The following is a 166459-nucleotide window of genomic DNA, read 5'->3' as shown; positions in this document are numbered from 1 at the left end:
TTTCGGCGGTTGGCGGTCCGCTGGCGGTGGCGGGGTGGCTGGTTTCGGTGGGTTGGGGGCGCCGGGCCGGTTTCTGTGGGTCGGGGGTTCCGGGCTGGTTTCGGTAGGTCGGCTATCAGGCGGGCCGGCCGGATCGGGATCGGGCACGCGGACCAGAACAGGCCGGCCGGCCTGTCAGGTGTTCGTCGCGATGAGCAGGGCGAACAGGCCCAGCACCAGGACGATCCCGGCGGCGCCGCAGATGATGCCGGCCAGAGCCACGCCCGGGTTCGTCGCCTCTCCCTGGTTGGCCTTGCCCCGGCCCAGCGCGCCGAAGATCAGGGCCAGGATGCCCAGCACCAGGGCGATCGGCCACAGGATGAAACCGACCGCGGAGATGATCCCCAGCACCAGCGAGGCCGTACCCATGCCGTTGCTCGGGGGCGGCTGCATCCCGGGCCAGGCGTAGCCCTGGGCGGCGGGGTAGGGGGCGACACCGCCGTACGGGGCCTGCTGCGGGCCCGGGTAGCCGTACGCGGGTGCGGTGCCGGGGTAGCCGTACGCCGGCGCCGCGCCCGGATAGCCGTACGGCACCTGGCCGGGGCCGTCAGGGGCGATGGGAGGCGGCGGCACCGGCTCCGCTCCCCCGTGCGGGCCGGCGGAGGACGCCGGCGGGGCGAAGGGGTTCGCCGGGGGCGTGTAGGGGTTCGGCCGCGGCGCGGGGGCCGGAGGCGCGAAGGGGTTCGACTCCGAGGCGGCAGCCGGGGGCGCGAAGGGGTTCGACTCCACGCCGGCAGCCGGAGGCGCGAACGGGGTCGACTGCGCGCCGACAGCCGGAGATGCGAACCCGTTCGGCTGCGAGGCAGCGGACGGCGGCGCGAACGGGTCGGGCTGGGGTGCCGGAGACGACGGCGCGAACGGGTCGGGCTGGGGCGTCGCGGACGGTGGGGCGAAGGGGTTCGGCCGGGGCGCCGGGGCTGTGGAGGCGGAGTCCCCGGCTGGGCCGGCCCAGGGCGCGGGTGCGGCGTCGACGGGTGCGGCCGGCTGCGGGAACGCCGGCAGTGATGTCACCGTCCGCTGGTCGTGGACGGAGCCTGGGGCGGGAACGGCGTCCTGGACCCCTTCCTCATCCGCTCCCCGGGCCGCCGGTGCCGTGCGCTCCGGTTCCTTGTCGAAGGAGACCCGGGGTATCGCGGAGTGGTGCCCGGCGCTCTGCTCCGCCGGCGTGGACTGCGGCACCTCGTCGGACATGGTCGGCACACCCCTCAGCTGGACGTCCCGTCATGCTACGGGCAGCGTCGGCCACCGCGGCCCGGGGCCTACGATGATGCGCCGCAACCCGATCAGCCGATCATCGCGCCCGCACCACGGACCACGTCCGCCGCACGACGTGCCCTGGACCACGTGCCGCGGGCGCCCGTCCCGGGGAGGACCCCTTGACCGACAGCTCCGTACCCGCCACCGGCACCGCCGACCGCGATCTGCGCGCCTTCATCGCCGGACTGCCCAAGGCGGAACTGCACGTCCATCACGTCGGCTCCGCCTCCCCCCGCATCGTCTCCGAACTGGCCGCCCGCCACCCCGACTCCAAGGTCCCCAGCGACCCCGAGGCCCTGGCCGACTACTTCACCTTCACCGACTTCGCGCACTTCATCGAGGTGTACCTGTCGGTCGTGGACCTCATCCGCACCCCGGAGGACGTCCGGCTGCTCACCTACGAGGTGGCCCGTGACATGGCCCGGCAGCAGGTGCGGTACGCCGAGCTGACCATCACCCCGTTCTCCTCCACCCGGCGCGGCATCGACGCGCGGGCGTTCATGGACGCGATCGAGGACGCCCGGAAGGCCGCCGAGGCCGAGTTCGGGACCGTACTGCGCTGGTGCTTCGACATCCCCGGTGAGGCCGGTCTGGAGTCGGCCGAGGAGACGGTGCGGCTGGCCACCGACGACCGGTTCCGCCCGGAGGGCCTGGTGTCGTTCGGGCTCGGCGGGCCGGAGATCGGCGTGCCCCGGCCGCAGTTCAAGCCGTACTTCGACCGGGCCATCGCGGCCGGTCTGCGCTCCGTCCCGCACGCCGGGGAGACGACCGGCCCGGAGACCGTGTGGGACGCGCTGACGGAGCTGCGCGCCGAGCGGATCGGGCACGGCACCAGCTCGGCGCGGGACCCGAAGCTGCTCGCCCACCTCGCCGAGCACCGCGTACCGCTGGAGGTGTGCCCGACCTCCAACATCGCCACCCGCGCGGTCCGCACGCTGGAGGAGCACCCGCTCAAGGAGTTCGCGCGGGCCGGGGTGCTGGTCACGATCAACTCCGACGACCCGCCGATGTTCGGTACGGACCTGAACAACGAGTACGCGGTGGCCGCCCGGCTCCTGGACCTGGACGAGCGGGGCCTGGCCGACCTGGCGAAGAACGCCGTGGAGGCCTCCTTCCTGGACGCGGCGGGCAAGGCGCGGATCACGGCCGAGATCGACACGTACACCGCCGCCTGGCCGGCCTCCTGACACCGGCCACAATGGGGGCCATGCAGACGCTGACCGCCGTGGCCCACCGCGGCGACCCCTACCGTTTCCGCGAGAACACCCTCGACTCACTGCGGTCCGCGCTCGACCGGGGCGCGGACGCCGTCGAGGTCGACGTACGGCTCACCCGGGACGGCGTCCCCGTGCTGCTGCACGACGACACGCTGCGGCGGCTGTGGGAGGTCGACCGGCCGCTCGCCGCGCTGTCCGCCGACGAGCTGGACGGGCTCACGGCGGGCGGTGTGCCGACACTGGCACAGGCGCTGGCCGTGACCGGGGACAGCAGGGTGATGGTGGACCTGTGCGGACCGGTCGGCCGCCGCACGGTCGCGCGGACCCTGGACGTGGTGCGGCAGTGCGGGGCCGGGGAGCGGGTCTACTACAGCGCGCACGCCGAGGCGATGCTCGCCGTCCGCGCCGCCGACCCGGCCGCCGAGATCGCCCTGACCTGGACGACCCTGGCGCCGCCCCGGCCCGCGCTGCTCGCCGAGATCCGCCCGCGCTGGCTCAACTACCGCTTCTCCCTGGTGAGCCGGGAGCTGGCGGCCCGCGTCCACCACGACGGTCTCCTGCTGTCCGTCTGGACCCCGGACACCCGCCGCTCCATGAGCCGCCTGCTCGACCTGGGCGTCGACTCGGTCACGACGAACCGGATCGACGTCCTGCACGCCCTGCGCGCCACGGGCTAGGTGTACCGCGGGCCAGGTGTGCTGTCCCGTGACGCCGGTGACATGCCTAGGCCCCGGAGAACTCCAGCGGGGGCACGATCGCCTGGGCGTCGGCGCCCTCCGCCACCCACAGCCGGATCAGCAGTGCGGCCGTCGCCTCCAGCAGCCCGGACCGGTCCAGTCCGCCGGCGAGCAGCGGCACACAGCCCAGGTCACGCACGAGCCGTCGTACGACCGTGAGCGCGGCCTCGTCGTCCCCGCACAGCGGGACCGCCAGCGGGCGGCCTGCGAAGACGGGCGGGGTCAGCCGCCAGACGCTCTCGTGGCAGATGTTGAACGCCTTGACCACGCGGGCGGTGGGCGCGGCGGCGGCGATGCGCTCGGCCGCCGCCGGGCCGCCGGCCGTGAGCAGGGCGAAGCCGGGGCCCACGGGGTTGGTGCAGTCGATCAGCACCCGTCCGCGCAGGGCCTCTTCGAGCCCTGTGACGACGTCCACGGCCGCCGCGTGCGGCACGGCCAGCAGCACCGCGTCGGTGCCGTGCTCCGCCGCCGCCCGCAGGTCGCCGCGCGACCGGCCGGCCGCGACCACCTCGTGCCCGGCCCGCTCCCACTGTCCGCCCAGCGCCCGGGCCATCGAGCCCGTACCGAGAATCCCTATGCGCACAACGTCCTCCCCAGCGTGTGTCGGTTACGGACAGGACAGTAGGAAGCCGCTCGGGCACCATTCGGTACGTGACCGACGACCACGCCTTCCTCGCCGACTGCCGGGCCCGGCTCGCCTTCGACCTGCTCGCCAACACCTGGAACTCGGTGGTGGTGTGGGCCCTCAGGGACGGACCGCGGCGGCCGGTCGCCCTGCGCGAGCACATCGGCGGGATCAGCCAGAAGGTACTGACCGAGACCCTGCGGCGGCTGGAGTTCAACGGCCTGGTGGAACGACGGGCCTACGGCGGCTCGCCACCCCGCGTGGAGTACGGACTCACCACGCTGGGGCGCACGTTGCTCGCACCGATCGACGCCTTCGGCGCCTGGGCGTTCGAGCACGGCGACGAGGTGATGGCCGCGCAGGAGCACTACACCCGCGCGGGGGCGGACCGTAGGGGTGATCCCGGGCAACTCCCCTAGTACGACGGCTGGTTGATCGGGGGCGAGCAAGGGTCGTACGCCCTCCTCGGTGAGGATCCGCGGCCCCGGTCCGGCACCGGAGGATGATCACGCACCGTCTTCCGGTGTCCGACGTCCGGCCCCCTCAAGGAGTCCCGCATGCCCCGCACCAGCCGTTCCGTCCTCCTGGCCGCCGCCCTCGTCACCGCGGTGGCCGCCGGCCCGCTGGCCGCCCCCGCCTTCGCCGCGACCGCGCCCTTGGCATCCGCGTCCTCGACGTCCGCCGCACCGGCATCCGGCACGACCGGCCCCGACACCGAGGCCCTCGCCGCCGCCGTCGCCGGGCTGCCCGACCACGACGCCACCGCCGCGCTGCTCCGTGTCGGTGGCGACGGGACCTGGCGCGGGACGGCCGGGGTGCGGGACGTGCGTACCGGGGCGCCGGCCCTGGAGAACGCGCGCTTCCGGGCCGGTTCGGTGACGAAGGTGGTGACCGCGTCGATCGTGCTGCAACTGGCCGCGGAGGGCCGGATCGATCTTGACGGGACCGTACAGCGGTATCTGCCGGGCCTGCTCACCGAGGACTTCGCGCCGGTCACCGTGCGGCAGTTGCTGAACTACACCAGCGGTCTGCGCCCGGGTTCGTCCCTCGGCGACACGGTGGAAGAGGGGTACCCGCACCGCTTCGAGACGCTGACGCCCCGGCAGGTCGTGGCGGACGCCGTGGCGGGGGGTCCGGCGTACGCGCCGGGCACTCGGCAGACCTACGGCAACATCCACTACACCGTGCTCGGCATGCTCATCGAGAAGGTGACCGGCGACTCGTACGCGCACCAGGCCGAGGTGCGGGTCTTCCGGCCGCTCGGCATGCGGCACAGCTCCTTCCCGGTCGGCGCGGACCCCCGGATCCACGGCCCGCACAACCGGGGTTACGACTGGATCGACGGCAAGCTGGTCGACGTGACCGACTGGAACATGTCCGACCGGTTCGCGGCCGGCGACATGATCTCCACGACCGCCGATCTGGAGCGGCTGTTGGTCGGGGTGTTCCGCGGCCGGGTGGTGCCGCGGCCGGAGCTGAAGGAGATGTTCACGCTGCCGGACGTGCCCGGGGCGCGGTACGGCGCGGGGCTGGAGCGGTTCGAGGTGAACGGCAAGGTGATCTGGGGCAAGACCGGTTCGCGCCCCGGGTACGCGACGGTGATCGCCGCGACCCCGGACCTGTCCCGCACCCTGGTCTACTCGGTCAACTCCACGGACGCGAAGGGCGACGGCCTGGCCGTCGCCCAGCGCTTCGCGTTCCCGGCGTTCAACCGCTGACCGGAGCGGGGCCGTTCGCCGTACACCGGATTCAGCCCGCGGCGGTGGCGGCCGGGAGCGCGGGCGCCGCGCCGAGCGCCTCCAGCCGCTTGATCCTCTTCCGTACGACGTACAGCGGGACCACCCCGAAGACCCCGAACGACATGTCGATGACGCTCCACCAGAAGGGGATCCCGCGGACCGGTCCGCAGACGAGGGCGAGCGGGATGATCCCGGCACAGGCGATCATCCCGAACTCGACCACCCAGATGTTGCGGACGGGGTCGCGGTACGGGCCGTAGAACGCGACCGCGATGACGAGGTGCGCGAAGGCGAGCCAGTCGGTGCCGTACAGGACGAAGGGCTGGTCGGCGTCGACGGTGTCCAGTCCCTCCCGCACCCGGGAGATCCACGCCATCAGCCCCGGCAGGTGCTCCGGCACGGACAGCGCGCGCAACGCGCCCTCGGTCCAGCGCAGTTCGTGCACCAACGGGAAGGCGGTGGCCCCGCTGAGCACGAGACACACGACGAAGAGGGCCAGCCAGACGCGGATGCCCTTGAGCAGGGCGGCTCTGTCGCTCATGACGGCAGCGTACGCCTGGAATTGAACATGTTCAAAACTCTTCCCAGTGGAGCACCCGCTCCCGTGAAATGCGGTTGGCCGGGCGGAAGTCGGTGCCGAGGGTGTACGCGACGGGGATGAGCGCGGCCTGCATGACGTCCTCGTACGGGATGCCCAGCACCCGGGCCGACTCCCGCTCGTGCACGAGGTTCCCGGTGGTCCAGCAGGTGCCCAGGCCCCGGGCGCGGGCGGCGAGCATGAAGCTCCACACGGCCGGCAGGATGGACCCCCAGGTGCCGGCCTGGCGCAGCACGGGTGCGTCGTCGGTACGGCCCTCCACGCACGGGACGACGAGCGCCGGGACCTCGTGGAGGTGCTCGTAGAGGTGCGCGGTGCCGGAGTAGACCCGGTCCATCCGGGCCACGCTCGCGCGCCGCACATCCCGTTCCGGCAGCGGTTCACTGGCGCCCGGCGTGCTCACACCGGCCCGCCACACGTCCGCCAGGGCGGCGCGCCGGGCCGGGTCGGTGACGATGACGAAGTGCCAGCGCTGCCGGTTGCGTCCGGTCGGCGCCTGGACCGCCAGGTCGACGCATTCCTCCAGCAGCCGGCGCGGCACCGGCCGGCTGAGGTCGAGACGGTGGCGGACGGCGCGTGTGGTGGACAGGAGCTGGTCGGAAGAGAGGCCGAGAGTCATGCGTTGACCCTGACGGGCTGGGGCGTACGGCGCCAACGCCCGGGTTTCACTGAGCGAAAACCCATTGAGAACACGGGCTGCGGACGCGGAGGAACGGTATGGCCGAGAGCGTGGCCGGGCGGGTCCTCTCCGTGCTGGACGCGTTCGGGGACGCGCCGGACACCCTGCGCCTGACGGACATCGCCCGCCGCACGGGGCTGCCTGTGCCGACCGCGCTGCGCATGGTGCGCGAACTGGTGGCCTGGGGCGGGCTGGAGCGGGCGGCCGACGGCTCCTACCGCCTCGGCACCCGTATCCGCACCCTCGGCGCCGCCGCCCCCTGCCCCCGCGGACTCCTGGCCACGGCCCTGCCGGCCCTGCGCACCCTGTCCACCCGCACCGGCGGCCATGCCGACGTGACGATCCCGGCCGACGGCGCGGCCCTCTGCCTGGTCACCGGCGAACGGCTGCCGCTGCACGCCACGGCGGCGGGCAAGGTGCTGCTGGCCTACGGCGTCGGGTCCGGGTTCGGCGGCGGGCACGAGAACGGCGGCGCGTCCGGCCGGGTCGCCGCCCACGGCACCCGTACCGCGACCGGCCCTCCCCCGGGCGCCGTCCGCCACACCCCGTACACCGTCACCGCCCCCGGCGCGCTCGGTGCCCAGCTGGCCCGGGTGCGCGCGACCGGGCTGGCGCAGGCGCACCAGGAGTACCGCCTGGGTGAACTCTCCCTCGCCGCCCCGGTGTTCCGGAACAGCAGCGCGGTGGCGGCCGTGTCCGTGACGGCCCCGACGACCGCCCGCCCCGACCGGCTGGCCCCCGCCGTACGGCAGGCGGCGGCGACGGTGAGCCGGGCGCTGGGCGACTGACGTGCCCGCGACGCGCCCGTCCACGTCACCAGTCCGGCGTCGCACCGAGGTGGCGCAGGGCCGAGGCCGCCGCCCCGGCGCCGCACATGCCGTGGGCGCCGGGGCCCGGCGGGGTGGCGGCGGAGCAGCAGAAGACGCCGGGCAGGGTGGTGGAGTAGGGGTCGAGCGCGGGGCGCGGGCCGAACAGGAGCTGGGGGACGGTCCTGGCGCCGGTGAGGATGTCGCCGCCGGCGAAGTTGGGGTTGGCTGCCGCGAACCCGGCCGGTGAGGTGGTGCGCAGGCCGACGACGCGGTCCCGGGTGCCGGGGGCGAAGCGTTCGAGCCGGCCGAGGACGGCTTCCGTGGCGTCGCCGTCGTACCCGTGGGGAACGTGGGCGTAGGCCCAGACGGGGTGAACGTCGCCGACGGACCGGCCGGGGTCGGCCAGGTACTGCTGGGCGACCAGGACGAAGGGGCGCTCGGGCATTCGGCCCTCGTGCACGTCCCTCGCCGCCCGTGCGATCTCGGCGAACGTGCCGCCGAGGTGCACGAAACCGGACCGCCGGGCGTGTCCGTTCGTCCACGGCACGCCCTGTTCCACGGCCAGGTCCACCTTGAACGCGGCGGGGCCGCGCCGGAAGCGCTGGTAGGCGCGGCGTACGCGGGTGGGCAGCCGGTCGCCGTAGACACGGGCGATCTGCCCGGGGTCGAGGTCGAGGAGGGTGACGTCGGCGGGCGGGATCTGGGCGTGGTGGGTGATGCGGACGCCGGTCCGGACGCGGCCTCCGTGCGCGCGGAGCGCCCGTTCCAGGCTGCGGGCGATGGCCTGGGAGCCGCCTTCCGCGACGGCCCATCCGGTGGCGTGACCGGCGGCGAGGACGCCGAGCCCGATGGCCGAGCCGAACGGCTCGGACAGCGGGCGGAAGGAGTGCGCCGCGACCCCGCCCCACAGGGCCCGGGCCCGGGTGGTGGAGAAGAGGCGGGCGAGCAGGGTGGCGGGCAGTGGGGTGGGCAGGCCGAAGCGGGCCAGGAGCAGGGGGTGGGAGGGGACGCGCAGGAGGGGGCCCAGCACGTCGTGGCTCAGGGCTTCCCAGTGACGCGCCGAGGGCTCCAGCAGGCGCCGGTAGCGGGGGCCGTCGGGGCCGAGCATGCGGGCGGTGTCGTTGACCGAGCGCAGCAGCACCCCCGCCGTACCGTCCTCCAGGGGGTGGACGCAGTCGACGTCCGGCAGCCGCCAGCGCAGTCCGTGGCGTGCGAGGTCCAGCGCCCTGTGCGCGGGCGAGGCGACGGTCATGGAGTGGACGGCCGAGCAGTGGTCGTGCAGCAGGCCGGGCAGGATCGCCTCCTCGCTGCGGGTGCCGCCACCGACCTCGTCGGCGGCCTCCAGGAGGGTGACGTCCAGCCCGGCCCGGGCGAGGAGCGCGGCGGCGGTGAGTCCGTTGGGCCCGCCGCCGACGACGATCGCGGTGGTCATGAGGTGATGTCTCCCACGACACCCGCCACCGCGAACGTCGTCTTCCGGCACGAACCGCCATCCCGGTGCCAACCGCCCTGAATCATTGCAAAATTCCCGGACATACCAGTAAATTGCGCCCCACCTTTGGAGACGTCACCGGCAGACGGGGCAACGGATGAGCACGGACGACCGCGTCGCGGTGACGACCGGGATCGCACGACTGCACGCGTCGCCCCGACTCGCCGGGCCCGGCCGGCTGGGGCTGGTGACCAACCACACCGGCGTCCTCCCCGACCTGCGCCCCGCCGCACCCGCGCTGCTCGCGGCCGGCGCGCCGCTGGTCGCCCTGTTCGGACCCGAGCACGGGCTGCACGGAACCGGCCAGGCCGGGCAGGGCGGGACCGCCCGGCGGGACCCCACCACCGGCCTGCCGGTCCACGACACCTACCGGTGCGACGGCGAGCGCCTCGACACCCTGCTGCTCGACAGCGGCGTCGACGCCCTGGTGTTCGACCTCCAGGACATCGGGGCCCGGTTCTACACCTACGTGTGGACGATGTTCGACCTGATGGTCTCGGCGGCCCGTACGGGCGTACGGTTCGTGGTCGCCGACCGGCCGAATCCGCTCGGGGGGCTCGTCAGCGAGGGCCCGCTGCTCGACCCGGCGTGGGCCAGCTTCGTCGGGCGCGCCCCGATACCGGTCCGGCACGGCCTCACCTGCGGCGAACTCGCCCGGCATCTCAACACCTCCGCTGTCCCCGAAGTGGCGGGAAGTACTGCCGACTTGACGGTGATCGAGGTGGCCGGCTGGCAGCGCGCCATGGACGCGGCGGCCACCGGCCTGCCGTGGATCGCGCCCTCGCCGAACATCCCGACGCCCGCCACGGCCGCCGTCTACCCGGGCACCTGCCTGTTCGAGGGGACGAATCTCTCCGAGGCCCGGGGCACCACGCAGCCCTTCGAGATCGTCGGGGCGCCGTACATCGACGCGCGGTTCGCGCCCGCGCTCGCCGAACTCGCCCTGCCGGGAGTGCACTTCCGTGATCTGCGCTTCGTACCGACCTTCCACAAACACGCCGGACGGCCGCTGCGCGGGGTCCAGCTCCACCTCACCGACCCCGTGGCGTTCGCTCCCGTACGCACCGCCGTCGCGATGCTCGCCACGCTGCGGCGGCTGTACCCGGACGACTTCGCCTGGCACACCGAGGACGGCGGCGCCGAGGCAGCCGGGGAGACCGGCCGCCGTCCCTTCATCGACCTGCTGTGGGGCTCCGACCGGTTGCGGCGCGCCGTCGACGCGGGCGACGACCCCCTGTCGCTGTGCGCCCCGCCGGCACCACCCGCCGACTGGGCCGGTGCCGACGTGCTGCTCTACCCCTGAACCCACGGCCGCCGTCGCACGCCCCGGCTCCGGGACCGAGGCCGTGACCGATGGAAGGACACTCCGTCGATGACCGACCGCACGACCACGTCCCGGGCGGGGACGCGTGGCTTTCGCGTGGGTGACGGACCCCGGCTGGTGGAGGCGTGGCGGCGGAGCGCGCCGGCCGACCCCATCACCCCGGACCGCTTCCGCTCCCTGGTGCTGCTCGACGCCAACTTCGACCCGGAGGGGCTCCGGGTCGCCGTCGACGGCGACCGGGTTCTCGGCGCGGCCTACGCGGTGCGCCGTCTGACGCCGATGAGCGGCACCGACCTGGAGCCGGAGCAGGGCTGGATCCCGTTCTTCTTCGTCGACCCGGCCGCCCGTGGGCGCGGCCTCGGCCGCCGGCTGCTGACCGACGCCCTCGACTGGCTGCACGGCCACGGCCGCACCCGCGTGGACTTCTCCTCGTACACCCCGAACTACGTCCTCCCCGGGCTGGACGCCGAGACGTACCCGGAAGCGGCGAAGCTCCTCGAATCCCTCGGCTTCCGGACCCTGTACGAGGCGGCGGCGATGGACCGCGGCCTGGTCGGCTACCGCTTCCCCGACGTGGCCGCGCGCCGGCGGGACGAACTGACGGCCCGCGGCCACCGGTTCACCACCCCGTCCGACGACGACCTCGTGGACCTGCTCGCGCTCGCCGGGAGACATTTCACCCCGGACTGGGCGCGAACGATCCGGGAGTGCGTGGCCGCCGGCACGCCGCTCGACCGGATCGTCGTCGCCCGGGACCCGTCGGGCCGCCTGGCCGGCTGGGCGATGCACGGCGCGTACGCGTCGGCGGACGGGCGGTTCGGCCCGTTCGGCGTGCTGGAGGAGATGCGCGGCACCGGGCTCGGCACGGTCCTGCTCCACCTGGTCCTGGAGCGGATGCGGGCGGGCGGCGCGCACTCCGCGTGGTTCCTGTGGACCGGCGAGCGGTCCCCGGCGGGCCGGCTGTACCGCGCGGCGGGCTTCACCACGACCCGGGTGTTCCGTGTGCTGCGCCGGGAGGCCGCCCGATGACACCGTCCCGCCGCACCGGCGGCCCGCCCGCCCGTCAGTCACCGCATGGCGCGGGCGCCCTGAGCCGTCGTCACTTCGCGCTCGCGCTCCCCTCGGCGCTGCTCGCCTCCGGCTGCGCGGCGCCGCACCGGGGCACCGGGCGGCCCGGGGACCCGATCGTCCTCACCCTGCTCTCCCACTACGCGAGCGGGGAGCTCAAGGAGGCGCTGCGCGGCCCGGTGGACGAGTGGAACGCCACGCACGACCGGGTCAAGGTGCGCACGAAGGCAGTCGAGTTCACGGACCTGCTGACCACCTTCATGGTCCGGCAGGCCGCCGGCCAGGGCGCCGACATCCTCCACCCGTACTGCCTGTGGAACGGCCAGCTCGTCCGCGCCGGCGTCCTGCGGCCCGCCCCGGCCGAGCACGCCGAGGAGATCAGGCGCGGCTACAGCGCCGCCGCGGTCGGCGCCGCGTCGGTGGGCGGCAGGGTGTACGGCTACCCCACCGAGGTCCAGACGTACGCCCTGTACTACAACAAGCGGCTGCTGCGCGCGGCGGGCCTCGACGGGCCACCGCGCACCTGGCGGGAGCTGGAGGAGACGGCCTACCGCACCACCAGGCGGGACCGGTACGGCAACACGCTCGTCCAGGGTTTCGGCCTGTCGACCTACGACGACTCCACCACCGTCGGCCAGACGCTCGCGTTGCTCGACGCCGCCGGCGGAACGTTCGTCTCGGCGGACGGCAGGAGCACGGCCATCGACTCACCGGCCGGCCGGGCCGTGTTCGACCTGGAGCACCGCCTCGTCGCCGAGGGGGCGAGCTCGCCCGGCGTCAACGTCTACCGCGCCTTCCCGTCCGGGCAGGTGGCCATGGTGATCAGCGCCGGCTGGTGGACCGGGAGCCTGAAGACCCTGATGGGCGGGGACTACCGCGATGTCGGTGTCGCGCCGGTGCCCCTCCCGGAGGCGGGCGGCGAACGCGCCACGCTCTGCACCGGTTTCATGCTCGGGGTCAACACGGCCAGTGCGCACCCGCGCGAGGCATGGGAGTTCCTGCGCTGGCTCAACGCCGAGAGGACGGGTGGCGGGAAGGGTGCGGCGGCGACCCGGATGAGCGCCCTCCAGGTGTCGGTCGGCTCCCTGACCGGCCGCGCCGACGACATGCGGACGCTCCTGGGCGCGGGCGGCGGGAAGGGCGGGGCCGGCGATCCGAACCTGCGGCCGTTCCTGGACGCGCTGGCCTACGCGGTGCCGGAGCCGAACGGGCCGGGCGCGCAGCGGGCCAAGTCGCTGCTGCGCAAGAACATCGAAGCGCTGTGGACCGGCCGGCTGTCGGTCGAGGAGGCGCTGCGCGTCACCCGCCGCCAGGTCGATCAGGAGGTGGCGCGCTCATGGTGAACGCCCTGGTCCCGGAGACGGCCGAGCGGACCCCCCGGGCGCGGGCCCTCGGACCCGCCGTCGACGCCCGCGTCCGCCACCGGCGCCGCCAGACCGTCGTCGCCTACCTCTTCCTGGCGCCGGTGCTGCTGTTCTTCGCGGTCTTCCTGGTCCTGCCGCTCGGCTTCGCGCTGCTGCTGTCGACGTCCCGCTGGTCCGGGTTCGCCCTCCGCGACATCGAGCCGGTCGGCCTGGACAACTTCACCGGCCTGTTCGCGGACGGGTCGACGTTCCTGACGCCGATCCTCACCAACACCCTGCTGTTCGCCCTGGGCACCGTCGCCCTCGCCCTGACGGGCTCGGTGCTCGTCGCGACCTGCATCGACAGGCTGCGGTTCCAGGGGTTGTGGCGCACCCTGTACTTCCTGCCGATCGTCACGACCGTCGTCGCCGTCGGCAACGTGTGGAAGTACATGTACGAGCCGGGCGGTCTGGTCAACGGCGTCCTCAACGCCGTCGGACTCGACTCGGTGGCGTTCCTCGCGGACCCGGACACCGCGCTGCCCTCGGTCGTGGTCGTCCAGTCCTGGGCCTCGCTCGGCTCGGCGATCCTCGTCCTGACCGCCGGGCTGAAGTCCGTCCCGGAGTCGTACTACGAGGCCGCCGCGCTCGACGGCGCAGGGCCCGTCATCGTCTTCTGGCGGATCACCCTGCCGCTGCTGCGGCCGTCCCTGCTGTTCGTGTGCGTCACCCAGTTCCTCACCGGCCTGCAGTCGTTCGCACTGATCATCGTGATGACCCAGGGCGGGCCGGGTGACGCGACCGACGTGGCCGCGCTGGAGATGTACCGGCTGGCCTTCGGCTACGGCGACTGGGGCACCGCGAGCGCCGCCGCCTTCGTGCTGTTCGTGGTGGTCCTCGCGGTCACGCTGGCGCAGCTGTGGTGGTTCCGGCGCAAAGGGGAGGACGCGTGAACGAGGGAGGACGCGTGAGCGGTCGCCGTTTCCCGTGGCTGTCGTACCTCGTGGTCGTGACCGGCGCCGTGCTCACGGTGGTGCCGTTCCTCGACATGGTGATGACGTCCTTCAAGGGCCGCGGTGAGTCCGGCACGCTGCCGTACCGGTTCCTGCCCCAGGCGTTCGACCTCTCCAACTACCGGGCGGCGATCGGCCAGTTGGACCTGCCGGTGCTGTTCCGCAACAGCGTGGTCGCCACCGCGCTGATCACCGGATCGGTGCTGCTCACGTCGTCCCTCGCGGGGTACGCGCTCGCCAAACTGCGCTTCCCGGGCCGGGACTTCGTCTTCCGCCTCGTGCTGTCCACGATGATGTTCCCGCCGTTCCTCTTCTTCATCCCGCACTTCCTGATCCTGGTGCACTGGCCGATGGCGGGCGGCAACGACCTGTTCGGGCGCGGTGGCGCCGGCCTGACCGTCAGCGTCGCGGCGCTCGCCATGCCTTTCCTCGTCAACGGCTTCGGGATCTTCCTGACCCGCCAGTTCATGGTCGCGATCCCGGACGAGGTCCTGGAGGCGGCACGCATCGACGGCGCCGGCGAGTTCACCGTGTGGTGGCGGATCGTCGTACCGCAGACCAAGCCGGTCCTGGTCACGCTCGGGCTGCTGACCTTCGTCGACGCCTGGAACGAGTACATCTGGGCGCTGCTCGTCTCGACCGCCAACCCGGACGTGATGACCCTGCCCGTCGGCATCCAGCTGCTCCAGGACCACGTCGACCCGACCCGCACGATGCCCATCGTCATGGCCGGCCTGGTCCTGAGCATCCTCCCGGTCCTGCTCCTCTTCCTGCTGCTCCAGAAGCACTACATCAGGGGCGTCATGCTCAGCGGCCTGAAGTGAGCCCGGCACCGCCGGGCGCCGTGCGCTAGAGCCCCACGATCCCGTTCCACCGCCGGGTGAACTCCGGGCGTTCCGTGGAGGTGATGTCACGGGCCACGGCGAGGCGGCGGCGCATACCGGAGTCCGGGAAGATCAGGGGGTTGTCGGCGAGGGCGGCCGTGTCCTTGTCCTTGGCGGCGGCCAGGACCTCGCGGGCCGCCGGGACCGGGCAGACGTAGTTCACCCAGGCGGCGAGCCGGGCGGCGACCTCGGGGGCGTAGTAGTAGTCGATCAGGCGCTCGGCGTTGGCCTTGTGGCGGGCCCGGTCGGGGATCATCAGGGAGTCCGACCACAGCTCGGCGCCCTCCTCGGGGACGACGAAGCGGATGTCGGGGTCGTCCGCCTGGAGCTGGATGACGTCGCCGGAGTACGCCTGGCAGGCGAGGACGTCCCCGCTGACCAGGTCCTTGGTGTAGTCGTTGCCGGTGAACCGGCGTATCTGGCCGCGGTGGACCTGCCGTTCCACCTGGTCGCAGACCTGGTGGAAGTCGTCGGCGGTCCACCGGGTGATGTCGACGCCGTTGCCCTGCATGAGCAGGGCGAACGACTCGTCCAGGCCGGAGAGCAGGGTCACGCGGCCCTTGAGGTCCTTGGCCCACAGGTCGGAGACACGGCGTATGTCGCGGCCGAGCGCGCGGCGGTTGTAGGCGATGCCGGTGATGCCGGACTGCCAGGGCACGGTGAACCGGCGGCCCTTGTCGAAGGCGGGCGAGCGGAGCAGCGGGTCGAGATGCCCGGCCACGTTCGGCTGGTGGGCGCGGTCCATCTCCTGGACCCAGCCGAGCCGGACGTACCGGGCGCACATCCAGTCGCTGATGACGATCAGATCCCGGCCGGTGGACCGGTGGCTCATCAGGGCGGGGCTGATCTTGCCGAAGAACTCGTCGTTGTCGTTGATCTCCTCGACGTAGTCGACGGAGATACCGGTGCGCTTCTCGAACCCCTCCAGCGTGGGCCGCAGGTTCGGGTCGTCATCGTCGGTGTCGATGTAGAGCGGCCAGTTCGCCCAGGTCAGCCTTCTGTCGCCCGCGGACTCGTCGGCCACGGTCCGGTCGGCGGGCGCCACATAGGCGGCGGGCACCCCGCAGCCGCCCAGGGCACCGAGCGCGGCGGTGCCCCCGAGGGCGGCGAGGAGGGAACGGCGGGACAGCGGGGGCCTGCGGGAGGAAGTCAGGAGCACCTCCGCAGGATGCCGCCCCGCCGCGCGAGGAGACAATCGACGCTGCGTCGAGCAGGCCGTCGCCGATCCGGCACGTTGTCGATCAGCCAACCGAAGCGGCGCGGGGAACTGTGCGAACAGCCCCCACGCGCCGGCAGCCGGACAACGGCCGGACCCGGCAGGGGACGTCAGCCGTCCAGCGACGTCATCACGTGCTTGATCCGCGTGTAGTCCTCGAAGCCGTACGCCGACAGGTCCTTGCCGTAGCCGGACTTCTTGAAGCCACCGTGCGGCATCTCGGCGACCAGCGGGATGTGGGTGTTGATCCACACGCAGCCGAAGTCGAGCTTCTTGGACATGCGCATCGCGCGGGCGTGGTCCTTGGTCCACACCGAGGACGCGAGCGCGTACTCGACGCCGTTGGCCCACTCGACGGCCTGGTCCTCGTCGGTGAAGGACTGCACGGTGATGACCGGGCCGAAGACCTCGTTCTGGATGATCTCGTCGTCCTGCTTCAGGCCGGAGACGACGGTCGGGGCGTAGAAGTAGCCCTTGTCGCCGACCTGCTGGCCGCCCGCCTCGACCTTGGCGTGGGCGGGGAGGCGCTCGATGAAGCCGGAGACCTGCTTGAGCTGGTTGGGGTTGTTCAGCGGGCCGAACAGCACGTCCTCGTCGTCCGGCTGGCCGGTCTTCGTCTCGGACGCGGCCTTGGCGAGCGCGGCCACGAACTCGTCGTGGATGGACTCCTGCACGAGGACGCGGGTGGCGGCCGTACAGTCCTGGCCGGCGTTGAAGAAGCCCGCCACGGAGATGTCCTCGACGGCCTTGGCGATGTCGGTGTCCTCGAAGACGACGACCGGGGCCTTGCCGCCCAGCTCCAGGTGGACCCGCTTGAGGTCCTTGGAGGCGGACTCGGCGACGGACATGCCGGCGCGCACGGAGCCGGTGATGGAGGCCATGGCCGGGATGTCGTGCTCGACCATCATGCGGCCGGTGTCGCGGTCGCCGCAGATGACGTTGAAGACGCCCTTGGGCAGGATCGAGCCGATGATGTCGGCGATCAGGACGGTGGAGGCCGGGGTGGTGTCCGACGGCTTCAGGACGACCGTGTTGCCGGCGGCGATGGCCGGGGCGAACTTCCACACGGCCATCATCATCGGGTAGTTCCAGGGCGCGACCTGCGCGCAGACGCCGACCGGCTCACGGCGGATGATCGAGGTCATCCCGTCCATGTACTCGCCGGCCGAGCGGCCCTCCAGCATCCGGGCCGCGCCCGCGAAGAAGCGGATCTGGTCGACCATCGGCGGGATCTCCTCGGAGCGGGTGAGCCCGACCGGCTTGCCGGTGTTCTCCACCTCGGCCGCGATCAGCTCCTCGGCGCGCTCCTCGAAGGCGTCGGCGATCTTCAGGAGGGCCTTCTGCCGCTCGGCCGGCGTGGTGTCGCGCCAGCCCGGGAAGGCGCGGGCGGCGGCCTCCATGGCGGCGTCCACGTCCGCCTGCCCGGACAGCGGCGCGGTGGCGTACGCCTCGCCCGTCGCCGGGTTGACGACCTCGGTGGTCCGTCCGTCGGCGGCGTCCCGGAACTCACCGTCGATGTAGTTGCGCAGACGACGCAGCTCGGTGCTCACTGCCGGCCTCCTGATCTGGTTCAAGCTGTCCGATCTCTGAGACACCCACCCTAGTCGGCGCACCGACGTTTTCAACACCCCCACCGCGACCACTTCTGCGAAATCCGCAAGGTGAGGTCTCGCAAACAACGAATTTCATCGATCGGGCCTTGCGAAACTGTCGAGACGTCGTGCACAGTGAGGCCGTGGCCAGTCGAAGCGCAGACCAGAGGGACTCGTCCCGCGAGTCCAGGAACGGCGGCAGTCCCCAGCTGGACGCCGTCTCCCTCGCCATCATCCAGCAGCTCCAGGAGGACGGCCGCCGGCCGTACGCCGCGATCGGCAAGGCCGTCGGCCTGTCCGAGGCGGCCGTGCGGCAGCGCGTGCAGAAGCTGCTGGACCAGGGCGTGATGCAGATCGTCGCCGTCACGGACCCGCTCACCGTGGGCTTCCGCCGGCAGGCGATGGTCGGGATCAACGCCGAGGGCGATGTCGAGAAGATCGCGGACGCGCTGACTGACATGTCGGAAGTCGAGTACGTGGTGATGACCGCGGGCTCGTTCGACATCCTCGCCGAGATCGTCTGCGAGGACGACGACCACCTGCTGGACGTCATCAACAAACGCATCCGGTCCCTGCCCGGAGTGCGCTCCACCGAGAGCTTCGTCTACCTGAAGCTCAAGAAGCAGACCTACATGTGGGGAACCCGATAACCGTGAGGACCCGATAACCGTGAGCAGCAAGGACCTCAGCCGCACCGCGTACGACCACCTGTGGATGCACTTCACCCGCATGTCCTCGTACGAGAACTCCCCCGTCCCGACCATCGTCCGGGGTGAGGGCACCTACATCTACGACGACAAGGGCAAGCGCTACCTCGACGGTCTCGCGGGTCTGTTCGTGGTCCAGGCCGGGCACGGCCGCACGGAACTCGCCGAGACCGCCTTCAAGCAGGCCCAGGAGCTCGCCTTCTTCCCGGTGTGGTCCTACGCCCACCCCAAGGCCGTCGAGCTGGCCGAGCGCCTCGCCGACTACGCCCCGGGCGACCTGAACAAGGTCTTCTTCACCACCGGCGGCGGCGAGGCCGTCGAGACCGCCTGGAAGCTCGCCAAGCAGTACTTCAAGCTCCAGGGCAAGCCGACCAAGTACAAGGTCATCTCCCGCGCGGTCGCCTACCACGGCACCCCGCAGGGCGCCCTGTCGATCACCGGCCTGCCGGCTCTGAAGGCCCCCTTCGAGCCGCTGGTGCCTGGTGCGCACAAGGTCCCGAACACCAACATCTACCGCGCGCCCATCCACGGCGACGACCCGGAGGCCTTCGGCCGCTGGGCCGCCGACCAGATCGAGCAGCAGATCCTCTTCGAGGGCCCGGAGACCGTCGCCGCGGTCTTCCTGGAGCCGGTGCAGAACGCCGGCGGCTGCTTCCCGCCGCCCCCCGGCTACTTCCAGCGCGTGCGCGAGATCTGCGACCAGTACGACGTGCTGCTCGTGTCGGACGAGGTCATCTGCGCCTTCGGCCGCCTCGGCACGATGTTCGCCTGCGACAAGTTCGGCTACGTCCCGGACATGATCACCTGCGCCAAGGGCATGACCTCGGGCTACTCCCCGATCGGCGCGTGCATCGTCTCCGACCGGATCGCCGAGCCGTTCTACAAGGGCGACAACACCTTCCTGCACGGCTACACCTTCGGCGGCCACCCCGTGTCGGCCGCGGTGGGCCTCGCCAACCTCGACCTGTTCGAGCGCGAGAACCTCACCCAGCACGTCCTGGACAACGAGGGCGCCTTCCTGCAGACGCTGCAGAAGCTGCACGACCTGCCGATCGTCGGCGACGTCCGCGGCAACGGCTTCTTCTACGGCATCGAGCTGGTGAAGGACAAGAACACCAAGGAGTCCTTCAACGACGAGGAGACCGAGCGCGTCCTGTACGGCTTCCTCTCCAAGGCGCTGTTCGACAACGGCCTGTACTGCCGTGCCGACGACCGCGGCGACCCGGTCGTCCAGCTCGCCCCGCCGCTGATCTCCGACCAGGGGACCTTCGACGAGATCGAGCAGATCCTGCGGGCCACCCTCACGGAGGCGTGGACCAAGCTCTGATCATCCGACGGGATGACCGACCCCGGCCCCGGTGCCCTCCGTTCGAGTGAGAACGGCGGCCCGGGGCCGTGTGCTGTCCGGGCTCCCGTCCGGGACCTGCCTAGCGTGCCAGTGACCGATCGGCCCAGCCCTCGTTCCCCCGGACGGAGGAACAGGCACGGGAAAACGGATCTGAACCGAGGTGTACGCCCATGGAGGCTCCGCCGGACAACGACGTGCTCTGGGCACGCTCCCTGCACTTCAGCCACCGCGACGGCTCCCCCGGACTCGCCGGGGTCTCGCTCGGCGTACGGCAGGGCGAGATCCTCGCCGTCAGCGGCCCGCGCGGCAGCGGCAAGACGACCCTGCTGCGCTGCCTGTCCGGCCTGGAGCCGGTGCGGTGCGGCGAGGTGTGGTTCAACAGCTCCCCCGTGCACACGCTCGGCCCGATGGCCCGCGAACGGCTGCGCCGGGACCGCTTCGGCTGGATCGACCCGGAGCCGTTCCTGGTCCCCGAGCTGAACGTCTGGGAGAACGCCGCGCTCCCGCTGATGCTGCGCGGCGCCGGGCGCCGCCGGGCCAAGGTGGCCGCGCTGGAGTGGCTGGAGCGGCTGGACGTCGGCGAGAAGGCCCGCAGCCGCCCGCGCGACCTCCAGCACGCCGAACGCCAGCGCGTCGCCATCGCCCGCGCACTCGCCCCCGGCCCCACGGTCCTCTTCGCCGACGAGCCCACGGCCCCGCTGCACCGCGCCGACCGCGGCCACGTCCTGCGCACCCTCACCGCGGCGGCCCGCTCGCACGGCATCACGGTCGTCCTCGCCACGCACGACGCCGAGACCGCCGCCCTCGCCGACCGTACGGTGGCCCTGCTGGACGGGCGGCGCGTGCACACCGTGCACCTGCCGGACAGCCCCGACACGGAAGGCCGGGCCGCGTGCTCGCTCTCCGTCTGACCCGTGCCGCCCGGCCCGCCGTCCAACTGCGCCGCCTGCTGGTGGCCGCGGCCTCGGCGGGCACCGGTTTCCTGCTGCTGTCCTGCCTCGGCCACGCCCTGAACCACCCCGAGGCCGCGGACGCCTCCGCGCTGCGCCTGGCCTGGTGCGCGGTGCCGCTCGCCGCCACGGTGTACCTGGCGCTCGCGGTCGCCCGCACCGACCCCGGCACCCGGCCGCGCCCCGGCCTGTCCGCCGTGGGCCTGGGCCCGGCCCGTCTCATGGCCCTCTCCGCCCTGACGACGGCCCTGTCCTGCACCCTGGGCTCGCTGCTGGCCCTGCTGGTCTTCCTCCACCTGCGCGGCGACCTGACGGGCATGCCGTTCGACGGCGCGGCGGCGGACGTCCTGGCTGCGGACCGTTCCCTCCCTCTCCCGGCGACCCTGACCCTCCTCGCCCTGCTCCCGGCCACGGCGACGACGGCGGTGGCCCTGGCCCTGCGCCCGAGGGACCCGGTCCCCCCGCCCCGGACCGGCCCGGGCTTCGGCCGCTTCGGGGCGTACGGGGGATCGCCGAAGCAGGAGACGTTCGGAGCGGCGGGACGCTTCAGGGGACGCGCGGCGGCGGCCCCGCGGGCACAGGCGGCAACGGACCCGCGTCCCGCGGGCGGTGACGAGGCAGCGCAGGGAACGGGACCCGACCCCGAGCCCGCCGCACCCACCCCCGCACCGGACACCGAGGTCCAGCCCCCCGCCGGCCTGCCCTGGGGGGTGGCCCTCGTCACCGCCGGACTGGCCGTACAGGCCCACGCCGGCCGCTCCACCCCCGCCCCCTCCCTCGCCGTGCTCCTCGGCTGGCTCCTCACCGCCACCGGTCTCGTCCTGGCCGCCCCCGGCCTGACCCATCTGTGCGGACGGCTCCTGCAGTGCACCCGCCCGGGGGCGCTGAGGCTGCTCGCCGGCCGGGTCCTGATGGCGGAGGCCGCCCGGATCGGCCGCCCGCTGGGCGTGGTCTGCGCGGTGGCGTCCGCCGGCTACGCCATGACCGCCCTGTACGACGGTGCCGGCCCGGCCCCCGCCTTCGGCCCGCTGTCCGCCCTCGGCGCGCTCGTCGTCGCCGGTTCCACGCTCGCCACCCTCCTCACCGCGGCCGTGGAGGCCCGCCAGTGCCGCGCCGACACCATCGCCGCGCTGCTCCGCCTCGGCGCGCCCGCCGCGATGCTGCGCGGCGCCGCCGCCCTCCGCGCGGCCGCCCTGCTGGTCCTCTTCGGCCCGCTCACCCTCGGGATCGCCGCGCTGTCGACGCTGCCGCTGACCTGAAAAAACTTCGGCGGTCGCCGATGAGTCCGGCGCGGGCCGCCGGTCTACCCACCGAACACGACGCACCGCGCACGACCCGGACGGAAGAGGCCCGCATGTACCAGCAGATGATCTTCGTGAACCTGCCCGTGAACGACCTGGACGCCGCCAAGAAGTTCTTCACGGAACTCGGCTACTCGATCAACCCGCAGTTCAGCGACGACAAGGCGGCCTCCGTGGTCATCAGCGACAGCATCGTCGCGATGCTGCTGACCAAGCCGTTCTACGCGACCTTCACCAAGAAGGAGATCGCCGACGCGACGACGACCAGCGAGGTGCTGATCTGTCTGAGCGCCGAGAGCCGCGAGAAGGTGGACGAGCTGGTCGACAAGGCCATCGCGGCCGGTGGTACGGCGAGCGGCGAGCCCCAGGACCAGGGCTTCATGTACGGCCGCGCCTTCGACGACCTCGACGGCCACACCTGGGAGGTCGTGTGGATGGACCCGGCGGCCATCCAGAGCTGACCCCGGGGCCCGAACATCCGTGCCAGCATGGGCGGGTGCAACCGACACCCGCCCAGCCGCACCGCGCCGCCCACGACCGCGAGATAGAGTCCCTCGCCGAGTTCGACGAGGTGGTCGCCGAACACGGCTCGCTCGCCCGGTTCCGGGTCCAGGCCGTCGACCTGACCAGCCGTACGGACGTCCTGCTCCGCCTCGACACCACGGGCGCCGTCTTCCTCGGCTGCCCGATGGACCCGGAGGCCGCCGCCCGGGTCCGGGCGGCCGGGGCCCTGGTGTTCCCACCGGTACCGGGGCTCCCGTTCGACCCGTACCGCGCCTTCGTCTACACGCCCGACGAGCTGTTCGAGTCGCTGGACGCGGGGTACGAGGTGACGCCGGACGCGCGCGCCTACGCCTGGTTCCAGCGGACGCGGGCCGACGGTGACGTCTTCTCCTCGATGCTCCGCTCGATCCACGACGACGCCGTCTCCGACGCCCTGGACGAACTCCTCGTCGGCGCCCGGGTGGTGGGTGTCATGGGCGGCCACGCGATGGCCCGTGGGACCGACGCGTACGCCGGTGCCGCCCGGCTCGGCCGCGAACTCGCCCGCGCCGGCTACACGGTCGCCACCGGCGGCGGACCCGGCGCGATGGAGGCCGCCAACCTCGGTGCGTACGCCGCTCCGTTCGGCGACGACATGCTGGACGACGCGCTCCGGCTGCTCGCCAAGGCACCCTCGTTCCGGCCGTCGGTCAGCGAGTGGGCGCGCGCCGCGTTCGAGGTGCGCGAGCGCTGGCCGGGAGGCGGGGACTCGGTGGGCATCCCCACCTGGTTCTACGGCCACGAGCCGCCGAACGCCTTCGCCGCGCACATCGCCAAGTACTTCGCCAACGCCACCCGCGAGGACGGCCTGCTGGCCCGCTCCACCGCCGGGGTGGTCTTCCTGCCGGGCGCCGCCGGGACCGTACAGGAGGTCTTCGACAACGCGACGCCCAACTACTACGAGTCGCGCGGCGAGCCGACCCCGATGGTGCTCGTGGACAGCGGGCACTGGACGCGGGAGCTGCCGGCCTGGCCGTTGCTCCGGTCGCTGGCGCGGGGGCGGGCGATGGAGTCCCGTATCGCCCTCGTTGACCGGATCGAGCAGGCTCCGGACGCGCTCAAACGTCTGGGCGGTTAATAAGCGGGCAAAGTCAACGGCCGTTGACGGCCGATGCGTTGACACTCCTTATGGAGCGCTTATAAACCTGGGAGCCTCCCGGGGTTGCTGGGGCCTCAGCTGTCCGTGTCTCATCCCTCGCCCCAACTCCCCGTCCACCCCCCGCAATTGCACTCTGTAAAGGACAAACGTTGTCCATGACTCTCCGTGGCGCACGCCGTTCCGTGCGCGTTCTGGGTGTCGCCTCCGGGTCGGCGGCGCTGGTGCTGGGACTGGCCGGCTCCGCTCTCGCGTGCAACATCAAGGACTTCTCCGCCGAAGCCAAGTGCGACGGCGACAAGGGCGTCATCGTCGTCACCGACACCGACGCGTCCGCCAAGGACGCCACCGTCAGCGTCTTCCTCAAGGGCGTCGGCGGTGTCGAGACCAAGGTCGGCGAGCAGCCGGTCAAGGGGTCCAAGGAAGGCGTCCGGATCACCTTCTCCGAGGACTGGAAGCCGAGCGCCACCTACCGGATCCACGTCAAGGCGGGCACCCTCGTCGACGAGGACATCCAGCCGGACCTGGTGACCCCGTCCACCGCCTGCACGACCGAGAGCGAGACCCCGAAGCCGACGGCCAGCGCGACCCCGTCGCCGTCACCGTCGTCGTCGCCGGGCAAGTCCGCCCCGGCCCAGCCGGCGACCCCGGCCCCGTCGGCCTCCGGGTCGAGCTCCGCCCCGGCCGGCACCGCCGAGAACGCGCCGTCCCCGGCGGCCGGTGAGTCCAACCTCGCCGAGACCGGTGCGAACTCCAACACCGGTCTGATAGCCGGCGTCGCGGCGCTGCTGGTCGTCGTCGGCGGTGGCGCCGTCTGGTTCGGCATGCGCCGCCGTGGGGCGAGCCGCAACGGCTGACCTCACCGCCGTACCGCGCCGGCCCGTCCCCTGTGCCCAGGGGGCGGGCCGGGGCGCGTCAGCCGAAGGTGGTCCGCTCCAGCCAGAACGCCAGCACCTCGCGCTCGCCGAGCACCTCCAGGCCGGGCGTGTCCAGCGGCAGCCCGCAGCCGGAGTTCAGCATCCCGGCCCACGCCCACACCCCGGTGTCGAAGCCGGCCTCGTGTCCTCCAGCGAACAGTCGGGGCAGGTCGGCACGGTGGCGGACAGGTCGACACACCAGGCCACCACGGCTCTCAACCGCTCGACCCGCTGGGCGATCTCGTCGCGGTAGCGGTCATGCGTGAGCAAAGGCATGGCCTCAGCCCAAGGGCGTGATGATCAGTCGAGCACGACGGTTTCGGCCACGTCGAACTCCACGCCGACCGAGGCGCCGGGCTCCGGCGCGTCCCGGAGCGGGCAGGCCGCCTCCAGTCGGGGGCCGTCCGCCGGCTGGAGGTGGACGGCCACATGGGTGCCCTTGAAGGTGCGGGCGGTCACCGTGCACGCCAGGCCCTGGTCGGCGGGCCCGAGCCGGACGCCGGCCGGGCGGACGAGGACCGTACGGTGGCCCTGCGCGGAGCCGTCCGGCACCGGCAGCTTGCCCCACGGGCTGTCGGCGACCGTACCGGCGACGGTCGCCGGGACCACGTTCTCGAAGCCGAGGAAGCGGGCCACGAACGCGTCGGCGGGCCGCTGCCACACATCGAGCGGCGTCCCGGACTGGGCGATGCGCCCGTCCCGCATCACCACCACCCGGTCGGCCAGCGCGAACGCCTCTCCCTGGTCGTGGGTCACGGCCAGCACGGTCGTCCCCAACCGGCCGAACAGCTCCCGCAGTTCGACCACCAGCCGTTCCCGCAGCGAGCGGTCCAGCTGGCCCAGCGGCTCGTCCAGCATCAGCAGCCGGGGCCGGGGCGCGAGCGCCCGCGCGAGGGCCACGCGCTGCTGCTCGCCGCCGGACAGCGAGGCCACCGCCCGCCGGGCGGCGCCGGGCAGCCCGACCAGCTCCAGCAACTGGCCCACCTCGGCGTCCCGTTCCCCCTTGGCGACGCCGTGCATACGCAGACCGAACGCCACGTTCGCGCCGACGTCCCGCTGCGGGAACAACTGGTGGTCCTGGAACATCAGTCCGACGCCCCGCTGGTGCGCGGGTACACCCGTCTGGTTCCGGCCGTCGAGCAGGATCCGTCCACCGGACAGTGGCTGGAGCCCGGCCACGGCCCGCAGCAGCGTCGACTTCCCGCTGCCGCTGGGCCCGAGGACGCACACCACCTCGTGCTCGGCGACTTCGAGGCCGACGGCGTCGAGCACGGCCCGCCCGCCGAAGCGCACGGTCGCGGCCTCCAGGCTCAGCAGCATCTAGAACTCCCCCGTCCGGTCGGTCCGCAGCCGCTCCAGGACGAGCAGCGCGGCGGCGCACACCACCATGAGAATCGTCGAGAGGGCCATCGCCTGGCCGTAGTTGAGGTCGCCGGGACGGCTGAGCAGCCTGGCGACCGCGACCGGGAGCGTCGGGTTGTCGGGCCGGGCGATGAACACGGTGGCCCCGAACTCGCCGAGCGACACGGCGAACGCGAAGCCGGCCGCGACCAGCAACGCCCGCCGTACCAGCGGCAGATCCACCTCCCGCCACACCCGCCAGGGCGAGGCGCCCAGCACGGCCGCCGCCTCCCTGAGCCGGACGTCCACCGCGCGCAGCACGGGCAGCATGGTCCGTACGACGAACGGGGCACCGACCAGCGCCTGGGCGAGCGGCACCAGGATCCAGGACTGGCGCAGGTCCAGCGGCGGCTTGTCGAGCGCGATCAGGAAGCCGAAGCCGACGGTCACGGCGGAGACGCCGAGCGGCAGCATCAACAGCGCGTCGAAGCCCCGCACCAGCCGTCCCGCGTCCCGCCGGGACAGCGCGGTGGCGGCGAGCCCACCGATCACCACGGCGATGGCGGTGGCCGCGACCGCGTACTGGAGCGAGGTCCACACCGCGTGCACGGGCGCCACCAGGAACGTACCGCCGTCCGTGTGGGTCAGCGCCCGGTAGTAGCCGAGGCCGGGCGCGTCCAGGGAACGGCGGACGAGGACGGCGAGCGGCAGGACCAGCAGCAGCGCCACGACGGCGAGGACCGAGGCGAGCAGGGCCCACTGTCCTGCGCCGCGCGGACGCCGGGCCGTCACCTTCGGGTCCACGAGCCGCAGCGCGGTCTCCCGGCGCCGTACCGTCCAGGCGTGCACGGCGAGGACCGCGCCGACCGCCGCGAACTGGACCAGGGTGAGGACGGCGGCCGTGGACAGGTCGAAGACCTCCGAGGTCTGCCGGTAGATCTCCACTTCGAGGGTGGAGAAGGTGGGGCCGCCGAGGATCTGCACCACACCGAAGGAGGTGAAGGTGAACAGGAACACCATCAGGGCGGCGGCGGCCACGGCGGGCGCGAGCGCGGGGAGGGTGACCTTTCGCCAGGCCGTCAGCGGGGAGGCGCCCAGCATCCGGGCGGCCTCCTCCTGCCGGGGGTCGAGCTGCGCCCACAGCCCGCCCACGGTCCGCACGACGACCGCGAAGTTGAAGAAGACATGGGCCAGCAGGATCGCCCACACCGTGGTGTCCAGCCGTACCCCCCACAGCTCGTCCAGCAGCCCGCCCCGGCCGACCAGCGCCAGGAAGGCACTGCCCGCGACGACGGTCGGCAGCACGAACGGGACGGTGACGACGGCCCGCAGAAGTTGCTTGCCCGGGAAGTCGAGGCGGGCGAAGACGTAGCCGGCGGGCAGGGCGAGCAGCAGGGTGAGCGCGGTGGAGGCGAGCGCCTGCCAGGTGGTGAACCACAGCACGTGCCGGATGTCCGGCTGGGCGACGACGTCCACGATCCGCCCGAGGTGCCAGGCGCCGTCCGCCTTCAGCCCGCGCGCGACGATCGCGGCCACGGGCCAGGCGAAGAACAGCGCGAAGAACGCGACGGGCAGGGCCATGAGGCCGAGCCGAGCCGCGTTCCCGCGCCTGTCCCTCACTCGGGCGGTCACTTCAGTACGAGTGACGTCCACGACTTGACCCACTGGTCGCGGTTGGCGGCGATCTTGTCCGGGGCCATGGTCTCGGGATCCTTGGCGGCCGGCCCGTACTTGGTGAAGTCGGCGGGGACGGCGGCCCCTTGCACGACCGGGTAGACGAACATGTTCAGCGGCATGTCCTGCTGGAACTCCTTGGTGAGCAGGAAGTCGAGGAACGCCTTGCCGCCCTTGGTGTTCTTCGCGTTGCTCAGCAGCCCGGCGTACTCGGTCTGCCGGAAGCAGGTCCCGTACGACACCCCGGTCGGGGCGGTGCCGGGCCGCTTCTTGGCGTAGATCACCTCGGCGGGCGGGGAGGAGGCGTACGACACCACGAGCGGCCGGTCGCCGCCCGCCTTCCTGCCTTCGGAGGAGCCGGAGAACTCCTGGTAGTAGGCCTGCTCCCAGCCGTCGACGACCTTGACGCCGTTGTCCTTCAGCTTCTTCCAGTAGCCCTGCCAGCCCCCGTCGCCGAACTGTGCGGCGCTGCCGAGCAGGAAGCCGAGGCCCGGCGAGGAGGTGGCCGCGTTCTCGGTGACGAGCAGGTTCTTGTACCGGGGCTCGGCGAGGTCGGCGAAGGACTGCGGCGGCGTCAGCTTGTGCGCGCTGAACCAGGCCTTGTCGTAGTTGACGCAGATGTCGCCGGTGTCGACGGGCGTGACGCGGTGCTTGTCCTGGTCGACGCGGAACTCGGGCCGGACCGTGTCGTAGCCCTTGGCCTGGTACGGCTGGAAGAGCCCGTTGTCCAGGGCCCGGGACAGCAGGGTGTTGTCGACGCCGAAGAAGACATCGCCCTGCGGGTTGTCCTTGGTCAGGACCGCCTTGTTGACGGCCTGCCCGGCGTCCCCGTCCTTGAGGACCCTGACCTTGTACCCGGACTGCTTCTCGAAGTCCTTCAGCACGTTCTTGGAGACGGCCCACGAGTCGTGGCTGACGAGGGTCACCGTCTTGGAGTCCGCGGACGACCCGCTCCCGCCGGAACCGCACGCGGACAGGCCGATCAGGCCCAGCCCGACCGCCACGGCCACGAAGGTCTTGTTGTGCACTGGATGTCCTCCTGGGGTTGGCCAGGAAGAGACGCGGCCCCGCCCGGGCTCCGCTGGGGAGACCCGGGCAGGGCGCAACAGCTTGAGTGATGACCGAACTCCCTACCCAGAATGACCTGGGCGAGGTTCAGAGGGTCTGCGGCCCGGTGCCGCACTCTCAGCGCTGTGGCGCTCCCCTGTCGGAATATGAAGATATGTGGACGGGGTCAGATTACCGCTCGGTGGCCGCGAGCTGACCGCAGGCCCCGTCGATCTCCTGTCCACGGGTGTCCCGGACGGTGACGGGCACGCCGTGCGCGGCGATGGCCTCCACGAACGCCTTCTCGTCCTCCGGCCGCGACGCGGTCCACTTCGACCCCGGCGTCGGGTTCAGCGGGATGAGGTTGACGTGCACGGGCTTGCCCTTCAGCAGCCGCCCGAGCCTGTCCCCCCGCCACGCCTGGTCGTTGATGTCGCGGATGAGCGCGTACTCGATGGACAGCCGGCGCCCGGACTTCTCCGTGTACTCGAACCCGGCGTCCAGCACCTCGCGCACCTTCCACCGCGTGTTCACGGGGACGAGGGTGTCGCGCAGCTCGTCGTCGGGGGCGTGCAGGGAGATCGCGAGCCGGCACTTGAAGCCCTCGTCGGCGAACCGGTGGATGGCCGGCACGAGCCCGACGGTGGAGACGGTGATCCCGCGCTGCGAGAGGCCCAGCCCGTCCGGGGCCGGGTCGGTGAGCGCCCGGATGGCGCCGACGACCCGCTTGTAGTTGGCGAGGGGCTCGCCCATCCCCATGAAGACGATGTTGGACAGCCGCGCGGGCCCACCGGGCACCTCGCCGTCCCGCAGCGCCCGCATGCCGTCCACGATCTGGTGGACGATCTCCGCGGTGGACAGGTTCCGGTCCAGCCCCGCCTGCCCGGTCGCGCAGAACGGACAGTTCATACCGCACCCGGCCTGCGAGCTGATGCACATCGTGACCCGGTCCGGGTACCGCATCAACACGGACTCGACCAGCGTCCCGTCGAACAGCCGCCACAGCGTCTTGCGCGTGGTCCCCTGGTCGGTGGACAGATGCCGCACGACGGTCATCAGCTCCGGGAACAGCGCTTCCTGGAGCTTTGCGCGGGAACCGGCGGGGATGTCGGTCCACTGCTCCGGGTCGTGCGCGTACCGCGCGAAGTAGTGCTGCGAGAGCTGCTTGGCACGGAACGGCTTCTCACCGATCCCGGCCACCGCGTCCTTGCGCTCGGCGGGCGTGAGGTCGGCGAGATGCCGCGGCGGCTTCTTGGCTCCGCGCGGCGCGACGAAAGTGAGTTCTCCGGGCTTGGGCATGGTGGTTCCAGTGTCGCAGATCCGAACGGGTGGCCCGGCGCGTGCGTGAGGCGGTCGTTCCTAGTCGTCGTCGGTGTCCCCGCTGCCGCCCCGGCTCCGGCTCTTCTGGGCGCTGCTCACCAGTTCGCCCGCGCCGCGTGTGAGGGCCGCGACGATCCGGACCCAGCGTGGGCCGCCGCGCTCCGCCCACACCACGCACACGCAGCCGCCGATGACGAGCGCCAGGACGCCGAGCAGTAGAAAGATCATGTTCCCCCCTGTGTTCCTGCGTACCTTGCCATGCGACGGGTCACCACGTCACGGGCAGAATCCTCGGTCCGCGGATCAGGCCCCGCCGTTGGAACTCCACCTCCTCGGGCGGCACGGCCAGGCGGATGCCGGGGAAGCGGGTGAGTACGGCGCCGATCATGACCTCGGCCTCCATGCGGGCCATGACGGCGGCCAGGCAGTGGTGCGGGCCGTGCCCGAAGGCCACATGGGCGAGGTTGTCGCGGTCGAAGTCCAGGGCGCCGGGGTCGGGGAAGACCTCGGGGTCGCGGTTGGCGGCGAGGTAGGCGTTGTAGACGACGTCACCGGCCCGGATCAGCCGGCCGCCGACCTCCACGTCCTGAGTGGCGACACGGGGGATGCCGACGCCGTTGCGGTGCGGGACGTAGCGGAACAGCTCCTCCACGGCCCGGGGCAGCAGCTCCGGCTCGCGGCGCAGCCGGTCCAGGTGGCCGGGGTGGGTGAGCAGCGCGTACATCATCGAACCGCTGTTGTTGCGGACCGCGTGGCCGCCGCTGACCTGGACGGCGATGGCGAGGGAGACCGCCTCCTCGTCGGTGATCTCGCCGGCCGCGGTGGCCCGCGCCAGCACGCCGGCCAGGTCGTCGCGGGGGTCCTCTCGGCGCCTGCGGAGCAGTTCGGTGATCAGGGCCCGGGTGGTCCGGGCCGCCTCCTTTGCCCGCTCCTCCGACCCGGCGCCCGCGGACAGCAGGGCCTCGCCCGTCGCGGCCCAGCGGTGCCAGTCCCTCTCCGCCACGCCGAGGAAGTCGCGGAGCACGGCGATCGGGAAGGGGCCGTGCAGGTGCTCCATGAGGTCGGCCGGGGCGCCGGCGCGCTCCATCCCGTCGAGCAGGCCGGCGGCCCTGCGCTCCGCGAGCGGTCGCAGCCGCCGCATGCTCCGCCCGGTGAACGCGCGGGCGACGACCCGGCGCAGCCGGGTGTGCCGGGGCGGATCGATGTACTGCAGGCCCGCCGTCTGCGAGGCCACCGGCACCGGGCGCATCGTGGTGACGGCACGGCCGACGACCCGTTCCCGGGAGAAACGCGGGTCCGAGGTGACGAACCGGACGTCCTCGTACCGCGTGACCAGCCAGGCGCACCCCTCGCCGTACGGCAACCTGATCCGCGCGACCGGCTCCTCACGCGACAACACGTCCAGCAACGGATCGGGGGCGAGCGCGGGCAGGTCGTCGACGGGCCAGAACCGGACGGGCGGGGGTGGCGGGGTGGAAGCGGGACCGGGGCCGGGGCCGGGGGCAGCGGAGGCGGGCACCGGGTCGGCCGACAGGGGCGTCGGGTCGAGGGGCATCGGCTCACTCCCTGCTGCGTCGCCGGGCGGCGGTGGAACGGTCGCCCTCTGAGGGAGTCTGCCGCGCACCGGCACCGCCCGCCGACTCCTGCTGCGGCATCCGGGTACGGCGGAGTGGAACGGGTACGACGACGGCCCCCGCCCTGATTCAGGACGGGGGCCGGAAAGCCGTAGCGCTCACGAGGACCGCTCACGTGGAGCCGACGAAGATCACCATCAGCAGCCACACCACCGGCGCCGTGGGCAGCAGCGAGTCGAGCCGGTCCATGATGCCGCCGTGCCCGGGAAGCAGGGTGCCCATGTCCTTGATGCCCAGGTCCCGCTTGATCATGGATTCGCCGAGGTCGCCCAGCGTGGCGCTGGCCGCGACGGCGAGGCCCAGCAGCAGGCCCTGCCACCAGCTGCCGTCGTCGATCAGGAACTGCATGCACAGCGCGCCGGCGACCATCGCGAACAGCACCGCGCCCAGCAGCCCCTCGCGGGTCTTGCCGGGGCTGATGCGCGGCGCGAGCTTGTGCTTGCCGAAGCGCCAGCCGACCGCGTAGGCGCCGGTGTCGCTGACGACCGTGAGGAGCAGGAAGGTGAGCACCCGCCAGGGGCCGTCGTCGGCGGTGAGCATCATCGCGACGAACGTGGCCAGGAACGGCACGTAGAACGCGGCGAAGAGGCCGGCCGTGACGTCCCTGAGGTAGTTCTCCGGCGGCTCCGTCATCCGCCAGACCAGCGCGGCCAGCGCCGTCAGCGCCATGGCGACCCACGCGCCCTCGGCCCCCCGCACATACCCGGCGACGACCATCGCCGCGCCGCCGACCGCGAGCGGCACCAGCGGCGCCTTGATGCCCTTGCGTTCCTGGAGCCTGCTGGTCAGCTCCCACAGGCCGACGACGACGGCGACCGCGATCACGCCGACGAACACGGCCTTGACGATGAACAGGGACGCGACGATCACCACACCCAGCCCGACGCCGACGCCTATGGCCGCGCTCAGGTCACGGCCCGCGCTCTTCTTCTGCGGCGCTGGCGCCGGCTGCGGGACGTCGGGCATGGGCTCCGGGTTCTGGGTCTCGGCCGGGAGTTCCCGGGCCTGGAACGTCTCGTCTCGGAACAGGGGGCCGCTCAGCCGAGCGGCCCCCCGGTCGTCGTCCTGGTCTCCTCCGCCGTACGCGGGGGCGTCGGGCACAACGGGCATGGGGCGGGTCTGCTGCGCCTCAGGCGCATCGTATGCGGGACCCGCCGGGCCGGCCCCCGGGACAGGCTGGGCGGGCCCACCTGCGGTGGGTCCCCAGTACCCGGCCTGGCCCGCCGATGGCGGCGCCCCCCAGGAAGAGTCGCTCATCAGACTTCGAGCAGCTCCGCTTCCTTGTGCTTGAGGAGCTCGTCCACCTGGGCGACGTACTTCGCCGTGGTGTCGTCGAGCTCCTTCTCCGCACGACGGCCCTCGTCCTCGCCGACCTCGCCGTCCTTGATCAGCTTGTCGATGGCGTCCTTGGCCTTGCGGCGCACCGAGCGGATCGAGACCTTGGCGTCCTCGCCCTTGCCCTTGGCCACCTTGATGTACTCGCGGCGGCGCTCCTCGGTCAGCTCGGGGAACACCACCCGGATGATGTTGCCGTCGTTGCTGGGGTTGACGCCCAGGTCGGAGTCGCGGATGGCCTGCTCGATGTTGCGCAGAGCGCTCTTGTCGAACGGGGTCACGACCGCCATGCGCGGCTCCGGCACGGAGAACGAGGCCAGCTGGTTGATCGGCGTCGGGGCACCGTAGTAGTCGGCCACGATCTTGTTGAACATCGCCGGGTGCGCACGGCCGGTGCGGATCGCGGCGAAGTCCTCCTTGGCGACCACGACGGCCTTCTCCATCTTCTCCTCGGCTTCGAGGAGGGTCTCTTCGATCACCACTTGCTCCTGCGTGTCTTGAGTAAGGCCCGGCTGCGGTTCCTGAACTCGGTCGGCGGCCGGCTGCGTCGCGTCTTCTTCCTGCACGGTTCCCGACCGGCAGGACATTGTCCATCCCCCGGCCGGGGTCCGGCCCCCTCACGGGGCCGCACATCACCGGCCGGGTTGATCCGGGGTCAGTCCCGGCTGCCCTGGTCACCCACCAGCGTGCCGATCTTCTCACCCTTGACGGCACGGGCGATATTGCCCTCCGCGAGAAGCTCGAAGACGAGGATCGGGAGCTTGTTGTCGCGGCACAGCGTGATGGCGGTGGCGTCGGCGACCTTGAGGTCCCGGGTGATGACCTCGCCGTAGCCGAGGGCGTCGAACTTGACGGCGTCGGGGTTGGTCTTGGGGTCGGAGTCGTAGACCCCGTCCACGCCGTTCTTGCCCATGAGCAGCGCCTCGGCGTCGATCTCCAGGGCCCGCTGGGCGGCGGTGGTGTCGGTGGAGAAGTAGGGCATGCCCATACCGGCGCCGAAGATGACCACGCGGCCCTTCTCCAGGTGGCGCACGGCGCGCAGCGGGATGTACGGCTCGGCGACCTGGCCCATGGTGATGGCGGTCTGCACGCGGGACTGGATGCCCTCCTTCTCCAGGAAGTCCTGGAGGGCGAGGCAGTTCATCACGGTGCCGAGCATGCCCATGTAGTCGGAGCGGGCGCGGTCCATGCCGCGCTGCTGGAGTTCGGCGCCGCGGAAGAAGTTGCCGCCGCCGATGACGACCGCGATCTGGGCGCCGTCGCGCACGACGGCCGCGATCTCACGAGCGATCTTGTGCACCACGTCCGGGTCGACGCCCAGTCCCCCGCCACCGGAGAAGGCCTCTCCGGACAGCTTCAGCAGAAACCGGCCGCGTACTTTGCCGTCGTCGCTCTTCTGGGCCTTGGTGGTCATGGGGATCCCAACTCTTTCACGTGTTGCACATACGAAGAAGGCCATTGCCGATGGGGTTGCTTTTCGCTCCCATGCGCGGCAATGGCCTCCTCGTCAGATCTGCTGCCGTCCGCCCCACGCCGGGGTGCGGCGGTGTGCGCGGACGACTGCGGTCGACCCTATCGGGATTTCCTCATGGATTTCTCCGGGGGTCGCGCGTCGATCGCGGTACGGACTCAGATGCCGACCTTGATGCGCGAGAAGCGCTTCAGGGTGACACCGGCCTCGTCCAGCACCTTCTGGACCGACTTCTTGTTGTCGAGCGCGTACGGCTGGCCGAGCAGCGTGGCGTCCTTGAAGAAGCCGTTGAGACGACCCTCGACGATCTTGCCGATCGCGGCCTCGGGCTTGCCCTCGGCGCGGGTGGTCTCCTCGGCGATGCGGCGCTCGGACTCGACGACGTCGGCCGGCACGTCCTCCTTGGAGAGGTACTTCGGCGCGAAGGCGGCGATGTGCTGGGCGACGCCCTTGGCGACCTCGGCGTTCGGCTTGTCGAGCTCGACCAGGACACCGATCTGCGGGGGCAGGTCGGGCATGGTGCGGTGCATGTAGGCGGTGACGTAGCCGTCGGAGAACTGCGCGAAGCGGTCCAGGACGATCTTCTCGCCGAGGTTGGCGTTGGCCTCGTCCACGAACGCCTGGACGGTCTTGCCGGACTCGATCTCGGAGGCCAGCAGGGCCTGGAGGTCGGCCGGGTTCGTCTTGGCGACGTGCTCGGCGATGGCGTTGGCCACGGCCTGGAACTTCTCGCCCTTGGCGACGAAGTCCGTCTCGCACTTCAGCTCGACCAGGACACCGGAGGAGTTGTCGTCGGCGATGATGGAGACCACGGCGCCGTTCTCGGCGGAGCGGCCCTCGCGCTTGGCGACGCCCTTCTGGCCCTTGATGCGCAGCGCCTCGACGGCCTTCTCGACGTTGCCCTCGGCCTCGTCCAGCGCCTTCTTGCAGTCCATCATGCCGGCGCCGGTCAGCTCACGGAGCTTCTTGACGTCGGCGGCGGTGTAGTTCGCCATGAGTCTGTGAGTCTTTCTCGAAGTCTGGAAGATCTTCAGATCCGCACGGTCCGCGGTCCAGGTCCCAGGGGACCGCGGACCGCGTACGTCGTGCCGACCTACGGGTGAACAGCGGGGGCGGAGTCATGTCCCGCCCCCGCCGTCGAACGCTGACGGATCGGCGTCAGGCCTGCTCGGCCTCGGCGGCCGGAGCCTCGGCGGCCGGAGCCTCGGCGGCCGGAGCCTCGGCCGGCTTCTCGGCCTCGGCGGCCGGAGCCTCGTCCTTCTTCTCGCCTTCGAGCAGGTCACGCTCCCACTCGGCGAGCGGCTCGCCCGCGGCCTTCTCGCCCTTGTCGCCGGTGGCGACGCCGGAGCGGGCGATGAGGCCCTCGGCGACGGCGTCGGCGATCACGCGGGTGAGCAGGGTGACGGAGCGGATCGCGTCGTCGTTGCCCGGGATCTTGTAGTCGACCTCGTCGGGGTCGCAGTTGGTGTCGAGGATCGCGACGACCGGGATGTTCAGCTTCCGGGCCTCACCAACGGCGATGTGCTCCTTCTTGGTGTCCACGATCCAGACGGCGCTGGGCACCTTCTGCATCTCGCGGATACCGCCGAGGGTCTTCTCCAGCTTGGCCTTCTCGCGCGAGAGCACGAGAAGCTCCTTCTTGGTCAGACCGGAAGCGGCGACGTCCTCGAAGTCGATCTGCTCAAGCTCCTTGAGGCGCTGCAGACGCTTGTAGACGGTCGAGAAGTTGGTGAGCATGCCGCCCAGCCAGCGCTGGTTGACGTAGGGCATGCCGACGCGGGTGGCCTGCTCGGCGATGGCCTCCTGCGCCTGCTTCTTCGTGCCGACGAACATGACCGTGCCGCCGTGGGCGACGGTCTCCTTGACGAACTCGTAGGCGCGGTCGATGTACGACAGCGACTGGAGCAGGTCGATGATGTAGATGCCGTTGCGCTCGGTGAAGATGAAGCGCTTCATCTTCGGGTTCCAGCGACGGGTCTGGTGACCGAAGTGGACGCCGCTCTCCAGCAGCTCCCGCATCGTGACGACGGCCATGGCCGTTTCTCCTTGGTGTTCTCGGTTGTGCCGCGTCCGCCGGACGGCGGTCGCGCCTGACGCCCGCGATGCGCCGTGCCGCGAAGGACCGAGGGGCGCTTGGTACGAACCGTTGCCGGCTGCCGTACCGGGGCGTGCGAAGTCGACCCGGTGACCCGGATCGCCAGAAGAAGTGTACGGGACCGGCGAGGCGCCGGGTGACGCCGCTGTCCACAACCGGCGAGTGGTCCACAGGCTCAGGCCACGATCGGCGGGTGTGCGGGACGGTGTCGCCATGCGACGAACGATGCGATGTGCGCTGCTGTGGCCGGCGCTGGTCCTGGGGCTGGCGCTGGGCCTCGGGTCGGCGCTGGTCCTGCTCACGCCTCTGGCCTGGGCGGAAACCCCTCCCGTGGAGCCGCCGCGCCCTCCGGCGGCCTCCGTGCCGACCGTGGCCCGCGCCTGGCCGGTCGGTGTCCGCCCGCCGGTCCTGCGTGGCTGGGAACCACCGGCGACGGTGTACGGCCCCGGGCACCGGGGGGTGGACCTGGGAGCGCCGGCCGGGGCGCCCGTACGGGCGATCGCACCGGGCCGGGTGCTGTTCGCGGGGCGGGTGGCGGGGCGGGGCGTGGTCTCGGTGGAACTGCGGGGGACGGATCTGCGGACGACGTACGAGCCGGTGCGGGCGTCGGTCCGGGAAGGGGAGGAGGTGGGGGCCGGGGGGGTGGTCGGGGTGGTGGAGCCGACGGGGTCCCACTGTGGGACACGGACGTGCGTGCACTGGGGTCTGCTGCGGGGAGAGGCGTACGTGAACCCGCTGTCCGTGCTGCCACCGTGGCTCCTGGGCGGGGGGCTGTCGAGATTGCTGCCGGTTGGGTCTTAGCGGGGTCGGGTGTGCCTTGGCTGTGGGGTGGGGCCCGATCGGTCGTTCACACCGGAGCCCTGCTGGGCCGTAGCTGCGGGACCGGCGAGGTCACTCCGGTCGCGATCCGGCCGCGGGCCCGTCGTGACCGGCTCGCGCAGTTCCCCGCGCCCCTTCGCGGCGCTGCCGTGGCGTTGGTCCGGTTGCGCGGTCTCCTGGCGGGGGTTCGGAACGTCACTGCCCCTGGTCGGTGTTGGCTGGGTTCAGCCGTTCACGCCTCGTAGTGCCATGGCCACGGCCGCGTCCGTCACCACTGTGGGGTCCTCGGCCGCGCCCAGCTCGATGCGCCGTACCGCAGCGTCCACGATCCCCTGCACCAACATCGCCGCCAGCCGGGGCTGCTCGTGTCCCAGCTCCTCCAGTGCCTCGACGATCATCGCGACGAGCCCTCCGTGGGCCGCACGGATCTTCTCCCGGGCCCCGGCATCCAGCTCACTCGCGGAGATGGCGACGACCGCCCGGTGCCGCCGGTCCCCCACCAGCGCGAGCTGCCGGCGCACATACGCCTCGACCTTGCCCTCGGCCGTCCCGGCCCGCTCCATCGCCGCCGCGACCTCCGCCGCCCACACCGGGAAGTCGACCTCGCACAGCTCCTCGACCACGGCGGCCCGGGACCGGAAGTACTCGTACACGGACGACCGCGCCAGCCCCGTCCGCTCGGCCAGCGCGGGGAAGGTCAGCGCCTCCGTCCCGCCCTCGGACAGCAGGGACCGAGCCGCGTCCAGCAGGGCGGCTCGCTGCATCGACCGGTGTTCGGCCACGGAGGCCGCTCGAATCCTTGGCACGGCGACCACTTTACGGACACGCCGTCCCGGAAGGGAGGAGTCAGCGCCCGAAGCTCGCCAGCTTGGCCCGCAACTGGAGCACCGACTTGGTGTGGATCTGGCTGACCCGGCTCTCGGTGACCCCGAGCACATTGCCGATCTCGGCGAGGGTGAGCCCCTCGTAGTAGTACAGGGTGACGACGGTCTTCTCCCGCTCGGGCAGCGTGTTGATCGCCCGCGCCAGGAACCGCCGCAGCTCGCGGTCCTCGGCCACCTCCACCGGATTGTCGGCGGCGGTGTCCTCCAGCGTGTCCATCAGGCTGAGCCGGTCCCCGCCCTCGCCGCCGACGTGCAGCAGCTCCTCCAGGGCGACGACGTTGGCCAGCGACAACTGACTGAACACGGCGTGCAGTTCGTCGACCTCCATGCCCAGCTCGGCGGCGACCTCCCCTTCCGTCGGCGTCCGCCGCAGCCGCGCCTCCAGGGTGGCGTAGGCACGTTCGACGTTGCGCGCCTTCTGCCGGACCGAGCGGGGGATCCAGTCCAGCGCCCGCAGCTCGTCGATCATCGCGCCGCGGATCCGGGTGATCGCGTACGTCTCGAACTTGATCTCCCGGTCGATGTCGAACTTCTCGATCGCGTCGATCAGCCCGAACACGCCCGAGGAGACGAAGTCGGCCTGCTCCACATTGGGCGGCAGCCCGACACTGACCCGGCCGGCCACGTACTTGACCAGCGGCGAGTAGTGCAGGATCAGCTGCTCCCGGAGCCGGTCGTCCCCCGTCGCCTTGTACGACCGCCACAGCTCGTCGAGTGTCGAGGGAGCGGGCGGTCGCACGCTGCCACCGTCGCGGGCGGCTGGGGGGATCGCCGCCCGGTCGGACCCGGAGGTGTGCTGGGGCATTCGTCGCCTTGTGCCGTTCTGCCGTGAAGTGCCGTGAAGTGCCGTGGAGTGGGCGGAGGTGGGGTTCCTGGGGGTGAAGTGGGGCTGCCTGGGTGAGGTGACGGTCTGATGTGGGGTTGGCGCGATCTGCGCCACCGCCTTCGTGAGCGTAGCGTGACTGAGGAGTCGCGGTGTGCGAACAGGGCTGCGCCACCCGTGCGCGGGGCGCTCGCGCCGGTCGGGTGACCCCCTGCCGGGGCTCGCTCTGTGTGACCGGTCCGAGGCGCCAACTCCGGGAAACGCCAAGGGCGTCGGGGGTTCGCCCGGACGGCCGAACCCAGCCGGTCAGCACGGACGGTGACCGTTCCGGACCGAGATCATCGCCTGGCGTGTCAACTTCCAGCCGTCGCCGTGTCGTTCGACGTAACCAAGTGCTCGGAGTTCGTACAGTCTCGCGATCGCCTCCTCCCGCGTCGTGCGCGCGCCGAGCGCGATCTCCTCGACGGGGGCCGCCCGGTTGCCGGGGAGGGCGGCGAGCACGGTGCGGGCGGCAGGTTGCAGCAGGTCACGCGGGAGGACGGGGCCCCGCCGGGCCGGCGCAAGCTCACCCATGTCGCCCACGAGCTCGATGACCTCCGTGGCATCGGTGACCAGGGTGGCCTCACCGCGCAACAGTTCGTGCACACCCGCGGAGAGGGCGCTGGTGACCGGGCCGGGGACGCCCATGGTGAACCGCCCGAGGCGCTGCGCGGCCCGCGCGGTGGCCAGCGAGCCGCTGCGGCAGGCCGCCTCCACGACGACGGTGCCCCTGGTCAGCGCGGCGATGACGCGGTTGCGGAGGATGAACCGGCTGGGTGTCGGATGATCACCCGGCGGCAGCTCACCCACCACCAGTCCCCGTTCCGCGATCCGGGCGATCAGTGCGGCGTGACCGCGGGGGTAGGGCTGGTCGACGCCGCAGGCCAGGACGGCGACGGTGGCGCCGTGGGTGGCGAGGGCGCCGCGGTGGGCGGCACCGTCGATGCCGTACGCCCCGCCCGAGACGACGACCCAGCCGCGCTCGGCGAGACCGGAGGCGAGGGTGGCGGCAGCGTGGGCGCCGTACTCGGTGCAGGCCCGGGCGCCGACCACGGCCACGGACCGCAGCGCCCACATCCGCAGGTTCGGCCGGCCCCGTACCCACAGCCCGAGGGGCCGCGCGTCCCCGAGGTCGTCGAGCTGCCGGGGCCACTCGGCGTCCCCCGGGCAGACGAACCGCGCCCCGACGGCCCGGGCCAGCTCCAGATCCCGCTCCGGCTCGGCCCGCCGGGCCCGCGCGACGAGCCCCGCCCACCGGGTCCCGCTCACCCCCGGCAAGGCGTCCTCGCCACACCGCAGCCGCCGCACCACCTCCCCCACCCCGAACTCCCGCACCCACCGCCCACCGACCTCGTCCCCCGCCTCGACGACCCGCCCGAGAAACACCCGCCCGAGCAGTTCGGCGTCGGGGTCCTCCTGTTCGGTCATGTCAGCGCTCCGATGGCCATCGGTACTCCGCGGGGGACACCGGTGCGCAGTTGCAGGGCCAGGGCGACGTCGGTGGCGTCCGGGCGGTCGTGTCCGACGAGGTCGGCGACCGTCCAGGCGACGCGCAGGACGCGGTCGATCCCGCGGGCGGTGAGCACGCCCCGTTCCAGGTTGCGTTCGGCGTCGTCCATGGCTCCGGCGGCGGCGTGGTAGCGGCTGCGCAGTTCGCGGCCGGGCACCTCGCTGTTCGTGCGCCACGGGCTGCCGGCGAGGCGGGCCGCCGCCCGCTCCCGGGCCTGCCGTACCCGGTCGGCCACGGTCGCCGTGGACTCGCCGCGGGCGCCGGGCTCGGTGAGCTGGGCCCGGGTGACCGGGTCGACCTCGACGCGCAGGTCCACCCGGTCCAGCAGCGGGCCGGACAGCCGGGACTGGTAGCGGCGGATCGCCGAGGGCGGACACTCGCACAGCGAGTCGCGCTGTGAGAAGCGTCCGCAGGGACAGGGGTTGGCCGCCAGAACCATCAGAAAGCGCGCCGGGAACCGGACCACGCCCGCACTCCGCGCGATGACGACGTGCCCCGACTCCAGCGGCTGTCGCAGGGCGTCCAGCGTCTGGCTGTGGAACTCGGGCGCCTCGTCCAGGAACAGCACGCCGCGATGGGCGAGGGACACCGCGCCGGGCCGGGCGATGCCCGGTCCGCCGCCGACGAGTGACTGCATCGTCGCCGAGTGGTGCGGGGCGCAGTAGGGGGCGACGTCGATGAGAGGCTTGCCCGGGGGCAGCAGCCCGGCGACCGAGTGCACGGCCGTGACCTCCAGCGACTCGTCCCGGGTGAGCCGGGGAAGAACGGCGGGCAGGCGTTCCGCGAGCATGGTCTTGCCCGCGCCGGGCGGTCCCTCCAGGAACAGGTGGTGTCCGCCGGCCGCGGCCACCTCGACGGCCGTGCGGGCGGAGGTCTGCCCGACGACATCGGCCAGGTCGTGATCGTGGTCGGGGTGCGCGGCGCCGATGCTGTGCATGCCGGTGGCGGCGCCCGCGCCCGGTACGCGCAGTCCTGCCAGGAGGGGATCGGGCCGTCCCAGCTCGTCCGGTGCCTCGTCCGGGACGGGCTCCTCGGTCAGGACCGCGATGAGCTGTCGCAGACTGCGGACGCCCAGCACGGACACACCGGGGACCAGCGAGGCCTCGGCGGCGGCGCACTCGGGTACGACCACCTGCTCGTACCCCGCGTCGGCCGCCGCGAGGACGGCCGGCAGGATGCCCCGGACCGGGCGCACCCGGCCGTCCAGCCCCAGCTCTCCGATCATGACGATGTCGGCGAGGACCCGGGGGTCGATCCGTTCTGCGGCACCCAGCACCGCGCAGGCGACGGCCAGGTCGAACCCCGAGCCGGCCTTGGGGACGGAGGCCGGGCTGAGTCCGACGGTGAGCTTCTTCTGCGGCCATTCGCCGCCCGAGTTCACCACCGCCGCCCGCACCCGGTCGCGGCTTTCCGTCAGGCTCTTGTCCGGGAGGCCGACCAGGGTGAAGGCCGCGACTCCCGGTTCGAGGTCGGCCTGGACCTCGACGACCACGCCTTCGACGCCGACCAGGGCGACCGAGCACGTACGGGCGAACGCCATTCAGGCCACCCCCCGCGCGTGCTCGACGGACGGGGCGCCCCGGCGGGGCAGCAGGACGCCGACGAGGTCGATGCGGACGCCGCCCGGCGGGGCTCCTCCGTGGGCCTGGATCCAGTGCTCGGCGAGTGCGCGGAGCCGGGCGGCCTTCGCGGGGGTCACCGCGGCCATCGGGTGTTCGTAGCCGCCACCCCTGCGGGTCTTCACCTCGCAGACGACCAGGGCGTCACCGTCCCTGGCCACGATGTCGATCTCGCCGGACCTGCCGGAGCGCCAGTTGCGCTCCAGGATCGTCATTCCCTGTGCGGCCAGCCGCCGGGCGGCCAGGTCCTCGCCGTACTTGCCGAGTCCGTTGCGTGCCTTGTTCATGTCGGCACCACCTCCGGCGCCAACGGTCACGCATCCGGCCGAGCGGTGTTGATCTTGGTGGACTACTCAGCGATTGTGGAAAACTTCGTCACCCCGCCGCGCCACCCACCCGACCAACCACCCGGTCACCCGCCCGGCAACTCCAGATCGCTCTTGTTCAGCTCCTCGATGTTCACGTCCTTGAACGTCAACACCCGGACCTGCTTCACGAAGCGAGCCGGCCGGTACATGTCCCAGACCCAGGCATCGGCCATGGTGACCTCGAAGAAGACTTCGCCCTGCACCGAGTGCACCTGCATCTCGTAGTCGTTGGTGAGGTAGAACCGCCGCTCGGTCTCGATCACGTATTTGAACAGACCGACGACATCTCGGTACTCCCGGTAGAGCTTCAGCTCCATCTCGGTCTCGTACTTTTCGAGGTCCTCGGCGCTCATGGCATGTTCCCCTTCAGCCGTGCGATCCCCCCATTGTGCGCCAGTCCCGGGAACCCTCAGACGATTTCCGTGTCGAGGGTCACGGGCCGGGCGGGGGGACCTTCGACGAGCAGCGTGCGCAGCAGCTCGGCGAGTCTGGTCGGATACACCGTCTCATGTGCCCGGGTCAGTTCCCGACACGTCCACCAGCGCGCTCCGGCGACGCTTCGCCGCTCCAGCTCCGTCAGCCCTGTCGCCGCGGTGGCCGTCTGGGTCGTACGGGCCAGGAAATACCACTCGTCCTGGTCCCAGCGGCGGCCCGCGAACGGGAACGAGCACCGCCGCCGCCAGAGCACGGGACCGAGCTCGACGTCGGTGATGCCGGTCTCCTCCGCGAGCTCCCGCAGCGCGGCCTCCTCGCGCGTCTCGGCGCCCTCCAGGCCGCCGCCGGGCGTGAACCACCAGTCGTCGGCCGGGTCGTCCGGTTCGTGGCCGTGCAGGAGCAGGATGCGGTCCTCGGGGTCGAGGAGGACGACCCGGGCCACCTTCCGCAGGCCGGTCCCGGCCCCGCCTTCGTCCTCGCCCTCGTACGACTCCCCCGCCGGCCGCGCGGTCTCAGCGGACACCGGCCGTCTCCGGGCGGGCCGTGCGGGCGCGGGAGCGGCTCACGCGGCCCGCGATCGGGCCGTAGGCCCCGCCGCCGAGGACCAGGACCGCGCCGGCCACGACGAGCAGCTCGATCGTGCGCAGCGGGCCGGGCTCGGAGAGCGCGCCGAGCGTCTCGAAGCCCGTGGGGCGCTTGAGCGTGCCCTTCCAGGGCCAGACCACGGCCTCCACGCGGGCGGACACGGCGCCGCGGGACACGGTGCCCTGTGCGGCGTCGGTGAGATGGGCGGTGGAGTCCAGGGAGCCCTGGCGTTCGTCACCGAGGAGGAACAGCCGGCCCTCCGGGACGGTCACCGTGGCGAAGTTCTTGATCTCGGCGAGGCTGCCCTCGGGCAGGTACGGCTCGTCGATCTGCTTGCCGTTGACGGTCAGCTTGCCGTCCGTGCAGCAGGAGACGGTGTCCCCGCCCACGGCGACCACGCGCTTGACCACCTTGGCGTTGCTGACCCAGGTCTTGTCCTCGAAGACGACCACGTCACCGCGGCGCACCTCGTCGCCGTCGACGCGCTGGGCCAGCACCCGGTCGCCGGCGTCGATGGTGGGGGTCATCGAGCTGGTGGGCACGGTGTACGGCCGGTAGACCATCGCCCCCCAGGCGAAACCGCCGAGGAACAGCACCAGACCCAGCGCCACGGCCAGTCCGGACAGCCGCTGCCCGAGCCGGCTGCCGCCGGCCTGTGCCGTGCCGGTGCCGCCGCCTTGCGGGGCCGTACGCGTCATGCTCTCGCCACCCATGGACCCGCACCCTACCCGGCGGTACCGAACGGGGGCAGCCCCTCTCGCCCGGCCGGGGTGGCCGCTTACCGCTTCTTGAACTCCACGGGCTGGAGGTCCGCGTCTGCGGACGCGGCGCTGGCGGACTCCGCGTTCTCGGACTCCGGGCCGTCGGCGCGCCTGCGCCGCCACAGCACCAGCGGCAGGGCCGCGGCGACGGCGACGCCCTGGGGGGCCACCGTCAGGGACGCCGCGGCGCCGGACTGCTCGTTCAGGCCGGGCTGGTCGAAGGTGTCCGGGATGGGCAGGGTGCCCCAGCGGTTGATCGGCCAGGCCTTGACGATCGCGCGGCCGACGACCTTGTCGACGGGGACCATGCCGTGGTTCCTGTCGGACTGGTTGTACCGGGAGTCACGGGAGTTCTGGCGGTGGTCGCCCATCACCCAGATGAAGCCCTTGGGGACCTTCACCTTGAACTGGCCGCCCTGGTCGTCCACGCTGCACGGCGTGTTGCCCGGGTAGACGTACGGCTCGTTCAGCGCCTTGCCGTTGACCTTCAGCGGGCCGCTGCCCTTGCACTCGACCGTGTCGCCGCCGACTCCGATCACCCGCTTGATCAGGTCCTTCTCCTCCGCCGACGGCATCAGGCCGATCCAGCTGAGGACCTTCTGCACCGGGTTCGGCGTCGGCGTCGGCTCACCCGCCAGCCAGTTGTCCGGGTCGTGGAAGACGACGACCTCACCGCGCTCGGGCTTGGACCCGAACCACGGCGTGAGCTTGTCGACCAGCACCCGGTCGCCCTGCTGGAGGGTGTTCTGCATCGAGTCGGACGGGATCGAGAACGCCTGTACCAGGAACGTCTTGATCAGCAACGCCAGGACCAGCGCGATGCCGATCAGGATCGGCAGTTCCTTCCAGAAGGACCGCGGCTGCCTCGGGCGCGCGGCCGCCGCGCCCGCGCCCGGGCCGTCGCCGCGCGGCCCCGAGTCGCCCTCCGGCGTGCCCTCGTCGCCCGTCGCCGCGTCATTCCCGGAGCTCATGGCGCTGCCCGGTACGGGAACGTCCGGTTCCACGGGGTGCCCGCGGTGCTCCTCGCCGTCGTGTCCCGACCGTGCGCCAACCGCCACATCCCCCACGCCAACTCCTCACTCTGTGCCGCCGCCCGCGCCGCACCCGGCGCAGGCCCACCACTCCCATAACGAGCGGGAGTTCCGCAGGGGTCGGGAGCTGGGTGATTCCGTTCGGATTCTCGGAAGCAACCCTATGCGACGCCTGGGGACCAGCGGTCGTCCCCGGCGCCGAGTCGGTGACGCTTGCAAAGGTTTTAGGTTCTTCCAGGCGCGTCCAGTGACCGACCGGCCAGCCGATGACCATGGCCCGGCCGACCACCGAGTCCACCGAGACCGTGCCGCCGTAGGCCGTGTCCTGGTGGGAGCGGGAGTCCGCGGAGTTGCCCCGGTGGTCCCCCATCACCCACAGCCGGCCCTTGGGGACGGTGATGTCGAAGGGCATGGTGGAGGGCACGTCCCCGGGGTAGAGGTAGTCGCCCTCGGTGAGCGGGACGCCGTTGACGGTGACACGGCCCTGGGCGTCGCAGCACTTGACGTGGTCGCCGCCGACGCCGATGACCCGTTTGATCAGGTCCTTCTCGTTGTCGGACGGCAGCAGGCCGATGAAGGTGAGGCCTTCCTTGAACTGCTTGACGACGACGGGGTCGTGCTTCTTGGCGGTCTGCTCGTCCTGGAGCCAGCCGCCGGGATCGTGGAACACGACGACGTCCCCGCGCTGCGGCTTCGAGCCGAACCACGGGGTGAGCTTGTCGACCAGGACGCGGTCGCCGATCCGGATCGTCTCCTCCATGGACCCGGACGGGATCACGAACGCCTGCACGAGGAACGTCTTCAGGACCAGCGCGATGAGGACGGCGACCCCCACCAGGAGGGGGATCTCCCGCACAGCCGAGCGTCTGCGCTTGCGCTTGACCTTGCGCTGCAGTTGCCGCCGCTCCGCGCGCGTGCGGCCACCGCCGGGCGCTGAGGTGCGGCGCACCCCCGTGGGCAGCAGGTTGTCGGCGGGCGTGCTGGGCACCCCGCGCGGTTTGCCGCGGTTACCCATGGGCGCTCCCCGCGGGGGCGGCGGGCACGCGCGCGTAGGCGGGCGGCCGGGTCAGATGCGTCCAGTGGCGGTACGGCCACACGATCCAGTCGGCCCGCCCGATGACGTCCCCGACGGGGATCATGCCGCCGCCGGGCGAGCCGAGGTGGTCGCGGGAGTCGCTGGAGTCGCTGCGGTGGTCGCCGAGGACGAAGAGGCGGCCCGGGGGCACGACGACGTCGAAGGGCACGCTGGAGGCGCTGTCCCCGGGATAGAGGAACGCCGTCTCGTCGACCGGTCGGCCGTTCACCTCGATCCTCCCCTTCTTGTCGCAGCAGACCACATGGTCTCCCCCCACACCGGCCACGCGCTTGATGTAGTCGGCGTCCCCGAAATACCCGGTGCCGTCGAACACAATCACGTCGCCGCGGTGCGGCTGGGCACCGAAACGGTACGCCAACTTGTTTACGAGAACGCGGTCGCCGATCCTCAATCCCTGTTCCATGGATCCGCTCGGGATCTGGAACGGTTGCACCACGAAAGCGTTGAGGGCCAGCAGGAACGCCAGGCAGAGGAAGAGCGTGAGGGTGATCCTGCCGCCGGGCAGCCACTCGGCGACCCGCGACACCAACGAGAAACGCGACCGGCCCTCCGCCCCCGGAGTACCGGGGTGGGAGGAGCGGTCGCGTTCCGTCGGCTGTGCTTCGGTGTCCATCGGAGCCAGATGCTATCCGGCTCCGCTGTGACTGCCGGGAAAGCGCTCAGCTCTCGCGCTTCTCCTTGATCTTCGCGGCCTTGCCGCGCAGCTCACGGAGGTAGTACAGCTTGGCGCGGCGCACGTCACCCTTGGTGACCAGCTCGATCTTCTCGACGATCGGGGTGTGCACCGGGAAGGTGCGCTCGACGCCGACGGAGAACGAGACCTTGCGGACCGTGAAGGTCTCGCGGACACCAGAGCCCTGGCGGCGGATCACAACGCCCTTGAACTGCTGCACACGGGAGCGGTTGCCCTCGATGACGCGCACGTGGACGTTGACGGTGTCACCCGGGCGGAAGGCCGGGATGTCGCTGCGCAGCGACGCGGCGTCGACGGAGTCGAGCAGGTGAGACATTTCGTCTGCTTTCTTCGCTGATGCCACAGGTCATCAACGGGAACTAGGTGTACAGGAGTCTGCCGTGCGGGTCGGGGCGGGCGTCGTGTCCCCCTGTGGCAGGGGCGCACGCCGGACGGGCGCACAACAGCGGTCTATTGTTCCATGCCCTCGGCCCGGCGCCAAAATCGGCCGTACGGCTCCCCGTCCGGGTCCGGTTCCCAGCCCAGGATGGAGAGCATCTCGCGGTCCTTCTTGTCGAAGGCCTTGGGGTCGCAGCGCTCGATCAGGTCGGGGCGGTTCAGGGTCGTGCGCCGCAGGGCCTCGTCGCGGCGCCAGCGGGCGATCTTCCCGTGGTGGCCGCTGAGCAGCACCTCGGGGATGTCCCGGCCGCGCCAGACGGGCGGCTTGGTGTAGACGGGGCCTTCCAGGAGGTTGGCCATCGCGCCGGGGGCGAAGGAGTCGTCGCGGTGGGACTCCGCGTTGCCGAGGACACCGGGCAGCAGCCGGGCGACGGCCTCGGTGATGACGAGGACGGCCGCCTCGCCGCCGGCGAGGACGTAGTCGCCGATGGAGACCTCGTAGACCGGCATCCGGGTCGTGTACTCGTCCATGACGCGCCGGTCGATGCCCTCGTAGCGGGCCGGGGTGAAGATCAGCCAGGGGCGCTCGGACAGTTCGACGGCCAGTTCCTGGGTGAAGGGGCGGCCGCTGGGCGTGGGCACGATCAGCGCGGGCGCCTGGGCACCCGACTCGTAACCGTCGGCGAGGACCGTGTCCAGGGCGTCTCCCCAGGGGTCGGTCTTCATGACCATGCCGGGGCCGCCGCCGTACGGCGTGTCGTCCACCGTGTTGTGCCGGTCGTACGTCCACGCGCGCAGGTCGTGCACATGGACGTTCAGCTGCCCACGCGCGCGTGCCTTGCCCACGAGGGAGACGTTCAGCGGCTCCAGGTACTCCGGGAAGATCGTGACGACGTCGAGCCTCATGCGCCGGCTTCCCCGGACTCTGCCCCGGACTCGTCCCTGGCGGAGGCGATCACGGCGCGGTCGTCGATCAGGCCGGGCGGGGGCGCGATGACCGCCTTCTGCTCCGCCAGGTCGATCTCGGTGACGATCTCCTCCACGAAGGGGATCAGCACCTCGGTGCCGTCGGGGCGCTCGACGATGAACAGGTCCTGCGTGGGCAGGTGCGAGATCTCGGTGATCCGGCCGACCTCCGTGCCGTCCTCGGTGACGACGTCGAGGTCGATGAGCTGGTGGTCGTAGTACTCGTCCTCGCCCTCGGGCAGTTCCTCGGGGTCCACCTCGGCGATCAGCAGGGTGTTGCGCAGGGCCTCGGCGGCGTTGCGGTCGGTGACGCCCGCGAAGCGCAGCAGGAGGCGGCCGCTGTGGACGCGGCCGGTCTCGATGGTCAGCGGTCCCGCCGAAGCGGGATCCGTGGCGAGTACGGCGCCGGGCGCGAGCCTGAGCTCCGGCTCGTCGGTACGTACCTCGACGGTGACCTCGCCCTTGATGCCATGGGCACGGCCGATCCGTGCGACTACCAGCTGCACCTGTCCAAATCTCCTGTCGTACGACTGCGGGCCGGGGACGGCCCTGTGGCCCTCCCCGGCCCGAGCCGGTTGCGATGAAGCGTCAGCGGACGTGGTCCACGTCGACCAGGTCGACGCGGACACCGCGACCGCCGATGGCGCCCACGACGGTGCGCAGGGCGCGCGCGGTGCGGCCGTTGCGGCCGATCACCTTGCCGAGGTCGTCCGGGTGGACCCGGACCTCCAGCACGCGCCCGCGGCGCAGGTTGCGCGAGGCGACCTGCACATCGTCAGGGTTGTCGACGATGCCCTTCACGAGGTGCTCAAGCGCCTCTTCGAGCATGCTGCTCAGGCCTCGGTGGACTCGGACTCGGCAGCCGCCTCGTCCTTCTTCTCAGCCTTCTTCTTCTGGGTGATCGCCTCACCCTTGCCCTCGTCGTCACCGCCGAGAGCCTCGAACGACGGGCGGGCGGCCTTCGGCTCGGCGACGAGCAGCGGCGCGGGAGCCGGCTCGCCCTTGAACTTCTGCCAGTCGCCGGTCTTCTTCAGGATGGCGAGCACGGGCTCGGTCGGCTGGGCGCCGACACCGAGCCAGTACGCCACGCGCTCGGCGTCCACCTCGATGACCGACGGGTTGTAGGTCGGGTGGTACTTGCCGATCTCCTCGATGGCCCGGCCGTCACGGCGGGTACGGGAGTCGGCGACGACGATGCGGTAGTGAGGCGAACGGATCTTGCCCAGACGCTTCAGCTTGATCTTGACTGCCACGGGAGTGGGTTCTCCTGGATTTGACGTGGTTGGGCACGGCGAGTTGCCGCGTGGGGTTGCGGTACCCGAGTGCCCGATGGACGCGTCAGCCGGAGGAGAGAGGGGTCCTGTGCGGCTGTCGAGTACAGCTAGCCATTCTGCCATACCCCGCGGGCCGCTCTCGGCCGAGGGTGCGCGAGCTCTGCCCCGGGCACGCCGGGGAGGCACCCGGCGTGGAGGTGAGGTCACGTCGGGTGCGCCGCCCGGTGGCGCGAGGTCGCGCCGGTCACGGCTGCCACGAGCAGCCGTGACCGCTACGCCGCTCCCACGACCTCCGGGATCCTGAACGGCTTGCCGCACCCGCCGCAGACGATCGGGGCCTGGGCGAGGACCGAGGGCACCACCCGGACGTTGCGGCCGCAGTCGCACACCGCCTTGACGCGGACGCCGCCACCGGAGGAGCCGTGCCGGGCGGCCGGGCCGCGGAAGGTCCGGGAGGTGTCGGCCGAGGTGGCCGCCGTGTGGGCCTTCAGGGCGCGCTGGAGCCGCTCGATGGTCGGGCGGTAGCGCCGCTTCGCCTCGGTGTTGAGCGTGACCAGCGAGAAACCGCTGCTCGGGTGCGGCTCCTCGGGGTGGTCCAGGCCCAGCTCCTCGGCGATCGCGAGGAAACGGCGGTTGTGGTAGCGGCCGGCCCGGGAGGTGTCGCGGACGCCGCGGGCGGCGGCGATGCCGTGGACTGCCTCATGGAGCAGCCTCTCGAAGGAGAGTTCGTGACCGCACGCGGACGACGACTCCCCGATCAGGGATTCAGGCGCGGCAAGGTCAGGCAGCTCGGGGTGGTACCGCTGGATGTCGGCCCACGCCTGCGCCAGCTCTGCGGCGAGAACAGGTGGTGTCTGTGTCGTGCTCACGTAATGACAACGAGCGTGGGTGCCGCTGTGTTCCTATTCCGGGGCATCCCAAATAATTTGCACGTACCCGTCAGTTGCCGCTGATGCGTCCTGACGAGGGCGGGTGCGCTGATCTGCGGAGAAGCGTCACAGCTCATACCAAGCTGGTGCGTAGTCCGCGCTACGCACCGCTGGTGAGCCCCGGGGCGACGAGGACCGGCCGCTGCGCAAGAGGTGTTTCGGCCGCTCTCGGCGCGCGCCCTCACCCCGGTCAGCGTCCACGGCCCCCGTGACGTTACCGCGTGCCGCCGCGACCTCCGTCACCGGCCCGCCTTCCGAGGGTCGACACCGTGCGGCCGTCCAGATTGCCGGGATGTGAAATCTCGCCACACCGGCGCGCTCACCCCAAGCCGCGCCCCACGACCCCTGGACGCCACCGCGAGCCGGGAGTTACCTGGCATACGTGGGAAGGGCGCGCGCACGGCACGGGGGCACGCAACCGGGCGCGGCGGCGAACTGTCGGCGGATTGGGGCGCTTACCTATGACACCTACGCTCGTGCGGCAGCACACGTCCCACGGGGAGTCCGCACCCCGCGTGGACCTGAGCGCACGCGCGCGTGACTGGTCCGAGATCCAGGAGCGGATGCTCGTACCGCTCTACGAAGCCGTGTACGACCGACTCGAAGTGGGCCCCGCCACCCGGCTGCTGGGCCTGAACTGCGGTTCCGGGCTCGCCCTGCTGATGGCGGCCTCCAGGGGCGCCGCGGTCACCGGTGTCGACTCCGCCTCCCCCGAACGGCTCGCCCTCGCGCGCGAGCGCCTGCTGCCGGACGCCCCGCCCGGCCGGGGCGGCGACGGCGGACGCGGCACGCGCGCGCGCAGGGCCGCGGAACTCCTCGACGGCCCGCCCGTGGTCGCGGACGGCCCGGAGACGGGCGCGTACACCCTGGTGACCGTCTTCGAGCCGATCGGCGCTCTCGCGGGCGACGCCGAGGGGCTCGGCGACCTGCTCGCCGGCGTGCTGCCGCTGGCCGGGCGGGGGGCCGCCGTGGTGCTGACCGGCTGGGGACCACCGGAGCGCTGCGCCACCTCCTCGGTGCTGCGGGTGGCCGCCAAGCTCGCCGATCCGCTGCGCGGCGCGCGGAGCCGGCCGCCCGCCCGGCGCGACGACCTGGAGGAGGTCGCCGGGCGGGCCGGGCTGAAGCCGGACGGCTCGGGCCGGGTCGCCTGCCCGTTCGGGTACGCCGACCTCGACAGCGCCGTACGGGGACTGCTGTCCACCGGCCTGTTCGACGCGGCGATCGCGGCGACCGACGCCAAACAGGTCGACAAGGAGTTGACGGAGGCCCTGCACCCGCACCGCCGCCCGGACGGCACCGTGTGGATGCCGAACGTCTTCCGCTACCTCATCGCGCGCGTGCCCTGGCCCTCGGTTCCCGCCGGCCCCGTCGTCAGTCCTCGCTCGGCTTGCTCAGGCGGGTGATCCCGGCGATCCGGTAGGCGTCCGCCTCCTCCAGCGTCTCGTTCTCCAGCAGCGCCTGCGCGAGCGCGTCCAGCCGGCCCCGGTGGTCGCGGAGCTTGCGGCACGCCTCCTCGTAGCACTCGTCCACGATCCGCCGCATCTCGGAGTCGATGACGTCCAGGGTCTGCGGGGCGGCCGACAGTCCGTACGCCTGCTGCGCGTCGCTCGGCAGGGCGGACAGCCGGCCGACGCGTTCGCTCATGCCCCAGCGGCCCACCATCCCGCGCGCGATGTTGGTGACCTGTTCGAGGTCGTTCTCGGCACCCGTCGTGACGACCCCGTAGACGACCTCTTCCGCCGCCATGCCGCCCAGGGCGCCGATGATGCGCCCGCGCAGGTACTCCTCGGAGTGCGCGTACCGCTCCACCTCGGGCGTGGACATGGTCACCCCGAGGGCCCGGCCGCGCGGCACGATGGTGATCTTGCGGACGGGGTCGGCGCCGGGCTGCAGCATGCCGAGCAGGGCGTGGCCGCTCTCGTGGTACGCGGTACGGCGGCGGTCCTCCTCCGGCATGATCAGGGTGCGCTCGGCGCCGAGCTGCACCTTCTCCAGCGCCTCGGACAGATCGGCGCCGGTCACCTGCTCCTGCTTGCGTTTGACCGCGAGCAGAGCGGCCTCGTTGGCGAGATTGGCCAGATCCGCTCCGGTCATGCCGGGGGTGACGCGGGCCATCTGCGTAAGGTCCACGTCGGGCGCGAGCGGGATCTGCCGGGTGTGGATCCGCAGGATCGACTCGCGGCCGCCGCGGTCCGGCGGGGACACGGTGACCACCCGGTCGAAACGGCCGGGACGGGTCAGCGCCGGGTCCAGGATGTCCGCGCGGTTGGTCGCGGCGATGACGATCACGCCCTCGGCGCCGGAGAAGCCGTCCATCTCCGTGAGGATCTGGTTCAGCGTCTGTTCGCGTTCGTCATGACCGCTCATCGACGAACTGCCGCCGCGCGCGCGTCCGATGGTGTCGATCTCGTCGATGAAGATGATCGACGGCGCCACCTTGCGGGCCTCGGCGAACAGCTCGCGGACGCGGGACGCGCCGACGCCCACGATCATCTCGATGAACTCGGACGCCGAGGCCGAGAAGAACGGCACGCCGGCCTCCCCCGCGACCGCCCGTGCCAGCAGCGTCTTGCCGGTGCCGGGCGGGCCGGAGAGCAGGACCCCGCGGGGCAGCTTCGCGCCCATCCTGCGGTAGACGTCGGGGTGCTCCAGGAAGTCGACGACGTCGTCGAGTTCTCCCTTGACCTCGTCGATGCCGGCCACGTCGGCGAAGGTCGTGCGCTCGGTGTCCGGCCGCGGCCCGACCGGTCTGGGCGGCGACCGGCGGCCGAACAGGCCACCCGCGCCGGGCAGCATCCCGCCGAGCCGCCGCTGGACGAGGAACCACACCACGACCAGGACCGCGATGGGGATGAGGGACATCAGCAGGTTGGCCGTGAGGCTGCGTTCCTGCACGACCGGCCGCGCGGTCACCGTGACCCCGTGGCTGTTCAGGTTCTGCCACAGCCGGTCGTCCGCGAAGGCCGGCCGCTGGGTCTTGAACTTGGTGTACTGGCCGCCGCCCTCGGGATCGGAGCGGGGGTTCTTGAGCTGGCCCTGGATGGCGTCGCCCTTGGAGTAGATCGTGGCGACATTGCCCTCGCCGACCTGCCTGCTGAACTCCGTGTAGGAGATCGTCGGCTCGTTGCCCCGGCCGAAGTAGTGCAGCCCGACGTAGGCCAGCACGAAGACGACCACCGCGGTGGCGAGCAGGCCCCACCATTTCCCGCCCCTGAGCCGACCGGGCCGCCGAGGAGGCTCCTCCGGTGTGCCCTCGGCGCGCCATGGCTGATCAGGCGCCTTGCGGGGCGGCGCCGCATCACTCATATCTGGACGTTACGACACCCCACGGGCCTCGGCACGCGCAAGGGGCGCCCCCTGGGGAAGGAGGCGCCCCCGGCGTTGGGTGCGAGCGGGACTCAGCCCATGAACTTCTTGAACTCGTCCGGCAGCTCGAAGTCCTGGCCGCCCTGCTGCGGCAGCCCGAAGGCGTTGCCGCCCTCCGCCGCGGCGGCCCGGCGTGCGGCCTCCTCCAGCTCCTGCTGCTTGCGCTTCATCGGGTTGCCGGAGCGCTGCTTGCCCTTGGCCTTCTTCTGCTGCTTCTTCTGCCGGCCGGGGCCGCCACCCATGCCCGGGATCCCCGGCATGCCGGGCATCCCGCCCTGGGCCATGCGGGACATCATCTTGCGGGCCTCGAAGAACCGCTCGACCAGGCTCTTCACCGCGCTGACCTCGACACCGGAACCACGCGCGATACGGGCGCGGCGGGAGCCGTTGATGATCGTCGGGTCCTGGCGCTCGGCCGGGGTCATCGACTTGATGATCGCGGCGGTGCGGTCGACGTCCCGCTCGTCCAGGTTGGCGATCTGGTCCTTGATCTGGCCCATGCCCGGGAGCATGCCGAGCAGCTTGCTGATGCTGCCCATCTTCCTGACCTGCTCCATCTGGGACAGGAAGTCGTCCAGGGTGAAGTCCTGGCCCTTCTTCGACGCCAGCTTCGAGGCCATCTTGGCGGCCTCTTCCTGGCTGAACGTCTTCTCCGCCTGCTCGATCAGGGTGAGCAGGTCACCCATGTCGAGGATGCGGGAGGCCATCCGGTCCGGGTGGAACGCGTCGAAGTCGTCCAGCTTCTCGCCGTTCGACGCGAACATGATCGGCTTGCCGGTGATCTGCCGGATGGACAGGGCCGCACCACCGCGGGCGTCACCGTCGAGCTTGGAGAGGACCACACCGTCGAAGCCGACGCCGTCGCGGAAGGCCTCGGCGGTGTTGACGGCGTCCTGACCGATCATGGCGTCGACGACGAACAGGATCTCGTCGGGGCCGACCGCGTCCCGGATGTCCGCGGCCTGCTGCATCATCTCGGCGTCGATACCGAGGCGGCCGGCGGTGTCCACGATCACGATGTCGTGGACCTTGGACTTCGCGAAGTCGATGGAGTCCTTGGCGACCTTCACCGGGTCGCCGACGCCGTTGCCCGGCTCCGGCGCGTACACCGCGACGCCGGCGCGCTCGGCGACGACGCTGAGCTGGTTGACGGCGTTGGGGCGCTGGAGGTCGGCGGCGACCAGCAGCGGGGAGTGGCCCTGCTCCTTCAGCCACTTGCCGAGCTTGCCCGCGAGGGTGGTCTTACCGGCGCCCTGGAGACCGGCCAGCATGATCACGGTGGGCGGCTGCTTGGCGAAACGCAGACGCCGGGTCTCGCCACCGAGGATGGTGATCAGTTCCTCGTTGACGATCTTGAGGACCTGCTGGGCGGGGTTGAGCGCCCGGGAGACCTCGGCCCCGAGCGCGCGCTCCTTGACGTTCTTGATGAAGGAGCGCACCACGGGCAGGGCCACGTCGGCTTCGAGGAGCGCGATACGGATCTCGCGCGCCGTGGCGTCGATGTCCGCCTCGGAGAGCCGTCCCTTGCCGCGCAGGTTCTTGAAAGTCGCTGACAGGCGATCGGAGAGAGTGTCGAACACGGCGCTCGCGGTCCTCGGGGTCGGTGACGGTCTTGAAGGTCGCCCTCCAGGGTATCCCGGCGCCGCGAGCACCGGGTCAGGTCATCCGCGCAGCGTCTCCTCCAGCACCCCCGCCAGCGACGCCGCGTCCTCGGCGGGCAGGGGCGCCCCGGCCCCCGTCGTGACGTAGAACGCGTCCACCGCGTTGGAGCCCAGCGTGCTCACGTGCATGCTCCGGACCCGTACGCCCGCCTTCTCCAGGGCCATGCCGATGCGGTACAGCAGGCCCGGGGCGTCCTGGGCGCGGACCTCGATCACCGTGGCGTGGTGGGAGGCGGCCGGGGCGACCGTCACCCGGGCCGCCGGTGCGGACCAGCCGCGGCGGCGCGGGTAGGCCGCGTCGCGTTCGGCGAGGCGGCCGGCGATGTCGAGGGTGCCGTCCAGGGCGCGGACCAGGTCGGTGCGCAGCCGGGCCGCCTGGGGCAGGGAGCCGTACTCGGCGGCGACCCGCCAGTTGAGCAGGAGGACGGTTCCGTCGTCGTCCACGTCGTCCGGCAGGCGCAGCGCGCGCAGTTCCGCCGTGCGGACGGTGAGGCGGTGCACGGCGAGGACACCGGCGACCGCGGGGAGGACACCGGGCTGGTCGGGTACGGCGATGAGCAGCTCCACGCCCAGGGGTTCCGGGTCGCCGGCCGGCTCCCCGTCGGTGACCGGTTCGGTCTGGGCGCGCAGGGCGAGGACCGGGCCGCCGGTGCGGTAGGCCTCGATGGCGAGGCGTTCCTGCTCGGCGGTGGGCGCGGCCGGCTCGGGCTCCTCGGGGGCGTCCCCGGCGAGGACGGCGGACACGCGTCGGACGAGGTCGGCGACGAGGGAGCCGCGCCAGGAGGACCAGGCGGCCGGGCCGGTCGCCAGGGCGTCCGCCTCGGTGAGGGCGTGCAGCAGCTCCAGGGTGCTCTGGCCGCGCACGGCCTCGGCGACCGAGCGGACGGTGGCGGGGTCGTCCAGGTCGCGCCGGGTGGCGGTCTCGATGAGCAGCAGGTGGTGGCGCACCAGCAGGGACAGCACGGCCACGTCCGAGCGGTCGAAGCCGATCCGTGCGGCGACGTCCTTGGCGATGATCTCGCCGGCCACCGAGTGGTCGCCGGGCCAGCCCTTGCCGATGTCGTGCAGCAGGGCGGCGACCAGCAGCAGGTCGGGGCGGCTGACGCGGCGGGTGAACTCGGAGGCGCGGACCGCCGTCTCGATCAGGTGGCGGTCCACCGTCCACACGTGCACGGCGTTGCGCTGCGGCCGGCAGCGCACCCGCTCCCAGTCGGGCAGCAGGCGGGTGATCAGGCCCTCGGCCTCCAGGGCCTCCCAGACCTCGATCGTGGGGCGGCCCGAGCCGAGCAGGGTGACCAGCTGCTCGCGGGCCTCGGCGGGCCAGGGCGTGGGCAGGGGGCGCGCGGTGGCGGCCATGCGCCGCACGGCGTGCAGGGAGAGCGGGAGACCGGCCTGGGCGGCGGCGGCCGCGGCGCGCAGCGGAAGCACGGGGTCGCGCTCGGGGCGTGCGGCGCGGGCGAGCACCACCTCGCCGTCCTGTTCCACCACGCCTTCGGCCAGGGGCGACCGTTCGGTGACCGGCTTGCCGCCGCCCAGCATGGCGCGCAGACGCGGCCGGACGGCGCGCGCACGCAGTACGCGCCCCACTTCCCGCCAGGTCACGTCACTGGCGTACGCGATCACCCGCGCCGCTTCGTAGACCTGCCGCAGCAGGGTGTCGGCGTCGAGCAGCCCCAGCTCGGCGGCCACCTGGTCCTGTTCCTGGAGGGCGAGCCGGTCGGTGGCGCGGCCGGTGGCCAGGTGCAGGGCGTCCCGGACGTCGAGGAGACGGCGGCGGGCGTCGGCCAGGCCCTCGCGGGGTGCGTCGGCGAGCCAGGAGGCGGCGACGGCGCGCAGGGCGGTGGCGTCGCGGAGGCCGCCGCGGGCCTCCTTGAGGTCGGGTTCCAGCAGGTACTGCAGTTCGCCCTGGCGCGCGGCGCGTTCGGCGCACAGCTCCTGGAGTTCGGGGAGGCGCTTGGGGGCCTGGTTGCGCCAGTCGGCGAGGGCGGCGGTGCGCAGGCCGGCGGTGAGGGCGGGATCGCCGGCCAGGTGGCGGGCGTCCAGCAGGCCGAGGTGGACCTTGAGGTCCTCGCCGGCCGTCCTGCGGGCCTCGGCGGGGGTGCGGACGGAGTGGTCGAGGGCGAGGCCGAGGTCCCAGACCGGGTACCAGATCCGGTCGGCGAGGGCGGCGACCGCGCCGGGGTCGGAGCCGTCGTGGAGCAGGACGAGGTCGAGGTCGCTGCGCGGGGACAGTTCCCCGCGGCCGTAGCCGCCGACGGCGACGAGGGAGACGCCGTGTGCCGTGCCCGCCGCCGCGTCGAACAGTCCGGCGAGCCAGTCGTCGGTCAGTCCGGCCAGGGCGGCACGGCGCGGCGGCCCGGACCGCGCCCCCTCCGTGAGGAGGCGCAGCCGGGCCGCCGCGTAGCCGCCGGGTCCCGAGTCTTCCGTCTCTTTCCGCACATCCGTACCGGTCACCCAGCGACTCCTGTTCCGTTTCCCCCGACGTTCCCCTGAACCGGATTGTGCGGTGTCAGAGCGCGTCCGGCCCGCGCTCGCCCGTGCGGACCCGTACGGCGGTCTCGACGGGCAGGGACCAGACCTTGCCGTCCCCGATCTTGCCGGTGCGGGCCGCCTTGACGATGACCTCGATGAGCTGCTCGGCGTCGTCGTCCTCGGCCAGCACCTCGATGCGGATCTTGGGCACGAGGTCGACGGTGTACTCGGCGCCGCGGTAGACCTCGGTGTGGCCGCGCTGCCGGCCGTAGCCGCTGGCCTCGGTGACCGTCAGTCCGTGGACGCCGAAGGCCTGGAGGGCTTCCTTGATCTCGTCGAGCCGGTGGGGCTTCACGACGGCGGTGATGAGCTTCATGCGTCCACCTTCTTGTTCTGCGCGGCGGCCAGGGCCGGGGCGGAGAGGCTGCCGGTGACACCGCCGCCGGCGCCGCTGAAGTCGTATGCGGTCTCGGCGTGCTCGGCCTGGTCGATGCCGGAGATCTCCTCGTCCTCGGTGACCCGCATGCCCAGGGTCTTGTCGAGGAGGAAGGCGAGGACGGCGGAGACGATCAGGGAGTAGGCGAGGACCGCGAAGACTCCGGCGCACTGCTTCCACAGCTGGTCCCACGTGTGGTCGCCGTAGAAGACGCCCGTGGCGGTGGACTGGCCCTTGCCGGTGGCGAAGAAGCCGATGAGCAGGGAGCCGATGATGCCGCCGACCATGTGGACGCCGACGACGTCGAGGGAGTCGTCGTAGCCGAACCTGAACTTCAGGCCGACGGCCGCGGCGCAGGCGACACCGGCGATCGCGCCGACGGCGATCGCGCCGAGCGGGGAGACGGCACCGCCGGACGGGGTGATGGCGACCAGGCCGGCGACCGCGCCGGAGGCGGCGCCGAGCGTGGTGAACGCGCCGTGCCGGATCTTCTCGTAGGCGAGCCAGGCCAGCATGGCGGCGGCCGTCGCGACCTGCGTGTTGACGAACATCAGCGCGCCGACGCCGTCGTCGTTGCCGAGCCAGGAGCCCGCGTTGAAGCCGAACCAGCCGAACCACAGCAGACCGGCGCCGAGCATGACCAGCGGGAGGCTGTGCGGGCGCATGGGGTCGCGCTTGAAGCCGACGCGCTTGCCGATGACGAGGATGACACCGAGCGCGGCCGCGCCGGCGTTGATGTGGACCGCCGTACCGCCCGCGAAGTCGATCACGCCCAGCTTGTAGGCCCAGCCGTCGGCACCCCAGACCCAGTGGGCGACCGGGACGTAGACGATCGTGGCCCACAGGGCGACGAAGAGCGCCCAGGCGGAGAACTTGACCCGGTCGGCGAGGGCGCCGCTGATCAGGGCCGGGGTGATGATCGCGAACATCAGCTGGAAGACCATGAACACAAAGACCGGGATGGTGTAGCCGTCCCAGAGCTGCGTCAGGCCGATGTTGCTGAGGCCGATCCAGTCGGCGTTCCAGCCGAGCAGGCTGTTGCCCGTGCCGAAGGCGAGGGAGAAGCCGTAGAGGACCCACAGGATGGTGACGATCCCGAGGCTGATGAAGCTCATCATCAGCATGTTCAGGGTGCTCTTGACGCGGACCATGCCTCCGTAGAAGAAGGCCAGTCCCGGGGTCATCAGCATCACCAGGGCGGAACAGATGAGCATGAAGCCTGTGTTCGCGGACGACAGTCTGGGTGCGTCCGCCGCAAGCATGATGGCTGGTGCCATCGGCGTCTCCTCGTCGATTGGTACGGCCCCGTGCGGGCGGTGCCTGAGCGGTCCGGTCGGGTGAGGGGTGGGCCGGTTATGCGCCACGAGACTGGCGCAGCGCGGTTTCGGTGGAAGCCCCTCGTTGTTTCGCCGGGGTGACGAAGGCGCCCTGTGTGTTACGCGTCGATGAAGTGCGGGGTGCCGGGGCCGCGCGATCGTTATCGTGGCGCAACCTTCCGCGCGGCACCCGCGCGGAGACACAAGCCGGCCGCGGCGGGCCTTCCGATGACCTGGCATGGGGGAGCCGAGTCGGGCAGTTCGGGAGGACCGGCCGCGGCCGGGGTCCGGGGTGCTGTGGCGGTCAGACGGCTTCGGCGGTCTCCGGCAGGTCGACGGCGAGCTGGTCACTGAGATCGATCACGGCGGCGAGGTCGCCGTAGTCGCGGACGGCCGTGTCGACCGTCTTTCGGATACGAGTGTTCACACGCTCGGAGCGGACCTTCTTGGCGATCTCCATGGCGCGTGTGGCATAGGCGGTGCTCTCCTCGGGCTCGCGCTGGAGCAGGTGCACGGTGGCCATGCCGATGAGGTTGAGCGCGTACGACCGCTGGTGCTCGGAGTCGTCGGCGAACAGCTGCACGGCCCGCCGCATCAGCGGCTCGGCGAGGGAGGCGTAGGTGGGGCTGCGCCCGGCCACGTAGGCGAGGTCGCGGTAGGAGTGGGAGTTCTCGCCGTGGAGCTCGGCCTCGGAGAAGAAGCGGATCCAGTCGGGGTCGGGCTCGTCCCACTCGTCGACCTCGGCGAAGGTGTCCTCGGCCATGCGGACGGCGCGCTTGGTCTTGCCGGGCTGGCCCATGTTGGCGTAGGCGCGGGCCTCCATCGCATACAGCATGGACTGGGTGCGCGGGCTCGCGCAGTCGCGGCTGCCGTACTGGGCGAGGTGGATCAGCTCCAGGGCGTCCTCGGGCCGGCCGAGGTGGATCATCTGGCGGCTCATGCTGGAGAGGATGTACGAGCCGAGCGGCTTGTCCCCGGCTTCCTTGGCCGCGTGCAGGGCGAGCACGAAGTACTTCTGGGCGGTGGGCTGGAGGCCGACGTCGTACGACATCCAGCCGGCCAGCTCGGCCAGCTCGGCGGCGACCTTGAACAGCTTGCGGGTGGTGGCCTCGGGCTGGGGCTCCTGGAGCAGGTCGGTGACCTCGTGCAGCTGGCCGACGACCGCCTTGCGGCGCAGGCCGCCGCCGCACTGGGCGTCCCACTGGCGGAACATGCGCGTGGTGGACTCCAGCAGCTCCAGCTCCGGCCGGGACAGCCGGCCCGGCCTGCGCGCGTCGAGGGCGCTCTGCGGCTCGGGCGGGGCCGGGGAGGCCGGGGTGGGGACGAGCCAGCGCTGCATGGGCTCGATGAGGGAGGGGCCGGCGGACAGCGCGAGCGAGGTCCCGAGGAAGCCGCGCCGGGCGAGCATCAGGTCGCTGCGGGAGAACTCGCCGAGCAGGGCGACCGTCTGCGGGCCCGTCCAGGGCAGGTCGACTCCGGAGGCGGCGGGCGACTGGCGGGCGGCGCGCAGGCCGAGGTCCTCGATGGAGACGACACAGCCGAAGCGCTCGGAGAACAGCTCCGAGAGGATGCGCGGGATGGGTTCGCGCGGGTTCTCCCCGTCCAGCCAGCGGCGCACCCGCGAGGTGTCGGTGGAGATGTGGTTGGCACCCAACTGGCGGGCTCTGCGGTTCACTTGGCGGGCCAGCTCGCCCTTGGACCAGCCGCTGCGCACGAACCACGAACCGAGCAGCTCGTTGGGGCGCTTGTCAGCGTGTGTCCCGCTTCCGCCGTTGCCGCCCACTGGAACGCCCCCATCCCTGAGACCACTTGTCGCCCGATGCGCCAAGCCCTATCAGAATGCCGGTAAATACGGCCTCCCGTCCGCCGGTTCTCACCCTTCGAAAGGTTTGACGACTTGCCTCCGGCATACCCGCGAGTGCATGTGCCCCGGGGACTCGCACACTCACAGTAATCCTACGATCACCCGTCCAACCACAGGGATCCCTGAAACGCCACCATTCGCCACCCCTTCGAATGAACTCACGGTGGCCCGCGCGCGATTCACTTGACATAGGACGGCCGGAAGTGGGCGGAGTGATGCACCCAGGGGCGCGCATCTCTCCGGTGCGCCACCCTCCGTACTCCAAGGCGCCGCCTTAGCGCCGCGTCGCCGCGGGGAGGCGGCACCGTAGCGTTACGTTCCGCTTCCGTCTCGCTCCGTGGCGTAACCACCGGCGCGCTGGACCCGTTGGAGGGGGCATGGGCTTCACGATCGGCGGTATCCGCGAGATCCGTTCCGGCACGCGTCGGCGCGGCCGGTCCGCTGAGTGCACCGCCGTCGCCGAGTTCACCGGGCTGTGGGGCTGGGACGTGGTGCCGGGGGCGCGGGCCGCCGGGGGCGCCTGCTCGTGCGGGCGGTCCGACTGCCCGGCGCCGGGCGCGCATCCGCTGGTCTTCGCCCCGCCCGTTCCGGCCGGGGCCACCCTGGACGAGGTGGGCAAGGCCTGGTCGGAGTTCCCGGGTGCCTCGGTGATGCTGCCGGTGGGCCGGGCCTTCGACGTCATCGAGGTCTCGGAGCCGGCCGGCCGCCGCGCCCTGGTCCGCCTGGAGCGGATGGGCCTCCCGCTCGGCCCGGTGACCGCGACCCCCGACGGCCGCGCCCACTTCTTCGTCGCGCCCGGCGCCGCCGCCGACCTCCCCAGGCTGCTCTACCGCATGGGCTGGGACGACCCGGGCGCGCTGGACCTGCGCGGCCTCGGCCCCGGCACGCACATCACCGTGCCGCCCTCCGACCGGGGCGGCCTGGGCCCGGTGCGCTGGCTGCGCCCGCCCGCGCTGGACTCGGCGACCCGGCCCCCGGCGGCGCGGCTGCTGCTCGGCACGCTGGCGTACGTGGCCCACCGCTCGCGGGCCAGGGCGTAGGCCCCCCTGCCGTTCGGATCATCCCGGGGTCGCCCCGACGGCACCGTTCCGCGTAGCCGGCCTGATCCGAACGGCAGGGCGCGGGCGGGCCCGCCAGGACGAAGCTCCCGTCCCCGACTGCACCTCGGGGCGGGAGCTTCTTGGTGACCACGTGACCACCCGACGGGGTCCGCGGGTGGTTCACTCTCCGATCAGCGCATCCACGAACGCCTCCGGCTCGAACGGCGCGAGGTCGTCCGCGCCCTCGCCGAGCCCGACCAGTTTGACCGGCACGCCCAGCTCGCGCTGGACCGCGACGACGATGCCGCCCTTGGCCGTACCGTCCAGCTTGGTCAGCACGATGCCGGTGATGTCCACGACCTCGGCGAACACCCGGGCCTGGACCAGGCCGTTCTGCCCGGTGGTGGCGTCCAGGACGAGCAGCACCTCGTCCAGCGGCGCGTGCTTCTCGACCACGCGCTTGACCTTGCCCAGCTCGTCCATGAGGCCGGTCTTGGTGTGCAGGCGGCCGGCGGTGTCGATGAGGACGACGTCGACCCCCATCTCCTTGCCCTCCTTGACCGCGTCGAAGGCGACGGAGGCGGGGTCGCCGGCCTCGGGGCCGCGCACGGTGTAGGCGCCGACGCGCTCGCCCCAGGTCTGGAGCTGGTCGGCGGCGGCGGCGCGGAAGGTGTCGGCGGCGCCGAGCACGACACTGCGGCCGTCGGCGACGAGCACGCGGGCGAGCTTGCCCGTGGTGGTGGTCTTGCCGGTGCCGTTGACGCCGACGACCATCACGATGCCCGGCTTGCGGTCCTCGGGCTCGGTCCTGACCGTGCGGTCGACATCGGTGCCGATCAGCTTGAGCAGCTCCTCGCGGAGCAGGCCGCGCAGCTCCTCGGGGGTGCGGGTGCCGAGGACCCGGACGCGTTCACGCAGGCGCTCGACCAGCTCCTGGGTGGGCTGCACGCCGACGTCGGCGGTGAGCAGCGTGTCCTCGATCTCCTCCCAGGTGTCCTCGTCCAGGTGCTCGCGCGAGAGCAGCGTGAGCAGGCCCTTTCCGAGGGCGTTCTGCGAACGGGACAGGCGGGTGCGCAGGCGGACCAGCCGGCCTGCGGTGGGCTCCGGGATCTCGATCTCGGGAGCCTCGACCACGGGAGGCTCCTCGACGACGACCGGTGCGGGGCCGCCGGGTAGATCCACCTCCTCGATCGTCCGGCGCGGTTCGTCGCGCGGCGTCTCGGCCTCGTCGCCGACGTGCGGCTCGGCCGGGGGCGCGGTGATGTCGGGCGCTTTGGGGGGCGGCGGGGGCAGCGGCTTCCGGCGCCGGCTGCCCACGATCAGCCCGCCGAGCGCGCCGAGCACGACCACGGCGATGACTACAGCAAGGATGACGGTTTCCATAACGCGTCCAGTATCGGCCATGGGGTGTCCACGGACCCCGTTTGTGGCTTCCTCCGAGAGACAAACGCCACGTATCGCTAGGAGTGGGAGCAAAGTACGATGGTGGGCGCGCTGTTGACGCGCGTAGAGTCCCCTCGTCCCTGTCCCCCCACGTCTGGCACCTCTTTCATGACGAAAACCGTCGAGACCGAAGGCGCTCTCGAAACGCGCGGTATCGAGCAGGTCCCCGACCACGAGCGCACGGCGAAGACCCGGGAACTGTTCCCCACCTGGGTCGGTGCGAACATCAGCGTGCTGCTGCTGACGATGGGCGCGAGCCTGGTCGTCGCGTACCACCTGAACATCTGGCAGGCGTTGGTCGTCGCGGTGGCGGCGCCGGTCGTGTCGTACGGCCTCGTCGGCCTGATCGGCATCGCGGGCAAGCGGGGCGGCGCGCCCGGCATGGCGCTGTCGCGGGCGGTCTTCGGGCAGCGCGGCAATCTGCTGCCCGGTTCGCTGATCTGGGTCGCGCGCTGGGGCTGGGAGACGATCAACGCGGTGACCGGCGCCTACGCGATGCTCACCATCCTGGACATCCTGTTCGGCATCAAGGCGAACAGCGTGCTGGACCTGGTGACGCTGCTGGTGTTCGTCGTCGCGACCTTCGCGATCTCCGGGCTCGGCATCAACGCCGTGCAGCGGTGCAACAAGTACGCGACCTACCTCTTCGGTGTCTTCTCGGTGCTGGTCCTGGCCTATCTGGTGGCGAACACCGACTGGTCGCAGGTGCTGGACCACAGCGCCGGTTCCACGGCCGCGGTGATCACCGGCATCGGCATGATCGCCGCGGGTGGTGTCAGCTGGATCCCGTCCGCCCCGGACTTCACCCGCTACCTGCCGCGCACGGCCTCGTCCAAGGCGATCGTGGGTACGGCGGTGGGCGGCGCCGGTGTCGTCGTGCTGCCCATGGTCCTGATGGGCGCGGTGATGGCGGTCTCGACGCCGGACCTGGCCTCGGCGAGCGACCCGGTGTCCTTCCTCGGCGAGATCCTGCCGACCTGGATCGCCGTGCCGTACCTGTTCATCGCGCTGATCGGCATGCTGCTGATCAACTCGATGTCGATGTACTCGGCCGGCTTCACCGCGCAGACCCTGGGCTTCAAGGTGCCGCGGCACTGGGCGGTCTCGGTCAACGCCGTGATCTCGCTGGTCTTCGGCGGGGTGCTGATGCTGGTGGCGACGAGCTTCATGGGCTCGTTCATCGCCTTCCTGTCGCTGCTGGCGGTCGCCTTCTCGGCCTGGGTCGGCGTGTTCGGCGCGGACATGTTCCGTCGTACGGAGTACGACGGCCGGGCCATGGCCGACACCACCCGCACCAGCGCCTACTGGTACAAGGGCGGCTTCTCCCCCGCGGCCGTGGCCGCCTGGGCGGTCGGCCTGGTGTCGGGCCTGATGTTCACCACCTCGGACTGGTTCACCGGACCGCTCGCGACGAACAACGTGATCGGCGAGTACGGCCTCGGCTGGGTCGCGACGATCGTGATCTCGGGCGGCCTGTACCTGGCGCTGCCGAAGCCGGCGACGGCCCGCCCGGCCGGTACGACCGAGCCGGCCGAGGAGCGCACGACCGTCGGCGTGTGAAGCGCCTCGGCCGGACGGGTCGCTCCCGCGCCCGGAGGGGCCGTCGCCTGCCCCGGACGGGCCGCTCTTGTGCAGGGCGGTACTCGCCCGGAAGCGCAGCCGGCCGCACCGGTCCCGGTCTCCTCGTCGGCGTCGTCCGGACAGCAGCAGTGGCGGGCCGGCCAGCGCAGATCGTCCGGTTCCAGCCAGAGGGCGACCCGGCCGCGCTCGGCCTCGGCCCGAGGATCCCCGGGCACGGGTTCGGTCATCCCGCGAGCCCACCTCCCCGCCCCTGACCATCTGACGCACCGTCAGCCAAGGCCCCTCTCCACCGCCGCGCACCGGAGGGGGGCCTTCGCATGCCCGTCACGGTCGTGCGTTCCCTCTCGTCGCGCCCGGCGCCGGTCCCGCCGCCCTCTCCGCCCGGTCCCGGGCCGCCCTGGAGAGGGCCTCGTACGCGCACGAGCACGGGATCAGCACCGTGCGGACCGAGGAACACCACGCTGCCGACGACAACCGGCTGCCGTCGCGCTTCGCCTTCGCGGGCGCGGTGTCCGGCGCGACGGACCGGATCGCGGTGACGCTGACGGCGGTCATCGGCCCGCTGCACGCCCTGCTGCGGCCGGCGAAGCAGATCGCCGTGCCGGACCTGCTCGGCGGCGTCCGCCGGGTGACCGTGGCCGGGATCGGGCACCGGTCGGAGGAGTACGCCCTGTCCGGCGTGGACGGCACCGGGGCGGCCGGCTCCAGGGCGAACCGCGTTCAGACGCTGCTGACGGCGTGGACCGGTGAGGAGTTCACCCACCGGCGCGGACGGGTGCGGCTCACCCCGCGCCCGTACACCGATCCGTATCCGCTGCCCGCTGGTCGGGCGGCTCCTCCAGGTGCGCCGCCCGCCGGGCCGCCCCGGCAGCCCTCCTCCGCCGGCGGGCCGCCCGCCGGCGGATGCAGCAGCAGGCTCTCCAGGCCCTGCGCCCGGCGCAGCCCCCGGCGTTCGCCCAGCGGGTCCTTCCGGCACTGGAGGGCTCAGCCGAGCCGTCCGGCCGTACGACACCGCCGCCCCCGGTCCGGGCAGTGGCCGGGCCGGGGGCGGCGGACGGTTCGAGGAGAGGGCAGCGGGGACTTGGCCCTTCTCCCCGAGTTCGGGGGGCCTCGCTACGAGGCTCAGCCCATCTCCTCCAGGGACTTGCCCTTCGTCTCCTTGACGAACTTCAGGACGAACGGGATGGAGAGCGCGGCGAAGACGGTGTAGATCACGTAGGTGCCGGAGAGGTTCCAGTCGGCCAGCGACGGGAAGCTCGCGGTGATGGCCCAGTTGGCGATCCACTGCGCGGCGGCGGCCACGCCCAGGGCGGCGGCGCGGATCTTGTTCGGGAACATCTCACCGAGGAAGACCCAGACGACCACGCCCCAGGAGAGGGCGAAGAAGAGGACGAACACATGGGCGGCGATCAGAGCGACCCAGCCCTGGGTGCTCGGCAGCTTGCCGTCGACCAGGTGGTAGCTGAACGCCCAGGCCTCCAGGGCCAGGCCGACGACCATGCCGACCGAGCCGATCAGGGCGAGCGGCTTGCGGCCGACGCGGTCCACGAAGATCATCGCGATCACGGTGCCGATGATGTTGATGATCGAGGTCGTGAAGGAGTAGAAGAACGAGTCCGTCGGGTCGACGCCGACCGACTGCCACAGCGTCGAGGAGTAGTAGAACGCGACGTTGATGCCGACGAACTGCTGGAAGACCGACAGGCCGATCCCGACCCAGACGATCGGCTTGAAGAAGAAGGAGCCGCCGAGCAGGTCCTTGAAGCTGGACTTGTGCTCGCTCTTCATCGCCAGCTCGATCTCGGCGACGCGGGCGTCCAGGTCGATGTCCTTGCCCTCGACCTCGGCGAGGATCTCACGGGCGCGGTCGTGCTTGCCGACGGAGAGCAGGAAACGCGGGGACTCGGGGATCGCGAAGGACAGCAGGCCGTAGAGGACGGCCGGGATGACCATCACGCCGAGCATGACCTGCCAGGCCTCCAGGCCCATCAGCTTGCCGCGCTGGTCGCCGCCGGCGGCGTTCAGCAGGCCCCAGTTGACCAGCTGCGAGATGGCGATGCCGACGACGATCGCGGCCTGCTGGAAGGAGCCGAGCCGGCCACGGTAGGCGGGCGGGGCGACCTCGGCGATGTAGGCCGGGCCGATGACGGAGGCCATGCCGATGGCGAAGCCGCCGACGATGCGCCAGAAGGCGAGGTCCCACAGCGCGAAGGGCAGCGCGGAGCCGACGGCGCTGATGGTGAAGAGGACGGCGGCGATCTGCATGCAGCGGATGCGGCCGATGCGGTCGGCGATGCGGCCGGCGGTGGCGGCGCCGATGGCACAGCCGATCAGGGCGATCGCGATGACCTGGGCGAGGGCGGCGGACCCGATGTCGTAACGGCCCCGGATGGCCTCGACGGCGCCGTTGATGACGGAGCTGTCGTAGCCGAAGAGGAAGCCGCCCATGGCGGCAGCCGCCGCGATGAAGATGACGTGCCCGAGATGATCGGGGTGAGCCGTCCTGGCTCCTGACTGAGGTGCCTGCGCTGTGCTGGTCACGTGTAACTCCTCGGGCCACGGCAGCGCTGCCGCGGGTATGGGGCCCTTACAGGTAGGACCTGAAGGTAAAAGCAACGTTGCAGAGACTATGCCTTCAAGTTTCGAAGTCAATACTTCAACAGCTGTGAGTTTTCAGATATGCCTCACCTGTCCGTGTTCATTTCTTGAACACAGAGTCAGTTGATCTTGAGGAAGTGCTATCGAAGGCGCTGGGAGATGACCTTCGAGACGCCGTCGCCCTGCATGGACACGCCGTACAGCGCGTCGGCGACCTCCATCGTGCGCTTCTGGTGCGTGATCACGATCAGCTGCGAGGTCTCCTGCAGCTCCTGCATGATCCGGATCAGCCGCTGGAGGTTGGTGTCGTCCAGCGCGGCCTCGACCTCGTCCATGACGTAGAAGGGGCTCGGCCGGGCCTTGAAGATCGACACCAGCAGCGCGACGGCCGTCAGCGAGCGCTCGCCGCCCGAGAGCAGGGAAAGCCGCTTGACCTTCTTGCCCGGCGGGCGCGCCTCGACGTCCACGCCCGTGGTGAGCATGTTGTCGGGGTCCGTCAGGATCAGCCGGCCCTCGCCACCCGGGAAGAGGCGGCTGAAGACCCCCTCGAACTCCCGGGCGGTGTCCCGGTAGGCCTCGGTGAAGACCTGCTCGACGCGCTCGTCGACCTCCTTCACCACCTGGAGCAGGTCGGCGCGGGTCTTCTTCAGGTCCTCCAACTGCTCGCTGAGGAACTTGTGCCGCTCCTCCAGCGCCGCGAACTCCTCCAACGCCAGCGGGTTGACCTTGCCCAGCTGCTGGTACGCCCGCTCGGCCGCCCTGAGCCGCTTCTCCTGCTCGGCCCGCACGAAGGGGCGCGGCTGGTTGCGCGGATCGTCCGGGTCCTCGGGCAGCTGCTCGCCGTCGGCGGGGGGCGAGGGCGGCACAGGCTGGTGCGGCCCGTACTCCGCCACCAGACCCTCCGGCTCGACACCCAGCTCCTCCAGCGCCCTGGTCTCCAGCTGCTCGATGCGCAGCCGCTTCTCGGCACCGAGTACCTCGCCACGGTGGACCGAATCCGTCAACTTGTCGAGTTCGGCCTTCAGTTCACGGCCCGCCGTACGGGCGGCGGCCAGCTCCTGCTCACCCCGGGCCTTGGCGGCCTCGGCGGCGGAACGCTCCTGCTCCGCCCGGGCGAGGGACACCTCGACGTGCGCGAGCAGTTGCCGGGCGCCGGAGGCGACGGCCTCCGCGACCGCCGCCTCGTGCCGCAGCCGGGCCCGGCGCTGCTCGGCACGCGCGCGTGCCTCGCGTTCGGCGCGGGCCGCCCGGTCGAGCGAGTCGGCGCGTCCGGCGAGCCCCTTGACCCGCTCCTCGTGCGTACGGACCTGGAGGCGGGCCTCCATCTCGGTCTGCCGCGCGTTGGCCCCGTCGGCGGCGAGCCGGTCGCGCACCGAGGTGTCCGGCTCCTCCTCCACCGGCATCTCCTCGGCCACCGCCAGCCGCTCGGCCAGTTCCTCGGCCTCCTGTACGGCCTTCTCCAGCGCCTCCTGCGCGCGGGCCGCCGCCGCGGCCGACCGCTCGGCCTCCCCGGCGGCACCGCGCGCCTGTCCGGCGAGCCGGCCGAGCTGCTGGGCCACGGCCGACTTCTCCCGGTCGGCGGCCCGTCGCCGCTCCCCCAGTTCCTCGACCAGGGCGGCGGCCCGCCCGCGGTGCTCGGCCGCCGCCCGCTGGGCCTCGGTCAGCTCCCGGCAGCGCACCTCCAGCTCGGCCAGCTCGGCCGCGGCCTCGTCGACGGACGCCTGCACCTCCAGCAGGCTGGGCGCGCCCGCCGAGCCGCCGTGCGCGAAGTGGGCACCCAGGAGGTCGCCCTCGGCGGTGACGGCGGTCAGCTCGGGGTGTGCGTGGACCAGGGCCTCGGCGTCGTCGAGGGTGTCGACCACCACGATGCCGGCCAGGAGCCGGCGGACGGCGGGCATCAGCTCGACTGGGCCGTGGACGAGGTCGGCGGCGGGTCGGTGGCCGGGTGCGGGGAGGGGGGGTCGGTGGTCGGGTGCGGGAGCGTCGTGGTTGCTCGCGCCGTTCCCCCTGCCCGTGAGGGGCGTTGATCCGCCGTCGTCGGGTGCGGGAGCGTCGTGGCTGGTCGCGCCGTTCCCCGCGCGCCCTTGGGGTGCGTTCTCCGGGGCTCCTGCGAGGAGGAGGGTCGCTCGGCCGCCGTCCTGTTTGCGGAGGAGGTTGATGGCCTCGGTCGCCGCCGCGGGGTTCGCCACGGCGATGGCGTCCGCCGCTGTGCCCAGGGCCGCTGCCAGCGCAATCTCGTAGCCCGGTGTGATCGTCAGCAGCTCCGCCGCGGGGCCGAGCACTCCGGTGAGGCGGTCCCGGGCGCCGAGCAGTATGCCGGTGCCGTCCTTCCGGCGGAGGCCCAGCGCCAGCGCCTCGTGGCGGGCCCGGGTCGCGGCACGGCTGCGCTCGGCGGCGGTCAGTGCCTCGCGGGCCGCGGTCAGGGCGGCCTCGGCCTCGGCCAGCTCCCGTTTCGCCGTCTCGTGCTGTTCGGCCAGGTCGGCGTCGTCGGCGTCGAGGCCGTCGACCTCGGCCTGGAGGGCCTCGTACTCCTCCTGGGCGCGGACGGCGCGTTCCTGTGCCTCGTCGCGGGCCGTGGCCAGCCGGTCGATCTCGGCCTGGGCGGAGGCGGCGCGCGAGCGGGCCGCGTTGACCTGCCCGGAGAGGCGGGCCAGCCCTTCCCTGCGGTCCGCGATGGCACGGGCGACGTCCTTCAGCCGGCGTTCCTCGACGGCCAGCTCGCGCTCCAGTTCGGCCCGGTGGGCGACGGTGTCGTCCAGTGCCCGCTGGGCCGCCTCCAGGGCGGCCTCCAGCTCGGCCTCCTGCTCGCGGATGCGGGCGGCCTCGCGCTCCAGGTCCTCCGGGTCCCGGCCGCGCCGCTCGTCGGGGGGCGCGGAGGTGGCGCTCTTGACCCGGGCGTCGGCCAGCGAGACCGTGCCGCGCACGCGCTCGGCCAGCTGGGACAGCTCGTACCAGGTCTGCTGGGCGCGCTGGAGACGCGGGGTCAGCCTGCGTACCTCGTCCTCCAGCAGGGCCTCGCGGTGGAGGGCCCTCTTCAGCTCCTGCTCGGCGGTCTCCTTGCGCTCCTTGAGGGCCGCCTCGTCGGCGATCTCGGCCTGGAGGGCTTCGCGCAGGCGGACCAGGTCGTCGGCGAGGAGCCGCAGGCGGGCGTCGCGGAGGTCGGCCTGGATGACGGCGGCCCTGCGGGCGACGGCGGCCTGCCGGCCGAGGGGCTTGAGCTGGCGCCGCAACTCGTCCGTCAGGTCCTGCACGCGCGCGAGGTTGGCCTGCATCGCGTCCAGCTTGCGGAGCGCCTTCTCCTTGCGCTTGCGGTGCTTGAGGACGCCGGCCGCCTCCTCGATGAAGGCGCGGCGGCCCATGGGGTCGGCGTGCAGGACCGAGTCGAGCTGGCCCTGGCCGACGATGACGTGCATCTCGCGGCCGATGCCGGAGTCGGAGAGCAGCTCCTGGATGTCCAGCAGGCGGCAGGTGTCGCCGTTGATCTGGTACTCGCTGCCGCCGTTGCGGAACATGATCCGCGTGATGGTGACCTCGGCGTACTCGATGGGCAGCGCGCCGTCGGAGTTGTCGATGGTCAGGGACACCTCGGCGCGGCCGAGCGGCGGGCGGCCGGTGGTGCCGGCGAAGATGACGTCCTCCATCTTGCCGCCGCGCAGCGACTTGGCGCCCTGTTCGCCCATGACCCAGCTGAGCGCGTCCACGACATTGGACTTGCCCGAGCCGTTCGGTCCCACGACACACGTGATGCCCGGTTCGAACCGGAGCGTGGTCGCCGAGGCGAACGACTTGAACCCGCGGAGGGTCAGGGCCTTGAGGTGCACGCCGCTGGACTCTACCCGCCGCCGCTATCTCACTCCATGAACCCTCGCAACCGCGCGGTTTCGCTGGTGACCATGCAGGGCACACCAGATGTTGAAGAGCCTGAAAGGATGCGCGGGCCAACGAGCGGCGGGGGAAGACGGGGGAAAGAACGAAGGGACGCCGAAGCGTCCCTTGCAACTCTGACGGCTGGATCTCAGCCGTCCGATCAACTGAGCGGTTGATACGGGCAGCCCGATCGCTGCGACTGCTGTCGTGGAGCGATGCAACGATCAGGTGAGCGCAGGCTCCGCCTGGTGTGCGTCGATGCTCTCCATGATCCTGTCCTGAGAAGCGGCAGCCGTCAGCGCTTCGTTCTCCGCCTGGATCCGTACGAGCTCGGACTCCAGGTCCTGGACACGCTGCTGCAGCCGTCGCATCTCGGCGAGGAGTCGAGGGTCGGAGCCGCCGACGTAACCGAGAAGCGCCTTTGCCATGATGGATGGTCCTCCACACTGAGTGACCGACCGATGCGGTGTGGGTCGTGAGGGATTCGCACCCGTGGTGCTTGGCACATCCGGGTGTTGCTCTGGTGTTGCTCCATGCCAAACAGCTAAGGTGCGCGGGGCTTTCAGCGTCTCACCAAAAAGTTTGACGGTCAACACGATCACGCCCTGTATTGGCGGGCGAACCGGGGCGCGCGGCCGGTGAAGCGGCGGCGCTGCGACTCCTCCGGACCCTCAGGGCGTGGCGACCAGCAGTAAAAGCGGAGCCTGCCATGCCACGCCCGTCTTGGCAACCACCAGGGCGTTTCCGTCTCCGCATGTGCCCCCGGCAGCTTGCCACGCCCCGTCGCCCGGTACCGGACCCCTCCGGATCAGCGGATGGCGAAGCCGTCGTAGCCGCCGCGCGGTGTGTCCCAGATCTCGGTGACACCGTCCACGTGCCCGGGCGTGTCGCTGCCCTGTAGCCAGTCCAGCAGCCCCTCGCACCCTTCCCGCGGTCCCTCCGCGACCACCTGGACCCGGCCGTCGGCCAAATTGAGAGCAAAACCACTCAGCCCGCCGATCTCCAGCGCCTTGGCGCGCGTGAACCAGCGAAATCCCACGCCCTGCACGTGTCCACGCACCCAGGCGACCAGTCGCACTTCCTCGCTCATGGGTGCAACCTAACCGGCCGGTGTCAGCCGGGACACACCGTCCCCGAGCAGCATGGGGTACGGTCCGAACTCGATGCATTTCATATGAAACTCACTCGATCGAGTGGGTTTGGTTGGCCAGAAGGAGTCGCTCGCCGCGGACTCACTCGCCGTGCAGGCGCCGGTCGACCGCAGGCACGAGGAAGAGGGCAAGGACATGGGACGCCACCGACGCTCCGCCGCCGGCCGCGCCGCCACGGGCCGCGCCACGGGGGCCGGCCACCCGCAGCACCCGGGTTCCGGAAGCGACGGCCCCGAGCACTCGTCCGCGGGGGAACAGCGGGTGCCGAAGGGCATCGCGCCCTACCTGAACCCGGAGGCCTACGCCGAGGCCACGGCGAAGGCCCAGGAGTACCTGTTCGCGACGGGCGACGGGCCCGCGCCGGGACAGGGGTCCGGATCCGGCGGCGGTGGCTCCGCGGGCGGCGGTTTCACCCCGTCCGGTGAGCACCAGCGGCGGAACAGGCTCGGGCGGCCGGTGCGCGCGGGTCTGCTCGGTGCGTCCCTGGCCGTCGGCCTCGGCGCGATCGCGGTGGCCACGGGTTCCATACCGGGCCTGGAGCAGTACCAGCTCGGCGGCGATACGCACACCTCGGGCGGGGACCGGGTACGGACCGCTGCCGCCCCCAGCAACACGGCCGGCGAGCAGGGCGGCACCTCGGGCAGCGCGGAGACGTCCACCGGCCCGTCCCGTGGCGGGAGCAGTACGCGCGGCGGTTCCGCCGGCCCGTCGGCCTCGGCGCCCGCCTCGCATTCCCCCTCCTCGACCCCCTCCGCCTCCGCCTCCGCGCCCACCCCGAAGCCGACGTCCTCCTCGAAGCCGACGTCCCCTTCGAAGCCGACGTCCCCTTCGAAGCCGTCGTCCCCTTCGAAGCCGTCGTCCCCTTCGAAGCCGTCGTCCCCTTCGAAGCCGACGTCCCCTTCGAAGCCGACGTCCCCTTCAATGAGGGCGACCCCCTCCAAGACGGCGGCCCCTTCAATGAGGGCGACCCCCTCCAAGACGGCGGCCCCTTCAAGGACGGCCCCCTCAAGGACGGCCACTCCCTCCAAGACGGCGGCGCCCTCCAAGACGCCGACCCCCTCAAGGACCGCCACCCCCTCCCAGACTGCGGCCGGGAAGCCGACGCCGGTGAGGACGACGCCGAGGACCACGCCCTCCGCGCCGTCCAGGCCAACCGCGCCGTCCAAGCCGACCACATCGCCCAAACCGGCTACACCAGCCAAAACGGTGGGGCCAGCCAAACCTGTAGTGCCAACCAAGCCGGCCACACCAGCGAAGCCCTCCACGCCGAACCCCACCCCGTCCCGTACGGTCACCAAGGCGCCGGCGCCGGCGTCCTCGCCGGTGACGGTGTCGCGGGAGGCCGCCGCCGAGGCGCAGGTGCTGAAGCTCGTCAACGACGAGCGGGCGAAGGTCGGCTGCAGCCCCCTCGCGGCGAACTCCTCACTGACGAAGCTGGCCGAGGCCTTCAGCGACGACATGGCCGCGCGTGGCTACTTCGACCACACCGACCCGGACGGCAGGACGCCGTGGGACCGGGCGGCGGCGGTCGGCATCACCGATCTCGGCGGCCAGAACATAGCCCGTGGTCAGGCCGGCGCGGCGGCCGTCATGGCTGCCTGGATGAACAGCCCCGGCCACCGCGCCAACATCCTGAACTGCGATTTCAAGACCCTCGGCGTCGGCGTCCACTTCGGTCCGGGCGGACCTTGGTGGACGCAGGACTTCGGCTACTGAGACAACCGCAGCCGGCCCGGCGAGGACGAGCGGAGCTCCCCGGCCTCGGCAGGCGCTACGCGGCGACGCGTCCGCGGGTGAAGGTCTTCGCCGTTTCCGCCACCCGGCGCCCCAGGTGCTCAGCGGTGGCCACGTCGGCCTTGTGGACGCCCTCGGGGCCCTGGTCGTTGTTGCTCTGGGCGGCGGCACCGGCGAAGAAGCCGAGGCGGTTGAGGTCGTGCTCGGAGGCGGTGCTGCTGTTCCAGCCGGGGAGCAGGCCGAGGTTGATCCAGTGCATGCCGTGCTGGGCGGCGAGCGTCTGGAAGAACTGCAGCGTGTGCAACTTGTCGCCGCTCTTGGAGGCGGAGTTGGTGAAGCCGGCGGCCAGCTTGTCCTTCCAGTCCTGGCCGAACCAGCGCTTGGAGGTGGCCTCGGCGAAGGTGTGGAAGGCTCCGGAGGCGGTGCCCATGTAGGTGGGCGAGCCGAAGACGATCACGTCGGAGCGGTCCAGCGTCTCCCACTGCTCGTCGGTGATCTCGTCCACCTTGATCAGGTGCACCTCGGCGCCCGCGTCGAGGGCACCGGCGCGGACGGCCTCGGCGAGGACGGCGGTGTGGCCGTAACCGGAGTGGTAGGCGATGGAAACGACGGGGGTGGTCATGGGGACTCCTCGAAAGGCACAGCGGTGAACGGCGGCTCGGAAGAAGAGAGAGCAGCTCGTGAGCGGTAACCACAGGAAAGCACTAACTGGAAGTTAGTGCAACCTGGTGGAGAGCGCTGCGCGGGCGTACGCTTGCCGGTATGACCGTGACCACCCAGGACCACGACGACCTCGCGTACAACGTCTTCGCGAAGGCGTGCCCGTCACGGGGCACGCTGGAGCACGTCACGGGCCGCTGGGGCGGGCTGACGCTCGGCGCGCTGTACGAGGGTCCGCTGCGCTTCAACGAACTGCGCCGGCGCGTGGACGGGGTGAGCGAGAAGATGCTGTCCCAGACGCTGCACGCGCTGGAACGGGACGGCCTGGTCCACCGCGAGGCCCAGCCGACGAACCCGCCGCGCGTGGACTACGAGCTGACGCCCCTGGGCCGGCGGGTCGCCGAGCGGCTGCTGGCGCTCATCCACTGCGTGGAGGGCGCGATGGACGACGTCCTCGCGTCCCGCGCGCGTTACGACGAGACGCGCGGCGCCCTCTGACACCTGGGGCAGAAGTAGCTGGACCGGTTCATCCAGGGGCGCCGGCGCATGGGGGTGCCGCAGCGGCGGCAGGGCTCGCCCTCCCGGCCGTAGGCGTCCAGGGAGCGGTCGAAGTAGCCGGATTCGCCGTTGACGTTGACGTACAGGCTGTCGAAGCTGGTGCCGCCGACGGCGAGGGCCGCGTTCATCACGTCCCGGATGTGACCGAGGAGTTCCGCCGTGACCGGGCGGGTGAAGTTCGCCGTGGGGCGTTCGTAGTGGATGCGGGCGCGCCACAGGGCCTCGTCCGCGTAGATGTTGCCGACGCCGCTGATCAGTGACTGGTCCAGCAGGGCCCGCTTGATGGTGGTCCGCTTGCGGCGCAGCGCCTGGTGGAAGGACTCGTCGTCGAAGAGCGGGTCCAACGGGTCGCGGGCGATGTGCGCGATGACGTCGGGCAGGCCGTCGGGGGTGTTGTCGTGCAACGACAGCCCGCCGAAGGTGCGCTGGTCCACGAAGCGGAGTTCGGTACCGAGGGAGTCGGCGAACCTCACGCGGATGCGCAGGTGCTTCTCGTCCGCCGTCTCATGCGGCTGGACCAGGAGCTGGCCGCTCATGCCGAGGTGGGCGAGGACGGACTGGTTCGTCTCCTCCAGCGGCAGCCACAGGTACTTGCCGCGCCGCCGGGGCGTGCCGATGTGGTGGCCCTTGAGCCGGTGCGCGAAGTCGTCGGGCCCGGCGACGTGCCGGCGTACGGCTCGCGGGTGCAGCACCTCGGTCTCGGCGACGGTCCGGTGGGCGACCCAGCGCTCCAGGCCCCGCCGGACGACTTCGACCTCGGGCAACTCGGGCACGACACTCCTTCGGGCGACTGCGGAAGAGCTGAGGGCAGGGTATCCCGGGGCCCGGCCGGACCACCGGGCCGGTGGACGTCTCCGTCCGCCGCCAGCGCCCGTGGACGGCCGGGCAGCCGTGGACGGCCGAGGGCCCGCGGTGACCGAGCGCTCGGGGACGGCCGAGCGCCCGTCCCGCGGGAGGCGGGGCGGGCGCTCGGGTGGTGCTGTTCTGTTCCGGTCAGGCGGTGGCGGACGACGCGTCGCCGTCCTTGACGGCCTGGGTGCCCTTGACGGCCTCGTCGGCCGTCTCCTTGATGGGCTCCTTGGCCACCTTGGCCCGCTCGTCCGCGGCGGCCCGGATGGCCCGCCAGGCGGACTCGGCGGCCTGCTGCTCCGCCTCCTTCTTGCTGCGGCCGGTGCCGGTGCCGTACGAGACGCCCCCGACGCGGGCGGCAGCAGTGAAGGTCTTCTCGTGGTCGGGTCCGGTCTCCGTGACCAGGTACTCGGGCACGCCGAGCCCCTCGATCGCGGTGAGCTCCTGGAGGGACGTCTTCCAGTCCAGGCCGGCACCGAGGTTGGAGGACTTCTCGATCAGCGGGTCGAACAGGCGGTGCACCAGTTCGGAGGCCGCGTCGAGGCCCTGGTCGAGATAGACCGCACCGATCACCGCTTCAAGGGTGTCGGCGAGGATGGATGCCTTGTCCCGGCCGCCCGTGCCCTCTTCACCCCGGCCGAGCCGGATGAAGGCGCCCAGGTCGAGGCCGCGCCCGACCTCCGCCAACGCACGCGAGTTGACCACCGCGGCCCGCAGCTTGGCCAGCTGGCCTTCGGGCAGGTCGGGGTGGGTGCGGTACAGCGTGTCCGTGACGACGAGGCCCAGCACGGAGTCCCCGAGGAACTCCAGGCGCTCGTTCGTCGGCAGACCGCCGTTCTCGTACGCGTAGGAACGGTGGGTCAGCGCTCGCACCAGAAGGGCGGACTCGACCTGGTAGCCGAGCCGCCCTTCCAGAAGCGTGTGGGACGAGGCCTGGTTGTCCGCAGAGGTTTTCTTCGGCGTGGACACAGTGCCTCTCACCAGCCCGCTCAGACTTCGAGGACCTGGCGCTTGTTGTAGGTGCCGCAAGACGGGCACGCGATGTGCTGCTGCTTGGGCTCGTGGCAGCGCTCGCACGCAACCAGGGTGGGGACCGCAGCCTTCCACTGCGACCGGCGGTGGCGCGTGTTGCTGCGCGACATCTTCCGCTTCGGAACAGCCACGGCTACTTCTCCTGCTTCTCGTCGACGCCCGCTTCGGCGCCGCTCATCTCGTCCTTATCGCCGGCTTCGAGTGAATCGGCGAATCCCTGCAAAGCCGCCCAACGGATGTCGACGGCGTCGTGGTGGTGGTCCGGGTCGTCCGCCAGCCGCGCCCCGCACTCGGAGCACAGACCCGGGCAGTCTTCCTGGCACACCGGCTGCATCGGCAGTGCGAGCACCACCGCATCGCGCAGCACGGGTTCGAGGTCGATCAGACCGTCCTCGACAAAGAGCCTGTCCTCGTCGTCCTCGGCGTCGTCGCCCGGTTCCGCGATCACGCGGCCCCGGTCGTCGGCGTCAGGGTACGAGAACATCTCCTGGAAGTCCGCTTCGAGTTCCAGCTCGACCGGCTCCAGACACCTTACGCACTCCCCCTCGGCCGTTGCACGGGCGGTGCCTGTGACAAGCACCCCTTCCATGACCGACTCAAGGCGGAGTTCGAGCTCCATCGGGGCGCCTTCCGGCACTCCGACGACTCCCGGGATGCCGAGATCCTTGGGAGCGTCGACCTCGCGGGTCAGGCGCTGCAGCGCACCAGGACGCCGACCCAGCTCGTGCGTGTCGATCACGAGGGGGTTGCGGTGGTCGAGGCGGGCGTTGGAAGCCATTCCTGCTTTCGATCTTCGAACTCGAAGGGACGCCACCCGTCGGTGTTCCGGGCAGCGGTGATCGCGGACATACGCGCGACCGAACAGCCAGGATACTGGACCTTTCGCTCAGCGCCCAATCCGCCCCTGGCTACAGGCCCCGGCCCTGCTCGTACGCCCGGAGCTGCTCCGCGCTGATCATGCTCGTGTCGAAGAGGCTGGTCTCGTCCAGGGCGTACCCCTGCTGGTCCTGGTGCTGCGGCTGCTGCTCGGTCTGGTGCGGCTGCTGGGGGTCGTAGCCGGTCTGCTGGGCGTCGTAGCCCTGGTACGCGTAGGGATCGGCCTGCTGGTAGCCGTACGGGTCCTGCTGCGGGGCGTACTCCGGCTGCTGCGGGAAGCCCGCGTACGGGTCCTGCTGGTAGTCGTAGGCCGGCTGCGGTTCGTACGACGGCTGGGGCGGCTCGGGCTGCCGCTGTGCCGCCCGGTCGCTGTCCGCGAGGGCCGCGAGGTCGGCGAGGTAGTCGGCGTCGCTGGAGTGCTGGAAGGTCGTGGTGTCGTCGGCGAGGGCGCCGAGGTCGTCCGTGGCGATCCGGCCGTGCAGCTTCTGCCGGCCCCGGCCGACGGCCTCCAGCGTCTTGGCGAGGACCGCCTCGAAGGCGCCGAGTTTGGCGTCCACGTAGGCGTCGGCGTTGTGGCGCAGGGTCTCCGGGTCCTGGCTGCGCTCGGGGGCGTCCTCGTCCTCGTAGCCGTTCTCGTCCAGGCCCGGGCCGGTGCCGAGGAGCTTCTCGCGGCCCCGGCCCACCGAGCCGAGGGTCTTGGTGAGGACGACCTCGAAGTTGGCGAGCTTGGAGTCGACGTAGTCGTCGGCCTCGGCGCGGATCTCCTCGGCCTCCTTGCGGGCCTCGGCGAGGATCCGGTCGGCCTCGGCCTGGGAACGGCGGGCGATCTCGGTGTCGGAGATCAGCGAGCCGCGCTCGGCGTGCGCGTTCTCGATGATCCGCTCGGCCTCCAGCCGGGCCTGCTCGACCATCTGCTCACGGTCGCCGATCAGTTCCTGCGCCTGGGCCAGGGAACCGGGCAGCGCCTGGCGCACCTCTTCGAGCATCGCGAGCAGTTCGGCGCGGTTGATCACGCACGACGCCGACATGGGCATGCCCCGGGCGCCGGAGACCGCGGAGACGATCTCGTCGAGCTTCTTCTGCACGTCCACCTGTGCTCGCCACTCTCTACAGCCGGGTTGGAGACGGACGGGACGACTGTAGCCCCATCAGCCCTTGGCGAGGCGCTTGTTCAGCGCCTCCAGGACCTCGGCCGGCACCAGGTGGGAGACGTCGCCGCCCCAGGCCGCGACCTCCTTGACGAGGGAGGAGGACAGGAAGCTGTACGTGGGGTTGGTGGGCACGAACAGCGTCTCCACGCCGGTGAGGCCGTTGTTCATCTGCGCCATCTGGAGTTCGTAGTCGAAGTCGCTGACGGCGCGCAGGCCCTTGACGATGGCGGGGATGTCGCGCTGCTTGCAGAAGTCGACGAGGAGGCCGTGGAACGCCTCCACCCGGACGTTGGCGTACTCGGCGGTGACCTGGCGGATCAGCTCGATCCGCTCCTCGATCTCGAACAGGCCCTTCTTGGACTTGTTGATCATCACCGCGACGTAGACCTCGTCGTAGAGACGGGAGGCTCGGGCAATGATGTCGATGTGTCCGTTGGTGATCGGGTCGAAAGACCCGGGACAGACGGCGCGGCGCACTTGTGATCCCTCGCTCTCCGGTCCGGTCATCGTGCGTCTTCGCACGTAGAGGCGGCGCGACCGTACCAAAACGTTCCCTCGCCGTAGCGACGGGACCGAAGGGCCTCGAAGCCGTCCGGCCAGTGGAATGCGCCGCCTCTGGTGCTGCGCTCCACGGTGACGAGGGCTTCTTCGGCGAGCCAGCGTTCCGAGCGGAGTGTGAGCAGAATCTCCCGAAGATCGTCGTCCGTGACGGCGTACGGGGGGTCGAGGAAGACCAGGTCGTAGGGCTCGGTGGGGGGTGCGGTCCTGATGACTTGTTCCGCTTTGCCCGCTCTCACCTCTGCGCCGGGAAGGCCCAGGTTCTTCACGTTCTCGCGGACGATTCTCGCTGCTCGGGCGTCCGCTTCGACGAGGAGCGTGTGGCCCGCGCCGCGGGACAGGGCCTCCAGGCCCACGGCGCCCGAACCGGCGTAGAGGTCCAGGACCCGTTCGCCGTCCAGGGGGCCGCCGAGGAGGGACTGCCAGGTGGAGAAGAGGCCCTCGCGCGCGCGGTCCGAGGTCGGCCGGGTTCCGGTGCCGGGCGGTACGGAGAGGCGCCGTCCGCCTGCCCGGCCGGCGATCACGCGAGTCATCTTCGGTCCTCGTTCGGGGGGTGGTTACGGATTCAGTCTGGCAGGCGGCAGGGGCGCCGCACCTCAGCCCTTCTCCAAGTACTGCTCCCTCTCCTCGTCCAGCAGGGCGTCCAGGGCCGTGCGCAGGGCCGGGAGGCCGGTCAGCTCCGGGTCGGCCGCGACCACCGCCGCCGCCTCCTGCCTCGCCTCCGCGATGACCTCCTCGTCCTCGATGACCGCCAGGACCCTCAGGCTGGAGCGGGCGCCGGACTGGGCCTGGCCGAGGACGTCGCCCTCGCGGCGCTGTTCGAGGTCGATGCGGGAGAGTTCGAAGCCGTCGAGGGTGGAGGCGACGGCAGTGAGGCGCTGGCGGGCCGCGCCGGCCTCGGGCATCTCGGTGACCAGCAGGCACAGGCCGGGGGCGGAGCCACGGCCGACCCGGCCGCGCAGCTGGTGGAGCTGGGAGACGCCGAAGCGGTCGGCGTCCATGATGACCATGGCCGTGGCGTTGGGGACGTTGACGCCGACCTCGATGACGGTGGTGGCGACCAGGACGTCGGTCTCGCCGGCGGCGAAGCGGCGCATCACGGCGTCCTTGTCGTCGGGGTGCATACGGCCGTGCAGCACCTCCACCTTCAGGCCCTTCAGAGGGCCGCGGCCGAGCTGGTCGGCCACGTCGAGCACGGCCAGCGGGGGGCGCTTCTCCGCCTCGTCCTCGGGGGACTTCTTCTTGCCGGACTTCTTGGGATCGTCCTCCTCGTCCCCGATCCGCGGGCAGACCACGTACGCCTGGTGGCCGTTCGCGACCTCCTCGCGGACCCGTTCCCAGGCGCGGGCCAGGAAGTGGGGCTTGTCGGCGGCCGGCACCACGTGGCTGGCGATCGGGGAGCGGCCGGCCGGGAGCTGGTCGAGGACCGAGGTCTCCAGGTCGCCGAAGACCGTCATGGCGACCGTGCGCGGGATGGGGGTGGCCGTCATGACGAGGAGGTGCGGGGGCTGCTTCCCCTTGCCGCGCAGGGCGTCGCGCTGCTCCACGCCGAAGCGGTGCTGTTCGTCCACCACGACCAGGCCGAGGTCGTGGAACTGGACCTTGTCCTCGATGAGCGCGTGGGTGCCGATGACGATGCCGGCCTCGCCGGTGGCCAGGTCCAGCAGGGCCTGACGGCGGGCGGCCGTGCCCATGGAGCCGGTCAGCAGGACGACCTTGGTGGCGTGCTCCGCGCCGCCCAGCATGCCCCCCTCGGCCAGCTCGCCCATCATCTCGGTGACCGAGCGGTGGTGCTGCTGGGCCAGGACCTCGGTGGGCGCGAGCATGGCCGCCTGCCCGCCCGCGTCGACGACGGCGAGCATGGCGCGCAGGGCCACCATCGTCTTACCGCTTCCGACCTCGCCCTGGAGGAGGCGGTGCATGGGGTGGGCGGTGGCGAGGTCGGCGAAGATCTCCTCGGAGACCTTCCGCTGGCCCTCGGTGAGGGTGAAGGGAAGGCGGTCGTCGAAGGCCGCGAGGATGCCGTCCGGCCTGGGGACGCGGGGGACGGCGGGAAGCTGGGTCTCGGCGTGCCGGCGGCGGGCCAGGGCGACCTGGAGGACGAAGGCCTCGTCCCACTTCAGGCGGGCTCGGGCGTCGGCGATGTCGGCCTTGGTGTGCGGACGGTGGATCTTGAGCAGGGCCTCGGGGAGCGGCAGCAGGCCGCGGCCCGCGCGGAGGGTGTCGGGCAGGGGGTCGAGGGCCTCCTGGGCGCTCGGGAGGACCGTCTGCACGGCTTTGCCGATCTTCCAGGACTCCAGTTTCGCGGTGGCCGGGTAGATCGGGATCAGGGCGCCCGCCCAGGTCTCGACGGTCTCCTCGCTGTCGCCTCGCAGCAGTTCGTAGGCCGGGTGGGCCAGTTGGAGGCGGCGGTTGAACACGGAGACCTTGCCGGCGAACATCGCGCGGGTGCCCGGCAGCAGCTCCTTGTGGGGTTTGTGCACGCCGTTGCCGAAGAAGACGAGCTGGAGCCGGCCGCTGCCGTCGGTGATGGTGACTTCGAGGCGCTGGCCCTTGCCGCGGGGGGCCTTGGCCGAGGCGAAGGTGTGCAGGCGGGCGTCGGCGACCTGGGCGACCACCGTGACGTGCTCGTCCATGGGGAGGTCGGCGAGGTGCGTGAGCTGCCCGCGCTCCTCGTATCTGCGCGGGTAGTGGTGGAGCAGGTCACCGACGGTGTGCAGGCCGAGGTGCTCGGCCATCACCTTCGCGGTGGCGGGGCCGAGCACCTTCTTGAGCGGTTCTTGCAGTGCGGGCACGAGATCCATTGCACACCACGCCACTGACAATGCCGCACACCCCGCTCCGCGGATTCCCGGCCGGGTGCCGTAAACATCAGGGAAACTCCTGGTCAGGTGGGCTGCTCCGGCCCTAGGATGGCGCGCTCCGGCCATCCTTCGCGGTCACCGCCCCGCCGGGACCGCCCGACCCCGCGCCGTACGCACGCCCCCTCCGGCGCAGTGACGATGGACTCCCAGAGCTCTCAGGCATCACAGCCATCCCAGCCGCCCCACTCACCTCCTCCGCCTCACAGCTTCCAGGTCGACCTGCGTGGTCTGGTGGACCTGCTCTCCCACCACCTCTACTCCAGCCCCAAGGTCTATCTGCGCGAGCTGCTGCAGAACGCCGTGGACGCCGTCACCGCCCGCCGGGCCGTCGAACCGGACGCCCCGGCGCGGATCCGGCTGTACGCGGCGGACGGCGGGCTGCGGGTGGAGGACACCGGTGTCGGGCTCACCGAGCCGGAGGTGCACGGTCTGCTGGCGACCATCGGGCGCAGCTCCAAGCGGGCCGAGGGCCTGGAGGAGGCTCGCTCGGACTTCCTCGGCCAGTTCGGCATCGGGCTGCTGGCCTGTTTCGTCGTCGCCGAGCGGATCCGGGTGGTCAGCCGCAGCGCCCGCACGCCCGGGGCCCCGCCGGTGGAGTGGACCGCCCGGGACGACGGCTCGTACACCGTACGCACGCTGCCCGACGCCGAGCGGCCCGAGCCGGGTACGACCGTGTACCTGACCGCGCGGGCCGGTGCGGCGGAGTGGCTGGCGCCGGAGCGGGTCCGCGCCCTGGCCCGCAACTTCGGTTCGCTGCTGCCGTACGACGTCCGGGTCGGCGACGAGCCCGTCACCGAGCTGCCCGCGCCCTGGGACCGCGCCCATCCCGGTCCGGCCGGCCGCCGGGCGGCGCTGGCCCGGCACTGCCGTGAGCTGTTCGGGTTCACCCCGCTGGACTCCATCGACCTGGACGTGCCGGTGGCCGGGGTGCGCGGGGTCGCGTATGTGCTGCCGTCGGCGGTCAGCCCGGCCCAGCGGGCGACCCACCGCGTACACCTGAAGGGCATGCTGCTCACCGAGCGGGCCGAACAACTGCTGCCGGACTGGGCGTTCTTCGTCCGCTGCGTCCTGGACACCGACAGCCTGCGGCCGACCGCCTCGCGCGAGGCGCTGTACGAGGACGAGACGCTGGCCGCCGTGCGGGACGCGCTCGGGACGCGGATCCGGTCCTGGCTGACCGGGCTCGCGGCAGGTGACCCGGAGCGCCTCGCGGCCTTCCTCGCCGTGCACCACCTGGGCGTGAAGTCCCTCGCCCGGCACGACGCCGGCATGCTGCGCACGATGCTGCCGTGGCTGCCGTTCGAGACGACCGACGGGCAGCTCTCCTTGGAGGAGTTCGCGCGGCGGCACCCGGTGGTGCACTTCACGCGGACGGTCGAGGAGTACCGGCAGGTCGCGCCGATCGCCGCCGCGCAGGGCGTCGGGGTGGTCAACGGCGGTTACACGTACGACAGCGAGCTGGTCGAGGCGCTGCCGCGGGTGCGGCCGGGGACGGTGGTCGCCGAGCTGGACGCGGACACCGTGACCGCGCACCTGGACGCGGTCGACCCGGCGGAGGAGCTGGCGCTGTCCGGGTTCCTGGCCGCCGCGCGGGACCGGCTCGACCCGCTGGGCTGTGACGTCGTCCTGCGGGCCTTCCATCCGCTGTCCGTGCCCGCACTGCACCTGGACGACCGGGCCGCCCGGCACGAGCAGGCCCGCGCGGCGGCCGAGGAGCAGGCCGACGACCTGTGGGCGGGCATCCTGGGCTCGCTGCGCGGCAGCGCCCCGCGCGCGCGTCTGGTGCTCAACCACCTCAACCCGCTGGTCCGGCGGATCGGTTCGCTCGGCGATCCGGAGCTGATCGGCACCGCGACCGAGTCGCTGTACGGGCAGGCCCTGCTGATGGCGCAGCGCCCGCTCAGGCCGGCCGACTCGGCGCTGCTCAACCGGGCGTTCATCGGGCTGCTCGAATGGGCGACCCACGGGGAGGGGGACGGACGATGAGTGAGATCACCGACTTCGACGGGCTGCGCCGGGCGCTGGCGGAGAACTCCGAGCGGCCGGAGGGCCCGGCCCGCAACGCGCGCGCGGAGCAGCTGCTCGCCGAGGCCGAGAAGCTGGACATCCCGCTCGCCGTGATCGAGGCGCTCGGGCACCAGCTGAAGGTCTACAACTACAGCTCCGAGAAGGACAAGATGTTCGTCCCGTTCGCGCGGCTGCTGCGCATGTGGGACGAACGGCCCGAGGACTTCGACGCGTACGAGACGCACTCGCTGTACTGGGTCTTCAAGTGGATGTCGGCGGGCATGCTGGACCAGCCGCACATCCCGCTCGCCTCGGTCGAGAAGTGGCTCGGCGAGATGGAGCACCGCTACCGGCTCGCCGGGCACTCCGAACGGGCCGTGCGCAGTGCCGAGTTCAGCGTGGCCGCGCACATCGGGGACGTCGCGCGCGCGGAGCGGGCGTACGCGGCGTGGCTGGCCGCCGACCGGGACGGGATGGCCGACTGCCACGCCTGCGAGCTGCGTGGGCAGGGCGACTGGCAGATGCGGTGCGGGCGGGACGCCGAGGCGCTTGAGCTGTGGCGGCCGGTGCTGGAGGGCGAGTTCGCGTGCGCCCACGAGCCGCACAACGTGCTCGCCTCCTCGCTGGTACCGCTGCTGCGGCTGGGCCGCGTCGAGGAGGCCCGCGCACACCATCTGCGGGGCTTCCGGCTGGTGCGCCCCATGGAGAGCATGCGGGGCGCGTACGCCGACCACGTGGAGTTCTGCGCGCTGACCGGGAACGAGGCGCGCGGTCTGGAGCTGCTGGCGGAGCGGCCGGCGTACTTCACGGACACCGGGCACCCGCGCAGCCGGCTGGACTTCATGGCCGTGGTGACGCTGCTGATGGACCGGCTGACCGAGCTGGGGCACGGCGAGCAGCGGGTGCCGGGTCCGGCCGGCCGGACCTGGACCGCGCGGGAACTCGCGGCGCACGCGCGCGCGGGGGCGACGGAGCTCGCCGAGCGGTTCGACCGGCGCAACGGCACGTCCGCCGTCGGCGACCGCGTCCGCGCGCGGATGGCCCAGCACCCGCTGGTGGACCGCCTCCCGCTGGGCGTGCGTACGGTACGTCCCGCGCCGGCGCCGGCGGTCGCCCCCTCGCCGCAGGCCACCCCCGTCGAACCGGACCTGCCCGCCCTGCTCGCCGAGGCGCGGCGCCTGTCGGACACCCTGCGACCGCAGGCCCTGGAGGCCTGGGCGGCGGTCGCACGGGCCGCGCGGGACGGCACCGCCCTGACGCCACGCGACCGCGCGGAGATCGCCGACCACGAGGCGATGGCCCGGGGACCGGAGGGGCTGGGGCTGTTCGAGCGAGCGGCGGCCCTGTACGCGGAGGCGGGCGACCCCGGCGAGGCACTGGCGGCACGCGCGCGTGGGGCGCACATCCGCGCCCTGACGGGCGAACTGGACACGGCCCTCACCACGGTCACGTCCCTGTACGACAAGGCGCTCGCCCTGTACGCCGAGGAGGGCACCGGAGTACGCCAGACAGCGTCGGTGGCGATGAGCCGGGCCCGGGTCCTGATGCGCCGGGTGCACGAGACGGCGGGCGGGGGCGACGGTGGTCAGGAGTTCGAGGCGTTCACCGGGGCGGGTCCCGAGGAGGCCGGAGAGGGCGGGGAGGCCGTCTCGGAGGCCGGGGAGGCCGCGGCGGACACCGTGCAGGCGACCAGGGGGGTCGCGGCGGAGACCGGGGAGGGCAGGGAGGCCGTCTCGGAGACCGGAGAGGCCGCGGCGGACACCGGGCAGGCCGTCGGGGAGTCCTGGGCGGGCACCGTGGAGGCTTGGGCGGACGCGGGGCAGGTCGCGGCGAGCGCTGAGCACGCCGCCGGGGAGACCGCGGCGGACGTCGGGGACGCCGTCGCTGAGGCCGAGGTCGCTGCGCGGGAGGTGTTGGCGCTCGTCGACGGGCGTGGTGGCGGCGACGTGCGGTTGGCGGCGCGGGGCGCCGAGGCGTGGGCGATGCTCGGCGAGTTGGCCGGGGTGACCGGGGACGCCGGGCGGGCGGCGGAGTCGTTCCGGCGGGCCGCCGACGCGTATGTGGCCGCCGGGCTTCCCTGGTTCGCGGTGGAGCACCAGGTACAGGTCGCCGCGCTGGCCCACCAGGCCGGTGACCTGGCCGGGGCCGAGCGGGCGCTGCGGGCGGCCCTGGAACACGGCGCGTCGTACGTGGAGCCGGTCGGACGGGCCCAGTTGCACCTCCAGCTCGCCGAGGTGCTCGGTGGCCGGGACGCCCCCGGTGAGGCGGCCGAGCACGCGCTGGAGGCCGCGCACTGGGCCGACGAGGCCGGTGAGAGCGGCACCCTGGGCGCCTGGGCGCGGCAGCAGCTGGGCGGGTTCCTGCTGCGCCGGGGCCGGTACGCGGAGGCCGCCGAGGTGCTGGAGTCCGCGCTGGCCGACCTCAGCCCCGACACACACGGCGACGGGACGGTCGTACAGGCGCGCTGGTGGCTCGGGGACTGCCTGGGCGAGCTGGGCGAGCACCGGGCCGCCGCCGAACAGCGGCTCAAGGCCGCCGACCTCGCCCGGCACTGGCCCGAGCAGCAGGACCACGCCACGCTCGCCCACCTCGCCGCGGAGTCGCTGGGCAACGCCGGGCTCGCGGCGGAGGCGGATCGCGCGTACGCCCGCGCGGGCGAACTGTGGCGCGCGCTCGGCAGCACCGCGTTCCTGGTCCGCTCGCTGCGCGCCCGCGCCTGGCTCGCCCTCGACGGTGAGCCGGGGGCGGCGGACGCGCGTGCGCTGATGACGCGCGCGGTACGGGAGTGCGAGACGGCGCTGGCGGCGGCGGAGGAGGCGGACCGGGAGGAGCTGGCCACCGAACTGGGGGGCACCCACCGGCAGTTCGCGGAGCTGCTGGTCCGCTCGGCGCCCGAGGAATCCGGGGAGGCTGAGGAGGCCGGGGACCCGGCGGTCCGGGCCGCGTTCGAGGCGGCGCTGGAGGAGCTGACCCGGGCCGTGGCGGTGTTCGCGACGCTCGGCGCGGCCGGACTGCACCACCGCACGGGCGCCGAACTGGCCGCGGGCAGGCTGGAGGCGGACCTCGGCCGTCCGGCGCGGGCGGCGGCACGCGCGCGCGGGGTGCTCGCGGCCTACGAGGGCGCGGGCGAGCGGGACGAGACGTCCCGGGCCCGGCGGGAAGAGGCGGCCCACTTGCTGGAGGCGGCACAGGAGCGGGCTGGGGAGGACGCCGAACGGGGCTGAGCCGTCCCCACCGTCACTCCACGCCGATGAGCAGCAGCGCACCCTGCCGGCCGCCCCGGTACACCACCGTGTCCACGGCCAGGTAGGACTCTCGTACGCGTGCCTCCAGCTGCGCGGCGACGGTCTCGGGCGCCTCGTCGCCGACGACGAGCGTCACCAGTTCGCCGCCGGCCTGGAGCATGCGGTCCAGGAGGGTGCGGGCGGTGGCGGTGACGTCCGCGCCGATCACCGCGACATCGCCGTCGATCAGGCCGAGCACGTCCCCGGCCTGGCAGATGCCGGCCGTCGTCCAGGACTGGCGCTCGGCGACGACGACCTCGGCGTACCGGGTGGCGCCCGCCGCCGAGGTCATCTGGACGACGTCCTCGTCGAACCGGCGCCCCGGCTCGTGCACCGCGAGCGCGGCGATGCCCTGGACCGCCGAGCGGGTCGGGATCAGGGCCACGCGGATGCCCTCGGTGCGGGCCTGTTCAGCCGCGGCGGCGGCCGTGTGGCGCAGGTCGGCGTCGTTGGGCAGCAGGACGACCTCCCGCGCGTGGGCCCGCCGTACCGCCTGCACCAGCTCCCCGCTGGCGGGCGGCTCACCGGGGCGCGCGAGGACGGTGGTCGCGCCCGACTCGGCGTACAGCCCGGCCAGCCCCTCGCCCGGTACGACGGCGACGACCGCCCGCTGGGCCCGCTCGCGCGGCGGGCGCTCACGGCCGGTGTGCACGTCGCCGAGCCCGAAGTGGGTGATCCGGATCCGGTACGGCCGCCCGGCCTCCACGCCGGCCTCCACGGCGGCACCGGCGTCGTCGACGTGCACATGGACGTTCCACAGCCCGTCGCCGCCGACCACGACCAGGGAGTCCCCGAGGGCGTCGAGCCGCGCGCGCAGCCGGGCCACGGCCGCGTCGTCGGCCTCCAGGAGATAGATCACCTCGAAGGCCGGTCCGCCGGGTCCGGCCTCGTCGGCGCACCGCTCGGTGGCCGCCACGCGCGCGTGCGCGGGTGCGTCGCCATCGGGGGCGGACGCGGGTACGGACACGGCTCCCTGGGGCTGCGGGATCTCCCGCAGCAGGGACTCGCGCACCGGAAGTTCACGCACCGCGAGCTCGCGTACCGGAAGCTCACGTACCGGAGGTTCCCGTACCGCCTCCCCCGTGAACGCCTCCACCAGCGCCCCCAGCACCGCCACCAGCCCCCGGCCGCCCGCGTCCACCACGCCGGCCCGCTCCAGCACGGCCAGCTGGCCCGGGGTCGCCGCGAGGGCCGCCCGCGCTCCCTCGTAGGCGGCCCGGGCGACCGTCCGGCAGTCGCCCTCGGCTCCCTCGGCGGCGTCGGCGGCGGCCGAGGCGACCGTGAGCACGGTGCCCTCGACGGGGTGGGCGACGGCCTGCCGGGCGGAGTCGGCGGCCCGGCGCAGGGCCAGCCTCAGCTCCGGGCCGTCGATGTGAGAGGCGTCACCGCCGTCCGCGAGCACCTGCGCCATCCCGCGCAGGAGCTGCGCGAGGATCGTCCCCGAGTTGCCCCGGGCCCCGATCAGCGCCCCGTGGGCCATGGCCCGGACGGCGTCCGCCAGGGCGGGCTCCCCGGAGCCGGTCTCGTACCCGGCGAACACCGCCTCCACGGCCGTCGCCGCCGATTCCAGGGTCAGGTACAGATTGGTCCCGGTGTCACCGTCCGCCACCGGATAGACGTTGATCGCGTCGATCTCCTCACGGGCCCTCCCCAGGGCCCGCAGCGCCAGACCGCACCAGGTACGCACCGCGAGAGCATCGAGGAATGTCTGCGGCACCTGCGTCACCTGCGCCTCCCTGAGCTGGCTTGACGTGGCACGCAGCGTAGACCCCGGACCGGTGTCCCGCGGAAGAGGGCCGGGGACGGGGGTCTGAGCTGCCATGGTAGTTTCGTTGTACGGGCGCAGCCGTTGTATGCTGCTCCGGTTGCCCGATCCGATCGGGCCATTCCCCTGGCAGCGCCACTCAAGATTCAGGTCTTATAGGATCTCGATTCCCGGCATGCCGGGATCAACCGTAAGTGCATCTGAAGTCTTTGGAGTGACCCGTGGCTGCCAACTGCGACGTCTGCGGCAAGGGGCCGGGCTTCGGCAACAACATCTCGCACTCGCACCGCCGTACGTCCCGCCGCTGGAACCCGAACATCCAGCGTGTGCGTACCGTGGTCGGCGGGACGCCGAAGCGCGTGAACGCTTGCACCTCGTGCATCAAGGCCGGCAAGGTCTCGCGCTGACGCTACAGCTGAGCGCGCGGCCACTGCCTGGTTCGCTGCACTGAGCCGGTCCACCCCCGGGTGGGCCGGCTTTTTGCCGTACCCCGAACGGCCGCCGCCTGCCAGAATCCACGGAATGCGCTTCGGCATCCTGGGCCCGGTCGAGATCCGCACCGACGACGGCACTCCCCTCGACCCCGGCGGTCCCCGGCCCCGCGCCCTGCTCACGCTGCTGCTGCTCGACGCCGGCCGCGCGGTGTCCGTGGAGCGCCTGCTGGACGGCCTGTACGGCGTCGAGCCGCCCGCCGGCGCCACGGGCGCGCTCCAGTCCCAGATCTCCCGCCTGCGCCGGCGTCTCGCGCCGCACGCCGGCGTCGACGCCGTCCCCGCCGGCTACGCCCTCGCCGTCGACCCGGACGCTGTCGACGTCCACCGTTTCGCGCGCCTGGCCGCCGAGGGCCGTACGGCGCTCACCGCCGGCGATCATTCACGGGCGGCGGCCCTCCTGCGGGACGCCCTCGCGCTGTGGCGCGGGCCGGCGCTGCCCGACCTGCCGGACGCGCACGCCGACCGGGCGCGGCTGGAGGAGCTGCGGCTGGCCGTCGTACAGGACCGGATCGAGGCGGAGCTGGAGCTCGGGGGCGGGCCGGAGCTGGTGCCCGAGTTGCGGGCGCTGCTCCGGGAGCGTCCGCTGGACGAACGGCTGTACGGGCAGCTGATGCGGGCCCTGCACGCGGCCGGGCGGTCCGCCGAGGCGCTCGCGGTGTTCGAGGAGGCACGGCGCGGCCTCGCCGACGAGCTGGGCGCCGACCCGTCGCCCGCCCTGTCCGCGCTCCACCTCCAGCTGCTCCGGGACGGCACGCGGACCCCGGCCCGCCCGCGTCTGCCCGCCCAGCTCACCCGCTTCGTGGGCCGCGAAGGGGAACTCGCCCGGATCGACCGCGCCCTCACCGACTCCCGCCTGGTGACGCTGACGGGCCCCGGCGGCGTCGGCAAGACGAGGCTGGCCCTGGAGGCGGCCCGCGCCCGGACCGGCACACCTCCGCCGTCGGCCCGTCCCGCCGACGCCACGGACGTCTGTCTGGTGGAACTCGCGCCCCTCACCGACGGTGCCCGGATCCCGTACGCGGTCCTGGCGGCGCTCGGGGTGCGGGACGGCTTCCGCAGCCCCGCCACGGACGCCCTGGACCGGCTGCTGGCCGCGCTGGCCGACCGTGAGGTGCTGCTGGTGCTCGACAACTGCGAGCACCTGGTCGAGGCCGCCGCGCGCACGACCGCGCTGCTCCTCGGTGCCTGCCCCGGGGTCCGCGTCCTGGCGACCGGCCGGGAGTCGCTGGGCATCACGGGCGAGGTGCTGGTGCCGGTGCCGCCGCTGCCCGAGGAGCCGGCCGTACGGCTGCTGCTGGACCGCGCGCGGGCGGTACGGCCCGATTTCGACGGCCACGCGCGCGTGGCGGAGATCTGCCGGGCGCTGGACGGGCTGCCGCTGGCGATCGAACTGGCGGCGGCCCGGTTGCGCACCCTCTCCGTGGACGAGCTGGCGGATCGGCTGCACGACCGGTTCCGGGTGCTCGCGCGCGGGGACCGGGCCAAGGCGCCCCGGCATCGCACGCTGCGCGCGGTGGTGGAGTGGAGCTGGGAGCTGCTGGACTCGGCGGAACGGGACCTGGCGAGCAGGCTGACCGTCTTCGCGGGCGGGGCCACGCTGGACGCCGTGGCGGCCGTCTGCGGGGTGCCGTACCCGGAGGATCCGCTGGCGTCCCTGGTCGAGAAGTCGTTCCTGGAGGTGTCCGACGGGCGCTACCGGATGCTGGAGACGATCCGCGCCTTCGCCGCCGAGTCACTCACGGGTCACCGACAGCCGGACGGCACGCCCGCCGACCCCCGGCAGCCGAACACCACTGCCACCGACCCCCGGCACCTGGGCGCCACGCCTACCAGGCTCCGGCACCCGGGCACCGCCCCAACCGGCCCTCAAGCACCCGGCACCATGCTCCCCGACCTCCGAGAGCCCGGCACCACGCCCGGCGACCCCCAAGAGCCCGGCACCGCGCCCGCCGAACCAGCCGTCGGCCTCCGCCGGCTGCGCGCCGCCCACGCGGCCTACTTCCTGCGGCTGGCCGAGCACGCCGAGCCGCTCCTGCGCGGTGGCGGGCAACTGCCCTGGCTGCGGCGGCTGGCCGCCGAGCAGGGCAATCTCGACGCGGCCCTGCGGTATCTGACCGGGACGGCTCCGCGGGACGCCCTGCGGCTGACGGCCGCGCTGACCTGGTTCCGGCGACTGCGCGGCCTGCACGGCGACCGGGTGCCGGGCGCCCGGGCCCTGCTCGCCGCGGTCGGCGAGGAGCCGCCGCCCGGCCTGGCCGAGGAGTACGCGCTGTGTGTGATGAACGCGGTCTCCGGGCGCGGTGACGACCCGGCGGACCCCGGCCTGATCGACCGCGCGGCCACCCTCATGGCCTCGCTGGACAGCCCGCTGCGGCTGCCGTTCACGGTGATCCTGTGGTCCCTCACGGGCGGCCCCCAACTGAGCGTGGACGAACGCGTGCGCGTGCAACTGGACCGGGAGCCGTGGGGCCTGGCCCTGCTGGAGCTCGGTCTCGCCTACCAGGCGCTGTTCACGGGGAGGGCCGCCGACGCGGAAGCGCGCTTCACGCGCGCGTGGAAGGGTTTCCAGGGGACGGGTGACCGCTGGGGCATGGCCAACTGCCTCGACCCGCTGGGCGGGTTCGCGTACGGCCGGGGCGCGTACGGCAGGGCGCTGGCCCTGCTGGACGAGGGACTGGTGCACGTCCGGGAGCTGGACGCGCCCGAGGAGACCGCCGATCTGCTGCGCACGCGCGCGGTGGTGCTGCTCGCCCAGGGTGCCTCGGAGGAGGCGGTCGCGCACTTCACGCGCTCCGGTGACCTGGCCCGTGCCGCCGGGGCGACCGACAAGGTGGCCGGTGCGCTGCGCGGGCTGGGGGACGCGGCCCGGCGGAGCGGCGACACGGCACGCGCACGCGTGCACTACGAGAACGCCCTGGAGGCCTGCGCGGCCACCTGGTTCAGCGTGGGCGAGACGGCGCGGATCCTGATCGGGCTGGGCCGTACCGCCGCCGCCGAGGGGAACACGGATGCCGCCCGGGACTGGCTGGCCCAGGCCCGCGCGCAGGCCCTGGAGTCCTCCGACGGGCTCCTGCTCGCCGATGTCGCCGACACGCTCGCCGCCATGGCCCCGCGGCCGGAGCGGGCGGCCGAACTCCTCGGTGCCGCCGCGGGGCTGCGCGGCGCTCCCCTGCCCGGGGACCCGGACGTGGCGCGGACGACGGAGGACACGCGCGCGTGCCTGTCCCCCGAGGCCTACACCCGCGCCTACGAGCGGGGCCGGCACCTGCGGTCGGCGGCGGTCAGCGAACGGTAAGGGCACGGTGAGCGGAGCCCCGGACAGTGGCCGGCATGACGCAGACACAGCACCTGGGCCACCTGTCCGTCCTGATCTCCGGCGCCAGCGTCGCCGGCCCCGCCCTCGCCCTGAACCTGGCCCGCTACGGCGCCCGGGTCACGGTCGTGGAGAAGGCGCCCGCCCTGCGCGCCGGCGGCTTCGCCGTCGACTTCCGGGGGCACGTGCACCGTAGGGTCCTCACCGCGATGGGCATCTGGGACGACGTGCACGACCACCAGACCCGCATGGGCCCGCAGAGCGTCGTCTCCGCCGACGGCACCCCGCGCGTGAACCTGCCCGCGGAGATGATGAGCGGCGATGTGGAGATCTTCCGCGGCGACCTGGCCCGGATCATGTACGAGCGGACGAAGGACGCGGTGGAGTACGTCTTCGGCGACTCCGTCACGGCGCTGACCGACACCCCGGGGGGCGTCGAGGTCGCGTTCGAGCGGGGCGCGCCGCGCCGCTTCGACCTCGTCGTCGGCGCCGACGGCCTGCACTCGAACACCCGCCGCCTGCTCTTCGGCGACGAATCCCGGTACCTGCGCTTCCTCGGCCACTACGTGGCCGGCTTCACCCTCCCCAACCACCTGGGCCTGAACCGCACCGGCCGCCTCTACAGCGAGCCAGGCCGCTGTGTCGGCATCAGCAACTACGACGGCGACCCGGAGCGCGCCGGCGCCCTGCTGGTCTTCCGGTCCGAGCGGCTGGCGTACGACCGCCGGGACGTCGCGGCGCAGAAGCGGATCCTCGCCGAGCGGTTCGCCGGGACGGGCTGGGAGACGCCGGCCGTGCTGAAGGGCCTCGCGGAGGCGGACGACCTGTACTTCGACGCCATCGCCCAGATCCACGTCGACCGTCTCGTCAAGGGCCGGGTGGCGCTGCTCGGGGACGCCGGGTACGGGGCGACGATGGGCGGCATGGGCACGGGTGTGGCGATCGTCGGCGCCCATGTCCTCGCCGGTGAGCTGGCACTGACGGGCGGCGACCACCGGGTCGCGCTGGCCGCCTACGAGAGCCGCGTCCGGGACTTCGCCAGGGGCTGCCAGAAGATCTCCGGCAACGCGGGGCCGTTCTTCGCCCCGGCCACCGAGCGGCGCATCCGCAGCCGGGACCGGATGTACCGGCTGCTCGGCTCCCGGCCGCTGGCCGGCTTCTTCAAACGGCTGACGGAGAAGGCGGCGACCGCGATCGAGCTCGGGAACTACCCCGCCTGACCTCGGCGAGCACCCCGCCCGCTCCTCAGAACGTGCCCCGCCTGAGCGCCCACCCGTGGTCCACGGGCCCGATCCCCGCGCCGAGGGCGAATCCGGCGGCGATGGCCCCGGTGACGTACTCCTTCGCCGCCGCGACCGCCTCCGGCACGGGCTGTCCCTGGGCCAGGCCGCAGGCGATGGCGGAGGCGAGGGTGCAGCCGGTGCCATGGGTGTGCCGGTTGTCGTGCCGGGGCGCCCGCAGCAGATGGACCTCGGAGCCGTCGGTGAGCAGGTCCACGGCGTCCCCCGCCAGGTGTCCGCCCTTGACCAGCACCCAGCGCGGCCCGAACTCCAGCACGGCCGCGGCGGCCCGTCGCAGATCGTCCTCCGACTGGACGCGAACGCCGGTGAGTTGGGCCACCTCGTCAAGGTTCGGGGTGGCCACGGTCGCCACCGGCAGCAGCTTCGTCCGTACGGAGTCCAGGGCGGAGGCGGCCAGCAGCGGGTCGCCGTGCTTGGAGACGCCGACCGGGTCGACCACGGCCGGCGCGTCCGTGCCGGAGATCAACTCCGCGACCGCCTCGACCAGTTCCGCGGAGGCCAGCATGCCGGTCTTCACGGCCTGGACGCCGATGTCGTCCACGACGCTGCGGTACTGGGCCCGGACCGCCTCCACGGGCAGTTCCCAGGCACCCTGCACGCCCACGGAGTTCTGCGCGGTGACGGCGGTGAGCACGCTCATGCCGTGCACGCCGAACGCGAGCATCGTCTTCAGGTCGGCCTGGATGCCGGCGCCGCCGCCGGAGTCCGAGCCGGCCACGGTGAGCACCCTGGGCGGCGCCGCGGAGGTGCTCATGACTCGATGTCCCCGAAGTGGTCCCAGCCGCCCTTGCTGGTCCAGGGCGCCCCGTCGACGGTCACCTGGGGCAGCGCGGAGGGGTTGAGGACCTCGCCGATGACCTTCCAGCGGGCCGGGAGCTTGGCGTCCGGCGGGAAGGTGGCCACGATCGCGTGGTCCTCTCCCCCGGTCAGCACCCACTGGAGCGGGTCCACGCCGACGGCCTGTCCGATGTCGTTCATCTGCGTCGGGATGTCGATCGCGCCGGACCGGATGTCGATACGGACCTTGCTGGCCTCGGCGATGTGCCCGAGGTCGGCGATCAGACCGTCGCTGACGTCGCACATCGCGGTGGCGCCGAGCGCGGCGGCGGCCGGGCCCGCGTGGTACGGCGGCTCGGGGCGCCGGTGGGCCTCCACGAAGGCGCGGGGCGAGCGGAAACCGCGGGCGAGCACCGCGTACCCGGCCGCGGACCAGCCCAGCCAGCCGGTGACGGCCACGAGGTCGCCGGGCTGGGCACCCGCGCGCGTGACGGGCTCGTGGTTGCGCAGATCGCCGAGCGCGGTGATCGACACCATGATCGTGTCGCCGCGTACGACGTCCCCGCCGACCACGGAGGCGCCGGCGACCTGGCACTCGTCACGCAGGCCGTCCATCAGCTCGGTCGGCCAGGTGACCGGCAGTTCCGCGGGGACGACCAGGCCGAGCAGCAGCGCGGTCGGTACGGCGCCCATGGCGGCGATGTCCGCGAGGTTCTGCGCGGCGGCCTTGCGGCCGACGTCGTAGGCCGTGGACCAGTCGCGGCGGAAGTGCCGGCCCTCCAGCAGGATGTCGGTGCTCGCCACCACCCGCCGGTCGGGCGCGGCGACCACCGCGGCGTCGTCGCCGGGGCCGACCCGGACCGCCGGGGTGGTGGTGAGACGGGAGGTCAGCTCCCGGATGAGCCCGAACTCACCTAGCTCACCCACTGTGCCCTTCATTGCCTCAAGCCCCTTCTGTGCCTTGCCACGCCCGGTCGCGCGTCACCAGTGTCCCCGATACGGTCGAGGTGACCGTCAACTTCCGTCGTGCCTGCACCCTGGCGCGCAAGCCCGGTTCCCGCAGGTCTCCCCTCGGGGAGCGGCGACGCGATACCGTGGCGTTCCTTTTCCCCACATGATCCTCGTGGCCGCCCTGGAGGTTCCGTGGTACAGGCGTACATCCTGATCCAGACGGAGGTCGGCAAGGCGTCGACCGTCGCCGAGACGATCAGCAAGATTCCCGGAGTGATCCAGGCCGAGGACGTGACCGGGCCGTACGACGTCATCGTGCGCGCCCAGGCCGAGACGGTCGACGATCTCGGCCGCATGGTGGTCGCCAAGGTCCAGCAAGTGGACGGCATCACGCGCACCCTGACCTGTCCGGTGGTGCATCTGTAGCCCCCGTCTACGCTTGGCCGGTGAACATCTTCCGTCACCGGCCTCTCGCCCTGATCGCGCCGGCTCTGCTCATCGCGGTCACGGGCTGTTCCACGGCGGACGACAGCGACACCGTGGCGGTTCCCACCCCCGACGCGCGGACCGCGCCGCTCTGCCGGGACCTGGACAAGGTCCTGCCGCGGACGGTGGACGGGCAGACCCGCGCCGACCCCGAGCCCCGGTCCGCCTACACGGCGGGCTGGGGAAGCCCGGCGATCATACTGCGCTGCGGCATCGTCCGGCCGCCGAAGATGGTCGATGCCAAGGTGGCGCAGGGCGACGACCCGAACGCGATCGGCGGCGGGGTGAACGGCGTCGACTGGCTGATGGAGAAGCAGGGCGACGGCACCTGGCGGTTCACCACGTCCAATCGCCGGGCGTACGTGCAGGTGACCCTGCCGAAGAAGCTGTCCGGGCCGGACGACAGCGCCCAGGTGATGATGGACCTGGCCCCGGCCGTGAAGAAGGCGATCCCGAAGGGGATCGCCTCCATGCGGGGATGAGACCTGACGGGGTCAGCGCAGTCCCGTCGGGCGGCGCAGCGCCGCCTGCACCAGGCGGTCCACCAGCTCGGGGTAGCCGATCCCGGTCGCCTGCCACATCTGCGGGTACATCGAGATCGGCGTGAAGCCGGGCATGGTGTTGATCTCGTTGATCACGAACTCGCCGTCCTCGGTGAGGAAGAAGTCCGCGCGGACCAGGCCCTCGCAGGAGGTCGCCTCGAACGCCTCGACGGCGAGCCTGCGCACCTCGGCGGTCTGCTCCTCGGTGAGCGGGGCCGGGACGATGCCGGGCGTGGAGTCGATGTACTTGGCCTCGAAGTCGTAGTACGCGTGCGCCTCCGGCGGCGGGATCTCGGCCGGGACGGAGGCGCGCGGGCCGTCCTCGAACTCCAGGACGCCGCACTCGATCTCACGGCCGCGTACGGCCGCCTCGACCAGGATCTTCGGGTCGTGGGCCTGCGCCTCGGCGATCGCCTCGTCCAGGCCGGACAGGTCGTCGACCTTGGTGATGCCGATGGACGAGCCCGCGCGCGCGGGCTTCACGAACAGCGGCCAGCCGTGCTCGCCGGCGAAGTCGATGATCTTCTTGCGGGCGGCGGACTCGTCCTGGGCCCATTCGCGGGGCCGGATCACCAGGTACGGGCCGACCTTGAGCCCGTAGGAGGTGAAGATCCGCTTCATGTACTCCTTGTCCTGGCCGACGGCCGAGGCGAGCACGCCGGAGCCGACGTACGGCACTCCGGACAGCTCCAGCAGGCCCTGGAGGGTGCCGTCCTCGCCGTAGGGGCCGTGGAGCACCGGGAAGACCACGTCGACCTCGCCGAGCGCCTTGGGCACGGAGCCGGGCTCGCTGTAGACGACCTCGCGGTTCGCCGGGTCGACGGGGAGCACCACGCCGCCCTCGTGCGACTCCGCCAGCTCCGCGACGGTGGGGGTGCGGCGGTCGGTGATGGCCATCCGCTCCGGCTCGTCGGCCGTCAGCGCCCAGCGGCCGTCCGCGGTGATGCCGATCGGCAGGACGTCGTACTTCGTCCGGTCGATGGCCTTGAGGACGGCGCCGGCGGTGACCACGGAGATCCCGTGTTCGGAGCTGCGCCCGCCGAACACGACGGCCACGCGCGGCTTGCGCGACGGCTGCTCAGGGCTCTGGGGAAGGTTCTCGGTGCTCATATCGCGTTGAGAGTACCCGGAGGTAGCGCCCAAGTCAGCGCGCGCTCCCGGGCCGTCGCTCAGCGTCGCACGGACGGTCGCTCAGTGTCGTCCCCGACACCGCCCGAACGGCCCCGGCACCTTCCCGAGCTCGGCGTCTCGCGGCCTCGGCGCCACCGGCCCCGGCGCCTTCCCGGCTTCGCCGCTCCGGCCTCAGCGCCTTCCCGGGCCCGACGTCTCCCGGGCTCAGTACCTCCCCGGGCAACGGCTTCCGGGCCCGGCCCCCTCAGCCCGACGCCCCCGGCCTCGGAGCCACCCGGCCTCTGCGTCCCCTCCGAACTCAGTGCCTCTCGGGCTTGGCGCTGCGTGCCATCAGTTCCTTGAGCGCGACGACCGGTGACTTGCCCTCGTGCACGATGCTGACGACCGTCTCGGTGATGGGCATGTCGACGCCGTGCCGGCGGGCCAGATCCAGCACGGACTCGCAGGACTTGACGCCCTCGGCGGTCTGCTTGGTGACCGCGATGGTCTCCTCCAGGGTCATGCCCTTGCCGAGGTTGGTGCCGAAGGTGTGGTTGCGGGACAGCGGCGAGGAGCAGGTGGCCACCAGGTCGCCCAGGCCCGCGAGTCCGGAGAAGGTCAGCGGGTCGGCGCCCATCGCGAGGCCGAGCCGGGTCGTCTCGGCGAGGCCGCGCGTGATGAGCGAGCCCTTGGCGTTGTCGCCGAGCCCCATGCCGTCGGCGATGCCGACCGCGAGCCCGATGACGTTCTTGACCGCGCCGGCGAGTTCGCAGCCGACCACGTCGGTGTTGGTGTACGGCCGGAAGTACGGCGTGTGGCAGGCCCCCTGGAGCCGCTGGGCGACCGTCTCGTCGGTGCAGGCCACCACGGCCAGGGCGGGCATGCGGGCGGCGATCTCGCGGGCCAGGTTGGGTCCGGTGACGACCGCGATCCGGTCGGCGCCGACCTTGGCGACGTCCTCGACGACCTCGCTCATCCGCATGGTGGAGCCGAGTTCGACGCCCTTCATCAGGGAGACGAGGACGGTGTCCGGCGCGAGCAGCGGAGCCCACTCGGCGAGGTTGGCGCGCAGTGTCTGGGAGGGGATGGACAGGACCGTGAAGTCGGCGCCGGCCGCGGCCTCGGCCGGATCGGTGGTGGCCCGGAGGTTCTCGGGGAGTTCGACGCCCGGCAAATAGTCGGGGTTGATCCGGGTGGTGTTGATCGCCTCCGCGACCTCCGGCCGGCGGGCCCACAGGGTGACCTCGCAGCCGGCGTCGGCGAGCACCATGCCGAAGGCGGTGCCCCACGAACCGGCGCTGAAGACCGCCGCCCTTACCGGTGCGCTCACTTGCTCTGCCCTTCCACTTGCCGGCCCTCCGCCTGCGCCTGGGTGCGGCGGCGCTGCTCGATCCGCTCGCGGCGCGGGTCGTAGGGCGTCTCGGGCGCCTTCTCGCCGCGGATCTCCTCCAGCTGGCGGGTGATGGCCGCCATGATGACCTCGGTGGCCTCCTTCAGCACCTCCGGGGTCATCTCCTGGTCGTAGAAACGGGAGAGGTCCACGGGGGGTCCCGCGAGCACGTGGTGCGTCTTGCGCGGGAAGATGTTCGGCTTCTTGGCGTACGGCGGCAGCAGTTCGTTGGCGCCCCACTGCGCGACCGGGATGACCGGGCACTTGGTCTGCAGGGCGACCCGGGCGGCGCCGGTCTTGCCGGTCATGGGCCAGCCGTTCGGGTCGCGGGTGAGGGTGCCCTCGGGGTAGAACGCGACGCACTCGCCGCGCTCCACGGCGTCGATCGCGGCACGGAAGGCGCTGAGGGCGTCCGTGGACTCCCGGTAGACGGGGATCTGCCCGGTGCCGCGCATCGCGGCGCCCACGAATCCCTTCTTGAAAAGCCCGCTCTTCGCGAGGAATCGCGGGACCCGTCCGGTGTTGTACTGATAGTGCGCGTAGGCGAAGGGGTCCAAGTGGGAATTGTGGTTCACCGCGGTGATAAATCCGCCCTCGGCCGGAATGTGCTCCATTCCACGCCAGTCCCGCTTGATCAGAACCACCAGCGGCGGTTTGCAGATCACCGCGGCGAAGCGGTACCAGAAGCCGATTCTGCGGCGGGACACAAGGACACCTTCCTCTAGGGCTGCAACCCCGGCGGGGGCCGCACAAGTGTGGCCCCGGGCCGCCGGTCTGTCGAGAACACCGTACGCCCCGCCCCCCACGGCGCCCGATGGCGCGGGGGACAATGAGCGCGACGAGAGAGGGACGGTACGCCGGTGCAGTGGACCTTGGTCATCCCCCTGAAGCCCCTGACGCGGGCCAAGAGCAGGCTCGCGGACACCGCCGACGACGGGGTGCGCCCGGGCCTGGCACTGGCGTTCGCGCAGGACACGGTGGCCGCGGCGGTGGCGTGTCCGGCGGTGTCGGATGTGGCGGTCGTCACGGACGACGGGCTGGCCGGCCGGGAGCTGGCCGCGCTGGGCGCGCGGATCGTGCCGGACACGCCCGGCAGCGGCCTGAACGCCGCGCTGGCGCACGGCGCGGCCGTCGTACGCGCGATCCGTCCCGGCGCCGCGGTGGCGGCCCTGAACGCCGACCTGCCGGCCCTGCGCCCGGCGGAACTGTCCCGCGTGCTGGCGGCGGCTTCGCAATTCCCGCGCGCTTTTCTCGCGGACGCGGCGGCGCTGGGCACGACTTTGCTGGCGGCGGCCGGTGACCGTGAATTGCGGCCGGCGTTCGGCGTCGATTCCCGTTCCCGCCACCGGGCCTCCGGCGCGGTGGAACTCACGCTCACGGGGGTGGATTCCGTCCGCCAGGACGTCGACACGGCCGCGGACCTGCGAGCGGCGCTGACACTGGGCGTGGGCCCACATACGACGGCAGCGTCGGCGGGACTCCTCATCCCGGGCCCCTGAGGCGCCCCGAAGGGGGCGCGGGGTCGTGTCGATGCGGCTGCGCCGCATGGGCGCGAGCAACACGACGGCCCCGCGGCCGGGGTCCGGCCCGCACCCCGACGCGAACGACGGGACGCACTACGCTGGCCGCCATGCAGGCAACCGCGTACACCTACGACCCCGAAACCCGCAGCGGCCAGGTGCTCCTCGACGACGGCACCCCGGTCCCCTTCGACGCGGCGGCGTTCGACCGGGGCGGACTGCGGGTGCTGCGGCCGGGCCAGCGGGTGCGGATCGAGACGGAGTCCGAGGGCGGCGCCCTCCGGATCACCCTCGTAACCCTTCAAACCCTCTGACCGTCCTTACACACACCGCGGGCCGGGCTCCCCAGGGGAGTCCGGCCCGGCGCGTGAATGCCCTGGCGGCCTTACGACGTCGCCTTGCGGGCGGTGGTCTTCTTGGCGGTGGTCTTGCGGGCCGTCGACTTCTTCGCCGGGGCCTTCTTGGCGGTGACCTTCTTCGCCGGGGCCTTCTTGGCCGTCGTCTTCTTGGCGGCGGTCTTCGTCGCGGTGGTCTTGGCGGTCGCCGTGGTCTTCTTGGCGGGAGCCTTCTTCGCCGTGGTCTTCTTCGCGGCGGCGGTGGTCTTCTTCGCCGCCGTCTTCTTCGCCGCGGTACCCGCGGTCTTCTTCGCCGCGCCCGCCGTCTTCTTGGCGGCGGCCTTCTTGCCGGCGGCCTTCGCGATGGTGGGCGGCGGGCCGGACAGGCTGCCCTTCGGCGCCTTCTTGACCGCCACCTCGCCCCCGCGCGGGAGCTTCTTCGAACCGCTCACCAGGTCCTTGAAGCCCTGACCGGCGCGGAAGCGCGGCACGGAGGTCTTCTTGACCCGAACCCGCTCGCCCGTCTGCGGGTTGCGCGCGTAACGGGCGGGGCGGTCCACCTTCTCGAAGGACCCGAAGCCGGTGACGGAGACCCGCTCGCCCGCGACGACCGCGCGGACGATGGCGTCCAGAACATGATCGACAGCGTCGGCGGCCTGCTGGCGGCCACCCAACTTGTCGGCAATCGCTTCTACGAGCTGCGCCTTGTTCACGTCTTCCCCTTCGGAGACATCGCCAGAACGAAAGTGTTCAAGCTTTTTCGCACGTTAGGCAGATATATACCGCAAATCAAACACGAAACGGGCTTATCACCCTTGTGCCGCAACGGACTCGGCTGTCCCGGACGGTTCAGCGGTCCTCTTCGGGGATCCGACCCGCGTCAAGATCCGCCGTGAACCGATCGAGCCGCCTTGCCGCGTCGGCGAGATCGTGCTTGGCCGCGGCCGTAATGACCAGCAGCTTCCGGGTCAGCGCCATCCGTACGCCCTCCGGGACTTGCAGTGCGCGCACCCTTGCGTGCGCTTCCTTGAGCTGGTTCGCGACCGCCGTATAGAGCTGGAGTTGGCCGTCGTGTCCCATGCACAGATTGTGCCATCTGGGGCGAGTTGTCGCCTGCGCAGGGTGCAACTACCGCCTCAAATGGCCTTCCAGGCACTTGCGGAAGACGCGAACACAGCACTCACCTACCCGGGCAACGGCCGTCTTAACGTGGGAAGTTGAGCGGACCAGGGCGGAGTCGCAGGTCCGTTCGGGTGCAGACATGGCTGTACCCCCAATCGTGGCGATCGGGGGTACGGACGAGGTGTTGGAGTGGCCGAAACCTGACCTTCGAAGGCCCGGTCGGCGCCGGATCAGACCGGGAGCGTCCGCGGCTTGTAGGCGGGCCGCCCGGCCTCGTAGGCGGCGATCTCGTCCTCGTTCCGGAGGGTGATGGAGATGTCGTCCAGGCCGTTCAGCAGCCGCCAGCGGGAGTTCTCGTCCAGCTCGAAGGAGGCGGTGATGCCCTCGGCGCGCACCTCACGCGCCTCAAGGTCCACAGTGACCTCAACCGTGGGGTCCGCTTCCGTGAGCTCCCACAGCGCGTCCACGATCTTCTGGTCCAGGACCACCGTGAGCAGGCCGTTCTTCAGCGAGTTGCCCCGGAAGATGTCGGCGAAGCGGGAGGAGATCACGGCCTTGAAACCGTAGTTCTGCAGCGCCCAGACGGCGTGCTCACGGGAGGAGCCGGTGCCGAAGTCGGGGCCGGCGACCAGGACCGTGGCGCCCTGCCGCTCGGGGCGGTTGAGGACGAACTCGGGGTCCTTGCGCCAGGCCTCGAACAGCCCGTCCTCGAAGCCGTCCCGGGTGACCTTCTTGAGCCAGTGAGCAGGGATGATCTGGTCGGTGTCGACGTTGCTGCGGCGCAGCGGGACGGCCCGGCCGGTGTGGGTGGTGAAGGCTTCCATGATTCTCAGACTCCAGCGGGCGTGCGGTCGTCGGTCAGATCGGCCGGGGAGGCCAGGTGGCCCAGGACGGCGGTGGCCGCCGCGACCTGCGGCGACACCAGGTGGGTACGACCGCCCTTGCCCTGCCGGCCCTCGAAGTTGCGGTTGGAGGTGGAGGCGGAGCGCTCGCCCGGGGCCAGCTGGTCGGGGTTCATGCCGAGGCACATCGAGCAGCCCGCGTGCCGCCATTCGGCGCCGGCCTCCTTGAAGACCACGTCCAGGCCCTCGGAGACGGCCTGCAGGCCCACGCGCGCGGAGCCCGGGACGACCAGCATCCGTACGCCGTCGGCGACTTTGCGGCCCCGCAGGATGTCGGCGGCGGCGCGCAGGTCCTCGATGCGGCCGTTGGTGCAGGAGCCTACGAAGACGGTGTCCACACCGATGGACCGCAGCGGCTGTCCGGCCTCCAACCCCATGTACTCCAGGGCCTTTTCGGCGGCCAGGCGCTCCGAAGCGTCTTCGTACGAAGCCGGGTCGGGGACGTGCGCCGAAAGCGGTGCGCCCTGGCCGGGGTTGGTGCCCCAGGTGACGAACGGCGACAGCTCGGCGGCGTCGATGACGACCTCGGCGTCGAAGACGGCGTCCTCGTCGGTCCGCAGCGTCTTCCAGTACGCGACGGCCGCGTCCCAGTCGGCGCCCTCGGGGGCGTGCGGACGGCCCTTGAGGTATTCGAAGGTGGTCTCGTCGGGGGCGATCATGCCCGCGCGGGCACCGGCCTCGATCGACATGTTGCAGATGGTCATCCGGGCCTCCATCGAGAGCTTCTCGATGGCGGAGCCGCGGTACTCCAGGATGTAGCCCTGGCCGCCGCCGGTGCCGATCCTCGCGATGATCGCCAGGATCAGGTCCTTGGCGGTGACGCCCTCGGGCAGCTCGCCGTCGACCGTGATCGCCATCGTCTTCGGGCGGGCCAGGGGCAGCGTCTGGGTGGCCAGCACGTGCTCGACCTGCGAGGTGCCGATGCCGAACGCCAGCGCGCCGAACGCGCCGTGCGTCGAGGTGTGGGAGTCACCGCAGACGACGGTGGTGCCCGGCTGGGTCAGACCCAGCTGGGGGCCGACGACGTGGACGACGCCCTGCTCGACGTCGCCCAGCGGGTGCAGCCGCACCCCGAACTCGGCGCAGTTCTTGCGCAGGGTCTCCAGCTGCGCACGGGAGACCGGGTCGGCGATGGGCTTGTCGATGTCGAGGGTCGGGGTGTTGTGGTCCTCGGTCGCGATGGTGAGGTCGAGGCGGCGCACCCGGCGGCCGTTCTTGCGGAGCCCGTCGAAGGCCTGCGGGCTGGTCACCTCGTGCAGCAGGTGCAGATCGATGTAGAGGAGGTCGGGCTCGCCCTCGGCGCGCCGGACGACGTGGTCGTCCCAGACCTTCTCCGCGAGTGTCCTACCCATCGCTTTCCCTCCGGCCGGCAAGCGTCCACCGACCCAACTAGAGATCTTGAGGAGCGGTGGCTGCCCGTCTCGGGCCCCTGAACGTCGTGATTCCGGGCGTCCACCGCCAGGCCCGTTGGTCTGCGGGCCGCTGTGTGATTCAAGGGTGGCGCGTTCCACGGAAAATTGAACTTGCGTTTCACAGAGTGAGACGTGAATATCGTTGCATGGACAACAGTAGCGGCGTCGGCGTTCTGGACAAGGCGGCCCTCGTCCTGAGCGCTCTGGAGTCCGGTCCGGCCACCCTCGCGGGTCTGGTCGGCGCGACCGGACTGGCACGACCCACGGCTCACCGCCTGGCCGTGGCCCTGGAACACCACCGCATGGTGGCACGCGACATGCAGGGCCGTTTCATCCTCGGCCCGCGCCTCGCGGAGCTCGCGGCAGCGGCCGGCGAGGACCGCCTGCTCGCGACGGCGGGCCCCGTGCTCACCCACCTCCGTGATGTCACCGGCGAGAGTGCGCAGCTCTACCGGCGCCAGGGTGACATGCGGATCTGTGTGGCCGCGGCGGAACGCCTGTCCGGCCTCAGGGACACGGTCCCGGTCGGCTCCACGCTCACGATGAAGGCGGGCTCCTCGGCGCAGATCCTGCTCGCCTGGGAGGAGCCCGAGCGCCTGCACCGGGGCCTTCAGGGCGCCCGCTTCACGGCGACGGCCCTGTCGGGCGTACGACGGCGCGGCTGGGCCCAGTCCATCGGCGAGCGCGAGCCGGGCGTCGCGTCCGTCTCCGCGCCCGTGCGCGGCCCCTCCAACCGCGTGGTGGCCGCCGTCTCCGTCTCGGGCCCCATCGAGCGCCTGACCCGCCACCCGGGCCGCATGCACGCCCAGGCGGTCATCGACGCGGCGGGCCGCCTCTCGGAGGCCCTGCGCCGCTCGGGCTGAGAGCAGGAGATCCGCTCCGGTCGGGAAGCGGCCGCCTCAACGCCGCGGCGACTTCTTCCCGACGGGAGCGGATCGCCCTTCCCCACGGCACCTAGGCGCGCACATCACCGCCCGACCGGTAGGCGAACCGGTCCTTCGCGTAGCGCCCCCGCTTCTCCAGCGGCACCTGCCCGTGCGCGGCGGCCAGCCCGAACGCCGGCATGTCCCCGTAGATCGCCTCGTACGACCCCTCCGGCACGACGTACGACTCGTGCCATATCCCGACCTGCCCGCGCAGCTTCCCGGCCCGCTCCTTGCGGTTGAGCCGCGCCCACACCTTGTGGTGGAAGGCGTCCGGCGCGGTCGCGTAGGCGTAGAGCTTGTCCTTGGACTCCCAGTACTGCACGACGTAGTACGTACGCGGGGATGCCGTCAGCAGCACCTTGGCCAGCAGCCCCCGCCCGGGGTCCTTCTCCAGTTCCCGCAGCATGCGCAGCATCGCGAGCATCACCGGCAGCCACAGGTGAACGGCCCGGAAGCGGTTGATGCGCATGCCGATCAACAGGACGACGACGTCGCCCTTCGCGTCGGCGGTCGTACGGGACACCATGACGTCCCCCCTCGTCGGTGAGCGGCACTATCCAACGGCCGGTGCTTGGATAGTGGCGGTATCCAAAGAGGAGCGCAAGACATGCGGCTCGCCGAGCTGAGCAGGCGCAGTGGTGTGGCCACCGCGACGATCAAGTACTACCTGCGCGAGGACCTGTTGCCGCCGGGCCGCCAGATCAACGCGACGACGGCGGAGTACGACGACGCACATCTGCGCCGGCTGCGGCTGGTCCGCGCGATGATCCAGGTCGGCGGACTCCCGGTGGCCACGGTCCGGGAGGTGCTGCGGAACGTCGACGACGAGTCCCTGGGGCGCACGATCCGGCTGGGCGCGGCCCTGTGGGCGCTGCCGCAGGTGCCGGAGCCGGACGAGGACGACGAGTACGTCCGGGCCGCGCGCCGGGAGACGGACGAGCTGCTGGACCGGCTGGGCTGGTCGAACGCGAGGCTGCTGACCACGATCTCCCCCGCCTACCGCTCCCTGGTGGTGGCGGTGGCCGCCTTCCGCCGGCTCGGCTACGACTGGGACAGCGAACTGCTCGCCCCCTACGCCGAGTTGATGCACGAGACGGCGAAGCTCGATCTGGACTTCGTGGAGACCCACCCGTCGGAGGCGGAGAAGGTGGAGACGGCGGTGCTCGGCGCGGTGCTGACCGAGCCGATCCTCCAGGCCCTGCGCCGGCTGGCCCAGGAGGAGGAGTCGGCCCGGCGGTACGGCTTCGAGTAGCGCCCGGCAGCCGGATTCGAGCGTCCGCCGCGCCTCCTGCTCCCGCTCCCCCGCTTGCCGCGCCGCCAGGTCTCAAGACAACCGGAAGAGCGGCCGCCGGTATGTCGTGCCCCGCTACATCGGCCCACGGCGGGTGACGCCAAGCGCCCACCTGTACAGATCCGGGACCTTGAACAAACGCTCAGATCCATCGGTGTCGAGCGCCTCCAGGAGCCCGGCCTCCTGCGCGAGGACGACGAGGTCCTCTTCGATTTCGCCCAGCGCCTCCTCGGTGACAGGCGTCCGGCCATACTCGCGCAGAGCCTCCGCCACCTGCCTGAGCTCTTGGAACTCTTCATCGAGCAGGGCGGACAAGGCCTTGTCACTCACGCTCTCGAGGCTGAGTGCCAGACTACGGGGCCGGAGGACGGAGCGGTCGTAACCGCTGCGCTTCTCCTCCGCTCGCTCCCAATCCAGCGCTGCGGCGAAAAGCTGGAGCAGTGCACGCGGTGAGTGGTCTCCGTTGCCGTCCGCCAGTCGGTTCCACACCCAGTTGGCGGTGAAAGCGGTGCGCTCACCTCGCATGCGCTCGCCCACCAAGGCACTCCAGGCGGCATCCACCTGCTCAGGACTCCAGGCCGCCACCTCCGTCGCGGGCAGGGCCGGGTCGAGCACCGCCAGTACGTCTGCGAAGGCGGAGGCGCGTACGGCACGCTTGAGGACGACTTTGAAGTACTCCTCTCGGTCCTCCCACTGGAGGCGGCGGGACAAGCCGAAGAAGTGGCTCTTGTTCTCGAAGCGGAGTCCCTGCCAGATGTCCTGCCGGACGAAGACCTTGAGACGAACCCTGTTCAAGCGAGAGGCGAGGTCGGCCTGCTTCGTGAGCAACCCGCTGATCGCAGCCGACCTGCGCGATCGCTGGACCGGCGAGTGACCGAAAGCCGTGTCCAAGCCGTCGAAGAGCAGGAGGAGGCCGTGGTCGCCACTCGCGTCCACACGGCGGAGCCAGTCACCACATCGAAGCGGGCCCATCGGGTCATCGAGGACTTCGAAGACCGCCTGCGTCACCGCGAAGTCACCCTCGTCAAGCTCGGTGAACGCCGGATGCGGAGTTCCGAGCTCTTGGGCCGGGGCGTGGGACTGATAGATGGCGAGCGCCATGAGCACCTGCCAGAAAGAGCCCCAGTCCAGGCCTCGCTGCTCAAGGGCGCCACCGACAGCCGCATAGTTGTCCGGGCCGAATGACCACGCTGGACGGCCCCTGTACTGATTCGGTGTCGTCACCAGCACCGGCTCCCATTCGGCCAGCTTTCCGGCCGCCAACCAGCGGAACAGGGCCGTCTTGCCCGTCCCTTTGCGGCCAAGGATCAAGGGCACATCGGGAGCGGCGGTCTCGTTGACCTGGCGTGTCACGACGTAGTCCTGCAAGAACTCATCGTGATCAAGGATTTCGGCCGTGCCGGTCGAGAACGACAGCTGCCGAAGCGCCTCGGCCTTGCTTTCGGAGGTCCGGTTCTGGACGGCGAGCGCAGGCGTAGGCTCAGGCACGATCTGAACGATCCAGTCGGCGATGCGGGCGTAAGGCGTCAGCTGCCCGCGCGACACTCCGACGGTGTCCGCGAAAGCCACCTCCGCGTTGTACGGGATCATGTGAGTGATCTCTTCGGCCGACAGACCCTGAGTCGCTTCACGCCGGGAGCCTGCGATCGCCGTCCACGCCTCCACCCACGATCTGGCGCGCTCGGCAAGGCGCGTGGCGCTGATGCCGGGCGGCATCGGTGACACGACGAATCGCGGCTCAGGTGTCATGACCTGGCCGGCCGTACTGCGCCGCGTCGTAGCGCTCAACAAGGCCTTGGTGAGCATCTCCGTGCCGGCTCGCGCCTGGGCATGGGGATGGAAGCAGATGACCGCCATGTCCGAGACGTCGAACAGCAAGGGCGCCGCAACGGGACTGACACCAGTTCTGGAGTCGATCAGAATGACGTCGGGCCGAAGGTTGGAGTCGCGTACGTCATCGATGAGCCGATGCAGCGCATTCGTACCCTCCCGGTACCAGATCTCCGGCTCCAGCGCCCGCAACTGAGCAGCGTAGGCGCTGTCGATCCGGCCGGCCGGCATGCAGTACAACCGCCCTGCGTCGTCTACGGGGATGAGGTGTTTGAGTGCCGAGCTCTCTTCTCCGAACTCGTACTGCAGCAGCGCTGACACCACTCCCTGGTCGGTGTCGACCTGATTCTCGATGCCGAACAGGGAGTCGAGGCCGGGTGCCTCCAAGTCCATGTCGATGCAGACAACGGTGAGTCCATGATCACTGCTCAGGCGACGCGCTACCGACACCAGCGCCGTACTGCGCCCGACGCCACCCTTGAGGCTGTAGAAGGTGACGACCGGGGCCGAATCAAGATCCTCGTCCAGGTCGCTGGCGAAGGTCACGGAAGGCAGGGTGCGGTCGGCGTCCTGGGCCCGCTCCAGGGCGGAAGTCCAGTGCGGTGCCCGGTCGCCAGCATCGTCACTGCCCAAGTCGCCGTACCACTCGGCTTCCGCCGGAGTGAGCAGCTCCCAGGTATGTACCTGGCGCAGCACATCATCATCGAGCGGTTCCACGACCTTGGCCTTCCGCTCCTCCGGGGTCCACGGCCCGAAGCCGTCACTCTCGGCACGCACCAGAAGGCCCCCGGCGTCACGTACGACGTGGACCACTGCCGAAGGGACGACCTCTCGTACGGCTGCCGTGATCTTCTCAGCGGAGTCATGGGCGGAATTCACGTCGGCCTTCCTCATCCGATCCACCTGCGGCCAGCGGATCCTCGTCGGGAGCTCGCTTGCCGGATACGCGTCGCCACCCAGCTTGCCAGCTCCCTTCCACCCTTGAGCAGGTCTTTCGGGTCGACGTCGGCAGGCAAACGGGCCTCGTAGCGGAGTTCAGTACCCCAATGGACCATGAACAGGTGGGCGTGTCCCGGCGGCGGCGGGAACTGAGCAGACTGCCACAACCCACGCAGGTTGTGTCCTTCGTGCCCGCTCCGGGGGAAGCGGATCCCGTTCAGTTGCAAGTAGGTCTTCAACCTGCACTCGACCACATAGCCGGCCAAGTAGACGGCTCCGAGATAGTGACCCGAGTCAGCCAGGGTCTTGGCCTCTGCCGCACGCACTCCGGCCACGGCCTGGTAGTCAGCCACGCGTTACCCCCCTCTACCCCTGCCGTACACCATCAGGTCTCCCCACCCGATGCGGCTTGGTGCAGCCGAGACGACGGAAGCCTCCCAGTTGAGCTGGGAGGCTTCCGTGCATACGTACCCCCGACCGGATTCGAACCGGCGCTACCGCCTTGAGAGGGCGGCGTGCTAGGCCGCTACACAACGGGGGCGTGGACTCTGCGTTTCCGCAGGTCCGAGCTGGTCTACCTGGACTCGAACCAAGACTAACTGAACCAGAATCAGTCGTGCTGCCAATTACACCATAGACCAATGATGGTTTAGACCAGTCAGTACCCCCGACCGGATTCGAACCGGCGCTACCGCCTTGAGAGGGCGGCGTGCTAGGCCGCTACACAACGGGGGCCCTAGCGATCCCGACGAGGTCGAGATCAGTACCCCCGACCGGATTCGAACCGGCGCTACTGCCTTGAGAGGGCAGCGTGCTAGGCCGCTACACAACGGGGGCTTTGCAGATAAGCTCTGCGAGCTGGCCTACCTGGACTCGAACCAAGACTAACTGAACCAGAATCAGTCGTGCTGCCAATTACACCATAGGCCACTGGAACTCAAGCCCCTACGGGGTTCTCGTTCTAGCTTGCTCCTCGGGGCTCCGGCCTTCCGGCCCGCTCCCCTCGGCGCAGGAAGAACATTACCTGAAGGTGGACGGGGCTCCAAAACGGGTATCGGCGCGGACGAGCGCCGGGAGTTCGGCGAGGGTCGAGATCCGGTGCGCCACGACCTCCCCGGCGGCCCGCGCGTAGGCCGCCCCGCGGTCGATCCACACCGACAGCAACCCGGCCTCGGCGGCGCCCCGCCCGTCGACCTCCGGGTGGTCGCCGACGTACGCCACCTGGTGCGGGGGCAGCCCCAGCGCCTCGCAGGACGCCAGGAAGGCGCCCGGCTCCGGCTTGGAGACGCCCAGCTCGGCGGCGCACAGCACGGACTCGAAGCGGTGGAGCAGGCCGAGCGTGCGCAGCTTGTGCTCCTGGACGGCGATGCTGGAGTTGGACAGCACCGCGTGCCGGTGGCTGGCCGCGAGGGCTTCCAGGGCGGGCAGGACGTCCGGGAAGACGCTCCAGGCGGCCTCGTAGTGCCCGATGTACCGCCCGAACCAGTCGTCGGCCTCCGCGTCGGTCAGGTCCTTGTCCAGGAAGACCCGCACCCGGTCGCGCCGCTGGTCCTGGAAGGTGGTCTCGCCGGCGGCGTAGCGCGCCCACTGCCGCTCGGTGATCTCCCGCCACCGGACCAGCGCGGCCTCGGCGCTGCCGTGGCCGGCGAGCAGCCCCTCCACCGCGAGGTGGGCCCGCATGCCCTCCCGGTCGGCGGTCGTGTAGTCGAACAGGGTGTCGTCCACGTCCCAGACCACGGCTCTGATCGTCATACGACCGACGGTACCGCCGCACCGGTCGGGACGCCGGGGAATCGGATCGTTGCCCGTCGGACGCCGTCAGGCCTGGTCGGAGGCGGGGTCCGGGGCCACGAAGAAGTCCGTCAGGAAGCAGGTGACCTCACCCGACGCCGAGCGGCCCGTCCAGGTGGGATAGCAGCCGTCGCCCCAGCCGGAGGTGAACGCGGCCAGGGTGTGGCCGCCGTCCGTGGACCTGACCAGGTACGGCCCCGGCGACCAGTCGCTGCTCTCGAACGCCTCCCACAGCGGCCCTTCCTCCTCCCGGGTCTCCGGGAAGGCCTCCTCGGCCGAGGCGTCGTAGAAGCAGCCCGTGCCGGCGTCGACGCCGTACCCGAAGAACTCGTCGTCCTTGAGCGTCGCGGGGTCCTGGCCAGGGAGCAGGGCCAGTTCCCAGGTGACGGCCGGCTCGTCCCGGATGACGAGGCGGGCGGCGGCCACGCGCAGGTGGGGCAGGTCGGACGGGGGCTCGCCGGGCCGGGTGAGGGTCGCGACGGCCGCTTCGACGCGGTAGCGGCCGGGCTCGACGGTGGCCGTGAACGGCTCGATGTCACCGCTGCCGAGGTAGACGAACGGGTCGCTCGCGACGACCCGGCCGGTGGGGAGGTCCAGTTCGCCCCCGTCGGCCACGTGGATCACACCCGTGGTCCCGGACTCGTAGGCGAACGTGCTGCCCGGGGTGAACAGCCAGGTGTAGTCCCGCGGACTCATCGGCATGACGGCGCCCTTCTCGATCGCGCTCGCTGTGCGAGCCGTGTGAGCCGAAACACTAGTGCGACCCACTGACAGGCACGCCCGAGGGGCGGCAGCCCTACGGCCACCGCCCCTCGGGGACGCGCGCGCCTACGCCGTCAGCCTGGCCAGCGCAGCGTCGATGCGGGCCAGCGTCTTCTCCTCGCCCAGGATCTCCAGGGACTCGAAGAGCGGCAGGCCGACGGTGCGGCCGGTGACGGCCACGCGGACCGGGGCCTGGGCCTTGCCGAGCTTGAGGCCGTGCGCCTCGCCGGCGGCAAGGACGGCCTCCTTGAGCGACTCGGCCGAGGTCCAGTCCGCCGCCTGGAGCTTCTCGCGGGCGGTGCGCAGCAGGGCGTCGGAGCCCTCCTTCATCGCCTTGGTCCACGAGGCCTCGTCGGAGACCGGCTCCGGCAGGAACAGGAAGTCGACGTTGTCGGTGATCTCGGACAGGACCTTCAGACGGGTCTGGGCGTGCGGGGCGATCGCCTGCCACTTGGCCTCGTCGAAGTCCTCCGGCGCCCAGGGCGCGAACGGGGCCTTCAGCCAGGGGCGGCAGCGCTCGGTGAACTCCTTCACGTCCAGCATGCGGATGTGGTCGGCGTTGATCGCCTCGCACTTCTTCAGGTCGAAGCGCGCCGGGTTGGGGTTCACATCGGCGATGTCGAAGGCCTGGACCATCTCCTCGATCGTGAAGATGTCCTGGTCCGCGGAGAGCGACCAGCCCAGCAGGGACAGGTAGTTGAGCAGGCCCTCGGGCAGGAAGCCCTGCTCGCGGTAGAGGTTGAGGGACGACTGCGGGTCGCGCTTGGAGAGCTTCTTGTTGCCCTCGCCCATGACGTACGGCAGGTGGCCGAACCGCGGGATCTGCTTCGCGACGCCCAGCTCGATCAGCGCCTTGTACAGCGCGATCTGGCGTGGGGTGGAGGAGAGCAGGTCCTCGCCGCGCAGGACGTGGGTGATCTCCATCAGAGCGTCGTCGACCGGGTTCACCAGCGTGTACAGCGGGGCGCCGTTCGCACGGACGATGCCGTAGTCGGGCACGTTCTCCGGCGTGAAGGTGAGCTCGCCGCGGACCAGGTCGGTGAAGGTGATGGTCTCGTCCGGCATGCGGAAGCGGACGATCGGGGTGCGGCCCTGCGCCTGGTACTCCTCGACCTGCTCGGCGGTCAGGTTGCGGCAGTGGCCGTCGTAGCCGGAGGGCCTGCCGGCGGCGCGGGCGGCCTCGCGGCGGCTGTCCAGCTCCTCCTGGGAGCAGTAGCAGTGGTAGGCGTGGCCGGCGTCGAGGAGCTTCTGGGCGACGTCGGCGTAGATGTCCATGCGCTGCGACTGGCGGTACGGCGCGTGCGGGCCGCCGACCTCGGGGCCCTCGTCCCAGTCGAAGCCGAGCCAGCGCATCGCGTCGAGCAGCTGGTTGTACGACTCCTCGGAATCGCGGGCCGCGTCGGTGTCCTCGATGCGGAAGACCAGGGTGCCCTGGTGGTGCCGGGCGAACGCCCAGTTGAACAGGGCGGTGCGGACCAGGCCCACGTGGGGGTTACCGGTGGGCGAGGGGCAGAAACGGACGCGTACGGAGCCGGGTGCGCTAGCCACGCTTGACAACCTTGTTGGTGAGAGTGCCGATGCCTTCGATGGTGACGGCGACCTCGTCGCCGACGCTCAGGGGGCCGACCCCCGCGGGGGTGCCCGTGAGGATCACGTCGCCGGGGAGCAGCGTCATGGCCTCGGAGATGTTGACGATCAGGTCCTCGATGGGGTGGATCATCTCGCTCGTGCGGCCGAGCTGGCGCTGTTCGCCGTTGACCGTGAGCTGGATGGTGAGGTCGTTCGCGGCGTCCACCGAGAGGTCGGTCTCCACCCAGGGGCCGAGCGGGCAGGAGGTGTCGAAGCCCTTGGCCCGGGCCCACTGCTTCTCGCGCTTCTGCACGTCGCGTGCGGTGACGTCGTTGGCGCAGGTGTAGCCGAAGATCACGTCCTTGACGCGGTCGCGCGGGACCTCGCGGCACAGGCGGCCGATGACGACGGCCAGCTCGGCCTCGTGGTGCAGCTCCTGGGAGAACGAGGGGTACTGGATGTCGTCGCCGGGGCCGATCACGGAGGTGGACGGCTTGAAGAAGGCGAACGGCGCGTCGGGCACCTCGTTGCCCAGTTCGCGCGCGTGCTCGGCGTAGTTGCGGCCGAACGCCACGACCTTGTTGGGGAGCACCGGCGGGAGCAGCCTGACCTTGCTCAGCGGCACCTTCGTCCCGGACAGCTCGAAGTCCGCGAACGGGATGCCCTTGATGATGTCGAGGACGAGTTCGTCCTGCTTGTCGCCCTCGACCGCGCCGAAGGCTACGTTCCCGTCGATGGAGAACCTGGCGATGCGCACGGGATCCTTGCGCCCCTCACTGAGAACCGGCGTACTGACGCCTCAGGTTATCGGAGCTATGCGAAGTTGTTCGCTTCCGGGGGCATCGCCGCAGGTCAGGGGCGGGTCACCGGGGCGCACTCGGGCACGGTCGCCCCACGGCGCCGGCCGGGGGACGCGGGGAACGCGAACGCGGCCGGAAGGGACCGTCGTGGTCCTTCCGGCCGCGCCCGGCGGAGCCGTCGGTCACTCGCCGGCCGGGGCCCCCGCGCCGACCGGGACCTCCATCAGGACGGTGCGCCTGGGGTTGGCCGTCTGGGCGGGGAGGTCGACGGAGTGCTCCGGCAGCTCGGGCGTCTGCAGTTCGCCGGCGTCCTTCAGGTGCGCCAGGGTCGTGCGCCGCGGGTTGGCAATCTTGCGGAACATCATCGTCGTCTTCACCGTTGTCGTCCTGTGGCCTCTGGTCGAGTGGTTGGCAGAGTCGTCCGTCTTGTAAAGCGTCAGGCTAAACATCCGATTCCCCGACGAAGACGCCAACTGCCCATGAGTCGCATGTGAGTTTGCTCACGAAGTCGCGGGCAAACCGGTCAATTCCGACCGGCAACCCGTCTTGGAGAAACGGACATTGACCCACTGAAGCCACCATTCCGCTCCTGATCATGGCGACTGGGACACAGGACGCCGCGCGGCGACTCGCACGAGTACGCCCGTTATGCCCAAGATCTGGTTCCACGGCTGGTAACCCGGCACTCACTGGCCGTCACGGAGGTCACAGCTCGGCCCACTGCCCTTGTTGGAGATCCTGCACTGTGCTGGAATTCCACGGACCGCCGCGGGATCGAACCGGCGCAGGGGGCGCGCACAGCGCCGAGCGGCGGCGAGACAGGGGGGAACCAGCGCCGGTCACTCAAGACCACCGGGGGGCGTATTCAGGGCGCTCTCCACAACGCCGACACCGTGTCCCTCCGTTCACGCGGAGGGGCGCCTGGTCCAGAGGTTGCGACGCTAGTGCAGGGACGTTTCAAGAGGGATGGCAGCGCTTCGGCGGAGCCGGAGCCGCACGGCGGGACTGGCCCCAAGGCCGTCAGCTCCTCGCCCCAGCACGCCCAGAACCCGGGCCCGGGCCAGGCCGCGGACGGCGGTGAGCGCGGCGGGCGGCCGGGCGCCTCGGCCTCGTCGGCCTCCGCGACCGCGACGCCCTCGGGCGACTCCGCGCCGACGGTGAAGCCCGTGCAGGGCCCGACCGGCACCGGTTCGCGGCTCGCCCTGCGCAACTGGCGCATCTCCACCCGCCTGGTGTCGCTGCTCGCGCTGCCGGTGGTCGCGGCCACCTCGCTGGGCGCGCTGCGCATCGACCAGTCCGTCGAGGACATCCAGCAGCTGGACAACATGAAGCTGCTGACGGAGATGACCAAGCAGGCCACCGAGCTGGCCCACGCGCTCCAGGAGGAGCGCGACCAGTCCGCCGGCCCCCTGGCGCACGGCGGCCTGAAGGCGAACGACTACCAGATCAAGGCCTACCAGCAGAAGACCGACCGGGCCCGCGAGAACTTCCTCGACTCCTCCGAGCAGATCGACGCGGCCAGCAAGGACGGCAATCTCCAGGGCGTCCGCGACGCGCTGGTCGGCCTCGCCAACCAGCTCGACGACCTCGCCAAGATCCGCAAGTCGGCCTACTCGTCCAAGGACAACGCGACCCAGACGGTCGAGTCCTACCACCGGCTCATCACCCAGCTGATCGGCCTCTCCCAGGACATGGCCGAGGCGTCCAGCAACCCGGAGATGATCTCGCGCACCCGCGCCCTGGCGGCCTTCTCCACCGCCAAGGAGTACGCCTCCGTGCAGCGCGCGATGATCGCCGCCGCACTGCCCGCGACCACCAGCACCAAGGGCGACCTCTCCGAGAACGACCGCCTCTACGGCCAGTCGGCGTACGAGAGCGAGGGCTCCGAGCTGGCGATCTTCCGGAAGATCTACGCCGGCCAGAACGCCGAGGAACTGCTCAAGCCGATCGACGAGGGCAACCCGACGATCGAGTCCGCCGACACCTACGCCAAGCGCTCCTTCGAGTCCCCGGACGGCCTCCAGCAGCTCCCCTCGCGGTCGTACAAAGACTGGGTCGACGACAGCTCGACCAAGATCGAGCAGATGAAGAAGATCGAGCGCACGCTCCTGGAGGAGATGGAGCAGAAGGCGCGCGAGCTGAAGAGCGCCACCCAGCGTGACGCGATCATCTCCGGTGCGCTGATCCTGCTCGTGCTCGGTGTCTCGCTGGTCGGCGCGTTCGTCGTCGCCCGGTCCATGATCCGCTCGCTGCGCCGGCTCCAGGAGACCGCGACCAGGGTCGCCCAGGACCGCCTGCCCGAGCTGGTCAAGCAGCTGTCGGAGTCGGACCCGCAGGACGTCGACACCTCCGTGGAGTCGGTCGGTGTGCACTCCCGGGACGAGATCGGCCAGGTGGCCGCGGCCTTCGACGACGTGCACCGCGAGGCGGTCCGCCTCGCCGCCGAGCAGGCCCTGCTGCGGGGCAACGTCAACGCGATGTTCACCAACCTCTCGCGCCGCTCCCAGGGCCTGATCCAGCGCCAGCTCTCCCTCATCTCCGAACTGGAGTCCCGCGAGGCCGACCCGGACCAGCTCTCCTCGCTCTTCAAGCTCGACCACCTCGCGACGCGTATGCGCCGTAACGGTGAGAACCTCCTCGTCCTCGCGGGTGAGGAGCCCGGCCGTCGCTGGACCCGCCCGGTCCCGCTGGTCGACGTGCTCCGCGCCGCCGCGTCCGAGGTGGAGCAGTACGAGCGCATCGAGCTGGCCGCCGTCCCCACCACCGAGGTGGCCGGCCGGGTCGTCAACGACCTCGTGCACCTGCTCGCCGAGCTGCTGGAGAACGCGACCTCGTTCTCCTCGCCGCAGACCAAGGTCAAGGTCACCGGTCACGCGCTGCCCGACGGCCGCGTCCTGATCGAGATCCACGACACCGGTATCGGCCTCTCCCCCGAGGACCTCGCGGCGATCAACGAGCGGCTCGCCTCGCCGCCCACCGTGGACGTCTCCGTCTCCCGCCGCATGGGCCTGTTCGTGGTCGGCCGGCTGTCCCAGCGGCACGGCATCCGCATCCAGCTGCGCCCGTCCGACTCCGGTGGTACGACCGCCCTGGTCATGCTGCCCGTGGACGTCGCCCAGGGCGGCAAGAAGCCCGCTCCGGGCAAGCCCGGTGCCCCCGTGTCCACGGGTGGTCCCGCCGCCGCGCAGGCCGCCGCCGGTGCGGCCGCGGCCCGGCGGCAGACCGCCGGCAACGGCGGCGCCCCGGGCGGTGGCGGTCTGCTCGGTGCCGGTCCGGGCCCGCGTGGCCAGGTCGGCTCCGCCCAGGGTCCCCGGGCCGCGCTGCCCGGCACGGGCCAGGGCGGCCGCCCCGGTGCGCCGGGCCCCCGTGGTCCGCAGGGCGGCCGGCCGGCTCCGGCCGGTGCCGGTGCCGGCGGCTTCGGCGGTCAGGCGCCGGGCGCTCCGCAGGGGCTCCAGGCCGCGAACCCGGGCGGTCCGCAGCAGGACGCCTTCGGCGGCCGTCGCCCGAAGCGGTCCGGCGGCGCCCCCGACCAGGGCCGTCAGCCCCAGCTCCCGCCGCGCGGCGGCCCGCGGGCCGAACTGCCCGGCGGTGAACCGCAGTCCCGCACGCCGGACTGGAGCGACGCGCAGGCCCCGCTGTCGCGTGCCTCGCTGGACACCCCGCGCGGCCACGACGAGCAGGACCCGGCGCAGACCGCGCACATGCCGCGCGTGGACGACCGGCAGGGCCCGGGCTCGACGGCGGAGATGCCGCGGATCGACGCCCAGGGACCGGCCGCGACCGGCGAGTTCCCGCGTGCCGAGCTGAACGGCGGCTCGCACACGGGTCAGTTCGCCCGCCCGGACCTCGCCCAGCAGAACGGCCAGTTCGCGCGGCCGGAAGGCGCTCAGAACACGGGCCAGTTCCAGCGCCCGGACAGCCTCCAGCAGACCGGCCAGTTCGCGCGGCCCGACGACCTCCAGCAGACCGGCCAGTTCCCGCGGCCCGACAACCTTCAGCAGACCGGCCAGTTCCCGCGGCCCGAGAGCCCGCAGGACACGGGCCAGTTCGGGCTCCCCGACGACGGCCGGCAGCAGGGCCGTTTCGACGGCGGCGACCAGCAGGGCACCGGCTCGTTCGTCCGCTCCGACGTGTTCGGCACGCCGGCGCCCGGGCGACGGGACCCCGGCGCCCAGCACACGGGCCAGTTCCCGGCCCAGCAGGCCCCGCAGGGGTACGACGGCGGCTACGACGGCAGCTCCACCGGGCAGCACGCTCTGCCCGGTCGCCAGAACCCCGGTCACACCGGTCAGTTCGAGCGCCCGCAGCCGGCCCGTGACGACTTCGGCGCCCCCCGTCCGCAGGCCCCGCAGCAGCGTCCGGTCCGCCAGGAGCCCGGCAACCGGGGCGCCGCCCAGGCGCCCGGTGACGGATGGGCCCTGCCGCCGGCCAGCAGTCCGGGTGACGGCCGTACCCCGCTGTACGACAGGCTGGAGACCAACTGGTTCCACGGTCAGCAGCAGGAGAACGCGCCCGCGCAGCAGCAGCCGCAGGCGCCCGCTCCGCAGCGTCCCGCGCCCGCCGGCAACAACGGCAGCGCCCACGGCAACGGCTCCTGGCGTACCTCGCCGAACGACGAACTCGTCCGGCAGGCCGAGCGCGTCCGTCAGCCCGCGGCCGGCGGGGTCACCACCTCCGGCCTGCCGCGCCGCGTCCCCCGGGCGAACCTCGTGCCGGGCACCGCACAGCAGCAACAGCACCAAAGCGGTCCGCAGGTCTCGCGCGCGCCGGACGACGTGCGCGGACGGCTGACCAATCTCCGTCGGGGCATCGCTCAGGGCCGTCAGGCCGGCAGCGGCCAGACCGGCAGCTTCCCGAGCCCCACTCACCAGCAGGAGCGTTAGTTGAGTCCGATGAGCCAGGCGGCACAGAACCTGAACTGGTTGATCACCAACTTCGTGGACAACACCCCTGGGGTGTCCCACACCGTGGTGGTCTCCGCCGACGGCCTTCTGCTGGCGATGTCCGAAGGCTTCCCCCGGGACCGCGCGGACCAGCTCGCGGCCGTCGCATCCGGTCTGACGTCCCTGACGGCCGGGGCGTCCCGGATCTTCGAGGGCGGCACCGTGGCGCAGACGGTCGTCGAGATGGAGCGCGGGTTCCTCTTCCTGATGTCCATCTCGGACGGGTCGTCGCTCGCGGTCCTGGCCCATCCCGAGGCGGACATCGGTCTCGTCGGCTACGAGATGGCACTGCTCGTCGACCGCGCGGGGGCGGTACTCACACCGGACCTGCGCGCCGAACTCCAGGGAAGTCTGCTTCACTGACCGCCCCCGGCACCACCCACCTCACAAAAACACCGTCCGGCCGCCACAATCCCCCCACCGGCCCCGTCAGACGGCTTGACTGACCGACTTGCTGTCCCGCCCGGAGGATTCATGACCCCGCCCACCGCCCATCATGATCCGTACGCGGAGCCGTACGGGGACGAGGGCGACCAGCCGCTGGTGAGGCCGTACGCCATGACCGGCGGCCGGACCAGGCCTCGCTACCAGCTCGCCATCGAGGCGCTGATCAGCACCACGGCCGACCCGGCAGCGCTCATCGGGCTGCTCCCGGAGCACCAGCGCATCTGCCACCTGTGCCGCGAGGTCAAGTCGGTCGCGGAGGTCTCCGCACTGCTGGCCATGCCGCTCGGTGTGGCCCGGATCCTGGTGGCCGACCTCGCCGAGGCCGGCCTGGTCGCCATCCACCAGCCGGGTGGGGACGAGAACAACGGTGGCGCTCCGGACGTGACGCTGCTCGAAAGGGTGCTCAGTGGACTTCGCAAGCTCTGACGGGGGCCGGGCCACCACCTCCGCGAAGATCGTGGTGGCGGGCGGCTTCGGCGTGGGCAAGACCACGTTCGTCGGCGCCGTCTCGGAGATCAACCCGCTGCGCACAGAGGCCGTCATGACGTCCGCTTCGGCCGGCATCGACGACCTCACCCACACCGGGGACAAGACCACCACCACGGTGGCCATGGACTTCGGCCGCATCACCCTGGACCAGGACCTGATCCTGTACCTGTTCGGCACCCCCGGCCAGGACCGCTTCTGGTTCATGTGGGACGACCTGGTCCGCGGCGCCATCGGCGCCGTCGTCCTCGTCGACACCCGGCGCCTGGCCGACTGCTTCCCGGCGGTCGACTACTTCGAGAACTCGGGCCTGCCCTTCGTCATCGCCCTCAACGGCTTCGACGGCCAGCAGCCCTACACCCCCGACGAGGTCCGCGAGGCCCTGCAGATCGGACCGGACACCCCGATCATCACGACGGACGCCCGCCACCGCGCGGACGCCAAGAGCGCGCTGATCACCCTGGTGGAACACGCCCTGATGGCACGCCTGAAGTAGCACTCAAGTACGACGGTCCGTACGGCAGTTGTCGTAAGGGGTTCGGAGCCGACTGTGGCCTTTGACACGGTCGGCTCCGGTGTTCATAACAGTTCGGCAGAGGAATCGCCCGGCATCACCACGCGACGCGGTCGTGCGGTGCCGCTGTGCGCACGAACGCCCCGCCTTTTGGCGGGGCTCGCTCTTTATGACCGTTTTATCTGGCGCTTACAACCGCTCCATCCCCACGTTCCCACTGTTTGGAAGTGCACTGGTCCACGTGCTGGAATGCCTGAACTGCCCAATGGTCAAAGACGTACTGAGTGCGTACCGAGTACGTACTGGTGGTCGATGGCGAACCGGGCTCTGAGAGACTGCGGCACGACGTAGGTGCCGACCGCCGAGAGGTTGTTGGTCGAGTGAGGCGAAGCAAGAACGGTCCCGAGCCGTCGGCGCGGGGCAACTTCACCCCGCCGCCGCGCGCTGCGGCGCCCACCCCCGTTCCCGCTGCGGAACCGGCGGCCACGCCCGCGCCGAGCGGCGGCCGTCTCTCCCCGCGGAACTGGCGGGTGCCGACCCGGCTGAACGCGATCCTGCTCATACCCGTGGCCGTCGGCCTCGTCATGGGCGGCTTCCAGGTGAAGAGCTCGATCGACACCTGGCAGCAGGCCCGCGACGCGGAGAACACCGCCCGTCTCGTGCGCGCCGCCCTCACCTACGCCGACGCGCTGGAGAGCGAGCGCGACGTCACCGCGGCACCGCTGCTGCTGAACAAGAAGGACACGGACAGCAAGGCGCTCGTCGACAACGCCCGCAAGGCCACGGACCAGGCCGCCGACGCCTTCGACGAGGCGACGAAGAGCATGCCCGCCACGTCGGGTCTGCAACGCCGGCTGAAGCTGTTCCGCGAGGCCGAGCCCAAGCTGGCGCAGCTGCGGCAGATCGCGTACACCTCCAAGGCGACCGGCGTGCAGACCGAAGAGGGCTACGTCGAGGTCAGCCACCCCCTGATGGAGTTCGCCAACGAACTCGGTCTGGGCACCGGAAACATCACCTCCTACGGCCGTACCGTCTACGCCATCTCCCTGACCAAGGCGGCGCTGTCGCTGGAGCGGTCGATCGGCACCCACCTGCTGGTCAAGCCCGGCCCGGACGCCCCGAACCTCGCGACCCAGCGGGTCTCCCTGTCCAGTTACGCCTACCTGGAGCGCATCGCCCGGGAGGAGTACCTCGGCGGTGGCACCGAGGCCGACGCGCAGAAGCTGAGCGACGCCGAACAGAAGATCAAGACGGACGCCGCCGCCATGGTCCAGAAGGCCAAGGCGCGCAACCCGCAGTACGTCGCGCCGCCCTCCGAGCTGACCCAGCTCGTCACCGCGGTCGCCACGATGAAGGACACCAGCACCGCCACTCGCGACCAGTTGGCGGCGGGCGGCATCACCGCCGACAACTGGTGGGCGGTCAACACGCTCAAGTACAAGGCGTACCGCCAGATCGAGTCGGACATGGCCGACAAGGCGGTGAACGAGGCCTCGGCCATCGCCGACGACGCCAGGACCTCGGCGTTCATCACCGGTGCCGTAGTCGTGGTCGCCCTGCTGCTGGCCTTCATCCTGGCCGGTGCGGTGGCGCGCCAGATGAGCCGCTCGATGCGCCAGCTCCGCAACGCCGCCTTCGGCATCGCCGAGCAGCGGCTGCCGATGCTGGTCGACCAGCTCTCCCGCACCGACCCCGGACGGGTCGACACCCGGGTCGCGCCGATCCCGATCACCACCAAGGACGAGATCGGCGAGGTCGCCCGCGCCTTCGACCAGGTCCACCGCGAGGCGGTCCGGCTCGCTTCCGAACAGGCCCTGCTGCGGGGCAACATCAACGCGATCTTCACCAACCTCTCGCGCCGCAACCAGTCGCTGATCGAGGGCCAGCTCACCCTGATCACCGACCTGGAGAACAACGAGGCCGACCCGGACCAGCTGGAGAACCTCTTCAAGCTGGACCACCTGGCCACCCGTATGCGCCGTAACGGCGAGAACCTCCTGGTCCTCGCCGGCGAGGAGCCCGGCCGCCGCTGGGACCAGCCCGTGCCGCTCATCGACGTGCTGCGCGCCGCCTCCTCCGAGGTGGAGCAGTACGAGCGCATCGAACTGTCGGGCGTGCCGGAGGCCGAGATCCACGGACGCGCGGTCACCGACCTCGTGCACCTGCTGGCCGAGCTGCTGGAGAACGCCACCACGTTCTCCTCCCCGCAGACCAAGGTCCGCGTCACGGCGACCCGTCTGCCCGACGGCCGTGTGATGATCGAGATCCACGACAAGGGCATCGGTCTGACCGCCGAGGACTTCGCGGACATCAACCACAAGCTGGCCAACCCGCCGACCGTGGACGCCGCGATCTCGCAGCGCATGGGCCTGTTCGTGGTCGGCCGGCTGTCCGACCGGCACGGCATCCGGGTCCAGCTGCGCCCCTCGGGCGAGCAGGCCGGCACGACGTCCCTGGTCATGCTGCCGGACGCGATCACGCACGGTGGTGGCGGCGAGGCCCCGCTGGACCGCGAGGAGTTCACCGTCTCGCAGATCATCCCGGAGCAGCAGTTCCAGGGTGAGAACTTCGGCCAGCAGCAGCCGATGCGCACCGCCGCCGAACTGGGCTTCGACGACAGCCAGTACCCGCAGGTCCCCGACGACATCCGCGACCTGGACCCCGTGGGCCGCTCGCTGATGCGCGAGGAGCGCCGCGCCGCCCTGGAGGCCCAGAACCACGGCCAGCAGCCCGCCGAGCCGCGGCAGGAGGCCACCGAGGCCCCCGCCGGGTACACGGACCCGTTCACCGGGCAGCAGCAGGCGTACCAGGAACAGCAGCAGCAGCAGTCGTACGAGGCTCCGGCGTACGAGGAGCGGCCGCAGCAGACGTACGAGGAGCAGCGGCAGCCGCAGCACGCGTCGTACGAGCAGCGGTACGAGCAGCCCTACGACGAGCAGTACTACGCGCAGAACGGCGAAGTGCCGCAGCACGACGGTTTCTCCGCGAACGGCGGCTACCCGGAGCCCGCGTCCGCGTATGCGGAGCCTGCCCAGACGGCGCCGTACCAGGACGACTGGCCCCAGCAGGACGGCTACCAGAACGGCTACCCGGCCCAGTACGCTCCGGAAACGGAATCCTCGCAGGCCGCTGACGCGAGTGAGCGGAACCGCGTAGGCTTCGACCGTCCGGGAACGGCCTCTCCCGCCGCGCACGCGCTGACCGACGCCGGGCTGCCCCGCCGCGGTGCCCCCGCGAGCGGCTCCCACGGCACCGGCTCCGCGAACGGCACGGCCCGCGCGCAGCAGGAAGCGCCGGCTCCCGCACCGGGGAACGCTCCGGGGACGGGCGGCCAGAGCGACTGGCGTTCGGCGAACGACGAGCGGTGGCAGCAGGCCGCGCAGCTCCGGAAGCCCAAGGCAGGCGGGGTCACCGCCTCGGGCCTGCCGCGGCGGGTGCCCAAGGCCAATCTGGTCGAGGGTTCCGCCGAAACCACCCCCCAGGGAGGCCCACAGGTCTCCCGCGCCCCGGAGGACGTCCGGGGCAGGCTGAGCAACCTGCGCCGGGGCGTCCAGCGCGGACGCAGCGCAGGCAGTGAAACGAACGGCCAGGGCTTCGGTCCTGACAGCACCTACAACCAGGAGCGTTAGTGTGAGCCCGATGAGCCAGGCGGCACAGAACCTGAACTGGTTGATCACCAACTTCGTGGACAACACCCCGGGGGTGTCCCACACGGTGGTGGTCTCCGCCGACGGACTCCTTCTGGCGATGTCCGAAGGCTTCCCCCGCGACCGCGCCGACCAGCTCGCGGCCGTCGCCTCCGGTCTGACGTCTCTGACGGCAGGCGCCTCCCGGATCTTCGAGGGAGGCAGCGTGAATCAGACGGTTGTGGAGATGGAGCGGGGATTCCTCTTCATCATGTCCATCTCCGACGGTTCCTCGCTCGCGGTCCTGGCCCACCCGGAGGCGGACATCGGCCTCATCGGGTACGAGATGGCCCTTCTGGTGGACCGCGCGGGCACGGTCCTCACCCCGGATCTCCGCGCGGAGCTTCAGGGAAGCCTTCTCAACTAACAATCGGACGGTGCGTATTCGCGTCCCGGGGCCGTAAGGTTTCGGGACGCGGTTCCCCAGGGATGGGTGCCCGGCGCAGTCGGAGGAGGAGAAAGTGGCAACACCCCCAGGCGGTTCGTCTTCGGGCAACTGGTCGTACGGCCCTGCCCAGGGCCAGGGCGACGGTTCGGCGAACCCGTACAACTTCCCCTCCGCTCCCAGCCACCGGCAGCCGTACGCCCCGCAGGGTCCGGGCCCGTCGCCGTACGACCAGCCTCCGGCGCCGCGCATCCAGCCGGTCCAGCCGCAGCGCCGCCCCGAGCCGGCACCGGCTTCGGCGTCCAACAACCCCTTGGTGCGTCCGTACGCCATGACCGGCGGCCGGACCCGCCCGCGCTACCAGCTCGCCATCGAGGCGCTGGTGCACACCACCGCCGCTCCGCACCAGATGCAGGGCCAGCTGCCCGAGCATCAGCGGATCTGCAACCTGTGCCGGGAGATCAAGTCGGTGGCCGAGATCTCGGCCCTGCTGACGATCCCCCTCGGCGTGGCCAGGATTCTCGTCGCCGACTTGGCGGAGGCGGGCCTGGTCGCCATCCATCAGCCCGGCGGCGACGAGAACGCCGGCGGCCAGCCAGACGTGACACTGCTCGAAAGGGTGCTCAGTGGACTTCGCAAGCTCTAGCGGCGGTCCTTCCCGCTCCACCACCTCCGCGAAGATCGTGGTGGCGGGCGGCTTCGGCGTGGGCAAGACCACGTTCGTCGGCGCCGTCTCGGAGATCAACCCGCTGCGCACAGAGGCCGTCATGACGTCCGCTTCGGCCGGCATCGACGACCTCACCCACACCGGGGACAAGACCACCACCACGGTGGCCATGGACTTCGGCCGCATCACCCTGGACCAGGACCTGATCCTGTACCTGTTCGGCACCCCCGGCCAGGACCGCTTCTGGTTCATGTGGGACGACCTGGTCCGCGGCGCCATCGGCGCGATCGTCCTGGTGGACACCCGCCGTCTCGCCGACTGCTTCCCGGCGGTCGACTACTTCGAGAACTCGGGCCTGCCCTTCGTCATCGCCCTCAACGGCTTCGACGGCCAGCAGCCCTACACCCCCGACGAGGTCCGCGAGGCCCTGCAGATCGGACCGGACACCCCGATCATCACGACGGACGCCCGCCACCGCGCGGACGCCAAGAGCGCGCTGATCACCCTGGTGGAACACGCCCTGATGGCACGCCTGCGCTAGCGCTCCTTCACGAGGGGCCCTTTCCGTCCGGAGAGGGCCCCTTTGTCGTACCCCGGTGCCACACTGGCCCCGGATGTGGTCGAGGGGGCGGACGATGAGCGCTGAGGCGGCGGCATGACGGCTGGGGACGCGCGGGCGTATTTCGACGCGGATGCTTACGCCGATCCGGTGATGGCGGAGCTTCCGCTGGACCTCTCCGGCGTTGACGTCACCGTCGTCCGAACACACCGCAGCCCCGCCTCCCACAAGGGGCGGCGGGGCTGGGGTCGCGTTCGAGAGGCTCAGTGCCAGCTGTGCGGCGCCCGGAAGCCCGGCTCCCGTTCCAGGCGGCGCCAGCCTGCCCTGGGGCGGATCCGGTGGGTGGCCGAAGGCTCGGGGCGGGCGGCGGCGCGGGCCAGGAGGATGGCCGTGATGGCGGCGACCTCCTCGGGCTCGGCGTGGCCCTTCTCGACGCGGATGTCAGCAGTGCTCATGGGTGTCAGTCTCCCTGAGAGAGGTGTCCGCCGGGTTACTGCGGAGGGTTGCCGTGCTTGCGGGAGGGCAGGTCGGCGTGCTTGGTGTGCAGCATCGCCAGGGACTTGATCAGCACCTCGCGGGTCTCGGCGGGGTCGATGACGTCGTCGACCAGGCCCCGCTCGGCCGCGTAGTAGGGGTGCATCAGCTCGGACTTGTACTCCTTGACCATCCGCGCGCGCATGGCTTCGGGGTCCTGGGCCTCGGCGATCTGCCGGCGGAAGATGACGTTGGCCGCGCCCTCCGCGCCCATCACGGCGATCTCGTTCGTCGGCCACGCGTAGGTGAGGTCGGCGCCGATCGACTGGGAGTCCATGACGATGTAGGCACCTCCGTACGCCTTGCGCAGGATGAGCGAGATCCTCGGCACGGTCGCGTTGCAGTAGGCGTACAGCAGCTTCGCGCCGTGGCGGATGATCCCGCCGTGCTCCTGGTCGACGCCGGGGAGGAACCCGGGGACGTCCAGGAACGTGACGATCGGGATATTGAAAGCGTCACACATCTGGACAAAGCGCGCAGCTTTTTCACTCGCCTCGATGTCCAGCACGCCCGCCAGGACCTGCGGCTGGTTCGCGATGATGCCGACCACCTGGCCGTCCAGGCGGGCGAGGGCGCAGATGATGTTGCGCGCCCAGCGCTCGTGGACCTCCAGGTACTCGCCGTCGTCGACGATCTCCTCGATGACCTTGGCCATGTCGTAGGGCCGGTTGCCGTCGGCCGGGACCAGGTCCAGCAGCACGTCGCCGCGGCGGTCCGCCGGGTCGGTGGAGTCGACCCGCGGCGGGTTCTCGCGGTTGTTCTGCGGGAGGAGCGACAGGAGGTAGCGCACCTCGGCGATGCACGTCTCCTCGTCGTCGTACGCGAAGTGGCAGACACCGCTCGTCTCGGCGTGGACGTCCGCGCCGCCCAGGCCGTTCTGGGTGATCTCCTCGCCCGTGACGGCCTTGACCACGTCCGGGCCCGTGATGAACATCTGGGACGTGTCGCGGACCATGAAGACGAAGTCCGTCAGCGCCGGGGAGTAGGCCGCGCCGCCCGCGCACGGGCCGAGCATCACGGAGATCTGCGGGATGACACCGCTGGCCTTGGTGTTGCGCTGGAAGATGCCGCCGTAGCCGGCGAGGGCGGAGACGCCCTCCTGGATGCGGGCACCGGCGCCGTCGTTGAGCGACACCAGCGGGGCACCGGCCGCGATGGCCATGTCCATGATCTTGTGGATCTTGGTGGCGTGGGCCTCGCCGAGGGCGCCGCCGAAGATCCGGAAGTCGTGGGCGTAGACGAAGACCGTACGGCCCTCCACCGTGCCCCAGCCGGTGATGACACCGTCGGTGTACGGCTTCTTGGCCTCCAGGCCGAAGCCGGTCGCCCGGTGCCGGCGCAGCTGCTCGACCTCCTGGAAGGACCCGGGGTCGAGGAGCAGCTCGATCCGCTCCCGCGCCGTCAGCTTGCCCTTGGCGTGCTGCGCCTCGGTCGCCTTCTCGCTCGGCCCCGCCAGGGCCCGCGCACGGATCTCGTGCAGTTCGGCGACCCGTCCGCGCGCGTCCGTCGGCTCACCGGTCGGCTCACCCGTCGTCTCTTCCAAAACGGTCATGTAGCGACCTTACGAAGGACCCGAAGAAAAGCGAGCCGTCGACTCCGTACAGTCTCCAGCCCGTTTTCCTGGTGCCAGTGAACAGAACCATGGCGGCATGCAGGCATTCCGACTGCTCAGGAGGGCGTCTCGTTGTAGGGAGACCACAAAGCCGTCAGCCGAGAGTCAGCTCACATTCGTGGGTGGCACATGCCATCCCCGGAGTGACACGGAGCCTCAGACGGCGGTCGGCCGAAAGGACCTCGACGCTGTCGTCGGCCCGGGTCACCGCGCGCACCGGACGCTCCCAGACCAGCTCCAGCGGGGCTCCGGTGCGGGGCGGCTCGCTCACGCGGAGGGTGGCCGTACGACCCCGGTGTACGACGAGCACGCTCGCACCGGCCGACACGGTCAGGTCCCCCACCGTACCGGCCCGCCAGAAGTTCCACGCCATCAGGCCCAGCCGGGGGACGGCGACGGCCTGGTGGCCGGCGTCGTTGGCGAGGACGGACAGCCAGTGCCGGTCGGCGGCCCGCGCGGCGGTCTCGGCGCGGGAGGCGCCGGGCAGCAGGACGTAGGCGTAGCGGGCGGCCTCGGGGTCGGTGCCGTGGTCGAGCCAGAGGGTCTGCCATCGCCGGGTGCGCCGTTCGTCCGTGCTGGTGGTGTTGATGTCGGACCAGGCGCCGGTGCGGTCCTCGCGGAGGGTGCGCAACTCGCCTCCGTACGGCAGGATCCAGCCGCCGTGCTCCTCCAGGTGGGCCCAGTTCCGTCCGCGTACGAAGCTCTGGGTGCCGTTCTCGCCCAGGTTGCGGCTGTCCACGACCGTCTCCACCGGGACGCCGTCGGCGCAGGAGATCCCGGCGCCGAGGCAGACCACGGCGTCGTCGAGGAAGAACCAGGACTTGTGGGCCTGGAGGGTGGAGCCGAGGCCCTTGAGGTGCTGGCCGACCGCCGCGTACGTGCCGTCGGTGGTCCCGCCGACCCAGCGGACGTCCGGCTTGGGGGCGCCCCACTCGCCGCCGGCCCGGTCGGGGAGCCGCTTCGTGGACACGGTGGTGCCGGGCAGCCGGTACCAGTCGACGGTGGGCCAGTACCAGTCGGTGTACTGTTCGCCGCGGCCCCGGGGCCACCAGGAGAGCATGCCGGAGCCGGTGTGCCAGCCTCGTGGGTTCTCGCCGTTGCCGCACTCGTAGTGGGCGATGCGGTCGCTGGCCATGGCGAGGGCGGCGGTGAAGCGGGGGGTGCGGTGGACGGCGCGGTCCATGGCCGGGAAGAGGCGGTGACCGAGGGGTTCCGGGGCGGCGGGTGCGGGCGAGGCGGCGATGGCGTGCAGCCGCGCGAGATCGGCGACGTCGAACTGACGTGACGTCAGCATCGGTACGGTGGTGTCCCGTTCGATCCACCCCTTGATCCGGCCGTGCCACCGCTCCCGTTCGGCCGGGCTCGCGCCGTCCGCGAGGAGGGCGATGGCGGCGATCAGGGCCTGCCCGTGGTAGTGGTCGCCGCGCAGCACGTGCTGGTCGTCGCTGCGCAGGTGCCCCCGGCTGATGGCACGTCCGTTGACGCAGTCCGTCACCAGCCCGTCGTGGATCAGGGGCGCCCAGGCGTGCTCGACGCCGTCCAGGATGTTGCGCCGGGCGGGGTCGGTGACCTCCCACTCGGACCCGGCGAGCAGTGCGAACAGCCGCCCGAGCCCGTCGAGCAGGACCTGCCCGTACGTACCGGAGTAGGCGACCCAGGTGTGCTGGACGAACGAGCCGTCGGCGTAGAGGCCGTCGCCCCGCGTCACGTAGGGGAAGACGGGCGAGAGGGCGTCACGCGCGAGGGAGATCTTCTGCGGACTCCGGCCGAGGATGCCGCGCAGGGCGACCGAGCGGCACAGGTCGACGCGGTTGGCGCCGGTGGAGGTGCCGGAGTAGTCGGTGAGCATGGCGTCCGGGACGAAGTGGTCGACGGCCGCGCAGGCCGCCGCCACCCGTGCGGGGCCGGCCTGCTCGTACAGGGCGGCCGTGATGTCCGTCAGCAGCCGGGGGCTGCCGATCTGCCACTCCCACCAGTTGCCGTAGCGGGTGGTGGCGGGGTTGTAGACGATGGCGGAGAGGTGGTCGAGCCCGCGCAGTACGTCGGCGAGGAGGCCGGGGTCGCCGGTGGACCCGGTGCCGGCCTGGACGTACGCCTGGGTCATGGTCCACAGCCGGCCGTAGCTGAAGGTGATGCCGGAGGGCGGGTCGAAGGGATGCCCGGGCCAGAGGGAGGCGGGTCCGGGCTCCATGCCCTCCCGGAACTCCCGCGCCTGCTGCCCGAGGAGGGCGAGCCGGGAGGCGTACGGCTCGGCGGCCGGGTCGTATCCCGCGCCCAGCGCGATGCCGAGCCAGCGGAGGCGCAGCGCGTCGTACGGGTCGTCGGCCGCCCGCGCGCCCGGCGCCGGGGCGGCGGCGAGGGCGGCGGCCAGCAGCAGCGCGCGTCGGGTCATGCGCATGGGCCCGGTCACCGCCCTCCCCTCGGTTCCCGGCTCAGCAGCCGCCGCAGTTGTAGTAGAGGACGTCCCAGTGGTTGCCCTCGTCGGCGTAGATGTTGCCGGAGCCGGACTGGTACTGCGGGGCGCCGTCGCCGCGCAGGCCGATGTAGCTGAAGTTGTTCTTGATGTACGACGTCACGCACGTGTTCTTGCCGTAGTCGAGCTTGTAGCCGTTCCAGTGGGAGTAGGTGCCGGAGGCGTGGCCGGTCTCGGTGCCGCCGGTGATGTTGAGGGCGCAGCCGCTGGCCCGCTTGAGGGTCTGGGCGCCCTGGGCGGTGGCGAGGTTGAGCTGCTCGAAGGACGTACAGGTGGAGTTGTAGCGGTCGGAGCAGTTGCCCGAGGACGACCACGTGATGCCGACGTCGCGGAACATCTGAGTGGCGGTCGCGTGGCTGATCTTGGTGACGGCGAAGGCGTCGGTGGCGGTGCCGAGGACGGCGACGCCGGGGGCGACGACGAGGGCGAGCGCGGTGAGCAGCGAGCGGGTCTTGAGCGGCTTCATGGGGACCTTTCCTGCGGTGGGCCGTGCGTCCTGTGGGTCGGCTGTGCAGGTGGTGCAGCCAGATGGTGCCCGAGCGATCGACCGGTGCGCCAGAGGGCGGAACCGGTTACTCGACGCGCGCACGCAAACACGCTGCGGATGATGTTGAAAACCGAACCGAATGGGTCTACTGTCTGTCTCGCAGGTTGGTTTAACGTTCAACAAGAACCACAAGGAGCACGCCATGGGAATCTTCAGCCGCAAGGACACCACCTCCGCCCCCGCCGCGCAGGCCGCCGCCGGCCCCGACCTGACCGCGCTGACCGGCGACTACACGATCGACCCGTCCCACAGCACGATCGGCTTCGTCGCCCGGCACGCCATGGTCACCAACGTCAAGGGCGGCTTCCAGGACTTCACCGGCACGCTCCACCTCGACGGCGCCGACCCCACCAAGTCCACGGCCACCCTCGACGTCCAGATGGCCAGCATCGAGACCGGCAACACCGACCGCGACGGCCACCTGAAGTCGTCCGACTTCTTCAAGATCGACGAGCACCCGGTCATGACGTTCCGCTCCACCAAGGCCGAGTCCCTGGGCGGCGACGACTACCGCATCACCGGCGACCTCTCCCTGCTCGGCGTCACCAAGCCGCTCACCATCGACCTGGAGTTCAACGGCGCCGCGAAGGACCCGTTCGGCAACGAGCGCGTCGGCTTCGAGGGCAAGGCCGAGATCCTGCGCTCGGAGTGGGGCCTGACCTGGAACGCGGCGCTGGAGACGGGCGGGGTCCTGGTCTCCGACAAGATCAAGCTGGTCTTCGACATCTCGGCGATCAAGAACGCGTGAGCGTCCCGCAGCCGGCGGAGGGTTGGCAGGGTGTCCGTCGGCAACAGGTGACCCTTGGTCCGCTCGCTTCCCGGCCAGGGTCGGGCTTCCGCGAGGTGAGTCAAGGGCGCGTTCCGTGTCGCCTTCGGCGATGGCCCTCCGGGCCACCTTTGACACACCTCGCTCCAGCCCGGGGAAGAAGCGAGCGAGCGGCCCCAAACAGCGCTGGCCCAGCGGCAACGGGCCCCCACGGCAACTGGGTCCGCACCGTCGGCAAGGGCACGCGGACGCGCCTCGCCTGCACGCCGGGCCGGTTCGGCGGCTTTCCGCCGGGGCCGGGGGCTCGTATCGGGCCCCTCGCTCAGTGATTGGCGGATTTGTTCCAGGGGTCGCCGAAAAAGGGGCAGGTCAATCGGCTGGTCGGGCAGCGGGAGTGGCCCAAATCCGCCAATCACCGGTCTCTTGTGACCTGCGGGGCTCATGGGACGCCAGCCCCTCCCCCCTCTCTCTCACCCACCCACCGCAAGCCGCCAAACCCACCCGGCGTGCCGGCGAGGCGCGGGGGCGTCCGTTCGCCGACGGGGCGACGCAGCCCCGGTAGCCGCGAACCCCGCTCGGGCCGCCGTATTTCCGGGCCGCCCGCTCGCTTCTTCCCCGTGCTGGAGCGGGCCGGGTCAAGGGTGGGCCGGAGGTCCATCGCCGAAGGCGACGCGAAGCGCCCTTGACGCGGCTCGCGGAAGCACGACACCGGCCAAGAAGCGGGCGGCCCAACAGCAACCGACTCAGTAGGCGCTCACCGCAGCCGCCCTGGAACGGCCACCTCATCACCCCGCACCGCGAACTCGCACCACACGATCTTGCCGGGGCTCCGCTCCCCCACCCCCCACTTGTCCGCGAGGGCCGCGACGAGGAGCAGACCCCGGCCGTGTTCCGCCTCCGGAGTCGGCTCCGGAATCCGCACCTCCCCCGGACCGCTGTCGTGCACCTCGACGCGGAGGACACCGTCCGTGTGCAGGGTGAGCCGGAGCAGGAAACCCCGGCCTGCGGGCACGCCGTGGAGGAGCGCGTTGGTCGCCAACTCGCTCACGCAGAGCAGTACGTCGTCGCTGCGCTCGGCCGTGGCCCAGTCCGCCAGTGCCTCATGGGCGAACTCCCGCGCGAGCCGTACCGACCTGCGGTCACGGCGGTAGAAGGTCTGGCGTGTGCGGGGGTGTCGGGGTTCTGCGTTCATGCGGCGAGTGTCACTGTGCGTCACTACACTGGGTCAGTGAGTGAGGTCGTAGTTCTGATTGCTACGAGTCCACTACGAGAGCTTGGCGTGCGTACGGGGGAAAGGAACGGCCATGCACGTGGCATCGAGGCCCAAGAAGGTCGGTTCGTGGTACGCGGTCGGCGCGCTGGTGGCGCACTTCCGCAAGAAGGCGCGCCTCACACAGGAACAGTTCGCGGAGTCGGCGAACCTCGCGGTCGACACGGTGCGGTCGATCGAGCAGGGGAGGCTGGCCCTCCAGCCGGATCGCGCCGAGCAGTTCGACGAACTCCTCGACACTGGCGGGGCGTTAGCGGTGGTGGTGGCCAAGCTGCCGGTCCGGGACCGGATCGTCCAGTTCGCGCAGGGGCTGGTGGATCATGAGCAGGAGGCGGTCGGCATCCTGTCGTACCAGACCCAGATGGTGCCGGGTCTGCTGCAAACCCGGGAGTACTGCCTCGCCGCCTTCGACTCCCGCTATCCCGCGCTCGGGAGCGAGACGGCCGAGCAGTGGGTGAACGCCCGCATGGAACGCCAGTTGATCTGGCAGCGGGATTGTCCGCCCGTTGGCCACTTCATCATGGAAGAGAGCATCCTGCGGCGACAGGTCGGTGGGTCGGCGGTGATGCGGGAGCAGATCCGCCAGATCCTGGAATACACGGAACCGGTCCACATGAGCGTGCAGATCATGCCCATGAATCGGATGCCGCACGCGGGGCTCGCGGGTCCGATGACCCTGCTGGAGACACCCGAGCACGAACGTCTCGTCTATCTGGAAGTTCAGCGCGCGAGCTTCCTCGTAGATGACCCGGAAGAGGTCAGCGACTATCACTACAAGTATGGAATGCTGCGGTCACAGGCCCTCTCTACGGAGGAGAGCGTGCGCCTCCTGAATGGACTGCTAGGAGAGTCATGAACACCGCAGCACTGGCATGGTTCAAGTCCAGCTACAGCAGCAACGAGGGCGGCGACTGCCTAGAAGTAGCCACCACCCCCACCACCATCCACATCCGCGACTCCAAAACCACCGCCGGCCCCACTCCCGGCCCCACCCTCACCCTCTCCCCCGTCACCTGGACCCGTTTCCTCGACGGCATCACCCGCTGAGCAGCGGCACGCCGCCACTCAGAACCCCCCGCCGAAGTCCCCACCCCCACCCCCACCCCCGTCGCCGAACCCACCCCCGTCACCGAAGCCGCCGCTGAAGTCGCCGGGGTCGAAGTCGGTGCCGGAGACGTCGCCGCCCTCGTAGCCTCCCCCGCCGAAGTCGCCGTATCCGGTGCCGTAGTCGGCGGCGTAGGCGGGGGTCGCCATCACGCTGCCGAGCAGGGTGCCGACGAGGAGGCCGGGGAGGAGGCCGCCGCCGAAGTAGCCGCCGGCCCAGGGGCCGTAGGCCGGGCCCGCGTCCCAGTAGGGGCGGCGGCCGTAGTCGGTGTCGACCTCGCGGATCACGGGGTCGCGGCCGTCGGCCAGACGGGTGGCGTCGGCCGCGCAGACCGGGACCTGGCGCGGGGCGCCGCCGGGCGGGGTCCAGGTGGCGTCGGAGACCGAGGGGCCGTGCCGGGGGTCGAAGAAGCAGGGCGGGCGGCGTTCCGGGAGCGGGCGGCCCTCGCGGCGGGCGGCCAGTTGGGCGAGGGAGAAGCGGCCGTCCTCGACCGCCTCGGTGACCGACCGGACGTCCTCCGGTTTCCGTGCCGCGGCCATGCGCTGCTTGGCGGTCTCGTAGGCGTCCAGCGCGCGCTCGTAGTCGGCGCGCATCGTGTCGTCGGCGCCCGCTTCCGAGGGGTGGAAGTCCAGGCGGTCGAGTTCCTCGCCGAACGCGGTGATGTCCTCGTCCACGACGACCCGCAGCCGGTCCAGGGCGGCCCGCTGCTCGTCCTCGCGGCGCCGGCGGTTGCGGCGGACCAGCGCGTAGGCGCCCCCGCCGGCTGCCACCAGGACGGCGGCCGTCGTGATCAGTGCGGTGGTGGAGGCGCCGCCGCCGTCGGCCGAGCCGCCCCAGCTGCTGGGGGCGTGGCCGCCCATGTTGGCCAGGGCGCGGTCGGTGAAGTCGGCGAGCTGGGCCTTGGCGTCCTCGCCCTGGACGCTGGTGACCAGGTTCTGCCGGGCCGTGGCCGACATGACGGAGGAGTCGGCGCGGGCGTCGAAGCGGTCGCCGAGGCGGATGCCGTAGAGACCGGTGACGCCGGTGGCGGAGCGGAGGTCGGAGAAGAGGTTCGCGGTGGGGTAGCCGGCCGGGAGGACGGCGATGAACAGGGGTTTGTCCGCGTCCTTGATCCGGGTGGCGAGCGTGTCGGCGTCGGCGGCGGAGAGCTGGTCCCGGGCCGCCGGGTCGACGTAGACCGGGCTCTTGCGCAGGGCCTGGGCGATCGTGGAGACGCTGGTGTCCGCGCTCGCCCCGGGCGCGAACAGGGTCGCCAGCACCAGGGCCAGGACGGCCAGGAGCAGGGCGGGGAGGCTTCGGGTCCGCGGCACGGCCTTCATACCTTGAAACTACCCGAAGCCTCACCAAACCGGTCACTCATGCTCCGTGGGGATCAGGCCGCCCGGTAGGCCTCCGCCAGCTTCTCCACCGCCTTTCCGTACCTGCCGGTCAGCAGCAGGTGGTCGGCGTCGGCGAAGGGCTTTGCCACGGCGGCCGTGAGGTGGCCGTCCGCCTTCTGCTGGACGAGCAGCCGGGCCTGGGTGACCAGCGCGCGGCCGGTGCGGTCGTCGCGGTGCCGCTCGGCCTTCGCCGCCCGGACGGCGAGGTCGCGCAGGGTCGCGGTACCGCCCTTCGGGACGTCGGTGCGGGTGGTCAGGCCCCAGCCGTACGGGAACTGCGGGTCGTACGCCGTGTCGCCCACGTTGATCGGCAGCTGCGCCTCCGACCTGGGCCAGGTGACCGGGAGCTGTCCGGTGAAGGGGCGCTTGCCGTAGAGGACGTCGGCGACGCCCTCGCCCTCGGTACCGGGCAGCCAGGAGGCGACCAGGGCGTCGATCTCGTCCAGCCGGTCGCCGACGAGCTGCGGGCGGCCGGAGACGATCAGCACCGCGCACTTCATGGCCGCGCACACCTTGTCGACGGCGGCCCGGTCGGCGGCGGACAGGTTCAGGTCGTGGCCGTTGCCGACGTCGCCGACGCCCTCGGCGTACGGGGTCTCGCCGACCACGACCACCCCGACGTCGTAGCCGCCGGTGGGAGCGGAGGCGTCCTTGGAGTAGGTGACGTCCCCGCCCGCCTCGCGCAGACCCTGGAGGATGGTCGTACCGGGGACGGTGTTCCCGGAGGCGCCCTGCCAGGTGAGGGTCCAGCCGCCGGTCTGGTTGCCGATGTCGTCGGCGTTGGACCCGGCGACGTACACCTTCTCGCTCTTCTTCAGCGGCAGCAGCCCGCCCGCGTTCTTCAGCAGCACCTGCGACTCGGCGGCGGCCCGGCGGGCGACCTCCCGGTGGGCCGGGGAGCCGATGGCGGAGGCCCTGCTGGTGTCGGCGTAGGGGTGCTCGAAGAGGCCGAGCTGGAACTTCTCGGTGAGGATGCGGGAGACGGCGTCGTCGATCCGCTTCTCGCTGACCCGGCCCGCCTTCACCTCGTCGACGAGCGTGCCGCTGAACTCCTTGTAGGTGTACGGCACCATCATCATGTCGACGCCCGCGTTGACCGAGGTGCGGACGTGGGACGCGTAGTCGCCGGGCAGCTGGTCGATGGCGTTCCAGTCGCTGATGACGAAGCCGTCGAAGCCCATGCGGCCCTTGAGCACGCCGTTGATCATGTCGCCGCGGGCGTGCATCTTCACCGCGCCCTTGCCGTCGCCGGCGATGTCGAGGGAGGAGTACGACGGCATGACCGTGCCGACGCCCCGCTCGACGGCCGTGCGGAACGGCGCGAGGTGGATGTCCTCCAGCTCCTGGCGGGTGACCTTGGTGACGCCCTGGTCGATGGTGTACTTCCCGGTGGTGGAGGAGCCGTAGGCGGTGCCGCCGTCGCCGACGAAGTGCTTGGCCGTGGCGAGCACCTTGTCGGCGCGCTTGAGGTCCTTGCCGTCGGCGCGGCCCTGGAGGCCCTGGATGACGGTCTCCATGGAGTCCACGAGTGCCGGGTCCTCGCCGAAGGACTCGTAGGAGCGGCCCCAGCGTTCGTCGCGGCTCACGCACAGGCAGGGCGCGAAGTCCCAGGGGACGCCGGTCGCGCGGACCTCGGCTGCCGTCACCGCGCCCGTCTGGTAGGCCAGTCGGGGATCGCGGGTGGCGCCGATGCCGACGTTGTGCGGCATGACCGTGGCGCCGGAGAGGTTGTTGTGGCCGTGGACCGCGTCGACGCCGTAGATCAGCGGGATCTGGAAGCGTGTCGCCTGGGTCCGCAGCTGGAAGGCGTCGATCATCTTCGCCCACGCCTCGGGCGTGTTGGGCGTGGGCGTCGAGCCGCCGCCGGAGAGCAGGGAGCCGAGGGCGTAGGCGGCGATGTCGTTCGGCTGGGACATCGCGCCGCGTTCGGCCTGGGTCATCTGGCCGGCCTTCTCCGCCAGGGACATCCGGCTCAGCAGGTCGGCGACCCGCTTCTTCACCGGCAACTTGGCGTTGAGGTACGGCAGTCCGTGCGCGTCGATCACGACCTGCGGGGTTTCGGCGGGGGCCTTCGCGCCGGTGACCGTGAGCTTCAGGGGGACGGTCTCGGCGGGTTCGGCCGCCCGGTCCCGGCGGGTGGGTACGGCGATGGTCCGCTCGGTGCCGGAGGCGGTGCCGGCCGGGAAGGTGAGGGTGCCGGAGACGGGTGTGTAGTCCTGGCCGGCGGTCGCGGTGCCGTCCCCGGTGGCGTAGGTGACGGTCACGGGGTCCGTGAGGGGCTGCTCGCCGGTGGTGGCCACGGTGACCTTCACCTTGGCCGTGCCGCCCTCCTCGACCGGGTGGACGGGTGCGTCGGTGGTGACGGTGGCGCGCAGTGCCTGGTCGGCCCTGCCGTACAGCTCCACGCCGTCCATGGCGAAGTCGCCCTTGACACCGGCCGGGAGGGTCAGGGCGTAGCCCCACATCTCCTTCAGGCCGAGGACGTGGTCGATGCCGCCGACGGGCTGGTAGTCGGTGCGGTAGGTGAAGTCGGTGAAGGGGAGCTGGATCTGCTTCCAGCCGGTGAAGTCGTCGGTGAAGGAGGTGGTCCACAGTTCGGACGCCTCGCCGTCGGCCCCGCCGTCCTTGATCTCGAAGGCGATCTTCTTGCCGTTGTTCCGCCCCTCCCACCAGAACCGTATGCCCTGGTGGGCGGACCAGTCGTGGGCGGGCGCGGTGGCGGCGAAGTCGTGGGTGAAGCCGCCGTAGCCGCTGATGTCGTAGCCGCCGGCGAGGACCTTGCCGCCCTCGGGGGCGTCGGCGCGGTCGGCGAGGCGGAGCGTGGGCGGGTCGTCGGAGTCGCCGCCCCAGGTGAAGATGCCCTCGGCGGGCTGGGAGGCGAAGGGCACCTCGCCCTCGAAGCGGTCGACGGGTACGGGGGCGGGCTCGTCGGCGGCTCGCGCGGTCGCCGCCCAGGGCAGCAGACCGGCGAGGAGTGCGGCGGAGGCGAGCAGGGCGGTTCTTCGCATGGACCTTCCCTCGGCTCTCGTGGTTCACTCAGGGCTTAGCTCACGCCGTGAGTTAACTAGGGGCACACACCCCCGTCAAGACGACCCGTCAGCTCTGCCGATCCGAGAGGAAGGGCGACGCACCATGAGGAGATCCCCCCGCACAGTCCGGCTGTTGCTCGCCGGGCTGCTCTCCGCAGCCGGTCTCAGTGTGGCCGTACCCCCCGCGCACGCGGCCGGTGAGCAGGTGACCGCCTGGCTCACCACCACAGACGACTCCGCCGGCCGGCATGTCGTGCGCGGCCTGCAGCCGCAGGCGCCGTTCGCCTTCCAGTCCGGGACGGGCGGGAGCGGCGAGAACATCACCGTCGACGAGAACACCCGCTACCAGACCTTCACCGGCGGCGGCGCGTCCTTCACGGACACCGCCGCCTGGCTGATGAACAGCAGCGGGGCGCTGTCCCAGGCGACCCGGGACGCGACCATGCGCAAGCTGTTCTCGCCGACCGACGGCATCGGCCTGTCGTTCCTGCGCAACCCCATGGGCGCCTCCGACCTCGCCCGCTACGGCTACACCTACGACGACGTGCCGGCCGGGCAGACCGACCCGTCCCTCGCGAAGTTCTCCCTCGCGCACGACCTGGTCGACGTCGTCCCGCTCACCCGGCAGGCGCTCCAGCTCAACCCCTCCCTGACCGTGATGGCCTCGCCGTGGACCGCGCCGGCGTGGATGAAGGACAGCGGCTCGCTCAACGGGGGCTGGCTGAAGGCGGAGGACTACGGGGCGTACGCCTCCTACTTCGTGAAGTACCTCCAGGCGTACAAGGACCAGGGGATCAACGTCTCGTACGTCACCGCGCAGAACGAGCCGACCTGCTGTTCCGGCTACCCGTCGATGAGCTGGAACGCGAGCGGCCTCGCCTACTTCACCAAGAACGAGCTGCTGCCGAGGCTCCAGTCGGCGGGCCTGACCACCAAGGTGCTGGCGCACGACTGGAACTGGGACGTCTACGACTCGTACGCGGCCCAGACCGTGGACGACCCGGCCGTCCGCAACCACCCCAACTTCGGCGGCATCGCCTGGCACGGCTACGGCGGTGACATCGCCAAGCAGACCACCGTGCACAACCAGTACCCCGCGCTGGACGCCTTCGGCACCGAGCACTCCGGTGGCACCTGGATCGCCGACCAGCAGCGCGAGGACATGTCCAACATCATCGACTACACCCGCAACTGGGCGAAGTCGGTGACCAAGTGGTCGCTGGCGGTGGACCAGAACATGGGCCCGCACAACGGCGGCTGCGGCACCTGCACCGGCCTGATCACCGTGCACAACGGCGACGGCGCGAGCGGGACCGTGGACTACACCGTCGAGTACTACGACATGGGCCACCTGACCAAGTTCGTCCGCCCCGGCGCCCAGCGCATAGCCTCCACCGCCTCCACCACGGTGCCGAACGTCGCCTGGCGCAACCCGGACGGCAGCAAGGCGCTGATCGCCTACAACGACTCCTCGTCGGCCCGGACCGTGACCATCAACTGGGGCTCGCAGCACGCCACTTACTCGCTGCCCGGCAACACCTCGGCGACCTTCACCTGGTCCGGCACCCAGTCCGGCGGCGGCGCCAGGACGGGAGCCTTCGTGGGCCTCGCCGGCAAGTGCCTGGACGTGGCGGGCGGTTCGAGCGCCAACGGCACGGCGGTACAGCTCTACGACTGCAACGGCAGCGCGGCCCAGCAGTGGACCGTCCAGGCCGACGGGTCGATCCAGGCGCTCGGCAAGTGCCTGGACGTGACCTCCGGTTCGACGGCGGACGGGGCCAAGACGCAGTTGTACGACTGCAACGGAACCGGTGCCCAACGGTGGTCGTACAACGCGTCCACGGGTGATGTGGTGAACACGGCGGCGAACAAGTGCCTGGACGTCACCGACAACTCGTCGGCGAACGGGGCCCGGGCCCAGATCTGGTCCTGCACCGGTGCCGCCAACCAGAAGTGGACCCTGCGGTGAGGCGGTAAGGCGGAGACCATGCGACGTACGGGGGCCGTGGCGGCGGGGATCGTCGGCGGGACGCTGCTGCTCAGCGGCTGTGGCGCCGTCGACCTGCCGCTCGCGGGGGTGCGGGCCGCACCGGACGGGACGCCGTACGCCGTGTTCCGGCCGTGCGGTGACGACGGCTATCAGGGCCCGGACCTGGACGGGCGGGCCCGGGGCGCCCGGAAGGGGCCCGTCGCCACCGGGTGGGACACGCGCGAGGAGGGGCTGCGCGGCGACGCCGACTTCCCCCTCTTCGACCCGCCCGCCGCCTGGCACGCCCGTCACCGGGGCGCCCAGCACCTCCTGCCCCGGCACCGGTACGTCCTCCGGTTCGGGCACTACACCGGCGGCGACTCCTACAACGGGGTCGTGGAGTTCACCGGCGAGCAGATCGACCGGCTGAAGCCCGGCCAGGTATGGGCGGACGGCCGGGCGATGAGCCTCACCGCGTTCGAGCGGCTCGCGGCCGACTCGTGCTGAGCGGCGCCCGTCCGGCGGCTGGGGGACGATGAAGGGGGCCGGCCCCCAGCCGGCCACCCACCAAGGAAGCGGGATCATGCGCGAGTTCCTGGTCGAGATCACCACCTCGGTGCCCGACGGCACCCCCGCGGGCCGACGACGAGGCGCGCCGCGCGAGCGGATCCTCGGTACGCTGCCGCTGCGACCCTGGACGCAGCTCACCGTCACTCCGCTGGAGTCCCGTCCGAACGACCCCGGCCGTAGCTGACGGCCGGTGACCTGGAGCCCCCATGACGACACCGCAGGACCTGTTCCTCGTCAGCCTGGACGTACCGGGCGAGCGCCCCGTCGAGCAGGGCGATCTGTCGCTGGCGCTCGCCGGGGCCGAGCTGATCGACCTGCTCGGCGCCCGGGCGCTCACCCTGGACGGTGAGCGCATCGTGCCCGGCCCGGTGCTGACCACGGGTGACCGGCTGCTGGACGAGGCCGGGGCGAGGCTCGTCCGCGAGGAGCCGTACGAGACGGTCGAGGACTGGCTGTGGCGGCGCGGCGAGGGGCTGGCCGTGGCCTACCGGGACGTCCTGGAAGCCGACGGGCAGCTCACCGGCAGGCGCCGGCACTGGTGGCCGGGCCGGGGCGGGACCGAGGCCCCGGCCGACACGGCCGCCCGGCGGCACGCGACCGACCGCTGGGACTCCCACGACCCGGTGCTGACGAGCCTCGCGGGCACGCTGGGCATCGAGCCCGACCGGACAACCTCCTCCGGGCTCGACGACGAGGCGGTGATCACCGTCCTGGCGGCGGTGGGTGACGCGGTGACCGAGCTGGAGGCGGTGCGCGAGCGGCGCCGCATCGAGAACATCGCCTTCGACAACATCTGGCGGGCGCCCTGAGCGGCACCGGACCGGCCGGCGGGCCTCACAGGATCAGCTGGCCGATGCCCAGCAGGTTGCCCTCGCTGTCCCGGAACCACGCGCCCCGCTCGGCCCGCGCGCCCTTGCTCGGGTAGTTGCCCTCGATCTCGGCGATGCCGTCCCGGGTGCGGAAGCCGGGCACGTCGACCTCCTGGAACTCGACGCCCCGGCGGCGCAGCTCGGTGACGGCCGCCTCGATGTCGTCCACCTCGAAGGCCATCTGGGTGAAGGTGCCGGGCGAGGCCCCCGTCGAGCGGAACACGACGAAGTCCGCGCCCGCGCAGCGGTACAGCAGCCCGCCGGGCCGTTCGTCCACCGGGTACAGGCCGAGCTTCTCGGCGTAGAAGCGGCGGGCCCGGTCCAGGTCCCGGGCGGGCAGCCGGGTCGCGACGCGGGCCCGGGACAGCACGTCTTGGGTTGGTGAGGTCATGCCTCCACTGTGGCTACTGAGCGGGCTCCACGCCCGCGCGGAGGAGGCCGTACGTGTACGCGTCCTCCAGGGCCTGCCAGGAGGCGGCGATGACGTTCTCGGCCACACCGACCGTGGCCCACTCGCCGGAGCCGTCCGAGGTGGAGATCAGCACCCGGGTGGTGGAGGAGGTGCCGTGCTTGCCCTCCAGGATGCGGACCTTGTAGTCGACCAGGTCCAGCTTGGCGAGCTGCGGGTAGATCTTCTCCAGGGCCACGCGCAGGGCGCGGTCCAGGGCGTTGACCGGGCCGTTGCCCTCGGCGGTGGCGACGATCCGCTCGCTCTTGGCCCACAGCTTGACCGTGGCCTCGTTGGCGTGGGTGCCGTCGGGCCGGTCCTCGACGATGGCCCGCCAGGACTCGACGTCGAAGTACTTCAGCGGCCGGCCCTCGGCCTCCGCGCGCAGCAGCAGCTCGAACGAGGCGTCCGCCGCCTCGTAGGTGTAGCCCTTGAGCTCCCGCTCCTTCACCCGCTCGACCACCCGGCCGACCAGCTCCCGGTCGCCGCTCAGGTCGATGCCCAGCTCCTTGCCCTTCAGCTCGACCGAGGCGCGGCCCGCCATGTCGGAGACGAGCATGCGCATGGTGTTGCCGACCAGCTCGGGGTCGATGTGCTGGTACAGGTCCGGGTCGACCTTGATGGCGGAGGCGTGCAGGCCGGCCTTGTGCGCGAAGGCGGAGACGCCCACGTACGGCTGGTGGGTCGACGGCGTCAGGTTGACGACCTCGGCGATGGCGTGGGAGGTGCGGGTCATCTCGCGCAGCCGGCCGTCGGGCAGCACCTTCTTGCCGTACTTCAGTTCCAGGGCGGCGACCACCGGGAACAGGTTGGCGTTGCCGACGCGCTCGCCGTAGCCGTTGGCCGTGCACTGCACATGGGTGGCGCCCGCGTCGACGGCGGCCAGGGTGTTGGCGACCGCACAGCCGGTGTCGTCCTGGGCGTGGATGCCGAGCCGGGCGCCGGTGTCGGCGAGGACGGTGGCGACGACCGCGTGGACCTGGGCGGGGAGCATGCCGCCGTTGGTGTCGCAGAGGACGACGACGTCGGCGCCGGCCTCGGAGGCGGCGCGGACGACCGCCTTGGCGTACTCGGGGTTGGCGCGGTAGCCGTCGAAGAAGTGCTCGCAGTCCACGAAGACCCGGCGGCCCTGCTCGCGCAGGTACGACACGGTGTCGCGGACCATCTCCAGGTTCTCGTCCAGGGTGGTGCGCAGCGCGAGCTCCACGTGCCGGTCGTGCGACTTGGCGACCAGGGTGATCACCGGGGCACCCGAGCTGAGCAGGGCCTTGACCTGCGGGTCCTCGGCGGCTGTGGTGCCGGCGCGGCGGGTGGCGCCGAACGCGACGAGCTGGGCGTGCCGGAAGTCGATCTCCGCTTGCGCGCGGGCGAAGAACTCCGTGTCGCGGGGGTTCGCGCCGGGCCAGCCGCCCTCGATGAAGCCCACGCCGAAGTCGTCCAGGTGCCGGGCGATGGCGAGCTTGTCCGCGACGGTGAGGTTGATGCCCTCGCGCTGCGCGCCGTCGCGCAGCGTGGTGTCGAAGACGTGGAACGAGTCGTCGAGCTCGCTGGTTGCCGTCTCGGTCATGTCTCAAGGCTCCTGTGGGAAATCTTCGGTCTTTACCGGAATGACCGGCTCCACCGTTCCTCCATGCTCCCTCGCGCTCCGTCACCGGCTGAGGGTGGGCCGGAAAACGAAAAAACCCCTCGCGGGTGCGAGAGGTCTGCGCGCGGGTCGAGGACGACGGTGGCCACCCGCACCTGGTCGTACGAGGTGGTCACTGCGGACCGGCGCGCCTGCTGCCAATAATCATGGCGAACGAGAGCACGGGGGCAGTCTGGCACAGCTCCGCCCCCGGCTCACCGTCCGTCTCAGGATGCGGGCGTCAGCGTGGAATCCTCGCCGGCCCTCACCCGGGCCAGATCCAGGTCCTTGGTCTCCCGCATGGTGACGTACACCACGAGGGACACGGCGGCGCAGCCGGCCACGTACCAGTAGAAGCCGGACTCGATGCCGCCCTTCTTGAACCACAGGGCGACGTACTCGGCGGTGCCGCCGAAGAGGGCGTTGGCGATGGCGTACGGCAGGGCGACACCGAGCGCGCGGACGCCGGTCGGGAAGAGCTCGGCCTTCACGCAGGCGTTGATGGAGGTGTAGCCGGTGACCACGACCAGCGCCAGCAGGGCGAGGCCGAGGGCGGGCCAGTAGCCGTCCGCGTGCCGGAGCAGCGTCATGATCGGCACCGTCAGGAACGTGGAGCCGACGGCGAAGGTGATCAGCAGCGGGCGGCGTCCGATGCGGTCGGAGAGGGCGCCCGCGAGCGGCTGGAGGCAGGCGAAGACGATCAGCGCGGTGAAGGAGACCAGCGTGGCGGTCTCCTTGGACAGCCCCGCCGAGTTGGACAGGTACTTCGTGAGGTAGGTGGTGTACGTGTAGTACGCCACCGTGCCTCCCATGGTGAGGGCGATCACCAGGAACGCCTCCCGCTTGTGCCGCCACAGCGCCCGCAGGGTGCCGCGCTCCTCGGAGTGCGAGGTGTCCTCCTCGTACACCTCCGTCTCCAGCATGGTGCGGCGCAGGTAGAAGACGACGGCCGCGCCGAGCGCGCCGACGACGAACGGGATGCGCCAGCCGTAGCTGTGCAGGGCGTCGTCGGACATGGTGCGCTGGAGGACGATCTGCAGGCCGAGGCCGACGATCTGGCCGGCGGTCATGGACACGTACTGGAAGCTGGACGCGAAGCCGCGCCGCCTCGGGTCGGACGCCTCGGTCAGATAGGTGGCGCTGGCCGCGTACTCGCCGCCCACCGACAGGCCCTGGAGCAGGCGGGCGACGAGCAGCACGAGAGCTCCGCCGTAGCCGGCGACCCCGTAGGTGGGAGCGACGGCGATGAGGATCGCCGAGGCCGACATGAGCGTGACGGTCAGGGTCAGCGCCGCCTTGCGGCCCTTGCGGTCACCGACCCTGCCCAGCAGCCAGCCGCCGACGGGGCGCATGAAGAAGCCGACGGCGAAGATGCCGGCGGTGTTCATCAGCTGGGCGGTGGGGTTGCCGCTCGGGAAGAACGCGCCGGCGAAGTACGTGGCGAAGCTCGCGTACACGAACCAGTCGAACCACTCGACCATGTTGCCCGCCGAGCCGACCCAGATCTTCTTCCAGTGTTGTCGTCCCATGGGCCGTTACCTGCCCGCCCGCGGAGGAAACGATTCCGATGCGCCGCCGGACGTGCGCCGCTAGGGGGTCGCGGCGAGCCCGTCCTCGATGAACTCCCGGACGTGCGAGAGGACTTGGCCCCGGTCCGTGCCCCGCAGCCCGATCGCCACGTGGATCGAGAACCCGTCCAGCAGCGCGCGCAGCCGCGCCGCGAAGCGGTCCGCGTCCACCGGGCGGAACTCCCCCCGCGAGACGCCCTCGGCGATCAGCGCGACCAGGTCGCGGTGCCACGCGCCCTCGATCGCGGCCTGCCGGGCACGCGCGTCGTCGTCGGCGTTCTGCGACCGGTTCCAGACCTCCAGCCACAGCGTCCAGTGCGGGTCGCGGTGGCCGTCGGGCACGTACAGGTCGACGTAGGCCGACAGGCGTTCCCGCGCGGTACCGGGACCGGCCAGCAGGCGGCCCCGCTCCGCGCCCAGCCGGCCCTCGCTCCACTCCAGCGTCCGAAGCAGCAGCTCGTCCTTGGAGCGGAAGTAGTACAGCAGGTGGCCGCTGCTCATGCCGACCTCGCGGCCCAGCCCCGCCATGGTGAGTTTCTCCAGACCGCGCTCGGCGATCATGTCCATGGCGGCGGCGAGGACCTCCTCGCGCGGCGGCGCGTTCCTGCGTGCCCGGCCCGCACCGGTCATCTGCTGCTCCCGTGTGTGTCAGACCCTCGGCTGCTGCTGCGTGACGCAGTGGATACCGCCCCCGCCCGCGAAGATCGTACGCGCGTCGACCAGCGTCACCGTCCGCTCCGGGAACAGGCGCCGGAAGATGCCCGCGGCGATCTCGTCGCGCGGGTCGTCGAACCCGCACAGCACCACGCCGCCGTTGCAGAGGTAGTGGTTGATGTAGGAGTAGTCGGCCCAGTGGCCGTCGGCTTCCAGGGCGGCCGGCGCGGGTACCTCCACGACCTCCAGGCGGCGGCCCCGGGCGTCGGTCGCCGACCTCAGCAGGCCGATGACCTCCTGGGTGACCTCGTGGTCGGGGTGGGCCGGGTCCGGCTGGTGGTGGGCGACCACGACGCCCGGCCGGGCGAACGCGGCGACGATGTCGACATGGCCGAGGGTGCCGAAGCCGTGGGGAGGGTAGTCGCCGGTCAGGCCGCGCGGCAGCCATATCGCCTTGCTGGTGCCGAGGTGGGCGTGGATCTCCGCCTCGACCTCCTCCTTGGTCCAGTGCGGGTTGCGCTCGGGGCCGAGCTGCACGGTCTCGGTGAGCAGCACGGTCCCCTCGCCGTCGACGTGGATCGCACCGCCCTCGTTGACCAGCTTCGAGGCGTACTTCCTGGCGCCCGCGAGGCCGGAGACATACGCGCCGATCCTGGAGTCGTGCTCCCAGCGGGCCCATTCCTGGGCGCCCCAGCCGTTGAACGTCCAGTCCACGGCGGCCAGTCGGCCCCGGCCGTCGGTGAGGAAGGTGGGGCCGATGTCCCGCATCCAGGCGTCGTCCAGGTCCCGCTCGACGGTGTCGACGCCGGGGCCGAGCAGCGCCCGAGCGTCCTGCGACTGGCCGGGGCCGCACACGACCGTCACCGGCTCGAAGCGGCGGACGGCGCGGGCCACGGACGCCCACGCGGTCCGGGCGGCGGCCAGGTCGTCCGGGTCGTCGAAGGTGGGGTTGGGGCTCGGCCAGGCCATCCAGGTGCGCTCGTGGGGCGCCCACTCGGCGGGCATGCGGAAGCCGTCGGCGGCGGGGGTGCTCATCGCGCGGGTCCTTAGAGGAAGTAGAGGCGGTTGAGGGAGACGGACTCGGCCGGTTCCGAGCGGATCGGCTCGCCGTCGAGGGTGACCAGGCCGGTGCGCCGGTCGACGTCCACCGCTCCGGTACGGGAGTTCAGGCGCAGGTCGGCCGGTCCGATGCCCCGGGTGCCGCGCACGGCGACCCTTCTGCGCCGGGTCGGCATCCGGTCGTTGCCCTGGTCGACGGCCGCGCGGGCGACGAAGGCGACCGAGAGGTCGGCGGCCGTGGCGCCGTACGCCCCGAACTGCGGGCCCAGGACGAGGGGTTCGCAGGTGTCGGTGGCCGCGTTGGGGTCGCCGACCACGCCGTACGCCGGGAATCCGGCCTTGAGGACGAGCTGCGGCTTGGCGCCGAAGTACTCCGGGCGCCACAGCACGATGTCGGCGAGCTTGCCCACCTCGATCGAGCCGACCTCGTGCGCGAGGCCGTGCGCGATGGCCGGGTTGATGGTCAGCTTGGCCAGGTAGCGCAGGACGCGCGCGTTGTCGTCGCCCTCGCCGTCGCCCTCCAGGGGCCCCAGCTCGGCCTTCATCTTGCCGGCCATGGCGAAGGTGCGGCGGACCGTCTCCCCGGCCCGGCCCATGCCCTGCGCGTCGGAGGAGGTGATGCCGATCGCGCCCAGGTCGTGCAGCACGTCCTCGGCACCCATCGTGCCGGCGCGGATCCGGTCGCGGGCCATGGCGGCGTCGCCGGGCAGGTCGGGCTTCAGGTCGTGGACGGAGACGATCATGCCGTAGTGCTCGGCGACCGCGTCCCGGCCGAAGGGCAGGGTGGGGTTGGTGGAGGAGCCGATGACGTTCGGCACGCCGGCCATCTTCAGCACGTTGGGCACGTGTCCGCCGCCGCAGCCCTCGATGTGGAAGGCGTGGATCGTGCGGCCCTCCAGCACCCTGAGGGTGTCCTCGACGGACAGGCACTCGTTCAATCCGTCGCTGTGCAGGGCGACTTGGACGTCGTGTTCCTCGGCGACCCGCAGGGCGGTGTCCAGGGCGCGGGTGTGGGCGCCCATGTCCTCGTGCACCTTGAAGCCGCTCGCCCCGCCCTCGGCCAGGGCCTCGACGAGCGGAGCGCCGTGGGAGGACGAACCCCGGCCCAGGAAGCCGATGTTGACCGGCCAGGCGTCGAAGGCGTTGAAGGCGTGCCTGAGCGCCCAGGGCGAGTTGACGCCGACGCCCCACACCGGGCCGAACTCCTGCCCGATGACCGTGGTGACGCCGGAGGCGAGGGACGCCTCCATGATGCGCGGCGACAGCAGGTGCACATGGGTGTCGACGGCGCCGGCGGTGGCGATCAGCCCCTCGCCGGAGACGATGGAGGTGCCGGTGCCGACGACGACGTCCACGCCGTCCAGGGTGTCGGGGTTGCCGGCCCGCCCGATCGCGCTGATGCGGCCCTCGCGGATGCCGATGGACACCTTCCTGATCCCCTGCACCGCGTCGATCAGGACGACGTTGCTGATCACGACGTCGCAGGTGTCCCGGACGGCGGCGGCCTTCAGGTGCAGTCCGTCGCGGGCGGTCTTGCCGAAGCCGGCCAGGAACTCGTCGCCGTACCGCTGGGAGTCGGACTCGACGCGGACGGTGAGCCCGGAGTCGCCGAGGCGCACGCGGTCGCCGGCGCGGGGGCCGTGGGTGGCGGCGTAGGCGTGCGGGTCGACGTGGATCGACCGGCTCACCTCGCGTCCCTTCGAGCGGCTCATCGCTCCTCGCCTCCTTCCGGTGTCGCTCCCAGGTATCCGCAGGCGGCGGCCCTGCGGAGGGCTTCCTCCTTGGCGCCGGGCGCGTCCAGCGGGCCGTCGACCAGTCCGGCGAAGCCGATCGCGATCCGCTCGCCGCCGATCGGCACGAGCCCGACCTCCTCGCTCTGCCCCGGTCCGAAGCGGACCGAGGATCCGGCGGGTACGGCGAGCCGCATGCCGTAGGCCCGCTCGCGGTCGAAGTCGAGGCGCGGGTTGGCCTCGAAGAAGTGGAAGTGGGAGGTGACGGAGACCGGCACGGTCGCGGTGTTGGTGACGCGGAGCCGGAGGGCGGGCTCGGGGTCGGCGTGCTCGGGGCCGGGGAGCAGGGCGCCCGGGGCGTCCGGGCCCAGGCCTCCTCCTGCTTCGCGGGGGGACCCCCAGCCGATGGGGTCGGAGACGACCGCGAGGCGGGAGCCGTCGTCGAAGACGGCCTCGACCATCACCTCGGCGACGACGTCGGCGACACCCGGCAGGACGTCCTCGGGACCGAGCACCGACCGGGCCGCCTCGACGGCCTCCGCGAGCCGTTTGCCGTCGCGGGCGGCCTCGCAGACGGTGTCCGCGATCAGCGCGGTGGCCTCGGGGACGTTCAGCCGCAGACCGCGTGCCCGGCGCGCCCGGGCCAGCTCGGCGGCCCCGAAGAGCAGCAGCCGGTCGCGTTCCGTGGGGGTCAGTCGCACGGCACGGCACCTCCTTGCCTTCCTGATTAGAGCAACACTCTAAACAGGTAATCCAAGGAAGAGAAGCATTGACCGGGCATTGGACATACTTCGATTGAGCAGCGCTCTAGCATGGCCAAGCGATAGGGTGCCCAACGAAAAGCGCCCCGAAGGGGTGCGGGGAACCGCGTGACCAGCCGAACTGGACCCGCGGACGCCCGGCACCCCTCGGGGGCGCTTCAGGCCGCGCTCTTAACCGACCCGGTGCATCCAGCCGTGCTTGTCCTCGGTCAGGCCCCGCTGGATGCCCAGCAGAGCCTCGCGCAGGCGGCTGGTGACCGGGCCGGGCGTGCCGTCGCCGTGGGACCACTGGTCGGTCTTGGTCTTGACGTGACCGATCGGCGTGACCACGGCGGCGGTACCGCACGCGAACACCTCGGTCAGCGCACCGGACGCGGCGTCCTCGCGCCACTGCTGGAGGGTGATCACCCCTTCCTCGGCGGTGTAACCGAGGTCACGGGCGACCTGGAGGAGGGAGTCACGGGTGATGCCCTCCAGGATGGAGCCGGTGAGCGACGGGGTGACGATCCGGTCGCCGTAGACGAACGCGACGTTCATGCTGCCGCTCTCCTCGACCTTGGTGCGGGTGACCGCGTCGAGGTAGACGACCTGGTCGCAGCCGTGCGCGGCGGCCTCGGCCTGCGGCAGCAGGGACGCGGCGTAGTTGCCGCCGGTCTTGGCGTCGCCGGTGCCGCCCGGGACGGCGCGGACGTGGTCCTCGGAGACCCAGATGGTGACCGGCTTCACGCCGCCGGCGAAGTACGCGCCGGAGGGGGAGGCGATCAGCATGAACAGGTACTCGTTCGCCGGGTGCACGCCGAGCGCGGCCTCCGTGGCGAACATGAACGGCCGCAGGTAGAGGGAGGCCTCGCCGCCGTGCGGCGGGACCCAGTCGGCGTCCTGGGTGAGCAGCGCGTCCAGCGCGGCGATGAACAGCTCCTCGGGCAGCTCGGCCATGGCCATGCGGCGGGCGGAGTTGCGGAAGCGTCGGGCGTTGGCCTCGGGACGGAACAGCGCGACCGAGCCGTCGGGCTGGCGGTAGGCCTTCAGGCCCTCGAAGATCTCCTGGCCGTAGTGCAGGACGTGCGTGGACGGGTCCAGGGAGATCGGCCCGTACGGAACGAGCTGGCCGTCGTGCCAGCCGCGGCCCTCGGTCCACTTGATCGTCACCATGTGGTCGGTGAAGTGGCGGCCGAATCCCGGTTCGGCGAGGATCGCCTCGCGTTCCGCGGCGGCGAGCGGGCTGGCGGAGGGCTTGAGCTCGATCGTGGGCGTCGTCATGAGTGATTGTCCTTCACCGGTTGTAGTGACGGGCCGCGCGCACACCTCCCGGTCGTCGGTGCTAGGACGTCCGAGCATTCCCTCATATCGCGGCTCCGCGTTCGATTATCGCGCGGGGGCGGTAGCGGACGGAATCGGGGTGAAGCGGCCCAAGGTTCGATGGTGGCACCCGGCGAGGCACAGGAAAAGCCGCCGGGTGCGGTGGCGACCCGGCGGCTCGGTGCAGCGCGGCGGGTCAGCCGGCTACGCGTACGGCGAGCGCGTCGCCGATCCCGGAGGTGGAGCGGGCCGGCTTTCCGGCGCGCTCGGTGAGGTCGGCGGCGACCGCCGCGTCGATCCGGTCGGCCTCGGTGTCGTAGCCGAGGTGGCGCAGCAGCAGGGCGACGGACAGGACGGTGGCGGTGGGGTCGGCCTTGCCCTGGCCGGCGATGTCCGGGGCCGAGCCGTGGACCGGCTCGAACATGGACGGGAACTCGCGGGTGGGGTTGATGTTGCCCGAGGCGGCCACGCCGATGCCGCCGGAGACGGCCGCGGCGAGGTCGGTGATGATGTCACCGAAGAGGTTGTCGGTGACGATGACGTCGAACCGGCCCGGGTCGGTGACCAGGTAGATGGTCGCGGCGTCGACGTGGATGTAGTCCGTGGTGACCTCGGGGTAGTCCTCGGCCACCTTGTTGAAGACGTTCGTCCACAGGTGCCCGGCGAAGGTCAGCACGTTGTTCTTGTGGACCAGCGTGAGCTTCTTGCGCGGGCGGGCCTGGGCGCGCGCGAAGGCGTCGCGGACGACGCGCTCGACACCGTAGGCCGTGTTGACGGACACCTCGGTGGCGACCTCGTGCGCGGTGCCCTTGCGGATGGTGCCGCCGTTGCCGGTGTACGGGCCCTCGGTGCCCTCGCGGACGACGACGAAGTCGATCTCCGGCTGGCCGGCGAGCGGGGTGGCGACACCCGGGAGCAGCTTCGACGGACGCAGGTTGACGTGGTGGTCGAAGGCGAAGCGGAGCTTGAGCAGGAAGCCGCGCTCCAGCACGCCGGACGGCACCGACGGGTCGCCGATGGCGCCCAGCAGGATGGCGTCGTGCTGCTTGAGGGAGTCGAGGTCGGCGTCGGTGAGGGTCTCACCGGTGGCGTGGTAGCGCTTGGCGCCGAAGTCGTACTCCTTGGTCTCCAGCTTCACATCCTGCGGCAGGACGGCGGAGAGGACCTTCAGACCCTCGGCCACGACCTCCTGGCCGATGCCGTCACCGGGGATCACTGCGAGATTGATGCTGCGAGACATGCGGGCACCCTACTCCTCGTCCCAGGTGATGACACGCACCGTCCGCCATACGGACACCCGGACAGGTTGCCGGTGTCCTCCCGTCGGTCGACGTTCACCCGTGCGCGGCAAGGATGTCGGGCACCGGTGGAACGTTCCGGGACATGGACACTCCAGACGTCGGCATCCCCCGCCCGCTCGCCGAGCGGCTGAGCATGGCCGAGCAGTACGAGTACCTGCGCGGTCGCATGGTGCGCCGCCGCACGCTGGTGACGGCGGGCGCGGTGGCGGGCGGTCTGCTGACCGGCTGCGGCACCGCGGCCGGCGCCCGGCCGGGGCCGGCCGGATCGGCCACCTCGCGGGTGCCGGGCTCGGCGGTCGCCCCCTTCGGCCGGCACCTCGCCTTCGGCTCCGACCCCCGGACGCGGATGCGGATCTCCTGGCAGGTGCCGTTCGCGGTGAAGCGGCCGTACGTGCGGGTCGGCGCGCGCCCCGACGACCTCGGGCGCCGGGTCCCGGCCGAGATCCGCCCGCTGCACACGCCCGGGGTGGAGGGCGTGCGGCCCGCGCTGGAGCAGTACTACGTACACGCGTCCGTGGACGGCCTCGCGCCCGGCACGACGTACTACTACGGCGTCGGCCACGACGGCTGGGAACCCACCGCCCCCGCCCACCGCGCGGTCATCGCCTCCTTCCGCACGGCGCCCGCGCGTCCGGAGCGCTTCGTGTTCACGGCCTTCGGCGACCAGGGCGTGGGCCGGGCCGCGCACGCCAACGACGATCTGGTGCTGCGCCAGAAGCCCGCCTTCCATCTGCACGCCGGGGACATCTGCTACGCGGACGTCAGCGGCACGGGCCGGACGACGGACGGCTACGACCCCGCCTTCTGGGACCTGTTCCTGAAGCAGAACGAGCCGGTCGCACGGTCCGTGCCGTGGATGGTGACCACCGGCAACCACGACATGGAGGCCTGGTACTCGCCGGACGGCTACGGCGGCCAGCTCGCCCGCTTCTCCCTGCCGGAGACCGGATTCGACCCGCACGGCACACCGGGCGCCTACGCGTTCGCCTACGGCAACGCCGGCTTCGTCGCGCTGGACGCCAACGACGTGTCGTACGAGATCCCCGCCAACCTCGGGCTCAGCCACGGCCGGCAGACGGCGTGGCTGGACCGGACGCTGCGGCGGCTGCGCGCGGCCGACGGCATCGACTTCGTGGTCGTCTTCTTCCACCACTGCGCCTACTCCACCTCGCGGCACGCCTCGGACGGGGGCGTCCGGCGGGAGTGGCTGCCGCTGTTCTCGAAGCACCGGGTGGACCTGGTGATCAACGGCCACAACCACGTGTACGAGCGCACGGACGCGATCAAGGACGGCGCGGTCGGCCGGGCGGTGCCCGTCGGCGGTTCCACCGACCCCCGCCGGGACGGCACCGTGTACGTCACGGCGGGCGGCGGCGGCCGGGACCTGTACGGCTTCCCGTCGGGCGTCGAGGACAGCTACGAGGGTCACGTCACCCGGCACCGGGCGGTGGAGACCTTCGCGTGGACCAAGGGCGGGGACCGGGTGCCGGAGACGGTGGAGTGGTCGCGGGTGCGCTACACCGGCTTCTCGCTGCTGTCGGTGGAGGTGCGGGCCGGCACGACGCCACGGCTCGCGGTGTCGGCGCTGGGCCAGGACGGTCGGCGGATCGACCACTTCGAGGTGCGGCACGGCGGATGAGGGCCGCGCCGCACCCCGTCGGGGTGCGGCTCCCGGCCGGTGGTCCGGCTCAGTGGCCGGTCTCGCCGCCGTTGTCCCGGCGGTCCAGGGCGCGCTGGAGGGCGGCGGCGGCGTTCTTGCGGTCGGACTCGCTCGTGCGGGACACGTGGCGGACTCGGCGGCGGACGGTCGTCTCGGCCATGGCGATCGACTCCTTCGGCATACGTGGAGCACGGCAAGAAGGGGGTTACGAGACGCCGGAAGGGGCGGGGAGCACCGGCCGCAGGGGTTGCCTGCACGGGGCCCGGCTCACGACCGCCATTCGCTGGATCGAGCGAGACGTTCGGCTCCTACAAAACTAAGGGAGTGGTCCGTGTCTGTCTGCACAATTACTCGGACTTCCTACTATCTGAGACGGCGGACTGGATCACACCGACCTGAGCTGGGCTTTCGTGCGTCCGGGGGAACCTTGGCCAAGGGAGCGCAGGACGCGGATCAGGGCCCGTACGGCGGGCGTGGCGGCCAGTGCCCTGGGCAGGGTCGTCGCCTCCCGCACCCCTGCCCTGGCCGAGGGCGAGGTCGTCTTCCACCGCCAGGGCTGGCGCACCCACGCCGTGGTCCGCCCCGAGGAGATCCGCCGGATCCCCCACCACCCCGGCGTCCCGCTGTCGGCGTACCTGAGCGTGCTCGGGGGCACCGGGCTGACCGCCTACGTCGCCCTCACCCGGATCGCCCGGCTGCGGGAGGGCGAGGACCTGTTCGTCTCCGGCGCGGCGGGCGGGGTCGGCACGGCCACCGGCCGCTTCGCCCGGCTGCTCGGCGCGGGCCGGGTGATCGGCAGCGCGGGCACCGCGGAGAAGGTCGCGTACCTCACGCGGAAGGCCGGCTACGACGCGGCCTTCGACTACCGCACCGCCCCGGTCGACGACCTCCTCGCCCGGGCCGCCCCCACCGGCGTCGACGTCTTCGTGGACAACGTCGGCGGCGACCATCTCGGCGCGGCGATCGGCGCGCTGCGCGAGCGGGGCCGGGTGGTGCGGGTCGGCACGATCAGCCAGTACAACACCCCGGACGCGCCCCCGGTGCGGTTCGACCACGCCGATATGGTGGAGAAGAGCCTGCGTATCGAGGGCTTCCTGGTGAAGGACCACCTGGACGCGCAGGAGGAGCTGTACGACTTCGCCGTACCGCATCTGCGCAGTGGGGCGCTGTTCGCGGACGAGACCGTGATCGACGGGTCCGAGCGGATCGTGGAGGCGTTCCTGCTGATGCTGCGCGGCGGCAACGTCGGCAAGATCCTGGTCCGCGCGGTCTGACCGCCGGTGTCAGAGGACGTCCCCGTCCCGCCAGTCGAAGACCAGTTCCCCGTCCGGGTCGAGCACGCCCCGCACGTACAGGCCGCCTTCCTCCTCGGGCAGCCGGACGATCCCGTCCGGCGAGAGGGCGTGCACCCGCCCGGCCCAGCGCCGCCAGCCGCGGGCGGCGTACAGCGGCGCTCCCGCGTCGCTCGCGGAGAGCGCGCCGAGGTCGTAGGCCCGGTCGACCACCCGCTCCAGCTCGGCCATGACCCGCCCGCCGAGCCCGGTCCGCCGTACGTCGGCCCGCACGGCGACGGCCTCCACGTACCCCGTCCGCAGCCAGCGCCCCCGGTGCCGCACCCGCCGCATCACGACGGCCCCGTGAGCGGCGAGCCCTGCCCCGTCCCGGACGAGCACGTGCATCCCGCCCAGCCCGTGCTCGAAGTCCGCGTCGGAGAGGTCCCCGTCGAAGGCGTCGTCCAACAGGCCGCGCACGGCCCGGAGTTCGGCCGCGTCCAGATCGGCGGTGTGAGCGAGCCGCAGGGTCATGGCGCCAGTATGGCGCGGCGGACGTCCCGGGCGCCGTCGACGATCAGCACGGGCACGTCGAGGCGGGCGCATGGGAACGGCCCGGGGAGTCCGCTCGGTGTCGGGCTTCCCGGGCCGTGCTCGGGGGGGCTGGTCAGCCCATGTGCGGGTAGGTGTAGTCGGTCGGCGCGACCAGGGTCTCCTTGATGGCGCGGGTCAGCGTCCAGCGCAGGAGGTTCTGGGGGGCGCCCGCCTTGTCGTTGGTGCCGGAGGCGCGGCCGCCGCCGAAGGGCTGCTGGCCGACGACCGCACCGGTCGACTTGTCGTTGATGTAGAAGTTGCCCGCGGCGAAGCGGAGCTTCTCCATCGTGTACGCCGCCGCCGCGCGGTCGTTCGCGATGACCGAGCCGGTGAGGGCGTAGTCCGACACCGACTCCATCTGGGTCAGCATCTCGTCGTACTTGTCGTCCTCGTAGACGTGCACCGCGAGGATCGGGCCGAAGTACTCGGTGGTGAACACCTCGTTCTCCGGGTCGGTGCACTCGATGACGGTCGGACGGACGAAGTAGCCGACCGAGTCGTCGTAGCTGCCGCCCGCGACGATCGTGCAGGACGGGTCCGCCTTGGCGCGGTCGATCGCGGCCTTGTTCTTGGCGAAGGCACGCTCGTCGATCACGGCGCCGATGAAGTTCGACAGGTCGGTGACGTCACCCATGGTGAGGTAGTCGACCTCGGCGGCGAACTCCTCCTTGAAACCGCTGTTCCAGATCGACGCCGGGATGTAGGCGCGGGAGGTCGCGCTGCACTTCTGGCCCTGGTACTCGAAGGCGCCCCGGGTGAGGGCCGTCTTCAGCACCGCGCGGTCGGCCGACGGGTGCGCGACGAGGAAGTCCTTGCCGCCGGTCTCGCCGACCAGACGCGGGTAGGAGCGGTACTTCTCGATGTTGTTGCCGACCGTCTTCCACAGGTACTGGAAGGTCTTGGTCGAGCCGGTGAAGTGGATGCCCGCGAGGTCCCGGTGCTCCAGGGCGACCTTGGAGACCTCGATGCCGTCGCCGGTGACCAGGTTGATGACGCCCTTGGGCAGGCCCGCCTCCTCCAGCAGCCGCATGAGGAGGACGGCCGCGTGGGTCTGCGTCGGGGACGGCTTCCAGACCACCACGTTGCCCATCAGGGCGGGGGCGGTGGGCAGGTTGCCCGCGATGGCCGAGAAGTTGAACGGCGTGATCGCGTAGACGAAGCCCTCCAGCGGGCGGTGGTCCAGGCGGTTCCACACGCCCGGGGAGTTCGCCGGGGGCTGCTCGGCCAGGATCTGACGGGCGTAGTGGACGTTGAAGCGCCAGAAGTCGACCAGCTCACAGGGGGTGTCGATCTCGGCCTGCTGGGCGGTCTTGGACTGGCCCAGCATGGTGGAGGCGGCGATCGTCTCGCGCCACGGGCCGGCCAGCAGCTCGGCGGCGCGCAGGATGATCGCGGCGCGGTCGTCGAAGGACATCGAGCGCCAGGCCGGCGCGGCGGCCAGGGCCGCGTCGATGGCGTCCTTCGCGTCCTGCTGGGTGGCGTGGCGGCCGGTGCCGATCACGGCCTTGTGGTTGTGCGGCTGCACGACCTCGAACGGCTCGCCGCCGCCCAGCCGCTTCTCCCCGCCGATCGTCATCGGCAGCTCGATCGGGTTCTCGGCCAGCTCCTTGAGCTTGGCCTCCAGCCGGGCGCGCTCGGGCGAGCCGGGGGCGTAGCCGTGCACCGGCTCGTTGACGGGGGTGGGGACCTGGGTCACAGCGTCCATGAGATCCGTAACTCCTTGTACGTGAGCGGGTGTGCGGGCTCAGCCCTTGCTGACCATGCTGCGGAGGAAGAACCGGAGGTTGGCCGGCTTCTCCGCCAGGCGGCGCATGAAGTAGCCGTACCAGTCGGTGCCGTAGGCGGTGTAGACGCGCATGCGGTGGCCCTCGGCGGCCAGCCGCAGATGCTCCTCGCCGCGGATGCCGTACAGCATCTGGAACTCGTACTCGTCGAGCTTACGGCCGGCCTTGTGGGCGAGCTCCTGGGCGATGGCGATCAGCCGCGGGTCGTGGGACCCGATCATCGGGTAGCCCTCGCCCTCCATCAGCGTCCTCAGGATGCGCACGTAGGCCTTGTCGATCTCGTGCTTCTGCTGGTAGGCGACCTCGGCCGGCTCCTTGTAGGCGCCCTTGACCAGGCGGACGCGGCTGCCGGACTCCGCGAGGCGGCGGGCGTCTGCCTCGGTGCGGAAGAGGTAGGCCTGGATGACGCAGCCGGTCTGCGGGAAGTCCTTCCGCAGCTCCTCGTGGATGGCGAACATCGAGTCGAGGGTGGTGTGGTCCTCGGCGTCGAGCGTCACGGTGGTACCGATGGCGGCGGCGGCCTCGACGACCGGCCGGACGTTCGCGAGCGCCAGTTCGTGGCCGCCCTGAAGCGCCTGGCCGAACATCGACAGCTTGACGGACATCTCCACGCGTTCGCCCAGCCCCAGGTCCTTGAGGTGGCCGATCAGCTCCAGGTAGGCGTCCCGGGCGGCGGCGGCCTGCTCGGGGGTGGTGATGTCCTCGCCGACGACGTCCATCGTCAGCTCCAGGCCCTTGGCCGTGAGGTCCTTGATGATCGGGACGATGTCGGCCACGGTCTCGCCGGGGATGAAGCGGTCGACGACCTGCTTGGTCACCGGGGCCGCCGAGATCAGGCGTCGCATCCGGTCGCTGCGCGACGCGGCGAGAATCACGGGACCCAGCACGGGGCACCTCCACAGACAAGCACCAAATACGGCCATCACCCGACGATTCGGGTACGGCACGGAGAACCACCGTGAAACCTATGGATCTCTCCGATCGTCGGCCATCGACAGCTGTCACGCATCCGTGCCCGGGATCTCAGACAGATGTATGAAGGCGGCCGGGAAATGGGGGAGAATGCCCGGGTGGCGGCTGAATTCAAGGCGGACTACCAGGAGCTGGTGGACGAGATCTCCGAGCTGCTGGGGGTGCCGGCGACCCTGGAGAACCGTGACTTCGAGCTGATCGCCTTCGGTGCCTACGACAGCGAGGACGAGCTGGACCCGACCGCGCTGGACCCGGTGCGCACCCGCTCGATCCTGACCCGGCGCTCCACGGCCACGGTCCGCGCCTGGTTCGAGGGCTTCGGCATCACGCGCGCGACCGGACCGGTCCGCATCCCGCCGAGCCCGGAGGCCGGTGTCTACCGCGGCCGGATCTGTCTGCCGGTACGCCACCGGGGCGTCGTCCTCGGCTACGTCTGGCTGCTGGACGGCGATCCCGGGCCGACCGACGCCCAGCTCGCCGCCGCCCTGGGGGTCGCGGGCCGGATCGGCGCGCTGCTCGCGGACGAGGCGGAGGCCGGAGCGGGGCTGAGCCGGGAGCTGCGGGCCGTGCTCACCGCGGAACGCGGCTGGCAGCGGGACATGGCGGTGGCCGAGCTGCGCACCGCGCTGGGGCCCCGCGCGGACGGCCCGCACACGCTGGTCTGTGTGGCGCCGTGGCCGTCGGCCGATCCGGACGACGCGCCCGCCCCCCGTACGATCCCGCACGCCACGGCGCTGTGCACGCTGCCGTGGGGCGCCTCGGGACAGAGCCTCGCGCTGCTGGTGCGGCTGCGGACCACGGAGTCCAGCACCCCCGCGCTGGCGGCGGCCGCGCGGCTGCTGAAGGAGGCCGACGGGGCCGGTGGGGCGTCGGGCGGCGCGGCGCGCGGGGCGGGGGCCCGGGTGGCGGCGGCGGTCGCGGCGGGTCTCACCGCCGGGGCCCGGGCCGCCGGGGTCACCGGCTGCGCCGCCGGGGTCGGCGAGCCCCGCACCGGTCTCACCGAGCTGGGCACGGTCTGGCAGGAGGCCTCGGCCGCCGCGCGGGCCGCGCTGGCCGAGCCGCGGTTCGGGCCGGTCGCGCAGTGGGCGCGGATCGGGGCGTACCGGCTGCTGACCGCGCTGCCTCCGGAGGCCGCGCACGACCGGGTGGTCGGCCCGCTCCTCTCCCCCGTCCACCGGGAGCTGGCCCGTACGGCCGAGGCGTACCTCGACTGCGCCGGGCAGGCCGGCCGCACGGCGGCGGAGCTCGGCATCCACCGCCAGACCCTCTACTACCGCCTGTCCCGCGTGGAGCAGCTGACCGGTCTGGACCTGGACGACGGGGAGGACCGGCTGCTGCTGCACATGGCGCTGAAGCGGGCGCGGCTGTGACGCCCTGGCGCGGTCAGCTGCCCGCGGCAGACCGTGGTCAGCTGCCCGCGGCCTGCCGGATCACCCGCCGCAGCCCCTCGGTGAGCTGCTCGGCGGTGGTCGCCGTGCCGGGGTCGAAGAGCCACTGGACCATGAGGCCGTTGAGGAGGGTCTGGTAGAGGCGCCCCTCGGTGTCGATCGTCTCCTCGTCCAGGTCGCACTCCGGGACGCCGTTGAACAGCGGGACGAGTCCGGCACGGCCTTCCTTCTGGGCCTCGGCGAGCAGCTTGCGCACCTCTTCGAGCCGGTCGTCCTGGAACATCAGCTCGAAGCTGAGCAGCCAGATCGCCCGTGACGCGGGCACGGTCCGGATGATCCCGGCCCACACCTCCCGGAAGCGCTCCAGCGAGCCCGGGAGCTGGGTCATCTCGCCTTCCAGGCCGGGGTCGAAGCGCTCACCGACCTCTTCGATCAGCGAGATGTACGCCTGCACCAGCAGCGCGTCCTTCGAGCCGTAGTGGTAGCCGATGGACGCCAGGTTGGTGCCCGACTCCTTGACGACGTCACGCGCGGTGGTGCGCAGGAAGCCCTTCTCCAGCAGGCAGCGCTTGGCGCCTTCGAGCAGATCCTCACGGTGTCCCATGGCCCCACCCTACCCCGCGATCCATACAGCCGTCCTAGACACATGACCTATACATTCGTCCTAGACAACGCTCGTACAGTCCTCGGCATGACGATGAACCCGACGAGCACCACCGACCCCGCCGACGCCGGGAACGCACCCGCCCGCGCCGGCCGCCGCGAGTGGACCGCGCTCGGCGTGCTGATGCTGCCGCTGCTCCTGGTCTCGATGGACGTCTCGGTCCTGTACTTCGCGACCCCCGCGATCAGCGCCGACCTGCGCCCCAGCGGCACCCAGCAGCTGTGGATCTTCGACGTCTACGGCTTCGTCCTGGCCGGCCTGCTGCTGACGATGGGCTCGCTCGGCGACCGCGTCGGCCGCCGCAGGCTCCTCCTCATGGGCGCCGCTGCCTTCGGCGCCGCCTCGCTCCTCGCGGCCTACGCGAACAGCGCCGAGACCCTGATCGCGGCCCGCGCTGTCCTCGGCATCGGCGGCGCCACCCTGATGCCCTCCACGATGGGCCTGCTGCGCACGATGTTCACCGACCCGGCCCAGCGGGCGAAGGCGATCGGCATGTGGTCCGGCGTGATGACCGGCGGCATCGCCCTCGGCTCGGTGATGAGCGGCGTCCTGGTCGAGCACTTCTGGTGGGGCTCGGTCTTCCTGGTCAACCTGCCCGCGATGGCGCTGCTGCTCCTCCTCGGCCCGGTGCTGCTGCCCGAGTCGAGGAACCCGGCGCCCGGCCGCTTCGACTGGCCGAGCGTCCCGCTGTCGCTGGCCGCCGTGCTCCCCGTCGTCTACGGCCTGAAGGAGATCCCCTCCGAGGGATGGAACCCGGGGTACGTCGTCTCGATCACCGTCGGACTGCTGTTCGCGGCCCTGTTCGTCCGGCGCCAGCGCACCGGCACGTCACCGCTGATCCCCCCGGCCCTCTTCCGGGGCCACGGCTTCACGCCGTCGCTGGTCCTGACCCTCGTGAGCGCGTTCGGGATGATGGGCTCGGCCATCTTCACCACCCAGTACCTCCAGTCCGTCCTCGGCAAGAGCCCGCTGGAGGCGGCCCTGTGGAGCCTGCTGCCGTCGGTCCTCATCGGGGTCGCCGGACCGGTCACCGCCCAGCTCGTCCAGCGGGGCCTCCACCGCGGACACGTCGTCGCCTGCGGCTTCGCGGTCAGCGCGGCCGGCTACGTCCTGCTCGCCCTCGTCGGTACCGACTCCCTGTGGCTGGTGCTGGCCGCCGCCGGCGTCCTCGCCTGCGGGGCGGTCATGGTGATGTCCCAGCTGACCGACCTGGCGATGAGCGCGGCACCGGTGGAGCGGGCGGGCACCGCCTCCTCCCTCCTGGAGACCGGCACCGAGTTCGGCGGCGCGCTCGGCATGGCGGTCCTGGGCTCCATCGGTACGGCGGTCTACCGGCACGCGATGCCGGCCACCGCCCCGGCCGAGGCCCGCGAGACCCTGGGCGGTGCGCTGGCCGACGCGGCACGGCTGCCGGGCCGGACCGGGGAGACCCTGCTCGCGACGGCACGGGAGGCGTTCACCAGCGGAATGCGGGGCGCGGCCGTCGCGGGCGCGGTGGTCCTGGTGCTGGCGGCGGTGGGAGCGGCGCTGACACTGCGGAGGATCGAGGCCGGGCGGCAGTAGGCGACGGACAAACGCCGGGCGGGCCGAGGTATCCCTCGGCCCGCCCGGCGTTGCGGTACAGGTGGCTCAGACGAGGTTCACCGAGCGGGCGGACGTCGCGCCGATCTCGGAGGCGACCTCGGCCAGAACGGCGGAGCCCACCGTGTCGTCGACGGTCAGCACGGCCAGCGCCTCCCCGCCCACGGCCGCACGGGCGACCTGCATGCCGGCGATGTTGATGCCCGCCTCACCGAGGATGCGGCCGACGGTGCCGACGACACCCGGGCGGTCCTCGTAGCGCAGCACGACCATGTGGTCGGCGAGCGCGAGGTCGACGTCGTACTCGCCGACCGCGACGATCTTCTGGACGTGCTTCGGGCCGGACAGCGTGCCGGAGACCGACACCTCCTCGCCGGTGCCAAGCGTGCCGCGCACGGTCACCACGTTGCGGTGGTCGCCGGACTCCGAGCTGGTGGTGAGGCGGACCTCGACGCCGCGCTCCTGCGCGAACAGCGGGGCGTTGACGTAGGACACGGTCTCGTCGACCACGTCCTCGAAGACGCCCTTGAGCGCGGACAGCTCCAGCACCTTCACGTCGTGCTGGGTGATCTCGCCGTAGACCTCGACGTCGAGGCGGACCGCGACCTCACCGGCGAGCGCGGTGAAGATGCGGCCGAGGCGCTCGGCGAGCGGCAGGCCGGGCTTGACGTCCTCGGCGATGACACCGCCCTGGACGTTGACGGCGTCCGGCACCAGCTCACCGGCGAGGGCGAGGCGGACGGACCGGGCGACGGCGATACCGGCCTTCTCCTGCGCCTCGTCCGTCGACGCGCCCAGGTGCGGGGTGCAGACGACCTGGTCCAGCTCGAAGAGCGGGGAGTCGGTGCAGGGCTCCTTGGCGTACACGTCGAGGCCGGCGCCGGCGACCCGGCCCTCCTTCAGCGCCGAGTACAGCGCCGCCTCGTCCACGATGCCGCCGCGCGCGGCGTTGACGATGCGGACGCTGGGCTTGACCTTGCGCAGCGCCTCGTCACCGATGAGGCCGAGGGTCTCGGGGGTCTTGGGCAGGTGGACGGTGATGAAGTCGGAGACCTCCAGCAGCTCGTCCAGGGAGAGCACCTTGACGCCCATCTGCGCGGCCCGCGCGGGCTGCACGTAGGGGTCGTAGGCGACGACCTTCATGCCGAAGGCGGACATGCGCTGCGCGACGAGGGCACCGATGCGGCCCAGGCCCACGACACCCAGCGTCTTCTCGGCCAGCTCGACGCCCGTGTACTTGCTGCGCTTCCACTCGCCGTTCTTCAGCGCGGCGTTGGCCTGCGGGATGTTGCGGGCGGTGGAGAGGATGAGACCGCAGGCCAGCTCGGCGGCGGTCACGATGTTGGAGGTGGGGGCGTTGACGACCATCACGCCGGCCTTGGTGGCGGCGGAGACGTCGACGTTGTCCAGGCCGACACCGGCCCGGGCGACGACCTTGAGCTTCTTCGCGGCGGCGATGGCCTCGGCGTCGACCTTGGTGGCCGAACGGATCAGGATCGCGTCCACGTCGGCGATGGCCGGCAGCAGCTCGGAGCGGTCCGCTCCGTTGCAGTGCCGGATCTCGAAGTCCGGACCGAGTGCGTCGACGGTGGCAGGCGACAGCTCTTCAGCGATGAGTACGACGGGTTTCGAGCTCACGTGAGTCCTCACATGTGCGATGCGGACGGCCGTCCCGACGGCCGCAGGCGGAGGAGGGGCTAGCCGCGGAAGACGCACGACGCTGTGGGCCTGACGCGTGTTGTGCAGAAGCATAGTGGCGCGGCGGGCGTCGTATTGCGCCTCCGCGGAAGGATCACCCGTCCGGGGCTGGACGGGTTGGACAACAGGGGCCGGAGCAGTCCGCCCCGGCCCCTGTCAGCGGGCTTACGCCTCTTCGTTCACCCAGCTCATCAGCTTGCGCAGCTGCTTGCCGGTGGTCTCCAACAGGTGCTCGGAGTCCTGCTTCTTGTACTCGTTGTACTTCTTCAGACCGC

151 protein-coding genes, 5 tRNA genes, 1 pseudogene and 1 riboswitch are annotated in these 166459 nt (G+C 71.7%); of the genes and pseudogenes, 54 read left to right on the top strand and 103 right to left on the bottom strand.

Translation table 11 applies throughout. The annotated features are described in order from the left end of the window. Nucleotides 1-174: 174 nt before the first annotated feature. Complete coding sequence (locus ACH4LD_RS29035) at nucleotides 175-1230, bottom strand: DUF4190 domain-containing protein (RefSeq protein ID WP_398057122.1); 1056 nt, start codon at nucleotides 1228-1230, stop codon at nucleotides 175-177. A gap of 185 nt (nucleotides 1231-1415) precedes the next feature. On the opposite strand from ACH4LD_RS29035, the gene ACH4LD_RS29030 reads away from it, so the two are divergent. Then, complete coding sequence (locus tag ACH4LD_RS29030; RefSeq protein ID WP_398057123.1) at nucleotides 1416-2483, top strand: adenosine deaminase; 1068 nt, start codon at nucleotides 1416-1418, stop codon at nucleotides 2481-2483. A 20-nt stretch (nucleotides 2484-2503) separates the two neighbouring features. Beyond that, nucleotides 2504-3190, top strand: coding sequence for a glycerophosphodiester phosphodiesterase (locus tag ACH4LD_RS29025; RefSeq protein ID WP_398057124.1), 687 nt, complete (start codon nucleotides 2504-2506; stop codon nucleotides 3188-3190). Between the two features lie 46 nt (nucleotides 3191-3236). On the opposite strand, the gene ACH4LD_RS29020 is transcribed toward ACH4LD_RS29025, so the two are convergent. Continuing rightward, nucleotides 3237-3833 carry an NADPH-dependent F420 reductase gene (locus ACH4LD_RS29020; protein WP_398057125.1) on the bottom strand — a complete coding sequence of 199 codons (597 nt, stop codon included), beginning with the start codon at nucleotides 3831-3833 and terminating at the stop codon, nucleotides 3237-3239. A gap of 68 nt (nucleotides 3834-3901) precedes the next feature. Between ACH4LD_RS29020 and ACH4LD_RS29015 the strand changes: the two genes are divergently transcribed. Both ACH4LD_RS29015 and ACH4LD_RS29010 read left to right on the top strand, forming a co-directional pair. Next, entirely contained in the window at nucleotides 3902-4294 is a 393-nt protein-coding gene (locus ACH4LD_RS29015) for a helix-turn-helix domain-containing protein (protein WP_132788803.1), read from the top strand. A gap of 138 nt (nucleotides 4295-4432) precedes the next feature. Next, nucleotides 4433-5593, top strand: coding sequence for a serine hydrolase domain-containing protein (locus tag ACH4LD_RS29010; RefSeq protein WP_398057126.1), 1161 nt, complete (start codon nucleotides 4433-4435; stop codon nucleotides 5591-5593). 31 nt (nucleotides 5594-5624) lie between these two features. Here ACH4LD_RS29010 and ACH4LD_RS29005 read toward each other — a convergent pair whose 3' ends face one another. Together ACH4LD_RS29005 and ACH4LD_RS29000 are read right to left on the bottom strand one after the other, a co-directional pair. Continuing rightward, on the bottom strand, nucleotides 5625-6155 hold the full coding sequence (locus tag ACH4LD_RS29005) for a hypothetical protein (RefSeq protein WP_398057127.1): 531 nt from the start codon (nucleotides 6153-6155) through the stop codon (nucleotides 5625-5627). Between the two features lie 31 nt (nucleotides 6156-6186). Beyond that, nucleotides 6187-6831: a nitroreductase family protein gene (locus tag ACH4LD_RS29000; RefSeq protein ID WP_398057128.1), complete on the bottom strand. Its 645-nt coding sequence runs from the start codon at nucleotides 6829-6831 to the stop codon at nucleotides 6187-6189. 98 nt (nucleotides 6832-6929) lie between these two features. On the opposite strand from ACH4LD_RS29000, the gene ACH4LD_RS28995 reads away from it, so the two are divergent. Next, nucleotides 6930-7679 (top strand): IclR family transcriptional regulator, encoded by a 750-nt coding sequence (locus tag ACH4LD_RS28995; protein ID WP_398057129.1) that lies wholly within the window; start codon nucleotides 6930-6932, stop codon nucleotides 7677-7679. Between the two features lie 25 nt (nucleotides 7680-7704). Here ACH4LD_RS28995 and ACH4LD_RS28990 read toward each other — a convergent pair whose 3' ends face one another. Continuing rightward, nucleotides 7705-9132 (bottom strand): phytoene desaturase family protein, encoded by a 1428-nt coding sequence (locus ACH4LD_RS28990; RefSeq protein ID WP_398057130.1) that lies wholly within the window; start codon nucleotides 9130-9132, stop codon nucleotides 7705-7707. Between the two features lie 157 nt (nucleotides 9133-9289). Here ACH4LD_RS28990 and ACH4LD_RS28985 point away from each other — a divergent pair, with 157 nt between their 5' ends. The 5 genes from ACH4LD_RS28985 (at nucleotide 9290) to ACH4LD_RS28965 (ending at nucleotide 14764) form a co-directional block, all read left to right on the top strand. Then, nucleotides 9290-10495, top strand: coding sequence for an exo-beta-N-acetylmuramidase NamZ domain-containing protein (locus tag ACH4LD_RS28985; RefSeq protein ID WP_398057131.1), 1206 nt, complete (start codon nucleotides 9290-9292; stop codon nucleotides 10493-10495). A 69-nt stretch (nucleotides 10496-10564) separates the two neighbouring features. Beyond that, entirely contained in the window at nucleotides 10565-11545 is a 981-nt protein-coding gene (locus ACH4LD_RS28980) for a GNAT family N-acetyltransferase (RefSeq protein ID WP_398057132.1), read from the top strand. After that, the gene (locus ACH4LD_RS28975) at nucleotides 11542-12927 is read left to right on the top strand and encodes an extracellular solute-binding protein (RefSeq protein WP_398057133.1); all 1386 of its coding nucleotides are present in this window, start codon (nucleotides 11542-11544) and stop codon (nucleotides 12925-12927) included. Before ACH4LD_RS28980 ends, ACH4LD_RS28975 begins: the two co-directional genes overlap by 4 nt. Continuing rightward, nucleotides 12921-13880 carry a carbohydrate ABC transporter permease gene (locus ACH4LD_RS28970; RefSeq protein WP_398057134.1) on the top strand — a complete coding sequence of 320 codons (960 nt, stop codon included), beginning with the start codon at nucleotides 12921-12923 and terminating at the stop codon, nucleotides 13878-13880. Before ACH4LD_RS28975 ends, ACH4LD_RS28970 begins: the two co-directional genes overlap by 7 nt. A 14-nt stretch (nucleotides 13881-13894) precedes the next feature. Continuing rightward, a complete protein-coding gene (locus ACH4LD_RS28965; RefSeq protein ID WP_398057135.1) occupies nucleotides 13895-14764 on the top strand; it encodes a carbohydrate ABC transporter permease in 870 nt (289 codons plus the stop codon). Between the two features lie 25 nt (nucleotides 14765-14789). Here ACH4LD_RS28965 and ACH4LD_RS28960 read toward each other — a convergent pair whose 3' ends face one another. Both ACH4LD_RS28960 and ACH4LD_RS28955 read right to left on the bottom strand, forming a co-directional pair. Further along, nucleotides 14790-15983, bottom strand: a complete 1194-nt coding sequence (locus ACH4LD_RS28960; protein WP_398057136.1) for an extracellular solute-binding protein — start codon at nucleotides 15981-15983, stop codon at nucleotides 14790-14792. Nucleotides 15984-16150: 167 nt separating this feature from the next. Continuing rightward, a complete protein-coding gene (locus tag ACH4LD_RS28955) occupies nucleotides 16151-17590 on the bottom strand; it encodes a gamma-aminobutyraldehyde dehydrogenase (protein WP_031097257.1) in 1440 nt (479 codons plus the stop codon). A 170-nt stretch (nucleotides 17591-17760) separates the two neighbouring features. Here ACH4LD_RS28955 and ACH4LD_RS28950 point away from each other — a divergent pair, with 170 nt between their 5' ends. The 7 genes from ACH4LD_RS28950 to ACH4LD_RS28920 all read left to right on the top strand — a co-directional run bounded on the left by ACH4LD_RS28950 (nucleotide 17761) and on the right by ACH4LD_RS28920 (nucleotide 24434). Beyond that, nucleotides 17761-18282 (top strand): Lrp/AsnC family transcriptional regulator, encoded by a 522-nt coding sequence (locus ACH4LD_RS28950; RefSeq protein WP_041665515.1) that lies wholly within the window; start codon nucleotides 17761-17763, stop codon nucleotides 18280-18282. Nucleotides 18283-18301: 19 nt separating this feature from the next. Continuing rightward, the gene (locus ACH4LD_RS28945; RefSeq protein ID WP_398057137.1) at nucleotides 18302-19666 is read left to right on the top strand and encodes an aspartate aminotransferase family protein; all 1365 of its coding nucleotides are present in this window, start codon (nucleotides 18302-18304) and stop codon (nucleotides 19664-19666) included. A 191-nt stretch (nucleotides 19667-19857) separates the two neighbouring features. Next, nucleotides 19858-20598 (top strand): ATP-binding cassette domain-containing protein, encoded by a 741-nt coding sequence (locus tag ACH4LD_RS28940; protein WP_132788814.1) that lies wholly within the window; start codon nucleotides 19858-19860, stop codon nucleotides 20596-20598. Continuing rightward, the gene (locus ACH4LD_RS28935) at nucleotides 20580-21896 is read left to right on the top strand and encodes a hypothetical protein (protein WP_398057138.1); all 1317 of its coding nucleotides are present in this window, start codon (nucleotides 20580-20582) and stop codon (nucleotides 21894-21896) included. The genes ACH4LD_RS28940 and ACH4LD_RS28935 overlap by 19 nt, the downstream gene beginning before the upstream one ends. Nucleotides 21897-21991: 95 nt before the next feature. Then, nucleotides 21992-22399: a VOC family protein gene (locus ACH4LD_RS28930; RefSeq protein WP_132788816.1), complete on the top strand. Its 408-nt coding sequence runs from the start codon at nucleotides 21992-21994 to the stop codon at nucleotides 22397-22399. Nucleotides 22400-22434: 35 nt separating this feature from the next. Further along, the gene (locus ACH4LD_RS28925; RefSeq protein ID WP_398057139.1) at nucleotides 22435-23559 is read left to right on the top strand and encodes an LOG family protein; all 1125 of its coding nucleotides are present in this window, start codon (nucleotides 22435-22437) and stop codon (nucleotides 23557-23559) included. Nucleotides 23560-23735: 176 nt separating this feature from the next. Then, on the top strand, nucleotides 23736-24434 hold the full coding sequence (locus ACH4LD_RS28920) for an LAETG motif-containing sortase-dependent surface protein (RefSeq protein WP_398057140.1): 699 nt from the start codon (nucleotides 23736-23738) through the stop codon (nucleotides 24432-24434). A 58-nt stretch (nucleotides 24435-24492) separates the two neighbouring features. On the opposite strand, the gene ACH4LD_RS28915 is transcribed toward ACH4LD_RS28920, so the two are convergent. From ACH4LD_RS28915 to rpsB, 12 genes are all read right to left on the bottom strand, one after another. Beyond that, nucleotides 24493-24693: a hypothetical protein gene (locus ACH4LD_RS28915; protein ID WP_398057141.1), complete on the bottom strand. Its 201-nt coding sequence runs from the start codon at nucleotides 24691-24693 to the stop codon at nucleotides 24493-24495. 101 nt (nucleotides 24694-24794) lie between these two features. After that, complete coding sequence (locus tag ACH4LD_RS28910; protein ID WP_398057142.1) at nucleotides 24795-25814, bottom strand: ABC transporter ATP-binding protein; 1020 nt, start codon at nucleotides 25812-25814, stop codon at nucleotides 24795-24797. Next, nucleotides 25815-27416 carry an ABC transporter permease gene (locus tag ACH4LD_RS28905; RefSeq protein WP_398057143.1) on the bottom strand — a complete coding sequence of 534 codons (1602 nt, stop codon included), beginning with the start codon at nucleotides 27414-27416 and terminating at the stop codon, nucleotides 25815-25817. It abuts the gene before it with no gap. A gap of 47 nt (nucleotides 27417-27463) precedes the next feature. Beyond that, on the bottom strand, nucleotides 27464-28537 hold the full coding sequence (locus ACH4LD_RS28900) for a thiamine ABC transporter substrate binding subunit (protein WP_398057144.1): 1074 nt from the start codon (nucleotides 28535-28537) through the stop codon (nucleotides 27464-27466). An 81-nt stretch (nucleotides 28538-28618) separates the two neighbouring features. Continuing rightward, nucleotides 28619-28725, bottom strand: a riboswitch (TPP riboswitch). 23 nt (nucleotides 28726-28748) lie between these two features. Next, nucleotides 28749-29855: a 23S rRNA (adenine(2503)-C(2))-methyltransferase RlmN gene (gene rlmN / locus ACH4LD_RS28895; RefSeq protein WP_103811152.1), complete on the bottom strand. Its 1107-nt coding sequence runs from the start codon at nucleotides 29853-29855 to the stop codon at nucleotides 28749-28751. A gap of 60 nt (nucleotides 29856-29915) precedes the next feature. Further along, nucleotides 29916-30104, bottom strand: a complete 189-nt coding sequence (locus ACH4LD_RS28890; protein WP_398057145.1) for a hypothetical protein — start codon at nucleotides 30102-30104, stop codon at nucleotides 29916-29918. Between the two features lie 40 nt (nucleotides 30105-30144). Continuing rightward, nucleotides 30145-31431 carry a cytochrome P450 gene (locus ACH4LD_RS28885; protein WP_398057146.1) on the bottom strand — a complete coding sequence of 429 codons (1287 nt, stop codon included), beginning with the start codon at nucleotides 31429-31431 and terminating at the stop codon, nucleotides 30145-30147. Nucleotides 31432-31621: 190 nt separating this feature from the next. Continuing rightward, a complete protein-coding gene (locus tag ACH4LD_RS28880; RefSeq protein WP_398057147.1) occupies nucleotides 31622-32767 on the bottom strand; it encodes a phosphatidate cytidylyltransferase in 1146 nt (381 codons plus the stop codon). Further along, on the bottom strand, nucleotides 32767-33324 hold the full coding sequence (frr, locus tag ACH4LD_RS28875; protein ID WP_014675285.1) for a ribosome recycling factor: 558 nt from the start codon (nucleotides 33322-33324) through the stop codon (nucleotides 32767-32769). The genes ACH4LD_RS28880 and frr overlap by 1 nt, the downstream gene beginning before the upstream one ends. A 176-nt stretch (nucleotides 33325-33500) precedes the next feature. After that, a complete protein-coding gene (gene pyrH / locus ACH4LD_RS28870; protein ID WP_014675284.1) occupies nucleotides 33501-34259 on the bottom strand; it encodes a UMP kinase in 759 nt (252 codons plus the stop codon). 215 nt (nucleotides 34260-34474) lie between these two features. After that, complete coding sequence (gene tsf / locus ACH4LD_RS28865; RefSeq protein WP_132788823.1) at nucleotides 34475-35311, bottom strand: translation elongation factor Ts; 837 nt, start codon at nucleotides 35309-35311, stop codon at nucleotides 34475-34477. Between the two features lie 163 nt (nucleotides 35312-35474). Further along, the gene (gene rpsB / locus ACH4LD_RS28860; RefSeq protein WP_398057148.1) at nucleotides 35475-36350 is read right to left on the bottom strand and encodes a 30S ribosomal protein S2; all 876 of its coding nucleotides are present in this window, start codon (nucleotides 36348-36350) and stop codon (nucleotides 35475-35477) included. Between the two features lie 274 nt (nucleotides 36351-36624). Between rpsB and ACH4LD_RS28855 the strand changes: the two genes are divergently transcribed. Next, on the top strand, nucleotides 36625-37212 hold the full coding sequence (locus ACH4LD_RS28855; protein ID WP_398057149.1) for a M23 family metallopeptidase: 588 nt from the start codon (nucleotides 36625-36627) through the stop codon (nucleotides 37210-37212). A 242-nt stretch (nucleotides 37213-37454) separates the two neighbouring features. Here ACH4LD_RS28855 and ACH4LD_RS28850 read toward each other — a convergent pair whose 3' ends face one another. The 17 genes from ACH4LD_RS28850 to ACH4LD_RS28770 form a co-directional block, all read right to left on the bottom strand. Continuing rightward, a complete protein-coding gene (locus ACH4LD_RS28850) occupies nucleotides 37455-38012 on the bottom strand; it encodes a TetR/AcrR family transcriptional regulator (protein ID WP_132788915.1) in 558 nt (185 codons plus the stop codon). A 64-nt stretch (nucleotides 38013-38076) separates the two neighbouring features. Continuing rightward, nucleotides 38077-38919 carry an RNA polymerase sigma factor WhiG gene (gene whiG / locus ACH4LD_RS28845; protein ID WP_030649029.1) on the bottom strand — a complete coding sequence of 281 codons (843 nt, stop codon included), beginning with the start codon at nucleotides 38917-38919 and terminating at the stop codon, nucleotides 38077-38079. Between the two features lie 324 nt (nucleotides 38920-39243). Then, nucleotides 39244-40404, bottom strand: coding sequence for a DNA-processing protein DprA (dprA, locus tag ACH4LD_RS28840; protein WP_398057150.1), 1161 nt, complete (start codon nucleotides 40402-40404; stop codon nucleotides 39244-39246). Beyond that, nucleotides 40401-42026, bottom strand: a complete 1626-nt coding sequence (locus tag ACH4LD_RS28835) for a YifB family Mg chelatase-like AAA ATPase (protein ID WP_398057151.1) — start codon at nucleotides 42024-42026, stop codon at nucleotides 40401-40403. Before ACH4LD_RS28835 ends, dprA begins: the two co-directional genes overlap by 4 nt. Further along, nucleotides 42027-42392 (bottom strand): YraN family protein, encoded by a 366-nt coding sequence (locus tag ACH4LD_RS28830; RefSeq protein WP_165951766.1) that lies wholly within the window; start codon nucleotides 42390-42392, stop codon nucleotides 42027-42029. It lies immediately after the preceding gene. A gap of 125 nt (nucleotides 42393-42517) precedes the next feature. Further along, the gene (locus tag ACH4LD_RS28825) at nucleotides 42518-42826 is read right to left on the bottom strand and encodes a DUF2469 domain-containing protein (RefSeq protein ID WP_014675276.1); all 309 of its coding nucleotides are present in this window, start codon (nucleotides 42824-42826) and stop codon (nucleotides 42518-42520) included. Between the two features lie 56 nt (nucleotides 42827-42882). Beyond that, entirely contained in the window at nucleotides 42883-43431 is a 549-nt protein-coding gene (locus ACH4LD_RS28820; protein ID WP_398057152.1) for an NUDIX hydrolase, read from the bottom strand. Then, complete coding sequence (gene lepB, locus ACH4LD_RS28815) at nucleotides 43421-44206, bottom strand: signal peptidase I (RefSeq protein ID WP_132788828.1); 786 nt, start codon at nucleotides 44204-44206, stop codon at nucleotides 43421-43423. Before lepB (ACH4LD_RS28815) ends, ACH4LD_RS28820 begins: the two co-directional genes overlap by 11 nt. A 65-nt stretch (nucleotides 44207-44271) precedes the next feature. Continuing rightward, a complete protein-coding gene (gene lepB / locus ACH4LD_RS28810; RefSeq protein WP_398057153.1) occupies nucleotides 44272-45321 on the bottom strand; it encodes a signal peptidase I in 1050 nt (349 codons plus the stop codon). Further along, nucleotides 45209-46300, bottom strand: coding sequence for a signal peptidase I (gene lepB / locus ACH4LD_RS28805; protein WP_132788829.1), 1092 nt, complete (start codon nucleotides 46298-46300; stop codon nucleotides 45209-45211). The genes lepB (ACH4LD_RS28810) and lepB (ACH4LD_RS28805) overlap by 113 nt, the downstream gene beginning before the upstream one ends. After that, entirely contained in the window at nucleotides 46293-46994 is a 702-nt protein-coding gene (gene lepB, locus ACH4LD_RS28800) for a signal peptidase I (protein ID WP_398057154.1), read from the bottom strand. Before lepB (ACH4LD_RS28800) ends, lepB (ACH4LD_RS28805) begins: the two co-directional genes overlap by 8 nt. Nucleotides 46995-47040: 46 nt before the next feature. Next, the gene (rplS, locus tag ACH4LD_RS28795; protein ID WP_103811168.1) at nucleotides 47041-47391 is read right to left on the bottom strand and encodes a 50S ribosomal protein L19; all 351 of its coding nucleotides are present in this window, start codon (nucleotides 47389-47391) and stop codon (nucleotides 47041-47043) included. Nucleotides 47392-47525: 134 nt separating this feature from the next. Further along, a complete protein-coding gene (trmD, locus tag ACH4LD_RS28790; protein WP_398057155.1) occupies nucleotides 47526-48359 on the bottom strand; it encodes a tRNA (guanosine(37)-N1)-methyltransferase TrmD in 834 nt (277 codons plus the stop codon). Further along, nucleotides 48356-48925, bottom strand: a complete 570-nt coding sequence (gene rimM / locus ACH4LD_RS28785) for a ribosome maturation factor RimM (RefSeq protein WP_398057156.1) — start codon at nucleotides 48923-48925, stop codon at nucleotides 48356-48358. Before rimM ends, trmD begins: the two co-directional genes overlap by 4 nt. Nucleotides 48926-49007: 82 nt before the next feature. Continuing rightward, nucleotides 49008-49247 (bottom strand): RNA-binding protein, encoded by a 240-nt coding sequence (locus ACH4LD_RS28780; RefSeq protein ID WP_003973401.1) that lies wholly within the window; start codon nucleotides 49245-49247, stop codon nucleotides 49008-49010. A gap of 5 nt (nucleotides 49248-49252) precedes the next feature. After that, complete coding sequence (rpsP, locus tag ACH4LD_RS28775) at nucleotides 49253-49672, bottom strand: 30S ribosomal protein S16 (protein WP_171152431.1); 420 nt, start codon at nucleotides 49670-49672, stop codon at nucleotides 49253-49255. Nucleotides 49673-49965: 293 nt separating this feature from the next. After that, a complete protein-coding gene (locus ACH4LD_RS28770; RefSeq protein ID WP_132788833.1) occupies nucleotides 49966-50562 on the bottom strand; it encodes a hypothetical protein in 597 nt (198 codons plus the stop codon). Nucleotides 50563-51083: 521 nt separating this feature from the next. Between ACH4LD_RS28770 and ACH4LD_RS28765 the strand changes: the two genes are divergently transcribed. Then, on the top strand, nucleotides 51084-52025 hold the full coding sequence (locus tag ACH4LD_RS28765; RefSeq protein ID WP_398057157.1) for a class I SAM-dependent methyltransferase: 942 nt from the start codon (nucleotides 51084-51086) through the stop codon (nucleotides 52023-52025). On the opposite strand, the gene ftsH is transcribed toward ACH4LD_RS28765, so the two are convergent. The 6 genes from ftsH to ACH4LD_RS28735 all read right to left on the bottom strand — a co-directional run bounded on the left by ftsH (nucleotide 51994) and on the right by ACH4LD_RS28735 (nucleotide 61656). Then, entirely contained in the window at nucleotides 51994-53928 is a 1935-nt protein-coding gene (gene ftsH, locus ACH4LD_RS28760) for an ATP-dependent zinc metalloprotease FtsH (RefSeq protein WP_398057158.1), read from the bottom strand. The genes ACH4LD_RS28765 and ftsH overlap by 32 nt on opposite strands. Before the next feature lie 92 nt (nucleotides 53929-54020). Beyond that, the gene (ffh, locus tag ACH4LD_RS28755; RefSeq protein WP_398057159.1) at nucleotides 54021-55568 is read right to left on the bottom strand and encodes a signal recognition particle protein; all 1548 of its coding nucleotides are present in this window, start codon (nucleotides 55566-55568) and stop codon (nucleotides 54021-54023) included. Nucleotides 55569-55649: 81 nt separating this feature from the next. Then, nucleotides 55650-58103: a [protein-PII] uridylyltransferase gene (locus ACH4LD_RS28750; protein ID WP_398057160.1), complete on the bottom strand. Its 2454-nt coding sequence runs from the start codon at nucleotides 58101-58103 to the stop codon at nucleotides 55650-55652. Nucleotides 58104-58158: 55 nt separating this feature from the next. Beyond that, the gene (locus ACH4LD_RS28745) at nucleotides 58159-58497 is read right to left on the bottom strand and encodes a P-II family nitrogen regulator (protein WP_030990174.1); all 339 of its coding nucleotides are present in this window, start codon (nucleotides 58495-58497) and stop codon (nucleotides 58159-58161) included. Further along, nucleotides 58494-59834 carry an ammonium transporter gene (locus tag ACH4LD_RS28740; RefSeq protein WP_398057161.1) on the bottom strand — a complete coding sequence of 447 codons (1341 nt, stop codon included), beginning with the start codon at nucleotides 59832-59834 and terminating at the stop codon, nucleotides 58494-58496. Before ACH4LD_RS28740 ends, ACH4LD_RS28745 begins: the two co-directional genes overlap by 4 nt. Nucleotides 59835-60177: 343 nt before the next feature. Next, on the bottom strand, nucleotides 60178-61656 hold the full coding sequence (locus ACH4LD_RS28735) for a hypothetical protein (RefSeq protein ID WP_398057162.1): 1479 nt from the start codon (nucleotides 61654-61656) through the stop codon (nucleotides 60178-60180). A gap of 458 nt (nucleotides 61657-62114) precedes the next feature. On the opposite strand from ACH4LD_RS28735, the gene ACH4LD_RS28730 reads away from it, so the two are divergent. Beyond that, nucleotides 62115-62777 carry a bifunctional DNA primase/polymerase gene (locus ACH4LD_RS28730; protein ID WP_398057163.1) on the top strand — a complete coding sequence of 221 codons (663 nt, stop codon included), beginning with the start codon at nucleotides 62115-62117 and terminating at the stop codon, nucleotides 62775-62777. 180 nt (nucleotides 62778-62957) lie between these two features. On the opposite strand, the gene ftsY is transcribed toward ACH4LD_RS28730, so the two are convergent. Then, nucleotides 62958-64160, bottom strand: a complete 1203-nt coding sequence (ftsY, locus tag ACH4LD_RS28725; protein ID WP_398057164.1) for a signal recognition particle-docking protein FtsY — start codon at nucleotides 64158-64160, stop codon at nucleotides 62958-62960. Nucleotides 64161-64328: 168 nt separating this feature from the next. On the opposite strand from ftsY, the gene ACH4LD_RS28720 reads away from it, so the two are divergent. Together ACH4LD_RS28720 and ACH4LD_RS28715 are read left to right on the top strand one after the other, a co-directional pair. Next, entirely contained in the window at nucleotides 64329-65780 is a 1452-nt protein-coding gene (locus ACH4LD_RS28720) for a cytosine permease (RefSeq protein WP_398057165.1), read from the top strand. A gap of 418 nt (nucleotides 65781-66198) precedes the next feature. Next, nucleotides 66199-67011 (top strand): LLM class flavin-dependent oxidoreductase, encoded by an 813-nt coding sequence (locus tag ACH4LD_RS28715; protein WP_398106197.1) that lies wholly within the window; start codon nucleotides 66199-66201, stop codon nucleotides 67009-67011. On the opposite strand, the gene ACH4LD_RS28710 is transcribed toward ACH4LD_RS28715, so the two are convergent. The 5 genes from ACH4LD_RS28710 to ACH4LD_RS28690 form a co-directional block, all read right to left on the bottom strand. Then, nucleotides 66924-68342, bottom strand: a complete 1419-nt coding sequence (locus ACH4LD_RS28710; RefSeq protein ID WP_103811180.1) for a sugar porter family MFS transporter — start codon at nucleotides 68340-68342, stop codon at nucleotides 66924-66926. The two genes, ACH4LD_RS28715 and ACH4LD_RS28710, sit on opposite strands and share 88 nt — an antisense overlap. Before the next feature lie 197 nt (nucleotides 68343-68539). Continuing rightward, complete coding sequence (locus ACH4LD_RS28705) at nucleotides 68540-72220, bottom strand: AAA family ATPase (protein ID WP_398057166.1); 3681 nt, start codon at nucleotides 72218-72220, stop codon at nucleotides 68540-68542. A gap of 270 nt (nucleotides 72221-72490) precedes the next feature. Beyond that, nucleotides 72491-72694: a hypothetical protein gene (locus tag ACH4LD_RS28700; protein WP_014675251.1), complete on the bottom strand. Its 204-nt coding sequence runs from the start codon at nucleotides 72692-72694 to the stop codon at nucleotides 72491-72493. Between the two features lie 380 nt (nucleotides 72695-73074). Then, nucleotides 73075-73356, bottom strand: coding sequence for an acylphosphatase (locus tag ACH4LD_RS28695; RefSeq protein WP_132788845.1), 282 nt, complete (start codon nucleotides 73354-73356; stop codon nucleotides 73075-73077). Between the two features lie 360 nt (nucleotides 73357-73716). Next, a complete protein-coding gene (locus tag ACH4LD_RS28690) occupies nucleotides 73717-74583 on the bottom strand; it encodes a hypothetical protein (protein WP_398057167.1) in 867 nt (288 codons plus the stop codon). A 61-nt stretch (nucleotides 74584-74644) separates the two neighbouring features. Here ACH4LD_RS28690 and ACH4LD_RS28685 point away from each other — a divergent pair, with 61 nt between their 5' ends. Beyond that, nucleotides 74645-75133, top strand: a complete 489-nt coding sequence (locus ACH4LD_RS28685; RefSeq protein WP_398057168.1) for a CAP domain-containing protein — start codon at nucleotides 74645-74647, stop codon at nucleotides 75131-75133. A 55-nt stretch (nucleotides 75134-75188) separates the two neighbouring features. On the opposite strand, the gene ACH4LD_RS28680 is transcribed toward ACH4LD_RS28685, so the two are convergent. Continuing rightward, nucleotides 75189-75773: a flavodoxin family protein gene (locus ACH4LD_RS28680; protein ID WP_398057169.1), complete on the bottom strand. Its 585-nt coding sequence runs from the start codon at nucleotides 75771-75773 to the stop codon at nucleotides 75189-75191. Between the two features lie 140 nt (nucleotides 75774-75913). On the opposite strand from ACH4LD_RS28680, the gene ACH4LD_RS28675 reads away from it, so the two are divergent. Next, nucleotides 75914-76309, top strand: a complete 396-nt coding sequence (locus ACH4LD_RS28675) for a helix-turn-helix domain-containing protein (RefSeq protein WP_103811183.1) — start codon at nucleotides 75914-75916, stop codon at nucleotides 76307-76309. Here the strand turns inward: ACH4LD_RS28675 and mutM are convergent. From mutM to recG, 8 genes are all read right to left on the bottom strand, one after another. Then, a complete protein-coding gene (gene mutM, locus ACH4LD_RS28670) occupies nucleotides 76282-77142 on the bottom strand; it encodes a bifunctional DNA-formamidopyrimidine glycosylase/DNA-(apurinic or apyrimidinic site) lyase (RefSeq protein ID WP_103811184.1) in 861 nt (286 codons plus the stop codon). The two genes, ACH4LD_RS28675 and mutM, sit on opposite strands and share 28 nt — an antisense overlap. A 220-nt stretch (nucleotides 77143-77362) precedes the next feature. Beyond that, on the bottom strand, nucleotides 77363-78187 hold the full coding sequence (gene rnc, locus ACH4LD_RS28665) for a ribonuclease III (protein ID WP_132788848.1): 825 nt from the start codon (nucleotides 78185-78187) through the stop codon (nucleotides 77363-77365). Nucleotides 78188-78207: 20 nt separating this feature from the next. Next, nucleotides 78208-78381: a 50S ribosomal protein L32 gene (gene rpmF / locus ACH4LD_RS28660; RefSeq protein WP_003951102.1), complete on the bottom strand. Its 174-nt coding sequence runs from the start codon at nucleotides 78379-78381 to the stop codon at nucleotides 78208-78210. A gap of 2 nt (nucleotides 78382-78383) precedes the next feature. Then, entirely contained in the window at nucleotides 78384-79028 is a 645-nt protein-coding gene (locus ACH4LD_RS28655; RefSeq protein WP_132788849.1) for a DUF177 domain-containing protein, read from the bottom strand. Nucleotides 79029-79158: 130 nt separating this feature from the next. Then, nucleotides 79159-80217, bottom strand: a complete 1059-nt coding sequence (locus tag ACH4LD_RS28650) for a cell division initiation protein (RefSeq protein WP_398057170.1) — start codon at nucleotides 80215-80217, stop codon at nucleotides 79159-79161. A 57-nt stretch (nucleotides 80218-80274) separates the two neighbouring features. Beyond that, entirely contained in the window at nucleotides 80275-80754 is a 480-nt protein-coding gene (coaD, locus tag ACH4LD_RS28645) for a pantetheine-phosphate adenylyltransferase (protein WP_181140288.1), read from the bottom strand. A gap of 26 nt (nucleotides 80755-80780) precedes the next feature. After that, complete coding sequence (gene rsmD / locus ACH4LD_RS28640; protein WP_398057171.1) at nucleotides 80781-81368, bottom strand: 16S rRNA (guanine(966)-N(2))-methyltransferase RsmD; 588 nt, start codon at nucleotides 81366-81368, stop codon at nucleotides 80781-80783. Nucleotides 81369-81431: 63 nt separating this feature from the next. After that, nucleotides 81432-83639, bottom strand: a complete 2208-nt coding sequence (recG, locus tag ACH4LD_RS28635; protein ID WP_398057172.1) for an ATP-dependent DNA helicase RecG — start codon at nucleotides 83637-83639, stop codon at nucleotides 81432-81434. A gap of 198 nt (nucleotides 83640-83837) precedes the next feature. Between recG and ACH4LD_RS28630 the strand changes: the two genes are divergently transcribed. Together ACH4LD_RS28630 and ACH4LD_RS28625 are read left to right on the top strand one after the other, a co-directional pair. After that, the gene (locus ACH4LD_RS28630) at nucleotides 83838-85685 is read left to right on the top strand and encodes an HSP90 family protein (RefSeq protein WP_398057173.1); all 1848 of its coding nucleotides are present in this window, start codon (nucleotides 83838-83840) and stop codon (nucleotides 85683-85685) included. Next, nucleotides 85682-88930, top strand: coding sequence for a tetratricopeptide repeat protein (locus tag ACH4LD_RS28625; protein ID WP_398057174.1), 3249 nt, complete (start codon nucleotides 85682-85684; stop codon nucleotides 88928-88930). The genes ACH4LD_RS28630 and ACH4LD_RS28625 overlap by 4 nt, the downstream gene beginning before the upstream one ends. A gap of 13 nt (nucleotides 88931-88943) precedes the next feature. Here ACH4LD_RS28625 and ACH4LD_RS28620 read toward each other — a convergent pair whose 3' ends face one another. Then, entirely contained in the window at nucleotides 88944-90716 is a 1773-nt protein-coding gene (locus ACH4LD_RS28620) for a DAK2 domain-containing protein (RefSeq protein WP_398057175.1), read from the bottom strand. A 260-nt stretch (nucleotides 90717-90976) separates the two neighbouring features. On the opposite strand from ACH4LD_RS28620, the gene rpmB reads away from it, so the two are divergent. The 3 genes from rpmB (at nucleotide 90977) to ACH4LD_RS28605 (ending at nucleotide 95782) form a co-directional block, all read left to right on the top strand. Further along, nucleotides 90977-91162: a 50S ribosomal protein L28 gene (gene rpmB, locus ACH4LD_RS28615; RefSeq protein ID WP_003993230.1), complete on the top strand. Its 186-nt coding sequence runs from the start codon at nucleotides 90977-90979 to the stop codon at nucleotides 91160-91162. Nucleotides 91163-91277: 115 nt separating this feature from the next. Then, complete coding sequence (locus ACH4LD_RS28610) at nucleotides 91278-94544, top strand: BTAD domain-containing putative transcriptional regulator (protein WP_398057176.1); 3267 nt, start codon at nucleotides 91278-91280, stop codon at nucleotides 94542-94544. Nucleotides 94545-94579: 35 nt separating this feature from the next. Continuing rightward, complete coding sequence (locus tag ACH4LD_RS28605) at nucleotides 94580-95782, top strand: FAD-dependent monooxygenase (RefSeq protein WP_398057177.1); 1203 nt, start codon at nucleotides 94580-94582, stop codon at nucleotides 95780-95782. A 25-nt stretch (nucleotides 95783-95807) separates the two neighbouring features. Here the strand turns inward: ACH4LD_RS28605 and thiD are convergent, their stop codons facing one another. Continuing rightward, complete coding sequence (thiD, locus tag ACH4LD_RS28600; RefSeq protein ID WP_398057178.1) at nucleotides 95808-96617, bottom strand: bifunctional hydroxymethylpyrimidine kinase/phosphomethylpyrimidine kinase; 810 nt, start codon at nucleotides 96615-96617, stop codon at nucleotides 95808-95810. After that, entirely contained in the window at nucleotides 96614-97579 is a 966-nt protein-coding gene (locus ACH4LD_RS28595) for a thiamine-phosphate kinase (protein ID WP_103811195.1), read from the bottom strand. The genes thiD and ACH4LD_RS28595 overlap by 4 nt, the downstream gene beginning before the upstream one ends. Before the next feature lie 204 nt (nucleotides 97580-97783). Here ACH4LD_RS28595 and ACH4LD_RS28590 point away from each other — a divergent pair, with 204 nt between their 5' ends. Together ACH4LD_RS28590 and ACH4LD_RS28585 are read left to right on the top strand one after the other, a co-directional pair. Further along, a complete protein-coding gene (locus ACH4LD_RS28590) occupies nucleotides 97784-98017 on the top strand; it encodes an Lrp/AsnC family transcriptional regulator (RefSeq protein ID WP_014675232.1) in 234 nt (77 codons plus the stop codon). Between the two features lie 20 nt (nucleotides 98018-98037). Further along, the gene (locus ACH4LD_RS28585; protein WP_398057179.1) at nucleotides 98038-98559 is read left to right on the top strand and encodes a DUF3515 domain-containing protein; all 522 of its coding nucleotides are present in this window, start codon (nucleotides 98038-98040) and stop codon (nucleotides 98557-98559) included. Nucleotides 98560-98571: 12 nt separating this feature from the next. Here the strand turns inward: ACH4LD_RS28585 and ACH4LD_RS28580 are convergent, their stop codons facing one another. The 3 genes from ACH4LD_RS28580 to ACH4LD_RS28570 form a co-directional block, all read right to left on the bottom strand. Further along, the gene (locus ACH4LD_RS28580) at nucleotides 98572-99729 is read right to left on the bottom strand and encodes a D-alanine--D-alanine ligase family protein (protein WP_398057180.1); all 1158 of its coding nucleotides are present in this window, start codon (nucleotides 99727-99729) and stop codon (nucleotides 98572-98574) included. Between the two features lie 319 nt (nucleotides 99730-100048). Further along, nucleotides 100049-101059 (bottom strand): NAD(P)H-dependent glycerol-3-phosphate dehydrogenase, encoded by a 1011-nt coding sequence (locus ACH4LD_RS28575; RefSeq protein ID WP_132788860.1) that lies wholly within the window; start codon nucleotides 101057-101059, stop codon nucleotides 100049-100051. After that, a complete protein-coding gene (locus ACH4LD_RS28570; RefSeq protein ID WP_398057181.1) occupies nucleotides 101056-101826 on the bottom strand; it encodes a lysophospholipid acyltransferase family protein in 771 nt (256 codons plus the stop codon). The genes ACH4LD_RS28575 and ACH4LD_RS28570 overlap by 4 nt, the downstream gene beginning before the upstream one ends. Nucleotides 101827-101979: 153 nt before the next feature. On the opposite strand from ACH4LD_RS28570, the gene cofC reads away from it, so the two are divergent. Together cofC and ACH4LD_RS28560 are read left to right on the top strand one after the other, a co-directional pair. Beyond that, on the top strand, nucleotides 101980-102618 hold the full coding sequence (gene cofC, locus ACH4LD_RS28565; RefSeq protein ID WP_398057182.1) for a 2-phospho-L-lactate guanylyltransferase: 639 nt from the start codon (nucleotides 101980-101982) through the stop codon (nucleotides 102616-102618). A 131-nt stretch (nucleotides 102619-102749) separates the two neighbouring features. After that, on the top strand, nucleotides 102750-102953 hold the full coding sequence (locus ACH4LD_RS28560; RefSeq protein WP_398057183.1) for a hypothetical protein: 204 nt from the start codon (nucleotides 102750-102752) through the stop codon (nucleotides 102951-102953). Nucleotides 102954-103024: 71 nt separating this feature from the next. On the opposite strand, the gene ACH4LD_RS28555 is transcribed toward ACH4LD_RS28560, so the two are convergent. The 4 genes from ACH4LD_RS28555 to leuC all read right to left on the bottom strand — a co-directional run bounded on the left by ACH4LD_RS28555 (nucleotide 103025) and on the right by leuC (nucleotide 106350). Beyond that, nucleotides 103025-103687, bottom strand: coding sequence for an HU family DNA-binding protein (locus ACH4LD_RS28555; RefSeq protein WP_103811201.1), 663 nt, complete (start codon nucleotides 103685-103687; stop codon nucleotides 103025-103027). Nucleotides 103688-103823: 136 nt separating this feature from the next. After that, the gene (locus tag ACH4LD_RS28550; protein WP_398057184.1) at nucleotides 103824-104054 is read right to left on the bottom strand and encodes a hypothetical protein; all 231 of its coding nucleotides are present in this window, start codon (nucleotides 104052-104054) and stop codon (nucleotides 103824-103826) included. A 272-nt stretch (nucleotides 104055-104326) separates the two neighbouring features. After that, nucleotides 104327-104920: a 3-isopropylmalate dehydratase small subunit gene (gene leuD / locus ACH4LD_RS28545; protein ID WP_398057185.1), complete on the bottom strand. Its 594-nt coding sequence runs from the start codon at nucleotides 104918-104920 to the stop codon at nucleotides 104327-104329. A 5-nt stretch (nucleotides 104921-104925) separates the two neighbouring features. Continuing rightward, nucleotides 104926-106350 (bottom strand): 3-isopropylmalate dehydratase large subunit, encoded by a 1425-nt coding sequence (gene leuC, locus ACH4LD_RS28540; RefSeq protein WP_132788864.1) that lies wholly within the window; start codon nucleotides 106348-106350, stop codon nucleotides 104926-104928. Nucleotides 106351-106556: 206 nt separating this feature from the next. Between leuC and ndgR the strand changes: the two genes are divergently transcribed. Further along, nucleotides 106557-107273: an IclR family transcriptional regulator NdgR gene (gene ndgR / locus ACH4LD_RS28535; protein ID WP_014675221.1), complete on the top strand. Its 717-nt coding sequence runs from the start codon at nucleotides 106557-106559 to the stop codon at nucleotides 107271-107273. A gap of 91 nt (nucleotides 107274-107364) precedes the next feature. On the opposite strand, the gene ACH4LD_RS28530 is transcribed toward ndgR, so the two are convergent. Next, nucleotides 107365-107862, bottom strand: coding sequence for a DUF4188 domain-containing protein (locus ACH4LD_RS28530; protein ID WP_132788865.1), 498 nt, complete (start codon nucleotides 107860-107862; stop codon nucleotides 107365-107367). Nucleotides 107863-107943: 81 nt separating this feature from the next. Here ACH4LD_RS28530 and ACH4LD_RS28525 point away from each other — a divergent pair, with 81 nt between their 5' ends. Beyond that, nucleotides 107944-108588, top strand: coding sequence for a MerR family transcriptional regulator (locus ACH4LD_RS28525; protein ID WP_398057186.1), 645 nt, complete (start codon nucleotides 107944-107946; stop codon nucleotides 108586-108588). A gap of 114 nt (nucleotides 108589-108702) precedes the next feature. On the opposite strand, the gene ACH4LD_RS28520 is transcribed toward ACH4LD_RS28525, so the two are convergent. The 12 genes from ACH4LD_RS28520 to ACH4LD_RS28465 form a co-directional block, all read right to left on the bottom strand. Beyond that, nucleotides 108703-111351, bottom strand: coding sequence for a tyrosine-protein kinase family protein (locus tag ACH4LD_RS28520; protein WP_398057187.1), 2649 nt, complete (start codon nucleotides 111349-111351; stop codon nucleotides 108703-108705). Further along, nucleotides 111348-111749 (bottom strand): hypothetical protein, encoded by a 402-nt coding sequence (locus ACH4LD_RS28515; protein ID WP_398057188.1) that lies wholly within the window; start codon nucleotides 111747-111749, stop codon nucleotides 111348-111350. Before ACH4LD_RS28515 ends, ACH4LD_RS28520 begins: the two co-directional genes overlap by 4 nt. Nucleotides 111750-111864: 115 nt before the next feature. Then, a tRNA-Glu gene (locus ACH4LD_RS28510) sits at nucleotides 111865-111937 on the bottom strand. 28 nt (nucleotides 111938-111965) lie between these two features. Then, nucleotides 111966-112037, bottom strand: a tRNA-Gln gene (locus ACH4LD_RS28505). A 21-nt stretch (nucleotides 112038-112058) separates the two neighbouring features. Beyond that, nucleotides 112059-112131: transfer RNA gene (locus ACH4LD_RS28500), tRNA-Glu, on the bottom strand. Nucleotides 112132-112160: 29 nt separating this feature from the next. Then, nucleotides 112161-112233 (bottom strand) — tRNA-Glu (locus tag ACH4LD_RS28495). A 21-nt stretch (nucleotides 112234-112254) separates the two neighbouring features. Beyond that, a tRNA-Gln gene (locus tag ACH4LD_RS28490) sits at nucleotides 112255-112326 on the bottom strand. Nucleotides 112327-112416: 90 nt separating this feature from the next. Then, on the bottom strand, nucleotides 112417-113148 hold the full coding sequence (locus ACH4LD_RS28485) for an HAD family hydrolase (RefSeq protein WP_398057189.1): 732 nt from the start codon (nucleotides 113146-113148) through the stop codon (nucleotides 112417-112419). 66 nt (nucleotides 113149-113214) lie between these two features. Beyond that, nucleotides 113215-113889 (bottom strand): DUF4241 domain-containing protein, encoded by a 675-nt coding sequence (locus ACH4LD_RS28480; RefSeq protein WP_398057190.1) that lies wholly within the window; start codon nucleotides 113887-113889, stop codon nucleotides 113215-113217. A 126-nt stretch (nucleotides 113890-114015) separates the two neighbouring features. Then, complete coding sequence (gene gltX, locus ACH4LD_RS28475) at nucleotides 114016-115497, bottom strand: glutamate--tRNA ligase (protein ID WP_132788871.1); 1482 nt, start codon at nucleotides 115495-115497, stop codon at nucleotides 114016-114018. Next, nucleotides 115490-116275 carry a fumarylacetoacetate hydrolase family protein gene (locus tag ACH4LD_RS28470; protein WP_132788872.1) on the bottom strand — a complete coding sequence of 262 codons (786 nt, stop codon included), beginning with the start codon at nucleotides 116273-116275 and terminating at the stop codon, nucleotides 115490-115492. Before ACH4LD_RS28470 ends, gltX begins: the two co-directional genes overlap by 8 nt. Nucleotides 116276-116500: 225 nt before the next feature. Then, nucleotides 116501-116695, bottom strand: coding sequence for a hypothetical protein (locus tag ACH4LD_RS28465; RefSeq protein ID WP_132788873.1), 195 nt, complete (start codon nucleotides 116693-116695; stop codon nucleotides 116501-116503). Between the two features lie 567 nt (nucleotides 116696-117262). Between ACH4LD_RS28465 and ACH4LD_RS28460 the strand changes: the two genes are divergently transcribed. The 8 genes from ACH4LD_RS28460 (at nucleotide 117263) to ACH4LD_RS28425 (ending at nucleotide 127987) form a co-directional block, all read left to right on the top strand. Continuing rightward, entirely contained in the window at nucleotides 117263-121201 is a 3939-nt protein-coding gene (locus ACH4LD_RS28460; protein ID WP_398057191.1) for a nitrate- and nitrite sensing domain-containing protein, read from the top strand. 9 nt (nucleotides 121202-121210) lie between these two features. After that, a complete protein-coding gene (locus tag ACH4LD_RS28455; protein WP_014675212.1) occupies nucleotides 121211-121624 on the top strand; it encodes a roadblock/LC7 domain-containing protein in 414 nt (137 codons plus the stop codon). 111 nt (nucleotides 121625-121735) lie between these two features. Then, nucleotides 121736-122134, top strand: a complete 399-nt coding sequence (locus ACH4LD_RS28450) for a DUF742 domain-containing protein (protein ID WP_398057192.1) — start codon at nucleotides 121736-121738, stop codon at nucleotides 122132-122134. Beyond that, nucleotides 122115-122690 (top strand): ATP/GTP-binding protein, encoded by a 576-nt coding sequence (locus ACH4LD_RS28445; protein ID WP_014675211.1) that lies wholly within the window; start codon nucleotides 122115-122117, stop codon nucleotides 122688-122690. The genes ACH4LD_RS28450 and ACH4LD_RS28445 overlap by 20 nt, the downstream gene beginning before the upstream one ends. A 398-nt stretch (nucleotides 122691-123088) precedes the next feature. Next, entirely contained in the window at nucleotides 123089-126337 is a 3249-nt protein-coding gene (locus ACH4LD_RS28440; protein WP_398057193.1) for a nitrate- and nitrite sensing domain-containing protein, read from the top strand. 10 nt (nucleotides 126338-126347) lie between these two features. Beyond that, on the top strand, nucleotides 126348-126761 hold the full coding sequence (locus ACH4LD_RS28435) for a roadblock/LC7 domain-containing protein (protein WP_004983065.1): 414 nt from the start codon (nucleotides 126348-126350) through the stop codon (nucleotides 126759-126761). 94 nt (nucleotides 126762-126855) lie between these two features. Further along, the gene (locus ACH4LD_RS28430; RefSeq protein WP_103811212.1) at nucleotides 126856-127425 is read left to right on the top strand and encodes a DUF742 domain-containing protein; all 570 of its coding nucleotides are present in this window, start codon (nucleotides 126856-126858) and stop codon (nucleotides 127423-127425) included. Next, nucleotides 127406-127987, top strand: a complete 582-nt coding sequence (locus tag ACH4LD_RS28425; RefSeq protein WP_014675207.1) for an ATP/GTP-binding protein — start codon at nucleotides 127406-127408, stop codon at nucleotides 127985-127987. Before ACH4LD_RS28430 ends, ACH4LD_RS28425 begins: the two co-directional genes overlap by 20 nt. Before the next feature lie 281 nt (nucleotides 127988-128268). Here the strand turns inward: ACH4LD_RS28425 and ACH4LD_RS28420 are convergent, their stop codons facing one another. The 4 genes from ACH4LD_RS28420 to ACH4LD_RS28405 form a co-directional block, all read right to left on the bottom strand. After that, the gene (locus ACH4LD_RS28420) at nucleotides 128269-128460 is read right to left on the bottom strand and encodes an acyl-CoA carboxylase subunit epsilon (RefSeq protein WP_103811213.1); all 192 of its coding nucleotides are present in this window, start codon (nucleotides 128458-128460) and stop codon (nucleotides 128269-128271) included. A 35-nt stretch (nucleotides 128461-128495) separates the two neighbouring features. Further along, entirely contained in the window at nucleotides 128496-130091 is a 1596-nt protein-coding gene (locus ACH4LD_RS28415; protein ID WP_103811214.1) for an acyl-CoA carboxylase subunit beta, read from the bottom strand. A 154-nt stretch (nucleotides 130092-130245) separates the two neighbouring features. Next, nucleotides 130246-132549 (bottom strand): polysaccharide lyase 8 family protein, encoded by a 2304-nt coding sequence (locus ACH4LD_RS28410; RefSeq protein WP_398057194.1) that lies wholly within the window; start codon nucleotides 132547-132549, stop codon nucleotides 130246-130248. Nucleotides 132550-132583: 34 nt separating this feature from the next. Beyond that, on the bottom strand, nucleotides 132584-133090 hold the full coding sequence (locus ACH4LD_RS28405) for a hypothetical protein (protein ID WP_132788875.1): 507 nt from the start codon (nucleotides 133088-133090) through the stop codon (nucleotides 132584-132586). A gap of 223 nt (nucleotides 133091-133313) precedes the next feature. Between ACH4LD_RS28405 and ACH4LD_RS28400 the strand changes: the two genes are divergently transcribed. Further along, the gene (locus ACH4LD_RS28400; RefSeq protein WP_398057195.1) at nucleotides 133314-133919 is read left to right on the top strand and encodes a YceI family protein; all 606 of its coding nucleotides are present in this window, start codon (nucleotides 133314-133316) and stop codon (nucleotides 133917-133919) included. A gap of 772 nt (nucleotides 133920-134691) precedes the next feature. On the opposite strand, the gene ACH4LD_RS28395 is transcribed toward ACH4LD_RS28400, so the two are convergent. After that, on the bottom strand, nucleotides 134692-135129 hold the full coding sequence (locus ACH4LD_RS28395; RefSeq protein WP_398057196.1) for an ATP-binding protein: 438 nt from the start codon (nucleotides 135127-135129) through the stop codon (nucleotides 134692-134694). Nucleotides 135130-135241: 112 nt separating this feature from the next. Here ACH4LD_RS28395 and ACH4LD_RS28390 point away from each other — a divergent pair, with 112 nt between their 5' ends. Together ACH4LD_RS28390 and ACH4LD_RS28385 are read left to right on the top strand one after the other, a co-directional pair. Next, the gene (locus ACH4LD_RS28390) at nucleotides 135242-136063 is read left to right on the top strand and encodes a Scr1 family TA system antitoxin-like transcriptional regulator (RefSeq protein WP_398057197.1); all 822 of its coding nucleotides are present in this window, start codon (nucleotides 135242-135244) and stop codon (nucleotides 136061-136063) included. Then, nucleotides 136060-136254: a DUF397 domain-containing protein gene (locus ACH4LD_RS28385; protein ID WP_398057198.1), complete on the top strand. Its 195-nt coding sequence runs from the start codon at nucleotides 136060-136062 to the stop codon at nucleotides 136252-136254. The genes ACH4LD_RS28390 and ACH4LD_RS28385 overlap by 4 nt, the downstream gene beginning before the upstream one ends. An 18-nt stretch (nucleotides 136255-136272) precedes the next feature. On the opposite strand, the gene ACH4LD_RS28380 is transcribed toward ACH4LD_RS28385, so the two are convergent. Both ACH4LD_RS28380 and ACH4LD_RS28375 read right to left on the bottom strand, forming a co-directional pair. After that, entirely contained in the window at nucleotides 136273-137631 is a 1359-nt protein-coding gene (locus ACH4LD_RS28380) for a hypothetical protein (RefSeq protein WP_398057199.1), read from the bottom strand. 53 nt (nucleotides 137632-137684) lie between these two features. Next, on the bottom strand, nucleotides 137685-140699 hold the full coding sequence (locus ACH4LD_RS28375; RefSeq protein WP_398057200.1) for a glycoside hydrolase family 3 protein: 3015 nt from the start codon (nucleotides 140697-140699) through the stop codon (nucleotides 137685-137687). Between the two features lie 124 nt (nucleotides 140700-140823). On the opposite strand from ACH4LD_RS28375, the gene ACH4LD_RS28370 reads away from it, so the two are divergent. The 4 genes from ACH4LD_RS28370 (at nucleotide 140824) to ACH4LD_RS28355 (ending at nucleotide 144068) form a co-directional block, all read left to right on the top strand. Continuing rightward, nucleotides 140824-142689, top strand: coding sequence for a ricin-type beta-trefoil lectin domain protein (locus ACH4LD_RS28370; protein ID WP_398057201.1), 1866 nt, complete (start codon nucleotides 140824-140826; stop codon nucleotides 142687-142689). A gap of 18 nt (nucleotides 142690-142707) precedes the next feature. Continuing rightward, nucleotides 142708-143196, top strand: coding sequence for a hypothetical protein (locus tag ACH4LD_RS28365; protein WP_398057202.1), 489 nt, complete (start codon nucleotides 142708-142710; stop codon nucleotides 143194-143196). Nucleotides 143197-143272: 76 nt separating this feature from the next. Beyond that, the gene (locus ACH4LD_RS28360) at nucleotides 143273-143443 is read left to right on the top strand and encodes a hypothetical protein (protein ID WP_398057203.1); all 171 of its coding nucleotides are present in this window, start codon (nucleotides 143273-143275) and stop codon (nucleotides 143441-143443) included. 22 nt (nucleotides 143444-143465) lie between these two features. After that, nucleotides 143466-144068, top strand: coding sequence for a GPP34 family phosphoprotein (locus tag ACH4LD_RS28355; RefSeq protein ID WP_398057204.1), 603 nt, complete (start codon nucleotides 143466-143468; stop codon nucleotides 144066-144068). A 25-nt stretch (nucleotides 144069-144093) separates the two neighbouring features. Here ACH4LD_RS28355 and ACH4LD_RS28350 read toward each other — a convergent pair whose 3' ends face one another. From ACH4LD_RS28350 to ACH4LD_RS28310, 9 genes are all read right to left on the bottom strand, one after another. After that, nucleotides 144094-144519: a VOC family protein gene (locus ACH4LD_RS28350; protein WP_132788885.1), complete on the bottom strand. Its 426-nt coding sequence runs from the start codon at nucleotides 144517-144519 to the stop codon at nucleotides 144094-144096. Nucleotides 144520-144532: 13 nt separating this feature from the next. Then, on the bottom strand, nucleotides 144533-146143 hold the full coding sequence (gene cimA, locus ACH4LD_RS28345; RefSeq protein WP_398057205.1) for a citramalate synthase: 1611 nt from the start codon (nucleotides 146141-146143) through the stop codon (nucleotides 144533-144535). A 284-nt stretch (nucleotides 146144-146427) separates the two neighbouring features. Further along, nucleotides 146428-147729, bottom strand: a complete 1302-nt coding sequence (locus ACH4LD_RS28340; RefSeq protein ID WP_398057206.1) for an MFS transporter — start codon at nucleotides 147727-147729, stop codon at nucleotides 146428-146430. Between the two features lie 60 nt (nucleotides 147730-147789). Continuing rightward, nucleotides 147790-148398, bottom strand: coding sequence for a TetR/AcrR family transcriptional regulator (locus ACH4LD_RS28335; protein ID WP_132788888.1), 609 nt, complete (start codon nucleotides 148396-148398; stop codon nucleotides 147790-147792). Between the two features lie 18 nt (nucleotides 148399-148416). Continuing rightward, the gene (locus ACH4LD_RS28330; protein ID WP_398057207.1) at nucleotides 148417-149457 is read right to left on the bottom strand and encodes an agmatine/peptidylarginine deiminase; all 1041 of its coding nucleotides are present in this window, start codon (nucleotides 149455-149457) and stop codon (nucleotides 148417-148419) included. A gap of 11 nt (nucleotides 149458-149468) precedes the next feature. Further along, a complete protein-coding gene (locus ACH4LD_RS28325) occupies nucleotides 149469-151193 on the bottom strand; it encodes an urease subunit alpha (protein ID WP_398057208.1) in 1725 nt (574 codons plus the stop codon). Continuing rightward, the gene (gene ureA, locus ACH4LD_RS28320) at nucleotides 151190-151912 is read right to left on the bottom strand and encodes an urease subunit gamma (RefSeq protein WP_398057209.1); all 723 of its coding nucleotides are present in this window, start codon (nucleotides 151910-151912) and stop codon (nucleotides 151190-151192) included. Before ureA ends, ACH4LD_RS28325 begins: the two co-directional genes overlap by 4 nt. A 231-nt stretch (nucleotides 151913-152143) precedes the next feature. After that, entirely contained in the window at nucleotides 152144-153232 is a 1089-nt protein-coding gene (locus ACH4LD_RS28315) for a branched-chain amino acid aminotransferase (RefSeq protein WP_398057210.1), read from the bottom strand. Nucleotides 153233-153467: 235 nt separating this feature from the next. Then, complete coding sequence (locus ACH4LD_RS28310; protein ID WP_398057211.1) at nucleotides 153468-154511, bottom strand: 3-isopropylmalate dehydrogenase; 1044 nt, start codon at nucleotides 154509-154511, stop codon at nucleotides 153468-153470. A gap of 143 nt (nucleotides 154512-154654) precedes the next feature. Between ACH4LD_RS28310 and ACH4LD_RS28305 the strand changes: the two genes are divergently transcribed. Then, nucleotides 154655-156211, top strand: coding sequence for a purple acid phosphatase family protein (locus ACH4LD_RS28305; RefSeq protein ID WP_398057212.1), 1557 nt, complete (start codon nucleotides 154655-154657; stop codon nucleotides 156209-156211). Between the two features lie 49 nt (nucleotides 156212-156260). Here ACH4LD_RS28305 and ACH4LD_RS28300 read toward each other — a convergent pair whose 3' ends face one another. Beyond that, nucleotides 156261-156392 carry a hypothetical protein gene (locus ACH4LD_RS28300; protein ID WP_015493350.1) on the bottom strand — a complete coding sequence of 44 codons (132 nt, stop codon included), beginning with the start codon at nucleotides 156390-156392 and terminating at the stop codon, nucleotides 156261-156263. Nucleotides 156393-156705: 313 nt separating this feature from the next. On the opposite strand from ACH4LD_RS28300, the gene ACH4LD_RS28295 reads away from it, so the two are divergent. Further along, nucleotides 156706-157506: a zinc-binding dehydrogenase gene (locus tag ACH4LD_RS28295; protein ID WP_398057213.1), complete on the top strand. Its 801-nt coding sequence runs from the start codon at nucleotides 156706-156708 to the stop codon at nucleotides 157504-157506. 9 nt (nucleotides 157507-157515) lie between these two features. On the opposite strand, the gene ACH4LD_RS28290 is transcribed toward ACH4LD_RS28295, so the two are convergent. From ACH4LD_RS28290 to ACH4LD_RS28280, 3 genes are all read right to left on the bottom strand, one after another. Next, nucleotides 157516-158037 carry a GNAT family N-acetyltransferase gene (locus ACH4LD_RS28290; RefSeq protein ID WP_398057214.1) on the bottom strand — a complete coding sequence of 174 codons (522 nt, stop codon included), beginning with the start codon at nucleotides 158035-158037 and terminating at the stop codon, nucleotides 157516-157518. 133 nt (nucleotides 158038-158170) lie between these two features. Next, nucleotides 158171-159802: an L-glutamate gamma-semialdehyde dehydrogenase gene (gene pruA, locus ACH4LD_RS28285; RefSeq protein WP_103811236.1), complete on the bottom strand. Its 1632-nt coding sequence runs from the start codon at nucleotides 159800-159802 to the stop codon at nucleotides 158171-158173. A 39-nt stretch (nucleotides 159803-159841) separates the two neighbouring features. Beyond that, complete coding sequence (locus ACH4LD_RS28280; RefSeq protein WP_398057215.1) at nucleotides 159842-160768, bottom strand: proline dehydrogenase family protein; 927 nt, start codon at nucleotides 160766-160768, stop codon at nucleotides 159842-159844. A 165-nt stretch (nucleotides 160769-160933) separates the two neighbouring features. On the opposite strand from ACH4LD_RS28280, the gene ACH4LD_RS28275 reads away from it, so the two are divergent. After that, on the top strand, nucleotides 160934-162223 hold the full coding sequence (locus tag ACH4LD_RS28275) for a PucR family transcriptional regulator (RefSeq protein WP_398057216.1): 1290 nt from the start codon (nucleotides 160934-160936) through the stop codon (nucleotides 162221-162223). 37 nt (nucleotides 162224-162260) lie between these two features. On the opposite strand, the gene ACH4LD_RS28270 is transcribed toward ACH4LD_RS28275, so the two are convergent. Continuing rightward, nucleotides 162261-162845, bottom strand: coding sequence for a TetR/AcrR family transcriptional regulator (locus tag ACH4LD_RS28270; RefSeq protein WP_398057217.1), 585 nt, complete (start codon nucleotides 162843-162845; stop codon nucleotides 162261-162263). A gap of 87 nt (nucleotides 162846-162932) precedes the next feature. On the opposite strand from ACH4LD_RS28270, the gene ACH4LD_RS28265 reads away from it, so the two are divergent. Further along, nucleotides 162933-164468 (top strand): MFS transporter, encoded by a 1536-nt coding sequence (locus tag ACH4LD_RS28265; protein ID WP_398057218.1) that lies wholly within the window; start codon nucleotides 162933-162935, stop codon nucleotides 164466-164468. 66 nt (nucleotides 164469-164534) lie between these two features. Here the strand turns inward: ACH4LD_RS28265 and serA are convergent, their stop codons facing one another. Continuing rightward, a complete protein-coding gene (gene serA / locus ACH4LD_RS28260) occupies nucleotides 164535-166124 on the bottom strand; it encodes a phosphoglycerate dehydrogenase (protein ID WP_398057219.1) in 1590 nt (529 codons plus the stop codon). A gap of 225 nt (nucleotides 166125-166349) precedes the next feature. Beyond that, a pseudogene (locus ACH4LD_RS28255) lies at nucleotides 166350-166459 on the bottom strand (ketol-acid reductoisomerase); the annotation flags it as partial.

The sequence above is a fragment of the Streptomyces sp. NPDC017676 genome (assembly GCF_044329325.1).
GTDB lineage: Bacteria > Actinomycetota > Actinomycetes > Streptomycetales > Streptomycetaceae > Streptomyces.
The sequence above is the reverse complement of the archived record's forward strand: the minus strand, read 5'-3'. Positions and strand labels throughout refer to the sequence as shown.

Excerpts from the sequence above, each read along its gene's own strand:
- ACH4LD_RS29035 (WP_398057122.1), bottom strand. The coding sequence starts at position 1,230 with ATGTCCGACGAGGTGCCGCAGTCCACGCCGGCGGAGCAGAGCGCCGGG.
- ACH4LD_RS29025 (WP_398057124.1), top strand. The coding sequence starts at position 2,504 with ATGCAGACGCTGACCGCCGTGGCCCACCGCGGCGACCCCTACCGTTTC.
- ACH4LD_RS29010 (WP_398057126.1), top strand. The coding sequence starts at position 4,433 with ATGCCCCGCACCAGCCGTTCCGTCCTCCTGGCCGCCGCCCTCGTCACC.
- ACH4LD_RS29005 (WP_398057127.1), bottom strand. The coding sequence starts at position 6,155 with ATGAGCGACAGAGCCGCCCTGCTCAAGGGCATCCGCGTCTGGCTGGCC.
- ACH4LD_RS29000 (WP_398057128.1), bottom strand. The coding sequence starts at position 6,831 with ATGACTCTCGGCCTCTCTTCCGACCAGCTCCTGTCCACCACACGCGCC.
- ACH4LD_RS28995 (WP_398057129.1), top strand. The coding sequence starts at position 6,930 with ATGGCCGAGAGCGTGGCCGGGCGGGTCCTCTCCGTGCTGGACGCGTTC.
- ACH4LD_RS28990 (WP_398057130.1), bottom strand. The coding sequence starts at position 9,132 with ATGACCACCGCGATCGTCGTCGGCGGCGGGCCCAACGGACTCACCGCC.
- ACH4LD_RS28985 (WP_398057131.1), top strand. The coding sequence starts at position 9,290 with ATGAGCACGGACGACCGCGTCGCGGTGACGACCGGGATCGCACGACTG.
- ACH4LD_RS28980 (WP_398057132.1), top strand. The coding sequence starts at position 10,565 with ATGACCGACCGCACGACCACGTCCCGGGCGGGGACGCGTGGCTTTCGC.
- ACH4LD_RS28975 (WP_398057133.1), top strand. The coding sequence starts at position 11,542 with ATGACACCGTCCCGCCGCACCGGCGGCCCGCCCGCCCGTCAGTCACCG.
- ACH4LD_RS28970 (WP_398057134.1), top strand. The coding sequence starts at position 12,921 with ATGGTGAACGCCCTGGTCCCGGAGACGGCCGAGCGGACCCCCCGGGCG.
- ACH4LD_RS28940 (WP_132788814.1), top strand. The coding sequence starts at position 19,858 with ATGGAGGCTCCGCCGGACAACGACGTGCTCTGGGCACGCTCCCTGCAC.
- ACH4LD_RS28930 (WP_132788816.1), top strand. The coding sequence starts at position 21,992 with ATGTACCAGCAGATGATCTTCGTGAACCTGCCCGTGAACGACCTGGAC.
- ACH4LD_RS28920 (WP_398057140.1), top strand. The coding sequence starts at position 23,736 with ATGACTCTCCGTGGCGCACGCCGTTCCGTGCGCGTTCTGGGTGTCGCC.
- ACH4LD_RS28910 (WP_398057142.1), bottom strand. The coding sequence starts at position 25,814 with ATGCTGCTGAGCCTGGAGGCCGCGACCGTGCGCTTCGGCGGGCGGGCC.
- ACH4LD_RS28905 (WP_398057143.1), bottom strand. The coding sequence starts at position 27,416 with ATGGCCCTGCCCGTCGCGTTCTTCGCGCTGTTCTTCGCCTGGCCCGTG.
- rlmN (WP_103811152.1), bottom strand. The coding sequence starts at position 29,855 with ATGCCCAAGCCCGGAGAACTCACTTTCGTCGCGCCGCGCGGAGCCAAG.
- ACH4LD_RS28890 (WP_398057145.1), bottom strand. The coding sequence starts at position 30,104 with ATGATCTTTCTACTGCTCGGCGTCCTGGCGCTCGTCATCGGCGGCTGC.
- ACH4LD_RS28885 (WP_398057146.1), bottom strand. The coding sequence starts at position 31,431 with ATGCCCCTCGACCCGACGCCCCTGTCGGCCGACCCGGTGCCCGCCTCC.
- ACH4LD_RS28880 (WP_398057147.1), bottom strand. The coding sequence starts at position 32,767 with ATGAGCGACTCTTCCTGGGGGGCGCCGCCATCGGCGGGCCAGGCCGGG.
- pyrH (WP_014675284.1), bottom strand. The coding sequence starts at position 34,259 with ATGACCACCAAGGCCCAGAAGAGCGACGACGGCAAAGTACGCGGCCGG.
- tsf (WP_132788823.1), bottom strand. The coding sequence starts at position 35,311 with ATGGCGAACTACACCGCCGCCGACGTCAAGAAGCTCCGTGAGCTGACC.
- rpsB (WP_398057148.1), bottom strand. The coding sequence starts at position 36,350 with ATGGCCGTCGTCACGATGCGGGAGCTGCTGGAGAGCGGCGTCCACTTC.
- ACH4LD_RS28855 (WP_398057149.1), top strand. The coding sequence starts at position 36,625 with ATGCGACGAACGATGCGATGTGCGCTGCTGTGGCCGGCGCTGGTCCTG.
- whiG (WP_030649029.1), bottom strand. The coding sequence starts at position 38,919 with ATGCCCCAGCACACCTCCGGGTCCGACCGGGCGGCGATCCCCCCAGCC.
- dprA (WP_398057150.1), bottom strand. The coding sequence starts at position 40,404 with ATGACCGAACAGGAGGACCCCGACGCCGAACTGCTCGGGCGGGTGTTT.
- ACH4LD_RS28835 (WP_398057151.1), bottom strand. The coding sequence starts at position 42,026 with ATGGCGTTCGCCCGTACGTGCTCGGTCGCCCTGGTCGGCGTCGAAGGC.
- ACH4LD_RS28830 (WP_165951766.1), bottom strand. The coding sequence starts at position 42,392 with ATGAACAAGGCACGCAACGGACTCGGCAAGTACGGCGAGGACCTGGCC.
- ACH4LD_RS28825 (WP_014675276.1), bottom strand. The coding sequence starts at position 42,826 with ATGAGCGCCGAGGACCTCGAAAAGTACGAGACCGAGATGGAGCTGAAG.
- lepB (WP_132788828.1), bottom strand. The coding sequence starts at position 44,206 with ATGGGTGGCGAGAGCATGACGCGTACGGCCCCGCAAGGCGGCGGCACC.
- lepB (WP_132788829.1), bottom strand. The coding sequence starts at position 46,300 with ATGGGTAACCGCGGCAAACCGCGCGGGGTGCCCAGCACGCCCGCCGAC.
- lepB (WP_398057154.1), bottom strand. The coding sequence starts at position 46,994 with ATGGACACCGAAGCACAGCCGACGGAACGCGACCGCTCCTCCCACCCC.
- rplS (WP_103811168.1), bottom strand. The coding sequence starts at position 47,391 with ATGTCTCACCTGCTCGACTCCGTCGACGCCGCGTCGCTGCGCAGCGAC.
- trmD (WP_398057155.1), bottom strand. The coding sequence starts at position 48,359 with ATGAGGCTCGACGTCGTCACGATCTTCCCGGAGTACCTGGAGCCGCTG.
- ACH4LD_RS28780 (WP_003973401.1), bottom strand. The coding sequence starts at position 49,247 with ATGCTCGAAGAGGCGCTTGAGCACCTCGTGAAGGGCATCGTCGACAAC.
- ACH4LD_RS28765 (WP_398057157.1), top strand. The coding sequence starts at position 51,084 with ATGACACCTACGCTCGTGCGGCAGCACACGTCCCACGGGGAGTCCGCA.
- ftsH (WP_398057158.1), bottom strand. The coding sequence starts at position 53,928 with ATGAGTGATGCGGCGCCGCCCCGCAAGGCGCCTGATCAGCCATGGCGC.
- ACH4LD_RS28745 (WP_030990174.1), bottom strand. The coding sequence starts at position 58,497 with ATGAAGCTCATCACCGCCGTCGTGAAGCCCCACCGGCTCGACGAGATC.
- ACH4LD_RS28740 (WP_398057161.1), bottom strand. The coding sequence starts at position 59,834 with ATGGCACCAGCCATCATGCTTGCGGCGGACGCACCCAGACTGTCGTCC.
- ACH4LD_RS28730 (WP_398057163.1), top strand. The coding sequence starts at position 62,115 with ATGGGCTTCACGATCGGCGGTATCCGCGAGATCCGTTCCGGCACGCGT.
- ftsY (WP_398057164.1), bottom strand. The coding sequence starts at position 64,160 with ATGGAAACCGTCATCCTTGCTGTAGTCATCGCCGTGGTCGTGCTCGGC.
- ACH4LD_RS28720 (WP_398057165.1), top strand. The coding sequence starts at position 64,329 with ATGACGAAAACCGTCGAGACCGAAGGCGCTCTCGAAACGCGCGGTATC.
- ACH4LD_RS28700 (WP_014675251.1), bottom strand. The coding sequence starts at position 72,694 with ATGGCAAAGGCGCTTCTCGGTTACGTCGGCGGCTCCGACCCTCGACTC.
- ACH4LD_RS28695 (WP_132788845.1), bottom strand. The coding sequence starts at position 73,356 with ATGAGCGAGGAAGTGCGACTGGTCGCCTGGGTGCGTGGACACGTGCAG.
- ACH4LD_RS28680 (WP_398057169.1), bottom strand. The coding sequence starts at position 75,773 with ATGACCACCCCCGTCGTTTCCATCGCCTACCACTCCGGTTACGGCCAC.
- ACH4LD_RS28675 (WP_103811183.1), top strand. The coding sequence starts at position 75,914 with ATGACCGTGACCACCCAGGACCACGACGACCTCGCGTACAACGTCTTC.
- ACH4LD_RS28655 (WP_132788849.1), bottom strand. The coding sequence starts at position 79,028 with ATGGCTTCCAACGCCCGCCTCGACCACCGCAACCCCCTCGTGATCGAC.
- rsmD (WP_398057171.1), bottom strand. The coding sequence starts at position 81,368 with ATGACTCGCGTGATCGCCGGCCGGGCAGGCGGACGGCGCCTCTCCGTA.
- recG (WP_398057172.1), bottom strand. The coding sequence starts at position 83,639 with ATGGATCTCGTGCCCGCACTGCAAGAACCGCTCAAGAAGGTGCTCGGC.
- ACH4LD_RS28630 (WP_398057173.1), top strand. The coding sequence starts at position 83,838 with ATGGACTCCCAGAGCTCTCAGGCATCACAGCCATCCCAGCCGCCCCAC.
- ACH4LD_RS28625 (WP_398057174.1), top strand. The coding sequence starts at position 85,682 with ATGAGTGAGATCACCGACTTCGACGGGCTGCGCCGGGCGCTGGCGGAG.
- ACH4LD_RS28610 (WP_398057176.1), top strand. The coding sequence starts at position 91,278 with ATGCGCTTCGGCATCCTGGGCCCGGTCGAGATCCGCACCGACGACGGC.
- ACH4LD_RS28605 (WP_398057177.1), top strand. The coding sequence starts at position 94,580 with ATGACGCAGACACAGCACCTGGGCCACCTGTCCGTCCTGATCTCCGGC.
- thiD (WP_398057178.1), bottom strand. The coding sequence starts at position 96,617 with ATGAGCACCTCCGCGGCGCCGCCCAGGGTGCTCACCGTGGCCGGCTCG.
- ACH4LD_RS28595 (WP_103811195.1), bottom strand. The coding sequence starts at position 97,579 with ATGAAGGGCACAGTGGGTGAGCTAGGTGAGTTCGGGCTCATCCGGGAG.
- ACH4LD_RS28580 (WP_398057180.1), bottom strand. The coding sequence starts at position 99,729 with ATGAGCACCGAGAACCTTCCCCAGAGCCCTGAGCAGCCGTCGCGCAAG.
- ACH4LD_RS28560 (WP_398057183.1), top strand. The coding sequence starts at position 102,750 with ATGCAGGCAACCGCGTACACCTACGACCCCGAAACCCGCAGCGGCCAG.
- ACH4LD_RS28550 (WP_398057184.1), bottom strand. The coding sequence starts at position 104,054 with ATGGGACACGACGGCCAACTCCAGCTCTATACGGCGGTCGCGAACCAG.
- leuD (WP_398057185.1), bottom strand. The coding sequence starts at position 104,920 with ATGGAAGCCTTCACCACCCACACCGGCCGGGCCGTCCCGCTGCGCCGC.
- leuC (WP_132788864.1), bottom strand. The coding sequence starts at position 106,350 with ATGGGTAGGACACTCGCGGAGAAGGTCTGGGACGACCACGTCGTCCGG.
- ndgR (WP_014675221.1), top strand. The coding sequence starts at position 106,557 with ATGGACAACAGTAGCGGCGTCGGCGTTCTGGACAAGGCGGCCCTCGTC.
- ACH4LD_RS28530 (WP_132788865.1), bottom strand. The coding sequence starts at position 107,862 with ATGGTGTCCCGTACGACCGCCGACGCGAAGGGCGACGTCGTCGTCCTG.
- ACH4LD_RS28525 (WP_398057186.1), top strand. The coding sequence starts at position 107,944 with ATGCGGCTCGCCGAGCTGAGCAGGCGCAGTGGTGTGGCCACCGCGACG.
- ACH4LD_RS28520 (WP_398057187.1), bottom strand. The coding sequence starts at position 111,351 with ATGAGGAAGGCCGACGTGAATTCCGCCCATGACTCCGCTGAGAAGATC.
- ACH4LD_RS28485 (WP_398057189.1), bottom strand. The coding sequence starts at position 113,148 with ATGACGATCAGAGCCGTGGTCTGGGACGTGGACGACACCCTGTTCGAC.
- ACH4LD_RS28480 (WP_398057190.1), bottom strand. The coding sequence starts at position 113,889 with ATGCCGATGAGTCCGCGGGACTACACCTGGCTGTTCACCCCGGGCAGC.
- ACH4LD_RS28455 (WP_014675212.1), top strand. The coding sequence starts at position 121,211 with ATGAGCCAGGCGGCACAGAACCTGAACTGGTTGATCACCAACTTCGTG.
- ACH4LD_RS28450 (WP_398057192.1), top strand. The coding sequence starts at position 121,736 with ATGACCCCGCCCACCGCCCATCATGATCCGTACGCGGAGCCGTACGGG.
- ACH4LD_RS28435 (WP_004983065.1), top strand. The coding sequence starts at position 126,348 with ATGAGCCAGGCGGCACAGAACCTGAACTGGTTGATCACCAACTTCGTG.
- ACH4LD_RS28420 (WP_103811213.1), bottom strand. The coding sequence starts at position 128,460 with ATGAGCACTGCTGACATCCGCGTCGAGAAGGGCCACGCCGAGCCCGAG.
- ACH4LD_RS28415 (WP_103811214.1), bottom strand. The coding sequence starts at position 130,091 with ATGACCGTTTTGGAAGAGACGACGGGTGAGCCGACCGGTGAGCCGACG.
- ACH4LD_RS28410 (WP_398057194.1), bottom strand. The coding sequence starts at position 132,549 with ATGCGCATGACCCGACGCGCGCTGCTGCTGGCCGCCGCCCTCGCCGCC.
- ACH4LD_RS28405 (WP_132788875.1), bottom strand. The coding sequence starts at position 133,090 with ATGAAGCCGCTCAAGACCCGCTCGCTGCTCACCGCGCTCGCCCTCGTC.
- ACH4LD_RS28400 (WP_398057195.1), top strand. The coding sequence starts at position 133,314 with ATGGGAATCTTCAGCCGCAAGGACACCACCTCCGCCCCCGCCGCGCAG.
- ACH4LD_RS28395 (WP_398057196.1), bottom strand. The coding sequence starts at position 135,129 with ATGAACGCAGAACCCCGACACCCCCGCACACGCCAGACCTTCTACCGC.
- ACH4LD_RS28390 (WP_398057197.1), top strand. The coding sequence starts at position 135,242 with ATGCACGTGGCATCGAGGCCCAAGAAGGTCGGTTCGTGGTACGCGGTC.
- ACH4LD_RS28385 (WP_398057198.1), top strand. The coding sequence starts at position 136,060 with ATGAACACCGCAGCACTGGCATGGTTCAAGTCCAGCTACAGCAGCAAC.
- ACH4LD_RS28380 (WP_398057199.1), bottom strand. The coding sequence starts at position 137,631 with ATGAAGGCCGTGCCGCGGACCCGAAGCCTCCCCGCCCTGCTCCTGGCC.
- ACH4LD_RS28375 (WP_398057200.1), bottom strand. The coding sequence starts at position 140,699 with ATGCGAAGAACCGCCCTGCTCGCCTCCGCCGCACTCCTCGCCGGTCTG.
- ACH4LD_RS28370 (WP_398057201.1), top strand. The coding sequence starts at position 140,824 with ATGAGGAGATCCCCCCGCACAGTCCGGCTGTTGCTCGCCGGGCTGCTC.
- ACH4LD_RS28365 (WP_398057202.1), top strand. The coding sequence starts at position 142,708 with ATGCGACGTACGGGGGCCGTGGCGGCGGGGATCGTCGGCGGGACGCTG.
- ACH4LD_RS28360 (WP_398057203.1), top strand. The coding sequence starts at position 143,273 with ATGCGCGAGTTCCTGGTCGAGATCACCACCTCGGTGCCCGACGGCACC.
- ACH4LD_RS28355 (WP_398057204.1), top strand. The coding sequence starts at position 143,466 with ATGACGACACCGCAGGACCTGTTCCTCGTCAGCCTGGACGTACCGGGC.
- ACH4LD_RS28350 (WP_132788885.1), bottom strand. The coding sequence starts at position 144,519 with ATGACCTCACCAACCCAAGACGTGCTGTCCCGGGCCCGCGTCGCGACC.
- cimA (WP_398057205.1), bottom strand. The coding sequence starts at position 146,143 with ATGACCGAGACGGCAACCAGCGAGCTCGACGACTCGTTCCACGTCTTC.
- ACH4LD_RS28340 (WP_398057206.1), bottom strand. The coding sequence starts at position 147,729 with ATGGGACGACAACACTGGAAGAAGATCTGGGTCGGCTCGGCGGGCAAC.
- ACH4LD_RS28335 (WP_132788888.1), bottom strand. The coding sequence starts at position 148,398 with ATGACCGGTGCGGGCCGGGCACGCAGGAACGCGCCGCCGCGCGAGGAG.
- ACH4LD_RS28330 (WP_398057207.1), bottom strand. The coding sequence starts at position 149,457 with ATGAGCACCCCCGCCGCCGACGGCTTCCGCATGCCCGCCGAGTGGGCG.
- ACH4LD_RS28325 (WP_398057208.1), bottom strand. The coding sequence starts at position 151,193 with ATGAGCCGCTCGAAGGGACGCGAGGTGAGCCGGTCGATCCACGTCGAC.
- ACH4LD_RS28315 (WP_398057210.1), bottom strand. The coding sequence starts at position 153,232 with ATGACGACGCCCACGATCGAGCTCAAGCCCTCCGCCAGCCCGCTCGCC.
- ACH4LD_RS28310 (WP_398057211.1), bottom strand. The coding sequence starts at position 154,511 with ATGTCTCGCAGCATCAATCTCGCAGTGATCCCCGGTGACGGCATCGGC.
- ACH4LD_RS28305 (WP_398057212.1), top strand. The coding sequence starts at position 154,655 with ATGGACACTCCAGACGTCGGCATCCCCCGCCCGCTCGCCGAGCGGCTG.
- ACH4LD_RS28300 (WP_015493350.1), bottom strand. The coding sequence starts at position 156,392 with ATGGCCGAGACGACCGTCCGCCGCCGAGTCCGCCACGTGTCCCGCACG.
- ACH4LD_RS28290 (WP_398057214.1), bottom strand. The coding sequence starts at position 158,037 with ATGACCCTGCGGCTCGCTCACACCGCCGATCTGGACGCGGCCGAACTC.
- pruA (WP_103811236.1), bottom strand. The coding sequence starts at position 159,802 with ATGGACGCTGTGACCCAGGTCCCCACCCCCGTCAACGAGCCGGTGCAC.
- ACH4LD_RS28275 (WP_398057216.1), top strand. The coding sequence starts at position 160,934 with ATGGGGGAGAATGCCCGGGTGGCGGCTGAATTCAAGGCGGACTACCAG.
- ACH4LD_RS28270 (WP_398057217.1), bottom strand. The coding sequence starts at position 162,845 with ATGGGACACCGTGAGGATCTGCTCGAAGGCGCCAAGCGCTGCCTGCTG.
- ACH4LD_RS28265 (WP_398057218.1), top strand. The coding sequence starts at position 162,933 with ATGACGATGAACCCGACGAGCACCACCGACCCCGCCGACGCCGGGAAC.